Here is a 225,295-nt window from a genome sequence, read left to right as displayed (position 1 = left end):
AACAAGGCCTACCGCATGGCCCTGCAAACCCGCGAGCAGCACATCCGCCGCGAAAAAGCCACCTCCAACATCTGCACCGCGCAAGTGCTGCTGAGCGTGCTGGCCGGCATGTACGCCGTGTACCACGGCCCGCAGCGCATCCAGCAGTTTGCCGTGAACACCCACAGCCTGGCCCAGACCCTGGCCACCGGCCTGAAAAAGCTGGGCGTGGAGCAAACCAACGAGCACTACTTTGACACCCTGAACCTGCGCCTGGAAAGCGCCGAGCTGCAGCAGTCGCTCCGTAAGGAGGCCGAAGCCGCCCGGCTCAACTTCCGCTACTTCGACGAAGTACGCGTGGGCATCTCGCTCAACCAGAACACCGAGCTGCACGACGTGGCCGACATTCTGGACGTCTTCGCCAAAGTGCTGGGCAAGGAAGCCGACCAGTTGGTTGGGCTGCCCGACTCTCTGGAGCTGACCTGGCCCAAGAGCCTCGTTCGCACCAGCGAGTACCTCACGCACCCTGTCTTCAATACGCACCACGCCGAACACGAGCCTGCTGCGCTACATGAAGCAGGCTCGAGAACAAAGACCTCAGCCTCGCGCACAGCATGATTCCGTTGGGCTCGTGCACCATGAAGCTGAACGCCACCGCCGAGATGATTCCGGTGACCTGGCCCGAAATCGGCCAGCTCCACCCCTTCGCGCCGCTGGACCAGACTAAAGGCTACCAGCAGATTTTCGCCGACCTGCAAACCTGGCTCTGCGAAATCACCGGTTTTGCCGCCGTCAGCCTGCAGCCCAACTCGGGCGCCCAGGGCGAGTACGCCGGCCTGCTGGCCATCCGCGGCTACCACGAAGCCCGCGGCGACCACCACCGCAACGTGTCCCTGATTCCGGCTTCGGCCCACGGCACCAACCCCGCCTCGGCCGTAATGGCGGGCATGGAAGTGGTGGTGGTGAAGAGCACCGAAGACGGCAACATCGACGTGGCCGACCTCAAGGAGAAAGCCGCGAAGTACGCCGACCGCCTCTCCTGCCTGATGGTGACCTACCCGAGCACGCACGGCGTGTACGAGGAAACCATCATCGACATCTGCGCGACCATTCACAGCCACGGCGGCCGCGTGTACATGGACGGCGCCAACATGAATGCCCAGGTGGGCCTAACCTCGCCCGCCAACATTGGCGCCGACGTGTGTCACCTGAACCTGCACAAGACCTTCTGCATCCCGCACGGCGGCGGTGGTCCCGGCGTGGGCCCCATCGGCGTCGTGGCCGACCTGGTTCCTTACCTACCCGGCCACGCCGTGGTAGCCGTAGAAGGCCGCACCAGCGGCTCGGTTTCGGCGGCGCCGTGGGGCTCGGCCAGCATCTTGCCCATCAGCTACGCCTACATATCGATGATGGGCGGCGAGGGCCTGACCCGCGCCACGCAGATTGCCATCCTGAACGCCAACTACATCAAGGCCCGCCTTGAGGAGCACTACCCGGTGCTGTACTCGGGCAGCCACGGCCGCTGCGCCCACGAAATGATTTTGGAGTGCCGCCACTTCAAAAAGGCCGGCATCGAAGTAGAAGACATTGCCAAGCGCCTGATGGACTACGGTTTCCACGCCCCTACCGTGAGCTTCCCCGTAGCCGGCACGCTCATGATTGAGCCGACCGAAAGCGAGAGCAAAGACGAGCTGGACCGTTTCTGCGACGCCATGATTTCCATCCGCAAGGAAATCGCAGCCGTGGAGTCGGGCAAGGCTGATGCCAAGGACAACGTGCTCAAGCACGCGCCCCACACCGCTGCTACGGTGCTGGTGCACGAGTGGACGCGCCCCTACACCCGCGAGCAGGCCGTGTACCCCATGGAGTACGTACGCGCCGCCAAGTTCTGGCCCAGCGTCAGCCGCATCGACTCGGCTTACGGCGACCGCAACCTCATCTGCAGCTGCACGCCTATCGAGCAGTACGTCGACAAGGAAGAGGATTTGGTACAAGCCGATAAAGGCCCGTCTTATTAAAGGATTGGGGTTGGGGTTGAAGTTTAATTGAACTTCAACACCCAGGTTTTACCAGCAAAGCAAAGAGCCCGATTCACTGAATCGGGCTCTTTGCTTTGTCAGGTGCTCGGAAAAACATTCAAAACTCAACTCTCTAAACTCAACTTTTAACCTACTTGCTGCCGCGCTCGCCGAAGCAGCGGCGGTCCATGTAGCCCATCCGGGTCTGGCCGTCTTTGTCGAGCCGCACGCGCACAAAATAGGCGTTGATGGTGTCGGTTACCTGCACTTCGTTGCCGGCGGTGGTTTGGGCCAGCACAAGCGAGCTTTTCTTCATGCCATCGTACACGGGGCAGTCTACGATGGTGTTGTGCGCTATCGGGGTACTGTTGGCGGGTGCCGTTTGCAGTCGTTCGTCGCGGGCGGAAGAGCAGGCAGCCAAGAGGCCAGTAGCAACCAAAGCCAAGAGGGCAGTACTTTTCATTGACGAAGCAAAGATGTAGGGTGGAAATTTGGGGGTAAGATAGGACAAATTCCCTTTCCAGCAAATTAATAACACTAGAATGGCCCCCAATTTGCTCCCATAAGGTGCCACTGCAAGTGGAACGCCGGAGTTTGTTTAATCGTTATAATTGCATCCCCTCAACCTGCTCTATTCTTCCCGAGATTCAGCACGTTGAGCCCTTCACTTTACCTGTCTTTTCTATTTCTAGATTCATGAATCGCATCACTCGTTTTCTGGCCCGTCCTGCTGCCTTGGCAGCCATAGGCCTTGCGCTGCTGCTGGGTCCCAGCGGCTGCTCTACTGCTTCCCGCGTGGGCGTGACCAACGACTTCGACCACTCGGTTAACTTCCGGGCTTTCAAAACCTGGGCCTGGTACCCACAGCAGCCCACCGATACCGAGGGCGGCCCGGCCAAAGGCTATGAGTCCTTCTTGGACAAGCGCATGCGCGCCGCCGTCTCGGCCGAAATGGCCCGCAAAGGCCTCACCGAGGTCGACAAGGCGCCCGATATCTACGTGGCCTACAGCGCCCGCGTAGAAGACAAGCAGCAAGTATCGCCTTACTACAACGGCCTGGGCTACCCGTATGGCTACGGCTATGGCTACTACGGCCGCGGCATGCAGCCCATCACCCAGTACAAAGCCGGCACCGTGGTGATTGACATCATCGACGCGCGCCGCAAGGAGCTGGCGTGGCGCGGCACCGGTCAGGCCCAGGTCGACCAGAATACCATCAACGAAGCCGAAACCGTGCGCATCGTAAACGGCATTCTGGGCACCTACCCGCCGCAGGACAACAACGCCCGTCGTTAATTTATCTTTAGCCACAGGACACAAAAAAGCCCTCTCCATTGCTGGAGAGGGCTTTTTTATTGGTGCAAGCTATTAAGAAAGTCGGCTGCTTTAAGCGGAACGTCATGCCGAGCGCAGCCGAGGCATCTCGCTCGGCATGATGGCTTTACTACTTCCTTGACAGCTTCACTGCAAGCTGGCGGCGGGATTGAGCTAAATCGGCACGTTTACGTGGCGCTCGGCGTGGTAGGAGCTGCGCACCAGCGGGCCGCTTTCCACGTACTTCAGGCCGCGCTTGAGGCCTTCTTCCTTGTAGTGGGCAAACTGGTCAGGGGTGATAAATTCGGCCACGTCGAGGTGGCGCTTGGTGGGCTGCAGGTACTGGCCCAAGGTGAGGATGTCGAGACCATTGGCCACCAGGTCGTCCATGGCCTGGTACAGCTCGTCGGCCTTCTCGCCCAGGCCCAGCATGATGCCCGACTTGGTGCGGTGGCCGGCCAGCTTCGTGCGCCGGATTTGCTCCAGGCTGCGGTCGTAGCGGGCCTGGGGGCGCACGAGGCGGTAGAGGCTGCCCACAGTTTCGATGTTGTGCGAAATCACTTCCTGGCCGCCCGAAATCATCACGTCGAGCGCATCCCAGTTGGCTTTCACGTCGGGTATCAGGGTTTCGATGGTGGTTTCGGGGCTGAGCTGCTTTGTGAGCACCACGGTTTCACGCCACACGCTGGCGCCGCGGTCCTTGAGCTCGTCGCGGTTCACGCTGGTGATTACCGCGTGCTTCACTTTCATGAGCTTGATGGCTTCGGCCACGCGGCGCGGCTCGTCGAGGTCGTACTCGGTGGGGCGGCCGGTGGCCACGGCGCAAAACGAGCACGAGCGGGTGCAGATGTTGCCCAGAATCATGAAGGTGGCCGTGCCGGCGCCCCAGCATTCGCCCATGTTGGGGCAGTTGCCACTCTCGCAGATGGTGTGCAGCTTGTGCTCGTCCACGAGGCGGCGCACGGCGGCGTATTCTTCGCCCACGGGCAGCTTCACACGCAGCCAGTCGGGCTTGCGGGGACGGGCAGGCGCAGCCGTTTCGGGCTGGATTACGGGCAAATCAATCATTGTTTCAATGAGGAATGAGGAATGAAGAATGAGGAATTATCCTCGGCCCATTCGATACTAAGCACTAACAAATTTACGGCGCAATTGATGCGCCTCGCCTATTTAACGACGCCCTGGCCCGATTTCTTCATTGTTCATTCTCAATTCCTCATTAAGCGCAGCGTCAGGAGCGGTGGCCGAAGTACAGCGTGAGATACACCGAAGGAAAGAACTGGCGGTTCAGCCCGTCTACTTCCTTGGGGTTATTGGTGGGGCTGAGGATGAGCAGGCGCTTGGTGTAGCCTTCCACCAAGAAGCCCACTTCCATGCCCGTGACGGCGTCGCGGTAGCGGCCGTATTCGAAGCTGAGGCCGCCGCGCAGGTGGAAGCCGGGCACTATTTTGGTCTGGCCGATGCCGCTGAACAGCGGGCCGCGGTCGAGAATGGCTCCCACATCGGCGTGCTTTACGGGGTCATACTGCTCGTTCACGATTTCATCGGTCGAGACGTTGATAACCCGGGTCTGGGTAGCCGTGCGGTCGAAGCTGATGTAGTACGGCATGAGCAGGCCCAGGGAAGGCCCCGCGCTCACCAAGCCGTTTACCTGCACGCCGGCGTCGGCCGCTTTGCGAAACAGGATGCGCTGCAGGCCCACCGAAGGCCGCAGCACAAAGGCATAGTTGGTTTTGCGGTCGACGTAGGTGCCGCCCACTACGGTGTTGATGCGCTCCTCTTTGGCGTTTTTGAGCATGACGCCCTCGATGCTCCAGAAGCGCATCCACTGGTCGTCGAGCACGCGCGTGGAGCGCACCATTGCTCCGCCCAGCAGGCCGCCCTGGGTGTTGAAGTTAACCCCGTACACAAACTCTTTCCGGTAGGACTGTTCGTCGGACGGGGCGGCGGGCGCCGGGCCGGAGCGCACGGGGGCCTGGGCCTGAGCCGCGGCCGCGGCCAGCAAACCAGCCGCGAGTAGCCCAAAAAGCGGGAAGAGAGGGGAAGCATAGTCAATCAGAATGGAGCCCGACCGAACGCCACAGACGCGGCGCACGCAGTTGTACGTAAATTAGCCAACGAAGAAACAACTTTGTAAAGGTAACTCGCTGACTTCATGAACACCGCCACTGCCCGCTACGCGGGCCAACTCCGAACCGAAGCCACCCACGTAGCTTCAGGCAACGTAATTCAAACCGACGCGCCCACCGACAACCACGGCCGGGGCGAAGCCTTCTCGCCGACCGATTTGGTGAGCACTGCCCTCGGCTCGTGCATGATGACAATAATGGGCATCGTAGCCGAGCGCCACCAGTGGGATTTGGTCGACAGCACCTTTGCGGTGGTGAAGCACATGAGCGCCGAGCTGCCGCGCCGCATCGCGCAGGTCGACCTCCTCATTAGCCTACCCGCAGCCCTGGCCCCGGCCGACCGCGCTGTACTGGAGCGCGCCGCACTTATATGCCCGGTGGCGCTGAGCCTGCACCCGGACATCAAGCAAAACGTGGCCTTTGAGTACGTGTAAGAAGAAAGAAACCAGCCGTCCTGTCTCGCCTACGCGCGACAGGACGTTCTTTACTTCACCGCCGACTTTACGTCGCTGAGGCGGATGCCCATGTGCGAGGCGTCGTAGCAGCATTCGCCGTCTTTGATAAGCAGGAGTTGGGGCGACTCGTGGCGGATGCCGAACTGGTCGGCAATCTGAGCTGACAGCGGGCGAAAACGCAGCAAGTCGAGGTAGTAGATGGGCACATGTCCCAGGCCGCTGTCGGCCCACTGGCGCTCAATCTTGCTTTTCGCCGCCGCGCTGATGGAGCACGTGGTGCTGTGCTTGAAGATGAGCACAGGCTGCTCGTGCGAGGCCTGAGCCAGGTCGGTAATCTGTTCGGGTTGGGTAAGGGGAAGCCAGGGGGTGGACATAGAAGCAGCTAGTGGATGAAAGGGGAAGCTCAGAATGTGTAGTTGAGCTGAATGCACAACCATAACGTGGTTGTAGTACAACAGTTCTATAACACTTGATTCCCTCAAAGACATTCAAAAAGTTTTGCAACAGCTCGCGCCGCGGGCTAAACCTTCTTTTGCGGCGCGGCCCCGGCGAGACTGCAGGCTGGGCCTTGGGGTCAATGCCTTTTTTGTAGTCTACCTCGTCGTAGTCGTCGCCATCGTCATCGCGCAGGGGTACGGGCTGATTGTTTCGGCCGCGCTTGAGCCGGGCCGGCTTCACGTCGAGATGGCTGTCCTTGTACGGAGTATCCATCCGGTGAGCAGTGCGCAGGGCCCGGCGGTTTTCGGCCTTTACGCGGGCCGGTTTTTGTGCACGATTTGGGCACTCGCCGCGTGGCCGCTCAGCAGCAATACGAGCAGCAGAAGCAACCCTGCCCCTACCCTACGGCTTGCTCTTGACAGCTGGAGCTGATGTAGGTACCGGTGTGGCTGTGGGTACTTTGGCGGGTGCTGTAGTTGGTGCTGTGGCTGGAGCGGCAGCAGGCTTTGTGGCGGGTGCGACAGCAGGGGCCACACCAGGAGCGGTATCGGGCTCAGCCGCCGACGCTGGCGCGGCTGGCCGGTGGTCGGGGCTGTAATTGGGTTTGCCATGGCGCTTGTTTTTGAAGAAGTTACGGATAGACCGCCAGGGGCGGAACGGCTTGCGGGCGGGCTTGTTGATGCGCCTACGCATCAGCTTGGGCTTTTTCAGCAGGCCGTTTTTGTCGTAGCTCACGGTGGCGTGGTCGGGCAGCGTACGGGCCTCGGCGGTGGCGTCTGGCTTGCGCACGGTGCCGCCCGTGGGGGTCGACACGTCGGTGGCGGCTTCCTCGCCGTTGGGGTCCGCTCGTTTCCTGAACAAGGCGCTGGGCTCGTTATTCTTCTTGCGGGCTTTGGCGGCTTTTTGCTGGGCCTTGAACTCAGGCGACGGCTTGGGTGTGGGCAGGCGGTACGGGTGGAAAATGGTACAGCCGCCCAGCGCCGCCAGCAACAGCACGCAGACCAAAGTGCGAATAGTAACAGTGGGTAGACAGTATATCACGTAAGGCAGCCAGGGTCAGAAAGTAAGCGAAGAGAAAGGTACGGCAGCCAACCGCGAAAACCGCGCCAACGCACAGCTCAACTTCGCGCACGGCTGCCAGACCCGTCTAGTAGTTGCGCAGGGCCTCCACTTGCTCGCGCAACCGCTGCAGCGGCAGGAACGCCGCCTCAAGCGGCGGTGCAAACGGAATGGCGGTATCTAGTGAGGCCACGCGGCGCACGGGCGCGTCGAGGTGCTCGAAGCAGTTTTCGCCAATCCAGGCCGCGATTTCGCCGCCGATGCCGCCGGTCAGGGTGTCTTCGTGCAGCACCAGCACGCGGCCGTTTTTCTCCACGGTCTGGCGCACGGCGTCCTGGTCCCAGGGGAGCAAGGTGCGCAGGTCGAGGATGTCGGCCGATACGTTCAGCTCTTCGCACACTTGCAAAGCCCAGCGCACGCCCATGCCGTAGGTAATGATGCTCAGCTCGTTGCCTTCGGCGGCCAGCGCGGCCTTGCCGATAGGCGTGGTGTAGTAGGCCTCGGGCACCGGGCCCGAGAGGCTGCGGTAGAGCATCTTGTGTTCGAAGTACATCACCGGGTTGGGGTCTTCGAAGGCGGCGCAGAGCAGGCCCTTGGCGTCGTGCGGGTTGCTGGGGTACACCACCTTCAGACCGGGCACGTGCGTGAACCACGCCTCGTTGCTTTGGCTGTGGAAGGGGCCGGCGGCGCTGCCGGCGCCGGTGGGCATGCGCACCACTACGTCGGCGTTCTGGCCCCAGCGGTAGTGGCTTTTGGCGAGGTTGTTTACAATTTGGTTAAAACCGCAGGTCACGAAGTCAGCAAACTGCATTTCGACCATGCTTTTCTTGCCTTTGATGCTCAAACCCAGGCCCGCGCCCACAATGGCTGACTCGCACAAGGGCGTGTTGCGCACCCGGGCCTTACCAAATTGAGCCACGAAGCCCTCGGTTATTTTAAACACGCCGCCATAATCGGCAATGTCCTGGCCCATGAGCACCAGCTCCGGGTAGCGCTCCATGCTCTGGCGCAGGCCCTCCTGAATGGCGTCGATAAAGCGGATTTCGCGGGGCGGTGATGAGGTAATGGGGTGATGAGGTGATGAAGGATGGTTATGGCTTTTCACTTCATCACCTTTCACCTCATTACCTACCGGCGCGTACATGTCGGCGATTTCCTCCTGCACGTCGGCAGTGGGCATGGGCACGGCATCGGCTTCCTGCAAGCCCGCCTCGATGGCCGCCTTGATGGTTTCGCGGATGCTGTGCTTGGCCGTTTCGGTGAGGATGCCTTCCTCGAGGAGCCACTTTTCGTAGTTTTCCACCGGGTCTTTGGCGGCCCACTCTTCCATCAGGCTCTGGGGCACGTACTTGGTGCCGCTGGCTTCCTCGTGGCCACGCATCCGGAACGTAAGGGCTTCCACCAGCACGGGGCGCGGGTTTTGGCGGAGGTCTTCGGCCAGGCGCTTCACGGTGCTGTACACTTCCAGCACGTTGTTGCCGTCTACCTGCACGGCTTCCATGCCGTAGGCCGGGCCTTTGTCTACGAACGACTTGAACCGGAACTGCTCGTTGCTGGGCGTGCTCAGGCCGTAGCCGTTGTTTTCAATCATGAAGATGACCGGTAGCTGCCACACGGCGGCCACGTTCAGGGCCTCGTGGAAGTCGCCTTCGCTGGCGCCGCCATCGCCGCTGTAAGTCAGGGTCACCTTGGGATTTTTATCGAGCAAATCGGCCAGGGCGATGCCGCCGGCCACGGCCAGCTGCGGGCCCAGGTGCGAAATCATGCCCACAATATGGTGCTCGTTGGTGCCGAAGTGGAAGCTGCGGTCACGGCCCTTGGTGAAGCCCGTGCGCTTGCCTTGCCACTGCGCAAACAGGCGCCCCAGCGGCACGTTGCGCCCCGTAAATACGCCCAGGTTGCGGTGCAGCGGCAGGATGTACTCGTCGGGCTCCAGCGCCAGGGTGCTGCCCACCGAAATGGCTTCCTGCCCTATGCCCGAAAACCACTTGCTCACCTTGCCCTGGCGCAGCAGAATCAGCATTTTTTCCTCAATCAGCCGGGGCCGCAGCAGGTGCTGGTAGAGGTGCAGCAGGGTTTCGTTGGAATGGTCGAGGCGGTCGAACCGGAGAGCAGTGGCAGCGAGTGTCGTCATGGGCGGGAAGAATATGCCGGGCAAAGGTAGCGGACCCGCCGATGCCTACCTTCGCTCATCACCCAATTACTGGCTCATCACTCAATTACTACTCGTGGCTGCCCGCGTTTATTCTTTACTCCTGGTCTGGCTGGCCGGCATCCTGATGGCTGGCCCGGCCGCTGCGCAAACCAGCACGGCGGCCCCGGCTTCACAATGGGGCTGGGGCGCACGTCTTGGCCTGGGGCCGGGCACGGGCCAGTACGGCGACCTGCGCCATGATTACAGCTACCGCTATACCGGGGCCGTGGGCTCGCTCCTGGTCACCCGTTACTTTACGGGTCCGCGGGTCAGCCTAGGGCTGGAAGTCATGCTCGAAAGCCAATCGGTGCTGGTGGACTACCAACGGGCAACCCCTATCCCAACTACCGCCCCCAAACGCTACACCAATGGCGGCTGTTTGCGCCACTGTACGTGCGCACGGTTTCGCCCGTCGGTTGGCTACACCTACTGGTTGGGGGCGGCCCCACGTTCGCGCTGGGCCAGCCCAACTCCGACGCCGCCTACTATCCGCGACCGGTCGAATTAACAGCCCTGGCAGGCCTTGAGGTGCGCCTTATGCCGTGGCACCGCTATGAAACCACGCTGGGAATCCGCGTCCACGCGCCCTTGACGGCTTCTTATGCCTATGGCTTTCCTCCGGGCACCGTCACTAAAAACGAAGACCGCAAGGACGTGTTCACCCACTGGTTTGGGTTCACCCTTGGCACCACGCTGTACCCGGCTGCTACCCGTAAGTCCTGAGTTGGCGTTTCTAGCGGTTGAGCTGAATATCGAACCGGCCTTCGGTTACCTGTACTTCGGCGGGCGTGGGCGGCGGCACATTCCCGCCGGGATTGGCCCTGGGCGCGGCCCGCAACTCAAATCGCCCCGCAACGAATGGCCGAACGCCGGCCGTATCGAGACGGGTGATGGTGATGGTGCCGGTGTGCAGGGAATCGGTGACGTACGGCAGCACCGAGGGATAAGGCAGTGACTCCAACGTCGCAAAGCCTCCCTGCGGGCGGGTGCCGCGCCCCAGCGTATACACCCCGGGGGCCAGTACCTGTGGTACCGTCACGTAGAAGGCCGTTACCGGCCCGCCCGACTGCGCCCGCCAGAATGCATACAGGCTAAGCTGCCGCCGGGTGTAATGAGCATTCGGCGAATATTGATTGCCAACAAACGAAGTGGGACCGTTCTTGGCTTCCCACACGGCTCCATTTACGCGGCAGCCAAAGGTGTTCGCCCCTATTTGGGTTTCAGCAGGCAACTGAACGGGCGGCGCAGGCGGAAAAATGGCATCTAACGTTTTGTCTACTTCACTATCACAGCTTGCCAGCGGCACTAGCAGCACCCCGGTTAAAAGACAATGCAACAGTGTACGGCAGGTCAGAAACTGTTTCATAGCATCGTCAAAACAAGCCACTTAGAGAGTGTCATGCAAGCTAGCCAAAACATTCCGCAACTGTGCTTTCGCAAGTCCGGGACCGTGTGTGCCCAGCCGCGTCTGAGTGCGGCACTAGCCTTTAGGCTGGGCCAAGCCAGAGCAGCGTTGAAAGCCTGAACCTATTCTTAAGACACTCAGGCCCTGGCTATCCCGTCCCTAGCGGTTGAGCTGAATATCAAACCGGCCGTCGGTTACCTGCACTTCGGCCGGCAAGTCGCCGCTCATGCGGGTTCCGGGCAGCGGCTCCGCTCGCAGCTCAAAGCGGCCGGCTACGTAGGGATGCGCCCCCGCCGTGTCGAGGCGTGTGATGGTGATGGTGCCGGGGCGCTGCCCACCGGCCGTGTATTCTACGGAGCCACCGGCCGTTTTCAGGCGCACCAGGCGGCCGGGCTGCGACTGGCTCAACCTGTACACCCCGGGCCCGGTCACCCCTTCCAAGGCAAAATGAAAGTTGGTGATAGGGCCGCCCACTTGCAGGCGCCGGAAGGCATCCACTTCTAATACGCCCCGCTTAAAGGAAGCGCTGGGCGTGAGCACATCGCCCCGGAGCGTGGTGGCGTGGCTGGCCTCCCACACCTGCCCATTTAGGCTGCAGCCGAAGGTGTTGGCCCCGACCTGGGTGACGGCCGGCAGCTGCACAGGCTGCGCTTGCGGATAGAGCTTATCCAGCGAGTCTTCGCAGCTCATCAGCAGCGGCAGGAGCAGCAGCGCCGCAGAGCGTTTCAACAAAGCGGCAACGGGTAGAAGAGCAGGCATAAGCTGATTGATTAGAAGCGCGATACGGCGGGAGCGAAAGTAGGCATCAGAACCGTAGGTTTCGTGGGCGGCAGGCTCACACCGCGGCCTGACCTGTCGGCTCAATTTTATGCTGACCTGTAGGGACCTCGTGTTGGGTGCAAAAGCGAGGAATCCTGCCTCTACCTTCGCAGTTACTCTTCCTCGCTTTTATGCCCAAATTTCTACCGACTGGCTTCTTGCTATTCGGCGCCTTCATCGCCCGAGCCCAACAAGTCGACACCCTTGCGTCCGCACCTCTAGACACCTTAGCCAGCCGGTTATCAGGGCGCAGCATTAGTTTCAGTGCCACTGCTAGTACCGCCACGGCGCCGTTGCCTTATTACACCACCTTCCAGCCCATGCTTAGCCGTGTGGCCGGCGTGCAGGTGACGCCCTATTCCGGCGCACCGGGCGCCGGTGCCGTGGTGCGCCTGCGCGGCGCCGCCAGCCTCGACAGCAACGTGCAGCCGCTGTATGTGGTCGACGGCGTGCCCGTATTTCAATACCGTTTCGACAGCCAAGACCCTTATCGTTCGGCTCCATACCAAAGCGCCTTCGCAAACCCCGACGCCAGCACCAACCCGCTGCTGAGCATTGCCCCGGAAGATATTGAGCAGGTGGAAGTGCTGAAAGGCGCCTTCGAGACCGCTCAGTACGGCTTCCTGGGCCAGAACGGCGTCATCCGCATCAGCACCCGGCGGGGGCGGCCGGGCAGCCGGTGCGGGTGCAGTACACCGGCCTGGGCGGCGTACAGATGGCCCACCGGCGCTACGACCTGCTCGGCGCTCGCGAAGCCGCGGAACTGGCCAACGAAGCCGCCCGCAACAACGGCTACGCGCCCGAGTACACCCCCGACCAGCTAGCCGGCTTCGGGGCGGGCACCGACTGGCAGGCCGAAGTGCTGCGCACCGCCGCCCTCCAGGAGCACCACCTCGGTCTTGGCGGCAGCACGGCCTTTGGCACCCGCTACTACGCGGCCGTCGACTACCTCGGCCAGCAGGGCATCGTGCTCAATACCAATCTGCGCCGCTACGGCCTGCGCCTGAACCTGGACCAAAACGTGGGCCAGCACCTGCGCCTGAGCGGCGGCCTGAGCTACGGCCAGGTGGAAGAGCGCCGCCCCGAGGCCAACCTGTTTCGCCAGACGCTGCGCTACCTGCCCACCGTGCCGGTGTACGAGCCCAACGGCAACTACGCGGCCGACTACGGCGCGCCGAACCCGGTGCAACTAGCCCAGCAAAACCGCAGCACGGCGCGCAACCGCCGCCTGCTGGCCCACGCCGAGCTGCGCTACGAGGTAGTCAGCGGCCTCACGCTGGACCTGCGCGCCGCCCTTGAACGCGACTCGCTGAACGGGTACGACTACCGGGGCCCCCTGAACGATTCCGCACCCCGCGACGGCTTTCAGACGGGCATACGCAGCGCCTTCTACCAGCAGCTCACGCTTAACCCGGCCCTGCGCTTCGCGCGCACGCTCCTCGACCGCCACGCGCTTACTGCGTCGGTAGAAGCCACTTCCTGGAAACACCGCCAGTCGCAGTCGTTTGAAGAATTCTCGGTGCCCCCGCCGCCCTACAACCTGCCCCCGCGGACTGGCTCCGGCAGCTGGGGTACCAGCGAGGATAACCAACTAGGCTACCAGGCCACGGCCGGCTATGCCTATGGCGGGCGGTATGCCTTGCAAGGAAGCTTGCGGGCCGACCATTCCAGCCAGGTACCCGAAGCTGAGCGCCGGCAGTGGCTGCCAGCGGTGCAGGCCACCTGGCATGCCGCGCAGGAAGCCTGGCTCAGGGACCGCACTCCCATTGGGGCACTGGACTTTTGGGCGGGCTGGGGCCAAACGAGCAACCGGGGCAACTTCGCCGGAGACCACGGCTTCGTCTTTCAGACAGGCAACACCTCCTTTTTCAGTTTTTGGATGAGCTGACCACCCAGGCCGATGCCGGAATGCGGCTGGGCCTGTGGCACGACCACCTGGCCCTGACGGCTGCCGTGTACCAACGCGCAACCCGCGCCAACCGCAGCTTCATCGGCCGCTTCGATGCCTCTGACCCAACCGACCTCACCAACCGCGGCGTTGAGCTGACCCTGGCCGGCAGCTGGCAGCGGGGCCGCCTGCAGGGCAGCTCAAGCCTCGCCGTTTCCTTCATCCGTAACCGATACGACAAGCCCGCCGGCTCCATGGCGCTTGATTACCGGCCCGCGCCTTATTATTTCGTGGTGCGGCCCGGCCAGCCGCTGGCCAGCTTCATTGGGTACCGCTACCTGGGCGTCGACGCGGCCGGCCGCCCGCAGTTTGAGGGAGGCGCCGGCAGCGGTGGCGCAGCGCAGCAGATATTGGGCAGCGGCCTGCCGCAACAGCTGCTCAACTTTACCCAGGAGCTGCACTACGGCCGCTACGGGCTGTCGGCGCAAGTAGACGGCCTGTTTGGCTACCAGGTGTTCGACCCCAACCTCTCGCTGCTGGACCTGCCGTACGGCGGCTTTAATGCCACCACCCGGGTGCGTGACCGCTGGACCCCGACCAACCTCAACACCGACGTGCCGCGCGCCGGCACCACCACCGCAGGATTTAGTGGCCCCAGTACCTACACCCTGCAATCGGGCAACCACGTGCGCCTGAGCAGCGTGGTGCTCACCGCCGGCGTGTGGCGCCGGGCCCCGCACGCCGTATCCGTCTTCCTGAGCGGCACCAACCTGCTGGTTTTTTCGGCCTACCGCGGCTTCGACCCCAACGTGAGCGCCGGCGAGGCCGACGCCAAGCAGGCCGGGCTCGACCAAGCCGCCTACCCCACCCCGCGCACCGTGGCGCTGGGCGTGCGGGCCTCCTTCTAGCAGCGCGGCTCCCGGCCCGGCTTCGAACCCGTGGACCTTTTTGCCGGTTAACAACCTGCCGGAGGAACCTATCTTTAGGCCTTCCCGACTTCCTATCCTTATGATTCACTTCACCGAATTCACCCTCGACAACGGCCTGCGCTGCATTGTCCACGAAGATTTTTCTACGCCCATGGCCGTGCTCAATGTGATGTACGACGTGGGCTCGCGCGACGAAGACGCCGAGCACACCGGCTTTGCGCACTTGTTTGAGCACCTCATGTTTTCGGGGTCGGTCAACATTCCCAGCTACGACGAGCCGCTGCAGCGCGTGGGCGGCGAAAACAACGCCTTCACCAGCTCCGACGTCACCAACTACTACCTCTCCTTGCCGGCCGCCAACCTCGAAACCGGCTTCTGGCTGGAAAGCGACCGGATGCTGAACCTGGCTTTCTCCGAAAACGGGCTCGAAGTGCAGCGCAAAGTGGTGGTGGAAGAGTTCAAGCAGAGCTACCTCAACCAGCCCTACGGCGACGTGTGGCTCAAGCTCAAGCCCTGGCCTACCACACCCACCCCTACCAGTGGAACACCATCGGCAAGGAGATTTCGCACATCGAAAACGCGGTGATGGACGACGTGCGCGGCTTTTTCAGAAGCACTACGCGCCCCAGAATGCCATTCTGGTGGTGGCCGGCGCCGTGAGCGAGGCCGAAGTGCGCCGCCTGGCCGAGAAGTGGTTTGGCCCCATTCCCGGCGGCCCGGCCTACCAGCGCCAGCTGCCCACTGAGCCCGCCCAGCAGGAGCCCCGCCACCTGCGCGCCTCGGCCCCCGTGCCGCTGAGCGCCTTGTACAAAGCCTACCACATGCCCGCCCGCTCCGACGAGGGCTACCACGCCGTTGACCTGCTCAGCGACGTGCTGGGCCGGGGCAAATCGGCCCGCCTGCACCAGCGCCTGGTGAAGGAGCCTGGCCTTGTTCAACAACATTTCGGCCTCGCTCACCGGCTCACTCGACCCGGGCCTGCTCGTCATCAGCGGCAAGCTGAATGCCGGCGTGGACCTGCAGGCCGCCGATGCCGCCGTGGAAGCCGTGGTGTCAGAATTCCTGACCAAAGACGTGGACGCCCAGGAGCTCGAAAAGTAAAAAACCAGGCCGAGAGCAGCCTGGTTTTTGGAGAAATCGACTTGCTGAACCGGGCCCTGAACCTGGCCTACAGCAAGCTGCAGGGCGACGCCAACCTAGTGAACGACGAAAGCCGCCGCATTCAGGCCGTGACGGTGGCCGATGTGCGCTCGGCCGCGCAGTCGGTGCTGCGGCCCGAGAACTGCAGCACGCTGTACTACGAGGCCGTGTAGCCGCAAGAAGCTGTTTGAGTTAAACCGGCTGCCATTGAAAGCGCGCCGAGATGCCAGGCGGCGTCTCGGCGTTTTGCTGTGCAGGCTCCAATGGGCCACCGGTAAGATGCCCGCAGCGTTTCCACTCCGTTGTGGGCACCAACTCAAACAGCTTCTAAGGGGCTGCTTATTTGCGGGTCTTGGCCGGCGCTACCGGGGCGTTGCTGTCGCGGCTGAGGGAGCTGTTGGCGGCCTTCTTGGTGGCCGGGCGCCGGGCGCGGTTATCGTTGTAGCTGCCGTTGGCGTGGTAGCCTTCCTGCTTGCGCATGGCCATGCTCGGCGCCAGGTAGTACGTGCCGTCCTTCAGGTCCTGCGGAACGCCGGCGCCGTAGGGCTTGCCGGTGTGCGGGTTGATTTTGACGGCGGGCTTGCGGGCGCCTCGGCTCGAATACGGCGCGATTTTTTCCGGGCCCGGGGCTTGGTTTGCGCGCTGGCATCGGCCACGCCAATGCTGAACAGAACGAGCGAGGCAAGAAGGTAGCGTAACATAGATTTCTGCTAGTATAATTGGTGAATACAGGAGGCTTTGGGGTGAGTTGAGCTAAAAGCTCATCGGCTTCCGTCATACGCACAATCACCTGAAAGGTGGCGGGGCAAATGAGGGAAGCCGATGAATCGTGGTTGGTGCGCGTTGAGCCGGGCTTGTAACCCGACCGGCACTAGCTAGTTACCGAGCGTGGTTTGGGCGCTGGCGGTCTTACGCGGGGGGCGAACGCTGTAGGGCACAGCCACTTTGCTGGTGCGGATGTGCACGGGCATGCCCGGAGCGGCGTAGACGTTGGCGTTGTCGAGCTCGCCGCGGGAAGGTGCGGCAGCTTCACCGTAGCCCCAGTCGGTAGCAGCGGCGTTGGTGGTAGTGGTGGTAGCTACCGCGGCCTGCGAATCTTCCAGGGGAGGCCAGCCGTCGTTTACGCTCGCCATGGCAGGTGCCGATTTGATGGCAACGCGGCGCGCTTTCTTCTCGGCGCGGGCCGTGGCTTTCACCGATTTTACTTTGGTTTTTGCGGCGGTGGCGGGAGCAGTTTGGGCAGAGGCCTCAGCCACCAAGAACAACGATAGAGCGAGCGTAATGACGGAACGGAACATAGCGGAAAGAAGAATATGTGAGTGGATGCTTGGGGTAAAATCGATAACCGTGCCATGTTTTCCCAACCCTGCTGCTTTTGGTTTCCGGACAGAAAAAACCCCGGCCAGGCCGCTTTTCAGCAGTCCAACCGGGCTCGACGGCAGGCGAAATTATTGACTTATACCGACGGCCAATCCGCTACTTAGGCTGCAAGGTGGTGTTGGTACGCTTCTGCCTCGACTTGGCAGCTTTGCCATCGTAGGGGCCTACTTTCCCTTGTTTCAAAATCACCGGCTCGCCGGGCGCAGCATACACATTTTCGGTCTTGAGCCTTGCTTTATCACTTGCCCCATCGGCCGCGTTGGTGCTCATTTTTGCCTGCCCAGCGGTTGATTGGGCCGTGTTCGGCCTGGCCGCTCCAGTGGCTTTCGTGGTTTGAGTAGCGCGGTGCTTGGGCACGGACTGTGCCGAAGCATCGATGGTGCTGGCTACCAGGAACAGGGCAAGAAGCGGGGTGTATAACATGGCTACGGGAGAATAAGGAATTATAACAGAAAAGCGGCCAGCACGCTTAGCAAAGCCAGTGCGCCTGAATACTGAGGTCAAGCATGTCTGTTTCAGGTTTACGCAAAACCACGGTACCCCGGTGAGGTTATCCGCTCCGCTCACACAACTCCACCTACAAGGCAGCTGCATTCAGCACAAAAAAGCCCGCCCAACCTTCGATTAAAAAGGCTGGGCGGGCAGGATGTTGCTAGAGAAGGATGGCGAGTCCGATGGGGCAGCAGCACCGCAAAATAATTTGCGCAGTACTCAGCCCACTGGACTTCATTCACTTACCAACCGGATGGGGCGGGCGCAGCTTTTTCTTGGGTTTGGCCGGAGCGGCTTTTTCTGTCGGCGCGGTTTTAGGGGCCGCACCCGGGGCGGGACTCACGGCGTTCATGCCGGCGCCGGCATTGCTGGCACCCGAAGCACCCATTTCGGTACCGGCAGCGGGGGCTGTGGCTGCTGGAATGGCGCTGCCATCTACCTGGGTGGGGGCGGCAGCCGCACGGCCTGCACGGGCCAGGCGGCGCTCGCGGCGCTCACGGGCAGCAGCGGCGTCATTAGCCATCACGCTGCGGCCGCTTTGCAGCATCACCGGGGTGCCGGGAGCGGCCGACATACCCTGCCGGTCGTTGCCGCCCTGGGTTGAGCTGCTGGTGGTGCCGGGCACAAAGCTGTTATCGGGCGGGGTAGAAGCGGTATTGCCCGGGTTAGCGTCCTGCTTGGCGGGGCCGCTGGGGTAAGGCGAAACGGTGCGGCCGTCGTTCTGCGGCGTGGTCTCTTTGCCAGTGGCGCGGGTCTGGCCAGTGGCCTGCCCGCTTGAAGTGGTGGGCTTTTTCTTCGTACTCTTTTTGGGCGCGCCCCAGGAGTCAGAAGTATCCCAGCCGCTTTGGGCGGAGGCGGTAGTTGCGATGCCCACGACGAACAGGAGCGAGAACAAAGTGCGTTTCATATACAGAAGAGCTTTAAAGCAAAGTAGAAATAATACTAACCGGAAGGTAGCGACAGGAAGTGTAAGTTGAAAGGATAAGTTCCGGCCCACATACGCAAAAGGTTCAGTTAAGGCCCGCCTATTGCCCTAACTTTGCACCTATGATGCAGGAATCCATTGCCAGCCTCGCGGCCGAAATTACGGCGGCCGACTTGAGCAGCACCGCCCACCTCGATGCGTTTCGCATCAGCTACCTCGGCCGCAAAGGCCGCCTGGCCGACCTGTTCGACCAGCTCAAGACCGTGCCCGCCGAGGAGAAGCGTGCAGTAGGCCAGCAGCTCAACGCCCTCAAGCAGCAGGCCCAGGCCCGCTTCGACGAAGCCCAGCAAGCCGCCGAATCGGCCGCCGACAACGCGCCGGCCAACCCAAATTTTGACTACACCCTGCCCCCCGTGCCCAACGCCCTGGGCACGCGCCACCCGCTGATGCTGGTGCGCGAGGAAATGCTGCGCGTGTTTGCGCGCATTGGCTTTGCCGTGGCCGAAGGCCCGGAAATTGAGGACGACTGGCACAACTTCACGGCCCTGAACTTCCCGGAGAACCACCCGGCGCGCGACATGCAGGACACGTTCTTCGTGGCCCCGGTGTCGCGCACGGCCGAGCCCGACGACGCCCCCACCGGGGCCCCGGCGCTGCCGCACCTGCTGCGCACCCACACCAGCACCGTACAGGTACGCGTGATGGAAACCGAGCCGCTGCCCATCCGCCGCGTGATGCCGGGCCGCGTGTTTCGCAACGAGGCCATCTCGGCCCGGGCGCACATGATGTTCCACCAGGTGGAAGGCATTTTCATTGACGAAGGCGTGAGCTTCGCCGACCTCAAGCAGACGGTGTACTACTTCGTGCAGGAGCTGTTTGGGCAGGACATCAACATCCGGTTCCGGCCCAGCTTCTTCCCGTTCACCGAGCCCAGTGCCGAAATCGACATCACCTGCCTCATTTGCAAAGGTGCGGGCTGCAACATCTGCAAGTACTCGGGCTGGGTCGAAATCGGCGGCTGCGGCATGGTAGACCCCGCCGTGCTCGAAAACGCCAAGATTAACTCCGACAAATACTCGGGCTATGCCTGGGGCATGGGCATCGAGCGCATTGCCATGCTCAAGTACCAGATTAAGGACCTGCGGCTCTTCACGGAGAATGACATGCGGTTTTTGCGGCAGTTTGAAGCGCTGTAAATCAGCCACTGCCGAACCATTCCGCTCCTTAATTCATTCTAAACAGCTTGCCCCCGCCGCGAGCAACCCGATAAACCAGTGATTCATGAAGGTTAGAAATCAGACTACGAATAAAGTAAACGTCATTACCCTGGGCTGCTCCAAGAACATCGTGGACAGCGAAGTGCTGATGGGCCAGCTCCAGGCCAACGACTTCGACGTAACCCACGAGGCCGAGCAGTCGGATGCCAACATTGTGATTATCAATACCTGCGGCTTTATCGACAACGCCAAGCAGGAAAGCATCGACACCATCCTGCGCTACGCGGATGAGAAGGAGGCCGGCCGCCTCGACAAGCTCTACGTGACGGGCTGCCTCTCGCAGCGCTACAAAGACGAGCCTGGAGGTAGAAATCCCCCAGGTGGACGCCTATTTCGGCACCCTGGAGCTGCCCCAGATGCTCAAGGTGCTCAACGCCGACTACAAGCACGAGCTCATTGGCGAGCGCCTCATCACCACGCCGCGCCACTACGCCTACTTCAAAATCGCGGAGGGCTGCAACCGCCCCTGCTCGTTCTGCGCCATCCCGCTGATGCGCGGCAAGCACGTAGACCGCCCCATCGAGGACCTGGTGAAGGAAGCGAAGCGCCTGGCCAGCATGGGCACCAAAGAGCTGATTCTCATTGCCCAGGACCTGACTTACTACGGCCTGCAGGCCTACGGCGAGCGCAAGCTGGCGGACCTGCTCCGCAATCTGTCCGACGTGAACGGCATCGACTGGATTCGCTTGCAGTACGCCTACCCCTCGCAGTTTCCGCTGGATGCACTGGACGTGATGGCCGAACGCGACAACATCTGCAAGTACCTCGACATGCCCCTGCAGCACGGCTCCGACAACATGCTCAAAACCATGCGCCGCGGCATCACCAAGCGCCGCACCATTGAGCTGGTCGATACCATTCGGCAGCGGGTGCCGGGCATTGCGCTACGCACCACGCTCATCGCCGGCCACCCGGGCGAGACCGAACAGGACTTCCGCGAGATGTACGACTTCGTGGAGCAGACGCGCTTTGAGCGCCTGGGCATATTCACTTACTCGCACGAAGAAAACACGCACTCGCACACGCTGGTGGACGACGTGCCCGCCGAGCTGAAGCAGGAGCGCGCCGATGCCATCATGGAGCTGCAGCAGGGCATTTCGATGGAGCTGAACGAAGCCCGTGTGGGCCAGACCTACAAGGTGCTGTTCGACCGCAAGGAAAGCGGCCATTTCGTGGGCCGCACCGAGTTTGACTCGCCCGAGGTAGACAACGAAGTGCTGGTGCCGGTGGAAAAGGACACGTTTGTGCGCCTCGGCGACTTTGCGAACGTGAAAATTACCTCGGCCACGGACTTTGACTTGTACGGCCACCTCGTCTAAACCACGGATTCATTCGGATTTAAGCGGATTTCACGGATTTTGTGGAAGGCGTTGACCGGTAGCTACGGACCTCCTCGAGGGGTTAACTCAATATTTTAAATAGTAAAAAGGCAGCCGAGTGGCTGCCTTTTTTGTTAAAGCCCGACCTTCGTCCTATCAATGCGGATAGAAACGGTTTTGTGGCACCTACAAAATCCGTAAAATCCGCTTAAATCCGAATGAATCCGTGGTTCAGACACTCTCTTACGCCGAAACCGGCTCCTTTTCTGGTCTCCTGACCGACTACATTGCCGAGAAGCCGGCCCTGGCGCCCTTCTACAACCGCTGGCCGTCGCTGGAGAATTTTGCGGCCCAAATTGAGGAAAAGCAAGCGGCCTACACGCCCGAGGCGCGCAAACGCCTGGTGGCCGCCCTGCGCGACCAATACGGCTTGGCGCCCGACCCGGAGCCGGCCATCGAGACCAGCCTGCTGCTGCTGGCCGAGCCCACCACCTTCACCGTGACCACCGGGCACCACCAACGTACTCACGGGGCCGCTGTATTTCATTTATAAAATCGTCACGGCCATTAAGTTGAGCCGGCAGCTAAAGGAAGCCTACCCGCAGTACGACTTCGTGCCGGTGTACTGGATGGCCACCGAGGACCACGACTTTGCCGAAATCAACCACTTCTCGCTGTTCGGCAAAACCTACTCCTGGGACGCAGCCAACACCGGCGGCCCGGTGGGCCGGCTCCCGCTCGACGGCTTCGCCGAGCAGCTGCTCAACCAGCTGCCGCCCGAGGTGCCCGCTGCCTTTCACAAGGCCTATTCTGAGTCCAAGAACCTGGCCGAGGCCACGCGCCGACTGGCCGATTCTCTGTTTGGCGAGTTTGGGCTGGTGACTCTGGATGCCGACCGACCCACGCTGAAACAGGCATTGGTACCGCTACTTGAGAAAGAAATAAAGGAGCAGGTTTCCAACGCCGCCGTGCAGGCCACCAATGCTCGCCTCAGCGCCGCCGGCTACAAGCCCCAGGTGTATTCGCGGCCCATCAACCTGTTTTACATCACCGACCAGGGCAAGCGCGAGCGGCTCGAACCCGACGCCAGCGGCGCCGACTGCGTGGAAGTAACCATCCGGAATACGGCCCGCTGCCACAGTCAGGCCGAGCTGCTGGCGCTGGCGAAGCAGCACCCGGAGCATTTCAGCCCCAACGTGGTGCTGCGGCCGGTGTACCAGGAAATACTGTTGCCCAACTTGGTGTACATCGGCGGCGCGGCCGAGGTGGCGTATTGGTTTCAGCTCAAGGACGTGTTTGCGGCGTTTGGGGTGCCCATGCCCATCGTGCTGCCCCGCAACTCCGCCGAGTACATCAGCCGGGCCAATGCTGGCAAGCTCAAGAAGCTGGGCCTCACCTGGCGCGAAATCTTCCGGCCGCTGCCTGAGCTGAAAAAGCAGGTGGGCGCAGCCCTAGGCCAGGAAGAAATCAGCCTGAAGGAGCAGCAGCAGGCCCTGGCAGCCGCTTTCCAGCAGGTACAGGACGTAGCCCAGCGCCTCGACCCCACCCTGGTGAAGACCGTGGCCGCCGAAGCCCAGAAAGCCGCCGCGGGCCTCGCGGGCCTCGAAAAGCGCCTGAGCAAAGCCGCCGAAATGAAGCACGAAACCGCCTTCACGCAACTTGCAGCTCTCAAAGACAAGCTGTTTCCCGGCGGCGGCCTCCAGGAGCGTAGCGAAAACGTGTTGAGCATTTTGATTAACAATCCCGACTTTATTCGGGACCTGCTCGATGCTTTTGAGCCGCTGAAGCTGGAGTTTACGGTGCTGGAGGAGTAAGGAGAAGGGTCTTCTAATCACTATCCGCAAGCTTTTTGAATGAACCGTTCTACCAAAGCCGCTCTGCGCCACGACGCTCTTGCCCGTCGGAACGCGCTGCCAGCGGCCGAGGCCGACCGTCGCAACGAGCAGCTTTGCGAGCAGTTCTTCCAGCATTTTCCGGTAGCTGAGTGGCACTGGCTGCACGTGTTTCTGCCGCTGGCCCGGCACAACGAGCCGGATACCTGGTGCATCGTCCGCCGCATCTGGGCTGAGCGGCTGGCCGTGCGCCTAGCCGTACCCGTGGTGCAGCCCGACGGCATCTCGCTAAAGCACTACGAGCCTGCTGCCCGACACCCCGCTCCGTAACAACCGCTGGGGCATTCCCGAGCCCGTGGCCACAGCAGCCACCGAAGTGCCGCCCGCGGCCTTCGATGCCGTGCTGGTGCCGTTGCTCGCCGTTGATGAAACCGGGCACCGCGTGGGCTACGGCGGCGGGTTTTACGACCGGTTTTTAGCTCAATGCCGGCCGGATGCGCAGTTCATCGGCATTTCGGTGCTGGACGATGCGCCGGTTGCTCCCCTGGCCGACGTGCTGCCCACCGACGTGCCCCTGCATGCCTGCCTGTTGCCATACAGGATATTGCAGTTCTAACACATCTAAATGCAACGCGGGGACAAGCATTATAGTATGCAAATACAAATTTATTTTTTAAGCATAACTATCTTACAATAAGCTACTCACGAGCTGCGTTGGCCAGGTATCTCTCACCTAAAACTGAAAGAACCCATGGCAGAAATCCAGCAGCAGGCAGCCGGACCGCCCAAGGCCGGCAAGCGACGAGCAAAGAAGATGTCGACCCGCATCGACATGACCCCGATGGTAGACCTGGCGTTTCTGCTGCTCACCTTCTTCATGCTCACCACCACCTTCGCCAAGCCCTACACCATGGAGCTGACGATGCCGGTGAAGGACACGCCCACGCCGGTACCGGGGTCCCGGGCCATGACCATTATTCTGGGCAAAGACCACCGGGTGCATTACTTCTTTGGGCTGCATACTCCGAACGATAACACGGTGCCTGCTCCCGAACTCCGCACCACCACTTTCGCGGCCGACGGCATTCGGCGGGTGCTGCTCGCTCGCCAGCAGCAGGTATCCAAGCCCATTATCCTCATCAAGCCCAGCGCCGACTCCAAGTACCAGGACATGGTGGACATTCTGGATGAGATGAACATCACGCACCAGAAAAAGTACGCGCTGGTCAAGATTACCCAAGACGACTTAACCCTTCTTAACTCCGCAGCCTTATGATGACCAATGCCCAACTGGCCACGGCCAGCCTCAACGACATCGTGTTTGATGGTCGTAACCAAGGCTACGGAGCCTACCAGCTTCGCGCCCTCTACCAGCGCCACGTAACGCGCGCGCTGGTCATCGCCACGGCCATCTTTGCGCTGCTGCTGGTGTTTCCGCTGGTAGCGCAACTGCTCAAGGACAAGACGCCCGTGGTGGTGCCCAAGCTGGACACCGGTAATGAATTAATGCCGGAGCCGCTGATGCCAGATGTGGTTACTCCGCCGCCTCCCGTGGCGGCCAGGCCGCCCGTAACTCCACCGCAGCAGCCCACCATCAAGGACATTGTGCCGGTGGTAGTGGAGGACAAAAAAGCGCCAGAAGAAAGCGAAGTGCCCAACCAGGACGACTTGAGCGAGAAGAAAATCGGCACCGAAAACATTGTCGGCGACCCGAACACCTCTGCTGACGCCCTGGACGATTTATTGACCGAAAAAGGCGAAGCTGTGACGGCAGGCATTGTACCGGAGACGGTGTACAGGTCGGTAGAGCAAATGCCTGAGCTACCGGGTGGCGGCGGGCAACTGGCCATCGTAGCTGCCATTCAGCGGGCCGTGAAGTACCCAAGCAAGGCGCTGCAAAACGGCGTGGAAGGCCGCGTATACGCCAGCTTCACGGTAAACCCCAAGGGCGAAGTCATCGACGTGCAAATTGTGAAAGGCCTGGGCTCGGGGCTAGATGAGGAAACCCTGCGCGCCATCAAAACCCTGCCCCGGTTTATTCCCGGCAAGCAGAATGGCCGCGAGGTCAGCGTATCGTTCACGGTGCCCATTACCTACAAGATTCAATAGGCTGTAGCGCCGTTAAGGCCCTGACCAAACCCCCAAATCGAGGCTAATGCCTGGGTTTGGGGGTTTTTAGTTGGTCTTCTACCCGGGCAATGCGGGCCTGGCCCCACGGCGCAATGCTCACGCGCACCCGCAGCGGGTGCAGGCGGCCGGCTTTCTCCAGGCGCAGGCCGCTGCCTTCGGGCACGTAGTAGCGCTCCAGGTTGAAGCGCAGGGCGAAGGAGTTGCGGTACACATTGGTTACCCAGCCGCGCAGCACGGCCTGGTTGGCGCCGGGCTTCGGGGCTTTGGGGTACACGCCCACGGTGGTGCTCACGCTGTCGGGCCCCGGGGCTAGCACCACGAACACGGCCTGGCGGCGGCGGGGTGGCGGGGCATCGTGCCACAGCCCTAGGGGCGTCTCGCTGATGGCATAGTGCAGGCGCACAAAATCGCCGTAGAGCAAATCGCGCGGGTCGACGGGCGTGGTGTTCAGAATCACATTTTGGCCCAACGCGGCCGTGGCGTAGCCTGCGCCGGCCACGCCCAGCACGTAGAGCACCTGGGCCGCTACCAGCAGGCGCAGCAGCGGCCGGCGGCGCGCCGGGTCCGAGAACCAGGTCAGCAGGTCACGCATGGGGAGTTGCTGTAGGTTAAGGATGGAGGGTGGAATTGGCCGGGGGCACGGGTTTCACTGGCCCTGGCGGCGTAGCGCTGGTAGCCAGCACCTGGGCATTGCGCCGACGCAGGTACCAGGCTCAGGCCCAGCAGCAGCACGCCGCCCAGCAGGAAAAAGAGCGACTTGTCCAGGAAAGCCCAGGTCAGCTTGAAGTAGGCCACCATGGTGGCAATCACGAACAGCACCGCGCCGATGGTGAGCTGGTCGGGGTCTTCGTGGCGGTGGGCACGGGCCAGCACCGAGCCGGCGTGCGCGTACAGCACCACCAGCGTGGCCACGGCCAGGGGCAGGCCGCCCGGCAGGTAGAAGCCCGGCAGCAGCAGCAGCCAGTCGAGCAGCGTATCATACCGGCCCCGCACCCGCTTGCCGGCTACCGACAGCGCCAGCACTGCTCCCAGCGCTACCAGGTAGGGCAGCAGCGGCGGCCGCAGCACGTTGGCATAGGTATCGGTTTCGCCAAAAGTGGCCAGCCCGAACATAAACAGATAGGCCGCTACCAGGGGCGGGCCCTGCAGCGCCCGGGCGCCGGGGCGGTTGGGCTGCCAGTCGCCGGCCGCGTAAATGAGCATGGCCGGTACAAAAACCAGGTGATTTTCAGGTGCATCACCATCACGTACAGCCCAATTTGCCAGAGCAGGCCGGTGGCCAGCACCGTGCTGCTCACGGCATCGGGCCGGCGCCACCAGTAGTAGCCCATTCCGCCCGCTACCATCACGGCCGTGGCGTAGCTGAAGCTGCCCAGCGCCTCCACGCAATAGGTTTGCACGGCTGCACCAATCACCACGGTGAGCAGCACCAGCAGGCGCGAGCCGTACACGTAGCTCACCGCCACGCCGGCTACCACCCAGGCCACCAGCCCGCTCACGTCGTAGCCTACCGCCTGGTAGAGCTGGCTGGTGAGGATGATGCTGGCGCCAAACAGTATCAGCCCCAGGCCGATGAGGCCGTGCCCGAGGTCGGGGTTGCCGCGCCGCAGGAAGTAGGCCCCCGCCGCGTAGGCACCGGTGAGGCTGCCCAGCATCAGGGCCAGGCGCAGCACGGCGGGCAGCGCCTGCCAGTTGGCCGCCACCACGCTCAGGGCGCTGAGGCCCACCAGCACGCTGCCCAGCAACGGCAAGAGGCCCAGGGCCCGCGCTTCGGGCGGGTAGCGGGCCAGCAATTTCTGCCGCTGCTCTTCGCTGATGAGGCCGTCGGACACCCAGGCGGGGCTTTCGGTTTCGAGGAATTTGCGGGACAACGGGGAGTAGTAAAGTCGTGAAACGGTGAAAGGAATCGTAAAGAACGAAAAACTCCCCTCCTTATCAACCAAACGTCAGCGTAGCGAAGGAGGGGATGCTCAACTGCCAGGTTGAGCTGGGGTGGTTGCCCTCGTTGAACCGAAGGTCGGCGTAGCCAACGACTAGCGTGAGAATCGTTCGCGTGTCGTTGGCTACGCCGACCTTTGGCTCCTCGAAGGCAGGGTCGTGGTTGCTCAGGGCTACTTGCTCGTTCATGGTTCAGTAGAAAACTTCGCCACTGCTATCTCCTCGCTAAACTCATTCTCCGGCCCAATGCCCCGCATAAAAGTAGCCCTGCCCGATACCTTTTCCTGCGTTACCGAAATCCCGGTGCGCATCACCGACCTCAACTATGGCGGCCACCTCGGCAACGATGCGTTGCTGGGCATTCTGCACGAAGCGCGGGTGCACTTTCTACGCTCGCTGGGCCTGGAAAACGACTACGACCCCGTGAGCAAGCTCGGCCTCATCATGGTCGACGTGGCCGTGGAGTACAAGGGCGAGGCCTTTCACGGCGATGTGCTGCGCATCGCCATGGCTGCGGCCGACCCCAACAAGTACGGCTTCGATGTGGTGTACCACGTGCACAACCAGGCCGGCAAGGAAATAGCCCGCGCCAAAACCGGCATGCTCTGCTTCGACTACAACATCCGCAAGCTGCGGCTGCTGCCGGAGGAGTTGGCGGCGCAGGTTAATTGATTGTTTATAAGCAAAATTTGCTTTATGTCAGCCCCAAAAATCAATAATAAGTTTATCATCACCAAAGCGTTGCTTGCTGGTGTATTTTTCTTGGGCTGGGCCAGTCCCGGCATGGCTCAGCAAGGGGCTACGGCCCCTAGAGCAGTGTATACGTATATCCAGCAGCCCCCGCAGGCTGCCCGGCAATGGCGGTGCCCCGGCCATACTTGCAGCCGTACAAAAGCAGGCGGTGTACCCGCCCACGGCATTGCGCGACCAGATTTCCGGCCGGGTGCTGGTAGACGTGACGGTTGCTCCCGATGGCACAGTTTCAGACACCAAAGTGGTGCGCAGCCTGCGGCCCGATTGCGACTCGGCGGCGGTGGCTTCGGTACAACGCCTGCCCCGCTTATCGCCGCCCCGGCAAAATGGCCGAGCGGTATACTACAGCTTCACCCTGCCCATCAACTTCCAGGCTGGCGGCTTCGGCAGATAAACATTAGCACCGGTGGGGCTATAGCCGGGAACCCAAGGCCCTGCCTGCTTGTATCTTTGTGCTATGCTTCTGGAACTGCCCCTCGCCCCCACCCCTACGAAACGCGACATCCGCAAAACCTCGCCCGACGACCTGAAGGCTTTCATGGTGGAGCACGGCGAGAAGCCGTTCCGCACCAAGCAGGTGCTGGAGTGGCTGTGGAAAAACACCGCCACCTCGTTTGAGGAAATGAACAATATCTCGCTGGCTACCCGCGAGTTATTGGAGGCGCATTTTGTCATCAACGGCGTGACGGTGCAGAACAAGCAGCTCTCGAACGACGGCACCATCAAGTCGGCTTTCAAGCTCTTCGACGGCAACATTGTGGAAGGCGTGCTCATCCCGCACGACACCCGTATGACGGCCTGCATCTCGAGCCAGGTGGGCTGCTCGCTCACGTGCAAGTTTTGCGCCACGGGCTACATGGACCGCAAGCGCAACCTCGACGCGGCCGAGATTTACGACCAGGTGGTGCGCATCCGGGAGCAGTGCGAGGCCCAGTACGGCACGCCGCTCACCAACATCGTGTACATGGGCATGGGCGAGCCCCTGCTCAACTACGCCAACGTGGTGGAAAGCGTGCGCCGCATCACCGCGCCCGATGGCCTGAACATGGCCCCGCGCCGCATCACCATCAGCACGGCGGGCATCGCCAAGATGATTAAAAAGCTGGCCGACGACGACGTGAAGGCCAACCTGGCCCTGTCGCTGCACGCGCCCACCGATGCCAAGCGCAATGAAATCATGCCCATCAACGAGGCCAACTCCCTGGCCGCGCTGAAGGAAGCCCTGCAGTACTACCACCAGAAAACCGGCCGCAAAGTCACCTACGAGTACATCGTGTTCGACGGCTTCAACGACTCGCTGGAGGACGCCGAGCACCTCTTCAAGATTGCGAAGTGGCTGCCCTGCAAGGTGAACCTGATTGAGTACAACCCCATCGAAAACGCCGACTACCAGAACGCAGCCGACGACAAAATCACCGCCTTCCACAAGCACCTGGCCGACCGCGGCGTGCAAACCAACATCCGCCGCTCGCGGGGCAAGGACATCGACGCGGCCTGCGGGCAGGCTCGCGGTGAAGGAGAAGAAGGAAGTGGCATAACTACCAAGACATTGAGCCACAAAAAAGCCGCTGGTGTGCTACCAGCGGCTTTTTTATGGCTCAATGTCTTGGTGCGGTTTATTTCACGCCCTTGCCAAAGCGGAACGTGAAGTCGTAGTACACCGGGACGATATAGGTGGAGAACCCGCTGCCGCCCTGGCGGTAGGTTCGTGTGCTGGTAACGTACTGGCTGCCGTCGTAATACGTGTAGGTTTCGGTCTGGTCGTGGGCAAAGGCGTAGCCGTACGCGGCCCCCAGCCCCAGGCTGGTGCGGCGCCAGTTGATTTTGATGCCGTACAAGCCGCCCATTCCGGCGCGCGAATCGGCGACGATGTAGTTTTCGCTGATGAGGGAAACGCGGCGCGACACGCGCTTTTGTGCGCCGAACTGCAGGATGGGAGTAGACCCGATTTCGCCTTCAAAAAAGCCGTAGCCCAGGCCCCCCGTCACGTTGTTGTCGGCCGAGCCGTACGTGGCCGACCCGTACAGAATTCCGGCCCCGGTTGACTTACTCAGGAGGCCGTCGAAGTCGGGAATGCGCAAATACAGGACGCCCACGCCCACGTGCACCTTATCGCTCACCGGCATGCTGAACTTGGGCGTCAGCATCACAAACTGATTGCCGAGGCCGATGCCGGGAATAAGCGACACGTACCCGCCCAGGGAAATATTGTCGGTGATGCCGAAATTGCCACCTACCAGGTAGAGGCTGACGGCTTGCAGGGCGTTTTCGCCCTTGCGCAGGCCGCGGCCGGTGGGGGCAAAGAAGAGGCGGTTGCCGTTGCCGATGTCGAAGTACCCGGGCTTGGTGCTCACGCCCGCGGCGGCCGGCCCCTGTAGTTCGGCCCGACGGATTTGGGTCCGCTCCAGGCTTACGTGTCCCATCTCCTGGGTGTCAAATTCCAGCTTGGTAAGGCTCATGCTCACCAGCGTGCCGGTGAAACTGGCGCCCTGTTGGGTTTCGACCCGGTAGCTGCGGCCCAGCAGGTAGGTTTCCTCAGCAGGAAGCGCTGCGGCGGGCGGCGGGCTGGTTTGGGCGTGGGCCGTTACGCCGGGGAAGGCGAGTGCCAGAAGGAGCGGAAGTAAATAATGTTTCATGGGAAAATGATTTTCCCAAAGATGCTACATAGCCATGCTATTGTTGTAACAAAAAGTCTATTGTATTAGACTTTAGAATACCGACGCCATTCCCGGCGCACAAAACCAAACCCATCGCATACCACTCATTTACATACTATTACCAAGCAAAAAAGCCACTAGCTCAACGATAGCCAAGGGATATTAGGCCTTTCAATTCTTTACCCTTTCCAGCGCCCGGTAGAGCGGGGGCGGCCCGTGACTTTTTCCTCGTGCGATTCGCCGGGGGCATATTCTTCCAGCCGCACGCGCACGGCGTGGGCCTTGGGCTGCACTTTCTGCCCAAAGGCGTCGGCAAACTCCTGGGTAAACTCGGCCCCGAAGAAGATGATGAGCGACGAATAGTTGACCCACAGCAGCAGCACAATCGCCGAGCCCGCCGCCCCAAAGGCCGAACCCGGGTCTGATTGGGCGATGTAAAAGGCAATGAGAAACTTGCCGATGACGAAGAGCAGGGCCGTGATAAAGGCGCCAATCAGCACGTCGCTCCACCGAATAATGGCATCGGGCAGATACCGGTAAATCAGGGCAAAGAGCAGGGTGGTGACGGCCAGCGACAACGCAAAATCAACAATGCGGATGGCCACTACGCCCACCATGGGCAGCATCTGGGCCAGCCAGCCCGTGAAGGCGCTGAGCACGGCGCTCACCACAAAGGAGATGAGCAGCAGCAGCGCCACGCTCAGTATCAGGCCAAAGGACAGGAAGCGCTGCTTGATAAAAGCCCCGATGCCGATGCCCTCGGTTTTTACCTTCAGGTTCCAGATGTCGTTGATGCTTTCCTGCAGGGTCACGAAGAAAGTGGTAGCCGCAAAAATGAGGGTAGCCACGCCGATGGTAGAGGCAATGGGGCCGCGCTCCTGCAGCGTAAACTTGGCAATGCTGTCTTGCAGAAACTTGGCCGAATCGGGCCCGACCAGGCCCTTGAGCCTGGGTATAAATCTGACCCGTGAGGGCTTCGCCGCCATACGCCGCGCTGGCCACCGTGATGACGATGAGCAGCAGCGGCGGCAGCGAAAAGATGGTGTAGTACGACAGCGCCGCGGCGTGGCGAAATGAGTTGTTGTTGCTGAATTCCCCGGCCGAGGACTTGAGTACGGCCCAAACATCGGATAACTTATAGTGTGCCATGCAGCGAGAAAATGAGCGGCGAGAAGCTTGTTTATTGCCCCTAGTACGGCCTGCGCGTAGTCGCGTTGGGTCCGGTGGTTCGCAACCTCGGCATTGAGCTGTAAACTGAGCATCCCGCGCATTGCTCCTTGCCGCTACCTTAGCTGCATCAGGCGCAAGGGGTTGGGCCGAACACTTGGACTCGTTTCTTGTTTGGTTCGCCGTACCCCGAAGCCTTCTCCGCCTCTTTTACTTCTCCTGTTTATGCTCTCCATTACCCGTCTTTTGCGCGCTGTCCTTCCGGTGCTTGTTGGCCTGCTGCTCCTGGCCTCTCCTGCTCACGCGCAGAAGCAAAAAACCAAGCTGAAAGGCGGCGCCAAGGCATCTTACCCCGCGGCCGAAGGCTTCGATGCGGCCGGTTCCGATGCCAAAGCCGTAGCCATTGCCGACCGGGTGATGCGCGAAATGGGCGGCTACGAAAACTGGAAAAACGCCCGCTATTTCGCCTGGAGCTTTTTGGCGGCCAGTACCAGATTTGGGACAAGTACACCGGCGACTTCCACTGGGAAAAAGACACCCTGGTGGCCAACTACAACCTGAACACCAAGCAGGGCCACGTGTACAGCCGCGGCCAGGACGTCTCGGCGTCGCCCACCGGCCAGAAAGTACTCGACCGCATGAACGGCATCTGGATAAACAACTCCTACTGGCTGCTCATGCCCTTCAAGCTCAAGGATTCGGGTGTGACGCTCACCTACAAGGGCGAAGCCAAAACCATGGACGGCGCCCCGGCCGACGTGCTGCAAATGACCTTCAAAAACGTGGGCGTAACGCCCCAAAACCGCTACGAAGTGCTGGTGAACCGCGCCAACGGCCTCGTGGAGGAATGGGCTTACTTCGCCAACGCCACCGACCCGCAGCCCGCCTTCCGCCGCAAGTGGAACGAGTACGCCAAACACGGCAGCCTGCTGCTCGCGTCCGGCCGCAGCGAAGCCACCAAGCCCTCCCGCCTCGACAACATCGCCCAGCTCCAAACCCTGCCCGACGGCATTATGACGAGCACCACGCCAGTCACCAAGCTCAAGTAATAGCGAGGGCTTGCAGTACCCGGCAGTCAAATCCAAAAGGGCTTCATGCTCATCTGGCGTCTGCGCAGCCGGTGGAACCTCACCCCCGGCCCCTCTCCAAAAGAGAGGGGAGCCACGGCACAAGAGTTAGCTCAACCCGTAAAAGAAAAGCCCGGCTCAATTGAGCCGGGCTTTTCTTTGGTTTTCGTCAGGCTCCCCTCTCTTTTGGAGAGGGGCCGGGGGTGAGGTTTTCCAGCTGCGGCTCAACGATGCGAGCGAGATGCTTCGGCTGCGCTCAGCATGACCGTTTTTTCAGCAGGGCCGCGCTGCTGATTGGAACATGCTACTTCTTGTGGCCCGCCGGGCGTAGTTCCCACCGCAGGGTTTCGATGGGCGCGGCGCGTAAGGCTGCAGCCAGCTCCGCATCGTCCTGAAACTGGAGCTGCGTGAGCACACTGGCTTCAACGCTCACGGTCACTTCTCTTACGCGGAAAGGCCAGGGGCTGATGACGACTGGCCCATCGGCCTCGGGTTGAGCTAAAGTGTGCATGGTGCCGTCGGGGCCGTGGTAGATTTCCACGGCCCGGCCCATTTCCGGAATCTCGTGCCGGCAGAGAATCAGCGAAAGGCGGTCGCACCAGTGCAGCAGGTCGTAGGCTTGCTGGGCTTCCTTTTGGTGAGGTGCAGGCCCCGCCGCCATTGCTCCTGGCCCGCACGCAGGTCGTCGAGAAAGGCGTCGATTTTCTTGTTTTGGCCGCGCAGGCCTTCGTAGAGCAAGCTCAGGTGCAGGCTGGTGAGCAGGCTGCGCCAGCGGCCTTGGTAGCGGGCGGCGGCTAGCACGCCGGTGGCCTGCTCCATCGAAAACTCCTTTTGGGTGAAGTTGGCTGGGGCACCGGCGGGCGTGAGGCCGTAGTGGCCGCCGCGGCCCGCCCAGGGCGCCTGCTCGTCGTCGTGCTGCGCGATGGCGGCCAGCAGGCCCACCCAACGGTCGGGCGCTAGCGTGTGGGGCCAGAACCAGGCCAGCTGCATGGCCAGCAGCGCATGCGCCTGCTGGTAAATAATCTGCCAGCCGACGGGCGTGGAGTTAACAATCATGAGGCGAAAGACCGGGCGTGGCACCTTTCAACTGGAAAGGCGCACCCGGGGTTGCGGCAACCCGGTTGAGCTGCCACTTGCGCCCTGCCGCAGCCCAACCCACCGCCAAGCCGCCCACTGCGGGCAAGCCAACCCACCAACCTGGCGCCGAGCCCGCCGTACGTTGCCCATGCCCAACCCTATGGGAGGCGCCCTGGCCCTCGACCTGTTTACGCCCCTCACCGTGCGCCTGCCCGATGGCCGCACGCTGGGCCTCACGCGCTACGGCAACCCCGCCCACCAAGCGGTGGTGTTTCACCACGGCTTTGGCTCCTCCAGCCTCGAGCCTGCCGCCCGCTGTGGCCCTGCTCGACCGGCTGCATCTGCAGCTGCTGGCCCCCGACCGCCCCGGCGTGGGCGCCAGCAGTGTGTACCGCCCGCTCACGTTCCCCTCGTTCGCTCACGACGTAGCGGCGGCCCTCGAGGCCCTGGGCATTGCCGGGCCGGTGGGCGTGATGGGCTGGTCGGTGGGGGCGTGCACGCGCTGGCCCAGGCGGCCTGCTACCCAGCCCAGGTGGCGGCCGTGCAGCTGCTCAGCACCTGCCTACCGCTGGGCGAGCCGGCCTCGTATCGGCAGCTCTCGCCCATGTGGAAGGCCTTGCACTGGGGCCAGATAGCGTTTCCCTGGCTCAACCGTACCACGTTTTTGTGGCTAAGCCGGCAGTGGGCGCGCCGCCCCGACCGCACCATCGACTGGTTTATCCGGCTCATGCGCCAAGCCGAGCAGGACGTAACGGGCCAGCCCGGATTCCGGGAGCTGCTGCGCGATGCGGCGGTGCAGGGCTTCGCGCACCACGGCCGCGGCGTGTTCGACGATGCCCAGGCGTGGTGCCGCCCGCCCGGCTTTGCCATCGAGGACGTGCAGGCGCCCACCACGCTCTGGCACGGCACCGCCGATGGCGTGTGGGCGCCGGGCAACATCCCCTACCTGGCCGGCCGCATTGCCGGCGCGCAAGTGAAGCTGCTGCCCAACCAGGGCCACATGCTGTACCTGGAGAACTGGGAGGCAATTCTGACGGAGATGCGCGGCTTACTCGACCAAGCAGAAAGGCATCACTTGAACCGCACCCGCATGGCATGGCGGCCGGGTGCTTCGTAGTGGTAGCTCAACAGGAAACCATACGTTTCGCAAATCTGGCGGGCAATGGCCAGCCCCAGCCCTACGCTGCCGGGCGGCCGCTCGGGTCCGGGCCGGAAGCGCACAAACAGCTGGTCGGCGGGCAGGGCGCAGGCGTGCCCGGTGTTTTCGACGGTGAGCATCTGCTCGGTGAGCGTGACGCGCACTTCGCCGCCGGGCACGTTGTGGCGGATGGCATTGCTGAGCAGGTTGCTCACCAAAATTTCCAGTAGCGCGCGGTTGGCGGCCAGGGGCACGGTGGGTGCCAGGTCGGCCTTCAAAGTCAGGTCGGCGGCGGCCGCCTGCTCGTGGAGCTGCCGCAGGTGAGCGCCTACGGTAGCGGCCAGGTCCACAGTTTCGGACGGAAAGAACAGCTGCTGGTCGAGGTGCGCGAGCAGCAGCAGGCTCCGGCTCAGGTGCGTGAGGCGCTGCGTGACGTCGAGCAAGGTTTCGATGTGGCCGGCCTGCTCTTCGGTGAGGCCGGGCGCCTGCACCAGCATGTCGAGCTTGGTGCGTAGAATGGCCAGGGGCGTTTGCAACTCGTGGGCCGCGTTTTCGGTGAATTCCCGCTGGCGCCGATAAATGCGCTGGTTGCGGTTCAGCACCAAACTCAGGGCCGAGTTGAGCTCTTTGAATTCGGGAATGCGCGTGGGGGCCAAGTACACGGGCTGGTGCTGGTCGAGCTTGTACTTCTGCAGCTCGCCCAAGGCGTGGTAGAAGGGCGCCCACAGGCGGCGGGCCAGCACGTGCTGCAGCACCAGCAGCCCCACCAGCAGCACGCTGAAGAGCAAGGCCCCCGCCAGCACAATGCGGGCCAGCAGGCTCCTGGCTGTCGAGCATGGTGGTGCGCAGCTCCAGGCGGTAGGGCCGGCCCTGAAACTGCACCGACGCCGCCAGCTGCCGGTACGGCACCACCTGGTTGGTGAGCTCATTGTACATCATGCGCTGGCTGAATCGCATGGGCGGGCCCGGTGCCTTGAGCGGCACAAACTCCACGTTGTGGTCGAGCCGGTGCCAGAATTCCAGGTCGGCCGGCGTGCGCAGGTGCAGCCTCAGGGCCTTGTCTACGCGCAGCTTGCGCCGGCTCAGCGTGCGGTCGACGTAGGCGTAGTAGATTTTGCGGATGAAGTTGTAGTACACAAACGTACCGGCCGCCGCCACCACGCTGGCATAAATCAGGAAAATGACGGTGGTGCGGGCCAGCAGCCTCATGATTGTGGGTTAAATCAACTCCCCTCCTTTTTTAAGGAGGGGATGTTCGAGCCGCAAGGCTCGGACGGGGTGGTTGCATTCGTTGAACGACACCCGAACGAACTCCACGCGAGTCGTTCAACGATTCAACCACCCCAGCTCAACTTAGCAGTTGAGCGTCCCCTCCTTAGCTACGCTGACCTTCGGTTGGTAAGGAGGGGAGTTTTTCGTTCTGTTCGGCTATGTGGCCGGATTGGGGTCGAAGCGGTAGCCCAACCCGTACACCATTCGAATATAATTGGGCGCGCCTGCGTCAGTGAGCTTGCGCTTGAGGTTTTTGACGTGGGCGTACACGTTTTCGAAGGTATCAAACTGCTCGGCGGCATCGCCGGACAGGTGCTCGGCAATGGCGCCTTTGGTGATGACGCGGCCCTGGTTGGCCAGCAGCATCAGCAGCAAATCGAATTCGGTGCGGGTGAGGGTGAGGGCTTGCCGGCCACGGCGGCGCGGCGGGCGGGCACGTCCACGCTCAGCTCGCCCACCTGCAGCAGGTTGGTGCCCTGGTAGTGGCGGCGGCGCACCAGGGCGGCAATGCGAGCACTGAGCTCGGGCAAGTAAAACGGCTTGGGCAGGTAGTCGTCGGCGCCGAGCCTCGAGGCCGGTAATGCGGTCGTCGACGGCGGCGCGGGCGCTGGTGATGATGACCCCGGCCGCTTTCTGGTGGCGCTGCAGCTCGCGCAGCAGGTCGAGGCCGTCGCCGCCGGGCAGGGTCAGGTCCAGCACGATGCACTCGTAGTCATGGAGCAGCATTTTCTCCTGGGCCTGGTCGTAGGTGGTGGCCACTTCGCACACGTAGTGCTGCGCCTGCAGGTAGCTCACCAGGCTGGCGAGCAGGTCCGGTTCGTCTTCGACGAGAAGCAGTTTCATGCGGATGCAGGCAATGGAGACGGGATAAATCGGGCCGGCAAGGTAGCAGCATTGCGCGGCTTCGACCGTGAGCCGGGACAGGCCCGGGTTTCCACAAACGATTTTTTTCGCAATGGAGCCGGTTTCTTCTAAATGTCTTCTAAATCGACATCCACCTTCGCTATCCAATTCACACAATCATTCCCACCTCACCAATAATCACTTCCATGAACGCACGCCTACCTTACCTGAACTGGACCAAAGGCGCCGGGCTGCTGCTGGCCGCGCAACTGGTCGTTGGGCCGGCGCCCGCGGCTACGGCCGCCGCCATCAGCTCCACGGCGCTAGAGCACCCCGCTGCCCGCCGCCCCCTCACCGGCCGCATCATCGACGGCACCGACCAATCGCCGCTGGCCTTCGCCTCGGTGGCCGTGAAAGGCACCAACCGCGGCACCACCACCGATGCCAACGGCTCCTTCACCCTGGAAGTGGAAGACGGCGACGTGCTGGTGGTGTCCTACGTGGGCTACGAGCCTGCGCGAAATAGAAGTGCCCGCCGGCGCCACCACGCTCGACGTGCCCATGAAAACCACCACCCACACCATCGCCGACGTGATAATCGTGGGCAACCGCGCTTCGGAAGCGCGTACCAACGTGGACCTGCCCGTGCCCGTGGACGTGCTCACGGCCAAGGAAATCACCAAAACCGGCCAGACCGAACTCGGCCAGATGATTCACTTCACGGCTCCGTCGTTCAACTCCACCAAGCACGCCATCAGCAACGTGACCAGCTACGTGGACCCCGCCACGCTGCGCGGCCTCGGCCCCGACCAGACGCTGGTGCTCGTGAACGGCAAGCGCCGCCACCAGTCCTCGGCCCTGAACGTGAACAACGTGGTGGGCCGTGGCTCGGTGGGCACCGACCTGAACGCCATTCCCACGGCCGCCATCGAGCGGGTGGAGATTTTGCGCGACGGCGCGGCCGCCCAGTACGGCTCCGACGCCATTGCCGGCATCGTGAATATTGTGCTCAAGAAGAACCCGCGTGGCGGCGTGCTCACCGGCAACTACGGCATCACGGCCAAGGGCGACGGCGCTACTTATGACACGGGCATCAACTTCGGCCTGCCCGTGGGCAAGCGCGACGGCTTCCTGAACCTCACGGCCCAGGGCCACCACAACGACCCCACCGACCGCTCGGGCGACTATACCGGCCGCGTGTACGACTCCAACAAGGATAAGGACGACGCGCTGGTGGCCCAGAAGGGCTTCAACCGCGACGTGACGAAGTACGGCACGGCCAAAAACACCATGGGCCAGTTTTTCTACAACGGCGAGGTGGCGCTGGGCGATAAGTGGCGCCTGTACTCGTTCGGCGGGTATTCCTACAAGGACATGACGGCTTACGGCTTCTTCCGCAACCCCAGCAACAAGTCGCGGGCGGTGCTCTCGCTGTTCCCCAATGGCTACAACCCCGTTTTCCCGGCCACGGTGCAGGACGTGGCCTCCACGGTGGGCGTGCGCAGCAAAACGGCCGGCGGCTGGAACGTGGACCTGAGCGCCGGCTTTGGCCAGAACGTTATCAAGACCTACGCCAACCACACGGTAAACCCCTCGTACGGAAGCAATTCGCCCACCAATTTCTACACCGGCACCAACAAGTTCGGCCAGGCCCTGGCCAACGTGAACGTGTCGAAATCTTTGAAGTAAGCGGCCTGAAATCGTTGAGCCTGGCCTACGGCAGCGAGTTCCGGGTGGAGCAGTACCAGGCTGCTGGCCGGCGACGAAGCCTCCTGGAAAAAGGCCCCGTGAACCCCGGCGTGGCCGACGTGGGCAGCAGCGGCCGCGAAGGCATAGGCGCGGCCAACGCCGTAAAGCGCACCCGCAACAACGTGGGCGTGTACGTGGACGTGCTCAGCGACATCAGCGACAAATTCCTGGTGGGCGTGGCCGGCCGATTCGAGAACTACTCCGACTTCGGGGCCAACGTGAGCGGCAAGGTCTCGACCCGCTACAAGTTCACGGACCTGTTTTCGGTGCGCGGCTCCATCAACCGCGGCTTCCGGGCCCCGTCAATGCACCAGCTCTACTACTCCAACTACGCCGACGCCCAGTGGCTGACTCTCAACGGCGTGTTTGACTCCTACCCCATTGCCCACCTGCGCAACGACAACCCCTACGTGCAGCAGCTGGGCGTGGGCAAGCTCAAGGCCGAAACCACGCTCGACTACAACCTCGGCCTCACTGCCCAGGTCACGCCCGACCTCGTGTTCACGGCCGACGCGTACCAGATTGACATCACCGACCGGGTGGTGATTTCGGGGCAGGCTCGACGCCACCAAGCCGGCCCTGGCGCCCACGTTTGCCGGCTCGGGCTTTGCCCAGGTGCAGTTCTTCTCCAACGCCCTCGACACCCGCACCCGCGGCCTCGACGTGGTGGCCAGCTACCGCAAGCGCATGGACCGCGACCAGGAAGTAGGCCTGAACCTGGCCATGGCCCTGAACGAAACCAAGGTACAGGGCGAAGTACGCAGCCCCGCCAAGCTCTCCAGCCTCGGCACTCCACTCGTTGACCGCGTGATGATTGGGCTGATTGAAAAGGCCCAGCCCCGCTCCAAGTTCATTGGCTCGGCTAACTACCGCTACAAGAAAATCGAAGGGCTGCTGCGCGCCACCCGCTTCGGCGAAGTAACGGCCATCCAGACCACGGCCGAGCTGGACCAGACCTTCCGCGCCAAAATCATCACCGACGCTTCGCTGACCTACGGCTTCACGCCCCGCATCGGCCTCACGGTGGGCGCCAACAACCTGTTCAACGTGTACCCCGACCAGATTGCCTTCCCCTCGCTCACGGCCTCGGGCCAGACGCCCTACACGCGCTTCACCTCGCAGTTTGGCTTCATGGGGGCGTACTACTTCACGTCGCTGCGCTTCAGCTTCTAGGCATAAACGCGCTTTGGTTGCCTGATAACCAGAACGTCATGCTCATCTGGCGTCCACTTGTCGAAGCATCTCGCCCGCAGCAGTAAATCATTCGCTGCAACGGATGAGGTGGGACGAATTCGTTGCCCCGGTTGGTGAGCCGCACAACGAAACGGGCGAGATGCTTCGACAAGCGGACGCCAGATGAGCATGACGTTCTGGTTATTCTATTTCTCATCCCACCCCAAATCCCACCCACGTCATGCTCGCACTTGCTGGCTTTGCCATGATTCTCACCTTCATGGTGCTGATTATGACGAACCGTCTTTCGGCCATCACGGCGCTGCTCTTGGTGCCGGTGGCGTTTGCGGTGCTCATGGGCTTCGGTCCCGCTTTGGGTCCGATGATGCTGGACGGCATCAAGAACATTGCTCCCACTGGCATCATGCTGGTGTTTGCCATCCTGTATTTTGGATTGATGACCGACGCCGGACTGTTCGACCCGGTTATCAACCGCATTCAGCGCGTGGCCCACGGCGACCCGCTCAAAATCATTGTGGGCACGGCTCTGCTGGCCCTGCTCGTTTCGCTGGACGGCGACGGCGCCACCACCTACATCATCGTGGTCACGGCCATGCTGCCGCTGTACCAGCGCCTGGGCATCAACCCGCTCATTCTGACCTGCATGAACATGCTGGTAGGCGGCGTGATGAACATCCTGCCCTGGGGCGGCCCCACGGCCCGCGCCATGAGCGTGCTGCACCTCGACAGCAGCCAGCTCTTCAACCCCTGATTCCGGCCATGGGCGCGGGCCTGGTGTGGGTGTTTTACGTGGCCTTGCGCTTTGGCCAGCGCGAACGCAAACGCCTGGGCCTGCATCAAACACCCGCGACCGACGCCAAAAACAAAGCCGCCGTTTTAGGCCTTGCGGCGGGGCTGCCCACCCCGGTGGGCGAACCTGACGAAGCCCTGGACCTGACGCTTTCGCCCGAAGACAAGGCCTTGCGACGGCCGCGGCTGCTGTGGCTCAATGCCCTGCTCACCATTGGGCTGATGGTGGCGCTGGTGCGTGAGCTGCTGCCGCTGCCGGTGCTGTTTATGGTGGCGTTTGCGCTGGCTGCTGTGCTCAACTACCCCAACTTGAGCCAACAGCGGCAGCGGTTTGCGGCGCATGCCAGCAACGCGCTGTCGGTGGCAGCCATGGTGTTTGCGGCGGGCATTTTCACGGGCATCCTCAGCGGCACGCACATGGTCGATGCCATGGCCCAGACGTTTGTGCAGTTGGTACCGGTGTCGCTCGGCCCCCACTTTCCGGTCATGACCGGCCTGGTGAGTGCGCCGCTCACCTTCTTCATGTCCAACGACGCGTTTTACTTCGGCATCCTGCCGTTTTTTACCAAGGCCGCGGCGGCGTTTGGCGTGCCGGCCGCTACCATGGGCAAGGCTTCGCTGCTGGGCCAGCCCGTGCACCTGCTCAGCCCGTTGGTGCCGAGTACCTACCTGCTGGTGGGGCTGGCCGGGGTCGATTTTGCCGCCCACCAGCGCTTCACCCTGAAATGGGCCTGCGGTACGGTGCTGGTTATGCTGATAACTTCGCTGCTGCTGGGCATTATCTCGTGGTAGCGGCGCCGGCCGCCACCGCTGCTGAACAATTGTTGCCCCCGCCTTTTTAGGCAACCGGGCCCGGCCCGATTTTCTACCCGTTGCGCATGAACCATTACATCCAGCAAATCCTCGACAACCCCGCCGCCTCGCTGGCCATCCTGGGCAACCTCGTTATCATCGAAAGCCTGCTGTCGGTAGACAATGCGGCCGTGCTGGCTACGATGGTGGGCGACCTGCCCAAAGAGCAGCGCCACAAGGCTTTGCGCTACGGCATCATCGGGGCCTACGTGTTTCGGGGGTGTGCCTGGTGTTTGCCTCCTTCCTCATCAAGTTCTGGTTTCTGAAACCGCTCGGCGGCCTGTACCTGCTGTACCTGGTGTACGACCATTTCAAGGCCCGCCCCTCGCAAGATGAGGAAACCGTGGACAAGGACAAAAGCTGGATTTACAAGCGCACGCTGGGCTTGTTCGGCAAGTTCTGGGCTACTGTGGCGCTTATTGAGCTGATGGATTTGGCCTTTTCCATCGACAACGTGTTTGCCGTGGTGGCCTTCACTGACAACCTGATTCTGGTAGTGGTGGGCGTGTTCATCGGCATCCTGGCCATGCGGCTGGTGGCCCAGGCCTTCGTGCTGCTCATGGGCCGGTTCCCGTTTCTGGAAACAGCCGCCTTCTCAGTTATCGGCATTCTGGGGCTGAAGCTGGTGCTCTCGCTGGTAGCCCACTTCCTGCCAGGCCACCCACTGAGCGAGGCGCTGGAAAGCGAAACCGCCGATGTGGCCCTCACCGTGCTCACGGTGGCCGTATTTCTGGTGCCCTGGGCTACGTCCATGCTGTTCAACGTGCCCCAGCGGCCCGGCGGCAACCGGATTGCGGAAGCCAGAGAAGCCGAAAAAGCCAAAGCTGCTTAACGCGCAGTAATTGCTGATAAAAGAACGGTCCTGCTGAGCGCAGCCGAAGCATCTCTACCGCGAGAGTAATTAGATTACTTCCCCAGTAGAGATGCTTCGGCTGCGCTCAGCAGGACCGTTCTTCTTATTGTTCGGCTATCTTATCGTTCGGCTACTTCTGCTTTCGGACTTCTGCTTTCGGACTTTTGCCGACTGCTTACGCCGGCTGCAGCTCGCGCAGGTGCACCAGCATGTCCTGGGTCATCTTGTCGAGGTCGAACTCCGGCTCCCAGCCCCAATCCTGGCGGGCCTTCGAGTCGTCGATGCTGGCGGGCCAGGAGTTGGCGATTTGCTGGCGGCCGTCGGGCTTGTAGGTCACCTGGAAGTCGGGCACGTGCTTCTGGATGCTGGCCGTGATTTCGGCCGGCGAGAAGCTCATGGCGCCCAGGTTGTAGCTGGTGCGCACCTTGATTTGGTCGGCCGGGGCGTGCATCAAATCCAGCGTGGCTTTCAGCGCGTCGGGCATGTACATCATCGGCAGGTAGGTGTCTTCTTCGAGGAAGCACTCGTAGCTCTCGCCGGCAATGGCTTTATGGTAAATGTCCACGGCGTAGTCGGTGGTGCCGCCGCCGGGCAGGCTCTTGTAGCCGATGAGGCCGGGGTAGCGCAGGCTGCGCACGTCCAGCCCGTGCTTGCGGTGGTACCACTCGCACCACTGCTCGCCGGCCAGCTTGCTGATGCCGTACACCGTGTTGGGGTTCATGATGGTGACCTGCGGCGTGTTTTCGCGGGGCGTGTCGGGGCCGAACACGGCAATGGAGCTGGGCCAGTACACTTGGGCCACGCCGTGGGCCACGGCGGCTTCGAGCACGATGAGCAGGCCGTCCATATTGAGCTGCCAGCCGAAAAGCGGGTTCTTTTCTGCCGTGGCGGAAAGCAGCGCCGCGAGGTGATAAATCTGCTTGGGCCGGTACTGGCGAATGAGCTTGTCGAGACGGGTGCGGTCGAGCACATCGAGCAGTTCGAAGGGGCCGCCGGCCAGCATGTCGGGGTTTTTCGGGGGCGCACGTCGGCCGCTACCACGAGGTTGGGCGCGTAGCGCTGGCGCAGGGCGGCTACCAGTTCCAGCCCAAGCTGGCCACAGGCGCCAATAACCAGCACGGAGCCGGGTAAAACAGTGGTTTCGGTATCGCCGGGAGTGGTTGACATGCGCGAAATCGGGGGTTGGGTGGGACGGTGATGGGAGGTAAAGCTGGGTGCAAAGATACCGGGACGAAAGCCGTCTAAGCGCCACCTTCGCCGCACGGCATTACGGTATCTTTGGCCGCATGTTTATACGGAATGTATTGCTAGGCGTGGGCTTCGGCGCGCTGCTGTTCGGTGGAGCCGCCCCTGCTGCGGCTCAAGTCACTGCCTCGACCGTCCCGCCCCGCTACCGCAACCTCGTGATGGAAGGCGGCGGCATCCGCGGCATTGCCTACGGCGGCGCGCTGCAGGAGCTGGAGCAGCAAGGCCTGCTGCAAGGAATTGAGCGGGTCGGCGGCACTTCGGCCGGGGCCATTCAGGCGGCGCTGCTGGCGGTGGGCTACTCGGCCAGCGAGATTATGGCAGTGGTGAACGCCACGCCCGTGCAGCGGCTCAACGACGGCCGCTTCATCTTCTTCGGGGGCAGCCACCGGCTGGTGAAGCAGTACGGCTGGTACCGCGGCGACCAGTTTGCCACCTACATGAGCGAGCCTGGTGGCCCGCAAAACCCAACAGCCCAACCTCACCCTGGCCGAACTGCACACCCTGGCCCAGCAGCAGCCCCGCCGCTTCCGCGACCTCTACACCACCGGCACCAACCTCACCACCCAGCGCGTGCAGGTGTTCAGCTACGAAACCACGCCCACCATGCGCGTGGCCGATGCCGTGCGCATCAGCATGAGTATTCCGCTGTATTTCCGGGCCGTGCTGCTCGATGCCCAGAACCAGATTATTACCGGCACGCCGGCCCCCGGCCAGCCCGTGCAGGTGCTGGTAGATGGCGGCCTGCTGGCCAATTACCCCGTCGATTTGTTTGACAAGCCGCGCTACCTGCCGGCCGGCACCGCGGGCACGCCGGATGCCCACGGCAACGTGTACAACCCCGAAACGCTGGGCCTGCGCCTCGACCGCGCCGAACAGATTCCGATCGATACCGCTGCTACCGGCCGTGGCCGGCGCCAGCTTGCGCCCTACGACATTCAGGATTTCAATACCTACATGGGGGCGCTTTACACCGTGGCCCTCGAAAACCTCAACCCCGTGGAGCCCCAGGATTGGAAGCGCACGGTGAGCATCAATTTCCTGGGTTTCAGCCCCAAAATCCGGCGCGTAACCGATGCTGATAAAAAGCTGTTGATGGACAGCGGGCGGAAAGGCGTGCAGACTTTTCTGGCCCGGCAGCCCAAGTAGTATAAAAGACCGTCATGCCGAGCGCAGCGAAGCATCTCGCTCGCGTGGAACCTCACCCCTGACCCCCTCTCCAAAAGAGAGGGGACACCGGTTATGCTGGGGCGTCCGGCTCCCCTCTCTTTTGGAGAGGGGCCAGGGGTGAGGTTCCCGCTGCGGCTCAACGAAGCGGTCGAGATGCTTCGACAAGCTCAGCATGACAGATGTACGGGACCGCTACAAAACGTTTAGCTACGCCGACCTGCGTAATTTCGCCTCACTACTTCCCAGTCCCACCTTACCCACCAACCCATGTACGCCACCCTCCAGCCCGACCTCGAGCAGCAGCTTCAGGAAATCAAGGATGCCGGCCTTTTCAAGAAGGAACGCATCATTACCTCGCCCCAGGGCGCCGAAATTGAAACCGACGAAGCCGGCGAGGTGCTGAACTTCTGCGCCAACAACTACTTGGGCTTGTCGTCGCACCCCGAGGTAATCAAAGCCGCCAAAGAAGCCATCGATACGCACGGCTACGGCATGTCGTCGGTGCGCTTTATCTGCGGCACGCAGGACATTCACAAGCAGCTGGAAAAGAAGCTGGCCGAGTTTCTGGGTACCGAAGACACCATTCTCTACGCCGCGGCTTTCGACGCCAACGGCGGCGTGTTTGAGCCGCTGTTCAACGAGCAGGACGCCATTATTTCCGATGCCCTGAACCACGCCAGCATCATCGACGGCGTGCGCCTGTGCAAGGCCCAGCGCTACCGCTACCAGCACAACGACATGGCCGACCTGGAAAAACAACTCCAGGACGCCCAAGCCAAAGGCACGCGCCACCGCATCATCGTAACCGACGGCTCGTTCTCCATGGATGGCACCATCGCGCAGGCTCGATAAAATCTGCGACCTCGCCGACAAATACCAGGCCCTGGTGATGGTGGACGAATGCCACTCCTCGGGATTCCTGGGCAAAACCGGCCGCGGCACCCACGAACTGCGCAACGTGATGGGCCGCATCGACATCATCACCGGCACGCTGGGTAAGGCGCTGGGCGGCGCCATGGGCGGCTTCACCTCGGGCCGCAAGGAAATCATCGACATGCTGCGCCAGCGCAGCCGGCCGTACCTGTTCTCCAACACCCTGGCCCCCGCCATCGTGGGCGCTTCGCTGCGCGTGCTGGAGCTGCTGACGGAAAGCACCCAGCTGCGCGACCAGCTCGAAGAAAACACCAAGTACTTCCGCGAGAAGATGACCGAGGCCGGTTTCGACATCCGCCCCGGCCAGCACCCCATCGTGCCCGTCATGCTTTACGATGCCAAGCTAGCCCAGGAATTTGCCGCCCGAATGCTCGACAAGGGCATTTACGTGGTGGGCTTCTACTACCCCGTGGTGCCGCAGGGCCAGGCCCGCATCCGGGTGCAGCTCAGCGCCGGCCACACCCGCGCGCACCTGGACAAAGCCATTGCCGCCTTCATTGCCGTGGGCAAGGAATTGGGCACGCTCAAGGAGCCGGGTGCCGCGCAGTCGGCCATGGGCCAGGTAGTAACGAACACGCCCTGAGGTGATGTAACGCGGACTCTGTAGTCCGCGTCCCCGACGGAAACCCGAACCACAACAAACGGCGCGGGGACGCGGACTGCACAGTCCGCGTTACATCAAAAAGCCGCTGCTCATGAGAGCAGCGGCTTTTTTGATGACGGAAGATTATGCTTACGCGGCCCGGAAGCCGGTGGCCTGGCGCAGGGTGCGCTCGTTGCCAGTGGCGGGGTCGGCGTAGGAATGGTCGCTGACTTCAACCGACAGCCGCTTGCCAATAAGCTGCTTGGTATCGAGGCTTTTGCCTTCTTCGGGCTTGATGCCCACCGCCGAGTAGAGCTGTAGAATGATGGGGTGGCCGGCTTCCGAATTGTAAAAGCGCTGACTCACAAAACCGTCTTCGTTTTCCATGCGGGCCGCAAAGAAGGGCACTTGCTGGTGCTCGCTGATGCCTTCCTCGATGTCGGTAATCTCGACCGTGTGGCGGCCGTCGGGAAGAAACCCTTTATCCTGGCCTTTTGCAACTTCGATTTTCATAACACTAAATTTATTGGGATGAATAAACTAACTTTTTTAGTTTAAACGAGCCTTAAAGCTTAGGGTTGTGCAAATCAGCCGTCGCTGTTCGTAATTGAATGGATTTCAGAGTCCAATAATCCTGAGCCGAATTGCCTCAGGCAGCCGCTTCTGTTTTCAGGGTGGCGGCAGAAGAACTGGTTGGGGTTTTCAGGAGCCATTCGTTCAGGCGCATGCGCAGCTCGGCGGTGGGCAGGTTGCGGTACACTTCGCCGTGGTACACGAGGCTCATAGCGCCGGTTTCCTCGCTCACCACCAACACCACGGCGTCGGTCACTTCGCTCAGGCCGATGGCGGCGCGGTGGCGCAAGCCCAAGGAAGCGGGCACGTCGGGGTTTTCGCTCACGGGCAGGATGCAGCGCGCGGCCTGAATGCGGCCGTTGGCGATAATCACGGCGCCGTCGTGCAGGGGCTGGTTTTGTTGAAGATGGAAAGCAGCAGGCGCTTGCTGATTTCGGCATCGAGCCGGTCGCCGGAATCGGCAAACGCCGTGAGGTCGGAGGCCTGGGCGAAGCAGATGAGGGCGCCCGTGTACTTGTTCGACAGACTTTTGGCAGCCTCCACAAATGGGCCGACGGAGAGCGGTGCTACTTCGGCGGGGCGGCCCCACTTCCAGCCGCGCACCCGCTCCAGGGCGGTGGCTTTGCCGATGCTCAGCAAAAAGCGCCGGATTTCCTGCTGAAACAAAATGATGCTGGCCAGCACGCCCACGCTCATAAACTGGCCCAGAATCTTGGTCAGCAGCTCCATGCCCATGGCCTTCACCACCAGGTACAGCAGGTAAATCGACACCAGACCCAACGCCACGTTCAGGGCCACCGAGCCGCGCAACAGCTTGTATAGCTGATACAACAGCACCGTAACCAGGAGCACATCGGCCGCGTCAATCCAGCCGAACTGCAGGAAGTTGATGGGGTAAGGGCCGGACATGGGGCAGAGGTGAGAGGTAGCAGGAGGCTGAGGCCTTCAACAAAGGAGACACTCCACAGCACAGCCGTTGCACGGCAAGCCTTCCATTTCTCAAATTACGGCCTTTATTCCGCTATTGAAAAGGTATTGGCAAATAATTGTATGGTTTGGCGGGCTTCGGGCACGTCGTGGGCGCGCAGCAGGCGGGCGCCGCCCTGCAAAGCGGCCATGTGCAGGGCGGTGGTGCCGTTGAGGGCAGCTTCCGGAGAGAGCCCCAGCGGGCCGTACACCATTTTTTTGCGCGAGAGGGCCGCCAGCACCGGCAGCCCCAGCGCCTGCAACTCGGGCAGGCGGCGCAGCAATTCGTGGCTTTGAGCGGCCGTCTTGGCAAAGCCGAAGCCGGGGTCGAGCAGCACGTCGACCACGCCCAGCCTGGCGCAGCGCGTGCAGCCCGTCGCGGAAGTAGCGCAGCAGGGTGAGCACCAGGTCGTCTTCGTAGTGGGTGAGCTGGGCCATGGTTTGGGGCGTGCCGCGCATGTGCATCAGCACGTAGGGCACGCGCAGGCGGCCCACGGTGGCAAACATGGCGGCGTCGAGGGTGCCGCCGCTCACGTCGTTCACCATATCGGCCCCGGCGGCTACGGCCGCTTCGGCCACGCCCGCCCGAAAGGTATCGGCGGAGAGAAAAGCCTGCGGGAATTCGTGGCGCAGCAGCTCAACGGCGGGCAGGAGCCGGCGCGCTTCTTCGTCGGCGGAAATGTCGTCGGCGCCGGGGCGGGTGCTGTAGGCGCCCAGGTCGAGCACAGCGGCCCCGGCCGCGAGCATGGCCTCGGCCCGCCCCAGCAAGTCGCGCTCCGACGCCACCCGGCTGCCGGCAAAAAAGGAGTCGGGCGTGAGGTTGAGAATGCCCATCACCTGAGGCCGGTGCAGGTTGAGCAGGCGGCCGTGGGGGCTCAGCAGTGACTGAGGGGATGCGTGAAGGAGGGGTTGAGCCGGCATAGCTAGGATAGGGCAGAGAAGAAAGCCGGCCCAATATCCAACGGCCGGGGCGAACTTGCGCCAGGAAAAAGGGCATGGCTCCCCTTCACTCAGTCACTCAGCCACTCATTCACTCCTTGACCACCCCCGAACACTACGACCTGCTGCTGGCCCGCTGCCGCACCTTGTTTCTGGCCAAAACCCACGACTACGGCACGGCCTGGCGCATTCTCCGCCTGCCGTCGGTCACGGACCAGATTTTTATCAAGGCCAACCGCATCCGCACCATTCAGGAAACCGGCGTGCGCCTGGTGGCCGACGACGTGAACGAGGAGTTCGTGGCCATCATCAACTACTGCCTCATTGCCCTGATGCAGCTGCACCTGCCGCCCGACACCCCGCTCGACATGAGCCTGGAAGCCGTGGCCGCCGCCTACGACCACGAAGCCGCCGAAAACCGCCGCCTGCTGCTGGCCAAAAACCACGACTACGGCGAGGCCTGGCGCCAGATGCGCGTGTCCAGCATCACCGACCTGATTCTGATGAAGCTGCACCGCGTGAAGCGGCTCGAGGACATCGGCGGCGATACCTGGGTGAGCGAAAGCGTGGAAGGCAGCTACCGCGACATGCTGAACTACGCGGTTTTTGCGTTGATTCTACGAGGCGAGGCGTAAAGTGACGCAATGAACGAAAACTCCCCTCCTTTTTTAAGGAGGGGACGCTCAACTGCCAAGTTGAGCTGGGGTGGTGAAGTCGTTGAACGAACGGCGAACGATTCCAGCCCAACTCGTTCAGCCATCGTTCAACGACTTCACCCCCCGTCCGAGCTAAAGCTCGAACATCCCCTCCTCATCTGAGGAGGGGAGTTACACTGCCAGAATTCTGCTTTTGCCCAAACTTTGCGCGTTGCCTGGCCGTTTGCCACGGGCTTACTTTGTCTTATGTCAACTCCCAGTCTCGCAACCCAAACCGCACCGGCGCCTCACCCCCTGCGCACCGTCACCCGCATCGCGTGGTTTTTGCTGGGGGCGCTGTTTATTTTCTCCGGCCTCATCAAGCTCAACGACCCGGTGGGCACTGCCTATAAGCTGGAGGAGTACTTCGAGGTCTTTGCCGTCGATTTCGGCTCCTTCTTCCTTTTCTTCAAGAGTTGGTCGCGCCTGCTTTCCATCTTGCTCAGCTCCATGGAAGTGATTTTGGGCGTGGCGCTGCTGCTGCGCTGGCACCTGCGCCACACGCTGTGGCTGCTGCTGGGGCTGCTGGTGTTCTTCACCTTTCTGACCTTCTACTCGGCGGCTTTCAATAAAGTAACCGACTGCGGCTGCTTTGGCGATTTCATCAAGCTCACGCCCTGGACCTCGTTTTTCAAGGACGTGTTTCTGCTCGTGCTCTGGGGCATTGTGTTCACGCACCAGCGGTTTTTGCGCCATGCTTTTGTGCAGGGCACGCCCGGCGTCATGGTCATGACGTTTGCCTCGGCCATTGCCATCGGCATCGGGGTGCGCTCGTTGGGCCACTTGCCGTACTTCGACTTCCTGCCCTACAAGGTGGGCAACGACATTGGCAAGCTGATGAAGGCCAGCGCCCCCATGCGCTACAAGTACATCATGGAGAAAAACGGGCAGACCCAGGAGTTCACCACCTACCCCGATTCGACATGGACCTACAAGAGCATGGTGGCCCTGAACCCCGAAGACGGCCCCAAAATCACCGATTTCCGGGTGTGGAACGACGAGGGCGACTACACGCCCGAGCTGCTGCGCGGCAACAAGCTGGTGCTCATCATCCAGAATACGGAAAAGGCCGACCGCGACCGGAACGCACTCATCAACAAGCTGCTTACCGACGCGCAAGCCTCCCGGGCCAACATCACGCCGCTGATTGTGACGAGCAGCAGCCCCGCCGACTTCGACGTATTTCGGCACAACGCCAACTTCGAGGTGCCCTTCTACTACGCCGACGCCACGGTGCTCAAGTCCATCATCCGCTCCAATCCCGGCTTTGTGCTGCTGAAAGACGGTGTGGTGAAGGGCAAGTACCACTACCACGACATCCCCAGCGTGGGCAAGCTGGAAGAGAAGCTGCAGTAGTTTTTGGGCAGGAGGGTATGGGGGTAGGAGGGTAAGCGTTATTGGGATATGAGAGCAGGAAAGCGCAAAGGCAGAAGGCTTTTCTCACGTCGCTATTTCTAATTTCAACCTCTAATCAGTAGTCCTCCCGCCCCACACCCTCCTACCCCACACCCCAATAACGCTTACCCTCCTACCCCCATACCCTCTTACCCTACCCAAAGCCGTGCTTCCTTTTATTCTCCGTCGCCTGGCGCAGGGCCTGCTGGTCCTTGTGGGGGTAGCGTGTACGGTTTTTCTGCTGTTCAACGTGCTGCCCGGCGACCCCGCGGCCCTGCTCGCGGGCCAGCGCACCGACCTGGCCACCAAAGCCGCCATCACCGCCGACCTGGGCCTCGACCAGCCGCTGCCCACTCGCCTAGTAGGCTACCTCAACGACGTTTCGCCCCTGGGCCTGCACCCGCGCGACTCGGCCGGGCAGGCGCGCTACGGCGGCGTGGCGCTGCTGCCGCTGGGCAGCCGCGCCTTGGTGCTGAAAACGCCCTACCTGCGCCGCTCCTTCCAAAGCAACAAGGACGTGCTCAGCATTTTGCTTGATTATTTCCCCGGCACCATGTGGCTGGCCCTGGCGGCCATGGTCATTGCCAGTATCGGGGGCGTGGCCTTTGGGGTGGTGGCGGCGCTGCGGCCCCAGTCGGCGCTCGACCGCACGCTGGTGACTACTTCGGTGCTGGGCATTTCGGTGCCGTCGTTTGTGGCGGCCATTGCCATTGCCGTCACGTTTGGCTTCTATTGGAGCCACTGGACGGGCCTCAGCCTAACCGGGCAGCTCTATGAGACCGACCCCTTCACGGGCGAAAGCCACCTGGTGCTGCGCAATCTGCTGCTGCCGGCCATTGCGCTGGGCATCCGGCCGCTGGCCATTATCACGCAGCTCACCCGCTCGAGCATGCTCGACGTGATGAGCCAGGACTACATCCGCACGGCGCGGGCCAAGGGGCTGAGCCGCTCGGCCACGGTGCTGCACCACGCCCTGCGCAACGCCCTCAACCCCGTGGTGACGGCCGTGTCAGGCTGGCTGGCTTCGCTCATGGCGGGCGCGTTTTTCATCGAGTACATCTTCAACTGGAAAGGCCTGGGCACGGTGACGCTGCGGGCCGTCGAAAACCTGGATTTCCCGGTGGTGATGGGCGCCACGCTGTTCGTAGCGGCCTTGTTTGTACTGATAAACATTGTGGTGGACGTGCTTTATGCCGTGCTCGACCCCCGGGTAAAATTGAGCTAACGCTATGCTTAATGAGGAATGAAGAATGAGGAGTGAAGAATTATTTCAACAAGCCTGATTTTACTAACTCCTCATTCTTCATTCATCATTCTCCATTTCCTGTGAAGCTCTACCTCATCGGCATGCCGGGCTCCGGCAAAACCACCCTGGGCCGGGCCCTGGCCGCGCACTACGCCCTGCCGTTTCTCGACCTCGATGCCGAGATTGTGGCCCGGGCGGGCCAAGTGATTCCTGCCATTTTCCTGCAGCACGGCGAGGCCCACTTTCGCCGCCTGGAGGCCGAGGTGCTGCGCGACATTGCGGCCCGCCCCGGCCCGCTGGTGCTGGCCACGGGCGGCGGCACGCCCTGCTTTCACGACAACCTCGCGGTGCTGCTGGAGGCCGGCGTCACGGTCTGGCTCGACGTGCCGGTAGCCGAGCTGGCGGCCCGCCTGTCCAAAGGCGTTGAAAAAGGCAGCCGGCCCCTGCTGGCCACTTCCGGCCCCACCGAAAAGTGGCTGCAAGAAACCCTGAGCACCCGTACGCGGTTTTATCAGCAGGCCCGGCTGCGCTGTGCGGGGGCGCGTGCACGGCTCCGGCGGTGGCGGCTCAGGCGGCGGCCGCGGGGCTTGCGCCTTCATCAGCGGCCGAATTGCCGCAGGACGTGTAATTTTGTTAATATTATACTCCGACATCGCTAGACCTATGCAATCAGTATCCACCGAAGAGCCAGAGCCCGCTGCCACCCCAGCCCAACCCGTGCGACCCAAGCACAAGGGCTCGGCGCAGCTGTTCCAAAACCCGGTGCTGGAGCGTCTTTCGCACACGCACATTGCGTTGCCGGTGGCCATTTTTGCGCTTACGGCCATCCTGAGCATGTACTATGGCCTCACGCACGGCTTCATGTCGGGGCTGTCGGCCATTGGGCTGTTCTTGGTGGGTTTGTTTGCCTTCACGTATGCCGAATACGCGGTGCACCGCTACCTGTACCACATGCCGACCTCCACGCCCAGCCGCGCCAAGCTGCAGTACACCCTGCACGGCGTGCACCACGAGTACCCCAAAGACAAAACCCGGCTGGCCATGCCGCCCATCGTGACGGTGTTTGTGGCCTCGCTGCTGTTCTTTATTTTCCGCCTCAGCTTCGGCTCCTATGCGTTTGGGCTGCTGGCGGGCTTTACGTTTGGCTACGCCATGTACCTCTTTGTGCACTACGCGACCCACGCCTACGCTCCCCCGAAGAACTTCCTGAAAGTGTGGTGGACGCACCACGCCCAGCATCATTACCGGCAGGAGCCCGTGGCCTTTGGCGTGTCGAGCACGCTCTGGGACCACCTCATCGGCACTATGCCCGGCAAGAAGGCCCAGTAGTTTTCGTACCACTGCTTAACAAAAAGGGCGGCTCCGATATCGGAGCCGCCCTTTTTGCTTGCTGAGATTCTGGGCTACACCCGCGGGCCGCGCATCTTGTTGATGATGAACAAGACAATGGCCACGATTACCACCACGGCGATGATGCCCGTGTAGGCGCCGGCCTTGAAGATGGAGCCGATGGCGTCGCAGCCGGTGAGCGACGTGGCCAGCACGGCGAGGAATAGAAACAGGGAAAAACGGGAAACATTCATGGCATTGAAGGGAAGGTGAAAGAAGTTGCCAGTAGCGCTAGCACCGCTGAATAACTGCTGATACTGAGGCAACACGAAAAAGGTTAAGTCAAAGCTTTGCCTACTGGCATGCTCACCGTGAACGAACCATGCCGCAGTAGCTTTGACGCATGAAGCGCCATATTCTATTTACCCTACTTTTAGCCCTATTGAGCCACTTTGGGCAGGCCCAGGCACCAGCAAGCCGCCTCGACAGCCTCGCGCACCGCGACAGCGTGCTGGAGTTTCAGCGCAACCTGAACAAAGAGTTCAGCAACCCGGAAGAATCCCCGCTGAGCCCAACTGAGCGGGCGGCGTTCCAGGCCCTGCCGTACTACCCCACGCGCTACAGCTACTACGTGGAAGCCCAGTTGGTGCGCGATTCCACGTCGCGGCCATTTGCCATGGAAACCAGCACCAGCCGCCGGCCGCTCTACCGCAAATACGGCGAGCCTGCGCTTTGTACTGCAGGGCCAGCCCATGCGCCTAAGCGTGTACCAAAGCGCCGACCTGCTCAAGCGCCCCGGCTTCGAAGATTACCTGTTTGTGCCTTTCACGGACCTTACCAACGGCCACGGCAGCTACGGCGGCGGACGCTACCTCGATTTGCGCATTCCGCCCGCCGGCACCCGGGTTATGCAGTTGGATTTCAACCGCGCCTACAACCCCTCCTGCGCTTACAACCACGGGTATTCGTGCCCCGTGCCGCCCGCCGAAAACCGGCTGCCAGTAGCCATCCCGGTGGGGGTGCGCAGCGACCATTAGGAAGCTATAGAAGAAAAAGAACGTCAGCTTGCCGAAGCCTCTCGCCCGGGCGGCACCTCACCCCCGGCCCCTCTCCAAAAGAGAGGGGAGCCAGTCGTTATCAAGCAAAAGCCCCGGCTCAAGTGAGCCGGAGCTTTTCATTTAAAATTGAGCTAGTTCTTGTGCCGTGGCTCCCCTCTCTTTTGGAGAGGGGCCGGGGGTGAGGTTATCACAGCTCCGCTGAGCTTGACGTTCTATAGACGGTCGATTAGACGTTGAGCTAAACGGAGCAAGCCTACCAGTTGCCGCTGGCGCCGCCGCCGCCGCTGCTGCCGCCGCCAAAGCCCCCGAAGCCGCCCCCGCCTCCGCCGCCAAAACCACCGCCGAAGCCTCCGCCGCCGCCCCCAAAGCCGCCACCTCCGAAGATGATGGGGGGCACGAAGCCGCCGCCAAAGCCGCGGTTGCCGCGACCACCCCGGCCGCCGCCGCCCCGCTTACGCAGCATGATGAATACCAGCACCAAAATACCGATAATCAGCCAGAAGGGCGGGCCGGAGTTGGAACTACCGCGCTGGCCGCGGGGCTGCACGTCGGCCGGGTCGGCCTGGTACTCGCCTTTGGCCAGGGCAACGAGCTGGTCGGTGGCCCGGTCGAGGCCGGCGTAGTACTGGTTTTGCCGGAACGCCGGCACCAGCGTGTTGCTGATGATGCGCTTGGCCAGGGCGTCGGGTACGGCTCCTCCAAGCCGTAGCCGGTTTGGATGCGGGCCGCGCGCTCCTGCTGGGCCACCAGAATGAGGATGCCGTTGTTCTTGCCCTTGCTGCCGATGCCCCAGCTTTCGTAAAGCTTCTGGGCATAGTCCGCAATTTCGTCGCCATCGAGGCTGGGCACTGTCACCACGGCGATTTGCGAGGAGGTGCTGTCGTTGTAGGCCACCAGCTTGCGCTCCAGCGCGTCGGCTTCGCCGGGCTGCATGAGGTTGGCCAGGTCGTTTACCAGGCGCGGCGGGTTGGGCCGGGGCGGAAGGCTCTGGGCTGAAACCAGCCCAAGCGGCAGCAGCCACAGCACCGCCAGCAAAAGCCGCCAACGGTGTACCGAAACAGCCCGCATGCGGGCACCCAAACATTGCGCCGTTAAGAGCTGGGCTTTCGCCACAGGATTTTTCATGCGTCGGGAGACGGCCGGGGGCCGCCGAAAGAAATGGCATCGTCCAGCTCGTTCTGGTCGGTGGCGGCGTTGTAGGGGAAGTAGCGTTTGAGCTGCTCGCCCACCATGTGGATGCCGCGCTCGAGGCCCAGCACGTAGTTTTCGTGCCGAAACTGCTCTAGCACCGCCTCCTTGGTTACTTCCCAAAAGTCGTCGGGCACGGCCGCGTTGATGGCCGCATCGCCGATTACGGCAAACTGCCGGCTTTCCCACGCCAGGTAAAACAGCACGCCGTTGCGGGCCGCCGTCTTGTGCATGTTGAGCTCGGCAAACACCTGCGCGGCGCGGTCGAGGGGCTCGGGCGTGGGGCAGATGTCTTCCAGATGCACCCGGATTTCGCCCGAAGTCTTAACCTCGGCCTGCCGAATGGCTTCTACCAGGGCCTTGTCCTGTTCGAGGGTGAGAAGGGATTTCATGCTTGAATGAAGAATGAGGAGTGAAGAATGAGGAATTGAAACCGGCTAAGTTGAGCCAATTCTTCCTTCCTCATTCTTCATTCCTCATTGAGAATTAAAACTGTACCGTGGGCGCCTTGCTCGCGGCCGGGTCGGCTTCGAAGTAGGGCTTGGGCTGGAAGCCGAACATGCCGGCAAACAGGTTGTTGGGGAACGAGCGGGTGAAGGTGTTGTAGTCGTTGGTGACAGCGTTGAACTTGTTCCGCTCCACGTTGATGCGGTTTTCGGTGCCTTCAATCTGGGCTTGCAGCTCCTGGAAGTTGGCGTTGGCCTTCAGGTCCGGGTAGTTCTCAGACACGGCCAGCAGGCGGCCCAGGCCGGCCGAAACCTGGCTTTGGGCCTCCTGGAATTTCTTGATGTTTTCGGGCGTGAGGTCGTTGGGGTTGAGCTGCACGCTGGTGGCCTTGGCGCGGGCCTCGATAACGGCGGTGAGGGTGCCTTGCTCAAATTTGGCGGCGCCTTTCACGGTATTTACCAGGTTGCCGATGAGGTCGTTGCGGCGCTGGTAGGAGCTCTGCACGTTGCCGGCCTGGGCTTTCACGGCCTGGTCGCGCTGCACCATGCCGTTGTAGCCGCACGACGACTGGGTGAGCAACAGGGCCAGGCCCGCGAAATAGAGAAGAAAGCGTTTCATGATGGGGTAATAAGGTGAAAGAGTGAAGGGGTAAGAAGTCTGGTTTTGAGGGCCGCCGAAACCTGGGGCCGCTGGGCTGGGTTGGTTCGGGGCTGGCGCAAAGTACGCAGCTTGGGCCCAGTGGTTGTAGCTTGCTACTTAGCCGGGCTTACTCCGGCGCCGCATCCCCCGCAAACCACCTCGCTTCCACCCTTCGCATGAAAGCTGTTATCCCCGTTGCCGGCATTGGTTCGCGCCTGCGCCCGCACACCCACACCCAGCCCAAAAGCCTGGTCCCGGTGGCCGGCAACACCATTCTGGGCCACATCATCGACCGCCTGCGCGCCGCCGGCCTCACCGAATTCGTCTTCATCGTGGGCTACCTGGGCGATAAAATCGTGAGCTACGTGCGCCGCACCTACCCCGACCTGCACGTGACCTTTGTGGTGCAGGAGCCCCGCGAGGGCCTGGGCCACGCCCTGTGGCTGGCCCGCGACGAGTTCCGCCACGACCCCGACGGCGTGCTCATCCTGCTCGGCGACACCATCGTGGACGTGGACCTGCCGGCGCTGCTGGCCACGCCCGGCTCGGTGCTGGCCGTGAAGGAAGTGAAGACGCCCAGCATGTTTGGCCTGGTGGAAACCGGCGCCGGCGGCCGGGTGAGCAAGGTGGTAGAGAAACCCAAAATCCCTAAATCCAACTACGCCATGGTGGGCCTCTACAAGCTGGCTTACCCCGAGAAGCTGGCCCAGGCCCTGGAGTGGCTGCACGACACCGATGTGCGCACCCACGGCGAGCTACAGCTCACCGACGCGCTGATGCACCTCATCGAAGAAGGCGAGGTGATGACCACCTGCCCCGTGGATAACTGGTTTGACTGCGGCCGCAAGGAAACCCTGCTTGAAGCCAACGCCCGCCTGCTCAACCAGCCCGAGTTTCTGGAGGGCCGCGACTATTCTGAGTTTCCCGACGCCGTAATTATTCCGCCGGTCAGCATCGGGCGTGGCTGCCAGATTTCGCACTCCATTATCGGGCCCAACGTGGCCATCGGCGACAAAACTATCATCCAGAACACCATCCTGACCAATTCCATCATTGGCAGTTACTCGGAACTGCGCTCGGCCGTGATGCACGACTGCATCGTGGGCAGCGACGCCTCGTTCCGGGGCATGAACCACAGCCTCAACATCGGCGACAACACGGAAATAGACTACAGCTAAGAAATGACTGGACAGTGGGCCGTTGCTTCGTACTTTTCGACCCTCAACCACTCTTTCTGCGCATGATTTTTCGCCGCCTGCTTTTTGCCTGCGCCACTGCCCTGCCTCTGCTGGCTTCGGCCCAAACGCCCCTGGGCCAGCCCTCGCTCGACGAGGCCAAGGTGCAAATCTGGTGCGCCACCGCCCGCTTCGTGTACGACGACGCCGGCCGGCCCAACCTCAAAAGCACCGTGCGCTGCGAAGGCGCCAACCTCGACGCCCTGGCCGCCAGCATCCGGCCCGACAGCCTGCGCGTGTACAGCGTGCTTTACCAGCCCATTGAGGGCCGGGGCAACATTTACCAGGGCAAAAAAGACAACGTGGCCCGGCTGAGTGCGCTCACCAAAGCCATTGTGGGCAAGCTGAAAAGCTCGCCGGCCCGCCGCCGCGACCCCGACCGCATGGCCCGCGTGGAAGCCCTGGAAACCGCTCTGACCAACTACGTAGAATCGGGCACACCGCTCGGCGACGTGGCCAATGCCATGGCCCCCGAAACGGGTGATACCACTGCCACGGCCGGCACCACTATGGGCCCGGCCGAAGCCGCCGAAGCCCAAGCCGCGGCCGACCGCGACGCCGCCGGCGCGACTACTGCCGCCCTGCCAGCCACGGGCCCAGGCAGCCTGCTCAACCGCTTTGCCGCCCCGCTGGCCCTTATTCTGAGTATCTTGAGCCTGGTGCTGTACGTGATGCTGCGCGTGACGCTGGGCCAGTGGCGCCGGCAGCAGCGCCGCGAAACCCTGACCGCCAAGCAGGCGGCCGGCGCTGCCCAAGCCGCCGCCACCGAGGCCACCGCCGCCATGGCCGACTCCGTAGCCCGGATAAAGCGGGCCGAAGCCCTGGTACTGGCCACCGCTCCCGACCCCAACGCCACTCCGGCCGCGCCCGTCGCTACCAACCTGAGCCCGGCCCAACGGCTTGAAGTGGAGCGCCTGGTGAGCCAGCGCGTAGACGAGGAGCCTGCGCTGGCTGCGGGCCAACCTGCCCGAGCTGATTGCCGCGGCCGTGGCGCCGGCCGGTGTCGCCGCCGGAACTGCCTCCGTAGCTCAAGCCGGCAGCCAGGAGGCTTCACGGCCGGTTGCCGATGATGTGCAGATGGATTGATTTCCAGGCACCTTTCCTCGGTATTGGCGTAAAAAGCTTTATAGTAGGATTTTGTCGTGCTCGTTGAACCATAGTGGCTCAAGCTGCGTGAAACAGCTACTCTGCTACTCCCCACCAACGCCACTCCTTTATGAAAGCTGCCATACCCCTGTTTGCCGCCCTGGCAGCCTTGGCGGCTTGCCGCGCCTCGTCCTCGCGCTACGAGCGCGACACGCCCCCGCCACAAGCCCCTGACCGAAATGACCACGCCCGAAACCGGCGAGCCGAGCCGCAAGGATTTCCTGGCCCCTATTGCTACTGCCCCCGTGAAATACCCCGAGACCCGCAAAGCAGACGTAGTCGACAACTACTTCGGCACCGCCGTAACCGACCCCTACCGCTGGCTCGAGGACCTGGACTCGCCCGAGACCACGGCCTGGGTGAAGGCGCAGAACGAGGTCACCTTTGGCTACTTGAGCCAGATTCCGTTTCGGGATAAAATCAGGACGCGGCTCACCAAAATCTGGAACTACGAGCGCTACAGCGTGCCCGAGCAAGTGGGCGACGAGCCTGGTGTTTAGCAAGAACGACGGCCTGCAGAACCAGCCCGTGCTTTACCGCCAGCGCGGCATCGGCGAGCCCCAGGTGCTGCTCGACGCCAATAAGCTCTCGGCCGACGGCACCACCGCCCTGGCCGCCACCGAGTTCAGCAACGACCACCGCTACCTGGCCTACGCCATCAGCAGCGGCGGCTCCGACTGGAACAAGGTGCGCATCTTGGACCTTAAAACCAACCAGCCTGCTGCCCGAAGAGCTGGAATGGGTGAAGGTGTCGGGCACCTCGTGGGTGAAAAATGGCTTCTACTACAGCCGCTACGACGCGCCCAAAGCCGGCGAAAATAACCTGGCTGGCAAAAACGAATTTCACAAAGTGTACTTCCACCAGGCTCAACACGCCGCAGAGCGCAGACAAGCTGGTGTACGAGAATCCGAAAATGCCCCTGGGCTTCCGCATTGCGGGCGCTACCGAAGACGAACGGTTCCTGAGCCTCTACCTCACCGATGGTAAGTCGGACGGCAACCGCCTGCAAGTGCGCGACCTCACCGACCCCAAGCAGGCCAAGACCTGGACCACGCTCATCGCCTCCTACGAGTTCAACAACACCGTCATCGGCAACGTGGGCGGCGAGGTGCTGGTGCACACCAACTACAAGGCCCCGCGCTACCGCGTGGTGCGCATCGACCCCAAGAAACCACAGGAAGCCAACTGGCACGACGTGCTGCCCGAAAGCCCGAACAAGCTCGAGAGCGTGAGCCAGGTGGGCGGCCGCCTCATTGCCGATTACCTTAACAACGCCAGGCTCGCAGGTGAAGGTGTATTCGGAGTTGGGCCAGTTCCAGCACGACGTGCAGCTGCCGGCAATTGGCACGGCCAGCGGCTTTGGGGGCCGGCGCACGGCTAAAGCGGCGTACTACGCCTTCACCTCGTTTACCTACCCCACCACGATATACAAGTACGACCTGGCCACCAATACCAGCACCGTATTCCGCGCGCCCAAAGTGGACGTCAACCCGCAGGACTACATGACCACGCAGGTATTCTACCCGAGCAAGGACGGCACCAAAATCCCCATGTTTGTGGTGCACAAGAAGGGCGTAGTGCTCAACGGCAAAAACCCGACCTACCTCTACGCCTACGGGGGCTTCAACGTGTCGCTTACGCCGGGCTTCTCGGTGGCCCGCCTGCTGTGGCTCGAAAATGGCGGCATCCTGGCCATCCCCAACCTGCGGGGTGGCGGCGAATTCGGCGAAGCCTGGCACCAGGCCGGCATGACCCCGCACAAGCAAAACGTGTTCGACGACTTCATTGCCGCTGCCGAGTACCTCAAAAGCAACAAGTACACCGACTACGACCACCTGGCCATTGCGGGCGGCTCCAACGGCGGCCTGCTGGTGGGCGCCACCATGAACCAGCGCCCCGACCTGTGCCGGGTGGCCCTGCCCGCCGTGGGCGTGATGGACATGCTGCGCTACCAGAAGTTCACCATCGGCTGGAACTGGGCCCCGGAATACGGCACCTCCGACAACCAAGCGCAGTTTGAAAACCTGCTCAAGTTTTCGCCCCTGCACAACCTGACGCCCAAAACCAGCTACCCGGCCACGCTCATCACCACCGCCGACCACGACGACCGGGTGGTGCCCGCGCACTCCTTCAAGTTTGCCGCCGCCCTGCAAGCCGCCAACGACGGCCCCAACCCCGTCCTCATCCGCGTGGACGTGAAGGCCGGCCACGGCGCCGGCAAAAGCACCAAGCTGCAGATTGACGAGTGGGCCGACGTGTGGAGCTTCTGCTACGCCAACATGGGCGTAACGCCCGCGCTACAGTAGCCGCGAGCGTTACGCCCAAGCTGGTGGCTTCCTTGATTTACTGACCCGTTGAGGTGGGCTGACCATTGCCCACTCGGTCACCGGCCGGCTTCAGGTTTGTTTCGAACAGCTTGAGAATGCGCTTGTACTCATCGGTCCACGAAGAGGGCTCGATGAAGCCGTGGTCCTCGACGGGGTACACGGCCAGCTCCCAGTTTTCCTTTTTCAGCTCAATGAGGCGCTGCGACAGGCGCACGATGTCCTGGAAGTGTACGTTGGTGTCGACCATGCCGTGGCACATGAGCAGGGCGCCTTTCAGGCCGCTGGCGTAGTTGATAGGCGACGAGCGGGCGTAGGCAATGGAGTCGTTGTAGGGTTCGTTGAGGATGTTGTCGGTGTAGCCGTGGTTGTAGTGCGCCCAGTCGGTCACGGACCGGAGCGCGGCGCCGGCCCGGAATACGTCGGGCTGCGTGAACATGGCCATGAGGGTGATGAAACCGCCGTAGGACCCGCCGTATATGCCCATGCGCTGGGGACTCACGCCGTATTTCTCGGTCAGCAGTTTGGCCCCGTCCAGTTGGTCGGTGAGGTCTTTGCCGCCCATATAGCGGTAGATGCCCGTGCGCACGTCGCGGCCGTAGCCGGCCGAGCCGCGGTAGTCGATATCGAGCACGGTGTAGCCCTTATCCACCAGCAGGTTGTGAAACATGTACTCGCGCGAGTAGGTGCTCCACCACTTGTGGGCGTTCTGCAGGTAGCCGGCGCCGTGCACGAATATCACGGCCGGGCCCTGGGCCACGGCGCCCGTCGGGCGGTAGAGGCGGGCGTACACATCGGCCCCGTCGCGGGCTTTGATGGTGATGATTTCCGGGTCGCGCCAGGCGTAGCTTTCAAACTCGGGCGTGGTGCTGTGGGTAAGCTGCCGCATCTTCGCCTTGGGCTTGTTGTCCATCACGAACAGCTCCCAGGGCTTGTTGGTGTAGCTGTAGCGCACGGCCAGGGTGCGGCCATCGGGCGACACCACCACCTCGTGCGCGCCGGGGCGGCTGGTCATTTGCTGCAGCGCGCCGCCATTGAGCGGCAGCTGGTAGAAATGCTGCTCGCCGGGGTGGGTGGCGTTGGCGATGAGGTACCACGTCTTGCGGTCGCGACTCAACTGCGCGCTTTGGATTTCAAATTTGCCGCTGGTCAGGCTCGCTTCTGGCCGGTCGTGGCGTCCACGGTGTAGAGGTGGCTGTAGCCGGTTTCCTCGCTCTGGAACCACACACGGCGGTTGTCGGGCAGCCAGCCCACGTTGCCGGCCCCGTAGCCGATGCCCGGGCCGTTGACCCACGCATCGTCGTGCTGCCGGTCGAGCAACTTGATTTTCTGGGTGGCCGGGTCCAGCGCCACAATCCAGCGGTCCTTATTGTCGGTGGTGCGCATCACCAGGAAAGCCCGCTGCCCATCGGCCGACCAAAACGGACCGAAGGGCTGCACGCGGCGTAGTTCGGTAGCAGATTTCTTTGGTTTGCCGGCAGCCGCGGCCTTAGCCGAGTCGGCGGGCATGGGCGCTTTGGCGGGCAACTGGTACTCCTTGCGGTAGGCCGGCTGCTCGTCAAGGCCCTTCAGTTCTTTGTACCCCAAGACAAAAGTGGTGTCACGGGCAATGTCATAGACGCCCAGGCTCGTAGGCCGTCTGGGGAGCGCCTACTTTGGTGCGGGTCGAAATATCCTCGGTGAAGCCCGAGGTCGTCACGAAGTTGGGCACCAGCGCCACCTTGGCGGCTGCTGGCTCCTGCCCCAGCGTGTAGGTTACGTAGCGGCCATCGGGGCTCAGGCTGCAGGTTTTCCACGGTTTGCTGACCCAGGTAAATGGCCTTAGGCCGCAGCTTGGCCAGGGCTTTCTGCTGGCTCTCTCGGGCCTGCCGGTCCTGGTCGCGCAGCCGCACCACGTCGAACAAGGCCGCCTGCTGGGCCCGCAGGTAGCGCTCGGCTTTGTCGGTGGGCAGGGTGCTGGCGGGCTTGCTGCCCTTGCGGAAGTCGGTGCGCTGCGTGGTTTCGCCGGTGGCAGGGTCCCAGGTATATAGGTTCTGGGCCCGCACGTAGCTCACGAGCTTGTCAAGCATAGCAAACGTGGAGCTGGCTTCGCGCTCGGCGGTGTTTGTCACGCGCCGTACTCGCTGCGTTTTGAGGTCCAACAGGTAAATGTCGCCGTCGCGCTCGTACACCTTGCGGGTATACCTGGCATCGTACACGCCGCCGCTGGCGGGCAGCGTGCGCTGCTCGCGCTGGCTCACTTTGCGCGGCGCGGCCGTGCCCGTGGGCGCCACCTGATACAGCGAGTCGCGCCGGTCTTTGGTGGGGTTCCAGTTGAAGTAGATGCGGCGGCCGTCCTCACCCCAATACACGTTGGAGGGCGAGGTACCCAGCCACTGCGCGGGGTCCCGCATGATTTTCTCGACGGTGAGCGGAGCCAGGCTGCTGGTAGTCGCGGCAGGAGCCTGAGCCAGTGCGGGCCCTGCCGTCGCCAGCATCAGCCCAAGAAGGTAAAATTTGCGCATCAACAAATCTACTCCGGCAAGCTCAAGAATGGTAGCAAAATGGTGGTAGCCCAAGCGCCTGTGTGTCCGAGAAAGCAGTGAACAACAGCTTGAATAGTGGGCCAACGTATGGCGCTGCCGTTGCGCCAACATGAACCAGCCCCTACCCTGCCATAAATCCGTTGGCTCATCTTTTGGCAACCATTTGCCCTCGCCCGCGCTATTCAAGTTCCTCCACTTGATTACTCAACCCCATGCAACTAGGAATTAGCTCTTTTGGCGAGGTGGCCCCGGCCCACGTGGCCGGCGGCGACCACAACGCCAGCCAGCGGATGCAGGAACTGCTGGCCCTGGCCCGACTAGCAGACGAAGTAGGGCTCGATGTGCTGGCACTGGGCGAGCACCACCGGCCCGACTTCATCATCTCAGCACCCGAAGTCATTCTCGCGGCAGTGGCAGCCGTCACCCGGCGCATCCGCCTGTCCAGCGCCGTCACCGTGCTCAGTTCCGCCGACCCGGTGCGGGTGTTCCAGAACTTCGCCACCGTGGATTTGATTTCGGGCGGCCGGGCCGAGATTCTGGCCGGGCGCGGGTCCTTCATCGAATCCTACCCGTTGTTCGGTTACGACCTGAAGGACTACGACGCGCTGTTTGTCGAGAAGCTGGACTTGCTGCTCAAAATCAACGCCAGCGAAGTCGTATCCTGGCAGGGCAAGCACCGCCCCGGCATCGCGGCGCAAGGCGTGTACCCGCGTCCCGCCCAGCCCAAGCTGCCCATCTGGATTGGCATCGGCGGCACGCCGGCATCGGCCGTGCGGGCCGGCAAATTGGGCTTGCCCCTGACCATTGCCGTGTTGGGCGGCGCGCCCGACCGGTATGTGCCGTTTGCGGAGCTGTACCGCGAGTCGGCTCAACAAGCCGGACACGACGCGGCTCAGCCTGCCGCTTTGCCTCAACTGCCATTTCCACTTGGCCGAAACCTCTGAGCAGGCCGCCGATGAGTTCTTCCCGCCTTACTCGCAGCTCATGAACCGCATTGGCCGCGAGCGAGGCTGGTCGCCCATGGACCGGCGCCACTTCGACTACCTGCGCGGGCCCGAGGGACCACTGTTTGTCGGCACTCCCGAGGAAATCACCGAGAAGCTGCTGTACCTGTACGGGCTGTTCCAAAACACCCGTTTTTTAGCTCAACTCGTGTTGGAAGGCATTTCGCACCAAAGCGTCATGCACTCCGTCAATCTGTTTGGCACGCAGGTAGCCCCAGCGGTGCGCGAGGCTCTTGCCCGCCGCAACGCAGCCCCCACCCCCAAGCACTAGAAAAACACTATGTTTACGGAGGCTTCTTTGACCCTCACATCGAAGCCTTTATCTTTCCCAACATGGTAAATCTTCTGTGGTCCATCCTGAACGTCGCGTTGCTGCTGGCCTTTCTGTATATATTTTGCCGAGCCGCACTGTTGGTAAAACGACATATTGGGCTGGCAGCTGCTTTGTTCTTTGGCTTTGGGCTGCTCTTGGTTGGCTGCAGCAAATCCGGTAAGGGTGCCGCAGCATTATCCCCCGTTAATCTGCTGACCAGTGTGCCCAAAGATGCCCCTTTGGCAAACGCCACCGCCATTCAGCGCATCGACTTGGGCGGAACCAATAAGCTGGAGCTACTAGCTGAATACTACACTCAGGACGGCACCATTACCAAGCCCCGCGGGCTCTACGCAACCCTGTCCGGGTTTATGCTCGGTCACGCTTGGCAGCCCGTCACCGGCTGGGTAGGAAAGCGCGGCAATGGGCTTCACTACATGGCCGCTATCAACCACCATTGGGACTTGCTAGGTGTGCGGGTGTTTACGCAAGCCGGAGAGCAATTCGAGGGCATCATGCCTCTGGGCAAGTAAGCTGAATCTGGACTCAACAAAAAACCGCCTGACGTAGTGCCAGGCGGTTTTTCATGCTCTAAACTTTCGTTCGACTAGTAGCGGTACAGATCCGACTTGAACGGGCCTTCTACCGGCACCTTGATGTAATCGGCCTGCTTGGGCGTCAGCTCGTCGAGCTCCACGCCGATTTTGGCGAGGTGCAGGCGGGCTACTTTCTCGTCCAGGTGCTTGGGCAGGGTGTACACCTGGTTTTCGTACTGGTTGCCGCGCTCCCACAGCTCAAGTTGAGCCAGGGTCTGGTTGGTAAACGAGTTCGACATCACGAACGAGGGGTGGCCGGTGGCGCAGCCCAGGTTCACGAGGCGGCCTTCGGCGAGGATGATTACCTCTTTGCCGTCGATGGTGTAGATGTCGACCTGGGGCTTCACCGTGTCCTTGGTGTGGCCGTAGTTGCCGTTCAGCCACGCCATGTCAATTTCATCGTCGAAGTGACCGATGTTGCAGACAATGGCTTTGTCGCGCAGCGCCCGGAAATGCTCTTCACGGATGATGTCGCAGTTGCCGGTAGTGGTGATAACAATGTCGGCGCGCGGGATGGCGTTTTCCATCTTCTTCACCTCGAAGCCGTCCATAGCGGCCTGCAGGGCGCAGATGGGGTCGATTTCGGTCACGATAACGCGGGCGCCGGCGCCGCTCAGCGAGGCAGCGGTGCCTTTTCCTACGTCGCCGTAACCGGCCACCACGGCCACTTTACCGGCCATCATCGTATCGGTAGCCCGGCGGATGGCGTCCACCGCCGACTCTTTGCAGCCGTACTTGTTGTCAAACTTCGACTTCGTTACCGAGTCGTTCACGTTGATGGCGGGGAAGGGCAGCGAGCCGTTTTTCACCCGCTCGTACAAGCGCAGTACACCGGTCGTCGTCTCTTCCGAAACGCCTTTGATGCCAGCAGCTAGCTCGGGGTACAGGTCCAGCACCATGTTGGTGAGGTCGCCGCCGTCGTCCAGAATCATGTTCAGGGGCTGGCGCTCTTCGCCGAAGAACAGCGTCTGCTCGATGCACCAGTTAAACTCCTCTTCGTTCATTCCTTTCCAGGCATATACCGGAATGCCGGCTGCGGCAATGGCCGCGGCGGCGTGGTCCTGGGTCGAGAAGATGTTGCACGACGACCACGTCACCTCGGCGCCCAGCGCCTTGAGGGTTTCGATGAGCACGGCCGTCTGGATGGTCATGTGCAGGCAGCCGGCAATGCGGGCCCCTTTGAAGGGCTGGGCCGCGCCAAACTCCTCGCGCAGGCTCATCAAACCGGGCATTTCGGCTTCGGCGAGGCGGATTTCCTTGCGGCCCCACTCGGCCAGGCTCATGTCCTTTACTTTGTACGGAACGTACGTTTTAGTCGTGGTTTCCAACGTAATGCGGGTTAGTTTACAGTATTCGTGGTTCAACTGCAAAGATACGATATTTGTTCAGGGCCAAATGCAGAAAGGCCCGCACCGGGTGGTGCGGGCCTTTTTGAGCGAGGTGCCTGCGGGAGCAGGGGCGCCGATTAGTTGTTTTGCGACACGAAGGCTTTCAGCTTCTGGTCGGCGTTGAGGCTGCCGGCCGTGCCGCTTACTACGACGGTGTAAATCTTACCGGCTTCATAGTTCTTGGTACCGGAGCCGGTGCCCGTGCCGTCGCCTACCTGGGCCAATGGATTCAGGCTGGCCGTGGTGGAGTTGTCGAGAATGGACAACGCATAAGTTCCGGGGTTGAAATCCGTAAACGAAGACGCGGTAGTCGCCCCCACATTCGCGACGAGGTCAACCACAACCGGGCCAGTTACCGTACTGGTAACCTGCGACAAGCGGATGGGAGTGGTGACGCCCTGGCCCAGATGAATGACGCGAATACGGGCTTTGCCCGTAGCCGGAGCCGTCAGGTCATCCGGAAAAAGGAAGCCCGCCACTGCGGTAGACGAAGCCGCGGGGCCAGCTACGAAGGTGTAGGTCTTGTCTTTGTCGATAGCGATGTTTTGGGTAAGCGCCGTTTGGGTGCCGGAGCTTACCTGCACCGAGCGGCTGCCGGTTGCGAATGCCTGGTAGTCGCTCCGTACGCCGTAGGCCAGCGAGGCCTTTTCGGTGTTGTCTACCAGAAACTTAAGCGTGGTGGGGGCAATGTGCGAGGCCGCATTTATAAACAGTACTTTGCCTTGGTCGGCCACTACCGGGGCGGGGGCCGGCTGGTCATCTTTGCCGCAGGAGGCCAGCAGCAGGGTGGCGGGTAGAAGCGCCAGGAAAGCGCGACGGAGCATGAAGGATGTTTGCATAGGAAAATATCAACTTAAAAGGTGATGAGCACCGTATGGGAAAGAAAAAGCCCAGCCGGCCCGGCCTGAACGTGCAAGCGACCGGCTTTGTTGAGTTGGGATGCATAAAAAATTGAGCTAGCCCGGGCCGCTTCGGCCTTTCACACCTGTCTTACCTTTGTTCTATGCACGCAACTAACCGACTGGCCGCTTTTCCATGGCGGCTGCGCGGCGCGGCCACGGCAGCCTTGTCCCTTAGCCTGTTGGCCTCCGCCCAGGCCCAGCAGGCCCCCGCCACCATCCGCCTGAGCCCTCAGGATGCTGAACGCGCCCTGAACGGGCACCAGCACAACTTCGACTTCCTGGCTCCCGGCACCACCGGCAGTGCGTACCAGTCGGCCGGCTTTTTTGGCCAGAGGCTGCGGCCTTATGTGGCCGGCAATGCCGAAGCCCTCTCCTACCTCGCCAAATACCGCCGCCAGAAAACCATCTTTCTGATTGACCGGCTGGTGGCCGTAGGTGCCTTTGGCCTGTACGGACAGCAAATTTTTGGCAACGGCGAGGCTCAATATTTCAACAACACGCAAAAGGCGGCCATTGGCGTATTTGCCACCAGTGTGCTGGCCACGGTGTTCATCAACCGCAACACCAACACGTACATGCAGCGGGCGGTGTCGGCCTACAACGCGGGCGTGGCGTACCGCCGTGGCGGGTGGCCGCGCCTGCAGCCCAGCGCCATCGGCCTCGGTGCCTCCCCGGCCGGGCAGCCGCTGCTGGCCCTGCGCTGGACCCTGCGCTAAAGGATGCTTTTCTCTGTATAATTTCCCTCATGGATTACCCCCTGCCCGAAGCGGCCCGGCGCTACGTGGCCGCCCACCTGCACGACGACCCGGCCCACCTGGCCCTGCAAGCCCGCCGCCACCCCGGCCTGCCCGTACCCGAGCCTGGTGCGCCAGATTCAGGCCCGCCAGAAGGCCCGCACCAAGCTGCCGGAGTGGGCCGACAACCCCGACCTGATTTTCCCGCCCGCACTTTCCGTTGAGCAAGCTTCGTCGGCCCGAACCGCTGCCTTCAAAGCCGGCCTTGTGGAAGGCGAGCGACTGGCCGACCTCACCGGCGGCTTTGGGGCCGATACCGCGCATTTTGCGGCCCGCATGGGCCACGTCGACTACGTGGAGCGCGACCCCAAGTTGGCTGCGATTGTGAACTACAACCTGGCTCAACTCGGCATCTGTAACGTGACCGTACACGCCGCCGATGCGGTGGCCTTTCTCAAAAGCACGCCGCACCACTACGACTGGCTGTACCTAGACCCGGCCCGGCGCGACACGGCGGCGCGCAAGATTTTCCTGCTCCACGACTGCGAGCCCGACGTGGTGAAGCTCCTGCCGCTGCTGCTGCACAAAGCCGATAAAGTCCTGCTCAAGACCTCGCCGATGCTCGATATTGAGCACGCCGTGCAGGGCCTGGGCCACGTGCGCCGCCTCTGGGTGCTGGCCCTCGACAACGAAGTGAAAGAAGTACTCTACGAGCCTGGGCCAGGAGCCCGCCGTCGACCCGGAGCGCTACGCCCTCAACCTGCGCCGCGACGGCAGCCAGCAGGAATTCCGGCTCAACCGCGCCCGCGAGGCCCGGGCCATACCCCGCTACGCCGAAGCCCAGCAGTACCTCTACGAACCCAACGCCGCCGTGCTCAAAGCTGGTGCGTTTCGCAGCATCGGCACGGCCTTCGAGTTGCTCAAGCTACACCAGCACAGCCACCTGTACACGTCCGATGTGCTGCGGGCTGATTTCCCGGGCCGAATTTTCCGGGTGCTGGCCGTTGAAAAAGCCGACGGTGCGGCGCTCAAGGCCCACTTGGGCCCCGAGGCCCGCGCCCACGTCACCACCCGCAACTTCCCGGATTCCGTGGCCGATTTCCGACGCCGCACCGGCATCCGCGAGGGTGGCGAGGTGTATTTGTTTGCGACCACCGACCTGCGCGGCCGGCCCGTGGTGCTGGTGTGCGAGAAAGCCCAATTGCCCACCGGCTAACCTTTCCGACCATGTAAGCTACCGGCTGGGCCACTGGTCGGGGCGGTGCCCCAGCCGAAACGCCAGCACTGCCCGGTAGGCGAGCAGGCTGCTGCTGTAACGGTAGCCTCGGTAATCAGTGGTTTCGCCAACAGCTCCGAAGCTGGAGGAATAGAAGACGGCAAGCGGGTCCTGATAATAGACCCTGCCGTTTAGCCCGGCGTCAACGCTGAGGGTAAATCGGCCCCGGCGCGCGCCGACTTCAATGTATGGCGCGGCCTGAAAAGTAAAGGCACCACAAAACGGGGCCTGCGTGGGAACCCGCACCCCGCGCGCCGTGAGGCGGCTGCTGCCCGCCCCATACTGCTCGTGCGATTCGTAGCTGGTGGTGAAATTAAAATTGAAGCCCACGCCCCCGAACAGCTCCTGCGTCAGGCTCTGCTTTAGCATGTAGCGGGCGCCCAGGCGGGCGTCGAGCTTGGTACCGTGCCACTTATAGGAGCCTTCGCCTCCCGCCAGAGGGAAATTACCCCGGCGGCCAAACGTACTGAAGGCCGCTTCGCTATGGCCCGCCCAGCGCCGTCCCGGCAGCAGCACGTCGAGGTACAAGCCACCCAAGGGGTGTAGCCGGCCGTCCAGATTTAGCCCATCGAGCAGGGGCGCTTCTTCGCCCCTGAAGCGTTGTTTAATCCGCAAAGTGTTATGACTGGCGCCTGCTAATAGGCCGCCGTTAAAGGCAAAGGGCCGGTGCGGCTGAGCTTGGGCCAGTATCTCCACCCCCGGCTGCTTGCCTTGAGTGCACTGCGTACTGAATGCCTGCACCACGCCGGCCAGGCCTTTGGTGGAGTAAGGAGCCGCGCCGGCTGCGGTGACTGCCGCCGGGCAGTCGCCGAAATACGTGGCCGCCTGCGACTGGTAATTGTTGGCGTCCCTCACGAGTGGCGGCCCTGCACCTGAGCCAGGTACTTGCGTTCGGTCAGCTCCAGAAAGGGTTTGCCGGGGCGGCGCACAAAATAGTGCGTCACGCCGTCGACCACGGCCCGCAACAGGGGCACGGGGCCATCGACTAGCACTTCCGCCAGCAGCGAGTCGGGGCGCTGGTTCACGACCAGGCGCTGCGGCAAGGTGCCCACCTGCGTGCGGGCATCCCGGTCGAGCGGCACCACCTCTGCGCGGAAGTAGCGGCCGCTTTCCAGCCGAAACGCCCGAAGCTGGGTGCGCGCATACAGGCGCCCTGGGGCATCCGTAGTGGGCCGAAATACCACCCCTTCGGGTGGCCCCTGCCAGAAGCGGTTTTCCAACTCGCCCCGCAGCGTATCGCCGGCAGTGGTGACCAGGTAGCCGCGCTCGAACGCCTGGCCCCTAACGTGGCCAACCGCGAGCAAACCCAATGTTAATACGCCAAAGAAAAATCGCATGAGCAGGAATATAGAATCAGGCGGCAAAATACATTCCCCGCCATGCTTGTTAGGACTACTCCGCCCCATCTGACCTCAGGATTTAGCCCAACCCGCTGGCTTTTCGTAGGAAGTGCGGAGAAAGCACCTGGAGTTTTCGTCCAGATTATCAGATTATAGCTATTACAATGCGTTTTACAGACAAAGTGTGCCTGGTTACGGGCGGAACCTCCGGCATCGGGCAGGCCACCTGCATTCGGCTAGGCGCCGAGGGTGGCGTGGTGATAGTGCTGGGCCGCGACGCAACCGACGGGGCCGAAACCGTGGGAACCATTACCAAGGCCGGTGGCCAGGCTGTTTTTATGGCCTGCGACCTGGCCAAGCCCCGGGCCATCGAGTCGACCGTAAAGAAGGTGATAACCAAGTACCAGCGGGTGGACGTGCTGATATGCGACGCCGCGATGATGACCTTCGACCCGCTCATTAAGCTCCCTTTGGACCAATGGGACTTGCTGATGCAGGTAAATCTGCGCTCGCTGGCTCAACTCACGCAGCTTTGCCTGCCCCACATGCCCAAGGGCAGCGCCATTGTAGCAATCAGCTCGGTACACGCCCACCAGACCACGGCCGGCGTGGTGCCTTACGCCACCAGCAAAGGCGCCATGGAAGCCTTCGTACGAGGGATGAGCCGCGAGCTCAACTTCCGGCAAGTCCGCATCAATGCCGTGGCGCCCGGTGCCGTGGATACGCCCATGCTCTGGAGCAACCCCAATGTGAAAAGCGGCGCCGAAAAAATTGATAAAGCCACGGTGGGCCAGCCCGAAGAACTGGCAGCCGCCATCGCCTTTATGGCTTCCAGCGAGGCCAGCTTTATCCACGGCACCACTCTAACCGTAGACGGGGCCGGCTGGCGCAGCTGTAATCGGCAACCTGGACTGCGGTTGGGTATTGGGCATTCCGCCCTGTCCAGTGCTGCTTCCCTGGCTATTTCAAAGGAGAATTTAGAACAGCAAGAGGCATTGCCCGCTGAGCGCTACAGCGTTTGCTTGAGCTTTTCCTAACGACTCATACCCGAGATTTCCGTAGTTTTGCCCTGCGCTGGCTTACTGGCTCCGACCCGCCGGGCGCTTTTTGCTTCTTTTCGCTCTTTTCGCGCTATCAATGCCCTATCTATTCACTTCCGAATCGGTTTCGGAAGGCCATCCTGATAAAGTCGCTGACCAAATTTCAGATGCCATTCTTGACGAGTACCTCCGCCAGGACCCCACCGCCAAAGTGGCCTGCGAAACCCTCGTAACGACGGACTTCGCCATGGTTGCCGGCGAAATCAAGTCCACGGCCCACGTCGATGCCGAGCCCATCATTCGCGAAACCATTCGCCGCATCGGCTACAACAAACCCGAATACCTCTTCAACGCCGACACCTGCGAAGTGATGAACCGCCTGCACGAGCAGTCGCCGGACATTAACCAGGGCGTGGAGCGGGCCAAGGACGAAGACCAGGGCGCTGGCGACCAGGGCATGATGTTCGGCTACGCTAGCCACGAAACGGCCAATTACATGCCGCTGGCCCTCGACCTCTCGCACCGCCTGCTGCAGGAGCTCGCCGCCATCCGCCGCGAAGGCCGCGAAATGACCTACCTGCGCCCCGACGCTAAGAGCCAGGTGACGATTCGCTATTCCGACGACCACCGTCCCGAAGCCATCGACACCATCGTCATCAGCACGCAGCACGACGAGTTTGATAGCTCCGAAAGCGTTATGCTGGACCGCATTAAAGCCGATGTGCTCGCCATCCTCATCCCCCGGGTGAAAGCCGGGCTGAGCGCCGACGTGCAGGCCTTGTTCACCGACCAGATTACTTACCACATCAACCCCACCGGCAAGTTCGTTATTGGGGGCCCCCACGGCGACTCCGGCCTCACCGGCCGCAAAATCATCGTGGATACCTACGGCGGCAAGGGTGCCCACGGCGGCGGCGCCTTCTCAGGCAAGGACTCCTCCAAAGTGGACCGTTCGGCGGCCTACGCAGCCCGCCACATCGCCAAAAACCTGGTAGCGGCCGGCGTGGCTGACCAGGTGCTGGTGCAGGTGGCCTATGCCATCGGCGTGGCCCAACCCGTGGGCGTGTTCGTAACTACTTACGGCACCACCAAAGCCAAAAACGCCGCGGGCAGGACCCTCACCGACGGCGAGATTGCGGAGAAAGTAAACAAGCTGTTTGACCTGCGCCCCTATGCCATCGTGCAGCGCTTCGGCCTGCAGAACCCCATCTTCGCCCAAACAGCGGCTTACGGCCACATGGGCCGCCAGCCCGGCACCGTGCAAGCCACCATGAAGGACGGCACCGTTAAGTCCTTCGAAACCTTCACCTGGGAGAAGCTCGACTACGTTCCCCAGATTAAGACTGAGTTTGCACTTAATTAGCTGTCAGGTAGCTATTAGCTTTCGTTCTGGCTTAAGCAAAAAGCCCCGCCTGACTATTCAGGCGGGGCTTTTTGTTGTGGTTGACAAAAAAGCTTACAGCTAATAGCTACAAGCTAACAGCTGATGCTAGTGGCTCAGCGTTTTTTCTTTGTGGCGGGTGATTTGGCGGCGAAGGTTTTCCGCTGCGGCATCGGCGGCGGCTTCGAACGAGGCAGCGTCTTCTTGGCTGAACAGCGTTGAGCCGGGTACCAGCAGCTTTATTTCAACGGTTTTATTATCGATTCCGTCTTTGTTATTAAGGCGCAGAATAACCTCGCCACCGGTCACTTTATCGTAAAAAGTCTCGAGCTTATTAAGGCGTTGCTGCACGAAATCAAGCAGTTTTTTGTCGGCGTCGAAGTGCACCGAATGCATCTGTACTTTCATAAAGCAGTTGATTAAGAGGTAAAAGGGTAAAGAAAACCTAAGCCCGTGGGTGGGCTTGTTCAAATACGGATTTTAGTCTATCCACGGACAGGTGCGTGTACACTTGGTGGCCGCCAGGCTGGCGTGGCCCAGTAGCTCCTTGATGGAATTGAGGTCGGCGCCTTTGCCCAGCAAATGGGTCGCAAAGGCGTGGCGCAGCGCGTGCGGATGCTGCTGCGCCCCCGACGTCGTAATCTGGCTCAGGTAGCGCTTCACCGTGCGGTACACAAACTTTTCGTACATCGGCTCGCCCTTGTCGGTGAGCAGCAACGGGCCCTCAATTGAGCCAAACTCGTGCGCCCGCCGGGCTTGGTAGTGCTCAATCACCAATTTCAGCGACGGATTCAACGGGACCAAGCGCTGCTTGTTGCCTTTGCCGGTGACCCGCACCGTGCTGGCGCCCAAGCTCACATCGTCAGCGTGAATGCCGATGAGTTCCGAAAGGCGAATGCCGGTGCCGTACAGCATCTCCAGCACCAGCTGGTCACGCTGCCCCGCAAAGTCGTCGCCGAACTCAAAAGAGTTCAAGAGGCCATTCAAAGCGTCTTCGGGCACGAACTCGGGCAGCTTCTTGGCCATTTTGGGGGCCTTGATGCGCAGCATGGGGTTGGCTTCGATGCGGCCGGCGCGGAGCAGGAACTTGTAGTAGGAGCGCAGACAGGCCACCTTGCGGTTTACGGTGCGGGGGTCCAGGTTTTGCTGCATCAGCTCCACCACCCAGCCCCGAATAAGCGGGTGCGTGGCTTGGGCTGGCTCAGCTAATTCGTAAGCCGACTTCAGGTAAGCCGCAAACTGGCCCAGGTCCGTTTGGTACGAGGTAACCGTGTGGGGACTGTAGCGCCGCTCAAAGCGCAAAAAATCGAGAAAAGCATCCATACCAACACCAAAAATGCCCGGCGGGTGGGCCGGGCATCCAATGTAGCATTTTTTTATTTTCTACCAACTTAACCGCTACCGTAGGGACGCGAAAAAACCGGCCAGCCTGCCCACAAGAGCAAACCAGCCGGTTTTAGCAATGCTAACGAGCCTGGAGGCTTCGGACTATTCGTTGGGCTGGCCGTAGGTGGCGAGCTTGTAAACAGCCTTCTGCTTCATCTTACGCTCCGTGATGCTGGGCTTCTGGAAGAAGGTGCGACGACGCAGCTCTTTCAGCACGCCGGTGCGCTCAAACTTCTTTTGAAGCGCTTCAGGGCGCGGTCAACCGATTCGTTGTCTTTGATTTGAATGATAATCATATCAGGGAATGAGGGAGATTTTCAGGAGGGGAGCCGAGTAAATCGGGCCGCAAAGATAATTAGAATTGTTAGGCTAAACAAGAAATTACCTGAGCAACTCGACTGAAGCCATGATATTTACTACTTAAGCAGCGCCCGGGCTATTACCAGTTTCTGGATTTCGCTGGTGCCTTCGCCGATGGTGCACAGCTTGGCGTCGCGGTAGTACTTCTCGGCCGGATAGTCCTTGGTGTAGCCGTAGCCGCCGAAAATCTGCACGCCTTCGTTGGCCACGCGCACGCTTACCTCCGAAGCGTAGAGCTTGGCCATGGCCGATTCCAGGTTCACGTTCAGGCCGCGGTCCTTCATGCTGGCCGCCCGGTACGTAAGCTGGCTGGCGGCTTCGATTTCGGTGGCCATATCGGCCAGCTTGAAGGCAATGCCCTGGAAGCTGCTGATGGGCTGGTTGAACTGGTGGCGCTCCTTGCTGTACTGCACGGCCGCCTCGAAAGCGCCTTGTGCAATGCCCAGGCTCAGGGCCGCGATGCTGATGCGGCCGCCGTCGAGCACCTTCAGGGACTGCACAAACCCGTCGCCCACCTTGCCGATGACGTTTTCCTTGGGCACTTTGCAATCCGTAAAAATTAGCTCCGTGGTTTCCGAAGCCCGCATGCCGAGCTTATCCTCTTTGCGGCCGGCCTCAAAGCCCGGGGTACCGCGCTCGATGATGAAGGCCGTCATGCCATGGGAGTCGCCTACTTCACCGGTGCGGGTAATCACGACAGCTACGTTGCCGGACTTGCCGTGGGTGATGAAGTTTTTGGCGCCGTTGATGATGTAATAATCGCCGCTCTCGTCGAGCACGGCCGTGGTTCGCATGTTGCCGGCGTCGGAGCCCGTGTTGGGCTCGGTCAGGCCCCAGGCGCCAATCCATTCGCCGGAAGCCAGCTTGGGCAGGTACTTCTGCTTCTGCTCCTCGGAAGCGTGCTGCAGGATGTGGCCGGTGCAAAGCGAGTTGTGCGCCGCCATGCTCAGGCCGATGCTGCCGTCAATCTTAGCCAGTTCGGCAATGGCCGTCACGTACTCCATGTACCCGAAGCCGGAGCCGCCGTACTGCTGGGGCACGAGCACGCCCATGAGGCCGAGTTCGCCTAGTTTATGAAACACGTCGATGGGAAATTCCTGGCTCTCGTCCCACTTCATCATGTTGGGCTTGATGTGCTGGGCGCCAAAGTCGCGCACCATCTGCGCAATCATGGTTTGGTTTTCGGTGGCTACGGCTTCCATGGAAGAGGGAACTGGGGTGGGATTTGAGAGAAGGTAAGGTCGAGTACAACTACAACCAAAGACAACTGGTTTCGGCCCACGAAAGTACGATTGAAGCCGTTGTAAAAGCCAACAGCACCAGGCCATGTAAAGGCCTGTACTTGAATACCCACGCCAAAATCGTTACTTTTGAGGCTTTTTGGAGAGATTTTGGCTTGTGGAGCCAGATTTTTTCATCATTTCCCGCCTGATTCCGTTTAACTGGCCTTCATGCCGATATATCTCCTTCGTCGCCTTGGGCGGCTGCTGTTGCTGGCCTTGCCCGCAATGCTTTTCTCGTCGTGTGCCACGACGAAATACTACAACCAACGCACGCTTTTTCGCCTCACCGACAAGCAGGGCCGGCAGCTGGACAGCACGAAATTGCGCATTGCCGTGAACCGGTCGGAACGCAATTATGTCATTCAACCTAATGACTTTTTGGAAGTAAGGGTGAATACCAATAAAGGCGAACGCATTCTGGACCCCAATGGGGAACTGCAGTTCGGCCAGCCCACCGGTGGGTTGCCAAGTAGAAGTAGCGCGCCTGCCGGTGCCACTTCGGGCCGTAGCACGGCTCGTGGTACTGGCCAGGGGCCTTCCACAGGTGGCTCAGAATTCCTGGTGCAAGCCGATGGCACCGTAGTACTGCCGATGGTAAACCGGATACGTGTAGGCGGCCTAACTTTATTGGAGGCCGACAGCGTGTTGGCAATCCGCTACAACGAGTATTACAAAGAGGCATTCGTCACTACCCGCGTCACCAACAACCGGGTAATTGTGCTGGGCGCGACCGGTGGCCAGGTTATTGCTCTTAATAACGACAACATGAACCTGCTGGAAGTGCTGGCCCTTGCCGGTGGCGTAGATGGTAACGGGGAGGCTCCGGACTTTACCGCAACGGAGGTAAGGCAAACAATATCCGCATTATACGTGGCGACCTTAAAAACCCTCGGGTGCAGCAAATTGATTTGTCAACCCTAGATGGTATGCGCCGGGCAAACCTGCAGGTGGAGCCCAACGATGTAATTTATGTAGAGCCCATCCGGCGCCCCGTGCTTGATGCTCTGGTGGATGCAGGTCCCATCCTAAGTATATCGTCATTATTGTTTAGCACAACCTATCTCATTATTAACCTATTTAAATAAGGTAATGTGCACCGCTAGAAGCATCTGTACAGAATTTATAGCCTAGCTGGCAATATCAAATCACAATGGCAATAAACGAAAACGCAGAGCTAGAGGAACTCATTCGCAACGCCACCGGCGGAGCGGCATCACCTCCGGAGACGCCGCTCACTAGTAGTACTGACGGAGAAGAAGAATCTGCTAGTTTGGACATCGCCACGCTCGTGTTGGTGGCACGGCGCAGTTTGCTGTGGATGCTTTTGCTTATCACCCTTGGGCTGACTGCCTCATGGTTGTATCTGCGCTATACCAAACCGGTCTACAAATCTGCTTCGCTACTAAAAATAGACGAGCGTAATGAAGGAAGCGCCCTTGGTTTGGGTGGTCAATCACCAGCAGCCGTAGTTCCAAATGGGCGGATGAAGTTAGCTGGAGAAGTGGAGCTGATTAAATCCAACATTATTTATCGTCGACTAAAAGACTCTCTTGCTCTGGATGTAAACTACTATGTCCAAGGCACAGTCTTAGAGTCAGAGCTTTATGGCACATCCCCTTTTCGCGTAAATTATACCATCACAGACCCCAGTTTATATAACCGCAAGTTTGACCTGCGGTTTACCACTTCTAACCGATTTAAATTAGAATTCATTGGGCAGGGCCGCCCACTTGGCGGAGAGTATGCGCTAGGTGAAAAGATTAAGCTGCCAGGCATTACTCTTGAAGTACTGGGAACGAAGAACTTGATTACTGATAACCAAGATGACGCCAGTTATCATTTCACTATTCAAGACGACTACACTGTTAACGCCTATCTGGACCGTAACCTGACGGTAGAGATTGTCAACCCCGAAGCCAGCACTATCCAAATCGCATTCAATGACTTCAACCCCAACAAGGCGCAAGACATTGTGAATAAGATTGATGCTGTATACCTAGAAGAGAAACTCGCCCAAAAATCTGAAAGTACGATTAGCAAGCTTCGTTTTCTGGACCAGATTCTGGACCAGAACGGTCAAAACCTGGAAAATGCTGAAGACCGGTTGCAGAACTTTGTGCAGCAGACCGGCACGTACGATAGCAAAGCTGAATTTGAAACGATAACCGACAAACTTGAGAAGTTGGAAACCGAACGGCTCAAGCTTAGCGATAACATAGCCCTTTTAGGTGAGATTGCTGACATGGCAGAACAAGGGCGTCTGACCAGAGATGAAAACCAAACGGTGGAGGACAGCATGCCCGCCTTGGCAGGGATTGAAGACCCGCAACTAGGTCAAGAACTCAACCAGTTGAATACGCTTCAATGGCAACTGCGCCGAGTGTCACGCTCTTATAATGAAGGAACGGAAGCTGTTCAGAGCATCCGGGATAATATTGCTTTCACGCGGACTTCGCTGAAGCGCTTACTCCAACAAAATCAAAAATTGCTACGCAAGGAGCTTGGGCGTTTAGACCAGCAGCGGGGCAAGCTTAATGCTGCGCTACAAATTTTACCCGCCAAAAGCACGCAACTGGAGCGTTTAAAGCGCCCGTTGGATTTGTATGCCAGTTCGTACTTGCAGTTGATGGACCGGAAGGTTCAATTCAACATCGAAAAGGCTGGTGCTACCGCCGACTTCAAGATACTTTCCCCTGCGTCCCCTCCTTCGGCCCCCATTTCTCCTAATCGCCTGATAGTTTATGCCATTGGCTTGGCCGGCGGACTATTAATGGGCCTTGGGCTGATAGCGGTGCGTTACTTTATGCACAATACTGTCACAAATGTGCGGGAATTGGAACGTAGAACAAAGGCGTCGGTATTGGGCATCATCCCTACCTACGACAAGGAGAAGATGGAGGTATCGCGGCTGGTGGTGGACAAAAACCCCAAATCAGCCATTTCTGAATCCATTCGCTCCATTCGAACTAACCTCGACTTTATTAGCTCCGCGAAGAAAAAGCGGATGATTTCCGTGACGTCTACCATTTCGGGGAAGGCAAAACGTTTGTAACGGTTAACCTCGGCGGTATTATCGCCTTATCGGGACAGCGCGTTATCATTCTTGACCTGGACATGCGCAAACCCAAGGTCAATCTGGCCTTTGGTGCCGAGAATGTGAAAGGAGTGAGTACCATTCTCATTGAGCGGCACAGCATTCAGGAGTGTATTCAGCCCACTTCCATTGAGTCGATGCAGTTCATTTCGGCGGGCCCTACCCCACCGAACCCCTCTGAATTGATTCTGAGCGACAAATTTGACCAGATGATTCAGGAGTTGTATCAATCTTATGATGTGATTCTGATTGACACGCCGCCTGTTGGCCTGGTGACCGACGGCATCCTGATTATGCGCAAGGCGGATATTCCACTGTACATTGTGCGGGCCGACTATTCACGCAAGGCCTTCATTAAGAACATGAACCGACTCATGCGCAGCAACAACCTTACGCGCATGTGTACCATTCTCAACGATGCCGGCTCGCGCGGCGCTGGGTATGGCTACGGCTACGGCTATGGTTACGGCTATGGATATGGTGGCTACGGCCAGGGGTATTACGAAGAGCCCGAGACCAAGCCGCTCACTTTCGGCGAAAAGGTGAAGAAGTTCTTCACCTAACTTACCTTCCAGATGGCTGCATTTCTGCAACGGCTTTTTGGAGGTAAGCCGGCAGCCCAAGCCGCTATGCCCAGCTTAGCCGGCTTGGGCGCCGATATGCACTCGCATGTGCTCCCTGGGCTGGACGATGGGGCTGAAACAGTGGAGCATTCCCTGGACCTTCTGCGGGCATTGCGGAACATGGGCTTCCGGAAGCTGATAATGACGCCCCATATCATGGGCGACTTTTATAAGAATACCCCGGAAAGCATTCGCGAGTCCCTGCAGCAGCTTCGAGAGAGCGCAGTCAAAGCGGGCTTGGGCGATATGGCCCTGGAGTGTGCAGCCGAGTATTACCTGGATGAGTTTCTGGGCCGGAAGCTGGCCGATGGCACCGAAATGCTCACGTTCGGGGGCGATAAGCGCTATTTGCTCTTCGAGACTTCGTACATGAACGAGCCGCTCAACCTGTTTGAAATCATCTTTGAGCTGAACGCCCAGGGCTACACCCCGGTCCTGGCCCACCCGGAGCGGTACACCTACTTGTACGGGCGTTTGGCCGATATTGAGCGGATGCGCCGCGACTTCGGAGTGCTGCTTCAGGTGAATCTGAACTCGCTGGCGGGCTACTACTCGCCAGCCGCCAAGAAAGTAGCGGAACAATTAATCGATGCGGGGCTGGTTGATTTTGTGGGCACCGACACGCACCACCTGCGCCATACCGAAACGTTGTTGCGCCGGGCATTGCCCCAGCCCTATATGGAAAAGCTGCTGCAACTGCCCCTTCTGAACAATACGCTTTGATGTTTCTTGTTACTTTTCGTTGCCGTCTGGCTCAATTCCCAAAGTAGATTGAGCAACGCGCAACCTGCAGCCTGAACCCAGGCTCATGATTTTTGTTACCGGGGGCACTGGCCTCATCGGCTCTTTTCTGTTGCAGGCGCTGCGGGCCCGGGGGCTGGCGGTGCGGGCGCTGCATAGAGGCGAAATCCCTAACAGCGCGGCAGACGGCGTAGAATGGCTGGCGGGCGACCTACTTGATACCGACTTACTGCGCGCCGCCCTCACCCCCGACGTCACGCACGTGTTTCACTGCGCCGGGCTGGTTTCGTATGCCCCGCAAGACGAAGACCTGCTGCTCAACGTGAACGTGCAAGGCACGGCCGCCGTGGTCGATGCCTGCCTGGAGCGGCCGGGTATTCGGCTGGCGCACGTATCGTCGGTGGCCGCCCTGGGAGGCCCAGCCGCCGGAGCCACCGCCCGGGCGGATGGCGCGCTGCCGGTGACCGAAACGAGTACGTGGGACCTGGGCGCCGCCCACCCCGCCTATGCGACCTCTAAGTACTTGGGCGAGCTGGAAGTGTGGCGCGGAGTAGCCGAAGGCTTGTCGGCGGTAATTGTCAATCCGTCGGTGGTGCTGGGGCCGGGCGACTGGCACCGCAGCAGCACCCGCCTGCTGCGCTACGCCCACCAGCAGCACCGCTTCTATACCCGCGGGCTGGTCAACTTTGTGGACGTGCGCGACGTGGTGGACCACCTGATGGCGCTGGCGCTCGACCAGCCCTCCCTCCAGGGCGAACGGTACATTTTGAGCGCCGAAGCCCTGCCGCTGGCCGACTTTTTCCGGCAAGCAGCTACGGCCATGCAACGGCGCCCGCCCACGGTAGCGGTTCCCGGCTGGGCCGCCGAGGTTATCTGGCGTCTGGAGCACGCCCGGGCCGTCCTCACAGGGGCCCGGCCGCTTATCACCAAAGACACGGCCCGCGCCGGCCGGCGACCCGTGGTATATCCGCACGCTAAAGTACAAAGCGCTACCGGCCTCGGATTCCGGCCGTTAGCGGAAACGCTGGCTTGGTGCGCGAAGGAATTAGCGGTGAACCCGACGCCCTCCGCGGCCGTTACCGTAACTTAGCAACAACCGAATTGCACGGTTTTGGCTAACTTTTGTTATTATTGAGAGAGAACTGATAAAGTGGAGTGGAATGGCCTTCTCGAGCGGCCTGGCAACAAGAACCAGCCGGCGAATGGCCACATCACAAAACCAGATTAATCCACTTACTTAACTGCGATTATATGCGCATGAACGAACATTTTGAAAACCATCGGGCTGTGTTGGATGTCGTGCGCCGTTTTGAACGCATGGTGGACCAGCAGGAGCCTGTGTTCTTCGACTTAGAGGATTTCGAAAATATTATTGACCACTACGTCACCAATGCCGAGTTTGACAAAGCCCTGCAGGCCTGTGAAGCGGCGTTGAGCCAGTACCCCTTCTCGACCGAGCTGCTCATTGACCGCGCCCAGGTAACCGCCATGCGCGGGGACTACACCGAGGCCGAGCGCCAGATTGACGAGGTAGCAGCGCTGGACCCCACCAACGCCGACGTTGCCGTGACCCGGGGCATCATCAGCACGCAGCGGGGCGAGTTTGCTCAAGCGGTTGAGTTTTTCCGGGCCGGACTGGAGCAGGAACCCGAACGGGAGGACATTCACTTCAACCTCGGCCTGGCCTTCCAGAGCTGGCAGAAATTCAAGAGCGCGGCCAAGCACTACAAGCAAAGCCTGCGGCTCAACCCCGACAACGAAACCGGCGTGCAGGAGCTCCTGCACTGCCTGGACATCAGCGGGCGGCTGGAAGAGCACGAGGACTTCTTCAAGGGCTTCACCGACGACGACCCGTACTCCGCTACCGCGTGGTACAACCTGGGCCAGTATTGGTACCGCCGCGAGGACTTTGTGAAGGCTGCGGAGGCGTTTGACTATGCAGTGGTCATCAGCCCCGATTTCCACGATGCCCACCACTGGCTGGCCGATACCTTCGTGTGCCAGCAGGAATACCAAAAGGCCATTCCGGAATTTGAGTTGGCGTACCCCGCCGGCGAGCCCACCGATGAGGCTTTGTGCAACATTGGCGAGTGCTACGAGAAGCTGCGCGACTGGGAGCCAGCCCGCAAGTACTATCGCCAGGCCCTGGAGATAAACCCCGAAATGGACGAAGCCTGGTTTGGCCAGGGCGTGCTGCTGCAAGAGCAGGGGCGCTGGTTTGAGGCCATTCATTACTTCCGGAAGGCCACCGAGCTCTACGCCGAGAGCGGCGAGTACTGGTCGGCTCTGGGAGCGGCCGAAAACCAGGTGGGCAACGTGGTCAGTGCCCTCGAGTCGTATGAAAAAGCGACCGAGGTAGCGCCCGACGACGTGCAGGGCTGGGTGAGCTGGAGCGCTATTCTCTACGAGCAAGGCCACTTTGCTGAAGCCGTTGACCTGGTGCGCCACGCCGTGAACCTGCACCCGCACGAGGCGCATTTTCATTACATGCTGTGCGCTTACCTGCTAGCCGACGGCCGCATGCGCGAAGCCTATACGACGCTGGAAACGGCTCTTACGCTCAACTACGAGCAGCACGTGCTGCTCTTCGACTACTTCCCCGCCCTGCGCGAACAGCCCGGCCTGAAGAAGCTTATTGAGCAGTTTCGGAAATAACATTTACTGTTGAAGCTACTTTTGTAACCGCCCATCATCCGATGGGCGGTTTTTCTTTGCCGGTGCCACCCCATTTGCTGCCGGTAAGGTTCCCCTCACCATCCCATCACAACCTTTATTGATGAATTACGACCTTTCCCAACTGCCCGAGCGCACGCCGAAGCCCCGCGAACAAGGCTATACCATGGTCATGGACAAGGGCATGAGCCTGCGCGAAGTGGAAGACTTCCTGGAAGTGGCTGCTGCTTACACCGATGTTGTAAAATTGGGCTGGGCCACGTCTTACGTGGTGCCCAACCTAAAGCGCAAGCTCGAAATCTATCGGGCAGCCAATATTCCCGTGTACTTCGGGGGCACGCTGTTTGAGGCCTTCATCATCCGCAACCAGTTCGACGATTACCGCCGCCTGTTAGACACCATGGGCATGGAATACGCCGAAGTATCCGACGGCAGCATCGACCTCGACCACGACCGAAAATGCGAGTACATCCGTGAGTTGAGCAAGGCCGTGCGGGTGCTGAGTGAAGTGGGCTCGAAAGACGCCGAGAAAATCATTCCGCCCTACAAGTGGATTTCGCAGATGGAAACAGAGCTAGCCGCCGGCGCCATTAAGGTCATTGGCGAGGCCCGCGAGGGCGGCAACGTGGGCTTGTTCCGCAGCACCGGCGAGGTGCGCTCGGGCCTGGTGGAAGAAATCCTGACCAAGATTCCTTCTGAGAAGATTCTGTGGGAAGCTCCGCAGAAGGCCCAGCAAGTGTGGTTTATTAAGCTGCTTGGCGCCAATGTTAACCTGGGCAACATTGCCCCCAACGAAGTGGTGAGCCTCGAAACCATCCGCCTGGGCTTGCGCGGTGACACTTTCTCGCATTTCCTCGACATGGACGCCGTGGACCCCATGTTCCGCCCCGCGGCCAAGACGGGCAAGCCCGGCACCTCCATGCCGCGCGGCTAAACGTCTCCCCTCACTCAGAACGGGCTTTTAGCAGCCCAAAGTATTAGGAACAAAAACGCCGGCCCCCTTGCGGAGACCGGCGTTTTTGTTGCCGTGAGTCGTTAGCTTATTGCTTCACCACTTTCAGGTTCTTTACCTCACCTGTAGGCAGCGTAAAGTTTACGATGTAGATGCCCGCTTTCAGGTCAGTTAAACCCTTCACGGATAAGTCCGTGAGGCCTGCTGCTAATTCGACAGCTTCCTGGCGAATCGTGCGGCCCGTCATATCGCTGATACGCAACTGGCCTTTGCCACCGGTAGCCGATGTGAATGCCAGATGCAATGATTCAGCACCATTGAACGGGTTCGGGTAAGCTACCAAACCAGCGCTAATGGCTTTACCATCAAAGCTCACGACAACAGGGGCGAAATAAGCGTCTTTGCCGTCGAGGTCAATCTGACGCAAGCGGTAGTAGCGCTTGCCAGCTTTATTACGCTCGGTATCGAGGTAGCTGTACGATTTAGCGGAGCTGCTGTTAGCCGAAGCGCTGGCTACCGAAGCCAAGGTGCGGAAGTCGGTACCGTTCGTTGAAACCTGTACTTCAAACCCTTTGCTGTTTGTCTCCAACGCGGTCTGCCAAGTAACCAGGACATCGGCGCCCATGCGCTTAGCATCAAACTTCGTCAGCGTAACGGGCAAGGGATTCTTTTTGTCGCCTAGCGTGAGTGTAAATCGGGTCAAGCTTGGCAAATCGAGACGGGTAACTATGTTTTTATCAGCATCAAGTGTGCCGAATACGGGCGCGTAAGGAGGACCGTTGGACCGGGACCGGAACATGGTCAGGTTTTCTTCAGGAATTCCATTTAACTCGCTAACGGAGTCCAAATAGTGAAACACAACAGAAAGCATTGCCGCACTAAAGCTTGGATTTTCACTATCCAAAGCATTGTCGATTAAATACTGACGCTTGATAGGCTTTGCAATCCTGCCTGTAGGTGAAGTAGGGCTTTGGAGCGGGTCATCAACGATGCGAAAAATATAGATATTTGGTACGGATGTGTAATTAGCGGTAATATCTAGCCCAATGTTTCCGAAAGGTTCCTTTATGCCATTGGTTAATTTATGTTCAGCGCGAAGTACACCTCTCACATAGGAAACATTAGTTTCCCCGTAACCAGGCTCCTGATTAATGACTCCATCAGCACCCAAATCAATGAGCGTCTGTAATGTAGTATCGAATACAACTGGCACAAAAAGATTTGTCGCGCCCGACTGATCTTCAAAAGCTGATTGAACTATTACTCCGTTGGCAGGGCTAGTTGGTTGGAAAGATAAAGTATTGCTCGGCGCGAGGGTTCCAGTCACAGATTTAATTCCCGAGCCAGCAACTATCACATCTGGGACTCCCAAACGACCTGTAATAATCTGGCCCGCTCCCGCAAGTACCAAGGTAGAATTCTTGCTGGCATCCCTTACACCGGGTGCACGGGTCACCGTTCCTCTTAGTCCACCAGCGTTCTGACGTATGTTGCCATAAACCGTGAGCGTAGCCTGCTCGATGGTCACTTCCCCCTCGCCGAGTTGCTTTGACCTTGCAGAGTGAGATTTTTGACCGCATAGTTATACGTTGGATTATCCAGAATCGGATAGACCCTAAAATTGATAGAATCCCTCGCTGGAATCAATGCATCTGAAGATGCTTGCGGTACACCGTTGCTCCAGTTACCGGGATTTGTCCAGTCGGTGCTACCACTGCCGACCCCAGCCTGATGCGACCGGCTGACCAGCTATAACACCAGTGCTAATCCACATAGAAGTTCCCCCAGACGGGGTAACCAAAGGAGTTAGAACTTTAAATGTAGCTCGATATCCAATATTAACTGCCCCAGGGTCAATTATTTGATAAGGTTCATCAACATTAGCTATATTTTTAGTATAGGTACTTTGGTAAAAAATTTCTACTACATATGTTCCTCCACCCAGCACGGCAGGGTGATGAAGCAAATCAATAGCTACGTTACTTACACCAAAAGTTACATCATTAGAGTTATTATCAGCAGATAACAAATCGAATGTAATTTTGGATAAATTCGCCGGTGGAGTAGTACCACTTAGGTAAACCCGATATAGAAGCAACGATTCCGTAAATGGCTTCGAAGATGAAGTGCTAAGGTTAGCAGAAGCTGCTGTGATAGTTAGGCTACCTGTAGCCTGATCGAATAGAGAGCCGTTCCCCAGAATTGCCCCATTGAAAAGCGGATTATAGGGAGCTTTATCGCGCGAACCATCATATTTTGTAGAAGTAGCAATTCCGCCGCTTGGCGAAGCACTGATAGTAATATTATCAGAATTATACGATTGAGCCTCCGCCGTGAGCGATGCGCCCAAACCGACAAACAAGGCTAAAAGTGAAATAAGGGAGGCTAAGAAGCCGCGCTGTCGTAACAGCTTTTGAGTAAAAATCGAAGTGTTCATGAATTTGGTGGTGAAATGTAAAAAAGAAGGAAACGGATTGTACCCGTAGCATAATGAGGCGCATATACGGATGAGTAAAAAAAGGTGCTACATATGATTAAAAATCAAAGTAAATATCTGTATAATACAAACAAAGAAGGTTGCATTCCTTATGTCTAAGTGGGTTACAATGGGTCTTTTGCTCGATGAGTGAGTGAAAAAACTCGACTAACTAGCCACAATCAAAATAAAGCTATATCAGCGCGTTATGGCTGATATTTTCGAGCATCTTCAGTTCGTTTAAGCCCTGCCTATTGCTCGACAATGACTTGTCTTTACTATAGCATGCTTAGGTGGAAACGGAGCACTCACAGCAAGCTGAGCAGCAGGTATACATTGGCGGAAGCATACAAGCCCACCAACACGCTTAAGCAACGAGAAAGCTGCATAGGCCCGGGAGTGCCCTAAGGCCCGCCACCAGTCCCCGCTCCGATACACAATCATCTTATAAGTATATTTTCAGTCATGCCTTCATGCAGCCCTGTTATGGAAACTTAATCGTTGAGGTTGGGATAAACTAAGCGAGACGTTAGATTAGATAAAAGGCAAAAAAAGACCCGCAATCAGCGGCGCGGGCTCCATCACAGGTCGTGCCAATTTCAACTACTCATTACTATAATTCAGAAGGCAAATGGCTGCATAGTGGGCATGAATAGGCCTGTGGCCTGATACTGACCAGTTTTCTGGAACCCGTATAAAGTGTAGAAAAAGGTGAAAAGAGCTAGGCCGCTTTCAGCATTAGCTGAACGGGCAGCAAAAGTACAGGGATTGTCGCCACCGTCCTAGCCTCCTATAATTGTATTATGTGACTAATAATGACATCAGCATCGGACGGACAACCACAAGTATTAAAGCAGTGTTGGGCAAGCTGCCCCACCTAGGAATGGGATGTCGGGGCGGCTACTTCAGCTTCGGGCGTTTTCTTTGTGGCTCAACTACGCCCGGCATGGAACTCATCAAGCATTTCTTCGACATCATTCTCCACCTCGACGTGCACCTCAAGCTGCTGGTGCACGACTACGGCAACCTGATTTACCTCATCCTGTTTCTCATCATCTTCACCGAAACCGGCGTGATTGTGTTTCCCTTCCTGCCCGGCGATTCGCTGCTGTTTGTGGCCGGCACGCTGGCCGCCCAGCCCAACCCTGAAACGGGAGCGCCCCTGTTGAATGTATTGATTCTGATTCCGCTGCTGATAGCGGCGGCTTTCATTGGCGACAACCTCAACTACTTTGTGGGCGATTACCTGGGGCCGCGGGTGTTTCGCGAGAACTACAAGTTTTTGAACCGCAAGTACCTCGACCAGACCCAGGAGTTCTATGCCAAGCACGGCGGCAAGACCATCATCATGGCGCGCTTTGTGCCCATTGTGCGCACGTTTGCCCCGTTTGTGGCGGGCGTGGGTACCATGACCTACCGCTACTTTGCCTCCTACAGCATTGCCGGGGCCGCGTTCTGGGTGATTTCGCTGACCCTGGCGGGCTACTTTTTGGAAACATCGCCTGGGTCCAGAAAAACTTCACCCTGGTAATCTACGGCATCATTCTGGTGTCGATACTGCCGCCTCTGTGGTCGTTTCTGAAAGACAAATTCAGCTCGCGCACGGCCCCTCAGGCGCAGTAAGCCCGAGTGGAGCAGGCAGCGGGCCCGGCGCCGGCCCAAGCTTAGCAACGGCCCCTCTTAGCTTTCGCAAAACAGCCCAATCGCGGCTATTGGCTTAGCTACCTGCCCTGGGCCTCGCAATAGCCAAATGACTCCGGCAAAATTGTAATTTCTGAATAAGGCCGCCCTAGCACGCAATTGGCTGGGGCGGTTTTATTGTGTTATTTTGGGCCTGTTTCCTTCTTCAACATTGCAATAGCATGCGTCAGTTTGGGCTTATTGGCCGCACCCTTCGTCATTCGTTTTCGCAGATGTACTTCACGCAGAAGTTCGAATCCCTGGGTTTGCACGAGCACCAATACGACTTGTTTGAATTGGCCACCATTGGCGAGCTTCCGGGGCTGGTGGCAGCCCACCCCGACCTAGTGGGCCTGAACGTGACCGTGCCCTATAAAGAATCGGTGGTGCCTTACCTCGACGAGCCTGGCGTCTTCGGCCAGCCGGGTGGGTGCCGTGAACGTGATAGCGCGCACCCCCGAGGGCCGCCTGGTGGGCCACAACACCGACTACCTGGGCTTCCGGAATTCGCTGAAAACCTTCTTTCCGCACCGCGGCGAAGAGATGCGGGCCCTAGTGCTCGGCGCAGGCGGCGCAGCCAAGGCCGTGGAAGTGGCCCTGCAGGAGCTGGGCATTGCGCACTGGAACGTGACCCGCAACCCGCTGGGGCCGGGGTTGACCTACGACGACCTCACGCCCCAGATTATCGCGGCCCACCCGCTTATTGTGAATGCTACCCCCGTGGGCACATTTCCCGACACCGACGAATGCCCGCGCCTTCCCTACGAGGCCCTCACCGAGCAACACTACCTCTACGACCTGGTGTACAACCCCACCGAAACGCTGTTTATGGCCAAAGGCAAGGAGGCCGGCGCGCAGGTGAAAAACGGATTTGAGATGCTGTGCCTGCAAGCGGAAGCGGCCTGGGACATCTGGAACCGGAAATAAGGGAGGTGCTGCGCGCGTTGCCAAGGTGCTTTTTCGGTGATAACTTCCTGGTCCCGGCAAGTTTCGCCGAGCCGTTGCAACCATTTGGCCCCAACGTGCATCCCCATGCAGCGGCCCACTTCCGGGCCCGGGCCTGCGGGCTTGTTTCGCCTTTCTATTGCTGCAAAAAATGACCTTCTCTACCGTTATCCTCGCCGGCCCGAGCTACCGGCTGCCGGCATGAGCGCCGCGACGTGGTTTGCTTTTGGGGCCGACGACGTGCTGCCCGACCAGACGCCCGTGGCGCCGCGCCTGACGGCCAGCCGCGGCGCCGTCACCGGCCCGCCCACCGAAGCCGAGCTCATCGACGGCTGCCTGCGGGGCCGGCAGCTGGCCCAAAAGCTGCTCTACGACAAGTACGCCGGCAAAATGATGGCCGTGTGCCTGCGCTACGCCCAAACCACCTTCGAGGCCGAAGACGTGCTGCAGGAAGGCTTCCTGACGGTGTTTCGGACCCTGGCCAGCTTCCGGCGCGAATGCCCGCTGGAGTTTTGGATTCGTCGTATCATGATTAATGCGGCGCTGCGCCAGCACCGCCGCAATGCCTCGCTGGTGGCAGTGAGCGACGGCGAGTACCCGCAGACGTTGGCCAGCGAAGAATTTACCCTTAGTAATTATAACTTCCAGGAGTTGCTGGAGATGGTGCAGGAGTTGGCTCCCCGCTACCGCATGGTCTTCAACCTTTACGCCATAGAAGGCTACAACCACAAAGAAATCGGAGAATTACTAGGCATCACCGAGGGCACGAGCAAGTCGCAATACTCCCGGGCCCGGGTCATCTTACAAACTAAATTGGAACGCCTCGGTGCTCCAACCCGCCATGTCAGCTAATCCTATCGAAGATAATTCTACGCCAAAACCCACCGGCAGCCTAGAGGACTTATTCCGCCATCACCTGGGGGAAGAAGCCGCCGTGCCGCCGCGCCCCATGCTCTGGGACCAGATTGACAATTCGCTGCTCATTCGCCAGAACGAAACCTACCGGCGTCGCCTTGCGGCCACGCGCTGGGTGGCCGCGGCCAGCTTGCTGCTGGCAACCCTGGCCGGCACCGGCTGGTGGGCGCACCGCGCCTCCGACATGGCCGGAGCAGAAGTCGCAACGCGCACGGTTGAGCCGCACACTGCCGCTTCGACCAGCACCGGCGCCGCCGCAACGGCTGGCAATGGCCGGTACAACGGCAACGGGCAAGCCGACCAAACGGCTGCTTCGGTAGCGGCAAATTCCAGCTCAACCGCTCGCAATTCCGCAGCTATTGCTGCATCCGGTATCACGCCGACCACTTCCGGGTCGGTTGCGCGCGCTACGTATCCGTCAGCTCAATCGGCTGTGGGCGCCAATTCGGCCCGTCGGGAAACGGGCTTTGGGCCAGGCGAGGTCCGCAACGAGTTGGAAAACGGCGTAGCAACTACCACTCGCAGCGCCGGACAACGCACTGCTGGCGCCGCGGCTGGCTCAACCGATGCTAACCCGACTGGCGCATCGAGTACCGAAACGGTGACTAGCCAAAACCAATCGGCCATTGCCGCGCGCACCTCACAGCCAACGAGCAGCGAAGCTCAGGGCCTGAGTGCCGCCGCCGACCGCACCGACAGCTCAATTCTGGTAGCGGCTGGAACAACAACCACGGCTGCCACAACCGCCGCTGCCGCAGCAACCACCACGGGTGCCGTGAGCGGTGCCGCTGCGGGCGCACCCACCATGGCGGCTTTCTCGCAAGCTTCGACGGTGGCGGCGGCCGAGCCAGTGAGCATGCTTGCTACTTCCCCGGCGTCGCTGGCCGTCTCCGTTCCTGCGGCGTTGCCCAACGGTTTGGCTACCCTGTCGCTGCCCGAAAACGCTGAAACAGCAGTGGCTTCGGAAGCGCGCAAATGGCACTTCGGGGGCAGCTACGCCGCTGGCGCCTTCAACCCAAACATCAACTTCTCCCGCGTTGGAATTGAGCCGGAGCACGACTACAACCCCGCCCTCGGGACCGACTCGCCGGCCTTGACGGAAGCCGCGGCGGCTCAGTATCGCGAAAACCTGCGCCCCGGCCTCGGCCAGCGCATTGCCCTGCAAGCCAAACGCCACCTCACGGGTCATTGGTCCCTGACGACGGGAGCCGAATTCAGTCAGTCCAGCGCCAAATCGGCTTCGGCTTCGGCATTTGTGGGCGAGCAGCCTGCTGGACCTGGGCCAGTTTAGCACCGGGCCCCTGCGCACCACCGACTTCCGCTACCGCACGGCCGGCATCCCGGTCGAGTTGAGCTACAGCAACCCCGCCAAACGCGGCTGGAGCCTGTACGGTCGCCTTGGCGGCGTGGTGAGCGCCCTGCTCGGCGTGCGCAGCGAGGTAGAAGGCAGCCCCGAAGCCACCCGCACGTATTCCATTGCCTCGGCCAGTACGCCGTACCGCCGCGTGTTGGGCAGCATTCGGGGTGGCGCCGGCGCCCAGTTCGGAGCAGGCAAATGGGCCATGACGCTGGGACCGGTGGCCGAGTTGGGCTTGGTTCCGCTGAACGCGCACCCGGCGCAGGGCTTCCTAGCCCAGAGCCGGCCGTATAGCTTCGGCGTAGAAGCCAGCGTAGAGTTCGGCCGGTAGCAGCTGGCTTTTCTTTCAGTCCTACAAACGCCCCGCCTTCCCAAGGCTGGGCGTTTGTGGTTTCACAGCCGGCCATTTCATTTCCTACGAAACCCAAAATACCGGTTTGTGGTTAAGTTAGGCTGACCTTTTCGGCCTACCTTTCCCGTTGCATGGAGTACCAACTGACCTCAGAATTTAAGCCCACCGGCGACCAGCCCACGGCCATTGCCAAGCTCGTGGAGGGCGTAAACAACGGCGAGTACGCCCAGGTGCTGCTCGGCGCCACCGGCACCGGCAAAACCTTCACCATGGCCAACGTCATTGCCCAAACCGGCAAGCCGGCCCTGGTGCTGTGCCACAACAAAACGCTGGCTGCCCAGCTTTACGGCGAATTCAAGTCGTTTTTCCCGAACAACGCCGTCGAGTACTACATCAGCTACTACGACTACTACCAGCCCGAGGCCTACATCGCCAGCTCCGACGTCTTCATCGAGAAGGACATGGCCATCAATCAGGAGATTGAGAAGCTGCGGCTGCACACCACCTCTACCCTGCTCAGCGGCCGGCGCGACATCGTCGTCATCGCCTCGGTGTCGTGCATCTACGGCATCGGCAACCCCGAGGAATTTGCCAAAAACGTCATTTTCCTGAAGCCGGGCATGCGCTACACGCGCAACAACCTGCTCTACCAGTTTGTGCAGATTCTGTATTCGCGCACCGAAGTGGAGTTTACGCGCGGCACCTTCCGGGTGAAGGGCGATACCGTGGACGTGTTTCCGGCCTACGCCGACCACGCGTTCCGCCTCTACTTCTTCGGGGATGAAATCGAGTCGGTGCACAAGATTGACCCGGTGAGCGGCAAGAAGCTCTCGGACGAGGCCAACGGCGTGGCGCTGTACCCGGCCAACCTCTTCGTGACCGGCAAGGAAACGCTGAACACGGCCATCAAGCAGATTCAGGACGACCTGGTGCTGCAGCACGCGTACTTCGAGAAAGAAGGCCGCGATGCCGAAGCCAAGCGCATCATGGAGCGCACCGAGTTTGACCTCGAGATGATTCGGGAGTTGGGCTACTGCTCGGGCATCGAGAACTACTCGCGGTACTTCGACCAGCGCACGCCCGGCTCGCGGCCGTTCTGCCTGCTCGACTATTTCCCCAACGACTTCCTGCTGGTGGTGGACGAAAGCCACGCCACCATGCCCCAAATCCGGGCCATGTGGGGCGGCGACCGCAGCCGCAAAACCGCCCTCATTGAGTACGGCTTCCGCCTACCCTCGGCCCTCGACAACAGGCCCCTGACCTTCAACGAGTTCGAGAGCATGTACCGGCAGGCCGTGTTCGTATCGGCTACGCCTTCGGACTACGAGTTGGAGCAGAGCGGCGGCATCATCGTAGAGCAGATTATCCGCCCCACCGGCCTGCTCGACCCGGAAATCGACATCCGCCCCAGCATCAACCAGATTGACGACCTGCTCGACGAAGTGGACGAGCGGGTGAAGCAGGGCGACCGGGTGCTGGTGACCACCCTCACCAAGCGCATGGCCGAGGAACTAAGCAAGTACATGGACCGCCTCGGCATCAAGGTAGAATACGTGCACTCCGACGTGAAAACGCTCGACCGCGTGGAGATTCTGCGCAAGCTGCGCCTGGGCGAAATCGACGTGCTTATCGGCGTGAACCTGCTGCGCGAAGGCCTCGACCTGCCCGAGGTGAGCCTCGTGGCCATCCTCGACGCCGACAAAGAAGGCTTCCTGCGCGACCAGCGCAGCCTGATTCAGACCATGGGCCGAGCCGCCCGAAACGACAAGGGCAAGGTGATTATGTACGCCGACCGCATCACGGGCTCCATGCAGCGCGCCATCGACGAGACCAACCGCCGCCGCGCCACCCTGGCGTACAACCAGGAGCATGGCATCACGCCGCGCACGGTGCGCAAGAGCCACGCCGAAATCCTGGGCCAAACGGCCTTGTCGGACTACCGCGTAATTGAGCCGCAGGCCTACGCCGGCCCCGACAGCGACGGCGGCTCGGCCCTGGCGCTAGCCGCCGAACCCGTGGTGGCCATGATGACCCGGCCGGAGCTGGAAAAGCTCATCAAAACCACCGAAAAGCAGATGGAAGCGGCCGCCAAGGAGCTCGACTTCCTCCAAGCGGCCAAGCTGCGCGACGAGCTGGCGGCCCTGAAAAACATGCTCAAGAGCAAGCGGGACTAGCCGGCTGGCATGGTACTCGAAAAGGGTTGGAAATGCCGCTTCTACGCGGCTTTTTCAACCCTTTTCCTGCTTTTGCCACCATGAAAAACGTGCTACTTTGGTTTGCGGCCCTGCTGTCTTGCCGTGTCGCCGCGGCTCAATCTATTCCGGTGCCTCCTCCACTCTCCGTGCTGCCCGCGCTGCCCGGAACCAGCATGCAACTCGTAGTGAGCACTACCACTGTGAGCAATGCAGCGGGAGTGCGCTACCAATACCAGCAGGTGCACCTCGACGACCACCGCATCTGGCTGGCGCCGGCCTGGCGCGGGCAGATAAAGCTGGAGCCCACCCGCAAATTCCTGAACTATGTGCCGTGGGTGAGCTGGACGGGCTGCTGCTTAAAGCCATCAACGAGATGGCTGCAGAGGGCTGGGAGCTGCTGGAAATCCGTGCCGTGTCGCGGCCGGTAGAAGCCGTGCAAAAGCTCGAAAGAGAATTGCAATTCAACGACCCCGAGCGCCCCGTTTATAAGGCACCACGTCCATCTCCACGTCTTCGCAGACGCGCTATCTTTTCCGCAAAGCCATAGTAAATTAGTGTAGGCCAGGCAACCACGACCCGGTTTCCTGCATCAATTGATTTACACCTTTATTCTGCTTTTTCCATGAAAATCCCTTTTTTCCTCCGCGCTGGTAGGCGCCGCCGTTGCGCTGGCCTCGTGCTCGGCGCAAGCCCAGGTAAAACAGCCCCGCCAGGTGGGCAGCTTCCAGGCCGTCAGCTCCAGTGGCGGCATTGATGTGTTTCTGACCCAGGGCTCCAGCACGTCGGTGGTAGTGGAGGGCACGCCCGAAGCCCAGGAGCACCTGGTTACGGAAGTAGAGGACGGCACGCTCCGCATCGGGTGGGAGCGCAACTACTCCTGGCGCCACCTGCTGAGCAACAACCGCAAAGTCAACGTCTACATCACCTGCCCCAGGCTCACGGGCCTGGCGCTGAGCGGGGGCGCCGATGCCAAAGGCGAATCAACCTTCCGGGCCGACGACTTTCGGATTGAGGCCAGCGGCGGCAGCGACGTGAAACTGGCCCTGACGGCCAAAACTCTCACCGTGCAGGCCTCCGGCGGCAGCGATGTGGACCTGTCCGGCCGCGTGGAGCGCCAGCGAGTGGAAGTGAGCGGGGCTCCGACTACGACGGTTTCGCCCTGCAAAGCAAAACCGCCAACGTGAGCGCCAGCGGCGGTTCCGACGTCAACGTCTCGGTCGAAGACGAAATCTCCTCCAGCGCCTCGGGCGGCAGCGACGTGCGCTACAAAGGCGACCCGCGGGTGGCCAACAACAGCAGCGGCGGAGGCGGCAGCGTGCGCCGGGTGCAGTAACGCTCCAAGTCGCTGGTGCTGCTATTGTTTCAGCTCAACTGCAACCATAACGTCTGTCATGCTGAGGCACGAAGCATCTACTCACGGCTCAACGATTAGTTCGTCGGCGATAAGATGCTTCGTACCTCAGCATGACAGGCGTTATGGTGTTTGAAGCTCAAGCATATATAAATGCGCCTTACGGCTGCTTGTAGAGCACGCCGCCTTTCATCACCAGCCGCACGTTGCGCACGGCGCTTACGTTCTGGGTGGGGTCGCCGGTTACTGCCACCATATCGGCCAGCAGGCCGGGGCGGATGCTGCCGCGGTCGGCGAGGTGGAAAATCCGGGCATTGCCGCTGGTGGCCTGGCGCAGCACCTGCAGCGGCGTGAGGCCGAAGTCGCGCACCGCCTGCTCCATTTCGCGGGCGTTGTCGCCGTGGGTAAACACGCCCACATCGCCGCCCATGGCCAGCGTTACGCCCGCTTTGAGGGCCGCTTTCACGCTTTCGTGCTTCTGCTGAATGCGGGGCGGCAGGGCGTCCTGGCCCTTTTTCCAGCCGCGGTACTGGGCAATGGCATCGCCGGCGGCCACGGTGGGGCACAGCGCCACGCCGCGCTGCTTCATCAGCTTGAATATTTCGGGGGTACCGTCGTCGCCGTGCTCAATGGTTTCGACCCCTGCCAGGATGGCGCGCCGCATGCCCTCGGGCGTGGAGGCGTGGGCCACTACGCCCCGGCCGGCGGAGCGCGCCGTTTGCACAATCAGCGTTAGCTCATCCTGCGAAAAAGTGGGCTGCGACGTACCGTTTGGGCCCCAGCGATAGTCGGCGTACACCTTGATGAGGTCGGCGCCCTTGCCGATTTGCTCCCGCACGGCCCGCACGATGCCGTCCACGCCGTCGGCCTCCTGCGCGCCCTGGGGCACGTCGATGTCGGTGGCCAGCTTGGGGCCGTAGCTGCCCGTGGCCACCAGGGCCAGGGTAGCCACCAGCAGGCGCGGCCCGGGCACAATACCCTGGTTGATGGCCTGTTTCAGCCCAACATCGGCGTAGCCCGCCCCTTCGGAGCCCAGGTCGCGGGCGGTGGTGAAGCCGGCCAGCAGCGTGCGTTGGGCGTGCACGGTGGCCCGCGCCACCCGCAAGGCCTGCGACTCGAGCAGCACCTGGTCATTCCAGGGCGTCTCGTTGTAGGGGTGCAGCAGCATATGCGCGTGGCCCTCTATCATCCCCGGCATCAGGGTGAGGCCGGGCAGCTCCAGGGTGCGGGCCCCGGCTGGCGCGGTGAGCTGGGCGGCCGGGCCCGCGGCCGTGATTTTATCGTTCTCGACCAGTACTGCCCAGCCGGAGTGCATGGCCTGCCCGTCGAACACCGCGGCGGGCCGCAGCAATGTTACGGGCGAGGCTACCGTTTGGGCCCGTAGCGCCCCGGCACAACAAACCAGGAGCAGGCTCCAGCCCAACTTCCTGACATGACTAGTTGATTGATAAAGGCCACGCACTTGTTGTGGTGCGGCCCGGCAAACGTTCGACAACATTAGCACGTGCGGTTATGGATACGTGATGACGCAGCGAAGCTAGTGGATTGGCCCTACCTATCGTTCATTAATCGCTGCCTTTGGCTGCGGGCCGAAATGCGCTTGTGGCACCTCACCTCGGCTCCTCTCAATAAAATAGGGAGCCTGACGAGTGTAGCGCGGACTTTTAGTCCGCGAGTCGCTCGATTCTACCCGTTCAGGCGCGGACTAAAAGTCCGCGCTACGTTCGCGCCGTCGTGGCTCCCCTCTCCAAGGGAGAGGGTCCGGGGGTGAGGTTCCGCCGGGTTGGGGTCCCACCAAGCCCCAGCCCAGCTTCCCAAAGAGGCTTGAAATAGGTGCTTCCTCGTTTACTTCGCTCCATGCTGAAAACCACCATCCAGTCCATTGAAATTTTCAAGCTGTTCCTACCGCTGAAGGAGCCCTTTGTGATTTCGCTGGGGCCCATCAATGAGGTGCAAAATGTAGTCATCCGCATCCGGACGGCCGACGGCTGCACTGGCTATGGCGAGTGCAGCCCCTACCTCACCATCAACGGCGAGAGCATCGACACCTGCTTTGCCGTGGCTCAATACCTGGCGCGGGGCCTCCACGGGCACGATGCCCTGGACCTGGCCGGCGGCGTGGCCCTGATGAACCGCATCATCTACGGCAACAGCAGCATCAAAAGTGCCTTCGATATGGCCCTGCACGACATTGCAGCCCAACAAGCAGGCGTGCCGCTCTACGCTTTCCTGGGCGGGCACACCAACAAGGTGCTCACCACCGATATGACCGTGAGCCTCGGGCCGCCAGACAAGATGCAGGCCGATGCCATCCGGTTTCAGCAGCAGGGCTTCCCGGCCATCAAAGTAAAGCTGGGCGAAACCCTGGCGGCCGACGTGGCGCGCATCCGGGCCATCCGGGAAGGCATCGGGCCCGACCACCCCTTGCGCATCGACGCCAACCAAGGCTGGCACACGGCCGACGCGGCCATTGCCGTGCTTCAGGCGCTGGCGCCCTTCCGCATCGACCATTGCGAAGAGCCCATCTCCCGCCACCTGTTCATGGACCTGGCCCGGGTGTCGGCCGCCTCCCCCATCCCCATCATGGCCGACGAAAGCTGCGGCGATGAGCACGACGCCGCCCGCCTGATTGAGCTACGCGCCTGCCCCCAGTTCAACATCAAGCTGGGCAAGTCGTCGGGGCTGCACCGGGCCCAGAAGATTGTGGAGCTGGCGCCGCCGCGGGCATGGTGCTGCAAGTCGGCGGCTTCATGGAATCGCGCCTGGGCATGACCGCCGCCGCGCACCTGGCCCTGACCAGCGATGCCATCCACCACTGCGATTTCGATACCCCGCTGATGTACGCCGAAGACCCTGTGGTCGGCGGCATTCGTTACCTGGCCAATGGCGTGATTGAAGTTCCCACCCGTCCCGGCCTGGGTGCCGTTATCGACGAGCAATACCTGCGGCACGCGGAAAAATGGGTGTTTGAGTGATTGAACAACTCACCCATTCCCAATCTATCTACATCTAGATAAATGCAAAAAGGCAGCCAGGATATTCCTGGCTGCCTTTTTAAGTAGAAGCTTCAGTTACTGAAGCAAGCTCAACTACCGCATGATGGTGATGCGCTTGTTCTCCACTTTGCCGTTGGTAATCATGCGGCAGAAGTACACACCATCCGCAATGTTCTCACGAGAGAGGGAGATGTAGTACTCGCGGCCGCTTTCAACTTCGGCATTGTAGAGCGTGGCAACCAGTGCACCTACCTGGTTGTAGAGGTACACCTGAGCCTTGCCACCCTTCTCCGTGTGGAAGTGGATGGTGGCTTTCTCTGCCATCGGGTTCGGGTAGATTTCCAGGAGGTTGCTGTCTGCCTCACGCTTGGCAGCAGGACCGTTGGTCGTAGCAGTCTGCGTAGTGCTGGCGGTGTTTGAGTTTTGAGTTGTTGGGCAAACGACATCACCGCTGCGCACTGACAGGTTGCCGCCGTTAAGAAGAACCTCACCCAGCGCACCGCTACCGCTTGCCGAGAATACCAGCGCACCACCTTCTCCCTGAACACCTCTCCATATTTCAATTCGGATTTTGTCAGTTCCTGGGCCTTGCTCCCCGTCGGTCATGGATACGAACAAGTTCAGGTTACCCTCGCTGGTTCCCAAGGCCAGATTGTTCAGATTGCCTTTGCTGCTGAACGTGGCTTTTTGTGAACAAGCATTGCTAGCATCAACAGCTAAAGACCCTAAGGCCGTAGCCTTGAATTGGTACATAGTTCCTGCAGCGCTTCTGAACATCAGGTTAAGGTAGCCCTGCGTGTTTTTAACTGACTTGTTCCATTTGATGTTGAACCCAAAGTTCACCTTACGGGTGAGGTCAAGTTTGTTTTCAAAGTAAGCAACACTAGCAGCCACATTGCCACCACCAGTTACGAAGTCCTGAGAGGGCCTCGAAACGTTGATGTTATCAAAGTCACTGACAGAGGTGTAATAGCCATTTACTTTAGTCTCAATGGTGTAAACCACACCTACTTCATTACCAATGTCGAAGGTGAAGTCGCGCTGAGCAATACCGACCATCGTGTTTCCGGAAGTAACCAAGGTTACAGGAACATTCAATATTGTTGCGACAGCTGCATCGCCGACGAACTTCTTGATGATAAAATCAACGGTTGCATTTGTGATATTACCAGCGTTAGGGTCACTTGCCGCATTGTAGGCCGTGATATCCTGCACTTGGGCTCTTAATGTAACAGTGGCCGTGTTAGAGGTAGCTCCACCAGTGCTCGCATACTGAGCGCCAATGTAGTCAACCCGGGCATCTTCTTGAGTTACTACAAAATTCGCCGATGTGTAGGTGATGTTGTAGTTAGAAGAAGTGAGTCCGCCAGGCGTAATCTGGTATGTGCCTGGTCCACTCGACACAGCTCTGTTGGTCTCCAGTTTGGCGGTCGTAGTAAAGCTGAGGGTACCGCCAACTGCTGTTTCGCCGTAAACAAAGCCAGAGTAGCTAGCAGTGAATGCCGGTACTATATCACTGTACTGCACATTAGCAACACTGTTTGCCGTTACGGTAAGGGCAGCCGGATTAACATTGATGGTCACTGTCTTGGTTGCCGTTGTGTAGTTGACAGCATCTGTGGGCGTGAAGTCCACTTTCAAAGACTGACTTTGACCGGCCGAAAGCTTGGTGCCAGACGCAGGTGAGTAGACATATGTGCCATTTACATTGGCGGCGGCATTCAACTGTGTAGGAGACAAGGCTGTGCCATAAGTGATGGCAGAAGGATTGTTCCACGTGATAGTCGGCGTAGCCTGGCCGATGACCAGCGTGCCCGTGGCCGAGCCCGCGTAGTTCGGGTTCACCAGCGTGGCCACCACGTCGTAGGAGCCCGCGTTGGTGGGCGCCGTAGCCGAGCCATTATAGGTGAAGGTGAAGCTGCTCGTGCCCGACACGGTGGTCGAGGCCGTGGCCGACAGGGCCAAGCCGGTGTAGGTCTGGCTCAGGCTGGCCAAGGTCACCGTAGCCGTGGCCTTCTCGATGACCAGCGTGCCCGTGGCCGAGCCCGCGTAGTTCGGGTTCACCAACGTGGCCACCACGTCGTAGGAGCCCGCGTTGGTGGGCGCCGTAGCCGAGCCATTATAGGTGAAGGTGAAGCTGCTCGTGCCCGACACGGTGGTCGAGGCCGTGGCCGACAGGGCCGAGCCGGTGTAGGTCTGAGTTAAGCTGGCCAGCGTGATGGTGCTGCTCGCGGCGGCCTTCTCGATGACCAACGTGCCGCTAACCGGACTGGCCGTGTAGTTCGGGTTGTCCAGCGAAGCCACCAGCGCGTACGTCCCCGCGTTGGCGGGCGCCGTGGTGGCCCCCGCATACGTGATGCTTGCCCCGCTCAGGTCGGCCGGCGTGGTCGTCACCGCCACTTCTTTGGCATCGCCGTCGTAGGTGAAGGTGCTCGCGCCCAGCGCCAGCGTGGCCGTGGCCTTGCCGATGACCAGCGTGCCGGCTTTCGTACCCGCGTAGTTCGGGTTCACCAGCGTGGCCACTACAGCATAGCTGCCGGCGTTGGTGGGCGCCGTGGCGCTCGCCGTACCCGCCACCCCGTTGGTCAGCAAGGCATACGTAAAGGTGAAGCTGCTCGTGCCCGACACGGTGGTCGAGGCCGTGGCCAAGCGCGGCGAGCCGGTGTAGGTCTGGCTCAGGCCGGCCAAGGTCACCGTAGCCGTGGCCTTCTCGATGACCAGCGTGCCCGTGGCCGAGCCCGAGTAGTTGGCGTTGCTCAGCGTGGCCACCACGGCGTAGGAACCCGCGTTGGTGGGCGCCGCGGCGCTCGCCGTACCCGCCACCCCGTTGGTCAGCAAGGCATACGTAAAGGTGAAGCTGCTCGTGCCCGAGACGGTGGTCGAGGCCGTGGCCAAGCGCGGCGCACCCGTGTACGTCTGGCTCAGGCCGGCCAGCGCGATGCTGCTGCTCGCGTCGGCCTTCTCGATGACCAGCGTACCGGTGGCATTGGGAGCCGAGTAGTTCGGGTTGGTCAACGTGGCGACTAGGTCGTAAGAACCCGCATTGGCGGGCGCCGTGGCCGAGCCATCATACGTGATGGCTGCCCCGCTCAAGCCGGCGGGCGTGGTCGTCACCGCCACTTCTTTGGCATCGCCGTCGTAGGTGAAGGTGCTCGCGCCCAGCGCCAGCGTGGCCGTGGCCTTGCCGATGACCAGCGTGCCAGCTTTCGTACCCGAGTAGTTGGCGTTGCTCAACGTGGCCACCACGGCGTAGGAACCCGCGTTGGTGGGCGCCGCGGCGCTCGCCGTACCCGCCACCCCGTTGGTCAGCAAGGCATACGTAAAGGTGAAGCTGCTCGTGCCCGAGACGGTGGTCGAGGCCGTGGCCAAGCGCGGCGCACCCGTGTACGTCTGGCTCAGGCCGGCCAGCGCGATGCTGCTGCTCGCGTCGGCCTTCTCGATGACCAGCGTACCGGTGGCATTGGGAGCCGAGTAGTTCGGGTTGGTCAACGTGGCGACTAGGTCGTAAGAACCCGCATTGGCGGGCGCCGTGGCCGAGCCATCATACGTGATGGCTGCCCCGCTCAAGCCGGCGGGCGTGGTCGTCACCGCCACTTCTTTGGCATCGCCGTCGTAGGTGAAGGTGCTCGCGCCCAGCGCCAGCGTGGCCGTGGCCTTGCCGATGACCAGCGTGCCAGCTTTCGTACCCGAGTAGTTGGCGTTGCTCAACGTGGCCACCACGGCGTAGGAACCCGCGTTGGTGGGCGCCGCGGCGCTCGCCGTACCCGCCACCCCGTTGGTCAGCAAGGCGTAGGTAAAGCTGAAAGTGCTCGTGCCCGAGACGGTGGTCGAGGCCGTGGCCAAGCGCGGCGCACCCGTGTACGTCTGGCTCAGGCCGGCCAGCGCGATGCTGCTGCTCGCGTCAGCTTTATCGACAGTAAGCGTGGCGGCCGTGCTAGTAGCGCTGGGGCACAAGTGCCGCTAACAACCACATAATAGTCATCGGCGTCACTGGTAGTAAGCGAAGCTATGGAGTATGTGGCATTTGTTGCGCCGCTTATAGCCGTCTGCGGACCAGGAGTTCCTTTATACCACTGATAGCTCAGGCCTGTACCGGTTGCCGTAGCCGTAAAGGTTACGGACTGGTCCACCGTCTTGCTAGCAGACTGCGGTTGGCCTGTGATAGCAGGCACAGCATTAATAATTACCGTGGCCGTGGCCGTCACGGCCGCGCAGCCGCCACTGGCGGCGATGGTGTTGGTCACCGTGTAGGTGCCCGGCGCCGAGGTCGAGGCCGTGATGGCACCCGTCGACGCATCCAGGCTTAGGCCCGTGGCAGCAGTAAATGTACCGGTGCTAGCGCCTGAGGCCAACGTGGCCGCTTGGCTGCCCGTAGCGCTGGTGCAGTAAGGCGAACCAGCATACGAGAACGCCGCAATGGGTGCCGCTGTAATGGTGACGCTGGCCGTGGCCGAGGTAGCTGCGCAGCCGCCGCTGGCGGCGATGGTGTTGGTCACCGTGTAGGTACCTGGCGTGCTGGAGCTGGGCGTAATCTCGCCATTCGAAGCATCTATTATCAAGCCTGCGGGAGAAGCCGAGAACGTGCCCGCCGTAGCACCTTCGCCCAATGCTACCTTAGCCGAAGAAACAGTCGTGCAGTAGGGAGTAGCGGCATATGAGAAGGTCGCCACCGCTCTATTCGTAATGGTGACGCTGGCCGTGGCCGAGGTAGCTGCGCAGCCGCCGCTGGCGGCGATGGTGTTGGTCACCGTGTAGGTACCTGGCGTGCTGGAGCTGGGCGTAATCTCGCCATTCGAAGCATCTATTATCAAGCCTGCGGGAGAAGCCGAGAACGTGCCCGTAGTGGCGCCTGCGCCCATTGTCGCTGCAACGGCAGGGGAGGACGTGCAATAAGGCGTGCCTGCGTATGAGAAGGTAGCTTTAGGCGCCGCAGTAATGGTAACACTAGCCGTGGCCGAGGTGGCCGCGCAGCCACCGCTAGCGGCGAGGGTGTACGTGATGGTGTAGGCCCGCCGGCCGCGCTGTTGGCCAAGTCAATGACGCCGGTGCTGGCGTTGATGCTTAACGCGCTCGGCGCCGAGAACGTGCCGCCCGTCGTGCCCGTTACGGTTGGGGTTGGGTTGGTGCCCGTTTTGCAGTAAGGCGAGCCAGCGTACGAGAACACTGCGCTAGGTGCTGCGTTGATGGTGACGCTGGTCGTGGCCGTCACGGCCGCGCAGCCGCCGCTGGCAGCGATGGTGTTGGTCACCGTGTAGGTGCCCGGAGTTGAAGCCGAGGCCGTGATGGCACCCGTCGACGCATCCAATATCAGACCATCGGTCGAGCTAAATGTACCGGTCGTTGCCCCGGCGGCCAACGCGGCCGCCTGGCTGTCCGAAGCACTGGTGCAATAAGGTGAACCAGCATACGAGAATGCCGCGCTTGGCGCCGCAGTAATGGTAACACTGGCCGTAGCCGAGGTTGCCGCGCAGCCGCCCGAAGCAGCTACCGCATAGGTAACGGTGTAAGGCCCGCCCACCGTGCTGGATGCTAGGTTAATGACGCCGGTGGTGGGGTTGATACTCAGCGCACTTGGGGCTGAGAACGTGCCGCCCGCCGTGCCTGTGACGGTCGGAGAAGGGTTGGTGCCCGTCTTGCAAAACGAAGCGGCACTGTAGCTGAAGGCCGCGCTGGGCGCAGCGTTGATGGTAACGTCTTTGGTGGCCTTGGCCTCTGCGCAGCCGCCCGAGGCAGCCACCGTGTAGCTGATGGTGGCCGGACCCGCGCTGACGCCGGTGACCACACCCGAAGTGCTAACGGTGGCAACCGCCGTGTTCGAGCCTGCTCCACGCACCGCCGGTGGTGGTCGTGCTCAGGGTGGTCGTGCCGCCCACGCAGGCCGAGGCCGTGCCGCTGATGGCCGCTACGCTGGGCGCAGCGTTGATGGTAACGTCTTTGGTGGCCTTGGCCTCTGCGCAGCCGCCCGAGGCAGCCACCGTGTAGCTGATGGTGGCCGGACCCGCGCTGACGCCGGTGACCACACCCGAAGTGCTAACGGTGGCAACCGCCGTGTTCGAGCCTGCTCCACGCACCGCCGGTGGTGGTCGTGCTCAGGGTGGTCGTGCCGCCCACGCAGGCCGAGGCCGTGCCGCTGATGGCCGCTACGCTGGGCGCAGCGTTGATGGTAACGTCTTTGGTGGCCTTGGCCTCTGCGCAGCCGCCCGAGGCAGCCACCGTGTAGCTGATGGTGGCCGGACCCGCGCTGACGCCGGTGACCACACCCGAAGTGCTAACGGTGGCAACCGCCGTGTTCGAGCCTGCTCCACGCACCGCCGGTGGTGGTCGTGCTCAGGGTGGTCGTGCCGCCCACGCAGGCCGAGGCCGTGCCGCTGATGGCCGCTACGCTGGGCGCAGCGTTGATGGTAACGTCTTTGGTGGCCTTGGCCTCTGCGCAGCCGCCCGAGGCAGCCACCGTGTAGCTGATGGTGGCCGGACCCGCGCTGACGCCGGTGACCACACCCGAAGTGCTAACGGTGGCAACCGCCGTGTTCGAGCCTGCTCCACGCACCGCCGGTGGTGGTCGTGCTCAGGGTGGTCGTGCCGCCCACGCAGGCCGAGGCCGTGCCGCTGATGGCCGCTACGCTGGGCGCAGCGTTGATGGTAACAGCAACAGTACCGGTGGTAAAAGCCGTTGTTATGCTACCACAACCACTTGTGGTCGGAGCGGTAGTCTGAGTAACTTGGCAGAAGTAATACCGAGTTCCAGCTGTCGTCGTTGACGGAGAATAACTATTTAGCGTTGTATTAGTGTTTCCGCTCGTCGGTCCTTGAACACGCGTTGCATTTGTTGTGCTGGTTGTATTAGTTAAATTGTAGTACCAGCTATATGTAATGTTTGCTTTAGACCCACCTGAACCAGCATTACAAACAGAAAGCACTGGTGTAAGCGCCGTAGATGAACCACCTAAGCACACTGTCTGCGCAGTAGCAGTAATAGGAGATATGGCAACTCCTGATGGGTATTCGGTGCCGAATGAAGCAAATGAACTCAGCAGCAGGAGCAGCAAGAACCCGTAGGCCTTGAAGTATCTCCCGCTTGGTGTGGGGGTAAGTTTTTGTTCATAAATGTGGTTGGGGTGGGTTTACAAACGGTTTAATAACTATTTATTAAGTGCAATAATCTACGGAAGGACTTCCTAGAAAAGAGGAGTTCTTGTTGTGCTATCCAGTTTTTGGGTCTGTACAAAATGGATTCAAAGCTAACCATCACTTTTCGAATAAAAAAGTTGTTTTATAGAATTTATACGGATTTTAACCAATATATTATTAGAATATGACGAATAGATGAGGTTAAAAATGGCAAAATGTCTGTCTTTGGTATTTTCAAGGCATTATTTTGTAATAAATGCAAATATATAATTTTTCTATTTTTTAATTGAGCTACACCCAAATTTTTAATATAGCAGAACACTAACACAGTGTGTTCAACACAATAATTTGATTAACAAGTAATTAATATCATGTCGCAGGTAATAATGGGCTCTCTACCCACCAAAAAATCGAAGTAGCCTCATTCTGTCACCTATTATTCTTCGCCTCAGTCCAGAGCTTCTTAGGCCTGGCGCCTTTTATAGGTCCCGGGTTACAAACCAGTATATTTTTCTTATTAATCAGGATTGCACCCTTAAAAGTGCAATTTTTAAGTGCGCAACAGTTCTTTGTAAGCAGAATAATTGCATACTAACTAATGAGCATAAGTGAGGAGGTAACATATCCTTTTTTGCAAGCAGCAATGCGCGGCATATTCCCTCATAAATCGGTTTGAGGCACTAAGAACCATATGCGTGCTTTTATAAGGCCTTGTTAAGGCTCGCCAGTAGCAAAAGCAACAGCTCAGGCAGAGTAACACCACTGGATAAAGCCTGGAAAGCATGAAGGCACTTGCCATCCCGTATTAGTGGCTTCTTTTAAAACCGCATTCCAATGGGTTGGCCTGGCAAATTGCAGTCATTGGGCTTAGCAGTGCAGGCTGAGTGCCGCATAGCCTGCGCTGAGCTTAGGGAGGATGGGTTTAGCTATTAAGCGTCCAGCACGCTGCTTTGCACCCAAAAAGCCCCGGCCTGGTTGGCCGGGGCTTTTTGCTTTCACTTATACCTTAGCCAAACTTTAGGGACGGGCGGCGTGGCGTGGCTACCAGTTGGCGCGCCGCGCTGCTCGGGCTGCAGCACCCGGATAAACTTGCTGGTCAGCTCAATCAGGCCGTCGTGCCGGAATTCGCTCAGCGTGCGGCTCAACGACTCGGGGGCCGTGCCGATGAGAGCGGCCATGTCGTCGCGCGAGAGTTGAATGAGCGGGTTGGCGGCGTCGAGGTGGCGCTGCTGCTCGTGCAGGCGCAGGATGGTGTCGGCCACGCGCTTGCGCAGCGAGTTGTAGGCCATGTCGAGCAACAGCTCTTCCTGCTCGCGCACGCGGCCGGCCAGCAGGCGCACAAACTGCTGGCTGACGGCGGGGTTGCGGTTGAGCAGCTGGGTAAAATCGTCGGCCGGGATGTAGAGCAGCGTGCTGTCTTCCACAGCCACGGCCGAGTCGTGGTGCTCGGTGCCCTCGAGCAAGGCTTTGTAGCCAAAAAAGTCGCCGGCTTGGTAGAGGCCCGTAATCAGCTCCTTGCCGGCGGCGGTGGCCTTGCTGGTTTTCACACGGCCGGCCTGCACGAAGTAGAGGCGCGTGGCCTCGTCGCCTTCGGCGTACACAATCTGCTTGCGGGGCACGGCGTGGGGCTTGCGGTCGGCCGAGAGGCTGGTGAGGTTGCCCACTTTCTGGGCGTCGTTGAGGAACTCGTGCAGGCCGCCGGCGTGCAGGTCGTAGTCGGGCTTGAGGTTCTGGAAGCGGGCCAGGCGGCCGGCAATGGCGCTGAGCAATTCGCTGCTGTCGAAGGGCTTGGTGAGGTAGTCGTCGGCGCCCAGCTCCATGCCGCGGCGCAGGTCGTTACGCTCGGTTTTGGCGGTGAGGAAGATGAAGGGCACACCCGAGAGCTGCGGGTTCTGGTTGAAGATGTGCAGCACGCCGTAGCCGTCGAGCACGGGCATCATGATGTCGCACACCACGAGGTCGGGCCGCGTTTCCAGGGCTTTTTCCACCCCCACCTTGCCATTTTCAGCCGTGAGCACCGCGTAGCCCGTCATCTCGAGGATTTCGGCGGTGTTTTCCCGGATGAAGTCGTTGTCCTCAATCAGCAGAATGGTTTTCATAGGGGATGGTTAGGGTGACGGTGGTGCCCACGTCGAGCGTGCTCTCCAGGGCAATGGTGCCGTTCATCAGCTCAAGGTACTTGGCAATAATGTAAAGGCCCAGGCCGGTGCCGGGCACATTGGTCACGTTGCGGGCCCGGAAGAAGCGCTCAAACAGATGCTCCTGGTCTTCGCGGGAAATGCCCACGCCCTGGTCCTGCACCGTGAGGGTGAGCTGGCCCTCGGCACAGGTGGCGCGCACGCGCACCACCGAGTTTTCGCCCGAGTACTTGAGGGCGTTGGACAGCAGATTCACCAGGATTTTGCGCAGCAGCGAGGCGTCGAGCCACACCGTTTCGGGACAAGTCACGTCCTGCTCGATGGTCTGGCCGTGCTTGAGCAGGCCCTGCACGTCGACCACGGTTTCCTGCAGCAGCTCGGGCAGGCTCAGCAGGGCCGGGCGCGCTTCCACCTTGCCTTCCTCGATGCGGCCCACCGAGAGAAACTCTTCCAGAATGTCGTTCAAGTGGTTCACCGACTGGCGAATGCGCTCGAGGTGGCGCAGGCGCTTGTCCTGCTGCTCGGTGGCCGGGTACTGCTCAATGAGAGAGGCCGAAGTGAGCACGGCGGTGAGCGGCGTGCGGAACTCGTGCGAGGCCATGGACACGAAGCGCGACTTGAGCTCGCCGAGCTCCTGCTCGGCGGCCAGGGCCTTGGACAGCTCGTCTTTGCGCTGCTCGAGCCTGCTCGAGGGTGCTGAGCAGCGCGTGGGTGCGGTCGGCCACCTTCTGCTCCAGCTCGGCGTTGAGCCGCTCCACGCGCTGGCGCTCGGAAATCAGGGCCTGCTGGGCGTTCTTTTTATAGGTAATGTCCAGCACGTAGGACACCACGAACAGCTCTTCGTCGAGGGAAAAGTAGCTCAGGCTCACTTCGACGGGAAACACCGAGCCGTCGCGGCGCAGGGCTTCGAGGTCGCCGCTGTGGGCGCCCATCGAGCGCACCGACGGGGAAGCGTTGAAGGACTCGCGCAGCTGCCGGTGCTGGCGCCCGCTGGCGTTGGGCACCAGCGCCTCGATGAGCTCGCCGGTGAGCGTGCCCTCGGGGTAGCCAAACAGCTGATGGGCCATCTGGTTGGCCGACACGATGACGCCCACCCGGTTGCACACCAGGATGCCGATGGTGGCGTTGGCAAACACGGCCTCGAAGCGGCGCACGCTCAGGGCCAGCTCCTGCTCCACCTGGTGCAGCCGGTTCTGCTCGGTGATGCGCACCAAAAACAGCGGCGTGCCTTCCTCCTGGAAATACGTCGGCTCGACGCAACTCTGAAAGGCCGAGCCGTCGGGCCGGATGACTTCGGTTTCGGCGTCCTGCCGGCCCCGTTGGCGAGCCTGTTCGCGGAGGGCGTCCCAGTCGGCGGTCGAAAAGGCGGCGGTGCGCAGCGCGCGACTGGGTTCGGCCAGAAACTCCTGCACCGAGGCGTACCCCATCAGCCGCGCCCCCGCCGGATTGACGCGCCTAAACCAGCCCAGCCCGGGGTCGTAAATCCCCAAAAACTCGGGGGTCTGCTCGATGAGCACATCGGTTAAGGAACGCGAGAAGGAGTCGGCGGGCATAAGGGAGGCAGAAGACGGCGGAACAGCGCAACGCCGAACTCAACAATACGTACCAGCAACGGTTGTAAGTTGAGCCAGTGCAGGGGGTGCCAAAGTTCGTCAAAATACGCCAAAAACCGGGCTATGACAAATGTCAAGCTGCAGCTTGAGGAGGCTCATATAGCCCCCAAAACGGGAAATTACTTTTACGGCACGCTAACTACTAATTACTGATGTTCCTTTCTTCCCACTCGCCCGCATTGCGTCCGGAGACGGCCGTGCTGCTCGTGATGCTGCCGCTGGTGCCGTTCGGGGAAGTAGCTCCCGACGCGCTCAACAATGCTTCCATTCTGGCCCTGCAACGGCGGCTCGGGCCGGCGGTCCGGGTCCTGAAGGTCGACGAGGCCAGCCACCCCGCCGTGGTTCGCAGCTTCGGCACGCCCGCGCTGCCGGCCTGCGTGCTGGTGCGCCAGGGCGTGGAGCTGTGGCGGCACGAGGGCCTGCCCGAAGACGAATCCAGCGTGAACACGCTGCTGCAAGCCGCCCGCGCTCAGCCGCAGGCTCGCTAAGCTGCCGGCAGCAGCCCGGCGCGAATCAGCCTTAAAAGCAACGTGGCCCCGGGCTTATCAGCGCCCGGGGCCACGTTGCTTTTCTTTGTTCGTAGCCTAACCCAGAGTGGCTACTGCACGGGCAGCACCAGCACGGGTATTTTGCTGTGCAGCAGCACGTGGGCCGTTACGCTCTCGTGAAACAAGCGGCCCAGCACGCTGCGCCGGCGGGCCAGCAGCACCACCGCGTCGTAGTCGGCAGGGCGGGCGGCGGCCACAATGGCCTCGCCCGGGTCGGCGCTCACCACGTGGCGGCTGTGGGGCGGGGCCAGCGATGCGGCCAGGCCGCTTTGCAGCACCGATTCGAGGGCCGCATCGGCGCTGAAGCCGGCCTCCGGCGCGCAGTTGAATACCGTGGCTCGGCGTGCAGCGCCTGCAGCAGGTCCTGGGCCGTGGGGCCAAAGTCTCCTAAGGCAAACGGCTCGCCGTCGGCGGCCAGCAGCAGGCGGCGGGGCGAGGCCGTGCTGGCCACCGTGGGCGGCACCACCAGCATGGGGTAAGGCGCGTCCTGCAGGATGTCGACGGCCGTGGTGGAGTTCACCTCGTCGGGCACCTCGTCCCAGTTGGGCCGGCTGAGCACGATGAGGGCCGGGCGGTGGCGCTTCACGGCATCGGCCACGGCCGGCAGCACGCGGCCGTGGCCTACTTCGGTCACGGCGGGCACGGGCAGCTTGTGCACCAGGCTGTCCAGGGCCAGCTTCACGGCGGAGGTGCTCAGATGGGGCGCGTCGCTCACCAGCGCCTCGGGGTCCAGCAGGGAGTCGCGGCGTACGTGCAGCAGCACCAGCCGCGCCTTGAGCGGGGCGGCCAGGTTGGTGGCGTAGTCGAGGGCCCGGCTGGACGCCTTAAAGAAATCGGTAAGTACGAGCAGCGTGGGTGCATCCATGGTGAACAGGAAAAGGAGCTATGGCAAAAAGGAAACCGGCGGCGCGACAGGCAAAAATTGAGCTAACTGGCGCCGTCGTTTCACGCCCACCGCTCAGCCATGTCTCAACGTGAAACCTATTGGCAGCATCATGCAGCCAATAGTTCGAAGGGCTAAGGTATATGGCAAGATAACAAATCAGCTAGTTACCTTATTGTTAACAAACCAAAAGAGCTGCACGGATACGCGTGCAGCTCAACTTGTGGCCCAGGGGCCGCCGCATAGGCAGCCGCTACAGGTAAATGAGCACCTGCGCAGCCTGCACGCATTCCAGGCTGTGCTCGGTGCCGGCCGGAAACACCACGTAGTCGCCGGCCACGTAGTTATTCGGCTCGCCGGCCACGGTGATGCGCATTTCGCCGCTCAGCACCACGGCCAGCACGTCGTGGGGCGCGTGGTGCGGGGCCATGCCCTGGCCGGGCTCGAAGCGCTTGCGCAGCACGCGGTGGCCGTCGCGCTTGAGCAGTACGCTGGTGTTGGCATCGTCGGGGCGGGTGTGGGTGCCCGTGAGCAGGCTGCCGTTGGCAATTTCCATGGAGAAGGGGGTTAGGGTTAGAGAATGGAGAGCCGGCTGGGGCGCAGCCGGGCTTCGAAAACGCGGGCAATGTTCTGGGCGCGGAGCTTGGCCTCATCGGCTACCGGCCCGGCAAACAGCTCATCCACGGTGCGGAAAAACAAGGTCAGCCAGTGCTGAAAATGCGCCTCGTTGATGGGCAGCGGAATGTGCTTGAGAAACGGCTGGCCGCTGTAGCGCGCGGTGTGCAGCAGGATGCTGCTCCAGAAATCGTACATGCGCGGCAGGTGGGCCGGCCAGTCCACGTGAGCAAAGTCGTTGAAGACGGGCGCCAGCAGCGGGTCGGCATTCACCTTGTCGTAGAACGTATCGACGAGGGCCTTGATGTCGGCTTCGGTCTGGATATCGGGGCGGGAGTCGGTCATAGCGGTAGGAAAGAATGCGGAGTGGCCGTTGGGCTGATTGCTCAGGCGTACTGGTGCAGGTGGCGCACCGGTTGCTTTGGCGGGCGGTTGAGCACCCGGTACGCCAGCGTGCCCGTGCCGAGCAGCAGCAATAGCTTGATGGCTTCCATAACTACGTATACAATGTGCAGGGAATTGGGCGGCGGGGCGTTGCCGCTGAGCAGGGCTTCGGCCCGAACATCGAGCGCCGGCAGCAGCCAAAAGGTTTGCAGGAGCAGCACGAAGGCGAGCAGCGCCACGCCCAGCGCCACCCGCCGCGGCACGTGCAGGTACACGGCGCTGATGGCGGCCAGCGTGCACAGCACGATTTCGACCTTATTCAGCGCGTGAAACACCACGCGGCCAATGCCCACGCCCAGCGCCACCGTAATGTACGGCGCGGTGAACTTGAGCGGGGCTTCGAGAAAGGAGATGGCGGCCACCATGCCGGCCCACAGCAGCAGGGCGGCGACTAGCAGAAGGGAGAGCGATTGGCGCATAAACAAGGAGGCAGGGCAATGATAGACGGGCCTGGAGGCGGCACAAAGGTCCCCTCCCACCCCGGTGCTAACCCTAACATTAATCAAGCCCGCGGATGATAGTCGTCATCGTACCCGCTCTTTTCGGCCCGGAGCTTTGTAGCCGAACCCACCGTGCCTGCCCGTGCCCGCCGTCCTCGAACAACCTCTTACCCGTGTTGCCTGCGCCCACTGCGGCGAAACGTGCCCGCCCGAGCCGTTGCTGCTGGCCGACAAGCCCTTCTGCTGCGCCGGCTGCCGCACGGTGTACGAGCCTGCTCGACGCCAACAACCTCTGCACCTACTACCGCCTCGACGCTCAGCCCGGCCTGAAAGTGAAGGAAATTGAGCTGCCCGGCCGCTTCGACTACCTCGATTCGGAAACCGTGCAGGCCCAGCCTGCTGGCGTTTCGCTCGCCGGAGCGGGCGCGGCTCACGCTGCAGGTGCCCCAGATGCACTGCACCTCCTGCATCTGGCTACTCGAAAACCTGCCCCGGCTCAACCCCGGCATCGTGGAGGCGCGGGTGCAGTTTCTGCGCAAGGAAATCACCATTACCTATTTAACTGCCGAAACCAGCCTGAAGGACGTGGTGCAGCTGCTGGCCTCGGTGGGCTACGAGCCCCAGATTACGCTGGCTGAGCTGGGCGCGCAGCCGCACCGCGCCGGCCGCACGCTGTACTACCAGGCTGGGTTTAGCCGCCTTTGCCTTTGGAAACGTGATGCTCCTGGCCCTGCCCGAGTATTTCTCCTTTGTGGAAGACCTGCAGGCGGGGTTCGGGCGCTTTTTTGGCTACCTGAGTTTGGCGCTGGCGCTGCCGGTGCTGCTGTATAGCGCCCGCGGGTTCTTTCGCTCGGCGTGGCAGGGCGTGCAGCAGCGCTACATCAACCTCGATTTTCCGATTAGCCTGGGCTTGGCCTCGCTATTCAGCGTGAGTACTTACGAGGTACTCTCGGGCAGTGGGCCGGGGTATTTCGACTCGTTTACGGGCCTGGTGTTCTTCATGCTGATTGGCAAGTGGGTGCAGCAGCATACGTATGACGCCCTGCGCTTCGACCGCGACTTCACCTCGTATTTCCCGGTGGCCGTGACGCGGCTCACGCCCGCGGGCGAGCAGTCCATCTCGGTGAAGGAGCTGAAAAAGGCCACCGCATCCGGGTGCGCCACCAGGAAGTGATTCCGGCCGATGCCGTGCTGCTGCGCGGCGCCGGGCAGATTGACTACTCCTTCGTGTCGGGCGAGAGCACGCCGGTGGCCCGCGCCTCGGGCGAGCCTGGTGTACGCCGGCGGCCGGGCTGGGCGAGGCCGTGGAGCTGGAAGTGGTGCGCGAAGTGTCGCAGGGCTACCTCACCCAGCTCTGGAACAACCCCGCTTTTACCAAAGAAGAAACCCACCGCAGCCTGGAAACCTACGCCAACCGCGTGGGCCGCTACTTTGTGGCCGTGACGCTGCTGCTGGCCGCCGGCACGCTGGTGTACTGGGGCCCGCGCGACACCACCATGATGTGGCGGGCCTTCACCTCGGTCCTGGTCATTGCCTGCCCGTGTGCGCTGTCGTTGGCCACGCCCTTTGCGCTGGGGGCCGCGCTGCGGGTCCTGGGCCGCCACAAGCTGTATGTAAAGAACTCCGCCGTGGTGGAAACCCTGGGCCGGGCCGACATGCTGGTATTCGATAAAACCGGCACGCTCACCGACACCGGCCAGGCCGAAGTAGCCTACCACGGCCGTCCCCTGTCCGCTTCAGAGCTGCGCCTGGTGGCCACGGCTGCGGCGCAGTCTACGCACCCGCTCAGCCAGCGCCTGGCACGGGAGCTTGCGGGCTCAATTCTGGCCTTGGCTGCTTGCGAAGAACATCCCGGCCAGGGCATCCAGGCAGTCAGTGAAACGGGCGAAACCGTGCGGCTGGGCGCTGCCGCGTTTGCCGGAAGTAGCGTGGACTCTGCGAGTCCGCGCCCACAAGAAGCAGAACGGAACGGTTCCGGCGCGGACTCGCAGAGTCCCTACCGGGCACGGCCACGCTACTTCGAAGGCGAAACCCGCGTGTACGTGGCGCTCAATGGCGAGCCCACTGGCTACTTCACGTTCCACAACGTGTACCGCCCGGCGCTGGCTTCGGTGCTGCAGGCCTTGGGCCGCCGCTACCGGCTGGCCGTGCTTTCGGGCGACACCGACGCCGAACGCGCGCGGCTGCAGCAGCTCTTTGGCGAAGACGCGGAGCTGCACTTCCGGCAGTCGCCAGCCGATAAGCTCGCCTACATTGCGGCCCAGCGCGCCCAGGGCCGCACCGTGGTAATGGTAGGCGACGGCCTCAACGACGCCGGCGCCCTGCGCGCCGCCGACGCCGGCATCGCCCTCACCGACACGCTCACCAACTTCTCGCCCGCCTGCGACGCCATTCTCGACGCCGGCGAATTTGGGCGGCTGGCTACGTTCCTGGGCTTTTCGCGGGCTTGCCTGCGGGTGGTGCTGGCCACGTTTGCGCTATCGTTTTGCTACAATGCCTTTGGGCTGGCGCTGGCCGTGCAGGGGCTGTTCACGCCCATTGTTTCGGCTATTCTCATGCCCATTAGCTCGCTGAGTGTGATGGTAGTAGCCACCGTGCTGGTGCGCTGGGCCGCCCACCGGCATCACCTCTAATCCTGCTTGCTATGACGATTATCTTTTTGCTGATTGGCATCAGCCTGCTGGTGGCCCTCACGTTTCTGGGCGCGTTTCTCTGGGCGGTGCGCAGCGGGCAGTACGAGGACGAGTATACGCCTTCCGTTCGCATGCTCTTCGATGAGGAAGATGAGCAAAAAGGCAGTTGATTTATCAGTAGCCCCGGCTCAAGGAGCAATAGTGTGGAGCGTAGCCCAGCCGTGGGCGCCATTGCGCTAGTTGAACTAATCGGGGACAAGGATGCGGCCACCACTGGATAGCAATAAGCCCTATTATAGCCTAGCACTATTGAATTAGGCTAAATAACTATTCCAAATAATCAGGTATAAGCGAGTTGCGAATTGATATCAATCAAGCCTCTGCGTGACGTGGGTCATGCCAGCCAGGGAGGGGCCCGGGGGACCTTTGAAGCAGTAAAAACAATCTACTTCTTCGCTCTATGCAGGTCGCACCGCTTACGCCCCTTGCCGCTCCGGAACCGCCCCTAGTCCGCAGCCGCACCCTCGGCGCTCGACGAGTTTTTTATGACAATAAGATTGTCCGGGACTTTGGCATCGCCACCGTGTTCTGGGGCATTGCCGGCATGCTCGTGGGCATCCTGGCCGCCTTCCGCCTGGCCCTGCCCGAGGCCAACATGAACACCGCCGTCACCACGTTCGGCCGCATCCGGCCGCTGCACACCAATGCGGTGATTTTTGCCTTCGTCGGCAACGGCATTTTCATGGGCGTGTACTACTCGCTGCAGCGCCTGTGCAAGGCCGCGATGTACTCCAAGAAGCTCAGCCGCATTCACTTCTGGGGCTGGCAGCTCATTATCCTGAGCGCGCTGATTTCCTTGCCCCTGGGCTACACCACCAGCAAGGAATACGCTGAGCTGGAGTGGCCCATCGACATCGCCATCACCATCGTGTGGGTGGTGTTTGGCTGGAACATGTTCGGCACCATTGCCAAGCGGCGCGAGCGGCACCTGTACGTGGGCATCTGGTTCTACATCGCCACCTTCCTCACCGTGGCCGTGCTGCACATCGTGAACTCCATGGCCATTCCGGTGAGCTTCATGAAGAGCTACTCGGCCTACGCCGGCGTGCAGGATGCCCTGGTGCAGTGGTGGTACGGCCACAACGCGGTGGCCTTCTTCCTCACCACGCCCTACCTGGGGTTGATGTACTACTTCCTGCCCAAGGCCGCCGGCCGGCCGGTGTACTCCTACCGCCTGAGCATCATTCACTTCTGGTCGCTGATTTTTATTTACATCTGGGCCGGGCCGCACCACCTGCTTTATACCTCCCTGCCCGACTGGGCCCAGAGCCTGGGCGTGGCCTTCAGCATCATGCTGCTGGCGCCGAGCCTGGGGCGGCATGATTAACGGCCTGCTCACGCTGCGCGGTGCCTGGGACAAAGTGCGCGAAGAGCCCGTGCTCAAGTTCCTGGTGGTGGCCATCACGGCCTACGGCATGGCCACCTTCGAAGGGCCCATGCTTTCGCTCAAGAACGTGAACGCCATTGCCCACTTTACCGACTGGATTGTGGCGCACGTGCACGTGGGTGCCCTGGGCTGGAACGGCTTCCTCACCTTCGCCATGCTCTACTGGCTGTGGCCCCGCCTCTACCGCACCGAGCTGTACTCCAAGAAGCTGGCCAACGCCCACTTCCTGATTGGCACCATCGGCATCCTGTTCTACGCCCTGCCCATGTACTGGGCCGGCTTCACCCAGGGCCTGATGTGGAAGCAGTTCAACGCCGAAGGCATGCTGCAGTACCCCAACTTCCTGGAAACCGTGCTACAGATTGTGCCCATGTACTACCTGCGCGGCATTGGCGGGGTGCTCTACCTGAGCGGCGTGTTCCTGATGCTGTACAACCTGGTGAAAACGGCTCAATCGGGCAAGCTGCTGGCCGAGGAGAAAGCCCACGCACCCGCCCTGCTGCCCGCTGCCGAAGACCCACACGCCGACGCCGGCCACTGGCACCGCTGGATTGAGCGGCGCCCCCTGCAGCTGGCCATCGGGGCCACGGTGGCCATCCTCATCGGCGGCATCGTGGAGATGGTGCCCACCTTCCTGGTGAAGTCCAACGTGCCCACCATCGCCTCGGTGAAGCCTTACACCTCGCTGGAGCTGCAGGGCCGCGACCTCTACATCAAGGAAGGCTGCTCGAACTGCCACACCCAGATGGTGCGCCCCTTCCGCTCGGAAACCGAGCGCTACGGCGAGTACTCCAAGGCCGGCGAGTTTGTGTACGACCGGCCCTTCCTGTGGGGCAGCAAGCGCACCGGCCCCGACCTGCACCGCGTGGGCGCCAAGTACCCGCACTCCTGGCACTACAACCACATGCTCGACCCCACCAGCATGTCGCCCGGCTCCATCATGCCGCCCTACCCGTGGCTGTTTGACAACCAGATTGACTACTCCACGCTGCCCGCCAAAATCAAGGTATTGCAGCAGCTAGGCACTCCTTACCCCGCCGGCTACGACAAGCAGGCCGTAGCCGATGCCAAGCGCCAGGCCGAAGGCATCGTGAAGGACCTCAAGAAGGAAGACATCGACGTGAAGTCGGACCGCGAAATCGTGGCGCTGATTGCCTACCTGCAGCGCCTGGGCACCGACATCAAAGTGAAGCCCGAGCAGGTAGCCGCCGCGGCGCAGTAACCACCCCCAAACAAAACCTGCTAACGCGCGGACTTGCAAAGTCCACGCTACAACCTCCTCCCCATGTACAAGCAAGTTCTGCAGTCCATCACCGGTATCGAGATATACCCGCTCATCTCCTTTGCCATCTTCTTTCTCTTCTTCCTGGGCCTGCTGGTGTACGTGGTGGTGGCCAACCGCCAGCACCTGCACGCCATGAGCCAGCTGCCGCTGCTCAGCGACGAAGCCACCGAGCGCGCCACCCTCGACCGCGACGTGATATGCTAACCAAACGCACGCTACTGCTCACGGCCACCGGCCTGCTGACGGGCTATCTGGCCGCGGCGCAAAGCCCCTCACTGGCCGCCACCTCCAGCGGCTCCGACATCCTGTTTTGGGTGCTGGTGGGCATCCTGGCCATTGTTGGGCTGATGGTCATCGTGACCGGCGCCTCGGTGGCCTCAGTGGCCCGCCTCCCGCACGGCAGCGCCACCAGCCCCGACCAAACTGCTAATTCTGAGGAAGGAAACACGACATGTTAGCTCAACTTAAATCCCGCTATTTGCTGCCGGCCGCGGCGGTATTGCTGCCAGCCGGCCCGGCTTTAGCTCAAGCTGCCGCGGAAGCAGCCAAGCCCGCCCCGGCAGCCGGCCCCGACACGCAGGTGCTGCTGTTCTGGTTTTGCTCAGCACGCTGGTGCTGGTGCTGCTGGTGTTTTTCCTGGTGCTCACCATGATAGTGGTGAAGATGAAGCCCCCTGCGCGCGCTCTACGAGCTGCCCACGGTGCACGACACCTGGAGCGGCAAGGTGCTGGGCCTGCTCGTGGGCGACACGGCCCTGGTGACCGGCCAGTACAAAGAGGAGGACATGGGCCACGAGTACGACGGCATCACGGAGTACGACAACGACCTGCCGCCGTGGTGGAAGTACGGCTTCTACTTCACCATCGTGTTTGCCATCGGCTACATGGCCTACTACCACGTGGCCGACGCCGGGCAGCTGCAGCTGGCCGAGTACGAAACCGAGATGCGCCAGGCCTCGCTCATGGTTTCGGCCGATGCCGACGACCCCAACAAGCTCACCACCTACACCGCCCTCACGGCCCCGGCCGATTTGAGCGCCGGCAAAGCCTTGTTCGTGACCAACTGCGCGCCCTGCCACGGCGCCAACGCCGAAGGCAAAGTGGGCCCCAACCTCACCGACGAGTACTGGCTGCACGGCGGCGAAATCAACAAGGTTTACAAGACCATCAAGTTCGGCATTCCCAGCAAGGGCATGGTGGCCTGGAAGGGCAAGCTCGCCGGCAAGCAGATGCTGCAGGTGGCGTCCTACATCGAGTCCTTGCAAGGCTCAAAACCGGCGAATGCCAAGGAGCCGCAGGGCGAGAAGGAAGCCCCGGCCAAAACCATCGCGGCCAGGTAAAGTAACGTGGACTCTGAGAGTCCGCGTGAATGGCACCCGAACAATACCCAAACAGGCGCGGACTCGCAGAGTCCACGCTACAAGCCCCTGCCATGTCCACCACCTTCCATCCCGACGACGCTTTTCGCGAACACATTTCCACGGTGGACGCGGAGGGCAAGCGCGTGTGGGTGTACCCGAAGAAGCCCAACGGCCCCCTCTACAACTACCGCAAGTGGCTGAGCTACGCCATGCTGGTGGTGCTGTTTGCCGGGCCCTGGCTGCGCATCAACGACCTGCCGGTGCTCATGCTCAACCTGCCGGCCCAGAAGTTCATCATCTTCGGCCAGATTTTCTGGCCCCAGGACTTCTTCATTCTGCTGGTGGCGGCGCTCACGTTTGTGCTGTTCATCATCGTCTTCACCATCGTGTACGGCCGGGTGTTCTGCGGCTGGGTGTGCCCCCAAACCATTTTCATGGAAATGGTTTTCCGCCGCATCGAGTACTGGCTGGAAGGCGACGCGCCCCAGCAAAAAGCCCTGGACCGCGCCGACTGGGACTGGAACAAAATCTGGCGTAAAACCACCAAGCACGCGCTGTTTCTGCTGATTTCGTTTCTGATTGCCAACACCTTTCTGGCCTACATCATCGGCACCGATGAGCTGGTGAGCATCGTGACGGACCCGCTCACGGCCCACCTCGGCGGGCTGGCTTCTATGGTGGTGTTCACGGGCGTATTCTACGCCGTGTTTGCCCGGTTCCGGGAGCAGGTGTGCACCATTGCCTGCCCCTACGGCCGCCTGCAGGGCGTGCTGCTCGACAAAGACAGCCTCGTGGTGGCCTACGACTACCAGCGCGGCGAGCCCCGCGAGAAGCTGCGCAAAAACCAGGCGCGCACCGCCGGCGACTGCATCGACTGCCACCAGTGCGTGCAGGTGTGCCCCACGGGCATCGACATCCGCAACGGCGCCCAGCAGCTGGAATGCGTGAACTGCACGGCCTGCATCGACGCCTGCAACAATATCATGGACCTGATAAACAAGCCCCACGGTCTGATAAAGCACGCTTCGGAAAACAACATCGCCCAGGGCACCAAGTTCCGGCTCACCGGGCGCGTGAAAGCCCTTTCCGGCGTGCTGGCCGTGCTCATGCTGGGCCTCACCTTCCTGCTGGTGGCGCGCTCCAACGTGCAGGCCACGGTGCTGCGCACGCCGGGCCAGCTGTTCCAAAAAACGGCCCACGGCACGATTACCAACCTCTACAACGTGTCCATCATCAACAAAACCAACCGGCCCTACCCCATCACGCTGAAGGTGCTGGAGCCGGCCGGCGGCACCATCTCGCTGGTGGGCACCAACGGCCTCAAGCTCCCGGCCCAGGGCATTACCGAAGGCGTGTTTTTCGCTGAGCTGCCAAAGTCGGCCCTGCACGCCACCAACCAGAAAATCCGCATCGGCATCTTCAGCCAGGGCCGCCTGATTGCGGAAACCAAAACCAAGTTCCTGGGCCCCGTGCAGTAGCGCGGACTTTTAGTCCGCGCCCGAACGAACCTTACGCGGACTGAAAGTCCGCGCTACTATCATGACTACCTCCTCTCGCAATATCTGGCCCTACGCCATCGTCGCCACGTTTGTGCTGTTTGCCGCCTACATCGGCTACATGGTGCAGCGGGCCATGCGCACCAACGTGGATTTGGTAAGCGCCGACTACTACCAGCAGGAGCTGGCCCACCAGCAGCGCATGGAATCGGTGGCCCGCACGGCCGCGCTGCCCGCCCCGGTGCAGGTGCGCTACGAGGGCGCCGCCCAGCGCCTCACGGTGCAGATCCCGGCTAGCCTAGCTGGGCAAAAGTGCAGGGCACCCTGCACTTCTTCCGCCCTTCCGACCAGAAGCTGGACTTCAAGCTGCCCTTCACGCCGGCCGGCGACTCGGCCCAACAGCTCCTGAGCACCAGCAAGCTGCAGCCCGGCCTCTGGCGCCTACGCCTGGATTTCACGGCCGGCGACCAGCAGTACTTCCTCGAAAAAGAACTCACCATTGAGTGAAGGAGTGAGTGAGCGAATGAGTGAATCCGTGCAATTGCTCCTTCATCCATTCCTCCACCCTTCACTCATTCGCTAACCCATTTACTCATTCGGTCACTCACTCCTTCACCCATTCACTCACTGACACCATGCTTTGGGCCGGCTTTTTATTTGGGTTGCTGGGCAGCTTTCACTGCGTGGGCATGTGCGGGGCCATTGCCCTGGCGCTGCCGGGCGCGGGCGGCTCGCGCGGGCGCTACGTGGCCGGCCGCGTGCTCTACAACCTGGGCCGCGTGACCACCTACGCCACGCTGGGCGCGGCGGCCGGCCTGGTGGGCCAGAGCCTGCGGCTGGCCGGCTGGCAGCAGAGCCTGTCGCTGCTCTCGGGTGGGCTGATTCTGCTGCTGGTCGCCACGCCCGAGCGGTACCTGAGCCGCGCGGCAGCATTCGTTGGGCTCGATGCGGTGCTGGCCCGGGTTAAGAACCGGCTGATGTACTTCTACCAGCAGCCCTCGCTGGGCGCCTTGTACGCCACCGGCGTGCTCAACGGCTTGCTGCCCTGCGGCCTGGTGTACCTGGCCCTGGCCGGGGCACTGAGCGCGCCGGGCGTGGCGGGCGCGGCCGGCTACATGGCCCTGTTCGGGCTGGGCACGCTGCCGCTGATGCTGGCGCTGTCGCTCACCGGCCAGCTTGTGCCCCTGAGCTGGCGCGGCCGCATGCGGCGCGCCGTGCCCGTGATGGCCGCCCTGATGGCGGGCCTATTCATTGTGCGCGGGCTGGGGCTGGGCATTCCGTACCTGAGCCCGCAGCCTGGGCGCCACGCCCACGGCCGCCACCACTCAATGGCCCAGCCGGCGACTGTCCACTATTGCCACGGCGACAATTCAGCCCAAGCGCAATAGCTCAGGCATTCTTTCTCCTTTTATACCCGAAACACCTCCTGCCCGTCGCCATGAAAACCATCCTCGTGCCCATCGATTTTACGGCTGCGTCGGAAAACGCGCTGGTGTATGCCAACAAGCTGGCCGTGGGCCTGCCGGCCGAAATTGTGCTGGTGTACGGCAACGCCGGCACGGCGCAACTGCCCGAGCAGCGCGCCGCCCTGCTGCGCCGCCTCGAGGCCCTGGCCGAGCGCCTGCGCTACCAGCAGCTCACCCGCCAGAGCGGCCGCCGCATCAGCTACCACTACCACCTCACGGCCGACCCGCTGCCCGAGGGCCTGCAGGTGCTGGTGGCCGGCTACCGCGCCGATTTGGTGGTAACCGGCCTGACGCTGGCCGACTGCGCGGCGGCGATGGCGGCCTGCGAGACGGTTTCGCTGCTCCCCGAGCAGGTGAGCTGCCCCGTGCTCATGGTGCCCCCGGCCGGCACGAGCCTGCCCCAGCACGTGGTGGTATCCGGCGACTTTGTCGGGTTCGATGTTCGCCAATTGGACGCGCTGCCTGCCCTGGCCCGCACCCCCGGCGTCCGCTTCGACTTGGTCCAGTTTTATCAGCCCACCAGCAACGGGCTGGCCCCGCTGAAAAAAGCGCTGCTGGATGCCCACGCCCACCTGCCCAACTCCACCGTGCACCTGCTGCCCGAGGAGGACGCCCTGGAAGGCCTCAGCGAGTTCTGCGCCCAGCAGGCGGCCCGCCTGCTGGTGCTGGCCACCACCGACGGCTGCCTGCTGCGCCGCTTCTTCAACCCGCACTACACCAAAACGCACGCCTACCACCTGCGCACGCCCGTATTGGTGCTGCCCACCAGCACCGAGCCCACGGCCGCCTGCTGCGCCAAGTGCAGCCTGCGGCAAGCGGCAGAGGCCCGGCTCATGGCCGGCATGGTGCCGGTGGCGTAAATCCTTTCATCCGGCTTTCGCCACGTCCGTTTATCATCTAACCGGGTACTTCTAATTCCCCCTTCGTCCTCATTCTGCCTTTGCCATGCTCAACGAAACCACCCTCACTCAAGCTCCCACCGCCCGTGCCACCGTCGAAGCGTGGATGCGCAGTTTTCAGGACTGGCTGTGTGCCCAGGCTCGAAGCCGCCGACGGCCGGGCCACGTTCACCGAAGACCCCTGGGAGCACGACGGCGGCGGGGGCGGCCGCACCCGCGTCATCGGGCACGGGGCGGTGCTCGAGAAAGGCGGGGTGAATTTCTCGGCCGTGTGGGGCCGGATGAGCGAGGCCGCCGCGCGCCGCCTGCTCATGCCCGACCCTGGGTACTTTGCCACCGGCGTGAGCGTGGTGCAGCACCCGGTGAGCCCCATGGTGCCCATTTCGCACATGAACGTGCGCTACTTCGAGGCCGGCAACGGCGAGGCCTGGTTCGGCGGTGGGCTGGACCTCACGCCCATCTACGTAGACGAAGCCCAGGCCCGCTGGTTTCACGAGCAGATTCGGGAGGTCTGCGACCAGCATAACCCCAGCTATTACCCCCGCTTCAAGCAGTGGGCCGACGAGTATTTCTACCTGCCCCACCGCCAGGAAACCCGTGGCGTGGGCGGCATCTTCTTCGATAGATTAACGGTGGGCAAAGACGGCTCGTTTGAGGACTTGTTTGCCTTCGTGCAGGCCGTGGGCGAGGTGTACGGCCGCACCTACTCCGAGCTGATGCGCCAAAACCGCGAGCTTCCCTACGGCGCGCCCGAAAAGCAGTGGCAGGCGGTGCGCCGCGGCCGCTACGCCGAGTTCAACCTGGCCATCGACCGCGGCACCAAATTCGGCCTCGAAACCGGCGGGCGCACCGAATCAATCCTGATGAGTTTGCCCCCGCTGGCCGCCTGGCACTACGATTATCAGCTGATTCCCGGCTCGGCGGAAGCCACTACTCAGGCCTGGCTGCGCCAGGGCGTGAGCTGGGCCTGATGCCCAATTGCCGGACCGGGCTCAGGATTTAATTGATTCAGTCCCAATCTTATCACCCTACGTGCTGGCTGCGAAGCCGATGCCCCCGCATGAACGCCAAGCTCCTCCTTCCTACGCTCGCGCTGCTGCTGGGCGCCTGCGGCGACGTTAAGAACCCCAACGGCATGCCCGACGAGCAAACCAGCCGCGCGCAGCCCAAGGTGATATCGGCGCGCCCGCCCAAGCCCGACTCGGCCGCGGCCATCACCGAGAACCCCGTGATGCCCGCCGACACCTCGCTGACCGGCGCGTGGCTGATACTCGACGGCGCCCTGCGCGGCCACGATGCCGCGGTGCTCAACCAACTGATTGACCGGGAATTCGGGCTCTGGATTGTGGAGAACGCGGGCGGCAAACCGCTCGTGACGCGCGTAGCTCAGAGTGAGAACTTCCGGGATGCGCGCCGGCAGCCGCTGTTTAACCTCGACAAAACCCTGATGACCTGCGCCGCGCCCAAAGTTGTGGCCGCCTTACCGGTGGCGGCTTGCCCGGCGGGCACCTTCGCCACTGCGGGCTGCTTCGATGGCCCCGCCACCCGCTTCCGGGCTGCCGGTTTCTGGCAGCGGGCGACTATCAAGGGTGGCAACCGCAACCAGGGCACGGCCGCCCAGGGCCGGGCCGTGCGCTCGGTGCTGCAAACAAGCACCGGCTACCAGTTTCACTTCTCCAAAACGGCGGGGCCGGCGGGCGCTGGAAGCTGGTATTCATGGACTTGCGCGGCCCCTGCCAGTAGCCGCCGGGCCCGTCGCTTTCTTTAGACGCTGTTTGGGTTGGCCGGCAGAACTATTAAAACGGTCCTGCTCATCTGGATTCCACGCAGCCGGTAGGACCTCACCCCCGGCCCCTCTCCAAAAGAGGGGAGCCACGGCACCCGATTTCAGCTCAATGTTAAAGTAAAAGCCCCGGTTCAATATTGAGCCGGGGCTTTTTTATTCTATCATTTACCGTCAGGCTCCCTCTCTTTTGGAGAGGGGCCGGGGGTGAGGTCCTACCGGCTGCGCGGACGCCAGCCAAAGCACGACCGTTTCCAATTAAACCCCCTCCTTACGTGAGCCGGAAGGTGAGCACGGGCGGGAAAACGCTGGTGGCCACGTCTTCCGCGATGCTGGCCTGCAGCAGCCGGCTCAGGCCCGTGCGGCCGTGGGTGGGCAGCACCACGAGGGCGTCGCGGGTGTGGCCGGCGTATTCGCGGATGCCTTCGCTCGGGCTGGAGGCCACCACTATTACCACTTCGTAGTGCTCGAGGGCGTGGCGGCGGGCAAAGGCCTCGACCTTTTGCCGGGCCTCGACTTGGTCATCGTCTTCGGACACGACGTAGAGCAGGCTGCAGGATAGCCTGGGGAAACCACGCCTGGGTACGACGCAGTCCCGCGGCGACGGCCTGGTCGGCCTCGCCCGAAAAATTGGACGGGAATATCAGCGTCCGCACGTCGAAATCCCCATGGGTTGCTTCACGGCCAGTACCGGGCAGGGGGCCGTGCGAATCACCCGCTCGGTGTTGGAGCCGAGAAAGAAGTGTTCGGCCGCGCTGTGGCCCTGGGCACCCATCACCACGAGGTCGTTGTGCTGTCGCTCGACCACGGTCTGGATGGCGCTGTTTACCCGGCCCACTTCTACCGTGTCGTTTACCAGCACGCCGGGCGCCTGCTGGGCGGCTTCGGCCAGGAGGGCCTCCATGCGGCGGCGGGTGGCCTTCAACAGCTCCATCATAAACACCTCGTCCGGCATGCGGGTGCTGTTGGGCAGCTCGGTGCCGCCCACGGGCCCGCCGTAGGTGCTGAAGTTGGCGGTTTCGGGCAACTCCACGGCGTGGAGCAGCGTCACGCGCCCGCCCATGCGCTTGGCCAGCTGCAGCGCCGCCTGGAAAGCATAATGCGCTTCGGTCGAGAAATCGGTGGGAACAAGGATGTTTTTCATCGGGACCGGAGCAGTTAAGGGTGAGCAACAAAATGGCCCAGGACGTCGTCGGCTATTCCGAAAACGGTGCCCGTGCTGCTGGCAGCAGTGCGCCGGGCTGGCACCTTGGCTTACGCGGCAAGGGCCGGATTGGTGACTTCTTCGAGGCCAAAAATTTCGGTGAGCATGGCCACCAGCTGGTCGGACTCGCCGCGCTGGCAGGCGGCTTTAAGCTGTAGCACCGGCAGCTTGAGAAACTTCTGGGTCAGGGCCTTGGTGATGTCGTTGAGCCGGCTGGCTTCGTCGGCACTGAGCTGCTTTTGGAAGCGCCCGATTTCCTGCTGGCGGAACTGCTCGAGGGTGTTTTTCAGCTTTTGAATGGTGGGCGACACCTGCATTTCCTGGCTCCACGTGCGCAGCGTGTCCATGCTTTCGGCCACAATGGCTTGCACCTGCGGAATGGCCGCCACCCGACTGGCCAGCGCCGCCGAGGCCTTGCTCAGCAGCGCGTCGATGTTGTACACCAGCACGCCGGGCACCTGCTCGGCCTCGGCCTCGATGCTGCGCGGCACCGAGAGGTCAATGAAGAATTTTGGGCTCAGAATAGTAAGTTGAGCCAGCATCTCGCGGGTGAAAAACGGGCTAGGCGCCGCAATGGAGGAGATGACAACGTCGGCCTCCTGCAGCCCTTGGGCCAAATTGGCAAAGTCCAGCACCTGCAGGCCGCACTCGGCGGCCAGGGCCTGGGCCGTGGCGGGGGTGCGGTTGCAGATGGTGACCTCGGCAAAGCGCTTGCTTTTGCCGAAATGCCGGCACACATCGGCCCCGATTTCGCCGAGGCCCACGATGAGCACGCGCGGCTGGGCAACGGCGGCGGTCAGCTCTTCCACCAGGCTCGAGCGTGGCGTAGGAAGTGGAAGCGGCTCCGTCGCGGAACGCGGTTTCGCGCTGCACGCGCTTGTTGGCGGCCAGCACCGTGTGCAGCAGGCGGTGCAGAAACGGTCCGGCCGCGCCGGCATCGGCCGAACGTTGGTAGGCTTTTTGACCTGGCTGCTGATTTGCAAGTCGCCCACCACCTGCGCATCGAGGCCCAGCGCCACCTCAAACAGATGCTGCGCGGCCGCGTCGGCCCCGGCAATCACGGTGAAATGGGACCGGTACTCTTCGATGGCCGCCACGCCCGTGACCTGCCCGAGTACGGCAATAATGGCGGCGCTTTGGTCCTCCTGGGCCGTGTAGTAGACTTCGGTCCGGTTGCAGGTGCTGAGCACCAGCACATCCGTCAGCCCCATTTCCTCGGTGAGGGTGCGCAGCAGCTGGTCGCAGGCGGCTTCGTTCAGCGCCAGCAGCTCCCGGATGGCCAGCGGCGTTTTTTTGTGGGAAAGGCTAACGGCTTGGAAAGGAAACGTCATGGCGGAGGGCGGGGCCGGGCGAAGGAGAAACGGCAGAGCTTATTCGGCGGTAGCCAGGGTAATCTTCTTAAAAAGCCCTTTGGCGCGTCTGAATATTTGCGAACTCAAATTTCCGCCGGCCCACCGGCCCCTTTCTTGAGTTCGCTCAGCCGGCGGGATGATTGTTATCATCCGCGCCGGCTACCGAGCCGTTTCGGAGGCCGAATCGGACTGCACCTCCTCGCCTTGCTCCTCCTCGCTGAGCTCGGCGGTGATTTTGCGGCCGTGCCGGCGGTCCAGCCAGTTCATGACGGGCGTGGCCAGCACCCCGTGCATCCCGATGGACACCAGCATGGTGAAGCCCAGCATGGCCCACAGCAGCCGCGCCTGCGCAAACTCGGCTTTTTCGAGGGCGTAGGCAATGTAGAACACCGAGCCGATGCCCCGGATGCCGAAAAAGGAGATGACCGCGCGCTCGGCCACGGTCACGCGCGAGGACCGGGCCAGGGTGAGCATGCCGCCCACCGGCCGCAGCACCAGCAACAGCAACAGCGCCACCGCCGCAGCCGGCCAGGTGAGCGGGGCCAGCAAGCCGCCCGCAATGGCCCCGCCAAACAGAATGAGGATGATGACAATCAGCAGGCGCTCCATTTGGTCGGTGAAGGCGTGCATCTGCTTGTGGTACTCGTGCTTGCGCTCGCGGCTGCGCAGCGCCACCGCCGCAATAAACACGGCCAGGAAGCCGTAGCCGTGCAGCAGCTCGGTCACGCCGTAGCTGGTGAGCGTTACGGCCAGGGCCACGAAGCCGTAGGCGCTGGGCTTGAGGCTGAGCCGCTTGGGCAGGTTGAAAATCAGGTACGCCAAGAGCCGGCCCGAGAGCCAGCCCAGCACCACGCCGGCCGCCACGCGGTAGAGCACGTCCATCCACAGCCAGTGCAGCACGCGGTCGGCGAGCGGGGCTGCGGCCGGCAGCAGAGCCAGGGCCAGGTACACAAACGGAAACGCCAGGCCGTCGTTGAGCCCGGCTTCGCCCGTCAGGGCAAAGCGCACGTTGTCTTCGCGGCCCTCGCCAGGGTCGCCCACCTGCACGTCGCCGGCCAGCACGGGGTCGGTGGGCGCGAGCGAGGCCGCCAGCAGCAGGGCCGACGGCAGCGCTAGCCCCGCCAGGGCCCAGCCGGCCAGCGCCAGGCCCGCGATGGTGAACACCATGAGCACGAGCACCAACAGCAGCGGCGAGCGCCAGGTGCGCAGCGAAAAGGGCCGGTCTATTTTCAGGCCCGTGCCGGTGAGGGCCACAATGACGCACAGCTCCGACAGGTGCGTCACCAGCTTGGGGTGCTGGAAAGGGTCGGCCGGGGGCAGGCCCAGCGGCAGCGAGTACACGCCCAGCCCCAGCCCAATGTAGAGAATCGGGTACGAAAGCGGGTACTTTTCCAGCAGCGACGGCAGCCATGCCACGCCCAGAATGGCTATCCCCAGCAAGACCAGGGCAATGTTGTAAAACGACATAAGAAGCAAGTAGGTGGGAGCCCCAGGGCCTCGCAGCGGGTCCGGGTTGCTGTTCAAAGGATGCCCTGATGGCAATAACGTCAATCAGTCAATACGACAACCTTGCCATAAACGGCACAATACCGGGGCCGAAACCTCAAGAGCACTAAGCCATAAGCCCGACCCTAGTGCAGCGGGCGTCTTTTTACGAGGCCGCCTTTGGTTTCGCGCACGCTGTGCATCACCACAAACGCCTGCGGGTCGATGCGGTCGATTTCGGTCTTGAGCCGGGCTACTTCCAGGCGGGTGGTCACGGTGAAAATGATGTCGATGGCTTCGCGCCGCTGCCCGTGCGAGCCAAACCCCCGCCGCCCGGCGTAGATGGTGGCGCCGCGCCCCAGCTTCTCGGTAAGCATGCGGCGAATCTCCTCGCTGTGGGCCGAGATGATGGTGACGCCGGTGTATTCCTCGATGCCCTCGATGATGAAGTCAATCGTTTTGGCCGCCGACAGATACACCAGAATGGAATACAGCGCCGTCTCGACGGAAAGCAGCAGGGCCGCGGCCCCAAAAATCACCAAATTGATGAGCAGTACCACGTCGCCCACGGAGAGGGCGGTTTTCTTGCTCAGGTACAGGGCCAGCACCTCCGTGCCGTCGAGCACGGCCCCGCCCCGCACTGTGAGCCCGATGCCGGCCCCGAGGAAAAATCCTCCGAATACGGCAATCAGCAGCCGGTCCTGCGTGAGCGGCGGGAACGAGATGACGAGCAGCATCAGGGCCAGGGCCAGGATGGTAATCAGCGTTTTGAAGGCAAAGAGCTTGCCCAGCTGGTAGTAGCCCATGACGATGAACGGCAGGTTCAGGGCCACAATCAGCAGCGAAATCGACAGCCCGGAAAGCTGATTGGCCAGCATCGAAATCCCGGTCACGCCGCCGTCGATAAAGCCGTTGGGCAGCAGAAACCCCTTCAGGCCCAGCGCGGCCGAAAGCACCCCGCGGCCATGAACAAGGCCTGCCCAAACTGCTTCCGAAACGACCAGCGCACCCGGGCCGCCGCCCCGCCGGCCGCCGGGGCAATGGCCGCGCCGGACAGGGCAGCGCTAAGGGCCGCCAGACGGCGCCTTGCCAGGTATTCGCGAACAAGGGCGAAGGGTGACCACATGGCGTTGACAATTGCACGAAGACAGCTCAATTTACTGCGCGCCTGCTACCTAGCCGCCTCTGCCCAATGCTCCCGACGTAAAAATCACAACCAAGCCGCAGCCCCAGGCTCAACCAGCCCAAAGGCATCAGCAGAGGTAGGCAGAGCGGTATCAACCCGTAGTTGGGCTACGTTAAGGGCGTTGGGCGGGAGGGTGGCCCGTAGCAGCCGGCCCCGCTCCGCAACGGGCACCTCCCCTACGCGTGCCAGAGGGGCGCCCGCTTAAACCCGCATGAGCGCCGGGAAAGCCAACGCGCAAGCTCATCCTGCATTCTTGCTCAAGCGACGGCTAACCATGCGCGCCGCTTACCTCCGGATTGGGGCTAAGGCGGCTACGAAAGGAGGAGTTATCAGTTGGGAATTCGTACTGCTGATAGAAACCCATAATGCCTTGTATGACCCGGTGTTGCTGCACCTCGCTAAGCTCGTAGTACAGGGGCAGGCGCACCAGGCAATCGGTATAATGGTCGGAATAAGGCAACGGGCGGCCGTCGTGCTTAGCCGCGTAAAAAGGGCTGTTGTGCAGCGACAGGTAATGAAAAACCGGATTAATGCTCTGCTTCTTGAGGTGCTCAATCAGCGCGGTGCGCTCGGCTAAGCTGCGGCACACCAGGTAGAACATATGCCCATTTTTGGTGGCGTAGTCGGGCACGTACGGGAGCTGCAGACCCAGTTTCGTGAGCGGGGCCAGCGCGTCGTAATACGTTTGCCACAGGCTTTTGCGCCGGGCCTGAATGTCCTGCATGTTCTCCGCCTGCGCCCACAGGAAAGCGGCGATAATATCCGAAGGCAGAAACGAGGAGCCGTGGTCCACCCAGTTGTATTTGGCGACTTCCCCCGAAAAAACGACGAGCGGTTGGTGCCTTTCTCCCGGATGATTTCGGCCCGCTCCGCAAACCGGGCGTCGTTCACGGCCAGCATGCCGCCTTCGCCCGAAATAATGTTCTTGGTTTCGTGAAATGAGAAAGCAGCCAGGTGCCCGATGGTGCCCAGTGCGCGTCCTTTATAGAAGCTGTCGATGGCCTGCGCAGCGTCTTCTACCACAAACAAATTGTGGCGCGCCGCGATATCCATAATCGGGTCCATGTCGCAGGCAATGCCGGCGTAGTGCACCGGAACGATGGCACGGGTGCGGGGCGTAATCAGGGCCTCCAGCTGGGCGGGGTCGAGGTTAGGATTCTCGGCCGAGCTGTCGGCAAACACGATGTGGGCGCCGCGCAGCACAAAAGCATTGGGCGTGGACACGAAGGTGTAAGCGGGCATAATCACCTCGTCGCCAGGCTGAATATTGAGCAGCAGCGCGGCCATTTCCAGCGCATCGGTGCAGGATGTGGTGAGCAACACCTGACGGAACCCCAGTTGCTGCTCGAAAAATCGATGGCAGCGCTGGGTGAACATGCCGTCGCCGGAAATCTTCCCGGACAGCACCGCTTCTTCGATGTAGCGGGTTTCGTTGCCGGAGAGATAGGGCTTGTTGAAAGGGATGTTGGAGTTCATGGCGCAGGGAAGGTCGCTCAAAAATGACGCAATCTGGTCAGGCAGGTAAAGTTCGGGCGCGCCGGTCAGATAATTATTCAGTAGCAGCCTGCTCAGCCACGCGGCTACCGGGGCGAGACGCCTAATCCAGCCACAGGTGATAGATGTTTTCTACCCGCTCTGCCCGAAAGCCGCACCGCTCGTAGAAGCGGCAGGCACCCGCGTTGGATAGCTGCGTTACAACCTGCACCCCCGCGTGGCCCCAGGCCCGAGCACGCTGCTGGGCCGCTGCCACCAGACGGGCCCCAATGGCCTGGCCCCGCACGTGGGCATCGACGGCCAGCAGCCCAATGTCGACCCGGCCGTTTTTCAGGCGCAGGGTCACCAGGCCAGCTTCGGGAGCACCCAAAGCCGACCGGTACACCAGCACCTCCCGGGCCGCCTGCCCGCTCACCGAGTTTTCAATCCAGCGCGTGTACAGCCGTTCGTATACATCGGGCGCAAAGCGGGGGTCCGTCTGGTAGCGGGACTGGTGGCCGGCCTGCAATGCCAGCGCGAGCAGCGCGGCGTAAGCTCGGTGGTCGGCGCTACCCCGGGAGGCAACGTCGACGGTCCTGCGGGCACGGGCATGGCAAAAGTGACTTTGTGGTCGGCCAAGTGCGCACCCAGGGCCTGGGCCGTAGCGGCGGCCGGGGCATCGGTGGGCGCGGCCGACCAGTACAGGAGCCGGAAGCCGCGCTGCCGTGCCCGCGCTACCAGGGCCGTCACGGCCGCCTCATCGGTCGCGTCGGGCTGCAGCCGGCCCACCGGGTAGCCCAAAATTCGGTGTCCCACGCCAGGGGTTCAAGCTGGGTGCTCATACTGTCTCGGGCACCACGCCGACTCCAATACAATCGTCAACAATGTAAATCGGGCGGTTTTTCACGCCTTCGAACGTCTTGCCCAAATACAGCCCAATGACCCCCATGGTCAGGATGATGAGCCCGGAGAAAAACCAGATGGATACAATCAGACTCGCGTAGCCCAGCACCTGAATTTTGCCTTCGATGGCGCGCACGGCCATGTAGATGGCTCCCACGAACGAGCAAGCCGAGATAAACAGCCCAAACTTCACGGTCAGGCGCAGGGGCTTGTCGGAATAAGCCAGGATGATGTCCAGCGCCAAATCCAGCATCCGCTTGAGGTTGTAGCTGCTGCTGCCTTCGCCCCGCTCGGCGTGCACGACATCGAGCGTGGTGGTTCGGAAACCGACCCACTTGGCCATGGCGGGGAAGTAGCGCGCACTTTCGCGCATGGCGCAAATGGCGTTGACGACCTTGCGGTGGTAGACGCCAAAGTTTGCAATGGCACTGTCCTGCCGCGACCCGGTGAGGTAGCCCAGGGTGCCGTAAAACACCTTTGAAAACAGCTTCTTGGATGCACGGTCCTGCCTGTCTACCCGCCGAGCCAGTACAATATCAAACCCGGCTTCCGCCTTGGCCAGCAGTGCTGGAATCTCCTCGGGACGGTCCTGCAAATCGCAATCCATGACCACCACCCATTCGCCGCGGCAATAATCCAGCCCGGCGGTGATGGCGCGGTGCTGGCCGAAGTTGCGGCTCAGGCGCACGCCCCGCACCCGCGGGTCGAGCCGCACTTGCTCCTCAATAGCAGCCCAGGAGCCGTCGGGGCTGCGGTCGTCGATGAGGACAATTTCAAACGAAGTCGTTATTGGCGTAAGGTTGAGCACGATTCGCGCCACCAGCTCATCCAGCATGGCAGCAGCCATGTAAACAGGGCTAACAATGGAAATATGCGGCGTTTGGGAGGTTTTCACCGCTTAAAGGTAAAGTATTGCCTTAAATGGCGCGCAGGGTGCGGACCTCGGGGTCCCGGGCCGCTTCTTCGCTTGGTTTTGCTTGCCATAACAGAAGAAGTATCCGTCCATCTTCTGTCCGTCATGCCTAGACCACCTCAAATTTCCTGTAGCATGCTTTTAGCTCTTCTTCTGGCATTGTGAGGTGCAAAAGCAGCCGTGTAAACCGACGTGTAAACCAAAAAAGAAACAGCCACCTAGCAACGAAGCTAAATGGCTGTTAATCAATGAGCGAGAAACGAGGTTCGAACTCGCGACCCTCAGCTTGGGAAGCTGATGCTCTACCAACTGAGCTACTCTCGCGGGGATGACTTGGTAGCACGAAATTACGCCAAAGAACCGGATAAGCAACCGATTGGGGAAGGTGGCTCAACCCCGGGTTTGGGTGGCGCGTATGCACCAACGACCATGCCTACACCCTTCCTCACTCCCACCATGCGCCGTTTGGTTGGCACGCTGCTCATGCTGAGCGGCGGGCTGATGGGGGTGGGACTGCTGCTCAAAGTGTACGTGGGGGTCTACAACTGGAACACGGTGGGCTATCAGAATCCGACGGCGTTGATGCTGTCGGTCAACCTTGTGGGGCTGCTGGCCTGTGGGTTCCTGATGCGCATGGGGCTGCGCATGCGGCGGGGCGACACCGCGCGGCGCGACCCCAACGCCGACGAAATACTATAAATCAGCGGCGAAGCTCGACCTTTGCGTTATGTCATCACCCCTGCGCATTTCGCTGGCTAAGGCCAACGCCGTTACCGCCGCCCAACTCGCCGACCTGGGCCGCCGCACCTTTCTCGATACTTTCGCCGCCACCAACACCGCGGCGGACATGGAGGCTTACCTGAATGAGAACTTCGGGCCCGACATCCAACTCGCCGAGCTGCAAGACCGCGAAAACACCTTTTTGCTGGCACACATGCAGGCTGAGTTGGTGGGCTACGCCAAGCTGCACGACAACTCCACCCTGGGCTTGCCCGAGGGCCAGGACGCTGCCGGCCGCCTCGAAATAGAGCGGCTGTACGTGCGCGACGACTGGCAAGGCACCGGCCTGGGGGCGGCGCTCATGCGCGGCATCCTGGCCCTGGCCGAGCAGCTGCACTGCTCGGCGGTGGTGCTGGGCGTGTGGGAAAAGAACGAGCGCGCCCGGGCGTTCTACCAACGGTTCGGCTTCCGGGAAATTGGCCAGCACGAGTTCCGCCTGGGGCAGGACGTGCAAACGGACCTGATTTTGCGCAAGGGCATGGCGGGGCGCTAAACCGGCTACTTTTGGGAATGCCTATGCCTGGATTGATGCGTTTGACACCGAACCGTAGCCGCCTGCTGGGCGGGCTGCTGGCCCTGCTGAGCCTGGGAATGCCACTGGCAGGCTGCCAGTCTCAGGGCGACCAGGAAGCCGCCGCTGTTCCGCCACCCGTGGGCCACTACGAGGGCAGCATCACGGTGGCGGGGCAGCCCGAGCTGCGCGCGGCGCTCGACATCCGCCACCCCAGCCCCGGGCATTACGAGGCCGAGCTCACCGTGCCCACCGCCGGCACGCTCAGCTTCGTGGCCGACACCATCTTATTCAGCAACAACCGGCTGCGCCTTGCCCGCCCTGCCCGGCCCAGCCAGGTGCTCACGCTCACGCAGGACGGCGACTTCTGGCGCGGCTCGCTGGCCCTGGACTCGGCCAAAGGCGAAACCATCCTGCTCAAGCGCGGCATGCCCACGCCCAGCACCTACCGCGTAGAGCAAGTGCCGCAAGGCACGGGCGCGGCCTGGCTCTTCTCCCCTTCCGACACCAGCACGCCCGGCGCGGCGCTGGCACTGCTGCCCGATACCGAAACGGCGCCCGCCGCGGCGCTCTGGGCCGATGCCCTGGCCCGCGAGGGCGTGATTGTGCTGGTGCTGCCGGCGGCCGACTCAGCCACGGCCGCGGCCGAAGCCCCGCGCCTGCAAACCGCCCTGAGCCTGCTACGCAGCACCGCCGGCGCCGATACGGCCACGATTGGAGCCTGGGCTTCGGGCGCACGCGCGGCGGCCCTGGCGCAGGTGCTGGCGAATCCCGGCGGCCCCCGGGTGGCTTTCTTTATGTCTCAAAATGCGGACATCGACCCTGCCAGCCGGGCCGCATTCCGGGAGCTGAGGAAACGCAAGCTGCCCCTGTTGGGCCTGTATGGCGGTGCCGCGGCCAACCAGCGGGCGGCCGCGCTGCGCAACGCCCTGGGAGGGCGGCGCGGCGCCCTGGTGCGCGCCTATCGCACCGCCGGCCCCGATTTGCTCGTGCCCGACGGATTGAGCCCGCGCTTCGGCCCCGGCTTGCCCAATGAGGTGGTAGAATGGCTGCGCGCGCAGTAGTTGAGCTAAAATTGAGCTAAAGCGAAAGCCAGGACACCTACCTGCCTCTCTGCGCTTTACTGATTTCAAACAGCCTAAATCAGCAGCAGCCCTTTTTCGCGTAGCAGCTGCCAGGCAGGGCCTTGCAGAAAGGCTTCGAATGAGCCTTCGCCGGCCGGGAAGGTGGCCGCCGCTTCTTTGAGTAGCACTTTCGTGTCGTAGTCGTGTCTGAGCTGCGTGAGCAGCTGGTGCAGCCAGCGGCCGGCGGCTTCGCTGGTCGTTACTTCGAAGTCCTCGGCTTGCTCGTAGCAGGTGAGCACGGCACGCGGGGCTTTTTTGCCCTGCTCGATGCGGATTTCCGGAGCGTTGCCGAGCCAGAACAGGCGCTGGTTTTGCCGGGCAAAGTCGGGCTTCTCGGGGCTTGCAGAGCCTGCTGCACGAGGTGGCGCGGGGTAGTGGGCTTCGGTGTTTTGAAATCGAACCAGAAGTGCAGTGGCTCGTCGAGGGCCACGTGGTGCAGGTAGTTATAGAGCGACTTAGCCAGGCCGGGGCCGAAGGCTTCGTGGTCGGCGCCGAGGGGGTCGTCGTGCCAGAGGTCGTTCCAGGCAAAGCCGGCGGGCTCGGGGCCGACGGCCGCCACCTGGTACTTCGCCGGGTTTTTGCCCACGGGCGAATGGGCCGTCATCGAGAAGCGGTGCCAGTAGCCGCTTTGCACCACACCGGCCGCAAACAGCTGGCGCACTACTTCGAGGCTGTCCACGGTTTCCTGCGCGGTTTGGGTGGGGAAGCCGTACATCAGATAGGCATGCACCATGATGCCGGCCTGGGTGAAGCCGTCGGCCACACGGGCGACCTGGGCAATGGTCACGCCCTTTTCCATGAGCGCCAGCAGCCGGTCGGAAGCCACCTCTAGGCCGCCGGAAATGGCGATGCAGCCCGAAGCGGCCAGCAGCCGGCAGAGGTCGGGCGAGAAGGTTTTTCGAAGCGGATGTTGCCCCACCACGTGATGGCCACGCGGCGCTTGAGCAGCTCCACGGCCAGGTCGCGCAGGGCCAGGGGCGGCGCGGCTTCGTCCACGAAGTGAAAGCCGGTTTGGCCGGTTTGCTGGATAATCTGCTCGATGCGGTCGACCAGCAAGGTGCTAGGGGCCGTTTCGTAGCGCGAGATGTAATCCAGTGTTACGTCGCAGAACGAGCAGCGCTTCCAGTAGCAGCCGTGGGCCACGGTGAGCTTGTTCCAGCGGCCGTCACTCCAGAGACGGTGCATGGGGTTGAGCACTTCCAGCACAGAGAGGTATTCCGTCAGGGGCAGGTCGGAGTAGTCGGGCGTGCCCACTTCGTGGTGCGGCACGTCGGGGTGCGGGTGGTTGATGTACTCGATTTGCCCTTGGGCATTGCGCAGGAAGGTGCGCTGCAGCAGGCTGTTGTCCGGCTGGCTGTATAAAACGCCTTGCAGGGCGCAGTGTACTTCGTCGTCGGCTACGCTGCTATCTTGAACGTCACGCGGAGCTTGTCGAAGCATCTCGCTCGCCGGAACCTCACCCCCAGCCCCTCTCCCGCGGAGAGGGGAGCCTGACGTTTGCTGCAGAACCGGTGCCCCCTCTTTTTGGAGAGGGGGTCAGGGGTGAGGTGCCCCAACCGGACTCAGCATGACGGCCTTTTTGAGCAGTTAAATACTCCAGCAGCCGCAGCCAGGGGCCTTCGCCGTCGTCCAGCGTCAGAAAGTCGATGTAATCGAAAAAGCGCGGCTCCTGAATCGTGCGCAGCTCGGTATTGGGGTAGCCGCCGCCCATAATGGTCACCGTCGTTGGGCTGATTTCCTTGATGCGCTTGGCCAGACGCAGGGCCCCATAGAGGTTGCCGGGGAAGGGCACGGTGAAGCCCACCACCTCGGGCTGTTCTTGGGCTAAAACTGCCGCCAGCTCTTCCAGCAGCATTCTGTCGAGCAGGCCGGGAGCGGCTTGTAGGGCCTCGTGCAAGGGGTCGAAGCTGGTGGCCGACATCGCCAGCTTCTCGGCGTAGCGCGAGAAGCCGAAGTGCGGGCCCACGGTTTCCTTGATGAGGTCGGCGAGGTCTTCGAGGTAAAGCGTGGCCAGGTGGCGGGCCTGGTCGGTGAGGCCCATGGTGCCGAAGGCCGTTTCCAGGTCGGCCACGTTGTCGAAACGGCTGGCTTCGGGCAGGAATCGGCCGTGGCAGATGCGCGGGGCCAGGGTCAGGTCCTTGTTTTGCAGGAAGCGGATGACCGGGGTGATGGTGGCTAGGTAGCGGTTTTGCAGGCGCAGCATCCGCTTGGCGTTATCGCTCAGGTCGAAATCACCGGCTTCAATCTCGGCAAATACCTGCTTGAGGCCCTCCACCGAAAACAGGCGCAGCACCAGGCGCAGGCCCATGTCGGCCTGCGTGACGGCATAGCCGCGGCCGCCCAAAAACCCCTTGATGTAGGCCGTGGCCGGGTACGGGGTATTGAGCTGCGTGAGCGGCGGGGTAAGCAGCAGAATGCGGGGAGAAACAGTGGGCACGGCAGCAAGTAACCCGGCGAGGTGGGCCGGGGTTCATTTCCGGCAAAGGTCGCGCACAGTTGGCGGTGGCGCAGTGGCCCCGCCATTCTGTCGCCGGGCGCCGGGCAGCACGGCCAGCGTAAAGGGCCGTTGCCACGCCGCGGGCTAGGGCTGGCCCCGCACTAGGGGCGGAGGAATTCGGCCGTAGCTACTGTCATCGTGCCAGGCCCACGACCAAATCCTGTTGGGTCGCGGCGCAAATTCTGCACCTCCCGGCTTCCTGTTTTCTCGTAAACATTTGAACAATAGTCGACTGTTTATTCACCAAACCCCTTTCCCGATGAACATGAACACCGCTCCCCCTCGCACCCGTAAGGACAACCGCGCCGTGACCGACGCGCTCAGCCGCTGCATCGCGGCCTGCGAAATGTGCGCTGATGCCTGCCTTGATGAGGACGATATTAAGATGATGGTGCCCTGCATCCGCCTCGACCGCGACTGTGCCGACATCTGCCGCCTCACCGCCGCCTACATTGCCCGCGGCTCCGACCACGCCCAGCACGTGCTCAAGGAATGCATGGAAATTTGTCAGAAGTGCCACGATGAGTGCGTGCAGCATTCCCACGACCATTGCCAGCAGTGCGCGGCCGCCTGCAAAGCCTGCCTCGACGCGTGCCGCGCCTACGCCGCCTAGCGCCCTCACCGGCCAGCAAAGAAAAAGGCGACCCTGCTATGGGTCGCCTTTTCTGAGTTCGATATACGAGGATAAGCCTAGGCCAGCGAGTCGAGCGACACGCGCCCGGGTAGCATCAGGCGGCGGAACTCGCTCACGGAATAGCCCGTCACCTGGCGGAACTGGTTGCTCAGGTGCTGGCCCGAGCTGTAGCGCATTTGGTCCGCTATCTGGTTCAGGGTGAGCTCCCCGTAGCTGAGCAGCTCCTTCACGCGCTCAATCTTGAGGCGGATGAGGTACTTCTCGATGGTGAGGTGCGCAGTGCGCGAAAACACCTTGCTCAGGTGCGAATACGTGGCCGCAAACCGGTCGGTGAGGAAGGCCGAGGTGGTGAGCGGCGAGCGCGCTGTGCGCAGGTGCTCGAGGTAGTCGGCGAGCACGGTTTTGATTTGTTCGGTGAGCTGCTCGGCGCGGCCTTGCAGCAGCTCAAAGCCCGCGGCTTCGAGCAGCGGCGCCACGGCTTCGGGGTCAACGGGAGTGGCTTCGTCGAGCTCGGCTACGCCCAGGGTGACGGCCTTGGGGTGGTAACCGGCCCGCTCTAACAAGTTGTGCACGGCTTCGACGCACCGTGGGCACACCATATTCTTAATGTGCAGTAGGTTGGTTTTCAAGGGCTTTAACGTGTTTCGGGCCGCCGCGAGGTGGCCGGTGGAGAATAAGAACGAACGGCTGCAGAACCGCTGCTGGCCCGGCGCGGGCGCGGAACCGGAGTCGAGGCTTCGGCCCAACCCGGCCCAAACCAATGCCCGGTGGCCCACGTCACGAACGGCACCACGGCCAGGAACGTAACGGCCAGCAGCCAGAAGAGTACGAGAAAAGCGGGAAAAAGGCGACCGAAAAAATGGTCGCTGAAGCCAAACAGGTAAATCACCAGCATTAGCGCCAGCGCCAAACTCACGCCAGCCAGCACGCCCACCCGCCGCCAGGGCCAGGTGGCAACATGTTTTTGGAGGCGATGGCGCAAGGGTGCAAGCATAATCCTGGAAATCGGGGAGGTGAAAATAGGCAAAAAAATTGGTTAATGCCCCATGCTAGCTCAACAGCTCCAGCAATTCCTGGTGCATGGCCAGGCCATTGTCGGCGTGGTACCAGGCGTTCATGGTGGTGATTATGATGTTGGTATGCAGTTCCTTATCGACGTGTAGCTGGTGCGCCAGCGCCTGGGCCGCGGCCGGGCGCGGGCCCCAGTCGCCCAAATGAGCGCCGGTGGCCCGCTCGTGCCGGATAAGCTTGGGGATGCTGTTGCCGCCGTTGGTTTGGTGGGCGGCCATCAGGGCGGGGTGCTCGGAGCGCAGCAGCACGTGCAGGCGGACGTTGCCGGCGCTTGCCTCGGCCAGGCGCGCCAGCACGGGCACCACGTGGGCCGTGTCGGGGCACCAGGCTTCGCCCAGCACCAGCCACTGCTCGGGGCGGGCCAGCTCCGTCAGCGCCGCGACCAGCTCTGGCAGCAGCGGCAGGGCGTAGGCCCGGTCGAGGTGGGCCTCGTTTTGCTGGGTGTAGCGCACCAGGCCGGGGCTTTGGTCGGGGCCGGTGGTGCGGCGCTCGGCCACCAGGGCACCTACCAGGGCCCGGAACTCAGGGTACGTGTAGGCCGGGGCGGGCACCACGATGGGCGAAGGAATCGAATTGGGCATCAGCGGATAAGCAAGAAGGACCGGGCGGCACGCAACCTAAGGAGCAAGCCCAACGCTACAACCGTACCCGGGCCGAAGAGTTCGGGTTGCGCCGCGGCAGGTTATTTTTCTACCTTGCAGCGTCGCTCCATTCTTAACTCCCTCTCCTACGCTCTTTCATGCTGCTTCAACCATTTCTCCGTTCCCTCGTCGTGGCCTGCGCCATCACCGCCACGTTTAGCGCCTGCAGCTCCGGCACCAAAGAGGGCGACACCAACGTGGAGCGCGGCTACACGAAAAAACGCCCCACCATCATGGCCGACGAGAGCGTGCCCAACGGTGACTCGGCCACGTCCGGCACCAACCGGTCTAACGCTCCCCACAAGCCTACCGGCAAAGAGCTCTACAAAGCCGCCGCCGAAGCCAAAGACCGCAACCACGACGGCATCGCCGACTAACCGGCAGCCCAACCCAGCCCAACAAAAAAGGCCCCTGCCGTACGGCGGGGGCCTTTTCCTTGTTTTGCAGAATCGAGGTAGAGATAAAGTCTAGTAAAACACAAAGCCGTTGGGCCCCACCTTCACATTGAACGAGTCGATGGGCACGCCCGTGGGCTGGTAGCGGATAAAGCGGCCGTTAGAGTTGTAGCTGGGCGAAACGGTGGCAAACACCGTGTTGTCGCGCGGGTCGATGGCAAAGCCCGAGAAGCTGCGCCGGATAAAGGGCGTGGTGGGCAGGGCCGTGGCGGCCGTGCTCAACTGGTATTCGGCCCCGCCAAAGCTGTAGTACAGCTGGTCTTTGGCCGGGTTGATGCGCAGCTTGCCGGGGCTGCCGGTGGCCGGAAACGTGAGCTTGAGCTGCGTGGCGGGCGCATTGGGGCTGAAGCGCAACAGCGTGCCGGCCGACGTTTGCACGATATAAGGCGCCGTGGCGATATAGGATACAAACCCCGTGCACAGCACCCAGATGTTGCCGCCCTTGTCGGCCACCAGGCTCGAGGGCCCGTCGGCCACGGTGAGGGTGGCCGACAGCCGGCCGGTGCCTTCGTCAATCACCGAAATGGTGTTGTCGAGGCTGTTGGGCACGTACACCTTGCCACCCAGAGCCAGCGGCTGCTCGGGGTTGCGGCCCACCGTCACGCGGCTGGTCACGGTGTTGGTGCCCAGGTCCAAGATGCTGAGCACGCCCGGCAGGTAGCCGGTGTAGGGCCCGCGCCACTCCGTAACGTAGCCGCGGGTAGCTGAGGTAGACGTAAAGAAACGCGGCTGGTCGAGCCCGGCGATGGTACCTACCGTTTTGAAATCGGGCAGGTTCACCACTTCGATTTTATTGGAACCGTTGACCACGACGTAGCCGCGGCTGCCCTGCACGCCCATGTCCTGCACCACGTCGCCGAGCTTGGCGGCACCGTTGGCACTGCCGAACGCATCCACAGTAAGCGCTTTCGTGGCTTTATCGAACGCACTCACCGCCCCGTCGCCGGCGCCAAACTGACCTTCGCTGAGCACAAACACGCCGGTGGTGGCCATCGGCACCGGCGTCACGACTTCCTGCTCAGGGTCGCAGGCTGTGAGCAAACCTAAGCTTAAAATGAAAGGAGCAAACTGTTTTTCCATTAGGTAAAGCACTGGCCTCAGCCAGTAATAAATGGGTAAAAGAGATTATTAGAAAATAGCCGACGACCGGCTAATTCCAGCCCAAGCGCAGGCTGGCGCCCAAGGCGCGCGGAGCGGCCGGGCGGCCGGGGTAGCTGAAATAGGCCTGGTTGAGTAGGTTGGACGCTTGCACGAGCACGAGCAGGCTAGTGCCGGCGGGGCCCCGCACCGTGCGGCCCAGTGTGGCGCCCAGCAGCCCCGTCGCCGGCAAGTAATCGGTGCCCGAGGCGTTGATATAGTGGAAGCTGGTGAACACGAACGTGCCGCTCGCCTGCCAGTCGCGCCAGCGGTGGTCGGTGCTCAGGCTGGCCTGGTGCAGCGGCACAAACGCCAGCTGCACGCCCACGGGGTCCGAGTCGGCGTCCGTGCCCTGGGTTTTGCGGGTGTCGGTGTAGTGGTACGCCACCTGCACCCCGCCGGTGTAGGTCCCCTGGCGTCGGCGCAAGGCCGTGCTGGCTTCCAGGCCCTGGCTGCGCACCCGGCGCAGGTTGCGCGGGCTCCAGATGCCGCTGCTGGCGCTGGGCAGCCACTGCACCCAGTCGTCCACATCTTGCCGGAAGGCCGTGAGCTCCGTTTCCAAGGTGGTGCCAGGCTTAAAATTGAGCTGGTGGCGCAGCCCGGCTTCGTAGCCCAAGCCGGACTCTGGGCGCAGTGCGGGATTGCCGCCGGGCCGCCAGTACCGCTCGTTGAGGGTGGGCGCGCGGTAGCTGCGCGCGGCGCTGCCTTTGAGCGTGACGGAGTGACTGAGCAATCGAGTGAGGGAATCTGGGGAGGCCGGCAGCAGGTCCCATTCCAGCCCAACGGTGGGCGTGAGCGGGGCCAGGCCGGCGGGCAGGGCCGCCTGGCGCAGGTTGGCCGACAGGCGCAGGCCGGGGCGGGCGTCATAGCGCAGCAAGGCGAAGGCAGCGGCGCGGTTTTCGGTTACTGGCTCGGTGCCGTAGCCATCTACCAGGGCTGCGAAGTGCTGGGCTTCGGCGCCTACGCGCAGGCTGCCGCGGGCGCCCAGAGCGGCGGTATGTTCGGCCTGGGCCTGGGTGGTACGCACGCGGGAATTGCTGGGGGCGCCCCCGTCGCGGTAGTTGAGCACGTCCTCGAACCAGGCGCCGCGCACAGCCCACTGGCGCCGGGCCGCCACGTGGCGGTAGCCCAACACCAGCCGGCGGCTTTGGTCGCGCTCCCGCGCCTGACTGCCGGTTACGTTCACGCCCGACTGGATTTCGCGGTCGGTGTCGGTGAGCCAGGCGGCGGCGGTGAGCTCGCCGGCCGCGCCCACGCGCCAGGCTACGTCGGGGCTGAAACTCCACTGGTGGCGCAGGGCGGCGTTGCGCAGGGTGTAGCGCACGGGGCCGCGGGCTTCGCGCAGCAGGTAGGGGTAGTTGTTCTGGGCTTCGCGATAGCTGGCGGCCAGGCGCACGGCCACGGCCGGCGTAGCGGTGCGGGCTTCGAAGCTGCCGCCGGCCAGGCCAAAGCTGCCGGCATCGGCTTGGGCGCTGCCGTGCACGCCGGGCCGCCAGTCGGGGTCGGTGTTTAGGAGCACGGCCCCGCCCACCGCGCCGCTGCCGTAGAGGGCAGCCGCGGGGCCCGGCTGGATGGCGACTCGTGTGGTAGCGCCCACTGGCAAGAGGGCAAAATCGTTTTGGCCCAGGGCGGGCAGCGCGATGTTGAGCCCGTTCCAAAGCACGGCCGTGTGTTGGGCCGACGTGCCACGCAAGGCAATTGTGGCCAGCTGGCCGGGGCCGTAGCTCTTGATAGCCAGCGGGGTGCGCGCCTGCAGCACCTCGGCCAGGTTTCCGCCGCGGTATTGGCTTAGCACGGCCGAATCCAGCTCCAGCCGGCGGCTGCCCACGGCAAACCGCTCGGGGCCCACGGCACGCACTTGCACCTCGGCCAGCCGGTGGCGGCGCTGGCGGAGTTGAGCTGAGTCGGGCGGCGAGGCGGCCACCGGGAGCTGCTGGGCCTGGGCCAGACTTGGGCCGGCCACCAGCAGCAATCCGCACCAGCGGGCGGGCCGACTAAAAAATGAAAAACGCATCCGAATCAAATTTTCGATGAAGAAAATTCGATTCAAAACCCGCCGCAGCTCGCTTCAATTGGAAGGAAACCACTGCCGGGCCGAGGCCGAAAAACAGTTTAAAAACCCGCGACCCGAAGGCTGCGGCTGCTCTCTTTCTCCATTCGTCCTCCGCGAATGCTGAACCTGTGAATGTCCGGGCAGGTCTCCTGGCTTGCTCCGCCGAGTGGGCCGCCTTCCCATTCTTGAGCTGATTTTCAATTTGAAAACCAACCGGAAACAGTGGCGTGCGGGGCCCACCCCGATGTGAAGCGTACAGTTGCGGGGACAGCTCCGGCATTGAACCGGATTCCCTTTTCAGCCGCGCCCCGCGATTGGGGGTTGGCACCTTGACGGGGGCAAAGATAGGGGAAGACAGTGACTAGCGACGAGTGACGAGTGAGCAGTAAACAAGAAGGCCGTCATGTCGAGCGTAGTCGAGACATCTCGCTCGCGCCTCCTGTCATGCTGACGAAGGAAGCATCTTATCAAGTGAGCACGAATCGTTGAGACGTGAGAAGATGCTTCGCAAGCTCAGCATGACAGACGATTGGATTACTACCACACGCGAGATGTCTCGGCTGCGCTCGACATGACGGCCTTTTTGTTTACTGCCAACTGGTCACTCGTCACTTGTCACTTGTCACTGATAATTGCCTTTCTACCGGCGCAGCGTGAAGCCCACAAAATACTCGTGGTCTATCTGCCGGTCCAGGGCCAGGTGGGTGCCGACATCTACCTGAAAGTTGTCGGTGATGTTGAAGATGGGGGCTAGGTTCACGGAGCTCTGCCACTGGTGCTGCAGGGAGCTCCACTGCGTGACGCCTTCGGCCAGCAGGCTTACTTTTTGGTGAATTCGTAGTCGAACGCCACCGACGGGGCCAGGCGCAGGAAGCGCTGGGCTTCCTCGCGGTCGTAGTTCAGGTCCGACTCCAGCCTGGGCTTCCAGGGTCACTTTCTTGCTAAGCTCCACGTTCAGGGGCAGTATCAGGCCGTATTCAGCGGCGCCGTTGCCAGCGGCGCCACCGGTGGGCAGGCGCACAAAGGCGATGGTGGCCAGCGCTACGGGCACTTTCTCGTCGTTGCCCAACCAGTTGTGCTTGAGCCGGATGGCCAGGTCGCCGAAGCCCGAGTTGCGGTCCTGCCACTCGCTGGCGCTTTGGGGCCGCTGTTTGGCAATAGCGTAAAGCGGCACTTCGGCCTGAAGGTCGGTGTGGCGGCTCAGGCCAAACTTCACGTTGCTGTAGGCCACGTGCAGGTCGCGGGTGCGGGTTTGCTGGGCCGAGCCGCTGTTTATCAGCCGCAAGCCGTCTACCTCGACCTGGGCGTGCCCGGCATCCACGGTGAACGGGCTTTCGGTGACGCCCGGCCGGTCAGGGCGCATCTCGCGGAGGCGGTCACCGGGCACGGGCTTGCGCCAGCTAAAGTGGGCCGAGTCGTAGGGGAAGTTTTTTGGGTGCTTCCTGTGCGAAACCGATGGCCGGCAGGAGGCACAAACACCAGAAAAGTTGTTTCATGCGCCGTGTACGGGGCATTTTCAAAAAGGTCCTACCGTTGTGCTTTGCTGCGGTTGGCCCGATTGCCGCCGCCTTGACCCTCAATTCCTAGCGCCGGCAGGAGAGTCAGTCTTCGCTAAAAGGGCACCACCACTTTCAGGCTCATGTTGCGGCCGGGGTTGTAAATGCCGGTGCGGGCGTTCGGATCAGTCTGGTAGTATTCGAAATACTTCAGACGGTTGAGGTGGGCCTGGTAGGCGGTATCGAACACGTTATCAACCTGCACAAAAAGTTGAGCTACGGGCCGGCCGGCGCGGCTGGAGTAGGTGGTGCCGGCGCCCAGGCCCAGCAGCGCGTAGCCGGGCGTGGCGGTTTCGGTGTTGTCGAGGGCGTAGAAGCGGGACTGGCGGGCGCTGGCATCCACGGCGGCACGGATATATGTGCCGCTGAGGCGGCCCTGGCCGGCGGGCAGCGTGGCCCGGAGCTCGGAGCGACCACGCAGGGGCGGAATCAGCGGCAGGTAGCGGGCGGCGGCGCCTTGGTTTTCGAGCAACGCCGCGTCGGCCGTTTGGCCGTTTACCACGGCCAGACTGTTGTTCCAGGTTAGCCAGGGCAGGGCCGCCGGACGCAGGTTCAGGCTGGCTTCGATGCCGTAGAGGCGGGCGGCGGCTTGCTGAAACTGGTAGGTGGTGTTGCCGGGCACTACCACCACCGGCTGCCCGGCCGCGTCGAACAAGCGGGCTTGGTAGATGAAGTTCTGCACGAAGTTGTGGAACACTTCCACGCTGGCGTCGAGGGTGGGCTGGTGCCAGAGCACGCCCACGTCCTGCTGCCAGCTGAACTCGGGCTGGAAGCTGCGGTTGCCCAGGTACACGATGTGGGCGCCGGGGTCGAGGCCGTTGGAGCCAATTTCGGGGATATTGGGCGCGCGGTAGCCGCGGGCTAGGTTGGCGCGCAGCGTCAGTTGCTCGGTGGCGGCGTAGCTGGCGCCCAGGCTGGCCGACACGCCTTGGTAGCGCTGCCGAAACGCCGGAAACGGCAGCGTCGAGCCGGAGGTGGCCGGCCCGGCGGCCGCGTTGAAGCTAGTGGCCGGGTTTGGGGCCACATAGAAATTATTCCACGTCACCAAGCGCGTGTCGTAGCGCAGGCCGCCGCTCAGCTCCACTTTGCCCACCGGCTTTTTCAGGAGCAGAAAGCCGCCCGCGTCGAGCAGGTTGTAGTTGGGAATGGGGAAATCGGTGGCGTTTTGGTGGCGGTTGAGCTGGCCCATGCCGTTGCTGCCCAAGCTTATTTCCAGGCCTTTCCAGGTGGGCAGGTGGTAGCGCAGGTCGTAGGTGTAGGTGGTGAGGCGCAGGGCCAGGCCGGCTTGCGCGGGCGCCGTAGGGTGGTTGAATTCTTCGCGGCTGTTTTGCTGGGCGCCGAGCAACACGTGCAGCTCACCGCCGCCCAGCTGCACCTGCGTTTTGGTGAACACCCGGTAGTGCCGGATGCGCTGGTGCAGCGGCCCAATGGCGTAGGAGCGTAGTTCGTCGTCGGGCACCAGCGGGCGGTTTTTGATGTCATCCAGGCCAGTTTCGGCCACCTGCCGGGTGAAGCGGCGGCTGAGCGAGTCGCGGCTGCCGTCGGGGATTTCCTGCAGGTTGTCGTAGAGCGTGAGGTACCAGTGCGAGCTGCCCCAGGCCTTGCGCACGCCGGCCATGCCGGTTAACGTCAACTCCCGGAAGCCGGTGTTGTACACCAGGCCGTCCACGCTGTTGCGGTAGTCGCGGGCCATCCGGTTGCTGGCCCGGAAGCTGGTTTGGAAGCCGTTGCGCTGGTAGTTCAGGCCCACCGAGTTGCCCAGCAGGCCGTTGTTGGATTGGTATTCGGCCAGGGCTTCGCCGCGCCTGGCCTTCGGGGCCGTTGGGCAAGGCCGGCAGCAGGTTGACGACGCCGGCCACGGCGTCGGAACCATAGAGCAGGCTGGCGGGGCCTTTCACCACCTCCACCCGCTCGATGTCGTAGCCGTCGACTTCCACGCCGTGCTCGTCGCCCCATTGCTGGCCTTCCTGGCGCAGCCCGTTGTAGAGAGTCAGCACACGGTTGTAGCCCAACCCCCGGATGAAGGGCTTCGACACGTTGGGGCCGGTGGTGACGGCGCTCAGCCCGGGAATGCCCCGCACGGCCGCGTCAATCACGTTGGTGTTGGCATTGAGGTTGATTTCGCGGCGGCCCAAGGTGGCAATGGGCACGGGGCTGCGGCGGATTTCGGTGGCCCGGCTCACGCCCGTTACCACCACTTCGCTCAGGGCGGCCGCGGCGGCGGCCAGCTCAATTTGCAGGTCCAGGGTCTGGCCCTCGGCCAGGGCGGTGTCGCGCTCCAAAGCGGCAAAGCCCACCGCGCTCAGGTGCAGGCGCACGGGGCCGGCCGGCACACCCGGGAGGCGGAAGCGGCCGCCGGCGTCGGCGATGGTGCCCAGACCGGTGCCCGCGATGGCCACACTGGCGAAGGGCACGGCCGCGCGCCGGCCGTCGCGCACGGCGCCGGTGAGGGTGCCGGTTTGGGCCCAGGCCACGCCCGGCAATAGGCACAGAAAGAGAAGCAATGTTTTCATAGCGATGGACTTACTGGATAAGTGTCACCGCCCGCCTCCGACGCAATTTGCCTCGTCGGATTCGGTGAGCTAGTGGCTCGGTTGATACTCGAAGGCTTGGCCTTCCCCTACCCGACCAGGGTTTGCCAGAGCAGGTACACGTTCAGGGCGATGATGATGGCCGACACCGACCACGCCACCACCTTCACCACGGGGCGGTTCACAAACACGCCCATCTTGGCCCGGCTGCTGGTGAAGAGCACCAGCGGCACCACCGCAAAGCTGAGCTGCATCGACAGGATTACCTGACTGAATACCAGCAGCTTTTCCGTTCCGCTTTCGCCGTAAATGATGGATACCACCAGGGCCGGCACCACGGCCACCAGCCGCGTGAGCAGGCGGCGGGCCCAGGGCTTGAGCTTGAGGTCGAGGAAGCCTTCCATCACGATTTGGCCAGCCAGCGTGCCCGTCAGGGTCGAGTTTTGGCCCGAGGCCAGCAGCGCGACGGCAAACAGGATGCTGGCGGCGCCGGCCCCGAGCACGGGGGCCAGCAGCTTGTAGGCGTCCTGAATCTTGGCTACCTCAAACATTCCGTTGTTGTGAAATGCGGCGGCGGCCAGCACAAGGATAGCGGCGTTCACGAAAAACGCCAGGAACAGCGCCACCGTCGAGTCGATGGTGGCAAACTTGATGGCCATGCGCTTGCCGGGTTCGGTTTGCTCAATCTGCCGGGTTTGCACGATGCTCGAGTGCAGGTACAGGTTGTGCGGCATCACGGTAGCGCCCAGGATGCCGATGGCGATGTAGAGCATGCCGGGGTTGGTCACTATCTGGCGCTGGGGCACCAGGCCGTGCGCCATGGCCACCCACTCGGGCTGCGAGACGATGATTTCGTAGAGGAAGCAGCCGAAAATCACCACCGTTAGTCCCGCCACAATGCTTTCGATGATGCGGAAGCCGCGACTCTGGAAGAACAGCACCACCAGCACGTCGAGCGTGGTGAGCACCACGCCCCAGGGCAGCGGCAGCCCAAAGAGCAGGTTGAGCGCAATGGCCGAGCCAATGACCTCCGCGAGGTCGCAGGCGGCAATGGCGATTTCACACAAAAACCACAGCACCAAACTCACTGGCCGGGAGTAGTGGTCGCGGCAGGCCTGGGCCAGGTCGCGGCCGGTCACGATGCCCAGCTTGGCGGCCAGGTGCTGGAGCAGCATGGCAAACAAGTTGGAAATCAGTATCACCGAGAGCAGCGTGTAGCCAAAGCGCGAGCCGCCGGCCAGGTCGGTGGCCCAGTTGCCGGGGTCCATGTAGCCCACGGCCACCATCAGCCCGGGGCCCCAGAAGGCTTTTAGCTTGCGCCAAAACGAGGCGTCGACCGCCGGCACCTTGATGCTGGCGTATACCTCACTCAGCGAATTGGCACGGCGGGCATGGCGCCAGCCGGCTTCGGGCGCGGGAAGCTTGGGCTCGGTGATGGTGGAAGGCGGCACAGTATGAGGTTGTTTCAAATCAAAGGTACGCATTTTTAGGCTCACCTAAAAATTATTTTCGACTACCTTAAATACCCGATATTTGAAAAAAGGTTTCGCGCCCGATTCAGTTTTTAAGCTGTGCAATGGGAGTTGAGCTAGTTGGCTGGTAAGCGCGAGCAAAGGCGCCGATAAGTCGGCTCAATTTTTCTCGCACCCCAAGCCCGACCTTTGCAGGGAAATCCGCTTTGCATGACGCCTTCCCAAACCAAGCGCCGCCTCGGCATGCTCTCCCTCGTGGTGAGCGCCGGGCTGGTGGCTGTTAAGTTTTACGCCTATCACCTCACCCGTTCGCAGGCCGTCCTCACCGACGCCCTAGAAAGCATCATCAACGTGTTTACCAGCGGCTTTGCGCTCTACAGCCTGCACCTGGCCAGCCTACCCAAGGACGAAAACCACCCCTACGGCCACGGCAAAGTGGAGAATCTGTCGCTGGGGTTCGAGGGCGCGCTGATTTTCATCGCGGGCGCCTTTATCCTTTACAACGCTTCGCTGGGGCTGCTGCACCCGCACCCGGTGGCCCGGCCCGACTGGGGCGTGGCGCTGCTGGCCAGCACGGCCGTGGTAAACCTGGGCGTGGGCCTGGTGCTGGTGCGCTCCGGCAAGCGCCTTAAATCGGTAGCGTTGGTCGGCGACGGGCAGCACCTCTACATTGATGCGCTCACGTCCATCGTGTCGTCGGCGGCGCTGGTGCTGGTGGCGGCCACGGGCCAGGTGCGCTTCGACTCCGGCGCGGCCCTGCTGCTGGGCGGCTTCATTCTGGTGAACGGGGGCCGCATGCTCCGCCACTCGGTGTCGGGCCTGATGGACGAAACCGACACGGCCATCGTGGCCGAGGTAATCGACGAGCCTGCAGACCCAGCGCCGCGCCCCCTGGATAGACGTGCACAACCTGCGCGTGCAGCGCTACGGCGCCAACCTGCACATCGACTGCCACATGCAGATGCCCTACTACTTCACCTTGGAGGAAGTGCACTCGCAGCTGTTCGATATCGAGGAGCTAATCCGGGAGCGGTTTGCGGTGGAAGTGGAGATGTTCGTCCATTCCGACCCCTGTACCTTCGCCGCCTGCTCGCTGTGCCTCATGGCCGACTGCCCCGTGCGCCAGCACCCGTTCGAGCACGAAGTGAAGTGGACGGTGCAAAACGCCGTGAAGAACGAGCGGCACCGCCTGGCCTAGCGCCTGGCCCCTACTCCACCACCAGCTTGCGGGTGGCACTGCCGCCCGGCCCGTCGGCCTGAATGAGGTAGCTGCCGGGCCGCAGGGTGCTCAGGTCCATCGTGGCGGTGGTGCCCAAGGGGCGCAGCGTGGCCACGGTACGGCCCAGCACGTCGCGGATGGTGAGGCGGATACCCGGCGTCGGCAGCCGCACCGTGGCCTGGCGGCGCGTGGGGTTGGGGAACAAATCGAACGCGAAGCTGGTGGCGGGCCGGGTGGCGGTGGCCACGTAGGCGCGGTTCTCGAGCACGATAATCCGGTCGGTGCCGCCGTTGCTGGTGCCGAGGTACACCTTGCCTTCGGGCGAGACACAGATGGCCCGCAACCGGCCAAAATCTCCGGTTAGAAATTCCGTGCGGGCTGTGATGGCATCGCCGGCGGGGCTGAGGGCCAGCTGTATGAGCTGCGTGTTTTTGAGGGTGGCCAAAAGCAAATTGCCGCGCCAACCGGGGATGGCCGGGTGGTCGTAGTAAGTGAGGCCGGCCGGGGCGATGGTGGGCGTCCAGGTGGTGAGGGGCTCGCGCACGTTGTTGGCCGTGCAGAAGGCGGTTTCGCTGGGCAGGTTGCAGAGGCCTTCCACGGTGGGCCAGCCGTAGTTGCGGTTGGCTTCAATCCGGTTGATTTCGTCGTCGTTGCTCGGGCCGTGCTCGGAGCTGTAGAGGCGGCCATCGGGCAGACGCACCAGGCCCTGGGGGTTGCGGTGGCCCAGGGTGAAGACCAGGCTGCCCGGCGTGGGGTTGTCGACCGGCACGGTGCCGTCGAGGTTCATTCGCAGGATTTTGCCGTTGAGCGAGGCGCGGTTCTGGGCTTCGGGCTGCAGCTGAGCGTCGCCGGTGGTCATGAGCAGGGTGCGGTCGGGCAGGATGAGCAGGCGCGAGCCGCTGTGCGTAGTGGTGGCAGCGATGTTGCCGAGCAGCACCAGCGGCGCCGTGAGGGTATTGGCCGAGGCCGAGTAGGTCAGGCGCACCAGCTTTTCCTTCAAAGCGCCGGCCTCGGTGTAGTTGTACACCACGTACACGTAGGGGCTGGTGGCAAAGTCGGGGTGCAGGGCCATGCCCAGCAGGCCGCTTTCGCCGGTGGGCGTCACGTCGGGCAGCGTAAGCAGCGGCAACACCTGCCCGCTGGCCGGGTTCACGCGGCTAATGCGGCCGCTGCGCTCCGTCATCCAAAGAAAGTTGTCGGGGCCCCATACCAGCTCCCACACGTGGTCGAGGCCAGTGCTGAGGGCCGACGTCGTGACCGTAGTCTGGCCCACTGTGAAGGTGGTGAGCGCCGGGGCCTGAGCGCAGGCGGTAAGGGGCAGGCCCAAGGCCCAAAATGCCAGCACGGCATTGCGTAGAAATTTCATGGTGATAGGCGGAAAGTAGGGCGCAGGGAACTGGCTGTCTTTGGGTAACAAACGAAACGCCGGATAGTCCGGATGCTGGGCGGGGTGTTTTTGTAGCTTGCGCCCGCATTCGCCATTTGTTGCTGCCATGTCCGCCTTCATCACCGAAACCCACCCCGCCGGCTACGTGCTCAGCACCGACCCCGCCCGGCTCGACGTAGCCGCCATTCACCGCTGGCTGAGCGAGGAGTCATACTGGGCCCGGCACATTCCGCTGGCCACCGTGGAGCGGGCCATTGCCAACTCCCTCAACTTCGGCCTCTACGCCCCCGACGGCCGCCAGGCCGGCTTCTGCCGCGTGGTGACGGACCGCGCCACGTTTGCCTGGCTTTGCGATGTGTTTGTGCTGCCCGAGTTCCGCGGCCTGGGCCTCTCCAAGTGGCTGGTGCGCCAAATGCTGGCCCACCCCGACCTGCAAAACCTGCGCCGCCACCTGCTGGCCACCTTCGACGCCCACACCCTCTACCAGCGCTTCGGCTACGAGCCCTCGACCGCCCCGACCGCTGGCTGGAAATCAAGCATCCGAATCCGTATGGATGATTGGGGTATATGCGGAGGTGGAGTTTGATATAATTACCTTTTTGTTAAACTTGCCTGGCCTGCTTGGTGTGCCCTGCTGCCCGGCGTGGTGGCCCCGCGGGCCGTGGCGGGCTTTTCGCGTAGCTTCGCGGCATGAACAAAGTCGTTCGCTTCTTTTTGGCCGCGGGGCTGGGCATCACGGCCTGTGGTGCCCCTCATAACGAGCCCGGTCCCACGCCGCCCCCTTCCATCGTGGGCGACTGGGATCTGTTTTGCCTCGAGATTCACCGCCCCTACTCGGGCGGCCCGACGACGTCTTACATGCACGCGTCCAATTGCCCACCAAAAGGGCAATACCACAGCACCTACCGCGCCGACGGCACGATGAGCATGACGCTGCGCTACGGCCCCAACAACGCCCCCGGCCCCTTCACGGCCCAGGGCACCTACGCGGTGAGCGGCCCCACGCTTATCGCCGACCTGGCCCAAGACGGCGCTAGCCGGCCAGATACCAGCCGGCTGGTGCTGAGCGCGGACGAACTGGTCCTGCACCGCTCCTATGATGCCGGCTGGAGCAGCGTTTACACGTACCACCGGGCCCACCCCCGTTGCCCGTGCGCCCCCGCTGGCTCGTCAAAACCCCTGAGCCACGCACCGGCAATGGCGCGTGTTCCGGGAAGCGGTGCCATCGGGTGCGGCCGGGAGTCAACCCCTTTTGGCTTGCCCTTCCCCGGCCTGGGCGGCTTCCTGCCGCTGGCCGCGTGTAGCCATGCCCTTATTGCTTAAACTATTCCAGCAGCATGGCATAAGGTAGCCAACAGGCAGCTGCAGCACTGGCGGAGTTTAAGAAACTCGTTCACCCTTCAAAGTTCACGAGACTCGGATGGGAGATGAGTTTCGTAAACTGCTAAGCAACTCTATACTAGCGGCAAGGACCCGTATGGCGGGATTTTAGCTGAACGTAACTCGTGACTTCTCATTCGGGCGAGGCTGCGCCTCGCAGTTGAACGATGCACAAGCACAGCCTCATGGCGCGGTGCCACCTTGCTGCTGCGCGGCAATGGAGGTACAACATCCCTTCAAAGCAGGTCACAGGTTACGCTGCGCTAAACTCGCGCCAGCATAGGTATTCTACCAGCATAGGTATTCTAATAAAAGGAGCCAGCAGTTGCTCGGAGCTGCTTTTTACTTGGCAAGAGCCTTCCGAACTACAAACGTCGCCGTACCGCGCATGGGGGTACCCTGGGTTGTTACGCCCTCGGCCGTGGCCTGAAAGGTGCCCACGGCATCGGCAGCGAAGAAAGAGAGCTGCGCCTGGCCGCGGGCGTCGGTGCGCACTTCAGGCAACCAGTAGAGCGTGGACAGGCGCGGGTCGGGTCCCTGGACCGGCGCGGCCGCTTCGTAGCGCGGGGCGTAGAACTCGCGGGCCCGGTAGTAGCCCGGCATTTGAAAGGATAGGAAGCCCCCACGGGACCCCACAAAGGCAGCTTTGGGGTCCTTTGCGGGCCCGTCCTTGCCCTGGCGGGAGTACGCGGCAATGACCCCGCCGTACGCCTGTGAACCGAAGAGGCCGGCGGCGCTTTGGTTCATCACGTCAATGGTTTGAATTTCCTTCAGCGGGTACGCCGCGAAAGCTTCGCCCGAAACGATGGCGCCGTCTATCAGGAAAAGCGGTTCAATCAGGAAGCTGCCGCCGCTCTGGTTTTGCAAGGTAGACGCCTGGCGTATGTTGACCGTGCTCCCCGTAACGACGACGCCTGCCACGCGCCCCGCCAGGTATTGTATCAGTGTCTTGCTGTCATTCACTACGTCGTCTTTCACTTGCAGCACCACCGCGTTGGCATTGGAGTAGGGCCGCATCGCTCCGTCGGCAACCACGCGGGGCCGGGCCCCGCGCACGCTTACTTCCTCGAGCGCAATGGTCTTGCCCTGGCTCAATTTAGCGCTCCGGGCCTGGGCCTGCTGCTGGGCACTGCGGCGGGCGTACTCGCCCAGGGCCGTGGAAAAGGCCGTGGCCGCAAGCAAGGCGTTGGGCTGGGCCTGGGCTGGCGGCGGGGCCGGCAGCCGAATGCGCAGGGCTTCTTCGCCTTTCTTGCTCGGCGCCCGCAGCATGACGTGCGTGGTATCCAGGCCGTCGAGCCCACGAAACAGGAACCGCCCGCTGGCGTCGGTTTGCATCTGGGCTTCGCGCGTCGGGTTTGTTTGCAGGTACGCTACCTGGCGCCCGCCGGCGGGCGTGCCGGCGGCCGTGAGCACCTGGCCGCTCACGCTCAGGCCCTGCTCAAGGGCAAACTCCCGGCTTGGCAATTGCCCGGCCAGCAGCTCTTTCCACACAAAGCGCCGCCAGCCCTGGGTGAGCAGCAGGTCGTTGAGGGCTTGCCGGATTTCCGGGGTTTGGGGCTCCCTGAAATAGTAGCCCGGGTCTTCGACCGGCCCGGCGAGGTCGGAGCTAAGCAACAGGTGCGAGGCGATGGTGGGGCCGTCGGCAAAGGCAGAAGATGGGGCCGACACGGCCACCGAAAACGCCCCGGCTACCGGCTGGCCCGCGGCATCGGTGGCGGTGAGTTTCAGGCGCACTGCCTCGCGGGTTGCGTAAGACGGTTTATCAGGGGCAAGGGTGAGGCGGATGCCCGGCGGGTTGGGCACAAACACCAGGCGCTCGCATTGGGCCGTGCCCTGCTCGTCGAATAAGGTGATGTGCGCGAGGCCGGGCACAAACTTGGCTTTCGGCAGCATGGCCGTGATGGGCGCCGTCCCGGTGAGGGGAGCCTGGGCGGCAAAGGCCACGCTGCCCCGCACCTGCGCCATCAGCAGGGCCGGCCCAGCGGGAGCGGCGCCGGCGGCCATGCGGCGGCGCAGGACCACCACAAAATCATCGGCCGTTTCGCTCACGTGCAGGGTGTAGCCGGTGGGCTGGCTCGTCGGCAGCGGGTACTCGGCTTTGCCCCCGCCCGGCAGCACCACTACGGCCCGGTAGCGCTGCCCGGGCGCGGGCGTGAGGCGGAAGGAGCCCATGCCCCCGTGGCGGGTGTTCAGGCTGGCCACGGGCTGGCCCTGCTCGTCGAGCACGGTGCCCTGCAGGGCCACGCCGTGGCCTTGCCCGTCCACGGCCTTGAAGCCTACTTCACTTTCCAGCTCCTCCACGAGGTTGCCACCTTCGGGAAAAACTGCAGGTCGATGCGGGCGTTCGCCGCCGGGGCGGGGGCGGGTTGGGCAGCAGTTCGGGCGATGGCCAGGGCCCGGGTAAAGAAGAAGGCCGGGCTGGCGTTGCGCATCCAGGCTGGTGTAGGCGCGCAGGCGGTAGGTGCCGGTGGCCAGCGTGTCGGGCAGGGCGAGGTCGCCGTGGGCCAGGCCGCCGCTCAGCCGCAGGGTGCGCTGGGCCACCACGCGCTGCCGGGGCGAGAGCAGGTCCACGTACAAGACCTTGCTGAGCGTGTCGGGGCGGTGGGAATCGGCCTCCACCACGTAGGCTTTAAACCAAACGGTCTCGCCGCTGGCATAGAAAGGCCGGTCGAGGTGCAGGTAGGCTTTTTCGGGCAGCGACGTCCCATAAAACGAAACCAGGCTTTTGACGATGCGCTGAAAAACGCCATCATCGGCGGGCAGCCGAAAGGCCGAGACGGCCAGCAACAGAACAGCAGCGAATGCCAGGCCGAGCCGGCGGTACACAAGAGCCAAGGGAACGGGTAGAAAGGGTGGGGCGTAAAGGTATATGGACCCGACGCTTAAGGAATAACTAAAGAATGCAGAATTATTGTATACTGCGGCTCGAATCTACCCCTCGTACTGGCTGTATGCTCCGCTTCTCTGCTTCTTTGTTGCTGCTTCTGGCGGCCGTGTGCGGGTGCCTGCCGGCCCGGGCCCAGGTGAAACTGACCGGGCAGGTGCGCGACGCCCGCACCCAGCAGCCCCTGCCCTTTGCCAGCGTGTTTCTGGCCAACACCACGCACGGCACCGCCACGGATTCGACCGGCCATTTTACCCTGGCCGGGTTTCCGGGCGGGCAGTACGAGGTGGTGGTGTCCTACGTAGGCTACGAGCTGTACAAGAAGACCCTGGACCTGCAAGGCTCCACGCTGCTCCCGCCGATAGGCCTGCAGCCGGCCGCGCAGTTGAGCGAAGTGGTGGTGCGGCCGGGCAAAAACCGCCGGGCCGACTACGAAAAGTTCATCGCCCAGTTTATCGGGACCACCACTTTTTCCAAGCAGTGCCGCATCGAAAACCCGGAGGACGTGGTGGTCGTCAACGACGAAGCCAGCCGCGAGCCTCGTGGCGGTGGCGCCGCGCAACCTGCGGGTGGTCAACCAGGCGCTGGGGTACCGCATTACCTACCACCAGTTCGATTTCAAGGTCAACTACCGTTCCAACCGCTGCGCGTTCGTCGGGGCGCCCGTTTTTGAAGAGCTGCAAAGCACCGATGCTAATCAGCGGCGGCGCTGGGAAGAAAACCGCCGCCGGGCCTACCTCGGCTCCTTGCCCCATTTCCTGCGCAGTGTGCGCGAAAACCGCCTGCCCGAAGAAGGCTACGTGGTGCAGGCCCTGGTGAGCGAGCCGAATTCGGCCGCTGCCAAGCAGCGGGCCACCCTGGCCGGCGACTCTCTGGCCGAGGTCTTCATGCCCGAGCTGGGCATCCTCGCCCGGGTATAAAAGCAGCCCCTGATGGCCACGCAGGCGCGCTCGGACCCCGCCGCGCCGGGTCGGGTCAAGCTGCAGTTTCCCGCCTCCCTGCAGGTTACTTACCAAGGGGAACGGCCCGATAATGTCTACGTGGCGCGCATGGCCATTGCCCGCCGCAACGCCGCGCTCGATGCCGCCAGCAGGCAGTGGAACACCGCCAAGCCCGGCACGGGCGTCGGCCGCTTGCCCTACCAGGAGGTGCAGGAAGTTTCACAGCTGCGGCTGCTGGGCCCCGAGGCCGTTATTCTACCGAACGGGTACTTAAGCAATCCGCTGAGCCTGATGGTGGACGGCTACTGGGCCTTCGAAAAGGTTGGCGAAGCCCTGCCTCTGGACTACGTGCCCACGCCGGTTAATTAGGGTATCTGCTTTCGCCAGTGAGTTTCCTGAACGATTAAGCTACTTCGCCGGGCTGGTCCACTGGCTGCCGCGCAGCCAGAACCGCCAGGGTAGCCCCGTTGCTTCGAGGCCAGCGTCTTCCAGCCCCACGCGCGCACTGGCCACTGCATCGGCGGCCACTGCTTCACCGTGGTCTTCACAGCGCTCTGGCTACGAGCCCCTCGACCGGCCCGACCACTGGCTGGAAATCAAGCATCCGAATCCGTACGGGTGAGTGGGATAAATGTGGGCAGAGTTTGATATAATCACCCGTTTACGCAAACCATAAAAGGCGGTTTCCAGCTTGTGAATGACCCACCCACTCTAGGGGTATGCGACTAAGATCCGCACTTATTTACTATATATTAATAATTATAAATACAATAGCTTTAGCACCTAGCTGTTATTGACTAGTACAATGCTTCTCCCCGGCCCGATGATGAAAAACCGCGTAATTAGCCTACTGCTGCTGGCCCCTGGCTTCGCCCTGGCCCAAACTCCCGCCCCCGCTGCTTATCCATATGTGATAAAAGGCAAGCTTGGCAAGCTCAGTGCGCCGGCCAAGGTGTATCTCATCAATGGCGTGCAGGCTACAGACTCGGCCACCCTCAAGCGGGGCCGGTTCGAGTTGAAGGGCACGACGCCATTTCCCCTTTCGGCCACGTTGGTGCTGGAACGCCAGGGCCGGCTGCAATCGGGCTGGCGCGACATGATGTTCGGGGGCAAAATGAGCAGGGCTTATGTGGAATCGCCCGACCGCCTGCGCCTATTTCTAGAGCCGGGCCCGGTGGTGGTCACCAGCCCCGATTCGCTGCGCACGGCCCGCGTGGCGGGTGGCGCGCTCACAGCCGACTACCAGCGCTTGGATGAAATCCTCCTGCCTGTAGCTGCCAAATTCAAAACCGCCACGTCAAAGGCCCAATACGAGGGTATCGATAAAGAGTACGTCCAAGCTCAACTCGCCTTTGTCCGGGCCCACCCGACCTCCTGGGTCAGCCTGGAAGTGTTGGGACAGGCGCGCCAGATGGGCCCGCCCCAATACGCCGAGGTTGCTCCGCTCTACGCCGCCCTCACGCCGGCGCAGCGCACCAGCCCCCTGGCCGGCAATACGGGGAGCTGCTGGAGGGCCTCAAAGCCACGACCCTCGGAACGCCGGCCCCCGCCTTCACCCAGCTCACGCCCAGCGGCCAGTCGGTGTCGCTGGCCGACTACCAGGGCAAGTACGTGCTGGTGGACTTCTGGGCCACCTGGTGCGGCCCCTGCCGCGCCGAAAACCCCGCCATTTTGAAAGCCTACGAGGCCTTTAAGGGGCGCAACTTTGAGGTGCTGGGCGTGTCGCTCGACGAGGAGAAGACCCGCGAGAAGTGGGTGAAGGCCATTGCCGACGACCGCATGCCCTGGACGCAGGTCTCGGACCTGCGCGGCTTTGCCAGCCCCACGGCCCGGCAGTACGGGGTGCTGGCCATTCCCCAAAATTTCCTCGTCGACCCCAGCGGCAAAATCGTGGCCAGCAACCTGCGCGGCGAGGAATTAGCCACGACCCTGGCCAAGTTTATCAAGTAAGGGCACTTCGTTTTTTACCATCGGCAAAGGCCAACGTTTTTGACAAAAGGGAGGAAGGCTGCCAGCACTACGCTAGTGACCATCCTCCCTTTTGTCGCTTTACATTAAAGCCTTCTTTCCTAAACTGGCAGTTAGTTACAACTGATAATGCGCAGCTGATAATGGGCTACTTCGCCGGGCTGGTCCACGCACTGCCGCGCAGCCGGAACCGCCACGGCAGCCCGGCAGCCTCCACGCCCGCATACTCCAGTCCCACGCGCGCGCCGGCCTGCACGTCGGCGTCAGCCACTGCTTCGGCATGGTCTTCAAACCACAGCACTTCTCCCGTCACCGGCAAGCCGGTGAGAGCCGGCGTAATGCCCAGGGCCTGGCTCATCACGCCGGGGCCGGCAGTCAGGGCGCGTTTGGCAGTGGGCAAGCCCCGGCGCGCCAGCATTTCGGGAATACCAAGAGTTGGCTCAACGGCCCGAATCAGCACGGCGTCGGGATGCTCGGCGTCGTGGGTGGCAATGTTGAACAGCGCATAGCGGTTGTACACGGTGTAGATGTAGGCGTGGCCGCCGGGCACATGCAGGCCCTGGGCCTGGTGGCGCTTGCGCTGCAGGTGCAGGGTCAGCGAGTGGTCGCCTTCGTGCCGGTACGCCTCGGTTTCCACGATTCGCCCTGCCGTGACAGTGCCCCCGATGTTGGTGTACAAGTGCTTGCCCAGCAGGTCGCGGGCGATTTGCAGGACATCGGCACGCTGAAAGAAAGCGGCGGGCAGCTTGGGATGCGTCATGAATTTCAGCGAAGCCGGTACAGCAGCCCAAAGCTCAGTAGCCACCGGTTCAGGTGCCAGGGTACGGCGGATGTGGCCTGCTCGTTCACACGCAGGCTTACCTGGGAATTGGGCAGCTTGAGCGCGGCCGAACTGCGCGATAGAAAAAGCCGCTCTCCTCTTGCACCTGCAGCTCGGTGCGGGTGCGCAAGGGTAGCAGGTAGCCCAAGTCGGCTACCAGCTCAATTTTACGGCTGAGCTCCAGGCCCAGGCCCAGCTTGGGCTGCACGGCATTCGTTACTGACTGCACCGCCAGACTTATTTCATCGGCCTTGAGCGTGGTCCCGCCCACCCGGAAACTGCCATTTGCATTGTCGAAGGTGCCCAGTGAGCGGGCCACGGCTTGGTGGGTATAGGCGAGGCCCAGGCGCCCGAACACCGGGCGATGGCGGGGCCGCAGGTTGCGCTGGTAGCTCAGGCCCGCCTCCCAGCCATCGCCACTGAACTGCCGGAATACGTGCCGCGTGGCTACCCGCACCGCCAGCTCATCTGTGATATCGAACAGGTATTCACCGCTCCACCAACCGGTTAGCCCCTGGGCTTTTACCTGGGCTGTGCCATTTGCCCGAAACCCTGACCCAGCCGGGGCATAGTCTACTGCCAGCCCGGCAGCGGGCACGCCCAACGGCCACGCTCCCGCCGATATTCCGTACCGAATCCGGCTCAGCAACCGAAATCCTGGTTTTGCTTCCACTTGCGTTGGGGCAGTGGTTGTGGCTTTGGCAGCCGGCCGGAACAAGGAGTCGGCACGTTGCTGGCGCTGCTGGTCGAGTAGGGCCTGCTGCACGGCCTCGGGGGGCAGCAGGGTGGTGTGGCCCTGCCAGAAGGCCGAGTCGTAGGGTACTGGATTGTCCAGAAACACGTCGTGGTACTGCGCCCGCTCCACGTAGGTGGGCAGCCCAGCCTGCGCAGTGTCGATGGCCGTGGTCAGAAATTCGCCGAAGTACTGGAGCGGCGCGCCCATTGGGGGCGGTATTTGGTTTGCCACCACACGCTTTTCAAGTGCCAGCGGCCGGCGTAGGGCTGGTAAGCTACCCGCAGGTTGCGTGCGTCGGCCCGGTGAATTCCGCTGCGCAGGCCGGTGGGCGTGTAGTGCCACTCGGCCCCCAGAAAGGCATACGTATCTTGGTCGATGTACATCCGGCCCGCAAACCGGGCGCGGCGGTTGCCGGGCCGGGGCCCAAAGGCGACGACGTACACTGGCCGGTCGGCGTAGGTGCTGCCGGGAGCCAGGCGGTAGTCGTAATTTCGAAACTGAGCCGGGTCGATGAACTGGGCCCGGGCGTGCACGAAATCGGCCAGGTGCGCAATAAACGGCCCACCGGCCCAGTCGAAGCGCACCGGGTGGTCGGCCCGCAGGTCCACCTTGCGCGACTGCTGAATCTGCACCGCGCCCTCGTCGGTTCGCTGCTGGTATGGCACCTTGAATACCGTCAGCAAGCCCTCCACCAGGTAGCGGGGCTGGCCCTTGGGGTCGTTGTCGGACTCCCGATAAAAGCCTGTGAGGCGCGTGGGCCGGCCGGCATAGTTACGCGGAATCCGGGCCACAGCTTCGCGCACAATGCCCACCACAGAGGCCGTCACCTGCACTTCGCCCAGTGCAGCGGGGCTTAAAATCAGCTCAATTTGCAGTTCCGGCCCTGGCAGGGCGGCAGCGGCCGAGCGTATTTGCGGTAGCCCAGCAGCGCCACTTCCAGCTGCTCCCGCTGAAATTGGACTGGGATGGTCAGGGCAAAGCGGCCGTCTTCGTTGGTGCTGGTGCCAATGCGGTTACCGGCTACGCCCACTTGAGCGTGGGGCACGGGTTGGTGGGTTTCGGCATCGACTACACGGCCGCGCAGAATGATGGGGCCCTGCGCCAGCGCCGGCCCCACCATCATTAACAGCCAAATACCTACTAAAAAGCGCATAGACACCGGCCTGTAGCCCTGACGTCACAACGCCGTCGGGCCGGCTTAGTTGCCGGCCGGCGCCAGCTTGCCCACCAGGTATTCGGCAATTTGCACGGCATTGGTGGCGGCGCCTTTGCGGAGGTTGTCGGCCACTACCCACATGTTGAGGGTGCGGGGCTGGGTTTCGTCGCGGCGCAGGCGGCCCACCAGCACGGCGTCTTTGCCGTGGCTGTCTTTGGGCATGGGGTATGTATTGGTCGAAGGGTCGTCGACCAGCTCCACGCCGGCCGTGCGGCTCAGAATGGAGCGCACCTCGTCCAGGTCAAACTCGCGCTCAAACTCCACGTTCACGGCCTCGGAGTGGCCGCCCATCACGGGAATGCGCACGCAGGTGGCCGTGACGCGGATGCTGTCGTCGCCCATGATTTTCTTGGTTTCGTTCACCATCTTCAGCTCCTCCTTGGTGTAGCCGTTGGGCTCGAACACGTCGATGTGCGGCAGCACGTTGAGGTCGATGCGGTGCGGGTAGGCGGGGTTGCTGGCGGTTTGGCCGGCGCGCTCTTCCAGGAGTTGGTCCACGGCTTTTTTGCCGGTGCCGGTCACGCTCTGGTAGGTGCTCACCACGATGCGCTGCACGCGGTATGCCTTGTGCAGCTCGTTCAGGGCCACCACCAGTTGGATGGTCGAGCAGTTGGGATTGGCAATGATTTTATCTTCCGGCGTGAGCGTGTCGGCGTTCAGCTCGGGCACCACCAGCTTCTTGGTGGGGTCCATGCGCCAGGCCGAGGAGTTGTCGATAACGGTGGTGCCCACGGCGGCAAAGCGCGGGGCGTGCTCCTTGCTTACCGAGCCGCCGGCCGAGAAAATGGCGATGTCCGGCCGGGCCGCAATGGCATCGTCCATGCTCACCACGGGGTACTTTTTTCCTTGAAACTCAACGGTCTGGCCCACCGATTTGGCCGAAGCCACCGGCAACAGCTCGGTTAGGGAAACTGGCGCTCGGCCAGCACTTTCAGCATCTCGGTGCCCACCAGTCCGGTGGCACCCACTACGGCAATTTTCATGGCAATAAGGAAATAGAGCGCGACAGTGCAGGAAGCCGCCCCCTGCAAAGGTCGCCAAGAAACAGTCAATTGCCTTACTATGACCAGCCCAACGCGGCACTTTACCGGTGCCCGGGTGTTGCCAATGCTTGATCTACTTGAGCAGAACGGCTCAGTCTTTCAAGTCAGTTGCTTACTGCATTCGCCGCTTGGGTTGCGGTAGACTCAGGCCCGACCAGAATTGGAATATTAGCAGTACCCACGCTGCCGTTCCCATCGAATACGCGCACATAGAGGCGATAGGCGCCCGGCTTATCCGGCGTGCGGATGGTGGCCTGCTTGCCTTTGGCCTGCACCACGCAGCCCGCTATTGGCTCTAGCGGGGTAGTGTTTTCTTTGGTGTCGGCTCCAGGCCTCATTTCCGGTAGCATTTCCCAACGCACAGTAAGCGAATCGCCTTCCGGGTCGGTTACGTTCACTTGGGCCGGGTATGGCTGACCAGGGCGCAGCCGAGCATCCCATTTGCGTCCGGCCAGGCGCAATTCTGTTAGGTGCGGTGCCCGATTGGCGGGGTAGTGCTTGCTCCAAAGCAGGTGTAGTTCATCCACAAGCTCGGTTTTTTCGCCTGTGGGCTCATACAGGCTAAACCACGTGGGCGTGTACTCAAACTTGTAACCCCAAAAAAGCGTAACTACCCAGGCAGCGGGTGCTATCCGGCTCAATTATAGCTCGGTACAGCGTGCTCATGAATTGAGCCTTTTCGGCACTGGTTTGCTCCATAGGTGCCTTCCAGGAGGTGGAATCCGACTCCCAAAACCCCCGGGCTCCGAACTCAGTCACGATGTAAGGCCCGCGCCACCCGCTTTTCTTAAGTAAAGAAGGCAACTTATTGAGCTGGCCGTACACGTTTATCGATAAAATATCTACCGCCGGTGCTACCGACTGCAGCAGACGGGCGTGCTCCGTAAAACCAATCGCCATAGAAATGGTCACGGGATGGTAAGGGTCGAGCTCATGAATCATGCGTGCAATAGCATTTATCGCCGTAAAAAACCGGGGCCCGCGCGCGGTGATTTCGAGTTCATTGCCTACGTTCCACATGAGCAGGGCCGGGTGGTGGCGGTAGCGCAATACCTGCTCCCGCACCCGGCGTAGCTGGGCTGCCACCATCGCGGGGTCGTAGTAGCTGAAGTGCTCATCTTCCGGTTCCAGCCACAGGCCCAGCATCACGGTTAGGCCCTGGCGGTGGGCTTCGTCCAGCAAGGGCTCGGCATAGTCGGCGCTCCACAGCCGAACCGTATTGCCGCCGGCTTCCCGCAGCTGGTCATACTCTTGCAGGCCGCCGCCGCCGCGCAGGTAGTAAGGCTTGCCGCCGCGCAGCAGCTGAAACCCGTGCGGCGTCTTTTGGACCTTCACCGGAATAATGGCGTGGCCCGTTTTGCTTTGGGATTGGGAAACGGGCTGGCTCCTGGCGGGCTGTGCTTCACCGCAGGAAGACAGCACCAGCCCTATGGCAATCAAAGGCAGAAGCCAGCAGAAAACCAGGCTGAACACCCGGTTGATGACGAAATATTTATTCCTGGTACTACAAAGCATTTTCAATCAGTTAAGCAAGTCTGCTTACAGGGTTACAGCTCCCGTTACACAGCGATACTGCCTCAACCAGCCCACCGTAATTGGCAGGCCAGAATCATTAAATAGTTATAATCAATTTCTATACAGTCCAACGCCGGGCTCTTATATTTCTAGCTGCCAAAGTACTTCCCTATTATCCAATTACCCTCAACAGCACTAGATTTTTACGTTAATTATTATTGTTTTTTTGAACATCATTAACGACGGTCTCGTTGGTAAGTTCAATATTCTATGAAATAAGCTGGCTGCTATTCGGTATCCATACGTTAATCTATGCCCCCAACTTCTGTGTCTCTACCGCTTCCAAGCGGAGCCGGCAAGCCCGTGGGGCTGCCCTACCGGCTGCGCTTCCGCAAAGTGGCGGGCATTACCAAAATGCGATGGCTGGTGGCGCTTGCTGCCCTTTGCTTGCTCAATTTCCTGTGGTGGTTTTTTGCGACGCTGCGCATCGGCTACGCGCCGCTTTTCTGGCTGCTGGCCATCTCGCTGGGCTTTAAAATCCTGCGCATGGTGCACGAGTGGGTACACTACGTGCAGGTGCAAGTACCGGTAGCGCCCGACTACACCCCTGCCCGGCGGACGGTGGATGTGCTCACGACGGCCTGCCCCGGCGAGCCGCACGATATGATTATCCGGACGCTGGAGGCCATGCAAGCCATCCGCTATCCGCACACCAGCTACCTCTGCGACGAGGGCGACGACCCCGCGCTGCGGGCGGCCTGCGCCCGCCTGGGCGTGGTGCACGTGACGCGCACTGAGAAGAAGAACGCCAAGGCCGGCAACATCAACAACGCCCTGCGCCAGGCCACCGGCGAGATGTGCGTGGTGCTCGACCCCGACCACGTGCCCACGCCCGACTTCCTGGACCAGGTGATGCCCTACTTCGAAGACCCCACCGTCGGCTATGTGCAGGTAGTGCAGGCCTACGGCAACCAGCAGGAAAGCCTCGTGGCGCTGGGCGCGGCCCAGCAGACTTACCACTTCTACGGCCCGCTGATGATGGGCATGAACGGCTACGGCACGGTGCAGGCCATCGGGGCCAACTGCACCTTCCGGCGCACCGCCCTGGATTCTATCGGCGGCCACGCGCCAGGGCTTACCGAAGACATGCACACGGCCATGCGCCTGCACGGCGCCGGCTGGAAGTCGGCCTACGTGCCCAAAGTGGTGAGCCGCGGGCTGGTACCCGCCTCGCTGGCAGCGTTTTACTCCCAGCAGCTCAAGTGGTCGCGGGGCGCCTTCGACCTGCTGTTTCGGGTGTATCCCAAGCTATTCAAGCATTTCAGGCTGGCCCCAGCGGCTCCACTACCTGGTGCTGCCGCTGTACTTTTCTCGGGCGTGGTGGCACTTATCGACCTAACACTGCCGCTGCTTTCGCTGGGGTTGAGCCAGTTTCCGTGGCTGGTGGAACTGAACGCCCTGGCCCTGCACGCGCTGCCCCTGCTGGGCATATCGCTGCTTATTCGCCTGCAGGCGCAGCGCTGGCTGCGCGAGCCCAGCGAGCGCGGTCTACACCTGGCGGGTGGGTTCCTGCGGGTGGGCACGTGGTGGGTGTACACGCTCGGCTTTGTGTATGCCGTGCTGGGCGTCCGGGTGCCGTACCTGCCCACGCCCAAAGAGGGCCGCTGGGGCAACGAGTGGCTGCTGGCCCTGCCCAACTTGCTGCTCGCCGCCCTGCTGCTGGGCGCCTGCAAGTACGGCCGTGTGGTTGCCCTTGGGCCTTACACCAACATGATGGTATTGCTGGCGCTGCTGAACGTGGGCATACTCCTTGCCGCTACCTTCATGGGCCAGCACCAGGTCATTCGCAACTTTGTGGAAGACATGGCGTCCAGGCCCTTCCGTTGGCTTGTTTTGTGGCTGCACCAGGTTATGGCGGCTGTGGTGATGACGCTGGTGCCACGGCTCCGCCGCTTTGGTCCGGTGATAGCGCTGGCTGGCGTTGTCACCATGGGCGGCATCTATTACCTGCAGTCGGCGTGGCTGGCGCAGGTTCCTCCGGAGTGGCTACTCACGGGGACGCAGGAAGTACGGCTCGGGCAAGACCTCAGCATCGCGGGGCCTCAGAGTACCAGCACCTTTGTTGGAACGCTGCCGCCAGCTACGCCCGAAGTCAGTCCGGGCTTTGACATTGCGGCCCTGGCCATCTCCACTCCTGAGTCTTCGTCGCCGCTCCCCCGCTCGTGACTACGCTTGCCCAGCAAGGCCAGGTGCCGCTGCTGAGTTGGACGGTGAACGCGGCCACTACCCAGCGGAAAGGGTACTGGCAGCACCTGGCTCAACAAATCAACCAGGTGCCGGGGCCGGTACTGCTGCGCCCTTTGCTGAGCGCGCCTACAGCCATTAGCTACCGGCGTGCCTGGAAACAGATGGTGAAGGCCTTTCGGGAAGAGAAGGTGTCGAATGTCGTCTGGGTCTGGACGCCCGAGGCCGGCGATTCGCTGCTGCAAAAGTTTCCCGGCGTAGCGTATGTGAACTGGCTGGCCAACCCGCTGCTGGCCCGCGACGGCGCTCCCGATTACGCCCGGCTGCGCACTCAGCTCACCCAGAACCTGGCCATGCACCAGGTGCCGGTACTGCTGCTGGCCCCGGCAGCCAATGGAAGCCCGACGATGGTGGCCTCCCGCTTAAATGCGAAGTACCCCGAAATCAAGGCTGTGGTCTTCCCCAGCGTGCTTTCGTCCTTGCCCACTGCCTCGGCTACCCGCACATTAATCATCCCGCAATGGTTTGGTGCGCGGCTGATGAGTATGCGCCTATAGGTTAGGGCATCATACTGGTTAACTGATGAGTTAGCCAAGCCCCACCAGCGTGGGTACTTAAAGGGAGTTGAGCTGGCTTATCCTGGGCAGTAGCTTACATTGGGCACAGCTAACGTCTATCTGCCCTTTGATGAAGCGACTTCTACTGCTCTTCACCCTGTTACCCTTGTGGGCTTCGGCCCAACTCACCGACACCTTTGCCGACGGCAACTTCACCGCCAACCCCACCTGGACCGGCGACGCCACCGGCTTTCAGGTAGCTAACCAGCAACTGCAGAGCAACGGCCCAGCCGTGACGGGCAGCCAGCTGCAGCTCAGCACGCCCTGCCAGGCCAGCACCGGCACGGTCTGGGAATTCTGGGCTAACCTGCGCCTAGCCACCAGCGCCGGCAACCTCGCCGACGTGTGGCTGATGGCCTCGCAGGCCGACCTGCGCAGCGCCGGCAACTCGGGCTACTTCGTGCGCCTCGGCGGCACCGACGACGAGGTCAGCCTTTTCCGAAAAGACTCGACCCGTGCCGCCGTGCCCGTCATCGACGGCCAGAACGGCACACTGGCCAGCACCACCAACAACCTCGTGCGGGTGCGCGTGACGCGCAGCACCGACAACCGCTGGACGCTGGAGCGGGACCTGACTGGCGGTCGCGCCTTTGTGGCCGAAGCCGCCCAGCCCACCGACGCCACCTACCAGCGCAGCGTGGCCGTTGGCGTCTCGCTTCTGTTTTCTTCGGCCAATAACCGCAGCTTCTTTTTTGATGATTTTGCAGTGACCGACGCCACGGCGCCCCTTCTGTCGCGGGCCGTACCCGTCGATTCGCGTCGGCTGGATGTGGTGTACAACGAAGCCGTGGACGCCGCCAGCGCCGGCAGCACCGCCAACTACCGCCTGCAAAGCGGCGCGGTGCCCACCGCGGCCCAGGTGCTGCCCGCCAACCCGGCCGTGGTGCGTCTCACCTTCGGCACCGACTTCGCGCCCCAGAACGTGCTGGAAGTGCGCAACGTGGCCGACCGCTACGGCAACCGGGCCGCCGGGCCGCTTACGGCGGCCTTCGCGGGGCCGCCCGTAGCGCCGCAGGTGGGAGACCTGATTATCAGCGAAATATTTGCCGACGAAACGCCCCAAGTGGGCTTGCCACTGTCGGAGTATGTGGAGATTCACAACCGCAGCGCCACGAAAGTTATTAGCCTGGGCGGCGTGCGCTTGAGCAAGCCAAGCGCTACCTCAGCCGCCATTTTTGCCGATACGGCCCGGCTGTTACCGGGGCAATACGCCGTGGTGTGCGGCAGTACGCGGGCGTTGCAGTTTGCCACTTATGGCAAGGTGTACGGCCTCACCAATTTTCCTGCGCTCAACAACGGCGGCGACCAGCTGGTGCTGCGCGGCCGCGACGGCCGTACCCTGTTTGAGGTCAGCTATTCCGACGCGTGGTATGGCGACGCCAGGAAGAAGGACGGCGGCTGGAGCCTCGAAATGATTGACCCCAACAACTACTGCGCCGGGGCCGCCAACTGGACCGCCAGCACCGACCCCAGCGGCGGCACGCCCGGCCGGCTAAACTCGGTGCGCGCCGCCCGCCCCGACGCGGCCGCCCCCACCCTACTCCGCGCCACGGCCCTCAATGCTACTACCGTGCGGGCCTACTTCTCCGAAAAGCTGGATAGCGCTATGGCGGCCATGGTCAGCCGCTACACCCTGGCCGGCGGCCCGGCCATCACGCGTGCGGCGCCCGTCGCGCCCGACTTCCGGCAAGTGGACCTGATGCTGAGTGCGCCGCTGCTGGCCAGCCGCGCCACTTCCCTGACGGTGCAACTGGCCACCGACTGCGCGGGCAACGCCAGCGGCACCTTGCAGTCGGCAGCCTTCGCCCTGCCCGAGCCCGCGGTGAGCGGCGATGTGGTGCTGAACGAGCCTGCTGGTGAACCCCCGCGTGGGCGGCGTGCGCTTTGTGGAACTCCTGAACCGCAGCACCAAATTCATTGACCTGCAAGACTGGAAACTAGCCAGCCTGAAGGCCGATGGCAGCTTGGATGCCGCCGTGCTCAGCACCGGGCCGCTGGTACTGGCACCGGGGCGCTGCTGGCCTTCAACGCTAATACCGCCACTCTTCAAGCACAGTACCCCACGAGCAGCGACGCGGCCAATCTGGTGCAACTGCCCGGCTTTCCCACTTTTCCCGAGGTTGGCACCGCCCTGCTTTTCGACGGCCGTGGCCAGGAAATCGACCGGTTGGCCTACAGCAAAAGCCTGCACCTGATTTTGCTGGCCACGCAGGATGGCGTGTCGCTGGAGCGCATTCGTGCCAGCGGCCCCAGCCTGGGCAGCAACTTCCACTCGGCGGCCGCCACGGTGGGATACGCCACGCCCGGCCGGCCCAATTCACAGGCCCAGGACGCGCCCGGCGGCAACCAGGAGCTGACCATTGAGCCCGAGGTCTTCACGCCCGACGACGATGGCCAGCAGGATTTTACCACCCTTAGCTACCGCCTCGACCAGCCCGGCTACGCCGCCTCCGTCACGGTGTATGACGCCCTGGGCCGCCTCACGCGCCGGCTTGTGCGCAACGAAACGCTACCCACCACCGGCTTTTTGCAATGGGACGGCATCGACGACAAAGGCCACAAAGCCGCCGTAGGCTACTACGTGGTGCTAATTGAGCTGTTCCGGCCCAGCAGCGGCGAAAAGCGCGAGTTCAAAAAGACCGTGGTACTCGGCGCCCGGTTTTGACGCTTCGCTTAATGAGGAATGAAGAATGAAGAATGAAGAATGAGCGAACGACAACTCCCCTCCTTAAAAAAGGAGGGGAGCTTGTCGTTCGTCCATCGTTCAACGACGCACCACCTCAGTCGTCGTTCGCCCATCCTTCATTCCGTGATTAAACGAAATGCTGCTTTTTGCATCTGAGAAACCATGAACAGCAACCAGCAGCTACAGCATCTTTACTGGCGGGCCGGATTTGGCCCCCGCCCGCAGGACGTGGCGGCCGGCCTGAGCCCTCGCAAAGCTCTGCGGCAGCTGCTGCACGATTCCGTAGCATTTGAGCCGCTGGCCGGGTCTGAGCTGAATTATACCGAAACCCAGGGGATGGTAATCACCGACCCGGCTTCGACCCAAAGGCCGGTGCCGAACGGCATGGTGACCACACCCGACCAGCCCCTGGCTGCTGGCCAGCCCGTGGCGGCTATGCGCCCGCGCTCGGCCTTGCGGGGCGGGGTGGCAGCCGGAGTGCCCCGCCTGCGCCGTGCGGCCCTCACGCCCGAACAGCGCAAAATGCAGAACCAGGGCATTCGCGATGCTTTCGCGAACATGAGTACGGCCTGGATGAACCGCATGGCGAGCACGCCGGCTCAACTGCGCGAGAAAATGACCTTGTTCTGGCACGGGCACTTTGCCTGCCGCGTGCGCCAGCCTGCCGCCGCCCTTAGTCTGCACAACACCACGCGGCGCCACGCCCTGGGCAAATTCCCGGACCTGCTGCTGGCCGTGAGCCAGGAGCCGGCCATGCTGCAGTTTCTCAACAACCAGCAGAACCGCAAGGCCCACCCCAACGAAAACTTCGCCCGCGAAGTCATGGAGCTGTTCACGCTGGGCCGCGGCAACTACACCGAGCAGGACGTGAAAGAAGCCGCCCGCGCCTTCACCGGCTGGGGCTACGACGCCCAGGGCAATTTCCGGTTTCGGGAGCGCGACCACGACGCCGGCCCCAAAACCTTTTTGGGCCGCACCGGCAATTTCACCGGTGAACAGGTGCTGGAGCTCATTCTGCAGCAGCCCGCGGCCGCCACGTTTCTGGTCACCAAAATCTACCGCTTCTTCGTGAACGACGTGCCCAACCCGGCCCACGTTGAGCCGCTGGCCGCCGTGTTCCGCAAGAGCGGCTACGACATTGCCGACCTGATGGAGCGCCTCTTCTCAGCCGAGTGGTTTTACGACCCGGCTAACGTGGGCACGCACATCAAGTCGCCGGTGGAGCTGCTGGCCGGTATCCGCCGCACCCTGAACGTGCAGGCTCGACAACGACAAGCCGCTGCTGGGCTACCAGAAAGCCCTGGGCCAAACCCTGTTTCAGCCGCCCAACGTGGCCGGCTGGCCCGGTGGCCGCAACTGGATAGATTCGTCGTCGCTGCTCCTGCGCCTGCAGCTGCCGGCCATCCTCTTCAAAAACGCCGAGTTTGCCGTGGCCCTGAAGCAGGACGAAAACGACATCGCCCCCAACCTGACCAAGGCCCAACGCACCGTGCGGCCCGGCACTGGGGCCCACCTGCCGCTGGGCCCGCTCCAGCAGCCTGCTTGGCTCCACACCCGTCGCCCAGCAACCGGAGAAACTCAGTTCCTTCCTGCTGCAAACACCAATTCGGCCCGAAAACCTACAGCTGGTGCAGCAAGCCGCCGCTCAAAAAGAACCAGCCGAGGCCCTGCGCACCACGCTCATCAGCCTGCTGAGTTTGCCGGAGTACCAGCTCAGCTGAACGACAGACTCCCCTCCTTTTTTAAGGAGGGGATGTTCGAGCCAAGGGCTCGGACGGGGGTGGTTGCCCTCGTTGAACCGAAGGTCGGCGTAGCCAACGATACCCGAACGATTCACAGGCGAGTTGTTCGCCCATCGTTCAACGACTCAACCACCCCAGCCGCAGCTGAAGCGGCGGCGTCCCCTCCTTAAAAAAGGAGGGGAGTTTTTGTTCTTTCAACTCTTTTCGTTGCAATATGTCCTCTACCCGTCGCGACTTTCTTCGCACCTCTGCGCTGGCCAGGCTCGCTGCTGCTGGTGCCCAAGTTCCTGCACGCACTTGACCGCGGACCGGGACTGGCCCAACTGAGTGAGGGGCCGGGGGCACGGCGCCTCATTGTGGTGCAGCTCAGCGGGGGCAACGATGGCCTGAACATGGTCATTCCTTTCAAAAACGACTTGTACTACCGGGCCCGGCCCACCTTGGGCATCAAGGAAACGGCCGGCATTCTGGGCCTCGAAAAAGACCTGGGTTTGCACCCCGCTCTGAAAGGGCTGAAAGGTCTCTATGACCAGGGCCATCTGGCTGTGCTCAACTCGGTGGGCTACCCCAACCCCGACCGGTCGCACTTCCGCGCCATGGACATCTGGCAGAGCGGCTCCAGCGCCGAGCAAGTGGTGAGCACCGGCTGGCTGGGCCGCTACCTCGACTCGAACTGCCCCGACTGCCAGCACCCCTACAATGCCCTGGAAATCGACGACACCCTGAGTCTGGCCCTGAAAGGCAGCACCCGCAAAGGGCTGGCCCTGAAAAACCCCGGCAAATTCCACCAGCTCAACCAAAACCGCTTGCTGGCCAAAGTGAGCCAGGAAGTTGGGCCCACGCACCACAGCCAGGTCGACTACCTCTACAAGACCCTGGCCGAAACCGCCTCCTCGGCCGACTACCTCTATGAGAAGTCGAAAATCTACAAATCGACGGCGGCCTACCCGAATTCAGACTTCGGCAAGAACCTGAAGACGACCACCGAGCTCATCAACTCCGGGGTGGAGTCGCGGGTGTACTACCTGGCCCTCTCGGGGTTCGACACCCACGTGCGGCAGCAGGAGCAGCAGCAGCGGCTGTTCACCGACCTCGGCGATGGGCTGGCGGCGCTGGCCGACGACCTGCGGCAGCACAACCAGTGGAACAACACCGTGGTGCTGGTTTTCTCCGAATTTGGCCGGCGCGTGGGTCAGAACGCCAGCAACGGCACCGACCACGGCACCGCCAACAACGTGCTGCTGCTCGGCGGCGCGCTCCGGAAGAAAGGCGTGCTCAACGATGCCCCCGACCTGGCCAACCTCGACCAGGGCGACCTGCGCCACCAGGTCGATTTCCGCAGCCTCTACGCCGCCCTGCTCCACGACTGGCTCGGGGCCGACGACACGGCCATTCTGGGCACCGGTTTCGAGCGCCTGAGCGGGCTGGTATAAGGCACCCAAGAGGTCGGAGAGGCCTTTTCCTGCAAGCTCAGCGATACCGTTTGCTCTCGGTCATTCGTAGATTACGGTCATCCTCTACCCTTGATTTACGCTTGTCATGAAACCCATATCCCCCAGGACGCACGGCATACTGGACTACGCTACCTGCGGTTTCTTCACGACTGCGCCCGCCATATTTGACCTGCACGGCGCTTACGCCATCATGTGCTACGTGCTGGCGGTCGGCTATTTCGTAATGTCGTTGCTAACGGACATGCAGCTGAGTGCCGTGCGCGTCATTCCGTTTCCGGTGCACGGCAAGCTGGATTTGGTAAGCGGCTTAATATTGCTTGCCTCGCCCTGGGTTTTCGGCTTCGCCAATGCAAACGAGACGGCCCGCAACCTGTTTGCGGGGTCCGGCGTGGTGTTTCTGGTTGTGTACTTCCTCACCGATTGGGCCGGTCCAACACACGACGGGGCTCCCGACCGCACAGCCTTAAGCCCCCGCCAGCGCCGTTCCCGCGTGGCCTAGCAATACGGCCAAAGCCGAACCAAGAAAAAAGCCCGACCTCCCCAAGAGGCCGGGCTTTTCTGTATTTATTTATAGCGTAGCTTGCCCGCTTAATTTCATTTTCTACCCAAATGAGAAACCTGTTTACCAAGCTCATTGCGGCCGTTGGGCTGCTGGCCCTGGCTTCCACCGCTTCAGCCCAGGCGCCGGCCCCTTCGGCTGCTTACACCGGCCCACGCTTCCCGGGCGGGCCCGACTCGTTGCGCGCCCTCGTGCAGCGCAGCATCCGGACGGCCACGGGCTCGCCAGCCCCCAGCGGCCGCATGCTGGTGCAGTTCGAGCTGAAAGCTAACGGACAGCCCCATAACTACACCATGGTACTCCCGCCCGCGCCGTTGAATAAGCCGTTGGTGAATGCCACGGCGGCCGCGCTCAATTACCTGGAAGCGCACATGCCCGCCTGGACACCCGGCACGCCCGACCCCAAGCTTGCCCCTGGCGCAGAGCCCAAAGTGAGCCTGGCCATCGATTTTACCACCGCCCCGGCGGCCATGCCTTATTACTATGCCGACGAGGACCCCACCTTCGGCACCCTGGCCAACCTATTGCAAGCGCAAGGCAGCAAGTCTTCCAACCAGCCGGTGGCTGACCCTGCTGAAAAGGCCTTACTCGCCTCGCCCAAAGGCTTGGCTCGGTATATCCAGCGGCAGGTAAAATACCCACCCGCAGCGCTGCGCGGCCAACAGCAAGGAGTGGTCTACGCCTACTTTGAAGTGGCCGAAAGCGGCGCCATTGAGCACCCGGAGATTTTGGGGTCCGCCGGCCGGACGTTGGACGCCGAAGTACTGAAGAGCCTTAACACCCTGCCCACCGCGACTTCCCCGGCCAAGTTGAAAAACCAGCCAGCGCACGTCTACTACGTCGTACCGGTTACCTTCAGAATGCAAGTAGCCACCCGCTTCCGCTAATTATACGAACACTGCTTGCGCCACCGCCAGCACGGCCCGGCGCGTTTGCCCGAGCTACTTAAGCACCACTGCGGCTGCTGCTTGCCAGGAGTAGCGCGTGAGACCAGGCCGCACAGGCCTTCCAGTCGTTTGTCCTTTTAGTGTTCAAACGCCGCATCCACTAGCTGCCGGACGGCCCGGCGGGTGTCGGCCGGGCGCTCCACAAAGCCTAGGTGGCCCACGTTGGCCAGCCACAGCACGGTGCTGTGGTCGGGCAACAGGCTTTCCTCGTGCGTTTTGGCCAGGGGCACCGCCTTGTCCTCTTTGCCGGCGATAAACAGCACGGGGTAGGTGGCACTTTCCAGCACGGGGCGCCGGTCGGGCCGCTGGCTCATGGCGTCAAGGCCCGCCAGGGCGACGGCCAGGGGCACCACCGAGGCCAGGCTTTTCAACTGCGCCAGGTGGTGCGCCATGGACTCGCGATGCTCGGCAGCGAACTGGGGCTGCAGAAACTCCTCGGCGAAGGCAGCTACCCCGTGCTCCTCAATAAACGCGCGGTTGCGCTGGCGACGGGCCTGGTCTTCCTCGGTATCGGGCAGGGCCGACGAGTGAAACAGCCCCAGACCCGCCACCAGGCCGGGGTATTTTTCGGCAAACGCCAGAGCCACGTAGCCGCCCATGCTGTGGCCCACCAGCACGGCCCGGCCCACACCGGCTTGCTCCAGCTCCTCCCGCACAGCGGCAGCGCCGGCTTCCAGCGAAAAGTCGCCGGCGGCAGCATTCGGCCCGCCGTAGCCCGGCAAAGCGGGCGTCAGCACGTGGCAATCGGCAAAATGCTCGCCGATAAATTCCGTCCATATTTCCGGACTCTCGAGGTAGCCGTGCAGAAAAACCACCACCGGCCGGGATGTAGTGCTCATAGGCACCGCCATACGCGCCGGCTTGGGCTATCGTTTAGCTGCGCGCCAGCCTGGTTTTACTAAAACCAGCGCTTCACAGGCTGTTTCAGGCTGGTGTAGAGACGCATACTTGCGTCTCCGCGTCTGTGCCGTTCGGGTGTCGTTTGGGCATCATCGTTCAACGCGGAGACGCAAATATGCGTCTCTACATCGTTCAGACGGCTCTTGCACGGTGGACTTTTCCGACGTGCTCAATTTTCCAGTTTGTTGGGCTAACTGGGTTTCACTTCCCAAACACGGCGCCGGCCAGCGCCAGCACAGCCCGGCGCGTTTGCTCGGCCTGCTCGAGGTAGGCCTGGTGCCCGCTGCCCTCCAGAAACAGCGCGTGGGCCTCGGCGGGCATGGCAGCCTGCCGCACGGCATCGTCGAAGTGAACGGCCACGTCGTGCTTGCCGGCCACCATCAGCACCGGAAATTTGGCCGTGGCCAGCACTTTGGTGCGGTCGGGGCGCGCGGCCATGCCGCGCAGGGCCCCGGTAATGGTGGTGGCCGGCGTGGCCTTGCCGATTTCTTCCAGCAGGGCGCGGGCCTCGGTCAACTTGTCGCGGTTGGTGGGCGCAAACAGCGGGCGCACAAAGGATTCCATGAACTTGGCCACGCCGTGGCGCTCCACGAAGCCGATGTTTTTCTCACGGTTCTGGCGCTTTTCGTCCGTGTCGGCCAGGGCCGAGGAATTGATGAGGGCCAGGCCGGCCACGCGCTGGGGCCAGCGCTCGGCCAGGGCCAGGGCCACGTAGCCGCCCATGCTGTGGCACACCAGCAGCACGGGCGTCGAGCAGTCTTTCTGGCTCAGGTAGTCGATGACGTAGCGGGCCTGCGCCTCCATCGAAAAGTCGGGCACGGGGGCCAGGTTGGTGCCGTGGCCCGGCAGGTTGGGCGCCAGCAGCCGGTAGCCATCGGGGAAGGAACGGGTGAAATCGGACCACACCTCCCGGCTTTCGGCAAAGCCGTGGAGAAACACGATGGTTGGCAGGTTGGACGTAGCAGACATAAGCGCAAAAGTAGCGCCCGCACCGTGTCCTTCCGCCCAGCCTTTTTAGGCCGGAACGCTGCCGTGGCGCAGCGACGAGGCCCGCACAAACAGCTGCGGCTGCAGCACCACTTGCCGCTGCGAAAACGCCGCTCCCTCGGCCGTCAGCAAATCGCTAAACAGCCGAAACGCCGCCTGGCCCATCTCCTCGGTGCGCTGGTCGACAGACGTGAGGTTGGGCTCGGCCACCAGCGTGAGGGCCTCGTTGCTGAAGCCGGCCAGGGCCACGTCCTGCGGCACCCGGATGCCGCGGTTTTTCAGCAGCTGCAAGGCGCCGAGGATGGCCGTGTCGCCGGCCGAAAACACGGCATCGGGCGGGTTGGGCAGCGCCAGCAGCTCGGCCATGCAGGCGGTGCCGCTTTCCAGGGTCATGCTGCAGTTCTTGATAAGGCTTTCGTCGGGGGCGATGCCGTAGCTCTGCAGGGCGTCGAGGTAGCCCTGGCGGCGGTTTTTGTAGATGTTCAGGTGCTGGGCGCCGGCAAAGTGCGCCACCCGGCGGCAGCCCTGCTCCAGCAGGTGCCGCGTGGCCTGGCAGGCGCCTTCGCGGTCGTTGAGCACCACGGCGTTCACGTTGTCGCCCTCGGGCAGGCGGTCGAAAAACACCAGCGGCACGCCGTGCCTGCGCACTTTTTCGAAGTGCTTAAAATCAGTGGTGTTGATGGAAACCGATATCAGAATGCCGGCCACCTGGGCGCTGAGCAGGGTTTCGAGGTTGCGGCGCTCGTTGGCCACGTCCTCGCCCGACTGGCAGATAATCACGCTGTAGCCGGCCTTCCGGGCCGCCGTTTCGATGCCGTGCACCACCGAGGCAAAGAAGCGCCCTTCGATGTACGGCACTATCACGCCGATGAGCGTGCTCTTGCCTTTGCGCAGGGCCGCGGCGAGGTGGTTGGGCTGGTAGTTGAGCTTTTTGGCCAGCTGGCGCACCGCCTGCTTGGTGGCCGGCCCAATGCTGTGGTGGTCGCTCAGGGCCCGCGAAATCGTGGTCATGGAAACGCCCAGCTCCCGGGCCAAATCGGCCATGGAAACGGGCCTGCCGGCCGCGTTGGGCTCTTTCGAAAGGGTGGAACGGGCTGCCATGGCTGCGGGGCGGAAAAGGTTAAAGTGGTGTAAAGTTACCGGTCTGCCAGCAAGGGCTTGCGACGCCACTGAGGGCCCGTTTGCTTTCAGCAAAAACGGCTTCTGCTCCCCGTTCGCTTCCTGCGGCCGCCATGCGGCCAGGCGCGGCCCCGCCAAGCCGCGTATCGAAAAATTGAGCTGGAATTGAGCTGAAATAAAGAGGGCTGGCCAGCCGAAGCTGCTCAATATGGCGTACTCACCAAAAAACGCTCATGCTGAGGCGAAGCATCTTTACCGCTTCGTCTGTCATCCTGAGCATGTCGCGCATCAAGCGAGGACGAAGGACCTTATCACGCCTCAACGATTCGTTCAACGGTGATAAGGTGCTTCACAAGCGGACGCCAGATGAGCATGACAGACGATTCTGGACAGGCGATTGGGTTGCTTCCCCACGCGGAATGCTGCGCTCGGCATGATGGATTTTTCCATCGAGACCGCAATTCGCCACGGCAGTAGTTGAAAACAAGCCGGTTCTTTCCGGACCTTTGGCGCACTTACTAACTGAAATTCTATGAACCCTCTCGTAGCCATTCGCGAGTTTGACCAGAGCCTCTGGCTGGACTTTATCAGTCGTCCCATCCTGATTGACGGCAAGTTGCAGCGCCGCATCACCGACGAAGCCCTGCGCGGGGTGACGTCGAACCCGGCCATTTTTGCCAAATCCATCGGCGAAAGCACCGACTACGATTCGGCCATCAAGGCGCTGGCCCTGCAAGGCAAAACAACTGACGAAATCTACACCAGCCTGGCTGTGGCCGACGTGCAGCAGGCCTGCGACCTGTTTCGCCCGCTGTACGACCGCGAGCACACCAGCAGCGACGGCTACGTGAGCCTGGAAGTATCGCCGACGCTGGTGAACGACACGGCAGGCACCATCGAGGAGGGCCTGCGCCTGTGGAAAACGGTGGACCGGCCCAACGTCATGATAAAAGTACCCGCCACGCTGGAAGGTCTGCCCGCCATCCGCCGCCTCATTGCCGAGGGCGTGAACGTGAACGTGACCCTGATTTTTGGGCTCGAGCGCTACCGCCTGGTAACGGAGGCCTTTTTGGCCGGCTTGGAAGACCGCGCGAAAGCCGGCCTGCCGCTGGCCCGCATCGACTCGGTGGCGAGCTTCTTCCTCAGCCGCATCGACGTGCTGATAGACCCCATGCTGGAAAAAATCGCGGCCGAAGGCGGCGAAAAAGCGCCCTGGCGCAGAGTCTGGTGGGCGAAGTAGCTCTGGCCAGCGCCAAGCTGGCTTACCAGATGTACAAGGAGATTTTCTCGGGCCCACGCTGGGAAGCGCTGCAGGCCCAGGGTGCCGAAACCCAGCGCCTGCTGTGGGCCAGTACCGGCAATAAAAACCCCAAGTACGACGACCTGAAATACGTCGAAAACCTCATCGGCCCGAAAACGGTGAACACCGTGCCGGTTGAAACGCTGGACATCTTCCGCGAACGCGGCCAGCCCGCAGTGCGCCTTGAGGAAGGCCTCGACAAAGCCCGCGAAGTGCTGCGCCGCCTGCCCGAGCTGGGCATCAACCTGGAAGAGCAAACCAACTTCCTGGAAGTGGACGGCGCCAAGAAATTCAACGAGCCCTTCGGCAAGCTGATGCTGTCCATTGACACGAAGCGCAAGCAGGCCCTGGTGGCCGATGTGGTGCCCGTGGCGATGCGCCTGGGCGGCTACCAAACGGCCGTCGACAACAAGATTCTGGAGCTGAACGACAAGAAATTCACGGAGGGCTTCTGGGATAAAAAGGCTGACCTCTGGGTGCAGGACGCCGCCGGGCAGGAGAGCATCCGCAGCTTCATGGGCTGGCTGCGCGTGGCCGAAACCATGGTGGGCCGGGTGCCCGAAATTGAGCAGTTTGTGAACGAGGTGAAGGCCGCCGGCTTCCGGCACGTGGTGGTGATGGGCATGGGCGGCAGCACCATGGCGCCCATCGTGTTCAAGGCCGCCTTTGAGCAGGGCGAAAACGGCCTGCCGATGTCGGTGCTCGACACCACCGACCCCGGCACGGTGCGCCAGATTGAAGCGTCGGTGCCGCTGGCCGAGACGCTATTCATCGTAGCCAGCAAGTCGGGCACCACGGCCGAGCCGCTGGCCTTCGGCGACTATTTCTACGCCAAGCTCAAGGAGCTGAAAGGCGAGCGGGCCGGCGAAAACTTCGTGGCCATCACCGACCCCGGCTCCAAGTTCGTGACCTCGGCCACGGCCCAGGGCTACCGCCGCATCTTCCTGAACTTCCCGGACGTGGGCGGGCGGTTCTCGGCCCTCTCCTATTTCGGGCTGGTACCGGCGGCGCTGTACGGCCTGCCCATCGGCGAGCTGCTGGAGCGCGCCATCCGCATGATGCGTGCCTGCGGCGCGTACTGCCCGGTAAAGCGCAATCCCGGCCTGGAGCTGGGCGCAGCGCTGGGCGTGCTGGCGCAATTGGGCCGCGACAAGCTCACGCTGGTGGTGCCCGAGCAGCCTGAGCGACCTGGGGTTGTGGCTGGAGCAGCTCATCGCCGAAAGCACGGGCAAGGAGGGCAAGGGCATCCTGCCCGTGGCCGGCGAGCCCTCGGCGAGCCGAGCCTCTACGGCCAGGACCGCGTGTTTGTGTACGTGGGCTACAAAAACCAGCCCGACGAGGCCAACGCATCGAAACTGAAGGCCCTGGAGCAGGCCGGCCACCCCATCATCACCATCCTGATGGACGATGCGCTGGACCTGGGTCAGGAGTTTTACCGCTGGGAAGTGGCCACGGCCGTGGCCAGCGCCGTGTTCGGCATCAACCCCTTCGACCAGCCCAACGTGCAGGCCGCCAAAACTGCTACCGACGGCCTGATGAAGGTGGTAGAAACCCAGGGCAGCCTGCCCGAAAAGAGCCAGCCCGTGGCCACCGAAAACGGCATTGCCTACTACTCATCCGTGAGCGGCAGCAACGCTGCTGAGGTGCTGAAGGCCTTTTTGCCCAGGCCCGCCCCGGCGACTTCCTCTGCCTGCAAGCCTACCTGACCGAAACGCCCGCCGTGAGCGAGTGCCTGCAGGAGCTGCGTCGCCGCGTGCAGCAGCAGTACCACATTGCCACCACTTCGGGCTACGGCCCACGCTTCCTGCACAGCACCGGCCAGTACCATAAGGGCGGCCCCGACACGGGCCTGTTCGTGCAGTTCACCGACGACAACCCGAACGACCTGGCGCTGCCCGGCCGCTCCTACACCTTCGGCACCTTTAAGAATGCCCAGGCCCTGGGCGACCTGGAGGCGCTGCAGAGCTACCACCGCCGCACCCTGCGCGTGCACCTCGGCTCCGATGCCGAGAAAGGCCTGCGCACGATGCTGGCGGCGCTGCCTAAGGCATAAGCCCGGTTTAAAGCAACGACTGAACGTCATGCTGAGCTTGTCGGAGCATCTTGCCCGCAGTCACTAATTCCTTCGATTGGATTAGTGGTGGCGGTAAAAATGCTTCGCTGCGCTCAGCATGACGTTCTTTTTATGCCTTCTTCTATCGTCCGCCAAACGCCACTTCGTTGTAGCGCAGCTCGTTTTTAAAGGTGCGCAGCTTGGTGTCGGCGTCGATAATCACGAATTCGATGCCGGCCATTTCGGCGAAGTCTTCCAGGTATTCGGCGGTCAGGTTTTGGCTGTAGCCGGTGTGGTGGGCACCGCCGGCCAGAATCCAGGCGGCCGCGCCGGTGGCTAGGTTGGGCTTCACTTTCCAGAGCACGCGGGCTACGGGCAGCTTGGGCAGGTCCTGCGCCGGGGCCACGGCTTCTACCTCGTTCACAATCATGCGGAAGCGGTTGCCCAAGTCTACGATTGTGGCGTTCAGGGCCGGGCCGGCGGGGCAGTTAAATACCAGGCGGGCCGGGTCGGCCTTGCCGCCGATGCCTAGCGGATGCACTTCTACTTTCACCTTGCCTTCCGAAATAGTCGGGCAGATTTCCAGCATGTGCGAGCCGAGCACCTGCTCGTTGCCGGGCGCAAAGTGGTAGGTGTAGTCCTCCATGAAGGAATTGCCGCCGGGCAGGCCGGCGCCCATCACCTTCATGGCGCGCACCAGGGCCGAGGTTTTCCAGTCGCCTTCGCCGCCGAAGCCGTAGCCTTCGGCCATGAGCCGCTGGGTGGCGATGCCGGGCAGTTGGGCCATGCCGTGCAGGTCCTCGAAAGTGTCGGTGAAGCCTTTGGCGTTGTTGTCCTGCAGGAATTTGCGCATTCCGGCCTCAATGCGGGCGGCTTCGCGCAAGGAATCACGCTTCGCGCCGCCGTCTTTCAGGTCGTCGCCCAGCTCGTACTCCTGCTCGTAGGTGCTCAGCAGCTCGTTCACCTGCTCGTCGCTCACCTGGTTGATAACCGCCACCAAGTCGCCGATGCCGTAGGTATTCACCGAGTAGCCAAACTTGATTTCGGCTTCTACTTTGTCGCCCTCGGTCACGGCCACGTAGCGCATGTTGTCGCCGAAGCGCACGAACTTGGCGCCCTGCCAGTCGGCCCAGGCCGAGGCCACGCGCGACCAGATGCTTAGGCTGTTGTGCACGGCCTCGCTCTGCCAATGGCCTACCACCACCTTGCGGTTGAGCCGCATGCGGGTGCCGATGAAGCCAAACTCCCGGTCGCCGTGCGCCGATTGGTTGGTGTTCATAAAGTCCATGTCGATGTCGGCCCACGGAATATCGCGGTTGAACTGCGTGTGCAGGTGCGCCAGCGGCTTTTGCAGAATCTTCAGGCCGTTTATCCACATCTTGGCCGGCGAGAACGTGTGCATCCAGGCAATCAGGCCCACGCAGTTTTCGGTGGTGTTGGCCTCCTGCATGAGCTTGTAAATCTCCTGCGGGCCGGTTAGCACCGGCTTATACACAATTTTAATGGGCAGCTTGGTGCCAAGTTCGGCGGCAATCTTCCGCGAGTGTTGGGCTACTTGCTCGAGGGTTTCGGGGCCGTAGAGGTGCTGGCTGCCGGTGATGAACCAGGCTTCGTAGTGCGAAATATCAATCATGGGTGGGTGGAATTAAGAGGAAGCCGAAGCTTACACAATCGTTAATCTAAGTCATTAGGTGTTGTTCCGGCGCGGACTAAAAGTCCGCGCTACACTACGACTGTCCGTAGTAGGAATTCACGCCGTGCTTGCGCTCGTAGTGCTTGCGAATGAGGGCGTCTTTCAGGCGCGGCACGTTGGGGCGCAGCGTGCAGCTGAGGTAGGCCATGCGGGCTACTTCTTCCAGCACGGCGCTGTTGTACACGGCTTTCTCCACGGTTTTGCCCCAGGTGAAGGGGGCGTGGTTGGCCAGCAGCACCATTTCCACTTCCGAGGGCGAGAGGCCGCGGCGCTGGAATTCGTTGAGGATTTGCCAGCCGGTTTGGTGCTCGTAGTCGCCGGCTATCATGGCGTCGTCCATAGGTGGGGCGCAAGGAATGTCGGCGGTGAGGTGGTCGGCGTGGGTGGTGCCCAGAATCGGAATGTCGAGCCTGAGCTTGGGCCCACGACGTGGCGTAGGTGCTGTGCGTGTGCACAATGCCGCCGATGTGTTCCCAGTGGCTATACAGCACGGCGTGGGTTTTGGTATCCGACGAGGGCCGCTTCTCACCCTCCAGCACCTTGTTGGCGAAGTCGAGAACAACAATGTCTTCGGGCTTGAGCAAGTCGTAAGGCACGCCGCTGGGCTTGATGGCGAACACGCCCCGCTCGCGGTCGACCACGCTGGCGTTGCCGAAAGTGAAGAGCACCAGCCCAAGCTTAGGCAGCTGCATGTTGGCGTCGTAGCACGCCTGTTTCAGGTCTTGGTATTGGCTCATGAAGCTTGATGGCTAGGTTGTAGCGTGGACTCTGCGAGTCCGCGCGTTGGCGAGTCGGTCAGCGCATCATTCACACGCGGACTCGCAGAGTCCACGCTACTGCCGAGCGTAGCGGCTTCCACAAACTGCCCAAAGGCCTGGTACTGCTCGTAGCGGGCCTGGTAGTCGGCCACGCGGGCGGGGTTGGGCTGGTAGGTTTCGGCATAGCCGCTGCCCATGGCCTTCTGGGCCGTGAGCACGTCGGGGTAGATGCCGGCTGCCACGGCCGCGTACATGGCCGAGCCCAAGGCCGGCGCCTGCTCCGACACCGCGATTTTGATGGGCCGGTTGAGCACGTCGGCCAGGGTCTGCATTACAAACTGCGACTTCTTGGCCACGCCGCCAATGCCGATAACCTGCTTGATGGCAATGCCTTCCTGCTCGAACCGCTCTACGATTTGCTTGGAACCGTAGCAGATGGCCTCCACCAGCGCCCGGAAAATCTGGGGGCGTTGCTGCCCATGGTCAGGTTCATGATGGCGCCTTTGAGGGCTTGGTTGGCGTCGGGCGTGCGGCGGCCGTTCACCCAGTCCAGGGCCAGCACGTGCGATTCGGCCGGGTCGACGGCCGAGGCGGCCGCGCTCAGCTGCACGAGCAGCGTGTCGCTCATTTCGTCGCGCAGGGCGGCTTGCAGCTCCGGCGTGAGCACCTTGAGCTGCTCAGCACGTTGTGCAGGGGCCACTCCAGAATCTGGCGGAACCAGGCCAGCAAGTCGCCAAAGGCCGACTGCCCGGCCTCCAGGCCCAGCATGCCCGGAATCACGGAGCCATCCACCTGCCCGCAGATGCCGGCCACGAGGTGGCTGCCCACTTCGGCGGTGGGCGCCACCACGATGTCGCAAGTGCTGGTGCCCATCACCTTCACCATGGAATACGCTTCGATTTCGCCCGCCACCGCGCCGGCGTGGGCATCAAATGAACCCACGGCCACCACGGTATCGGTGGTCAGGCCGAGGCGTTGGGCCCACTCCTCGGAGAGGCGGCCGGCTACTTCGTCGGCGGTGTATGTTTCGGTGAAAAGACGGTCGCGCAGGCCGGCCAGCTTGGGCTCGAGGTGCGTGAGGAATTCCTCGGAAGGCAAGCCGCCCCAGCTTTCGTGCCACATGGCCTTGTGGCCGGCGGCGCAGCGGCTGCGTTTGAAGCTGGCCAAGTCGCCGCCGGTGAGCAGCAGCGTTATCCAATCGCAGTGCTCCATCCAGGAATGCGCGGCTTGGGCTACGGCGGCGTCTTCGCGAAGCACGTGCATGATTTTAGCCCAGAACCACTCCGAGGAGTAGATGCCGCCCTCGAACTTGGTGTAATCCTCGCCGCCCCAAGCGCGGGCTTTGTGGTTGATTTCGGCCGCTTCCTCCAGGGCGGTGTGGTCTTTCCAGAGCACGAACTGGGCGTTGGGGTTTTCGGCAAACTCGGGCAGCAAACCCAGGGCCACGCCCTGCGCGTTTACCGGGCCGGGCGTTGAGCCAGTGGTGTCTACGGCTAGGCCCCGGATGTCGGCGGCGGGCACCTGCTGGGCCACGCGGCGCACCACGGCCTCCAGCCCTTCGATGTAGTCGAGCGGATGTTGGCGAAACTGGTTGCGGGCGGGGTTGCAGTATTGCAGGGTTTTCCAGCGGGCATAGTGGTGCACAGCCTGGGCTTTTTCGGCACCCGTGCGGGCGTCGATGAGCACGGCGCGCACGGAGTCGGTGCCGTAGTCAACACCGATGACGTAGGCGGGAGTGGCAGCTTGTTCCATTAAGAATGAGGAATGAAGGATGAGGAATGAAGAATTGTGAGCGAGAAATGAAGCGAGGAAGCACTAGCGGCCATTCCTCATTCTTCATTTCTCATTCTTCATTAAAGCGAAGCGCTACTTCCGCACCCCGAACTTGTAGGTGCTCACGGAGTGGAAGGTCTCGCCCGGCTTGAGTACCGTGCTGGGGAACTTGGGCTGGTTGGGCGAGTCGGGGAAGTGCTGGGTTTCGAGGCAGAAGCCGGCGTGCTTGCCGTACACGGTGCCGCCTTTGCCCTTGAGGGTACCGTCGAGGAAGTTGCCGGTGTAGAACTGAATGCCGGGCTCGTCGGTGGTCACTTCCATCGTGCGGCCGGTGATGGGCTCGTACACGGTGGCGGCCGCGTGCTGCGGCGTGGCAGCGTTGTTCAGCACCCAGTTGTGGTCGTAGCCGCCGGGCACCTGCGCGATGCGCTCGCTGATGGCGTGGGGCGTGGTGAAGTCGAAGGCCGTGCCCTTCACGGGGCGCAGCTCACCGGTCGGAATCAGAGTGGCGTCCACTACCGTGTAGCGGTCGGCGGGGATGGTCACTTCGTGGCCCAGAATATCCTTGCCGGCACCGTGGTTCAGGTTGAAGTAGGCGTGGTTGGTCAGGTTGAGGGGCGTGGCCTTATCGGTCGTGGCCGTGTAGTCGATGCGCAGGGCGTTGTCGTTGGTGAGGGTGTACACCACTGCCACGTTCAGGTTGCCGGGGTAGCCCTCTTCGCCGTCCTTGCTCAGATAGCTCAATTTCAGAGTTTGGCCATCGGCCGAGGTGCCGGGCTCGGCCTTCCACACCACTTTATCGAAGCCCACTTTGCCGCCGTGCAGCGTATTCGGGCCATTGTTAGTAGCCAGAGTATAAGTCTTGCCGTCGAGGGCGAATTTGCCGCCTTTGATGCGGTTGCCGTAACGCCCAATCAGGGCCCCGAAGTACGGACCCGACTTCAGAAACTCGGGGCTCTGGTAGCCGCTCACGTTGTCGAAGCCGAGAATGACGTCGCCCATCTTGCCGTTTTTGTCGGGCACGATGAGGCTGGTGAGCGTGCCACCAAAATTGGTAATGGTGGCCTTGGCCCCGCTGGCGTTGGTGAGGGTGAAGAGCTGCACTTCGGTGCCACTGTTGGTTTTGCCAAAGGATGCGGATGTGGGCATGGCGGTAGATTTCGTTTGGGTGGAATCGGCAGCGCCTGGGGCTGTCGCCGTGGTTTGGTCGGCGGATTTATTGGACCCGCAGGCAGCCAGCAACAGCAGGCTGGTACATGGTACGGCCAAAATTCCAAAACGAGAGAGCTTGGTCATAAGGAGATAATCAGAAAAATGGGAAGAGATTGGGGCAAAGTTTATTAGCGAACAGGTTGCGCCTCACCCCTACCGGGCACGGCCCTTGAAACCGCTCGAATGCGTCCGGTGACCGCCGCATCAACCGCCTGAAACAAAGCCGCCCAAAGGCTTGCAGTGGTTGGAGCCGTTGCTTGGCCAGGTGTTTTAGCCTATGGCGTTTTCATAAGGACGGTGAGGTAACCGGCGAAGATATACACAATCGATTGTGTATTGCAACCCTTGGTTTAGGTGGCGTCAGTATATCAAGAGGCTATCCGAATAGGCCGTAAAGTGAAAAGTCATGCTGTATCTGGCATCCGCTTGTCGAAGTACGACGTTCTTTTTTTGTTTAGAACCAAGTCTTATGTCAATGCCTAAAGCAGCTTCAGGGTCAGTGTACCCGATTGGCCTCATCCCGGCCCATTGCTTTTATTTTAGTCAAGGGCCCTGACCCCAACATCAGCCCAATTTCAAAACGCAACAGCCAGCTAACAAAAAGACCCGAACCGTAAGTGGTTCGGGTCTTTTTGTTAGCTGGCTGTTGAAAGCCTGTTGGCTGCTACTGGTGACTCATGCGAACCACCTGCTGCTGGTTGCCCTGGCGGACGGTGAGGTAGTACAAGCCGCGGGGCAAGGAGCCCGCCTCGGACAGCTCAACTTCCTGTACACCCTCAGCAGTCGACACCGTCTTAGTGAGTACGGTCTGGCCAAGAACGTTGCGTACGGTGAGTGTCACCGCGGCAGTGCTCAACGAATTGAACTGCACCGATACCGTTTTGTCGTAGGGGTTAGGCAGTACACCGGCCTGGAAAGCCTGCGACACTGCACCGGTCTTCAAGCTGCGCACTGGCGAGAAAGCAGTAGTACCGTCGGTATCTACCTGCCGCAAGCGGTAGTAAACCGTAGCGTTGGCAACTGTCAGGCTCACATCCGCGAACTGGTAGTTGATGCGGGTGCTGCTATTTCCGGCGCCCTGGCGCTGGCCCACCTTTTCGAAGGTTGCGCCATCTAAGCTACGCTCGATGTCGAAGTAGGCGCTGTTCTTCTCGGAAGCCGTGGCCCAGGTCAGGACAGGCGTTTTGCCATTCCAAGCGGCATCGAAGTTGATGAGCTCAACTGGCAGAGGGCGCAATACGGTAATAGTTGATATGGCAGTATTGCAAGTCCGAACACTCTCATCCTTAACTGTGTAGATGGTAGAATAACCAGGGTTGACAGTTATGCTTGACGTATTAGACGAAAGAGTAGTGGTAACACCGCCTGTTGTTGCCGTCCAAACGAATGGGTACGTCCCATTAGTTGCTGTCAGGGTTACGTATGTTCCAGCAACTATCGTTTGCTGAGTGGGCGATACAGCTAACCCCGGGCTAACATTAACTGTAATGTCCGGCTGCGTGGAAGTACCGCAGGTAGTTTTGATGACACTGCGGTAAGTAGTAGTGCTGGCAGGAGATACCGTAAAGCTGGCCGCAGTTGAAATAATGGTACCCAGGTCAGCAGTATTATACCACTCGTACGAGGCACCCGTGATGTTCGTAGTAGCGGTGAGGGTAGTAGAAGAACCTGTGCAAATAGCCGTAGAGGAGGCAGTAGCGCTATAAGTTGGCGATGTAACAGTTACCGTTACGCTAGCCGTCGTGGTATTATTCGTCGCAGCACAGGGCGTGGTCGCAGTAACGGTGTAGGTATATGTACCAGCAGCAGTGGGAGTAACAGTTAATGAGGCGCCAGTGCTGGGAGTAGTTATGCCAGGGCCTGTCCATGAATAAGTAGCACTAGCAGTGGCTGTGATAGCTGTCAAGGTCGTAGAGCCACCAGTGCAAATCGTTGGAGCAGAAGGCGAGATAGTAACCGGCGCAGCCGTGTTGCTAGTGGTTACTGCGGCCGTTGAGGTAAGGATGCCACAGGGAGTGGATACTCGTACCCCGTACGTAGTGGTAACGCTCGCACTAGTGCCGCCAATAACAGGAGTCAAAAAAGTTGAGCTATTCCCAAGAGGGACGCTGGGGGCTGCAGTGTCATACCATTCGTAAGTTAGTGTAGTCGAAGTAGTGTCTGAATAGCTAGCAGTCAGGGTAGTCTGACCATTTCGGCAAATAGTGATAGCGCTAGGAGAAACGGCCACGCTATTTACTGGAACCGTAATTTGCTGGGAAACGGTGCCGCAGGTAGTAGAAGTGGCACTAACCGTATAAGTGGTGGTAGTGGTAGGGTATACTGTTATGCTGCTCGGCTTGTTTGCATCTGTAGAAGTGCTGGTGGTATATATCGTGGCCATTCCTGGCGCCGTCCAAGTGTAGTTGCCATCGCTGGCGCCCGAAGCATTTAAAACCACACCTGTACTAGTTGGCACACCTTTACTATCGAAGGTGGCGGGGCAAACGGAGGTAGCACCGCCCGGAAAAGCAGCAACAACGGATAGAGTTGGGCTCAAGGTTACGTATAGTACGTTGTCCTTGTTAATGTCACCGTTATTTTTATAGGTGGTGGAACGCAGCCGATACGTAGTGGCCGTGGTAAGCGAAGGGTTTATTTCCAGCTTATTGGGAACACTTGTGGTACCGGATAAGACAAATCTTGTAACAATCTCATCTAGCACGTCACCTCCCGACGTGGCCCCTCTGCTAATAACTCTTGCCCAGGTCAATTGAGCGTCAGAAGATGAGCTTCCTCCTAAAATGTACTGGGCGCCCGCTACTGGACATACTGGAACCGTTGCATTATCCTGCCCATTATTATACGTAACAGCGGCTGCTCCACTCCGATAAATTGTTATTTGGTTAGCCGCATCGGCCGCGAATCCCTTGAAGGACAAAAGGAGCAAGCCGAAGCAACTCAGAAGCGTAAGTAGTTTTTTCATAGAAGTAGTCATTTACGAGTAGACAGTGCAATTTACTCCACACCAATACAAACATACGATATATTCACAAACAATAGCACTGAAGTACCTCATAAGTGCTTAAAATTGAGATTTCTACTCACCGTTATTATGGTTATTCTAATTTGATTTTTAACTTATTTTTTATTAAACATATAGTATATTTAAGAGAATAGTAACATTCAATGGCGGCATTCTGACTACCATTACTGCTCGCCTTCGGATTATTATGACTTTACTTCACCACCGACGCTGACGCAGCCATGCATTGCATAAGAATCAGCTTGGCCTGATGCAAATGGCTCACAACTCTACAGGTTCGGCACATGGCTCCTTTCCCGCGGTTGAACCTTGTCCATTGCGTTGAATACCCTCGGGCAAGCACTCGGAACTCTTTCAAAGGCGCTGTTTAGCCCGCAAGGCGTATACTGCGGGCCGAATTCTTATCCTCCGTCCGATGGTTCCCTCTGCCTTCCAGCGCCTGCTTCTGGGTGCTTTCCTTTCCTGTTTGGCCACAATGCCCAGTCAAGCCCAGCAGTTCACCCCGCAGGTACAGGAGTACATCAAGGTAAATGCGCCGACCGTGGCCCTAACCGATGCCAAGGTGATAGACGGCACCGGCCGGCCAGCCCAACTTCACCAAACGGTGCTGCTGCAGAACGGCCGGATTGTGCAGGTGGGACCAGCGAAGAAGGTGAAGGTACCGGCCGGGGCGCAGGTCATCAACTGCGCGGGCAAGACGCTGATACCGGGCCTGGTGATGCTGCACGAGCACCTGTACTACACCATGCCGGCGGGCCCTTACTTCAACATCGCCCAGATGCCTTACTCCTTCCCGCGGCTGTACTTGGCCGGGGGCGCCACCACCATCCGCACGGCCGGCAGCATTGAGCCGCAAACCGACCTGGCCATCAAGCGCATGATAGGCGAGGGCAAGCTCATCGGGCCCGACATGGACGTGACGGCGCCGTACATTGAAGAGCCCAGCATGGACATCCCGGCCCTGAACACGGTGAAAGGCCCCGAAGACGCCGCAGCCACCACCCGGTTTTGGGCCGACAAGGGCTGCACCTCCTTCAAGATGTACATGCACGCCACCCGGGCCGACCTCGCGGCCGTGGTGCGCGAGGCGCATCCGCGCAAGCTGAAGATAACCGGCCACCTGTGCTCCATTACGTACCGGGAAGCTGCTGAGCTTGGCATTGACAACCTGGAGCACGGCTTCATGGCGAGCTCCGATTTTCAGCCCAACAAAGCGCCCGACGTGGCCGACTACCCCGCCGCCCGCAAGTCGCTGCTGCGGCTGCCGGTGAACAGCCCGGAGATGAAAAGCCTCATCGGCTTCCTGATAAGCAAGAAGGTGGCGCTGACCTCTACCCTGCCGGTGTTTGAGCCTTATACCAACCGCGAGGTGGTGCTGGGCGGCGGCCTGGAGGCCCTGATTCCGCAGCTGCAGGAACGCGAAACGGCCACTTGGAAGCAGAACCAGCTCAAGGACACAGCCAGCGTGCGGCTGTTTAAGAAGGAAATGGCCTGGGAAAAGCAGTTTTACGACGCCGGTGGCCTGCTCGTGGCGGGCACCGACCCCACCGGCGCCGGCCGGACCATTGCCGGCTACTCCAACCGCCGCCAGATTGAGCTGCTGGTGGAAGCAGGCTTCACCCCGGTGCAGGCCATCAAGATAAGCACGCTGAACGGCGCCACGTACCTGGGCCGCGAGAAGGAAATCGGCAGCATCGAAGCCGGCAAGCAGGCCGACTTGGTCCTCATCGACGGCGACCCGGAGAAGGACATCCAGCAGGTGCGCAAGATGGAAATCGTCTTCAAAAAGGCGTGGGTTTCGATTCGGCGAAGCTTTTCGAATCGATGCGGGGCAAAGTAGGATTGAATTAAAATCCGGCAGCCCGCCTCCTCCCCCGAATGCCGCAAAGCAGCCTGAAAAATCGATTGGGACTGAAAAGGTATTCGACTATACCATATTATTTTACCAGGTTGAGCTAATTTTCTACTGAACGAACTATGCTGATTTGCTTACTGTTAAACCCCTTGCGCTATTCTATTTTATTATCTTTTGACTATCTTCCAATAGCCGCCTGGGCTTAGCTCAGGCCCAACCCCAGCAACCGGTACCAGCGCAGTGCGCTGCTCGCCCAAAGCTGGCACTTATCCTAAAAGACTATCCCGATGACTACAAACTCTGTTTACACCGACCAGTTCGTTCCTCAGTTCCAAATCTCAAACTCAGCCCAACGCCAGACACACGAGCTAAAAACCTGGCCGTCGTGCTTCGCGGCGGCCAGTGCCGGCAACAAGCCCTTCGACGTGCGCGAAAACGACCGCAGCTTTCAAGTGGGCGATATGCTGATACTCCGCGAGTTCAACCCCGAAACAGAGCAGTACACCGGCCAGACCCTGACCCGCTGGGTGAGCTACGTGCTCGAAGGCGGCGCCTTCGGAGTTCAGCCCAATTGGTGCGTGCTGGGCTTCAGCGACTTGCCCCCGATACCCGCTGGCATTACCGACATCCGGCTCTGGTAGTAGCCGGCTGGCCTTTGCTACCACAAAAACGTGGTGGCACACGATGTTGAGCTTTTTCCAGCTCGTAGCGGCGCAAAGCAGCTCCAGCGCAGCCGAATCTTAAGCTACGCACCTGCCTTTGCCTCAATTTCTTAACCGAAGATTCAGCGCCGCTTGGGTGGCCCGGCTGCCAGGAACGCGCGGATGTTGTCGTTCAGGAATTTGGCGTCCACGGGGTTGGGGGCGGCGCCGGCGGTGTGGCCCCATAGCGAAGGAATGGGCTTGAGCTGCACGCCGGGAATAAAGGCCGCCTCATAGCGTGCGTCGGTGAGCGGAAAGTACAAGTCTGTTTCCGAAGGCATGTACAATATCGGCGTTTTGATGGCGCGCAGGGCCTTTTCCACGTCGCCGCCGAAGCCCGGCGTGGTGCCCACGTCGTGCCGCTCCCAGGTGCACATCTGTAGAATCAGGTCGTTGGCATCGGCGCCGGGGATGAAGTTGGTTTGGTACTCGTGCAGCAGCCTGCTCGAAGGTGGTACCGGGCTTGGCCGTGGCGCGCCACAGCTCGCGCCGCCACCACTCCTGCGAGTACAGCCACGCCGTCCAGACGGTAGCGAAGGCTTCGAGGCCCTTGGTGGGCGGAGTTGTGTACTCGCCGTTTTGAAAGGCGGCATCGGCGGTGAGGGCCGCAATCTGGCCTTCGAGGCGCACCACGCCGTGCGGATAGGTTTTGGCCGTGCCCGATGTGGCCACGATGCGGTCGGCAAACGCGGGGTAGCTCACGGCCCACTGAAAGGCCTGCTGGGCGCCCATCGAAAAGCCAATAATGGCCTTAAGGTGCGTGATTTTGAGGTCCTGGGCCAGCAGGCTGGTGCACCGCCGCCACGTTGTCGCGGATGGTCATGACCGGGAACCGGGGCCCATGAAACGGCTCGGGCGTGTTGCTCGGCGACGAGGACTTGCCGTTGCCAAACAGCTCGGTGGCCACCAAAAACACTTTCGCCGTATCCAGGGCCTTGCCCGGCCCAATGAGCCACTCGTAGCCGTGGTGGTCGGCCATGTAGTGCGAGGGCAGGAGAATGGCGTTGTCGCGCGCGGCGTTCAGGTGGCCGTAGGTGCCGTACACCACCCGGGCTTGCGGGAGGGTTGTGCCGCTTTCAGTTCGAAAATTAGTGATAACGAACGTGTGGTGCTTGGCGCGGTCCACACGCTTCGTGGCCGGAGCATCCTGAGCCAGCAAGCGGCTGCTGGCCCCAACTACCATGGCTGCGGCGAATAAAAAACAGCGTAAAAACGAAGGCATAGCGGAGAGGAAAAGAGGATTGAAAGTGCGGAAACGGTTCGCCCGTGAGGCAACTACAAGCCAGTGCCCAAAACGTTGGGCACGGCTCAGCTTTGGCTAAAAAGGTTCTGCGGACCCTAAGTTCTACCATAACCCACAGTTGGCCCCAATAGTAAGCTTCTTTATTGCCAACTGTCTGCGTTATGAAAATCCTAGCCGACCACCTTCCCTCCCGCCGTGATTTTATGCGCCTGCTTTCGATGGGTGCGGGCGCCACGGTGGGCGGCACCGCGGCCTTGGCCCAACCGCTGCGCTGGCTGACCGGGGACACTTTCGCCGACCGCAAGCTGGGCGTGGCCCTGGTGGGGCTGGGCAAGTACAGCACCGGCCGCCTGGCCCCCGCCCTACAGCAAACCAAGTGGTGCCGGCTGGCGGGCATCGTAACCGGCTCGCCAGCCAAGGCCGCGCGGTGGAAGCAGGAGTACAACCTCTCAGATAAGAGCATCTACGACTACAAGACTTTCGACCGGATAGCGGACAACCCCGACATCGATATTGTGTACGTGGTGCTGCCCAACGCCCTGCATGCGGAGTACGTAGTGCGCGCCGCCCAGGCCGGCAAGCACGTTATCTGCGAAAAGCCCATGGCCACCTCCGCCGCCGATGCCCGACGCATGATTGAGGCCGTGCAGAAAGCCGGCAAGAAACTCAGCATTGGCTACCGGCTGCACTTCGAGCCCCACCACCGCGAAATGATGCGCCTGGGCCAGCAGCAGGTATTCGGGCCAGTGCAGCGGCTCCTCGCGGATAACGGCTTTAAGTTCAACAACGACACGCCCTGGCGCGTGAGCAAAGCCCTGGGTGGCGGCGGACCGCTCATGGACATGGGCATCTACTGCGTGCAGGGATGTATCTACACCAAGGGCCAGGTACCGGTGTCCGTCACGGCCAAATTCACCCCAAAAACGGACCCCGTGCTCTTCAAGGAGGTAGAAGCCGGCGTGAACTGGCAAATGCAATTCGCCGACGGCTCCGTGGCTGACTGCCGCACTACCTACGCCGAAAACATGGCCAGCCGCCTGCGGGCCGATGCCACCAAGGGCTGGGCTGAGCTGGCGCCGGCTTTTGGCTACGGTGGGCTGCAAGGCCGCACCAGCCAGGGCGCCATGAACATTCAGAATGTCAACCAGCAAGCTGAGCAGATGGACGACTTTGCCGACTGCATCCTCCGCAACAAGCCCACCCGCGTGCCCGGCGAAATGGGCCTGCGCGACGTGCGCCTGCTCGAAGCCATTTACCGCGCCGCCGAAACAGGCCAGAAGGTTTCCACCAAAGAGGTTGCGGCCGTGCTAGATAAAGTGAGCCGGTGATTTTAGACCAATCCCCGGAATGTTATCAATCAGAACGTCATGCTGAGCGCAGCCGAAGCATCTCGCGTGCTTCAACTAATCAATGCCATTGCAACGAATGGCTTACTGCTGCACGCGAGATGCTTCGACTCCGCTCAGCATGACGTTCTAGGATTACAGGAAAAGAAAAGCCCCGATAGCTGATGCTACCGGGGCTTTTTCGCGATTCTTTAGAAGCTGCTACCGCAACACCGTGGTCCGCGCAGCAGCCGAAACTTTGGCGCCTTGGTCGCGCACGGCCTGGGCGATGCCTGCGGCGTCGAAGCCACACTCTTTATACAGCTCATCCTGCGTGCCGTGCTCCACCACCCGGTCGGGGATGCCGAGGCGGCGTACGGGCAGGTGGAAGCCGTGGTCGGTCAGGAACTCGAGTACCGCCGAGCCGAAGCCGCCGGGCAGGCAGCCGTCTTCTACGGTCACGATTGCGCGGTAGCGGCGGGCGATGTCGCGCAGCATTTCCTCGTCCAGCGGCTTGCAGAAGCGCATGTCGTAGTGGCCCGTGTCGAGGCCTTCAGCCAGCAAGGTTTCAGTGGCTTTTACCGCATAGTTGCCGATGTGGCCGATGCTGAGGATGGCCACGCCGCCCTCGGCGCCTTCGCGCACTACGCGGCCCGTGCCGATGGCCACGCGCTGCAGCGGCGTGCGCCACTGCGGCATCACGCCCTCGCCGCGCGGGTAGCGGATGCTGAACGGGCCAGCGTTTTCGGGCAGGGTGGCGGTGTACATCAGGTTGCGCAGCTCCTGCTCGTTCATCGGGGCCGACACCACGATGTTGGGGATGCAGCGCATGTAAGCGAGGTCGTAGCAGCCGTGGTGGGTGGGGCCGTCGGCGCCAGCAAACCCGGCGCGGTCGAGGCAGAACACCACGTGCAGGTTTTGCAGGGCCACGTCGTGCACCACCTGGTCGTAGCCCCGCTGCATAAACGAGGAGTAGATGTTGCAGAACGGCACCAGCCCCTGCGTGGCCAGACCGGCCGAGAACGTAACGGCGTGCTGCTCGGCAATGCCCACGTCGAAGGCGCGGTCGGGCATGGCGGCCATCATGATGTTCAGCGACGAGCCCGACGGCATGGCCGGCGTCACGCCCATCACCTTTTCGTTGGCCTCGGCCAGCTCCACCATGGTGTGGCCGAACACATCCTGGTACTTGGGCGGCTGCGGCCTATCAGGGGTCTTTTTGTAAATCTCCCCGGTGATTTTGTCGAACAAGCCCGGGGCGTGCCACAGGGTCTGGTCTTTCTCGGCCAGGGCATAGCCCTTGCCCTTCACCGTCACGCAGTGCAGGATTTTGGGGCCGGGAATGGATTTCAGGTCGTTGAGGATGGTGACGAGGTGCTGCACGTCGTGGCCGTCCACGGGCCCGAAGTAGCGGAAGTTCAGCGCCTCAAACAGGTTGCTTTGCTTGAGCAGGGTGGCCTTCATGGCGGCCTCTACTTTGCGGGCAATCTGCTGCGGGTTGGGCCCGAACTTGCTGAGCTTGCCGAGCACGTTCCAGAGTTCGTCGCGCACCTTGTTGTAGGTGCGGGAGGTGGTAATGTCGGTGAGGTATTCCTTGAGCGCGCCCACGTTAGGGTCGATGCTCATGCAGTTGTCGTTGAGGATAACCAGCAGGTTGGAGTTGGCCACCCCGGCGTGGTTCAGGGCCTCGAAGGCCATGCCCGCCGTCATGGCGCCGTCGCCGATGACGGCAATGTGCTGCCGGTTTTTTCACCCTTGTAGTCAGAAGCCACGGCCATGCCCAGCGCCGCCCCGATGCTGGTGCTGCTGTGGCCCACCCCAAAGGCATCGTATTCACTCTCGCTGCGCTTAGGAAAACCCGACATGCCGTGGTAGCGGCGGTTGGTCGGAAACTTATCGCGGCGGCCGGTAAGAATTTTGTGGCCGTAGGCCTGGTGGCCCACGTCCCACACCAGCTGGTCGTCGGGGGTATTGAAAACGTAGTGCAGCGCCACCGACAGCTCAACCACGCCCAGCGAGGCGCCGAAGTGCCCGCCGTAAATGCTCACCGAGTCGATAATAAACTCGCGTAGCTCGGTGCTAAGTTGGACTAATTGCTCAGGAGCGAGCTTTTTAAGGTCATCGGGCGAGTCAATCGCCGCTAAGAGCGGGCCGGGTTCAACTATCATCGGGGCAGCGTCGGTGGGATGGTGACGGTGTGTAACCATCTGGCCCGCTAAAAGATTGGCGCGCCAGCACAAAGGTACGACGCCGGACGAAGAGCGGTTGTTAAAAGCAGCACAATCAAAGCGGCAGAATCCGGGCGTTTGTCGGGGTCTGCGGGGCGGTAATCGAGTTTGTGCCAGTGCGGGTGCCTTTCGGGAAGACCTTTGCGTATCGGCAAGCCGATTGGGCCGGTTTCCGGTTGTAGTGTTTTAAAAATCAAAAAAGGACGCCGGATGCAACCTCCGGCTCAATTTGTGGCACTTTGGCCGCTATGTATTGTATGAGACAAAACTTACCGGCCACCGCCGTATTGCTGACCGCCCTGCTGGGCACCTCCCTATTGGCCTCGGGCCAGCAAAGCCCCGGCGGCCGCCCGGCGGCACCAGCCGGCGCCACCGCGGCCCCGCGCGCCGCTACCGGCCGCATTACCGGTACGGTAACCGAAGCCGGCACCAGCAAGCCCGTTTCTTACGCCACCGTGGCCGTGCTGGATGGGGCGGGCAAAGTGGTGAACGGCGGCGTGGCCGGCGACGACGGCAAGTTCATTCTGGCCGGCATCCCAGCCGGTACCTACACCGTGCAAATCAGCTTCCTGGGCTTTAAGAACGAGGAGCGCCCCGGCGTGGTGGTGCCCGCGGGCAGCCCCGTCGACCTGGGCACCGTGGCCCTGGCTGCTTCCGCTCAAAAGCTGGGCGAAGTGGTGGTCACGGCTCAGAAGGCCATCATTGAAGAGCGAGTGGACCGCACGGTGTACAACGCCGAAAACGACCAGACCACCCGCGGCGGCGACGCCACCGACGTGCTCAAGCGCGTGCCCATGCTGAGCGTGGACCTCGACGGCAACGTGAGCTTGCGCGGCAGCTCCAGCATTCGCGTGCTCATCAACAACAAGCCTTCGACCATCGCGGCCAGCAGCATTGCCGACGCGCTGAAGCAGATTCCGGCCGACCAGATTAAAACGGTGGAAGTCATCACTTCGCCTTCGGCCAAGTACGACGCCGAAGGCTCGGGCGGCATCATCAACATCATCACCAAAACCAACACCCTGCGCGGCGGCACCCTGGGCGTAAACCTGAGCACCGGCCTGCGCAGCACCAACCTGGGCCTGCAAGGCGGCTTGCGCACCGGCAAAATGGGCTTTTCGCTGGGCGGCTTTGGCCGGTCGCAGTACAACACGCCGGGTGAGTTCACCAACACGCAGGTGACCCGCAGCCTGGCCACCGGCGCGGCCACCACCACGGTGCAGAGCGCCGAAAGCCGCCAGCAGGGCATTTTTGGGCGCTACACCCTGGGCTGGGACTACGACATCAACCAGTTCAACGCCCTGCAGGCCTCGGTTTCGTACGGCTCGCGCAGCGGAAACAGCTACCAGGACCACTTGATGCGCACCACGTACGCCGGGGCTTTTGCCACCGGCACGCCCATTGGCAGCGACGTGCGCGACACGTATTCGAAAGACCGGTCGGGCACCGTCGATGCCAGCCTGACGTACACGCACACCTTCGACAAGCCGCAGCACGAGTTCAGCATCCTCACGCTGTTTAGCCGCAACGACCGCACCAACAGCTTCACAAACACGGTATTGAATTCGACGCAGCCCGGTCCGGCGCGCATCGAGAACGAAAACCCCAGCTACAACGAGGAATACACGGTTCAGTTTGATTACCAGAATCCCATCAGCAAAACCCAGATTCTGGAGGTGGGCGCCAAGAACATTCTGCGGCGGGTGAATTCGGATTACGCTACTACTTCATACGGGGCCGGTGGTGAGGTGCTGCCCTCGGTGGGCCTGCTCTCGTCCAGCAACGTGTTTACGTACCGCCAAAACGTGACGGCGGGCTACGCAGCCTATACCCTGGGCTTGCCCAAAGGCTTTACCCTCAAGCCCGGCGTGCGCTACGAGTACACCACCATTCAGGCCAATTTTGCCCGCTCGGAAGCGGCCAGCATCCCCGACTACGGCGTGCTGGTGCCCAGCGTGAACCTCTCGCGCAAGCTCTCGAACGGCAACGTGCTGAAGCTGGCTTACAACCGCCGTATTCAGCGCCCCTCCCTGCAGTTCCTGAACCCCAACGTGAACGCGCAGAACCCCAAGAACGTGAGCCAGGGCAACCCCTACCTCTCGCCCGAATACACCAACAACTACGAGCTGGGCTACAGCACCTTATACAAGCGCCTGAACCTGAACTTCAGCACGTTTGCGCGCAACACCACCGGCTCCATCGAAGCCCTGCGCTCGGTGCGCGGCCGCGACACGGTTTCGACCAGCTATGCCAACATCGGCCAGCAGAATTCCTACGGCGGCAGCGTGTTTGCCAACCTCAACAGCGGCAAATTCAACTTTAACGCCGGCACCGACTTCTACTATACCACGCTCACCAACAACGTCCCTGACCGCAATTTTGCGGCCTCCAACGAGGGCTTTGTGTTTGGCGGCCGCATGGGCGGCTCCTATAATTTCACCCCGGTGTGGGGCGTGCAGGCCCTTGTGTACTACCGTGGCCGCCAGGTGCAGCTGCAGGGCAACCAGAGCGGCCAGGGCTTCTACACCCTGGGCGTGAAGCGCGACTTTGCCGACAAGCGCGGCAGCCTGGGCTTTGGGTTCGACAACTTCTTTACCCCCACCATCACCGTGCGCAACACCGTGGTGTCGCCGCTCATTGACCAGGCCAGCGCCAACCAAGTGCACAGCCTGGGCTTTCGGGTTAACCTGAGCTACCGCATCGGCAAGCTTACGGCCGCGCCTCCCACGCGCCGCGGCAAAAGCATCAACAACGACGACCTGAAGGGCGAAGGCGAAGGCGGCGGTGGCGGCGCTATCGATGCTGGCGGTGCCGGTGGCGCTGCGCCCGCCGGCGGCGGTGGCGGCCGTCCCGCAGGCGGCCAGCGCCCTGCTGGCGCCGGTGCTGCTCCCGGCGCACCTGGTGCTCGCCCGGCTGGCGCTCCCGGCGCTCCGGCTGGCACGGCCCCGGCAGCCGTGCCCGGCGCGCAGCCCCTCACGGCCCCCGACAGCACGACCACCGACTCAACCAAAACCCTGCCGAGCACGCTGCCCGGCACGGCGCCGGCCCAGTTGCGCCCCACGGCTCAACCTGCCGACTCGACCCGCCGCCAGCCTACGGCTCCGCTCAACACGCCCATGAACCCCATCAACTCGCCGGCCAACGCGCCGTCGCCCGGCACTACCACGCCGGGCGGCATTACGCCCGCTGGCAGCCCGGGCGGGCGCCCCTAACAGGATAGCAGCCGGGCAATCCCTACTTTTGCCCGGCTGCCTTTTCCCTTCCAATGCCCAACCAGCTTCCCACGCACGCCGATAACGACGAGAGTTTTTTGCAGCGACTGCGGCCCTCGCGCCTCATCCTGCCCGTGGTCATCGGCATGGGCGTCGTCGCGTTTCTGTTTTACCGCAGCTACCGCCCCGGCGACCTGGCCCCGCTGCAGAATGCCGACTGGCGCTGGCTGCTAGTGGCGTTGCTGGTGCTCATTGCCCGCGATTTGGGCTACATCTACCGCATCCGCCACATTGCCGAAGACGAGCTGACTTACCGGCAGGCGCTGGACGTGATTATGATTTGGGAGTTTGCCTCCTGCGTGCTGCCTTCGGGGCAGGGCGGCACCGGGGTGGCCCCGTTTATTCTGGAGAAGGAAGGCATTCCGTTGGGCAAAGGTCTGGCCTACATCATGGTTACGGCGCTGCTCGACAACCTGTACTACGTGTTGATGGTGCCGCTGGTGGTGCTGGTGGCCGGCGCCGGGCTGTACCCCCACGAGGCCCTGCAAACCGGCTTTGTGGCCACACTGCGCATTGCTTTTGGGGTGAGCTACTTTTTTGTGCTGCTCTACGCCGGGCTGATGCTCTACGCCATTTTTGTGAATCCCCGCTCGGTGCGCCGGATTCTGGTGCGGCTGTTTTCGTTCGCGGTACTGCGGCGCTGGCGGCGTGTGGCTTACCGCCACGGCCAGGAAATGGTGCTGGCCTCGGAGCAGCCTGCGCGGCAACGGGCCACGCTACTGGTGGCACGCGGGCGTAAGCACGGCCTTTGTCTGGACGGCCCGCTACGCCATCATCGGCTGCCTCATCGCCGCCTTTGTGCCCATGGACGCGGGCACGTTTCTGTTCATCTTCGCCCGCAACATCACCTACAAGGTCATCCTGCTGCTGGCCATCACGCCCGGCGGCGCGGGCATTGCCGAAGGGGCCTTTCCCACTTTTTTCGGCAAGTTCATCGGCACCGCCACCATGACCAGCTTCATGGTGCTGCTCTACCGGGTCGTGACGTATTACCTGTACCTGGCGCTCGGCATGGTGTTTTTGCCGCGATGGGTAGCGCGGGTGTTTATCAAGCGGCCCTCGGTGCACACCAAAGTTTCCTGATGGCGCCTACCAACAAAAAAGGCCCCGAACCACTGCGGTTCGGGGCCTTTTTTGGCATTGAAAAATGTTACTATTCAGACTCCAGCATCAGCGCGGCACCGTCGGCCGACTTCAGCGTGAGTTTGTCGTCGGTGAGGGTTTCCACGGTGAACGTGTTGCTGGCGGTGGCGCCGTCGGGGGTCATGGTGATGGTTTTGCCGGCCTGGTCAAAGGTGTATTTTCCCGAGACTGCACCGTTGGCACCGGTCATGTTGTAGGTGCCGTTGGCAAAAATGCGGAGCTCCTCTTGCTTTTGTGCGTCCGTCTGCTTCACTTTGTCGCCGGTGGAGCTGGTTTCCTTAGCGGTTTTCCATACCTTGCTGTCGGTACCGTACAGCATGTTCACGCCTTCTACCTTTCCTTTGTCGCTGCCGCAAGCAGTAACGAAGAGCGAGAGCAGGAGCAGCAGGCTGGCAAAATAACGAAGCGAGAAAAGCGACTGAGTTTTCATGAGAACGAGTGTGATGGTGAAAGATTAGGGAACAAGCCACGCGGTGGTGGGCTCGTCGGCTTACGGACCACGCGCAAAAGGGTTTAGAACGAAACCCCGCCCCAGCTTGCCCGTATATGTGCCGTGTCAGCGAGCCTTTGGGCAACTGACGCTCTACTATTTTTCATCTAATTGAACTTAATCATGGGACTCTTTGATTTTCTCAGCGACAAAGGCGAGCAAAAGCCCGTAGAGCCCGCCGCCAAGCCGGCTGCTGGTGGCACCGACTTTTTCGGTAACAACACCGCCAACAATCCGGTTGCTACCGGAAACACGTACACCGTAGTGAGCGGAGACTCGCTTTCCAAAATTGCTAAAAACCACTACGGCGACGCCGCTAAGTGGCACCAGATATACGAGGCCAACAAGAGCCTCATCGGCAACAACCCTGACCACATTGAAGTGGGCCAGGTGTTGACCCTACCTAGTCTCTAGGTACTTTTTTGCAGAAAAAGGTGAGAAAAGCCACTCTGTTTCAGGGTGGCTTTTTTGTGTTTACACGGGTTCGGTGTTGAGCTAAAAAGGCCGTCATGGTGAGTGGCACCTCACCCCTGCCGGGCACGGCCCCGGCCCCTCTCCAAAAGACAGGGGGGCCTGACGTTATATATAATCGAATGAAAAGGCCAGGCTCAATTGAGTCGGGCCTTGCTGTTTTAAAATTGAGCCTGGTTCTTCTGCCGTGGCTCCCCTCTCCGCGGGCTTCGCGCATCAAGCGAACCGAGGCCGGGGCCATGCCCGGAAGGGGTGAGGTACCACCGGCTGCGCTTGGCAAGACGTTTCAAACATTTTTGCGCCACTCGCTTGCCCGCAAAAAAATTTCTCCCGTACATTTGCCCTTACCAACTGGGTACTCCCTGCTAACGGCGGGCAGTTTTAAGTTTTATACAGAAGCGGCGAGAGAATAGGCTCCCTGACCCGCTGGCAACCTTCCTTCCTGTGAAAGGTGCCAATTCCTACCCACTGCGGTTTCGGCCACGATGGGGCATATGACTCGAGTGCCATGGAAAACTCTTCTCGTTTCGCTTTTTTAACCCGACTCCTTCGGCTGCTTTGCGCGCCGTGGTTTCGGGCTTTTTCGTTTCGGCCCACAGCCGCCGGGCCTTTGCTCCAAATATGGAGCGAATGCGAATGTGTTGTTGCGGCCCGTGCTGTTGTCGCTAGCCTTCTAACGGCTTAGCTTCTCCTCCCCTCTTAGTGGTTTTTTCGGTGGCCGACGTGCGCGGCCGTGTGTCCGTTTGCGGCGCTCGGCGTGCTTGAGCCACCCCAACAGCACGGGCTTTCCCTGGGGTTTTCGCGGCGCTCTTATTTGCCTTTCCAGGCCTACCAGCGCCCATTTTCTATCGTTTTTACGGGTCCTATATCACTTCAAAATCGCATTATCATGTCTGCTTCTCCCCTGCACTTCGAAACCCTCCAACTCCACGCCGGCCAGCAGCCCGACCCCACCACCGGGGCCCGCGCCGTGCCGCTGTTCCAAACCACGTCCTACGTGTTTAAAAGCGCCGAACACGGCGCCAACCTGTTTGCCCTGAAGGAGTTCGGCAACATCTACACCCGCCTGATGAACCCCACCACCGACGTGTTTGAGCAGCGCGTGGCGGCCCTGGAAGGCGGCGTGGCGGCGCTGGCCACCGGCTCGGGCCAGGCAGCCCAATTCATTGCCCTCAACAACATTCTGCAAGCCGGCGACAACTTCGTGAGCTCGGCTTTCCTGTACGGCGGCACTTACAACCAGTTCAAGGTGGCGTTCAAGCGCCTGGGTATCGAGGTGCGCTTTGCCGACGGCGACAACCCCGCCAGCTTCGAGACCCTGATTGACGACAAGACCAAGGCCATCTACCTGGAAACCATCGGCAACCCCAGCTACAGCATTCCCGATTTCGAGGCCATTGCGGCCATCGCCAACAAGCACGACCTGCCCCTGATTGTGGACAACACCTTTGGGGCGGGCGGCTACCTGTTCCGGCCCCTGGAGCACGGCGCGCACATCGTGGTGGAGTCGGCCACGAAGTGGATTGGCGGCCACGGCACCAGCGTGGGCGGCGTGATTGTGGACGGCGGCACCTACGACTTCGGCAACGGCAAGTTCCCACAGTTTACCGAGCCCAGCGAAGGCTACCACGGTCTGGTATTCAACGACGTATTCGGCAAAGGCGGCCCGTTCGGCAACATCGCCTTCATCATCCGGGCGCGGGTGGAAGGCCTGCGTGACTTTGGCCCGGCCATCAGCCCGTTCAACTCCTGGCAGCTGCTCATTGGCCTCGAAACCCTGAGTTTGCGCGTGGACCGCACCGTGGAAAACGCCCTCAAAATTGCCAACTGGCTGGAGCAACACCCGCAGGTAGAGAGCGTGAACTACCCCGGCCTGGCCAGCAGCCCCTACCACCGCCTGGCCCAGAAGTACCTGAAGCGCGGCTACGGCGGCGTGCTCAGCTTCCGGCTGAAAGGCAGCAAGGAAACGGCCACGCAGTTCATCGACAACCTCAAGCTCATCAGCCACCTGGCCAACGTGGGCGACGCCAAAACGCTCATCATCCAGCCCTCGGCCACCACGCACCAGCAGCTGAGCGACACCGAGCAGCTAGCCGCCGGCGTTACGCCCACTTCGCTGCGCCTCTCGCTGGGCATCGAGCATTTTGAAGACATCAAAGCCGACTTGCAGCAGGCCTTCGACGCTATCGGAAACACGGACGCCCGGCCCACCGAGCAAGTGACAACAGGCGAGCCTGAGCTCGAGCACGCCCAACCCCTGGAGGTATAGTTTTTCTGGTTTCTCGTTGCTGGTTTCTGGTTCCTAGCAATATGCAGGCTGACAACTTGAAACTACTTGAAACTAGAAACCAGCAACGAGAAACCAAAAACCAGCAACAACCCAAGACAATGGACCAGATTTTTCACCTTCCTGACCTTCGCCTCGAAAGCGGGGAAACCTTGGTGGGCGCCCACGTGGCGTACCACACCTGGGGCCACTCAACGCCGACCGCGACAACGTGGTGTGGGTGTGCCACGCCCTCACGGCCAACGCCGACGCGTTGAGCCTGGTGGGCGGGCCTGGTGGGGCCGGGCTGCCACTTCGACCCGGCCGACTGGTTCATAGTGTGCGCCAACGTGCTGGGCTCCTGCTACGGCAGCACCGGCCCGCTCGACGCCGACCCTGCCACGGGCCAGCCGCGCTACCAGCACTTTCCGCTGCTCACCATCCGCGACTTGGTGGCGGCCCACGAGGCCTTGCGCCAGGAGCTGGAACTCGAGGACATTCATACGCTGATTGGCGGCTCGCTCGGGGGCAGCAGGCACTGGAGTGGGCCGTGCAGCGGCCGGATTTGTTCGACCACCTGGTGGTGATTGCCACCAACGCCCGGCACTCGGCCTGGGGCATTGCCTTCAACGAAGCGCAGCGGCTGGCCATTGAGGCCGACCCCACCTATGCCGCCGGCCAGCACGGCGGGGGCGACGACGGCCTGCGTGCGGCCCGGGCCGTGGCCCTGCTCAGCTACCGCAGCTACTCGGCCTACGCCGAAACCCAAACCGACCCCGACGACGACCGACTCAACAGCCACCGGGCCAGCACCTACCAGCGCTACCAGGGCGAGAAGCTGGTGGCCCGCTTCGACGCCTACAGCTACGTGGCCCTGAGCCGCGCCATGGACACCCACCACCTCGGCCGCGGCCGGGGCGGGGTGCCGGCGGCCCTGCGGCGTATCGGGGCCCGCACGCTGGTGCTGGGCATTACCTCCGACGTGCTGTTTCCGCTCAATGAGCAGCGGGAGCTGGCCAACCACATTCCCGGGGCCATGTACGCCGAGCTGGATTCGCGCTACGGGCACGACGGCTTCCTGCTCGAAACGGCGGCCATCACCCACTTTCTGGAACTGTTCTACGCGCCCAGTTTCGCGCATTGAGCCTGGCCGCAGGTCGCGTTCTTTCTCTTTCGCTCTTGCAGCTTAATTCACAGGAGCCACGCTACCTGAACTCGATGCGAAGAGGCACCTGGCCAGCGAACCGCAACCAATAAATCCCGGCGCGGAGGGAGCCCCGGGGCAGCTCCAGGTCGCGCGAGCCGGGGCTTAGGGTACGCACCACGCGGCCGGTGGCATCCAGCAATTCGGCTTCGGTGGTCAGGGGCCAGGCTTCGGACAGTACCACCCGAACGGCCTCATCGGCCGGGATGGGGTAGGCTTGGGGAGCGGAGCCGGTTTTGCCGGCATTTGGTTTCAGGGCCGTGACCACCGTGCCGGGTTGAGCCAGCACGGGCCGCAGGAAATCGCGAATGGTTCGGAAAGTGGTGTCGGCGTAAGCGGCGTTATTTTCGAACGGCACGTGGCCGGCCCCGCGCAAGGGGCGCAGCGTGTTGCGAATGCCCACCGCCGTAGCGCGGGGGTGGAGGCGGCCGCTGCCGTACACGTATTTGGGTGGGAATACCGAGCCCAGGCGGCCCTGCAAATAGGGGACGGTGGCATCGGCGGTGCCGTGCACGCTGCACAGGGCGGCATTGCCCGGCTCAATCAGGCCGGGGTTTTCGGTGGCCCCGCTCAGGTTGAGCACGGCCAGCACCGCGCTGGAGTAGCCGGGGTTGCCGCTTGCGCCTTCGATGCCGCCGAGAGCGGCAATTCCTACGTACGCCGGCACCTCGCTGGCTTTGTCGAGGTAGCCCACTTCCAGCGCGGCAAAGGCCCCCGCCGACGACCCGCCCACGGTGATATAGTTGGGCTGCACGCGGTAGGTTTTGCCGGTGGCGGCGTCCTGGCGGAAAAAGCGCACGGCGGCGCGCATATCCTGCATGCCCCGTACGGCCGCCTTGGCAATGTTAACCGAATCGAAAGCCGTCAGGATGGTAGCCGCGTCCAAGAGCCGGTAGTCGATGCTGGCCGTGACGTAGCCCAACTTGGCAAACTGGGTGCACACGCTGACCATGTAAGGGTCGGCGCGGGAGCCCACGACGAAGCCGCCCTGGTGCGCAAAAATGATAACCGGCCGCTGGGCCAGCGCATCGCCGGTGGGCTGGTAGATGTCCATCAGCAGCTGCTGGGTGGCCCCGGCCGAGTTCACCGCGGAGCCAAAGCTCACGCCCGCCGTCACGGTTACATTGGGGAAAATGGGGCGGTAGTAGCGCCCGCCCGTGGTATCAATCTGGGCCGTGGCGGCCTGCAAGCCGCTCAGCAGCACGAAGGCGAAGAGGAGGAGAAGTGTTTTCATAGCAAGCAGACGGATGGCGAATCAACCCATAAACAGCCCGCAAGTGCTGCCGGCCTGCTACGATAACGTGTTTCGCCCGAGCCGGTTGGGCAGCTACTAAAATAGCTGCCCAACCTTTTAAACTCGCTGCAGCTCAAGCTACTGCACCACCACGCGCCGCACCACCGGGGTACCGCCCGCGTTGAGATGCAGCTGGTACACGCCCGGCGCGAGGCCGCGCACGTTCACCTCGGCCTGCAGCGTTTGGCTGCCTGTAGACGACAGCCGCAGGCTGCGCACCGTCTGGCCCAGGGCATTGGTGAGTTGAGCTGAAACGGAACCGTTGCTGCCCTCCGGCCGCGGCAGCCGCACCGTGAAGCTGCCCGAAACCGGGTTGGGGTATACCTGCAGCTGAGCGGCCAAGGCCTGCGCCGGGCTGGTGGCCGTGACGTTGGCGGGGCGGAACTCCAGGGCAAAGCGGCCCGACGCCGTAAGACCCGCCAGCGAGAAGCGGTACTCGGTGCCGGGCGCCAGCACGGTGCGGCTGCCGGCCACAGCATCGGTCAGGGTGATGGTGGTGCCGAGCGCAAAGTTGCGGAGCTGGTCGGCGGCCAGCACGTAGGCGCCGGTGTGGGGAGCCACGAGGCTGAGCGGCACGACGATGGGCGCCGTGAGCAGCGGCAAGCCGTTGATGGCCAGCTCCTGCCCATCGGCTACCGAAGCCAGGTCCAGGCGGCTGGGGTTAGGCAGCTTGTAGGCATCGAAGCCGGCATCGGGGCCGGCGCTGGCGCCCGCTTCGAAGTAGAGGTAAGTTTCGTCGAACGCGGCGGCCTGGGCGGCATCGGTCAGGGTGAGGCGCAGCAGCGGGCGCGCATCGGCGGTGCCGCGCTGCAGCTGGGCAACGTTGGCCGCCGCAAAGTCCGTGATGCGGGAAGCGAGCGGGAGGGTGAGGGTGACCGGAGCAGCATCCAGCGAACGCACGAAAAAGCCCTGGGCCAGCGGCACGGTGCTGGCACCGCCCACGCCCCGCACGTACGCGCGGTAGCGACCATCGTACTGACTGGTGCTCACAAAGATGGACATGGCCGCGCTCATGGTCGCAGGCACCGTCACGTTGTCCCAGTTCAGGGCCGAGGCGAAGGGGTTGCCCAGCAGGTGCCAGCCGCCGTCGGGCGACACGGCCCCACTGAGGGTCGTAGTAATGGCTTCGTTGTTGCGCGTCAGCGGGCCGGTGAAGTTGAGCGTCTGGCCGGCTGCCAGGTTCACGGTGTAGCCCCGGCCGCGCACCAGCGGCGCCGTGCCCGCGCCGGGCACCACCCAGCCTTTATCGAAGGCCGAGTAGCTCGTGGCCGGCGAGGTCAGCACCCGCTCCTGCTCGTAGGCAAACACGTTGGGGAAGGGCCGCACAAGCTCGGGCCGGGCACTGCTGTTGTACGCGGTATTGAGTACCGGTGTGAAGGTGGCCGTGGCCAGCGCCGCCGTGGTCGTGTTGTCGAGCGGCGAGGCGATGTGCCGGTAGCCCAGGCCCTTGTTTACGGTGGGGTCGATGTAGCGCTGCACGGTGAGCTCGCTGCTCAGGGTGCCGGCGCCGGGGGCGACCAGGGCTGTGCCCGCGGCGCTCGAAAGCAGCGTCACAGTGCGGCCGCTGTTGTTGAGCAAGCCGCTCGTGGGCACAAATTTCTGACTGATGCTGAGTGCGTTGGTCAGGGCCACGGCATTGGCGGCGGGCACGGCTATTTCCAGCTCGCGCACCTGGGCGGGCAGGCCGGAGCCGGTTACCTGGTCGGTGGCGCCTTCGTAGGCGTAGCCGGCATCGGGGCTGAAGGTGCGAGTGCCGGTGTTGCGGATGGCCCCGGTAGCGCCCGTGGCCGCAATGCCCGCGGCGTCGCAGATGCGCAGCGTGGCGCCGGCCTGCAGCTCAAAGCTGCCGGGGCCGTCCACCACAAAGCAGTTGGTTTTCAGCGAGCCGGGCGTCTGGCCGGGCTGGCTGCGCACCACCAGATTGCCATACACCGTGATGTTGCCGGTGAGCACCGCTTGGCTGCTGTTGATGGTGATGTCCTGATAAGAACCAGCGGGCACGTTGGTGGGCGTACTAATCACGAGGCTGGGGTACGCCGCCGTGACGGGCACCAGCAGCGGCCGCAGAAAGTCGCGCATGTCCCGGAACGCGATATCGGCATAGGCATCGTTGCTTTCGTACGGCACGTGGCCGGCTCCGTCCAGCGTGCGCAGGGTGTTGGGCACGCCCACCGTGGTGGCATAGGGGTGCAGGCGGCCGCTGCCAAAGACATACTTGGGCGGCAGCAGCGAGCCCACCTTCCCTTGCAGGTACGGCACGGTGGTGTCGGTTGTGCCGTGCAGGCTGTAGAGCGGCGCGTTGCCGGGCTCAATGAGGCTGGGCCGCTCGGTGGCCCCGCTCAGGTTGAGCACGGCCAACACCGCGCTCGAGTAGCCGGGGTTGCCGCTCGCGCCTTCGATACCACCCAGACCAGCCAGGTCCACATAGGCCGGCACTTCGCTGGCTTTGTCCAGGTAGCCCACTTCCAGCGCGGCAAAGGCCCCCGCCGATGAACCTCCCGCCACAATGCGGCTCGGGCTGACCCGGTACGCATTGGCAGTAGCGGCATCTTTACGGAAGAAGCGCACCGCGGCGCGCAGGTCCTGCATGCCCCGAATGGCCGCTATGGCCACCTGCGGGGTATCGGCCGGGGCTCGCAAGCCCGTTGGCACAAAGCCCAGCCGGTAGTCGATGCTGGCCGTAACGTAGCCCAGTTTGGCAAACTGGGTGCACACCTTCACCATGTAGGCATCGACGCGCGAGCCGGTCACAAAGCCTCCCTGGTGGGCAAAAATGATAACCGGCCGCTCGGCTGCTACATCGCCGGCGGGCTGGTACACGTCCATCAGCAGCGTTTGGGTGTTGCCGAGGTAATTAACAGCCGAGCCGTACGCCACGGTGCTCACGCTCACATTCGGGAAGATGGGCTGGTAGAAGCGGCCGCCCGTGGTGTCGATGGGGGTTTGCGCGGCGGCGGTGTGCCAGGCGCTGAAAACCAGCAGCCAGGCGAATAGTAAAGTAGACTTCATATAAAGGGATTAAGAGAAAGACGAGCTTGGTGCTTGACGCAGAACCAGCCCCTGAGGTTGGGCTGAATCTTTCATCAAACTTACTCGGCAAGCACGGCATATGGAATGTGCCCCGGCCGGGCGGCAAGTCCTGCGTTATTTGCAGGCGATTTATTCTTCCCCTATGTCGGTTTTATTTCCCCCTGCCCTGCAGCACGGCCAGCGCGTGGCCATTGTCAGTCCCGCCCGCAAAATCAGCGCCGCCGAGCTGGCGCCCGCCATTGCCACCCTCGAAAGCTGGGGCCTGGAGGTGGTGCTCGGCGAGAGCATCAACGGCGACCACCACCAGTTTGCCGGCGACGATGAGCTGCGGCGCCGCGATTTTCAGCAGCAGGCTCGACGACCCCAGCATCCGGGCCATTCTGTGTGCCCGCGGCGGCTACGGCACCGCCCGCCTGGTAGATGGCCTGGACTTTTCGCGCTTCCCCCAGCAGCCCAAGTGGATAGCCGGCTTCTCCGACATCACGGTGCTCAACAGCCACTTGCTGCGCCTCGGCTACGCCAGCATCCACGGCGTGATGCCGGTGCTGTTCCACCAGGCCGGCGGCGAAGCGGCGCTGGAAAGCCTGCGCCGCGCGCTGTTTGGCGAGGCCGCGCTGCCCCTGCAGGTGGCGCCGCACCGGCTCAACCGGCCCGGCACTGCCACCGGCCGCCTGGTGGGCGGCAACCTGAGCCTGCTGCACACCATCACGGGCACGGCGTCGCAGGCCAGCTTCGACGGGCGCATCCTGTTTCTGGAAGACCTCGACGAGTACCTCTACCACATCGACCGCATGATGCTGCACCTGCACCGCAGCGGGCAACTGGCCGGGCTGGCCGGACTAGTGGTGGGGCACTTCTCGCAAATGCGCGACAACACCATCCCCTTTGGCAGCGCCGCCGAAGAAATCATCGATTCCTACGCCGGACTCTACCATTTCCCGGTGGGCTACGGCTTCCCCGTAGGCCACGAGGCCGACAACATGGCCCTGGTGGTAGGCCGCGAAGCCCGGCTCGAAGTTGGGCCAGAGGGTGCGCGCCTGACCATGGATGCGGCTGGCGCTGTGTAGAGACGCAACATTTTGCGTCTCCTCGCTGAACGACACCCACGAGGCGCGTACGAGCAGACGCAAAATGTTGCGTCTCTACTTCGTTCTAACTAACGCAAACTGCTTCTTAGCCTTTTCACATTGAGCTAAAAGCAACAGCCCGCCGTGCTGCGCGGGACGCGGCACGGCGGGCTGATTTGCGGGGTGGAAACGCATTACTCCACGTACAGCGCCTGCAGCACCGTCTGGCCCACGGCCTTGAGGGTGTTACGGTCGATGATGCTCATGTTGTCGGTGGTGGCGTGGTGGTAGGCGGGGAAGTAGTCGCCGGCCGAGTTGTGGTGGTAGATGTCGATGGTGGGGATGCCGGCCTGGTTGGTGTACACGTGGTCGTCGGTGATGCCGCCGGTATCCTCGTAGCGGAAGTAGTCGGAGTAGCCCAGCCGCGAGGCCACGTTCCAGATTTTGTCGAGCGCGAAGCGGGCGTTGGTGCGCGAGGTTTCCTCGCGGGTGAAGACGCCGCCCTTGGCGCCCACCATGTCGAGCAGCACGCCGTACTCGGCCTTGTAGTTGGCCGGGAGCAGGTGCTTGGCCCAATATTGCGAGCCCAGGCACCAGGAGTCGCTGCCGCTGCCTTCAAGCTGGTTTTTTACGTCGGACTGCGTGCTCGCGTCGTGGCCCCAGTCTTCGGCGTCGAAGAGGATGAAGTCGACGCCCACGTTGGGCGCCAGGCTGTCGGGCTGCTGGCTGAGCACGCGGGCCATTTCCAGGGCCACGGCCACGGCGCTGGCACCGTCGGAGGCGCCGTCCATGGGGGCGTTTTTGTTGGTCTTGTCGGCGTCGGCAAAGGGGCGCGTGTCCCAGTGGCCGAAGATGGCCACGCGGCGGGCGGCCTGCGGCTGGTACTGGGCGATGATGTTGCGGCCCTTGATGTAGGTACCATCGAAGGTCATGGCCTCAAACGGCTGCTCCATCACCTTCAGCCCAAAGCTTTTGAATTTGGCCACCAGCCAGTTGCCGGTTGCCACGTGCGCCTTGGAGTTGGGCACGCGCGGCCCGAATGCCACCTGTTTGGCCGTGAAAGCGTAAGCCGAGTCGGCGTTGAACACCGGGGCTTTGGGCAACTTGGCTTCGGCAGGCGCGGTGGCTTCGGGGGTTTCGGTGGCTTTTTTCCGGGCAGCCGGTCAGGAACAGGAGTCCGGCCAGGGCAGCGATGGGAAGGCAGAGGTTACGGAGAATCATGCGGTAGGGGCGGGGGCTTGCCCCCGCCCGTCATTGAACGATAATATTGAACGAACCTGGGCCGTCGTTCTATTAGCCGGGCGGGGTCAAGCCCCGCCCCTACTGCTTCAGCGTCGGGCTACTCCTCGCTGTAGGCCCACTCCACGCCGGCTTTGGTGTCTTTGATAACGATGCCCTGGCCTTTGAGGGCCGCCCGAATCAAATCGACTTTATCGTAGGCCTTGTCCGCTTTGGCTTCGGAATAAAAGCTCAGGGTGAGCTCCAGCAGTTGCTCAGCATTAGCACGGGGCTCGTCCTGCAGGCCCAGAATATCGGTAACCAGCGTTCGGTACGTGGCCACGGCTTCGGCCAGCACCGGGCCCGACACCTCAGCCAGGGCAGCCGGCGTGGTGGCCAGGGTGTTGAACTTGCGCAGCAGGTTGAACAGGCTGGCGATGCTGCGGGCCGTGTTCAGGTCGTCGTCGAGGCCCGTGAACAGGTCCGCGAGAAGCTTGCGCAGGTCGGCGTCGCCGGGCTTCTGGTTGCTGTTTGCTCGTTGCTGGTTGCTTGTTTCTGGTTGCTGGTTTTCAGTTAAACCAGAAACAAGCAACGAGGAACCAGAAACGAAAGATGAGGAACCAGAAACCAACTTATCCAGCAGGCGCAGGCCATTCATCAGCTTGCGGTAGCCTTTGCGGGCGGCCTGCAGGGCCTCGTCGCTCACGTCGACGGGCGAGCGGTAGTGGGCCTGCAGCAGGAAGAAGCGCACCACCATGGGCGAGTACGCCTGCACGAGCGGGCCGGCGGGCCCCTTGAACATGTCGCCGAGCAGCACGAAGTTGCCCAGGCTCTTGCTCATCTTGGTGCCGTTCACCGTTATCATGTTGTTGTGCATCCACACCCGCGACTCGTCGGTGTGGGTGTCGCTGGCCTGGCACTGCGCGATTTCGCACTCGTGGTGCGGAAACATGAGGTCGAGCCCGCCGCCGTGGATGTCGGACAGGTCGCCGAGGTACTTGCGGCTCATGGCCGAGCACTCGAGGTGCCAGCCGGGAAAGCCCTCGCCCCAGGGCGACGGCCAGCGCATGATGTGCTCGGGCGCGGCCTTTTTCCAGAGGGCAAAGTCCAGCGGGCTGCGCTTTTCGTCCTGGCCGGCCAGCGTGTCGCGGGTGCCGCCCAGCTGGTCTTCAATGCTGCGGTTCGAGAGCTTGCCGTAGCGGTGGGCCTCGTTGTATTTGGGCACGTCGAAGTACACCGAGCCGTTGACTTCGTAGCCAAAGCCGTTGGCGATGATTTCCTCAATCAGCCCAATCTGCTCGGTGATGTGGCCACTGGCTTGCGGCTCAATATCGGGCGGCAGGCAGCCCAGGGCCAGCATGTTCTGGCGGTAGCGGTTGGCAAAGTGCTGGGCCACCTGCATGGGCTCGATGCGGGCCGCGCGGGCGGCTTTGGCCATCTTGTCTTCGCCGGTGTCGGCATCGCTTTCCAGGTGCCCCACGTCGGTGATGTTGCGCACGTAGCGCACCTGGTAGCCCATGTGGCGCAGGTAGCGCGTGAGCACATCAAACACCACCGGGCCGCGGGCGTTGCCCAGGTGAGCTTCGCTATATACGGTGGGACCGCACAGGTACACGCCCACCTGAGGCGCGTGCACGGGCTGGAATTCTTCTTTCTTGCGGGTGAGGGTGTTGTAGAGCGAGAGCGGCATGGCGCAAAGGTAGCGGGAGGAAAACTCCCCTCCTCAGTCGAGGAGGGGATGTTCGAGCCAAGGGCTCGGACGGGGGTTGTTGCGGTCGTTGAACGACTCGTGGCAGAACGAGTTGGGCTGAAATCGTTCTGCCGCCAGTCGTTCTTACCTCGTTAGCTACGCCGACCTTCGGTTAAAAGACTCAACCACCCCAGGCTCAACTTGGCAGTTGAGCATCCCCTCCTTGGTAAGAAAGGGAGTTGACCGTTCAGCGCAGGCGATACAGCGCTTCTACGGGAAAATGGTCGCTCCACTTTATTTCCCGGTGCACCCGGCAGCCCAATACTTCCCACTGCGGGCTGGCAAACTGCTGGTCGATGCGCAGACCCGGCAGCTTGCCATTGTAGGTAGCGCCGATGCCCGTGCCCACGGTGGCCCAGGCGTTTTGGAGGTGGTCGGCCAGCTGGTCGTAGGGGTAGGAATAGGGCAGGTCGTTCAGGTCGCCGGTGAGCAGCACGGGGTAGGGCGAGCGTGCCAGGTGCGCCAGCACGGTATCGACCTGCGCCCCGCGGGCCACCGCCCCGTTGCGGAAGCGGCGGAGCAGGTTGGGCGCTTTAGCGCGCAGGCCAGCGCGGCTCTCGGTAGCCGCGGTGATGTCGGTTTCGGCCATGCTCATGCTTTGCAGGTGCACGTTGTAGACCCGAATGGTGTCGGGCCGGTTCCGGCCGGTGCGGTTGGCGGGGCGGACCAGGTCGGCCCACATGGCGTGGTTTTGCGAAAGGCGGCCGAAGGCAATGGTGCCGCGCTGCATGATGGGAAAGCGCGAGAAAATGGCCAAGCCAAACTCGGCGCCGATGCCGTTTGTGAGCGTGACCGAGATAAAGGAATGGCGGCCGCTGCCGCGCCCGAGCCGGTCGTCGGTTTGAAAGATGTCCTTGTCGTCGCGTGAGCCGCGGGGCTCGTTGTAGTACTCCTGCAGGCACAGCACATCGGCCGGGCTCTGGGCCAGCCAGCGGATGAAGTCTTTGGAAGAGGCGTTGTTGGCTTCGCGCAGTTGGGCGTACACGTTGAAAATGCGCACGTTGGCCGAGAGCAGCGAGACGTTGTTCTGGCCTTGCGGCACGAAGAAGGCCGAGCGCAGGGTCTGACCGCCCGTTAGATCCTGCGTTTTCACGGCAGCCTCCTCATTCAAGTAAGAAGGGTGCAGCGCCAGGCCGCGCTGCACGTGGGGCCATGTCAGGCCCAGGGCCAGGATGGGCAAAACGGCCACCCGCCAATTGCGCCGCAGCCAGTACAGCGCCAGCAGCGCCGTCAGGGCCAGGGCGACCGGCGTGGTAAGGGCCCCGAACACCACCGGCCAGAATGCCGCGGCGGGCACCTGCTGGCAGGCAATGGCCAGCATCAGCCACGCCAGGGTAAGTAAGGTGATTTTGAAAGCAAACGAGCGGCGCACGGCACAGGCAACAGGGGCCGCAAAGGTAGCGGCCGAGGCTAAAGCCAATAGCGAACCTATTGTTTATTTATCTTTATGCACTTGGACCCAATCCGGTTTTTAGCAAATAGCGCTTGCCGGTTTGCTAACCCGGCCCGGGCCTGCCCGAACTTTAGGACGCCGCATTGCCACTGGCAGAGAGCATGCTTTCTCTGGCGGCAATTGAGCCTTTTTTCTCTCCTTCTTCTGCCTTTGGCGTTTATATGCCCCAACCTTTACGCGCGCTCTACCTACCTTTTTTAGTACTAATGCTCGGCCCTGCTTTGGCGCTGGCCAAAGCGCGGCCGGCGCGGGCCGCGTCGATTGAGCCAGGCACACCCAGCCTCGAGTTCGTTCAGAATAAAGGCCAGTGGGACAGCCGCGTACGCTACGAAGCCGCGCTGCCCTCAGGAACGCTATTTGTGCAAGCCAACGCTCTGACTTACAATTTTGTTGACCCGGCTGCCTTGAGCCAGCACGGCGGCGAAACGGCTCAACCCAAGCCGGCCAGCCCAACCAGCGCGGCGGGCATCGCGGCCCACGCCTACACCGTGCATTTTGAGCAGGCCAACGCCGGCGTGCGCCTCACAGCCGAGACGCCCACCGCCGGCGAGCGCAACTACTTTGTGGGCACCGACGCCCGGCGCTGGGCCAGCCACGTGGGCGCGTTTCGGCGGCTGCGCTACACCGACCTGTGGCCCGGCATTGGGCTGACGCTGTATGAAAACAAGGGCCAGCACCTGGAATACGACGTGCTGCTGGCGCCCCGCGCCAACCCCGCCCGCGTGGCCTTTCGCTATGAAGGAACCTCGGCCCTGGCCCTGGACGCGGCCGGCAACCTCGTCATCAAAACCACTGTGGGCACCACCACCGAGCCTGGCGCCCAAGGCCTGGCAAGTGGACGCCGCCGGCCGGCACCAGCCCGTGGCCTGCCGCTACGTACTCACGGGGCGCACCCTCACCTTCGCGCTGGGCGCCTACGACAAGTCCCGCGCCCTGACCATCGACCCCACCGTGCAGTTCTCGACCCTCACCGGCTCGACGGCCGACAACTGGGGCTTCACGGCGACCTACGACGATGCCGGGAATATGTACTCGGGCGGCATCGTTTTCAACAGCGGCGGCACGTTTCCGGCCACGCCGGGGCCTACCGCACCACGTTCAGCAGCGGGATGGACATGGCCATTATCAAGTACAATACCGCCGTGTCGGGACCAGCAGCCCGGGTGTGGGCCACCTACCTGGGCGGCAACAACGCCGATTTCCCCACAGCCTTGTGGTAAATAATCGCAATGAACTGGTGGTGCTCGGGAGCACGTCTTCCACCAACTACCCCACCACCGCTGGGGCACTGCAATCCAGCTTCCGGGGCGGCTCGCCGCTCAACCCCTACCGTTCCGGTGAGGCCGTATACCAACTGACCAACGGCTCCGACCTGGTCATCACGCGCCTGAACGCTACCGGCAGTGCACTGGCCGCCAGCACCTACCTCGGGGGCTCCGGCAACGACGGGGTGGTGGGCCAGCCCAATTCCATTGCCGCCAACTACGGCGATGCGTTCCGGAGCGACGTGCTGCTCGACGGCGACGGCAACGTATTCATTGCCGCCGCTTCCGGCTCCACCGACTTCCCCGGCGTCACGCAGGGGTTCAATTCCGCTTATCGCGGAGGCGCGGCCGATGGGGTGGTGTGCAAGGTGGCGGCCAACCTGGGCGCCGTGTTGTGGGCCGGCTACATCGGCGGCAGCGGGGCCGATGCGGCCTATGCGGTGCAGCGCGACAGCCAGGGGCGGGTGTACGTGTGCGGCGGCACCGCCTCGGCCAACTTTCCCGTCACGAGCGGCGCCTACCGCACCACCCAACCGGGCGGCAGCACCGATGGCTTTGCGGCCCGCATCAGCCCCGACGGCCGCACGCTGGAGCGCGCTACCTTCATCGGCACCGCTGCCTACGACCAGGCTTACTTCCTGCAGGCTCGACGCCTCGGGCAGCCCGTATTTGTTTGGGCAAACCCTGGGCCCGTTCCCCATCACCCCGGGTTTGTACGGCCAGATAGGCGGCACCCAGTTTATTCAGAAACTAAACCCCGACCTGACCGCCAGCCTCTACAGCACCACCTTTGGCAACCGCAGCGGCGCGAACGGCGGCCCCAACCTGGTGCCCACCGCCTTCCTCGTGGACGAATGCGAACGGGTGTACATCAGCGGCTGGGGTGGCTCCACTAATACTCCTCAGGCCGGATGGCTTGGGGGTACCACCACCGGACTACCCATTACCGCCAACGCGGTGCAGCGTCAGACCGATGGCAGCGATTTCTACTTGGCCGAATTCGCCGCGGGCATGACCGGCCTGGAATACGGCACCTTTTTCGGCCAGCAGGGCGGCCGGGGCGAGCATGTGGACGGCGGCACCTCGCGTTTCGACAAGCGGGGCGTGGTGTACCAGGCCGTGTGCGCCTGCGGCGGCAGCCAGGGCTTCCCGCTGCCGCCCGGCGCAGGCACCTACACCATCCGCAACGGCAGGCTCGAACTGCAACAACGGGGCGTTCAAAATGAGTTTTGAGATAATTCAGGCCGACCCCGGCCCGCGCCGGTACGTGTGCTTGGACAATGGCCCGGTGAGCCTGGGCGGCAGCCCGGCCGGCGGCGTGTGGGCGGGCCCCGGGGTGCAGGCGGTGTCGGGCGGTGGCTACCGCTTTGTGCCCTTGGCCGTGGGGCCGGGCCAATACAACATCACCTACACCGTGAAAGCCACCGGCACGTGCGAGAGCACCCGCGCCGTGCGCTACCTGGTGGCGCCGGCCATCGTGCCGGTACTCGCGCCGGTACCGCCGCAGTGCATTACCATGGCTTCCGTGGCGCTCACTGCCACACCGGCCGGGGGCACCTTTAGCGGGCGCGGGGTGTCGGGCGGGCGCTTCGATCCGAAGGCGGCCGGGGTGGGCACGCATACCATTTCGTACGCGGTTTCCGACTCGTTGGGCTGCGGGGTGGTCAGCCGGCAGGTGGTGGTGACCCAGCCGCCCACCGTCACGGCCGGGCGCGACACCTTTCTGTGCGCCGACCAGCGCCAACCGTATCGCCTGCTGGGTGCCCTGCCCGCCGGCGGCACCTGGAGCGGCACCGGTGTCACGGCCAGCGGCATGTACACCCCTCCCAATACCAACAACCGAGGCGGCGTGTTTACCCTCACCTACACCGTGGTGCAGGGCCCGTGCCAGGCCGCGGCCACGCGCACGGTGGTGGTGGCCCCCACCACCTCGCAAAACGTGGGGCTGAACCTGCCCGTGTGCGAGACTGCGCCGCAGTACGTGGGCCTGGCGCCGTTCGACTGCCCGCTGGCGCCGGTGCTGCTGGCGCCCAAGGCTACTTACCGCTGGGATTTTGGCGACGGCACGCCCGTCAGTACCGAGGCTACCCCCACGCACCGCTACCTGCAGGCCGGCACTTATAATATCACCCTCACTGCCCGGTACGGCACTTGTGAGGTGCTTACCGGTTTTGCCCCCATCGTCGTAGGCGAGGTATTCGTGCCCAATATTATCACGCCCAACCGCGACGAGCTGAACCAGACCTTCCGGCCGCTCTTTAGCTGCCGGCCGGCTTCGCTGGAAGTGTTTTCGCGCTGGGGCCAGCGGGTGTACCAAACCAACGACTACCACAACAACTGGGACGCCAGCGGCCTGCCCGACGGTATCTACTACTACCTGCTGCGCGACGCCGACGACCGCCGGGTTAAAGGCTGGGTGGAAGTGCGCCGCTAACCGCAGCCACTGAGAAAACCACGAAAATTTCAGCCCAATTTCCTTGGGCTACCCTTTATTAACCAAAGCCCGAAAAATGGTGCGCGACCCGCCATTTTTCGGGCTTTACCTTTAGGCTTCCGCTCTATCCCACTTCATCTATTTGAATGAAACTACCGCTACTTTCTAAGGGTGCTACCCTCCTATTCTTATTGACCATTGCCCACGTAGCGCAAGCCAGCGAGCATCCACGGCCGGCCGATAACACCCTGGAATTTATTGAGAACAAAGGCCAATGGGACGCGCACGTGCGGTACGCGGCGCCCTTGCCCGGGGGCCGGCTCTTTGCCGAAGCCGATGGATTGACGTTTGCCCTGCTGGCCAAGGGCGGCCCGGCGCAACTGGGGCACGACGGCCCGAGCCCCGCGGCCGAGGGCCCGGTACGCGGCCACGCCCTGACGCTGCATTTTGAAGGCGCGGCCCCGGCCACCCTCACCGCTACAACCCCCACAGACGAACACCGCAGCTACCTGCTCGGCAACGACGCCCGGCGCTGGGTCCGCGACGTGCGCGGCTTCCGGGAGCTGCTCTACGCCGGCCTGTGGCCCGGCGTGAGCGCCCGCGTGTACGAGAGCGCCGACCAGCACCTGGAATACGATTTTGGTGGCGCCCCGGGCCAACCCCGCGGCCATTGCCCTGCGGCACGACGGCGCCGACGGATTGGAGCTGGCACCCGCCGGCAACCTGCTGGTGCACACCAGCGTGGGCACCCTGACCGAGCGGGCCCCGCAAGCCTGGCAAACCGATGCCGCCGGCCGGCGCAAGTCCGTGGCCTGCCGCTACGTACTGGCAGACAAGTTGGTGCGCTTCGCCCTGGGCCCCTACGACCACGCCCGCCCGCTGACCATCGACCCGGTGGTGGTGTTTGCGTCCTACACCGGCTCGACGGCCGACAATTGGGGCTTCACGGCTACTTATGACGACGATGGCAACATGTACTCGGGCGGCATTGCCTTCAGTGCGGGCTACCCTACCAGCCCGGGCGCGTTCCAAACCACGTTTGCCAACCTGATTGACATTGCCATTATCAAGTATAACACCAGCGCGACGGGCCCGGCGGCGCGGGTGTGGGCCACGTACCTGGGCGGCAACGGCGCCGATTTTCCGCACAGCCTCGTGGTAAACCACCAGGGCGAGCTGCTGATGCTGGGTACGTCGGGGTCCGATGATTTCCCCACGTCGGCCACCGCCCTGCAGAAGCGCTTTGCCGGGGGCACCACGTCGTCGCCCTTCGGCTCGGGCCCGCCTTATAATTCGCCCACTGGTTCCGACCTGGTGATTACGCGCCTGAACGCCAGCGGCTCCGGGCTGGTGGCTTCCACCTACCTGGGGGGCAGCAAGAACGACGGCCTGCTGCCGCTGGACATCGCCCTCCCGCCTTCCGGGAGCACGCTGCAGCTGGCCCGCAACTACGGCGACCCGTTTCGGGGCGATATCCAGGTCGATGCCGCCGACAACGTGTACATCGCTTCGCACACCACGTCGGACGATTTTCCCGTGGGGCCGGGCTTCGGCCGCACCTACCGCGGCGGCTCTTCCGATGGCGTGGCGTGCAAGCTCACGCCTACCCTCTCAGCCCTGACCTGGGGCGGATTCCTGGGTGGCTCCGGCGCCGATGCCGCGTACTCCATTCAAATTGAGCCAACCAGCGGCGACGTATACGTGGCCGGTGGCACCCTCAGCGCCGACTTTCCGGTGACGAGCGGAGCCTACCGCACCACCCGGCCCGGCAACGTGGACGGCTTCGCGGCCCGCATTGCGGCCAATGGCGCCAGCGTCTTGCGCGCCACCTACGTGGGCACCAATGCCTACGACCAAGCCTACTTCCTGCAGCTGGGCACCGACGGCGGCGTGTACCTGCTGGGCCAGACGCTGGGGGCATTTGCCCTCACGCCCGGCCTGTTCAGCACCCCCAACGGTTCGCTCTTCATTCAAAAGCTCGACGCCAACCTGGGCCAAAGCCTGCTATCCACCGCCTTCGGCAGCACCGACCCCGCCAACGCGGGCAAGGTGAGCGTCAACCCCACGGCGTTTCTGGTGGACCGCTGCGACCGGGTGTACGTGTGCGGCTGGGGCGGCTCATCGAACCGCGGCGGCCCGGACTCCTACCTAGGCGGCAACGGCAGCACCACGCGCCTGCCCACCACGGCCGACGCCGCCCAGCTCACCACCGACGGCTCGGACTTTTACCTGGCCCAATTTGCGGCCGGCCTCACCGGCCTGACCTACGGCACGTACTACGGCAGCACCACCGGCGCCGGCGAGCACGTGGACGGCGGCACCTCGCGCTTCGACCCGCGCGGCATTGTGTACCAGGCCGTTTGCTCGTGCTTTGCGCGCACGGGCTTCCCCATTCCGGCGGGCGCCCACACGTACTCCACCACCAACAACAGCGGCACCGGCCAGAGCTCACTCTGCAACAACGCCTCCTTTGTTTTCAACTTTCAACCCGGCACGGCCAACGCCGGCGTCGACCAGGAAGTGTGCGCCACGGCGGGTCCGCAGCCGCTGGTAGGCACGCCGACCGGCGGTATCTGGGCCGGCCCGGGCGTGAGCGGCAGCCTGGCCACGGGCTTCGTGTTCACGCCTTCGGCGGCCCTCGTCGGGCTTCAAACCCTGACGTACACCTACATCAGCACCGGCCTGTGCACTACTACCGATGCGCGGCGCGTGACGGTGGGGCAGCCGCCGGCGGCCGTGGTTATCTCGCCGGTGCTACAAGCCGCTTACTGCCTGCCAGCCCCCGGCTTGCCCGCGCTGCCAGTCGTGTCGCTGTCGGCCACTCCGACGGGCGGCACCTTTAGTGGGCCGGGCGTGAGCGGCAGCGTGGCCACGGGCTTCGTGTTCTCGCCCAACCTGACTCCCGGCACCGTGCAAATCGTGTACACGCTCAACGCCGATGGCTGCGTGGTGCAAGGCACTCGGGATGTCACCATCGGCATCGGCGTGAGCGCCGGCGCCAACCAGGCACTGTGCGCCGAGGCCGGCCCGCAGGCGCTGGTGGGCAGCCCCGCCGGCGGCACCTGGGCGGGACCGGGCGTGAGCGGCAGCCTAGCCACTGGCTTTGTATTTACCCCTTCGGCGGCCCTCGTGGGCGCGCAAACCCTCACTTATACCGCGACTAGCACCGGCACTTGCAGCAACACCGCCACTCGACTCGTGACGGTCACGGCGCTGCCGGTGCTCAATTTTACGCCGTTGGTGCAGTCCGATTTCTGTCTGCCCGCGCCCGGCGCCCCGGCGATACCATTGACCGCTACTCCGGCGGGCGGCACGTTTAGTGGGCCCGGTGTGAGCGGAAGTCCTGCTACGGGCTACTTTTTCACTCCGACTATCAGCGCGGGCACTTATCAATTGGTGTACACGCTCAACTCCAATGGCTGCGTACTGCAGGCCAGCCAGCCGGTAACCCTCACAAACCAGTTTACGGCCAGCGTGCCTGCCGACACAATTTTGTGTCCCGGCAGCCGGCAGCTTGTTGCGCTACGCGGCACTCCGGCGGGGGCACGTTCACGGGCATGGGAGTAAGCGGCAGCGCGGCCACGGGCTTTGTGTTCACGCCGCCGGCCAACTTTTCGGGCGCGGTGAGTTTGACCTACACCGTGACCCGCGGCGGCTGCACGGCTACGGCCACGCGGCGCATCTCAGTGGCGGTGCCGCCTACCTTACAGGCCTCCTGGCAGCCTGTGGCTTGCCCCGAAACCCGGCTGGCGCCGCTCACCCTGCGCTTCGCGGTGGCCAGTTCCAGCGGCTCTGCGGCCCCATCGGTGGTGTGGGATTTTGGCGACGGCAGCCAGTCCACTGAAATTAGCCCCACGCATACCTATGCCACGCCGGGCCTGTATCAGCCGCGTGTGCTGGTGCGCTACAACCAGGACCGCTGCGACATCACCGTGAATGCACCACCGGTGGAGGTGAAAGCGCGGAACATTCCCAACATCATCACGCCCAACGGCGACGGCCAGAACCAGACCTTTAAAATTGGGCCCGACTGCGTGCCGCGCCTGCAGGTGTTTTCGCGCTGGGGCCAGAACGTGTTTGAATCGGCCGCTTACCACGACGAATGGAACGCCCATGGCCAGCCCGCCGGCGTGTACTACTACCTGCTGAGCTACCCCGACGGCCACCGCCTGAAAGGCTGGGTTGAAGTGGTCCGTTGACGCTGCGCTTAATGAAGAATGAGGAATGAGGACTGAGGACTGAAGAATTGGGGCTGAGAATAGCGGACAACTCCCCTCCTCAACTGAGGAGGGGATGTTTGAGCTTTAGCTCAAACGGGGGTGGTTGCCCTCGTTGAACGATACCCGAACGACTGGCGGCAGAACGATTCCAGCTCAACTCGTTCGCCCATCGTTCGACGAGGGCAACCACCCCAGTGACGCTTCGCGCCAGCATCCCCTCCTCAACTGAGGAGGGGAGTTTTGTCGTTCGCCCATTCCTCACTCCCCATTCTTCATTCTTCATTCCTCATTAAGCGCAGGGTCACCCACCGTACGTCGGCCCAACCCGGCAGCAAGTCGGCCCAGGTGGCGCCGGTGGCCTGCCGGTAGTGCCAGAACAGGTAGGCGACGCTGGCCGTGTAGGAAGCCGACATGCCCAAGGCGGCGCCCACCATGCCCAGGCGCGGCACCAATACCAGGCACAGGGGCACAGTCACGGCCAAGCCCAGCAGGGCGGCGCGGTTGTTCACGCCGTAGCGGGCCGTGCCGCTGAAGTAGGTGCTGGCCTGCATGCCCGCACCATTTATCAGGA

Annotated in this window: 217 protein-coding genes, 1 tRNA gene, 30 pseudogenes and 2 riboswitches (2 of these 250 cut by a window edge); of the genes and pseudogenes, 135 read left to right on the top strand and 113 right to left on the bottom strand. The window is 62.1% G+C overall.

The genetic code is table 11. From position 1 onward, the window contains the following. Positions 1-1,997: pseudogene (gene gcvP, locus ACFQT0_RS06340) on the top strand (aminomethyl-transferring glycine dehydrogenase) (it extends 925 nt beyond the left edge of the window). Between the two features lie 151 nt (positions 1,998-2,148). On the opposite strand, the gene ACFQT0_RS06335 reads toward gcvP, so the two are convergent. Then, on the bottom strand, positions 2,149-2,460 hold the full coding sequence (locus tag ACFQT0_RS06335; RefSeq protein WP_380201322.1) for a hypothetical protein: 312 nt from the start codon (positions 2,458-2,460) through the stop codon (positions 2,149-2,151). A 233-nt stretch (positions 2,461-2,693) separates the two neighbouring features. Between ACFQT0_RS06335 and ACFQT0_RS06330 the strand changes: the two genes are divergently transcribed. Continuing rightward, positions 2,694-3,293 carry a DUF4136 domain-containing protein gene (locus ACFQT0_RS06330; RefSeq protein WP_380201320.1) on the top strand — a complete coding sequence of 200 codons (600 nt, stop codon included), beginning with the start codon at positions 2,694-2,696 and terminating at the stop codon, positions 3,291-3,293. 192 nt (positions 3,294-3,485) lie between these two features. Here the strand turns inward: ACFQT0_RS06330 and lipA are convergent, their stop codons facing one another. Together lipA and ACFQT0_RS06320 are read right to left on the bottom strand one after the other, a co-directional pair. Further along, complete coding sequence (gene lipA / locus ACFQT0_RS06325) at positions 3,486-4,379, bottom strand: lipoyl synthase (protein ID WP_380201318.1); 894 nt, start codon at positions 4,377-4,379, stop codon at positions 3,486-3,488. Positions 4,380-4,542: 163 nt separating this feature from the next. Continuing rightward, positions 4,543-5,406, bottom strand: a complete 864-nt coding sequence (locus ACFQT0_RS06320; RefSeq protein WP_380201316.1) for a hypothetical protein — start codon at positions 5,404-5,406, stop codon at positions 4,543-4,545. Between the two features lie 60 nt (positions 5,407-5,466). Here ACFQT0_RS06320 and ACFQT0_RS06315 point away from each other — a divergent pair, with 60 nt between their 5' ends. Continuing rightward, on the top strand, positions 5,467-5,874 hold the full coding sequence (locus ACFQT0_RS06315; RefSeq protein ID WP_380201314.1) for an OsmC family protein: 408 nt from the start codon (positions 5,467-5,469) through the stop codon (positions 5,872-5,874). 50 nt (positions 5,875-5,924) lie between these two features. On the opposite strand, the gene ytxJ is transcribed toward ACFQT0_RS06315, so the two are convergent. The 3 genes from ytxJ to ACFQT0_RS06300 form a co-directional block, all read right to left on the bottom strand. After that, a complete protein-coding gene (ytxJ, locus tag ACFQT0_RS06310) occupies positions 5,925-6,269 on the bottom strand; it encodes a bacillithiol system redox-active protein YtxJ (RefSeq protein WP_380201312.1) in 345 nt (114 codons plus the stop codon). 466 nt (positions 6,270-6,735) lie between these two features. Then, positions 6,736-7,338, bottom strand: a complete 603-nt coding sequence (locus ACFQT0_RS06305; protein ID WP_380201310.1) for a hypothetical protein — start codon at positions 7,336-7,338, stop codon at positions 6,736-6,738. Between the two features lie 142 nt (positions 7,339-7,480). Then, positions 7,481-9,526 (bottom strand): alpha-ketoacid dehydrogenase subunit alpha/beta, encoded by a 2,046-nt coding sequence (locus ACFQT0_RS06300; RefSeq protein WP_380201308.1) that lies wholly within the window; start codon positions 9,524-9,526, stop codon positions 7,481-7,483. 94 nt (positions 9,527-9,620) lie between these two features. Here ACFQT0_RS06300 and ACFQT0_RS06295 point away from each other — a divergent pair, with 94 nt between their 5' ends. Together ACFQT0_RS06295 and ACFQT0_RS06290 are read left to right on the top strand one after the other, a co-directional pair. Beyond that, on the top strand, positions 9,621-10,094 hold the full coding sequence (locus tag ACFQT0_RS06295) for a hypothetical protein (RefSeq protein WP_380201306.1): 474 nt from the start codon (positions 9,621-9,623) through the stop codon (positions 10,092-10,094). A gap of 29 nt (positions 10,095-10,123) precedes the next feature. Then, positions 10,124-10,309, top strand: a complete 186-nt coding sequence (locus ACFQT0_RS06290) for a hypothetical protein (RefSeq protein WP_380201304.1) — start codon at positions 10,124-10,126, stop codon at positions 10,307-10,309. Between the two features lie 10 nt (positions 10,310-10,319). On the opposite strand, the gene ACFQT0_RS06285 is transcribed toward ACFQT0_RS06290, so the two are convergent. Next, positions 10,320-10,760 carry a hypothetical protein gene (locus ACFQT0_RS06285; RefSeq protein WP_380201302.1) on the bottom strand — a complete coding sequence of 147 codons (441 nt, stop codon included), beginning with the start codon at positions 10,758-10,760 and terminating at the stop codon, positions 10,320-10,322. A gap of 390 nt (positions 10,761-11,150) precedes the next feature. Beyond that, complete coding sequence (locus ACFQT0_RS06280; RefSeq protein WP_380201300.1) at positions 11,151-11,720, bottom strand: hypothetical protein; 570 nt, start codon at positions 11,718-11,720, stop codon at positions 11,151-11,153. 221 nt (positions 11,721-11,941) lie between these two features. On the opposite strand from ACFQT0_RS06280, the gene ACFQT0_RS06275 reads away from it, so the two are divergent. The 3 genes and pseudogenes from ACFQT0_RS06275 (at position 11,942) to ACFQT0_RS06265 (ending at position 15,940) form a co-directional block, all read left to right on the top strand. Further along, on the top strand, positions 11,942-12,634 hold the full coding sequence (locus ACFQT0_RS06275) for a TonB-dependent receptor plug domain-containing protein (protein ID WP_380201298.1): 693 nt from the start codon (positions 11,942-11,944) through the stop codon (positions 12,632-12,634). Between the two features lie 1,051 nt (positions 12,635-13,685). Further along, positions 13,686-14,606 carry a hypothetical protein gene (locus ACFQT0_RS06270; protein WP_380201296.1) on the top strand — a complete coding sequence of 307 codons (921 nt, stop codon included), beginning with the start codon at positions 13,686-13,688 and terminating at the stop codon, positions 14,604-14,606. Between the two features lie 100 nt (positions 14,607-14,706). Further along, positions 14,707-15,940 (top strand): annotated as a pseudogene (locus ACFQT0_RS06265) (M16 family metallopeptidase). 166 nt (positions 15,941-16,106) lie between these two features. On the opposite strand, the gene ACFQT0_RS06260 reads toward ACFQT0_RS06265, so the two are convergent. From ACFQT0_RS06260 to ACFQT0_RS06245, 4 genes are all read right to left on the bottom strand, one after another. Continuing rightward, positions 16,107-16,253, bottom strand: coding sequence for a hypothetical protein (locus ACFQT0_RS06260; RefSeq protein WP_380201294.1), 147 nt, complete (start codon positions 16,251-16,253; stop codon positions 16,107-16,109). A gap of 389 nt (positions 16,254-16,642) precedes the next feature. Then, positions 16,643-17,023, bottom strand: coding sequence for a hypothetical protein (locus ACFQT0_RS06255; RefSeq protein WP_380201292.1), 381 nt, complete (start codon positions 17,021-17,023; stop codon positions 16,643-16,645). Positions 17,024-17,243: 220 nt separating this feature from the next. After that, complete coding sequence (locus ACFQT0_RS06250) at positions 17,244-17,570, bottom strand: hypothetical protein (RefSeq protein WP_380201290.1); 327 nt, start codon at positions 17,568-17,570, stop codon at positions 17,244-17,246. A 307-nt stretch (positions 17,571-17,877) separates the two neighbouring features. Next, positions 17,878-18,546: a hypothetical protein gene (locus tag ACFQT0_RS06245; RefSeq protein ID WP_380201288.1), complete on the bottom strand. Its 669-nt coding sequence runs from the start codon at positions 18,544-18,546 to the stop codon at positions 17,878-17,880. A 143-nt stretch (positions 18,547-18,689) separates the two neighbouring features. On the opposite strand from ACFQT0_RS06245, the gene pheS reads away from it, so the two are divergent. Beyond that, positions 18,690-19,760 carry a phenylalanine--tRNA ligase subunit alpha gene (pheS, locus tag ACFQT0_RS06240; protein WP_380205924.1) on the top strand — a complete coding sequence of 357 codons (1,071 nt, stop codon included), beginning with the start codon at positions 18,690-18,692 and terminating at the stop codon, positions 19,758-19,760. A gap of 28 nt (positions 19,761-19,788) precedes the next feature. Here the strand turns inward: pheS and ACFQT0_RS06235 are convergent, their stop codons facing one another. Continuing rightward, positions 19,789-19,968, bottom strand: coding sequence for a hypothetical protein (locus tag ACFQT0_RS06235; protein ID WP_380206157.1), 180 nt, complete (start codon positions 19,966-19,968; stop codon positions 19,789-19,791). Between ACFQT0_RS06235 and rimO the strand changes: the two are divergent. The 7 genes and pseudogenes from rimO to ACFQT0_RS06200 all read left to right on the top strand — a co-directional run bounded on the left by rimO (position 19,891) and on the right by ACFQT0_RS06200 (position 25,101). Continuing rightward, a pseudogene (gene rimO / locus ACFQT0_RS06230) lies at positions 19,891-21,160 on the top strand (30S ribosomal protein S12 methylthiotransferase RimO). The gene ACFQT0_RS06235 and the pseudogene rimO sit on opposite strands and share 78 nt — an antisense overlap. A 226-nt stretch (positions 21,161-21,386) precedes the next feature. Further along, positions 21,387-21,713 carry a bacillithiol biosynthesis protein BshC gene (gene bshC / locus ACFQT0_RS06225; RefSeq protein WP_380201286.1) on the top strand — a complete coding sequence of 109 codons (327 nt, stop codon included), beginning with the start codon at positions 21,387-21,389 and terminating at the stop codon, positions 21,711-21,713. Positions 21,714-21,732: 19 nt separating this feature from the next. Next, complete coding sequence (bshC, locus tag ACFQT0_RS06220; protein WP_380201285.1) at positions 21,733-22,974, top strand: bacillithiol biosynthesis cysteine-adding enzyme BshC; 1,242 nt, start codon at positions 21,733-21,735, stop codon at positions 22,972-22,974. A 39-nt stretch (positions 22,975-23,013) separates the two neighbouring features. Further along, on the top strand, positions 23,014-23,322 hold the full coding sequence (locus ACFQT0_RS06215; RefSeq protein WP_380201284.1) for a 5-formyltetrahydrofolate cyclo-ligase: 309 nt from the start codon (positions 23,014-23,016) through the stop codon (positions 23,320-23,322). Positions 23,323-23,347: 25 nt separating this feature from the next. Next, positions 23,348-23,608: a 5-formyltetrahydrofolate cyclo-ligase gene (locus ACFQT0_RS06210; RefSeq protein WP_380201283.1), complete on the top strand. Its 261-nt coding sequence runs from the start codon at positions 23,348-23,350 to the stop codon at positions 23,606-23,608. A gap of 135 nt (positions 23,609-23,743) precedes the next feature. Beyond that, entirely contained in the window at positions 23,744-24,268 is a 525-nt protein-coding gene (locus tag ACFQT0_RS06205; RefSeq protein WP_380201281.1) for an ExbD/TolR family protein, read from the top strand. Then, a complete protein-coding gene (locus ACFQT0_RS06200; protein WP_380201279.1) occupies positions 24,265-25,101 on the top strand; it encodes an energy transducer TonB in 837 nt (278 codons plus the stop codon). The genes ACFQT0_RS06205 and ACFQT0_RS06200 overlap by 4 nt, the downstream gene beginning before the upstream one ends. A 43-nt stretch (positions 25,102-25,144) precedes the next feature. Here ACFQT0_RS06200 and ACFQT0_RS06195 read toward each other — a convergent pair whose 3' ends face one another. The 4 genes from ACFQT0_RS06195 to ACFQT0_RS06180 form a co-directional block, all read right to left on the bottom strand. After that, positions 25,145-25,714: a GDYXXLXY domain-containing protein gene (locus ACFQT0_RS06195; RefSeq protein WP_380201277.1), complete on the bottom strand. Its 570-nt coding sequence runs from the start codon at positions 25,712-25,714 to the stop codon at positions 25,145-25,147. Further along, positions 25,699-26,325, bottom strand: coding sequence for a hypothetical protein (locus ACFQT0_RS06190; protein WP_380201275.1), 627 nt, complete (start codon positions 26,323-26,325; stop codon positions 25,699-25,701). The genes ACFQT0_RS06195 and ACFQT0_RS06190 overlap by 16 nt, the downstream gene beginning before the upstream one ends. Next, entirely contained in the window at positions 26,250-26,993 is a 744-nt protein-coding gene (locus ACFQT0_RS06185; RefSeq protein WP_380201273.1) for a DUF2157 domain-containing protein, read from the bottom strand. Before ACFQT0_RS06185 ends, ACFQT0_RS06190 begins: the two co-directional genes overlap by 76 nt. Before the next feature lie 64 nt (positions 26,994-27,057). Continuing rightward, on the bottom strand, positions 27,058-27,249 hold the full coding sequence (locus ACFQT0_RS06180; RefSeq protein ID WP_380201271.1) for a hypothetical protein: 192 nt from the start codon (positions 27,247-27,249) through the stop codon (positions 27,058-27,060). 57 nt (positions 27,250-27,306) lie between these two features. Here ACFQT0_RS06180 and ACFQT0_RS06175 point away from each other — a divergent pair, with 57 nt between their 5' ends. From ACFQT0_RS06175 to rlmN, 3 genes are all read left to right on the top strand, one after another. Beyond that, entirely contained in the window at positions 27,307-27,732 is a 426-nt protein-coding gene (locus ACFQT0_RS06175) for a thioesterase family protein (RefSeq protein WP_380201269.1), read from the top strand. A 229-nt stretch (positions 27,733-27,961) separates the two neighbouring features. Continuing rightward, positions 27,962-28,207 carry an energy transducer TonB gene (locus ACFQT0_RS06170; RefSeq protein WP_380201267.1) on the top strand — a complete coding sequence of 82 codons (246 nt, stop codon included), beginning with the start codon at positions 27,962-27,964 and terminating at the stop codon, positions 28,205-28,207. A 63-nt stretch (positions 28,208-28,270) separates the two neighbouring features. Beyond that, entirely contained in the window at positions 28,271-29,461 is a 1,191-nt protein-coding gene (gene rlmN, locus ACFQT0_RS06165; protein ID WP_380201265.1) for a 23S rRNA (adenine(2503)-C(2))-methyltransferase RlmN, read from the top strand. Here rlmN and ACFQT0_RS06160 read toward each other — a convergent pair. Next, complete coding sequence (locus ACFQT0_RS06160; protein ID WP_380201263.1) at positions 29,430-30,449, bottom strand: hypothetical protein; 1,020 nt, start codon at positions 30,447-30,449, stop codon at positions 29,430-29,432. The two genes, rlmN and ACFQT0_RS06160, sit on opposite strands and share 32 nt — an antisense overlap. A gap of 200 nt (positions 30,450-30,649) precedes the next feature. Then, complete coding sequence (locus ACFQT0_RS06155) at positions 30,650-31,456, bottom strand: YihY/virulence factor BrkB family protein (RefSeq protein ID WP_380201261.1); 807 nt, start codon at positions 31,454-31,456, stop codon at positions 30,650-30,652. A gap of 406 nt (positions 31,457-31,862) precedes the next feature. Between ACFQT0_RS06155 and ACFQT0_RS06150 the strand changes: the two genes are divergently transcribed. Beyond that, positions 31,863-32,198, top strand: coding sequence for a hypothetical protein (locus ACFQT0_RS06150; protein ID WP_380201259.1), 336 nt, complete (start codon positions 31,863-31,865; stop codon positions 32,196-32,198). Continuing rightward, positions 32,180-32,686: a hypothetical protein gene (locus ACFQT0_RS06145; RefSeq protein WP_380201257.1), complete on the top strand. Its 507-nt coding sequence runs from the start codon at positions 32,180-32,182 to the stop codon at positions 32,684-32,686. Before ACFQT0_RS06150 ends, ACFQT0_RS06145 begins: the two co-directional genes overlap by 19 nt. Positions 32,687-33,008: 322 nt before the next feature. Here ACFQT0_RS06145 and ACFQT0_RS06140 read toward each other — a convergent pair. Continuing rightward, a pseudogene (locus ACFQT0_RS06140) lies at positions 33,009-33,760 on the bottom strand (DUF3891 family protein). 236 nt (positions 33,761-33,996) lie between these two features. Here ACFQT0_RS06140 and ACFQT0_RS06135 point away from each other — a divergent pair. Next, positions 33,997-34,416 (top strand): alpha/beta fold hydrolase, encoded by a 420-nt coding sequence (locus tag ACFQT0_RS06135; protein WP_380201255.1) that lies wholly within the window; start codon positions 33,997-33,999, stop codon positions 34,414-34,416. Next, entirely contained in the window at positions 34,386-34,898 is a 513-nt protein-coding gene (locus tag ACFQT0_RS06130) for an alpha/beta fold hydrolase (RefSeq protein WP_380201253.1), read from the top strand. Before ACFQT0_RS06135 ends, ACFQT0_RS06130 begins: the two co-directional genes overlap by 31 nt. Here ACFQT0_RS06130 and ACFQT0_RS06125 read toward each other — a convergent pair. Together ACFQT0_RS06125 and ACFQT0_RS06120 are read right to left on the bottom strand one after the other, a co-directional pair. Beyond that, positions 34,853-35,722, bottom strand: a complete 870-nt coding sequence (locus tag ACFQT0_RS06125) for a sensor histidine kinase (protein WP_380201251.1) — start codon at positions 35,720-35,722, stop codon at positions 34,853-34,855. The genes ACFQT0_RS06130 and ACFQT0_RS06125 overlap by 46 nt on opposite strands. Positions 35,723-36,347: 625 nt before the next feature. After that, on the bottom strand, positions 36,348-37,034 hold the full coding sequence (locus tag ACFQT0_RS06120) for a response regulator transcription factor (protein ID WP_380201249.1): 687 nt from the start codon (positions 37,032-37,034) through the stop codon (positions 36,348-36,350). Positions 37,035-37,240: 206 nt separating this feature from the next. Here ACFQT0_RS06120 and ACFQT0_RS06115 point away from each other — a divergent pair. From ACFQT0_RS06115 to ACFQT0_RS06085, 7 genes and pseudogenes are all read left to right on the top strand, one after another. Continuing rightward, a pseudogene (locus ACFQT0_RS06115) lies at positions 37,241-37,501 on the top strand (carboxypeptidase-like regulatory domain-containing protein); the annotation flags it as partial. Beyond that, positions 37,476-38,723, top strand: a complete 1,248-nt coding sequence (locus tag ACFQT0_RS06110; RefSeq protein ID WP_380201247.1) for a TonB-dependent receptor plug domain-containing protein — start codon at positions 37,476-37,478, stop codon at positions 38,721-38,723. The pseudogene ACFQT0_RS06115 and the gene ACFQT0_RS06110, both read left to right, overlap by 26 nt. A gap of 14 nt (positions 38,724-38,737) precedes the next feature. Beyond that, on the top strand, positions 38,738-39,586 hold the full coding sequence (locus ACFQT0_RS06105) for a TonB-dependent receptor plug domain-containing protein (RefSeq protein WP_380201245.1): 849 nt from the start codon (positions 38,738-38,740) through the stop codon (positions 39,584-39,586). After that, the gene (locus ACFQT0_RS06100; protein ID WP_380201243.1) at positions 39,471-39,956 is read left to right on the top strand and encodes a hypothetical protein; all 486 of its coding nucleotides are present in this window, start codon (positions 39,471-39,473) and stop codon (positions 39,954-39,956) included. The genes ACFQT0_RS06105 and ACFQT0_RS06100 overlap by 116 nt, the downstream gene beginning before the upstream one ends. A 241-nt stretch (positions 39,957-40,197) precedes the next feature. Next, positions 40,198-40,728 (top strand): SLC13 family permease, encoded by a 531-nt coding sequence (locus ACFQT0_RS06095; protein ID WP_380201241.1) that lies wholly within the window; start codon positions 40,198-40,200, stop codon positions 40,726-40,728. Positions 40,729-40,736: 8 nt separating this feature from the next. Then, a complete protein-coding gene (locus tag ACFQT0_RS06090; RefSeq protein WP_380201239.1) occupies positions 40,737-41,558 on the top strand; it encodes a citrate:proton symporter in 822 nt (273 codons plus the stop codon). Between the two features lie 86 nt (positions 41,559-41,644). After that, positions 41,645-42,450: pseudogene (locus ACFQT0_RS06085) on the top strand (TerC family protein). Positions 42,451-42,646: 196 nt separating this feature from the next. Here ACFQT0_RS06085 and ACFQT0_RS06080 read toward each other — a convergent pair. Beyond that, positions 42,647-43,638: pseudogene (locus tag ACFQT0_RS06080) on the bottom strand (NAD-dependent epimerase/dehydratase family protein). Between the two features lie 119 nt (positions 43,639-43,757). On the opposite strand from ACFQT0_RS06080, the pseudogene ACFQT0_RS06075 reads away from it, so the two are divergent. The 3 genes and pseudogenes from ACFQT0_RS06075 to kbl form a co-directional block, all read left to right on the top strand. Continuing rightward, positions 43,758-43,994 (top strand): annotated as a pseudogene (locus ACFQT0_RS06075) (patatin-like phospholipase family protein); the annotation flags it as partial. Positions 43,995-44,169: 175 nt separating this feature from the next. After that, positions 44,170-44,865, top strand: a complete 696-nt coding sequence (locus ACFQT0_RS06070; RefSeq protein ID WP_380201237.1) for a patatin-like phospholipase family protein — start codon at positions 44,170-44,172, stop codon at positions 44,863-44,865. Positions 44,866-45,153: 288 nt separating this feature from the next. Further along, positions 45,154-46,402 (top strand): annotated as a pseudogene (gene kbl / locus ACFQT0_RS06065) (glycine C-acetyltransferase). Between the two features lie 150 nt (positions 46,403-46,552). On the opposite strand, the gene ACFQT0_RS06060 reads toward kbl, so the two are convergent. From ACFQT0_RS06060 to folP, 3 genes and pseudogenes are all read right to left on the bottom strand, one after another. Further along, positions 46,553-46,915: a hypothetical protein gene (locus ACFQT0_RS06060; RefSeq protein ID WP_068191016.1), complete on the bottom strand. Its 363-nt coding sequence runs from the start codon at positions 46,913-46,915 to the stop codon at positions 46,553-46,555. Positions 46,916-47,051: 136 nt separating this feature from the next. After that, positions 47,052-47,884 (bottom strand): annotated as a pseudogene (cdaA, locus tag ACFQT0_RS06055) (diadenylate cyclase CdaA). 90 nt (positions 47,885-47,974) lie between these two features. Further along, positions 47,975-48,862 (bottom strand): dihydropteroate synthase, encoded by an 888-nt coding sequence (gene folP, locus ACFQT0_RS31555; protein WP_449272043.1) that lies wholly within the window; start codon positions 48,860-48,862, stop codon positions 47,975-47,977. A gap of 74 nt (positions 48,863-48,936) precedes the next feature. Between folP and ACFQT0_RS06040 the strand changes: the two genes are divergently transcribed. The 5 genes from ACFQT0_RS06040 (at position 48,937) to ACFQT0_RS06020 (ending at position 53,545) form a co-directional block, all read left to right on the top strand. Then, on the top strand, positions 48,937-49,515 hold the full coding sequence (locus ACFQT0_RS06040; RefSeq protein ID WP_380201235.1) for a DUF1599 domain-containing protein: 579 nt from the start codon (positions 48,937-48,939) through the stop codon (positions 49,513-49,515). Between the two features lie 267 nt (positions 49,516-49,782). Further along, the gene (locus ACFQT0_RS06035; protein WP_380201233.1) at positions 49,783-50,931 is read left to right on the top strand and encodes a BT_3928 family protein; all 1,149 of its coding nucleotides are present in this window, start codon (positions 49,783-49,785) and stop codon (positions 50,929-50,931) included. Positions 50,932-51,136: 205 nt separating this feature from the next. Continuing rightward, positions 51,137-52,195 carry an ABC transporter permease gene (locus ACFQT0_RS06030; RefSeq protein ID WP_380201231.1) on the top strand — a complete coding sequence of 353 codons (1,059 nt, stop codon included), beginning with the start codon at positions 51,137-51,139 and terminating at the stop codon, positions 52,193-52,195. 101 nt (positions 52,196-52,296) lie between these two features. Beyond that, a complete protein-coding gene (locus ACFQT0_RS06025) occupies positions 52,297-52,875 on the top strand; it encodes a shikimate kinase (RefSeq protein WP_380201229.1) in 579 nt (192 codons plus the stop codon). A 4-nt stretch (positions 52,876-52,879) separates the two neighbouring features. Beyond that, positions 52,880-53,545 carry a sterol desaturase family protein gene (locus tag ACFQT0_RS06020; protein ID WP_380201227.1) on the top strand — a complete coding sequence of 222 codons (666 nt, stop codon included), beginning with the start codon at positions 52,880-52,882 and terminating at the stop codon, positions 53,543-53,545. Between the two features lie 74 nt (positions 53,546-53,619). Here ACFQT0_RS06020 and ACFQT0_RS06015 read toward each other — a convergent pair whose 3' ends face one another. After that, positions 53,620-53,799, bottom strand: a complete 180-nt coding sequence (locus ACFQT0_RS06015) for a hypothetical protein (RefSeq protein WP_380201225.1) — start codon at positions 53,797-53,799, stop codon at positions 53,620-53,622. A 417-nt stretch (positions 53,800-54,216) separates the two neighbouring features. Between ACFQT0_RS06015 and ACFQT0_RS06010 the strand changes: the two genes are divergently transcribed. After that, positions 54,217-54,582 (top strand): DUF1684 domain-containing protein, encoded by a 366-nt coding sequence (locus ACFQT0_RS06010; RefSeq protein ID WP_380201223.1) that lies wholly within the window; start codon positions 54,217-54,219, stop codon positions 54,580-54,582. A gap of 274 nt (positions 54,583-54,856) precedes the next feature. Here the strand turns inward: ACFQT0_RS06010 and ACFQT0_RS06005 are convergent, their stop codons facing one another. From ACFQT0_RS06005 to ACFQT0_RS05990, 4 genes and pseudogenes are all read right to left on the bottom strand, one after another. Then, positions 54,857-55,081, bottom strand: a complete 225-nt coding sequence (locus ACFQT0_RS06005; RefSeq protein WP_380206156.1) for a hypothetical protein — start codon at positions 55,079-55,081, stop codon at positions 54,857-54,859. A gap of 165 nt (positions 55,082-55,246) precedes the next feature. Beyond that, positions 55,247-55,536 (bottom strand): annotated as a pseudogene (locus tag ACFQT0_RS06000) (TPM domain-containing protein); the annotation flags it as partial. Positions 55,537-55,724: 188 nt separating this feature from the next. Next, on the bottom strand, positions 55,725-56,183 hold the full coding sequence (locus ACFQT0_RS05995; protein ID WP_380201221.1) for a TPM domain-containing protein: 459 nt from the start codon (positions 56,181-56,183) through the stop codon (positions 55,725-55,727). A 94-nt stretch (positions 56,184-56,277) separates the two neighbouring features. Next, positions 56,278-56,856 carry a LemA family protein gene (locus ACFQT0_RS05990; protein ID WP_380201219.1) on the bottom strand — a complete coding sequence of 193 codons (579 nt, stop codon included), beginning with the start codon at positions 56,854-56,856 and terminating at the stop codon, positions 56,278-56,280. Between the two features lie 197 nt (positions 56,857-57,053). Here ACFQT0_RS05990 and ACFQT0_RS05985 point away from each other — a divergent pair, with 197 nt between their 5' ends. The 7 genes from ACFQT0_RS05985 to ACFQT0_RS05955 all read left to right on the top strand — a co-directional run bounded on the left by ACFQT0_RS05985 (position 57,054) and on the right by ACFQT0_RS05955 (position 61,565). Continuing rightward, entirely contained in the window at positions 57,054-58,055 is a 1,002-nt protein-coding gene (locus ACFQT0_RS05985) for a sugar phosphate nucleotidyltransferase (protein ID WP_380201217.1), read from the top strand. 62 nt (positions 58,056-58,117) lie between these two features. Continuing rightward, the gene (locus ACFQT0_RS05980; protein WP_380201215.1) at positions 58,118-59,182 is read left to right on the top strand and encodes a hypothetical protein; all 1,065 of its coding nucleotides are present in this window, start codon (positions 58,118-58,120) and stop codon (positions 59,180-59,182) included. Positions 59,183-59,437: 255 nt separating this feature from the next. Next, positions 59,438-59,758 (top strand): hypothetical protein, encoded by a 321-nt coding sequence (locus ACFQT0_RS05975; protein WP_380201213.1) that lies wholly within the window; start codon positions 59,438-59,440, stop codon positions 59,756-59,758. Beyond that, positions 59,751-60,080, top strand: coding sequence for a hypothetical protein (locus ACFQT0_RS05970; RefSeq protein WP_380201211.1), 330 nt, complete (start codon positions 59,751-59,753; stop codon positions 60,078-60,080). The genes ACFQT0_RS05975 and ACFQT0_RS05970 overlap by 8 nt, the downstream gene beginning before the upstream one ends. Beyond that, entirely contained in the window at positions 60,001-60,246 is a 246-nt protein-coding gene (locus tag ACFQT0_RS05965) for a hypothetical protein (protein ID WP_380201209.1), read from the top strand. Before ACFQT0_RS05970 ends, ACFQT0_RS05965 begins: the two co-directional genes overlap by 80 nt. Next, positions 60,155-60,640 (top strand): hypothetical protein, encoded by a 486-nt coding sequence (locus ACFQT0_RS05960; RefSeq protein ID WP_380201207.1) that lies wholly within the window; start codon positions 60,155-60,157, stop codon positions 60,638-60,640. The genes ACFQT0_RS05965 and ACFQT0_RS05960 overlap by 92 nt, the downstream gene beginning before the upstream one ends. Then, the gene (locus ACFQT0_RS05955; RefSeq protein WP_380201204.1) at positions 60,546-61,565 is read left to right on the top strand and encodes a prolyl oligopeptidase family serine peptidase; all 1,020 of its coding nucleotides are present in this window, start codon (positions 60,546-60,548) and stop codon (positions 61,563-61,565) included. The genes ACFQT0_RS05960 and ACFQT0_RS05955 overlap by 95 nt, the downstream gene beginning before the upstream one ends. Positions 61,566-61,602: 37 nt before the next feature. On the opposite strand, the pseudogene ACFQT0_RS31550 reads toward ACFQT0_RS05955, so the two are convergent. After that, positions 61,603-64,087: pseudogene (locus ACFQT0_RS31550) on the bottom strand (prolyl oligopeptidase family serine peptidase). Positions 64,088-64,320: 233 nt separating this feature from the next. Between ACFQT0_RS31550 and ACFQT0_RS05935 the strand changes: the two are divergent. From ACFQT0_RS05935 to ACFQT0_RS05925, 3 genes are all read left to right on the top strand, one after another. After that, a complete protein-coding gene (locus ACFQT0_RS05935) occupies positions 64,321-65,052 on the top strand; it encodes an LLM class flavin-dependent oxidoreductase (protein WP_380201195.1) in 732 nt (243 codons plus the stop codon). Beyond that, positions 65,036-65,383, top strand: a complete 348-nt coding sequence (locus ACFQT0_RS05930; protein ID WP_380201193.1) for a hypothetical protein — start codon at positions 65,036-65,038, stop codon at positions 65,381-65,383. The genes ACFQT0_RS05935 and ACFQT0_RS05930 overlap by 17 nt, the downstream gene beginning before the upstream one ends. Positions 65,384-65,445: 62 nt before the next feature. Then, positions 65,446-65,958, top strand: coding sequence for a hypothetical protein (locus tag ACFQT0_RS05925; protein WP_380201191.1), 513 nt, complete (start codon positions 65,446-65,448; stop codon positions 65,956-65,958). Positions 65,959-66,032: 74 nt separating this feature from the next. On the opposite strand, the gene ahcY is transcribed toward ACFQT0_RS05925, so the two are convergent. Together ahcY and ACFQT0_RS05915 are read right to left on the bottom strand one after the other, a co-directional pair. Next, a complete protein-coding gene (gene ahcY / locus ACFQT0_RS05920) occupies positions 66,033-67,349 on the bottom strand; it encodes an adenosylhomocysteinase (RefSeq protein WP_380201189.1) in 1,317 nt (438 codons plus the stop codon). A 137-nt stretch (positions 67,350-67,486) separates the two neighbouring features. After that, positions 67,487-68,233, bottom strand: a complete 747-nt coding sequence (locus ACFQT0_RS05915) for a DUF4397 domain-containing protein (RefSeq protein ID WP_380201188.1) — start codon at positions 68,231-68,233, stop codon at positions 67,487-67,489. 179 nt (positions 68,234-68,412) lie between these two features. On the opposite strand from ACFQT0_RS05915, the gene ACFQT0_RS05910 reads away from it, so the two are divergent. From ACFQT0_RS05910 to ACFQT0_RS05895, 4 genes are read left to right on the top strand one after another with little or no spacing between them, the layout of a single operon-like run. Further along, positions 68,413-69,027, top strand: coding sequence for a hypothetical protein (locus ACFQT0_RS05910; RefSeq protein ID WP_380201187.1), 615 nt, complete (start codon positions 68,413-68,415; stop codon positions 69,025-69,027). Positions 69,028-69,056: 29 nt separating this feature from the next. Continuing rightward, positions 69,057-69,269, top strand: a complete 213-nt coding sequence (locus ACFQT0_RS05905; protein ID WP_380201186.1) for a hypothetical protein — start codon at positions 69,057-69,059, stop codon at positions 69,267-69,269. Further along, a complete protein-coding gene (locus ACFQT0_RS05900; RefSeq protein ID WP_380201184.1) occupies positions 69,175-70,017 on the top strand; it encodes a class I SAM-dependent methyltransferase in 843 nt (280 codons plus the stop codon). Before ACFQT0_RS05905 ends, ACFQT0_RS05900 begins: the two co-directional genes overlap by 95 nt. Next, positions 69,917-70,261: a THUMP-like domain-containing protein gene (locus ACFQT0_RS05895; protein ID WP_380201182.1), complete on the top strand. Its 345-nt coding sequence runs from the start codon at positions 69,917-69,919 to the stop codon at positions 70,259-70,261. The genes ACFQT0_RS05900 and ACFQT0_RS05895 overlap by 101 nt, the downstream gene beginning before the upstream one ends. 18 nt (positions 70,262-70,279) lie before the next feature. Here ACFQT0_RS05895 and ACFQT0_RS05890 read toward each other — a convergent pair whose 3' ends face one another. Both ACFQT0_RS05890 and ACFQT0_RS05885 read right to left on the bottom strand, forming a co-directional pair. Next, positions 70,280-71,176 (bottom strand): hypothetical protein, encoded by an 897-nt coding sequence (locus tag ACFQT0_RS05890; protein ID WP_380201180.1) that lies wholly within the window; start codon positions 71,174-71,176, stop codon positions 70,280-70,282. After that, the gene (locus tag ACFQT0_RS05885) at positions 71,173-71,658 is read right to left on the bottom strand and encodes a hypothetical protein (protein WP_380201178.1); all 486 of its coding nucleotides are present in this window, start codon (positions 71,656-71,658) and stop codon (positions 71,173-71,175) included. Before ACFQT0_RS05885 ends, ACFQT0_RS05890 begins: the two co-directional genes overlap by 4 nt. 167 nt (positions 71,659-71,825) lie before the next feature. On the opposite strand from ACFQT0_RS05885, the gene ACFQT0_RS05880 reads away from it, so the two are divergent. Together ACFQT0_RS05880 and metK are read left to right on the top strand one after the other, a co-directional pair. Continuing rightward, positions 71,826-72,698 carry an SDR family NAD(P)-dependent oxidoreductase gene (locus ACFQT0_RS05880; RefSeq protein ID WP_380201176.1) on the top strand — a complete coding sequence of 291 codons (873 nt, stop codon included), beginning with the start codon at positions 71,826-71,828 and terminating at the stop codon, positions 72,696-72,698. Between the two features lie 100 nt (positions 72,699-72,798). Beyond that, the gene (gene metK / locus ACFQT0_RS05875) at positions 72,799-74,064 is read left to right on the top strand and encodes a methionine adenosyltransferase (protein WP_380201174.1); all 1,266 of its coding nucleotides are present in this window, start codon (positions 72,799-72,801) and stop codon (positions 74,062-74,064) included. Between the two features lie 126 nt (positions 74,065-74,190). On the opposite strand, the gene hpf is transcribed toward metK, so the two are convergent. The 4 genes and pseudogenes from hpf to ACFQT0_RS05855 all read right to left on the bottom strand — a co-directional run bounded on the left by hpf (position 74,191) and on the right by ACFQT0_RS05855 (position 77,030). After that, positions 74,191-74,490, bottom strand: coding sequence for a ribosome hibernation-promoting factor, HPF/YfiA family (gene hpf / locus ACFQT0_RS05870; protein ID WP_380205922.1), 300 nt, complete (start codon positions 74,488-74,490; stop codon positions 74,191-74,193). A gap of 72 nt (positions 74,491-74,562) precedes the next feature. Continuing rightward, the gene (locus ACFQT0_RS05865) at positions 74,563-75,405 is read right to left on the bottom strand and encodes a tyrosine-type recombinase/integrase (RefSeq protein ID WP_380201172.1); all 843 of its coding nucleotides are present in this window, start codon (positions 75,403-75,405) and stop codon (positions 74,563-74,565) included. A gap of 165 nt (positions 75,406-75,570) precedes the next feature. Next, positions 75,571-75,764 (bottom strand): annotated as a pseudogene (gene rpsU, locus ACFQT0_RS05860) (30S ribosomal protein S21). A 120-nt stretch (positions 75,765-75,884) separates the two neighbouring features. Continuing rightward, positions 75,885-77,030 carry an acyl-CoA dehydrogenase family protein gene (locus tag ACFQT0_RS05855; protein ID WP_380201170.1) on the bottom strand — a complete coding sequence of 382 codons (1,146 nt, stop codon included), beginning with the start codon at positions 77,028-77,030 and terminating at the stop codon, positions 75,885-75,887. Positions 77,031-77,318: 288 nt separating this feature from the next. Here ACFQT0_RS05855 and ACFQT0_RS05850 point away from each other — a divergent pair, with 288 nt between their 5' ends. The 7 genes from ACFQT0_RS05850 (at position 77,319) to ACFQT0_RS05820 (ending at position 85,176) form a co-directional block, all read left to right on the top strand. Next, entirely contained in the window at positions 77,319-78,032 is a 714-nt protein-coding gene (locus ACFQT0_RS05850; protein WP_380201168.1) for a polysaccharide biosynthesis/export family protein, read from the top strand. A gap of 229 nt (positions 78,033-78,261) precedes the next feature. Beyond that, the gene (locus ACFQT0_RS05845; protein ID WP_380201166.1) at positions 78,262-80,163 is read left to right on the top strand and encodes a GumC family protein; all 1,902 of its coding nucleotides are present in this window, start codon (positions 78,262-78,264) and stop codon (positions 80,161-80,163) included. A 17-nt stretch (positions 80,164-80,180) separates the two neighbouring features. Beyond that, a complete protein-coding gene (locus ACFQT0_RS05840; protein WP_380205921.1) occupies positions 80,181-80,768 on the top strand; it encodes a tyrosine-protein kinase family protein in 588 nt (195 codons plus the stop codon). A 66-nt stretch (positions 80,769-80,834) separates the two neighbouring features. Continuing rightward, positions 80,835-81,551, top strand: coding sequence for a tyrosine-protein phosphatase (locus tag ACFQT0_RS05835; RefSeq protein WP_380201164.1), 717 nt, complete (start codon positions 80,835-80,837; stop codon positions 81,549-81,551). 85 nt (positions 81,552-81,636) lie between these two features. Beyond that, complete coding sequence (locus ACFQT0_RS05830; RefSeq protein ID WP_380201162.1) at positions 81,637-82,659, top strand: NAD-dependent epimerase/dehydratase family protein; 1,023 nt, start codon at positions 81,637-81,639, stop codon at positions 82,657-82,659. A 209-nt stretch (positions 82,660-82,868) separates the two neighbouring features. Next, positions 82,869-84,224 carry a tetratricopeptide repeat protein gene (locus ACFQT0_RS05825; RefSeq protein WP_380201160.1) on the top strand — a complete coding sequence of 452 codons (1,356 nt, stop codon included), beginning with the start codon at positions 82,869-82,871 and terminating at the stop codon, positions 84,222-84,224. A 121-nt stretch (positions 84,225-84,345) separates the two neighbouring features. Then, complete coding sequence (locus tag ACFQT0_RS05820; RefSeq protein ID WP_380201158.1) at positions 84,346-85,176, top strand: phosphosulfolactate synthase; 831 nt, start codon at positions 84,346-84,348, stop codon at positions 85,174-85,176. A 106-nt stretch (positions 85,177-85,282) separates the two neighbouring features. On the opposite strand, the gene ACFQT0_RS05815 is transcribed toward ACFQT0_RS05820, so the two are convergent. Then, positions 85,283-86,722 (bottom strand): T9SS type A sorting domain-containing protein, encoded by a 1,440-nt coding sequence (locus ACFQT0_RS05815; RefSeq protein WP_380201156.1) that lies wholly within the window; start codon positions 86,720-86,722, stop codon positions 85,283-85,285. Between the two features lie 180 nt (positions 86,723-86,902). Then, complete coding sequence (locus ACFQT0_RS05810) at positions 86,903-87,631, bottom strand: hypothetical protein (RefSeq protein WP_380201154.1); 729 nt, start codon at positions 87,629-87,631, stop codon at positions 86,903-86,905. Positions 87,632-88,475: 844 nt separating this feature from the next. Here ACFQT0_RS05810 and ACFQT0_RS05805 point away from each other — a divergent pair. The 9 genes and pseudogenes from ACFQT0_RS05805 (at position 88,476) to ACFQT0_RS05765 (ending at position 96,447) form a co-directional block, all read left to right on the top strand. Beyond that, entirely contained in the window at positions 88,476-89,201 is a 726-nt protein-coding gene (locus tag ACFQT0_RS05805; RefSeq protein WP_380201152.1) for a VTT domain-containing protein, read from the top strand. Between the two features lie 331 nt (positions 89,202-89,532). Next, positions 89,533-89,694 (top strand): annotated as a pseudogene (aroE, locus tag ACFQT0_RS05800) (shikimate dehydrogenase); the annotation flags it as partial. Positions 89,695-89,776: 82 nt separating this feature from the next. Continuing rightward, positions 89,777-90,277 (top strand): shikimate dehydrogenase family protein, encoded by a 501-nt coding sequence (locus ACFQT0_RS05795; protein ID WP_380206155.1) that lies wholly within the window; start codon positions 89,777-89,779, stop codon positions 90,275-90,277. A gap of 105 nt (positions 90,278-90,382) precedes the next feature. Next, entirely contained in the window at positions 90,383-91,147 is a 765-nt protein-coding gene (locus tag ACFQT0_RS05790) for an RNA polymerase sigma factor (protein ID WP_380201150.1), read from the top strand. Beyond that, positions 91,137-92,501: a hypothetical protein gene (locus ACFQT0_RS05785; RefSeq protein WP_380201148.1), complete on the top strand. Its 1,365-nt coding sequence runs from the start codon at positions 91,137-91,139 to the stop codon at positions 92,499-92,501. Before ACFQT0_RS05790 ends, ACFQT0_RS05785 begins: the two co-directional genes overlap by 11 nt. Then, positions 92,464-92,898: a hypothetical protein gene (locus tag ACFQT0_RS05780; protein ID WP_380201146.1), complete on the top strand. Its 435-nt coding sequence runs from the start codon at positions 92,464-92,466 to the stop codon at positions 92,896-92,898. Before ACFQT0_RS05785 ends, ACFQT0_RS05780 begins: the two co-directional genes overlap by 38 nt. 152 nt (positions 92,899-93,050) lie before the next feature. Continuing rightward, on the top strand, positions 93,051-95,093 hold the full coding sequence (gene uvrB / locus ACFQT0_RS05775; protein ID WP_380201144.1) for an excinuclease ABC subunit UvrB: 2,043 nt from the start codon (positions 93,051-93,053) through the stop codon (positions 95,091-95,093). Positions 95,094-95,173: 80 nt separating this feature from the next. Beyond that, positions 95,174-95,542 (top strand): hypothetical protein, encoded by a 369-nt coding sequence (locus ACFQT0_RS05770; RefSeq protein WP_380201142.1) that lies wholly within the window; start codon positions 95,174-95,176, stop codon positions 95,540-95,542. Between the two features lie 285 nt (positions 95,543-95,827). Next, positions 95,828-96,447: pseudogene (locus tag ACFQT0_RS05765) on the top strand (head GIN domain-containing protein). A gap of 178 nt (positions 96,448-96,625) precedes the next feature. Here the strand turns inward: ACFQT0_RS05765 and ACFQT0_RS05760 are convergent. Further along, a complete protein-coding gene (locus ACFQT0_RS05760) occupies positions 96,626-97,816 on the bottom strand; it encodes a metal-dependent hydrolase family protein (protein WP_380201140.1) in 1,191 nt (396 codons plus the stop codon). Positions 97,817-98,322: 506 nt separating this feature from the next. Here ACFQT0_RS05760 and ACFQT0_RS05755 point away from each other — a divergent pair. Further along, positions 98,323-99,440: pseudogene (locus ACFQT0_RS05755) on the top strand (mandelate racemase/muconate lactonizing enzyme family protein). Between the two features lie 114 nt (positions 99,441-99,554). Here ACFQT0_RS05755 and ACFQT0_RS05750 read toward each other — a convergent pair. From ACFQT0_RS05750 to ACFQT0_RS05710, 9 genes and pseudogenes are all read right to left on the bottom strand, one after another. Beyond that, on the bottom strand, positions 99,555-103,415 hold the full coding sequence (locus ACFQT0_RS05750; protein ID WP_380201138.1) for an MBG domain-containing protein: 3,861 nt from the start codon (positions 103,413-103,415) through the stop codon (positions 99,555-99,557). Next, the gene (locus tag ACFQT0_RS05745; RefSeq protein WP_380201136.1) at positions 103,331-104,320 is read right to left on the bottom strand and encodes a putative Ig domain-containing protein; all 990 of its coding nucleotides are present in this window, start codon (positions 104,318-104,320) and stop codon (positions 103,331-103,333) included. Before ACFQT0_RS05745 ends, ACFQT0_RS05750 begins: the two co-directional genes overlap by 85 nt. Then, entirely contained in the window at positions 104,269-105,243 is a 975-nt protein-coding gene (locus ACFQT0_RS05740) for a hypothetical protein (protein WP_380201134.1), read from the bottom strand. Before ACFQT0_RS05740 ends, ACFQT0_RS05745 begins: the two co-directional genes overlap by 52 nt. 10 nt (positions 105,244-105,253) lie before the next feature. Beyond that, entirely contained in the window at positions 105,254-105,481 is a 228-nt protein-coding gene (locus tag ACFQT0_RS05735) for a hypothetical protein (RefSeq protein ID WP_380201132.1), read from the bottom strand. A 10-nt stretch (positions 105,482-105,491) separates the two neighbouring features. Then, a complete protein-coding gene (locus ACFQT0_RS05730) occupies positions 105,492-105,719 on the bottom strand; it encodes a hypothetical protein (protein WP_380201132.1) in 228 nt (75 codons plus the stop codon). Positions 105,720-105,729: 10 nt separating this feature from the next. Next, a complete protein-coding gene (locus ACFQT0_RS05725; RefSeq protein WP_380201132.1) occupies positions 105,730-105,957 on the bottom strand; it encodes a hypothetical protein in 228 nt (75 codons plus the stop codon). 1,673 nt (positions 105,958-107,630) lie between these two features. Further along, positions 107,631-108,688 (bottom strand): annotated as a pseudogene (locus ACFQT0_RS05720) (response regulator). Continuing rightward, positions 108,666-109,328: a sensor histidine kinase gene (locus ACFQT0_RS05715; RefSeq protein ID WP_380201130.1), complete on the bottom strand. Its 663-nt coding sequence runs from the start codon at positions 109,326-109,328 to the stop codon at positions 108,666-108,668. The pseudogene ACFQT0_RS05720 and the gene ACFQT0_RS05715 overlap by 23 nt, the downstream one beginning before the upstream one ends. Further along, positions 109,267-110,280 (bottom strand): PAS domain-containing protein, encoded by a 1,014-nt coding sequence (locus ACFQT0_RS05710; protein ID WP_380201128.1) that lies wholly within the window; start codon positions 110,278-110,280, stop codon positions 109,267-109,269. Before ACFQT0_RS05710 ends, ACFQT0_RS05715 begins: the two co-directional genes overlap by 62 nt. A 212-nt stretch (positions 110,281-110,492) precedes the next feature. On the opposite strand from ACFQT0_RS05710, the gene ACFQT0_RS05705 reads away from it, so the two are divergent. Then, the gene (locus ACFQT0_RS05705; protein ID WP_380201126.1) at positions 110,493-110,828 is read left to right on the top strand and encodes a thioredoxin; all 336 of its coding nucleotides are present in this window, start codon (positions 110,493-110,495) and stop codon (positions 110,826-110,828) included. A 110-nt stretch (positions 110,829-110,938) separates the two neighbouring features. On the opposite strand, the gene ACFQT0_RS05700 is transcribed toward ACFQT0_RS05705, so the two are convergent. The 5 genes from ACFQT0_RS05700 to ACFQT0_RS05680 form a co-directional block, all read right to left on the bottom strand. Further along, positions 110,939-111,166, bottom strand: coding sequence for a universal stress protein (locus tag ACFQT0_RS05700; RefSeq protein ID WP_380201124.1), 228 nt, complete (start codon positions 111,164-111,166; stop codon positions 110,939-110,941). Beyond that, a complete protein-coding gene (locus ACFQT0_RS05695) occupies positions 111,109-111,753 on the bottom strand; it encodes a universal stress protein (RefSeq protein WP_380201122.1) in 645 nt (214 codons plus the stop codon). Before ACFQT0_RS05695 ends, ACFQT0_RS05700 begins: the two co-directional genes overlap by 58 nt. Positions 111,754-112,024: 271 nt before the next feature. After that, complete coding sequence (locus tag ACFQT0_RS05690) at positions 112,025-112,327, bottom strand: cupin domain-containing protein (protein ID WP_380201120.1); 303 nt, start codon at positions 112,325-112,327, stop codon at positions 112,025-112,027. 17 nt (positions 112,328-112,344) lie between these two features. Beyond that, positions 112,345-112,731 (bottom strand): group III truncated hemoglobin, encoded by a 387-nt coding sequence (locus tag ACFQT0_RS05685; RefSeq protein ID WP_380201118.1) that lies wholly within the window; start codon positions 112,729-112,731, stop codon positions 112,345-112,347. A 41-nt stretch (positions 112,732-112,772) separates the two neighbouring features. Beyond that, the gene (locus tag ACFQT0_RS05680; protein ID WP_380201116.1) at positions 112,773-113,249 is read right to left on the bottom strand and encodes a hypothetical protein; all 477 of its coding nucleotides are present in this window, start codon (positions 113,247-113,249) and stop codon (positions 112,773-112,775) included. A 163-nt stretch (positions 113,250-113,412) separates the two neighbouring features. Here ACFQT0_RS05680 and ACFQT0_RS05675 point away from each other — a divergent pair, with 163 nt between their 5' ends. From ACFQT0_RS05675 to ACFQT0_RS05590, 18 genes and pseudogenes are all read left to right on the top strand, one after another. Next, positions 113,413-113,616, top strand: a complete 204-nt coding sequence (locus ACFQT0_RS05675) for a hypothetical protein (protein WP_380201114.1) — start codon at positions 113,413-113,415, stop codon at positions 113,614-113,616. 104 nt (positions 113,617-113,720) lie between these two features. After that, a complete protein-coding gene (locus ACFQT0_RS05670) occupies positions 113,721-114,101 on the top strand; it encodes a hypothetical protein (RefSeq protein ID WP_380205920.1) in 381 nt (126 codons plus the stop codon). Beyond that, positions 114,088-114,444, top strand: a complete 357-nt coding sequence (locus ACFQT0_RS05665; protein WP_380201112.1) for a hypothetical protein — start codon at positions 114,088-114,090, stop codon at positions 114,442-114,444. The genes ACFQT0_RS05670 and ACFQT0_RS05665 overlap by 14 nt, the downstream gene beginning before the upstream one ends. Then, positions 114,426-114,476: pseudogene (locus ACFQT0_RS05660) on the top strand (hypothetical protein); the annotation flags it as partial. The gene ACFQT0_RS05665 and the pseudogene ACFQT0_RS05660, both read left to right, overlap by 19 nt. Before the next feature lie 98 nt (positions 114,477-114,574). Continuing rightward, positions 114,575-115,903, top strand: coding sequence for a heavy metal translocating P-type ATPase (locus ACFQT0_RS05655; RefSeq protein ID WP_380201110.1), 1,329 nt, complete (start codon positions 114,575-114,577; stop codon positions 115,901-115,903). A gap of 11 nt (positions 115,904-115,914) precedes the next feature. Continuing rightward, positions 115,915-116,073, top strand: coding sequence for a cbb3-type cytochrome oxidase assembly protein CcoS (gene ccoS, locus ACFQT0_RS05650; RefSeq protein ID WP_380201108.1), 159 nt, complete (start codon positions 115,915-115,917; stop codon positions 116,071-116,073). A 434-nt stretch (positions 116,074-116,507) separates the two neighbouring features. Further along, positions 116,508-118,572, top strand: a pseudogene (ccoN, locus tag ACFQT0_RS05645) (cytochrome-c oxidase, cbb3-type subunit I). A 63-nt stretch (positions 118,573-118,635) separates the two neighbouring features. After that, a complete protein-coding gene (locus ACFQT0_RS05640) occupies positions 118,636-118,839 on the top strand; it encodes a hypothetical protein (RefSeq protein ID WP_380201106.1) in 204 nt (67 codons plus the stop codon). After that, positions 118,833-119,093 carry a hypothetical protein gene (locus ACFQT0_RS05635; protein WP_380201104.1) on the top strand — a complete coding sequence of 87 codons (261 nt, stop codon included), beginning with the start codon at positions 118,833-118,835 and terminating at the stop codon, positions 119,091-119,093. The genes ACFQT0_RS05640 and ACFQT0_RS05635 overlap by 7 nt, the downstream gene beginning before the upstream one ends. A gap of 20 nt (positions 119,094-119,113) precedes the next feature. Next, complete coding sequence (locus ACFQT0_RS05630) at positions 119,114-119,287, top strand: hypothetical protein (RefSeq protein WP_380201102.1); 174 nt, start codon at positions 119,114-119,116, stop codon at positions 119,285-119,287. A gap of 48 nt (positions 119,288-119,335) precedes the next feature. Next, positions 119,336-119,974: a cbb3-type cytochrome c oxidase N-terminal domain-containing protein gene (locus tag ACFQT0_RS05625; protein WP_380201100.1), complete on the top strand. Its 639-nt coding sequence runs from the start codon at positions 119,336-119,338 to the stop codon at positions 119,972-119,974. 92 nt (positions 119,975-120,066) lie between these two features. Next, positions 120,067-121,473, top strand: a complete 1,407-nt coding sequence (gene ccoG / locus ACFQT0_RS05620; protein ID WP_380201098.1) for a cytochrome c oxidase accessory protein CcoG — start codon at positions 120,067-120,069, stop codon at positions 121,471-121,473. 61 nt (positions 121,474-121,534) lie between these two features. Continuing rightward, the gene (locus ACFQT0_RS05615) at positions 121,535-121,900 is read left to right on the top strand and encodes a FixH family protein (protein ID WP_380201096.1); all 366 of its coding nucleotides are present in this window, start codon (positions 121,535-121,537) and stop codon (positions 121,898-121,900) included. Next, positions 121,816-121,998, top strand: a complete 183-nt coding sequence (locus ACFQT0_RS05610; RefSeq protein WP_380205919.1) for a FixH family protein — start codon at positions 121,816-121,818, stop codon at positions 121,996-121,998. Before ACFQT0_RS05615 ends, ACFQT0_RS05610 begins: the two co-directional genes overlap by 85 nt. Positions 121,999-122,126: 128 nt before the next feature. Then, a complete protein-coding gene (locus tag ACFQT0_RS05605) occupies positions 122,127-122,879 on the top strand; it encodes a sulfite exporter TauE/SafE family protein (protein ID WP_380201094.1) in 753 nt (250 codons plus the stop codon). A gap of 50 nt (positions 122,880-122,929) precedes the next feature. Beyond that, positions 122,930-123,817, top strand: coding sequence for a universal stress protein (locus ACFQT0_RS05600; RefSeq protein WP_380201092.1), 888 nt, complete (start codon positions 122,930-122,932; stop codon positions 123,815-123,817). A 170-nt stretch (positions 123,818-123,987) separates the two neighbouring features. Further along, positions 123,988-124,827 (top strand): oxygen-dependent coproporphyrinogen oxidase, encoded by an 840-nt coding sequence (hemF, locus tag ACFQT0_RS05595; RefSeq protein WP_380201090.1) that lies wholly within the window; start codon positions 123,988-123,990, stop codon positions 124,825-124,827. Between the two features lie 89 nt (positions 124,828-124,916). Further along, positions 124,917-125,624: a hypothetical protein gene (locus ACFQT0_RS05590; protein WP_380201088.1), complete on the top strand. Its 708-nt coding sequence runs from the start codon at positions 124,917-124,919 to the stop codon at positions 125,622-125,624. A gap of 286 nt (positions 125,625-125,910) precedes the next feature. Here the strand turns inward: ACFQT0_RS05590 and ACFQT0_RS05585 are convergent, their stop codons facing one another. The 12 genes and pseudogenes from ACFQT0_RS05585 to ACFQT0_RS05530 form a co-directional block, all read right to left on the bottom strand. Then, on the bottom strand, positions 125,911-126,177 hold the full coding sequence (locus ACFQT0_RS05585; protein ID WP_380201086.1) for a universal stress protein: 267 nt from the start codon (positions 126,175-126,177) through the stop codon (positions 125,911-125,913). 105 nt (positions 126,178-126,282) lie between these two features. Next, entirely contained in the window at positions 126,283-126,783 is a 501-nt protein-coding gene (locus ACFQT0_RS05580) for a universal stress protein (RefSeq protein WP_380201084.1), read from the bottom strand. Positions 126,784-126,893: 110 nt separating this feature from the next. Beyond that, a complete protein-coding gene (gene hemA, locus ACFQT0_RS05575) occupies positions 126,894-128,174 on the bottom strand; it encodes a glutamyl-tRNA reductase (RefSeq protein ID WP_380201082.1) in 1,281 nt (426 codons plus the stop codon). Between the two features lie 180 nt (positions 128,175-128,354). Further along, the gene (locus tag ACFQT0_RS05570) at positions 128,355-129,662 is read right to left on the bottom strand and encodes a cation:proton antiporter (RefSeq protein WP_380201080.1); all 1,308 of its coding nucleotides are present in this window, start codon (positions 129,660-129,662) and stop codon (positions 128,355-128,357) included. A gap of 164 nt (positions 129,663-129,826) precedes the next feature. Next, positions 129,827-130,636, bottom strand: coding sequence for a YitT family protein (locus tag ACFQT0_RS05565; protein ID WP_380201078.1), 810 nt, complete (start codon positions 130,634-130,636; stop codon positions 129,827-129,829). Further along, positions 130,612-130,806, bottom strand: coding sequence for a hypothetical protein (locus tag ACFQT0_RS05560; RefSeq protein WP_380201076.1), 195 nt, complete (start codon positions 130,804-130,806; stop codon positions 130,612-130,614). Before ACFQT0_RS05560 ends, ACFQT0_RS05565 begins: the two co-directional genes overlap by 25 nt. A 328-nt stretch (positions 130,807-131,134) precedes the next feature. After that, the gene (locus ACFQT0_RS05555; RefSeq protein WP_380201074.1) at positions 131,135-131,590 is read right to left on the bottom strand and encodes a DegT/DnrJ/EryC1/StrS family aminotransferase; all 456 of its coding nucleotides are present in this window, start codon (positions 131,588-131,590) and stop codon (positions 131,135-131,137) included. Between the two features lie 143 nt (positions 131,591-131,733). Further along, positions 131,734-132,342: pseudogene (locus tag ACFQT0_RS05550) on the bottom strand (aminotransferase class I/II-fold pyridoxal phosphate-dependent enzyme); the annotation flags it as partial. A gap of 121 nt (positions 132,343-132,463) precedes the next feature. Then, on the bottom strand, positions 132,464-132,868 hold the full coding sequence (locus tag ACFQT0_RS05545) for a GNAT family N-acetyltransferase (RefSeq protein ID WP_380201072.1): 405 nt from the start codon (positions 132,866-132,868) through the stop codon (positions 132,464-132,466). Next, on the bottom strand, positions 132,772-133,155 hold the full coding sequence (locus ACFQT0_RS05540; protein ID WP_380201070.1) for a hypothetical protein: 384 nt from the start codon (positions 133,153-133,155) through the stop codon (positions 132,772-132,774). Before ACFQT0_RS05540 ends, ACFQT0_RS05545 begins: the two co-directional genes overlap by 97 nt. 22 nt (positions 133,156-133,177) lie before the next feature. Further along, positions 133,178-134,137, bottom strand: a complete 960-nt coding sequence (locus tag ACFQT0_RS05535) for a glycosyltransferase family 2 protein (RefSeq protein WP_380201068.1) — start codon at positions 134,135-134,137, stop codon at positions 133,178-133,180. A 269-nt stretch (positions 134,138-134,406) separates the two neighbouring features. Further along, a tRNA-Gly gene (locus tag ACFQT0_RS05530) sits at positions 134,407-134,479 on the bottom strand. A 132-nt stretch (positions 134,480-134,611) separates the two neighbouring features. Between ACFQT0_RS05530 and ACFQT0_RS05525 the strand changes: the two genes are divergently transcribed. Genes ACFQT0_RS05525 through ACFQT0_RS05515 form a run of 3 tightly spaced genes read left to right on the top strand, consistent with a single transcriptional unit; the run spans position 134,612 to position 136,510 of the window. Beyond that, positions 134,612-134,854 carry a hypothetical protein gene (locus ACFQT0_RS05525; RefSeq protein WP_380201066.1) on the top strand — a complete coding sequence of 81 codons (243 nt, stop codon included), beginning with the start codon at positions 134,612-134,614 and terminating at the stop codon, positions 134,852-134,854. Between the two features lie 28 nt (positions 134,855-134,882). Beyond that, entirely contained in the window at positions 134,883-135,428 is a 546-nt protein-coding gene (locus tag ACFQT0_RS05520; protein WP_380201064.1) for a GNAT family N-acetyltransferase, read from the top strand. Positions 135,429-135,469: 41 nt separating this feature from the next. After that, on the top strand, positions 135,470-136,510 hold the full coding sequence (locus ACFQT0_RS05515; protein WP_380201062.1) for a hypothetical protein: 1,041 nt from the start codon (positions 135,470-135,472) through the stop codon (positions 136,508-136,510). A gap of 74 nt (positions 136,511-136,584) precedes the next feature. Here ACFQT0_RS05515 and ACFQT0_RS05510 read toward each other — a convergent pair whose 3' ends face one another. From ACFQT0_RS05510 to ACFQT0_RS05495, 4 genes are read right to left on the bottom strand one after another with little or no spacing between them, the layout of a single operon-like run. Further along, positions 136,585-136,809, bottom strand: a complete 225-nt coding sequence (locus ACFQT0_RS05510) for a hypothetical protein (protein ID WP_380201060.1) — start codon at positions 136,807-136,809, stop codon at positions 136,585-136,587. Beyond that, the gene (locus ACFQT0_RS05505; RefSeq protein ID WP_380201058.1) at positions 136,770-137,489 is read right to left on the bottom strand and encodes a hypothetical protein; all 720 of its coding nucleotides are present in this window, start codon (positions 137,487-137,489) and stop codon (positions 136,770-136,772) included. The genes ACFQT0_RS05510 and ACFQT0_RS05505 overlap by 40 nt, the downstream gene beginning before the upstream one ends. Continuing rightward, positions 137,399-138,010 carry a hypothetical protein gene (locus ACFQT0_RS05500; RefSeq protein WP_380201056.1) on the bottom strand — a complete coding sequence of 204 codons (612 nt, stop codon included), beginning with the start codon at positions 138,008-138,010 and terminating at the stop codon, positions 137,399-137,401. The genes ACFQT0_RS05505 and ACFQT0_RS05500 overlap by 91 nt, the downstream gene beginning before the upstream one ends. 16 nt (positions 138,011-138,026) lie before the next feature. Beyond that, the gene (locus tag ACFQT0_RS05495; protein WP_380201054.1) at positions 138,027-139,007 is read right to left on the bottom strand and encodes a hypothetical protein; all 981 of its coding nucleotides are present in this window, start codon (positions 139,005-139,007) and stop codon (positions 138,027-138,029) included. 325 nt (positions 139,008-139,332) lie between these two features. Here ACFQT0_RS05495 and ACFQT0_RS05490 point away from each other — a divergent pair, with 325 nt between their 5' ends. After that, on the top strand, positions 139,333-139,680 hold the full coding sequence (locus ACFQT0_RS05490; RefSeq protein WP_380205918.1) for a four-helix bundle copper-binding protein: 348 nt from the start codon (positions 139,333-139,335) through the stop codon (positions 139,678-139,680). Between the two features lie 77 nt (positions 139,681-139,757). On the opposite strand, the gene ACFQT0_RS05485 is transcribed toward ACFQT0_RS05490, so the two are convergent. The 3 genes from ACFQT0_RS05485 to ACFQT0_RS05475 all read right to left on the bottom strand — a co-directional run bounded on the left by ACFQT0_RS05485 (position 139,758) and on the right by ACFQT0_RS05475 (position 141,353). Then, positions 139,758-140,330, bottom strand: coding sequence for an AraC family transcriptional regulator (locus ACFQT0_RS05485; protein ID WP_380201052.1), 573 nt, complete (start codon positions 140,328-140,330; stop codon positions 139,758-139,760). Between the two features lie 5 nt (positions 140,331-140,335). Further along, positions 140,336-140,683: a hypothetical protein gene (locus ACFQT0_RS05480; protein ID WP_380201050.1), complete on the bottom strand. Its 348-nt coding sequence runs from the start codon at positions 140,681-140,683 to the stop codon at positions 140,336-140,338. 67 nt (positions 140,684-140,750) lie between these two features. Beyond that, the gene (locus ACFQT0_RS05475; RefSeq protein ID WP_380201048.1) at positions 140,751-141,353 is read right to left on the bottom strand and encodes a thioredoxin family protein; all 603 of its coding nucleotides are present in this window, start codon (positions 141,351-141,353) and stop codon (positions 140,751-140,753) included. 191 nt (positions 141,354-141,544) lie between these two features. Here ACFQT0_RS05475 and ACFQT0_RS05470 point away from each other — a divergent pair, with 191 nt between their 5' ends. After that, entirely contained in the window at positions 141,545-141,790 is a 246-nt protein-coding gene (locus ACFQT0_RS05470; RefSeq protein ID WP_380201046.1) for a hypothetical protein, read from the top strand. 90 nt (positions 141,791-141,880) lie between these two features. Here ACFQT0_RS05470 and ACFQT0_RS05465 read toward each other — a convergent pair whose 3' ends face one another. The 6 genes and pseudogenes from ACFQT0_RS05465 to ACFQT0_RS05440 form a co-directional block, all read right to left on the bottom strand. Then, positions 141,881-142,909 (bottom strand): YncE family protein, encoded by a 1,029-nt coding sequence (locus tag ACFQT0_RS05465; RefSeq protein WP_380201045.1) that lies wholly within the window; start codon positions 142,907-142,909, stop codon positions 141,881-141,883. 109 nt (positions 142,910-143,018) lie between these two features. After that, a complete protein-coding gene (locus ACFQT0_RS05460) occupies positions 143,019-145,019 on the bottom strand; it encodes a TonB-dependent receptor (RefSeq protein ID WP_380201043.1) in 2,001 nt (666 codons plus the stop codon). Positions 145,020-145,180: 161 nt separating this feature from the next. Beyond that, positions 145,181-145,405, bottom strand: a riboswitch (cobalamin riboswitch). Positions 145,406-145,698: 293 nt separating this feature from the next. Further along, positions 145,699-146,445, bottom strand: coding sequence for a transporter (locus ACFQT0_RS05455; protein WP_380201041.1), 747 nt, complete (start codon positions 146,443-146,445; stop codon positions 145,699-145,701). A 224-nt stretch (positions 146,446-146,669) separates the two neighbouring features. Further along, positions 146,670-148,364 (bottom strand): TonB-dependent receptor domain-containing protein, encoded by a 1,695-nt coding sequence (locus ACFQT0_RS05450; protein ID WP_380201039.1) that lies wholly within the window; start codon positions 148,362-148,364, stop codon positions 146,670-146,672. Positions 148,365-148,521: 157 nt separating this feature from the next. Continuing rightward, positions 148,522-149,127: pseudogene (locus tag ACFQT0_RS05445) on the bottom strand (carboxypeptidase-like regulatory domain-containing protein); the annotation flags it as partial. 107 nt (positions 149,128-149,234) lie between these two features. Beyond that, positions 149,235-150,596: an Nramp family divalent metal transporter gene (locus tag ACFQT0_RS05440; RefSeq protein ID WP_380201037.1), complete on the bottom strand. Its 1,362-nt coding sequence runs from the start codon at positions 150,594-150,596 to the stop codon at positions 149,235-149,237. A gap of 231 nt (positions 150,597-150,827) precedes the next feature. Here ACFQT0_RS05440 and ACFQT0_RS31545 point away from each other — a divergent pair, with 231 nt between their 5' ends. Then, positions 150,828-151,877 (top strand): cation diffusion facilitator family transporter, encoded by a 1,050-nt coding sequence (locus ACFQT0_RS31545; protein ID WP_449272042.1) that lies wholly within the window; start codon positions 150,828-150,830, stop codon positions 151,875-151,877. On the opposite strand, the gene ACFQT0_RS05425 is transcribed toward ACFQT0_RS31545, so the two are convergent. After that, positions 151,826-153,202, bottom strand: a complete 1,377-nt coding sequence (locus ACFQT0_RS05425) for a PQQ-dependent sugar dehydrogenase (RefSeq protein WP_380201035.1) — start codon at positions 153,200-153,202, stop codon at positions 151,826-151,828. The two genes, ACFQT0_RS31545 and ACFQT0_RS05425, sit on opposite strands and share 52 nt — an antisense overlap. A gap of 127 nt (positions 153,203-153,329) precedes the next feature. Here ACFQT0_RS05425 and ACFQT0_RS05420 point away from each other — a divergent pair, with 127 nt between their 5' ends. Then, entirely contained in the window at positions 153,330-153,809 is a 480-nt protein-coding gene (locus tag ACFQT0_RS05420) for a GNAT family N-acetyltransferase (protein WP_380201033.1), read from the top strand. 104 nt (positions 153,810-153,913) lie between these two features. Then, positions 153,914-154,546, top strand: a complete 633-nt coding sequence (locus ACFQT0_RS05415; RefSeq protein WP_380201031.1) for a hypothetical protein — start codon at positions 153,914-153,916, stop codon at positions 154,544-154,546. A 399-nt stretch (positions 154,547-154,945) separates the two neighbouring features. Here the strand turns inward: ACFQT0_RS05415 and ACFQT0_RS05410 are convergent, their stop codons facing one another. After that, entirely contained in the window at positions 154,946-157,429 is a 2,484-nt protein-coding gene (locus ACFQT0_RS05410) for an MG2 domain-containing protein (RefSeq protein ID WP_380205916.1), read from the bottom strand. Positions 157,430-157,575: 146 nt separating this feature from the next. Here ACFQT0_RS05410 and ACFQT0_RS05405 point away from each other — a divergent pair, with 146 nt between their 5' ends. From ACFQT0_RS05405 to ACFQT0_RS05385, 5 genes are all read left to right on the top strand, one after another. Beyond that, positions 157,576-158,160 (top strand): carboxypeptidase-like regulatory domain-containing protein, encoded by a 585-nt coding sequence (locus ACFQT0_RS05405; RefSeq protein WP_380201029.1) that lies wholly within the window; start codon positions 157,576-157,578, stop codon positions 158,158-158,160. Positions 158,161-158,233: 73 nt separating this feature from the next. Next, a complete protein-coding gene (locus ACFQT0_RS05400; protein ID WP_380201027.1) occupies positions 158,234-158,407 on the top strand; it encodes a hypothetical protein in 174 nt (57 codons plus the stop codon). A 12-nt stretch (positions 158,408-158,419) separates the two neighbouring features. Beyond that, a complete protein-coding gene (locus ACFQT0_RS05395; protein ID WP_380201025.1) occupies positions 158,420-158,797 on the top strand; it encodes a hypothetical protein in 378 nt (125 codons plus the stop codon). A 436-nt stretch (positions 158,798-159,233) separates the two neighbouring features. Beyond that, positions 159,234-160,103, top strand: coding sequence for a DUF4369 domain-containing protein (locus ACFQT0_RS05390; RefSeq protein ID WP_380201023.1), 870 nt, complete (start codon positions 159,234-159,236; stop codon positions 160,101-160,103). Beyond that, a complete protein-coding gene (locus ACFQT0_RS05385) occupies positions 160,010-160,378 on the top strand; it encodes a peroxiredoxin family protein (protein ID WP_380201021.1) in 369 nt (122 codons plus the stop codon). The genes ACFQT0_RS05390 and ACFQT0_RS05385 overlap by 94 nt, the downstream gene beginning before the upstream one ends. Positions 160,379-160,544: 166 nt before the next feature. Here the strand turns inward: ACFQT0_RS05385 and ACFQT0_RS05380 are convergent, their stop codons facing one another. The 7 genes and pseudogenes from ACFQT0_RS05380 to ACFQT0_RS05350 all read right to left on the bottom strand — a co-directional run bounded on the left by ACFQT0_RS05380 (position 160,545) and on the right by ACFQT0_RS05350 (position 165,651). Next, a complete protein-coding gene (locus tag ACFQT0_RS05380) occupies positions 160,545-161,156 on the bottom strand; it encodes a DNA-3-methyladenine glycosylase (protein WP_380201019.1) in 612 nt (203 codons plus the stop codon). Between the two features lie 97 nt (positions 161,157-161,253). Next, a complete protein-coding gene (locus ACFQT0_RS05375) occupies positions 161,254-162,159 on the bottom strand; it encodes a hypothetical protein (protein ID WP_380201017.1) in 906 nt (301 codons plus the stop codon). Further along, positions 162,123-162,779 carry a hypothetical protein gene (locus ACFQT0_RS05370; RefSeq protein ID WP_380201015.1) on the bottom strand — a complete coding sequence of 219 codons (657 nt, stop codon included), beginning with the start codon at positions 162,777-162,779 and terminating at the stop codon, positions 162,123-162,125. The genes ACFQT0_RS05375 and ACFQT0_RS05370 overlap by 37 nt, the downstream gene beginning before the upstream one ends. A 32-nt stretch (positions 162,780-162,811) precedes the next feature. Next, positions 162,812-163,075 carry a carboxypeptidase-like regulatory domain-containing protein gene (locus ACFQT0_RS05365; RefSeq protein WP_380201013.1) on the bottom strand — a complete coding sequence of 88 codons (264 nt, stop codon included), beginning with the start codon at positions 163,073-163,075 and terminating at the stop codon, positions 162,812-162,814. Positions 163,076-163,150: 75 nt separating this feature from the next. After that, a pseudogene (locus ACFQT0_RS05360) lies at positions 163,151-164,151 on the bottom strand (aspartate-semialdehyde dehydrogenase). Positions 164,152-164,315: 164 nt separating this feature from the next. Then, positions 164,316-164,609: a hypothetical protein gene (locus ACFQT0_RS05355; RefSeq protein WP_380201011.1), complete on the bottom strand. Its 294-nt coding sequence runs from the start codon at positions 164,607-164,609 to the stop codon at positions 164,316-164,318. A 184-nt stretch (positions 164,610-164,793) separates the two neighbouring features. Continuing rightward, positions 164,794-165,651: a glycoside hydrolase family 2 TIM barrel-domain containing protein gene (locus tag ACFQT0_RS05350; protein WP_380201009.1), complete on the bottom strand. Its 858-nt coding sequence runs from the start codon at positions 165,649-165,651 to the stop codon at positions 164,794-164,796. A 402-nt stretch (positions 165,652-166,053) separates the two neighbouring features. On the opposite strand from ACFQT0_RS05350, the gene ACFQT0_RS05345 reads away from it, so the two are divergent. From ACFQT0_RS05345 to ACFQT0_RS05305, 9 genes and pseudogenes are all read left to right on the top strand, one after another. Continuing rightward, positions 166,054-167,952, top strand: coding sequence for a glycosyltransferase family 2 protein (locus tag ACFQT0_RS05345; RefSeq protein ID WP_380201007.1), 1,899 nt, complete (start codon positions 166,054-166,056; stop codon positions 167,950-167,952). Continuing rightward, positions 167,949-168,527: a glycosyl hydrolase gene (locus ACFQT0_RS05340; protein WP_380201005.1), complete on the top strand. Its 579-nt coding sequence runs from the start codon at positions 167,949-167,951 to the stop codon at positions 168,525-168,527. Before ACFQT0_RS05345 ends, ACFQT0_RS05340 begins: the two co-directional genes overlap by 4 nt. Positions 168,528-168,657: 130 nt before the next feature. Then, positions 168,658-170,508, top strand: coding sequence for a lamin tail domain-containing protein (locus ACFQT0_RS05335; RefSeq protein WP_380201003.1), 1,851 nt, complete (start codon positions 168,658-168,660; stop codon positions 170,506-170,508). Positions 170,509-170,673: 165 nt separating this feature from the next. Then, positions 170,674-171,252 carry a hypothetical protein gene (locus tag ACFQT0_RS05330; protein ID WP_380201000.1) on the top strand — a complete coding sequence of 193 codons (579 nt, stop codon included), beginning with the start codon at positions 170,674-170,676 and terminating at the stop codon, positions 171,250-171,252. A gap of 183 nt (positions 171,253-171,435) precedes the next feature. Beyond that, positions 171,436-172,491, top strand: a pseudogene (locus tag ACFQT0_RS05325) (DUF1800 domain-containing protein); the annotation flags it as partial. Between the two features lie 112 nt (positions 172,492-172,603). Next, on the top strand, positions 172,604-173,185 hold the full coding sequence (locus tag ACFQT0_RS05320) for a hypothetical protein (RefSeq protein WP_380205915.1): 582 nt from the start codon (positions 172,604-172,606) through the stop codon (positions 173,183-173,185). Between the two features lie 105 nt (positions 173,186-173,290). Beyond that, positions 173,291-174,448 (top strand): DUF1501 domain-containing protein, encoded by a 1,158-nt coding sequence (locus ACFQT0_RS05315; RefSeq protein ID WP_380200998.1) that lies wholly within the window; start codon positions 173,291-173,293, stop codon positions 174,446-174,448. Positions 174,449-174,554: 106 nt separating this feature from the next. Further along, entirely contained in the window at positions 174,555-174,968 is a 414-nt protein-coding gene (locus tag ACFQT0_RS05310) for an SPW repeat domain-containing protein (RefSeq protein WP_380200996.1), read from the top strand. Positions 174,969-175,078: 110 nt separating this feature from the next. Further along, positions 175,079-175,915 carry an energy transducer TonB gene (locus tag ACFQT0_RS05305; RefSeq protein WP_380200994.1) on the top strand — a complete coding sequence of 279 codons (837 nt, stop codon included), beginning with the start codon at positions 175,079-175,081 and terminating at the stop codon, positions 175,913-175,915. A 137-nt stretch (positions 175,916-176,052) separates the two neighbouring features. Here the strand turns inward: ACFQT0_RS05305 and ACFQT0_RS05300 are convergent, their stop codons facing one another. The 3 genes from ACFQT0_RS05300 to ACFQT0_RS05290 all read right to left on the bottom strand — a co-directional run bounded on the left by ACFQT0_RS05300 (position 176,053) and on the right by ACFQT0_RS05290 (position 178,963). Next, positions 176,053-176,814, bottom strand: a complete 762-nt coding sequence (locus ACFQT0_RS05300; RefSeq protein WP_380200992.1) for an alpha/beta fold hydrolase — start codon at positions 176,812-176,814, stop codon at positions 176,053-176,055. A gap of 262 nt (positions 176,815-177,076) precedes the next feature. Then, positions 177,077-177,844, bottom strand: coding sequence for an alpha/beta fold hydrolase (locus ACFQT0_RS05295; RefSeq protein ID WP_380200990.1), 768 nt, complete (start codon positions 177,842-177,844; stop codon positions 177,077-177,079). Between the two features lie 45 nt (positions 177,845-177,889). Further along, entirely contained in the window at positions 177,890-178,963 is a 1,074-nt protein-coding gene (locus tag ACFQT0_RS05290) for a LacI family DNA-binding transcriptional regulator (protein WP_380200988.1), read from the bottom strand. Between the two features lie 550 nt (positions 178,964-179,513). Here ACFQT0_RS05290 and ACFQT0_RS05285 point away from each other — a divergent pair. Genes ACFQT0_RS05285 through ACFQT0_RS05275 form a run of 3 tightly spaced genes read left to right on the top strand, consistent with a single transcriptional unit; the run spans position 179,514 to position 182,334 of the window. After that, a complete protein-coding gene (locus tag ACFQT0_RS05285) occupies positions 179,514-180,221 on the top strand; it encodes a transaldolase family protein (RefSeq protein ID WP_380200986.1) in 708 nt (235 codons plus the stop codon). After that, positions 180,209-181,987, top strand: coding sequence for a transaldolase family protein (locus ACFQT0_RS05280; RefSeq protein WP_380200984.1), 1,779 nt, complete (start codon positions 180,209-180,211; stop codon positions 181,985-181,987). Before ACFQT0_RS05285 ends, ACFQT0_RS05280 begins: the two co-directional genes overlap by 13 nt. A gap of 14 nt (positions 181,988-182,001) precedes the next feature. Further along, on the top strand, positions 182,002-182,334 hold the full coding sequence (locus ACFQT0_RS05275) for a hypothetical protein (protein WP_380200982.1): 333 nt from the start codon (positions 182,002-182,004) through the stop codon (positions 182,332-182,334). Positions 182,335-182,476: 142 nt separating this feature from the next. On the opposite strand, the gene araA is transcribed toward ACFQT0_RS05275, so the two are convergent. The 8 genes and pseudogenes from araA to ACFQT0_RS05235 form a co-directional block, all read right to left on the bottom strand. Then, positions 182,477-183,967 (bottom strand): L-arabinose isomerase, encoded by a 1,491-nt coding sequence (gene araA / locus ACFQT0_RS05270; RefSeq protein WP_380200980.1) that lies wholly within the window; start codon positions 183,965-183,967, stop codon positions 182,477-182,479. 94 nt (positions 183,968-184,061) lie between these two features. Beyond that, positions 184,062-184,764: pseudogene (locus tag ACFQT0_RS05265) on the bottom strand (L-ribulose-5-phosphate 4-epimerase). Further along, the gene (locus tag ACFQT0_RS05260) at positions 184,761-185,231 is read right to left on the bottom strand and encodes an FGGY-family carbohydrate kinase (protein ID WP_380200978.1); all 471 of its coding nucleotides are present in this window, start codon (positions 185,229-185,231) and stop codon (positions 184,761-184,763) included. The pseudogene ACFQT0_RS05265 and the gene ACFQT0_RS05260 overlap by 4 nt, the downstream one beginning before the upstream one ends. Then, complete coding sequence (locus ACFQT0_RS05255; protein ID WP_380200976.1) at positions 185,195-185,452, bottom strand: hypothetical protein; 258 nt, start codon at positions 185,450-185,452, stop codon at positions 185,195-185,197. The genes ACFQT0_RS05260 and ACFQT0_RS05255 overlap by 37 nt, the downstream gene beginning before the upstream one ends. Next, positions 185,410-186,537 carry a ribulokinase gene (locus ACFQT0_RS05250; protein WP_380200974.1) on the bottom strand — a complete coding sequence of 376 codons (1,128 nt, stop codon included), beginning with the start codon at positions 186,535-186,537 and terminating at the stop codon, positions 185,410-185,412. The genes ACFQT0_RS05255 and ACFQT0_RS05250 overlap by 43 nt, the downstream gene beginning before the upstream one ends. Before the next feature lie 114 nt (positions 186,538-186,651). Further along, positions 186,652-187,707 carry an aldose epimerase family protein gene (locus tag ACFQT0_RS05245; RefSeq protein WP_380200972.1) on the bottom strand — a complete coding sequence of 352 codons (1,056 nt, stop codon included), beginning with the start codon at positions 187,705-187,707 and terminating at the stop codon, positions 186,652-186,654. 727 nt (positions 187,708-188,434) lie between these two features. After that, the gene (locus ACFQT0_RS05240) at positions 188,435-189,007 is read right to left on the bottom strand and encodes a T9SS type A sorting domain-containing protein (protein WP_380205914.1); all 573 of its coding nucleotides are present in this window, start codon (positions 189,005-189,007) and stop codon (positions 188,435-188,437) included. A 243-nt stretch (positions 189,008-189,250) separates the two neighbouring features. After that, positions 189,251-190,153 (bottom strand): annotated as a pseudogene (locus ACFQT0_RS05235) (Ig-like domain-containing protein); the annotation flags it as partial. A gap of 1,057 nt (positions 190,154-191,210) precedes the next feature. Between ACFQT0_RS05235 and ACFQT0_RS05230 the strand changes: the two are divergent. Beyond that, on the top strand, positions 191,211-192,635 hold the full coding sequence (locus ACFQT0_RS05230; RefSeq protein ID WP_380200970.1) for an amidohydrolase family protein: 1,425 nt from the start codon (positions 191,211-191,213) through the stop codon (positions 192,633-192,635). A 302-nt stretch (positions 192,636-192,937) separates the two neighbouring features. Continuing rightward, positions 192,938-193,291, top strand: coding sequence for an ASCH/PUA domain-containing protein (locus ACFQT0_RS05225; RefSeq protein WP_380200968.1), 354 nt, complete (start codon positions 192,938-192,940; stop codon positions 193,289-193,291). 143 nt (positions 193,292-193,434) lie between these two features. Here the strand turns inward: ACFQT0_RS05225 and ACFQT0_RS05220 are convergent, their stop codons facing one another. Genes ACFQT0_RS05220 through ACFQT0_RS05210 form a run of 3 tightly spaced genes read right to left on the bottom strand, consistent with a single transcriptional unit; the run spans position 193,435 to position 194,534 of the window. Further along, positions 193,435-193,614, bottom strand: a complete 180-nt coding sequence (locus ACFQT0_RS05220) for a hypothetical protein (RefSeq protein ID WP_380200966.1) — start codon at positions 193,612-193,614, stop codon at positions 193,435-193,437. After that, positions 193,583-194,083 (bottom strand): hypothetical protein, encoded by a 501-nt coding sequence (locus ACFQT0_RS05215; protein ID WP_380200964.1) that lies wholly within the window; start codon positions 194,081-194,083, stop codon positions 193,583-193,585. The genes ACFQT0_RS05220 and ACFQT0_RS05215 overlap by 32 nt, the downstream gene beginning before the upstream one ends. 19 nt (positions 194,084-194,102) lie before the next feature. Further along, the gene (locus tag ACFQT0_RS05210) at positions 194,103-194,534 is read right to left on the bottom strand and encodes a hypothetical protein (protein ID WP_380200962.1); all 432 of its coding nucleotides are present in this window, start codon (positions 194,532-194,534) and stop codon (positions 194,103-194,105) included. A gap of 221 nt (positions 194,535-194,755) precedes the next feature. On the opposite strand from ACFQT0_RS05210, the gene ACFQT0_RS05205 reads away from it, so the two are divergent. Beyond that, on the top strand, positions 194,756-195,922 hold the full coding sequence (locus tag ACFQT0_RS05205; protein WP_380200960.1) for a Gfo/Idh/MocA family protein: 1,167 nt from the start codon (positions 194,756-194,758) through the stop codon (positions 195,920-195,922). 219 nt (positions 195,923-196,141) lie between these two features. Here the strand turns inward: ACFQT0_RS05205 and dxs are convergent. Continuing rightward, positions 196,142-198,087 (bottom strand): annotated as a pseudogene (gene dxs, locus ACFQT0_RS05200) (1-deoxy-D-xylulose-5-phosphate synthase). Positions 198,088-198,404: 317 nt separating this feature from the next. Between dxs and ACFQT0_RS05195 the strand changes: the two are divergent. From ACFQT0_RS05195 to ACFQT0_RS05185, 3 genes and pseudogenes are all read left to right on the top strand, one after another. After that, a complete protein-coding gene (locus ACFQT0_RS05195) occupies positions 198,405-201,359 on the top strand; it encodes a TonB-dependent receptor domain-containing protein (RefSeq protein ID WP_380200958.1) in 2,955 nt (984 codons plus the stop codon). Positions 201,360-201,412: 53 nt separating this feature from the next. Beyond that, positions 201,413-202,030: pseudogene (locus ACFQT0_RS05190) on the top strand (lysylphosphatidylglycerol synthase domain-containing protein); the annotation flags it as partial. A gap of 37 nt (positions 202,031-202,067) precedes the next feature. Continuing rightward, entirely contained in the window at positions 202,068-202,502 is a 435-nt protein-coding gene (locus tag ACFQT0_RS05185) for a hypothetical protein (protein WP_380206154.1), read from the top strand. A 70-nt stretch (positions 202,503-202,572) separates the two neighbouring features. On the opposite strand, the gene ACFQT0_RS05180 is transcribed toward ACFQT0_RS05185, so the two are convergent. Continuing rightward, positions 202,573-202,992, bottom strand: a complete 420-nt coding sequence (locus tag ACFQT0_RS05180) for a hypothetical protein (protein ID WP_380200956.1) — start codon at positions 202,990-202,992, stop codon at positions 202,573-202,575. 183 nt (positions 202,993-203,175) lie between these two features. Between ACFQT0_RS05180 and ACFQT0_RS05175 the strand changes: the two genes are divergently transcribed. From ACFQT0_RS05175 to ACFQT0_RS05160, 4 genes are all read left to right on the top strand, one after another. Then, the gene (locus tag ACFQT0_RS05175) at positions 203,176-203,466 is read left to right on the top strand and encodes a LysM peptidoglycan-binding domain-containing protein (RefSeq protein WP_380200954.1); all 291 of its coding nucleotides are present in this window, start codon (positions 203,176-203,178) and stop codon (positions 203,464-203,466) included. A 442-nt stretch (positions 203,467-203,908) separates the two neighbouring features. Next, a riboswitch (SAM riboswitch) is annotated at positions 203,909-204,024 on the top strand. A 388-nt stretch (positions 204,025-204,412) separates the two neighbouring features. Continuing rightward, positions 204,413-205,792 (top strand): O-acetylhomoserine aminocarboxypropyltransferase/cysteine synthase family protein, encoded by a 1,380-nt coding sequence (locus ACFQT0_RS05170; protein WP_380200952.1) that lies wholly within the window; start codon positions 204,413-204,415, stop codon positions 205,790-205,792. A gap of 293 nt (positions 205,793-206,085) precedes the next feature. Next, complete coding sequence (locus tag ACFQT0_RS05165; RefSeq protein WP_380200950.1) at positions 206,086-206,376, top strand: hypothetical protein; 291 nt, start codon at positions 206,086-206,088, stop codon at positions 206,374-206,376. Next, the gene (locus tag ACFQT0_RS05160; protein WP_380200948.1) at positions 206,340-206,933 is read left to right on the top strand and encodes a hypothetical protein; all 594 of its coding nucleotides are present in this window, start codon (positions 206,340-206,342) and stop codon (positions 206,931-206,933) included. Before ACFQT0_RS05165 ends, ACFQT0_RS05160 begins: the two co-directional genes overlap by 37 nt. 61 nt (positions 206,934-206,994) lie before the next feature. On the opposite strand, the gene ACFQT0_RS05155 is transcribed toward ACFQT0_RS05160, so the two are convergent. Together ACFQT0_RS05155 and ACFQT0_RS05150 are read right to left on the bottom strand one after the other, a co-directional pair. Next, positions 206,995-208,227, bottom strand: a complete 1,233-nt coding sequence (locus ACFQT0_RS05155; protein WP_380200946.1) for an alpha/beta hydrolase fold domain-containing protein — start codon at positions 208,225-208,227, stop codon at positions 206,995-206,997. 138 nt (positions 208,228-208,365) lie between these two features. Continuing rightward, on the bottom strand, positions 208,366-211,296 hold the full coding sequence (locus ACFQT0_RS05150) for a T9SS type A sorting domain-containing protein (RefSeq protein WP_380200944.1): 2,931 nt from the start codon (positions 211,294-211,296) through the stop codon (positions 208,366-208,368). Positions 211,297-211,396: 100 nt separating this feature from the next. Between ACFQT0_RS05150 and ACFQT0_RS05145 the strand changes: the two are divergent. Together ACFQT0_RS05145 and ACFQT0_RS05140 are read left to right on the top strand one after the other, a co-directional pair. Beyond that, positions 211,397-211,621: pseudogene (locus tag ACFQT0_RS05145) on the top strand (hypothetical protein); the annotation flags it as partial. Between the two features lie 16 nt (positions 211,622-211,637). Beyond that, complete coding sequence (locus ACFQT0_RS05140) at positions 211,638-212,384, top strand: S66 peptidase family protein (protein WP_380200942.1); 747 nt, start codon at positions 211,638-211,640, stop codon at positions 212,382-212,384. A 194-nt stretch (positions 212,385-212,578) separates the two neighbouring features. Here ACFQT0_RS05140 and ACFQT0_RS05135 read toward each other — a convergent pair whose 3' ends face one another. From ACFQT0_RS05135 to ACFQT0_RS05125, 3 genes are all read right to left on the bottom strand, one after another. Next, a complete protein-coding gene (locus ACFQT0_RS05135) occupies positions 212,579-213,487 on the bottom strand; it encodes a M28 family peptidase (protein ID WP_380200939.1) in 909 nt (302 codons plus the stop codon). Between the two features lie 236 nt (positions 213,488-213,723). Then, on the bottom strand, positions 213,724-215,292 hold the full coding sequence (gene cysS / locus ACFQT0_RS05130) for a cysteine--tRNA ligase (RefSeq protein ID WP_380200937.1): 1,569 nt from the start codon (positions 215,290-215,292) through the stop codon (positions 213,724-213,726). 247 nt (positions 215,293-215,539) lie between these two features. Beyond that, positions 215,540-216,724: an endonuclease/exonuclease/phosphatase family protein gene (locus tag ACFQT0_RS05125; RefSeq protein WP_380200934.1), complete on the bottom strand. Its 1,185-nt coding sequence runs from the start codon at positions 216,722-216,724 to the stop codon at positions 215,540-215,542. A gap of 182 nt (positions 216,725-216,906) precedes the next feature. On the opposite strand from ACFQT0_RS05125, the pseudogene ACFQT0_RS31540 reads away from it, so the two are divergent. The 7 genes and pseudogenes from ACFQT0_RS31540 to ACFQT0_RS05095 form a co-directional block, all read left to right on the top strand. Then, a pseudogene (locus tag ACFQT0_RS31540) lies at positions 216,907-217,605 on the top strand (DUF7948 domain-containing protein); the annotation flags it as partial. Next, positions 217,541-218,029: a DUF7948 domain-containing protein gene (locus tag ACFQT0_RS31535; RefSeq protein WP_449272088.1), complete on the top strand. Its 489-nt coding sequence runs from the start codon at positions 217,541-217,543 to the stop codon at positions 218,027-218,029. The pseudogene ACFQT0_RS31540 and the gene ACFQT0_RS31535, both read left to right, overlap by 65 nt. Continuing rightward, positions 218,019-218,966, top strand: coding sequence for a hypothetical protein (locus tag ACFQT0_RS05115; protein WP_380200930.1), 948 nt, complete (start codon positions 218,019-218,021; stop codon positions 218,964-218,966). Before ACFQT0_RS31535 ends, ACFQT0_RS05115 begins: the two co-directional genes overlap by 11 nt. Next, positions 218,917-219,303, top strand: coding sequence for a hypothetical protein (locus ACFQT0_RS05110; RefSeq protein WP_380200928.1), 387 nt, complete (start codon positions 218,917-218,919; stop codon positions 219,301-219,303). The genes ACFQT0_RS05115 and ACFQT0_RS05110 overlap by 50 nt, the downstream gene beginning before the upstream one ends. Beyond that, on the top strand, positions 219,293-220,504 hold the full coding sequence (locus ACFQT0_RS05105) for a T9SS type B sorting domain-containing protein (protein ID WP_380200926.1): 1,212 nt from the start codon (positions 219,293-219,295) through the stop codon (positions 220,502-220,504). The genes ACFQT0_RS05110 and ACFQT0_RS05105 overlap by 11 nt, the downstream gene beginning before the upstream one ends. A 146-nt stretch (positions 220,505-220,650) precedes the next feature. Next, positions 220,651-224,071, top strand: a pseudogene (locus tag ACFQT0_RS05100) (DUF7948 domain-containing protein). Next, complete coding sequence (locus ACFQT0_RS05095) at positions 224,062-224,703, top strand: T9SS type B sorting domain-containing protein (RefSeq protein ID WP_380200922.1); 642 nt, start codon at positions 224,062-224,064, stop codon at positions 224,701-224,703. The pseudogene ACFQT0_RS05100 and the gene ACFQT0_RS05095 overlap by 10 nt, the downstream one beginning before the upstream one ends. A gap of 293 nt (positions 224,704-224,996) precedes the next feature. Here the strand turns inward: ACFQT0_RS05095 and ACFQT0_RS05090 are convergent, their stop codons facing one another. Beyond that, positions 224,997-225,295, bottom strand: the 3' portion of a protein-coding gene (locus ACFQT0_RS05090; protein WP_380200919.1) for a lipopolysaccharide biosynthesis protein. Its footprint extends 970 nt past the window's final position; the window shows 299 of its 1,269 coding nt (coding positions 971-1,269); its start codon lies off the right edge, out of view; the stop codon is at positions 224,997-224,999.

The sequence above is a fragment of the Hymenobacter humi genome (genome assembly GCF_042665855.1).
GTDB classification, from domain to species: Bacteria; Bacteroidota; Bacteroidia; order Cytophagales; family Hymenobacteraceae; genus Hymenobacter; species Hymenobacter humi.
Note: the sequence above shows the minus strand (reverse complement) of the source record. Positions and strands in the feature narration are given on the sequence as shown.

What these genes read in the sequence shown, in the direction of transcription:
- ACFQT0_RS06335 (WP_380201322.1), bottom strand. Translation starts at nt 2,460, where the DNA reads ATGAAAAGTACTGCCCTCTTGGCTTTGGTTGCTACTGGCCTCTTGGCT.
- ACFQT0_RS06330 (WP_380201320.1), top strand. Translation starts at nt 2,694, where the DNA reads ATGAATCGCATCACTCGTTTTCTGGCCCGTCCTGCTGCCTTGGCAGCC.
- lipA (WP_380201318.1), bottom strand. Translation starts at nt 4,379, where the DNA reads ATGATTGATTTGCCCGTAATCCAGCCCGAAACGGCTGCGCCTGCCCGT.
- ACFQT0_RS06315 (WP_380201314.1), top strand. Translation starts at nt 5,467, where the DNA reads ATGAACACCGCCACTGCCCGCTACGCGGGCCAACTCCGAACCGAAGCC.
- ytxJ (WP_380201312.1), bottom strand. Translation starts at nt 6,269, where the DNA reads ATGTCCACCCCCTGGCTTCCCCTTACCCAACCCGAACAGATTACCGAC.
- ACFQT0_RS06300 (WP_380201308.1), bottom strand. Translation starts at nt 9,526, where the DNA reads ATGACGACACTCGCTGCCACTGCTCTCCGGTTCGACCGCCTCGACCAT.
- ACFQT0_RS06290 (WP_380201304.1), top strand. Translation starts at nt 10,124, where the DNA reads ATGCCGTGGCACCGCTATGAAACCACGCTGGGAATCCGCGTCCACGCG.
- ACFQT0_RS06275 (WP_380201298.1), top strand. Translation starts at nt 11,942, where the DNA reads ATGCCCAAATTTCTACCGACTGGCTTCTTGCTATTCGGCGCCTTCATC.
- ACFQT0_RS06260 (WP_380201294.1), bottom strand. Translation starts at nt 16,253, where the DNA reads ATGGCCATGCGCAAGCAGGAAGGCTACCACGCCAACGGCAGCTACAAC.
- ACFQT0_RS06250 (WP_380201290.1), bottom strand. Translation starts at nt 17,570, where the DNA reads ATGTTATACACCCCGCTTCTTGCCCTGTTCCTGGTAGCCAGCACCATC.
- ACFQT0_RS06245 (WP_380201288.1), bottom strand. Translation starts at nt 18,546, where the DNA reads ATGAAACGCACTTTGTTCTCGCTCCTGTTCGTCGTGGGCATCGCAACT.
- pheS (WP_380205924.1), top strand. Translation starts at nt 18,690, where the DNA reads ATGCAGGAATCCATTGCCAGCCTCGCGGCCGAAATTACGGCGGCCGAC.
- ACFQT0_RS06215 (WP_380201284.1), top strand. Translation starts at nt 23,014, where the DNA reads ATGAACCGTTCTACCAAAGCCGCTCTGCGCCACGACGCTCTTGCCCGT.
- ACFQT0_RS06205 (WP_380201281.1), top strand. Translation starts at nt 23,744, where the DNA reads ATGGCAGAAATCCAGCAGCAGGCAGCCGGACCGCCCAAGGCCGGCAAG.
- ACFQT0_RS06200 (WP_380201279.1), top strand. Translation starts at nt 24,265, where the DNA reads ATGATGACCAATGCCCAACTGGCCACGGCCAGCCTCAACGACATCGTG.
- ACFQT0_RS06195 (WP_380201277.1), bottom strand. Translation starts at nt 25,714, where the DNA reads ATGCGTGACCTGCTGACCTGGTTCTCGGACCCGGCGCGCCGCCGGCCG.
- ACFQT0_RS06190 (WP_380201275.1), bottom strand. Translation starts at nt 26,325, where the DNA reads ATGCTCATTTACGCGGCCGGCGACTGGCAGCCCAACCGCCCCGGCGCC.
- ACFQT0_RS06180 (WP_380201271.1), bottom strand. Translation starts at nt 27,249, where the DNA reads ATGAACGAGCAAGTAGCCCTGAGCAACCACGACCCTGCCTTCGAGGAG.
- ACFQT0_RS06175 (WP_380201269.1), top strand. Translation starts at nt 27,307, where the DNA reads ATGCCCCGCATAAAAGTAGCCCTGCCCGATACCTTTTCCTGCGTTACC.
- rlmN (WP_380201265.1), top strand. Translation starts at nt 28,271, where the DNA reads ATGCTTCTGGAACTGCCCCTCGCCCCCACCCCTACGAAACGCGACATC.
- ACFQT0_RS06160 (WP_380201263.1), bottom strand. Translation starts at nt 30,449, where the DNA reads ATGAAACATTATTTACTTCCGCTCCTTCTGGCACTCGCCTTCCCCGGC.
- ACFQT0_RS06155 (WP_380201261.1), bottom strand. Translation starts at nt 31,456, where the DNA reads ATGGCGGCGAAGCCCTCACGGGTCAGATTTATACCCAGGCTCAAGGGC.
- ACFQT0_RS06150 (WP_380201259.1), top strand. Translation starts at nt 31,863, where the DNA reads ATGCTCTCCATTACCCGTCTTTTGCGCGCTGTCCTTCCGGTGCTTGTT.
- ACFQT0_RS06135 (WP_380201255.1), top strand. Translation starts at nt 33,997, where the DNA reads ATGGCCGCACGCTGGGCCTCACGCGCTACGGCAACCCCGCCCACCAAG.
- ACFQT0_RS06130 (WP_380201253.1), top strand. Translation starts at nt 34,386, where the DNA reads ATGTGGAAGGCCTTGCACTGGGGCCAGATAGCGTTTCCCTGGCTCAAC.
- ACFQT0_RS06120 (WP_380201249.1), bottom strand. Translation starts at nt 37,034, where the DNA reads ATGAAACTGCTTCTCGTCGAAGACGAACCGGACCTGCTCGCCAGCCTG.
- ACFQT0_RS06110 (WP_380201247.1), top strand. Translation starts at nt 37,476, where the DNA reads ATGCCAACGGCTCCTTCACCCTGGAAGTGGAAGACGGCGACGTGCTGG.
- ACFQT0_RS06100 (WP_380201243.1), top strand. Translation starts at nt 39,471, where the DNA reads ATGGACCGCGACCAGGAAGTAGGCCTGAACCTGGCCATGGCCCTGAAC.
- ACFQT0_RS06095 (WP_380201241.1), top strand. Translation starts at nt 40,198, where the DNA reads ATGCTCGCACTTGCTGGCTTTGCCATGATTCTCACCTTCATGGTGCTG.
- ACFQT0_RS06090 (WP_380201239.1), top strand. Translation starts at nt 40,737, where the DNA reads ATGGGCGCGGGCCTGGTGTGGGTGTTTTACGTGGCCTTGCGCTTTGGC.
- ACFQT0_RS06060 (WP_068191016.1), bottom strand. Translation starts at nt 46,915, where the DNA reads ATGAAAATCGAAGTTGCAAAAGGCCAGGATAAAGGGTTTCTTCCCGAC.
- folP (WP_449272043.1), bottom strand. Translation starts at nt 48,862, where the DNA reads ATGCCGGCTCAACCCCTCCTTCACGCATCCCCTCAGTCACTGCTGAGC.
- ACFQT0_RS06040 (WP_380201235.1), top strand. Translation starts at nt 48,937, where the DNA reads ATGGCTCCCCTTCACTCAGTCACTCAGCCACTCATTCACTCCTTGACC.
- ACFQT0_RS06035 (WP_380201233.1), top strand. Translation starts at nt 49,783, where the DNA reads ATGTCAACTCCCAGTCTCGCAACCCAAACCGCACCGGCGCCTCACCCC.
- ACFQT0_RS06020 (WP_380201227.1), top strand. Translation starts at nt 52,880, where the DNA reads ATGCAATCAGTATCCACCGAAGAGCCAGAGCCCGCTGCCACCCCAGCC.
- ACFQT0_RS06015 (WP_380201225.1), bottom strand. Translation starts at nt 53,799, where the DNA reads ATGAATGTTTCCCGTTTTTCCCTGTTTCTATTCCTCGCCGTGCTGGCC.
- ACFQT0_RS05995 (WP_380201221.1), bottom strand. Translation starts at nt 56,183, where the DNA reads ATGAAATCCCTTCTCACCCTCGAACAGGACAAGGCCCTGGTAGAAGCC.
- ACFQT0_RS05990 (WP_380201219.1), bottom strand. Translation starts at nt 56,856, where the DNA reads ATGAAACGCTTTCTTCTCTATTTCGCGGGCCTGGCCCTGTTGCTCACC.
- ACFQT0_RS05985 (WP_380201217.1), top strand. Translation starts at nt 57,054, where the DNA reads ATGAAAGCTGTTATCCCCGTTGCCGGCATTGGTTCGCGCCTGCGCCCG.
- ACFQT0_RS05980 (WP_380201215.1), top strand. Translation starts at nt 58,118, where the DNA reads ATGATTTTTCGCCGCCTGCTTTTTGCCTGCGCCACTGCCCTGCCTCTG.
- ACFQT0_RS05975 (WP_380201213.1), top strand. Translation starts at nt 59,438, where the DNA reads ATGACCACGCCCGAAACCGGCGAGCCGAGCCGCAAGGATTTCCTGGCC.
- ACFQT0_RS05935 (WP_380201195.1), top strand. Translation starts at nt 64,321, where the DNA reads ATGCAACTAGGAATTAGCTCTTTTGGCGAGGTGGCCCCGGCCCACGTG.
- ACFQT0_RS05925 (WP_380201191.1), top strand. Translation starts at nt 65,446, where the DNA reads ATGGTAAATCTTCTGTGGTCCATCCTGAACGTCGCGTTGCTGCTGGCC.
- ACFQT0_RS05915 (WP_380201188.1), bottom strand. Translation starts at nt 68,233, where the DNA reads ATGCTCCGTCGCGCTTTCCTGGCGCTTCTACCCGCCACCCTGCTGCTG.
- ACFQT0_RS05910 (WP_380201187.1), top strand. Translation starts at nt 68,413, where the DNA reads ATGCACGCAACTAACCGACTGGCCGCTTTTCCATGGCGGCTGCGCGGC.
- ACFQT0_RS05905 (WP_380201186.1), top strand. Translation starts at nt 69,057, where the DNA reads ATGGATTACCCCCTGCCCGAAGCGGCCCGGCGCTACGTGGCCGCCCAC.
- ACFQT0_RS05885 (WP_380201178.1), bottom strand. Translation starts at nt 71,658, where the DNA reads ATGCGATTTTTCTTTGGCGTATTAACATTGGGTTTGCTCGCGGTTGGC.
- ACFQT0_RS05880 (WP_380201176.1), top strand. Translation starts at nt 71,826, where the DNA reads ATGCGTTTTACAGACAAAGTGTGCCTGGTTACGGGCGGAACCTCCGGC.
- metK (WP_380201174.1), top strand. Translation starts at nt 72,799, where the DNA reads ATGCCCTATCTATTCACTTCCGAATCGGTTTCGGAAGGCCATCCTGAT.
- hpf (WP_380205922.1), bottom strand. Translation starts at nt 74,490, where the DNA reads ATGAAAGTACAGATGCATTCGGTGCACTTCGACGCCGACAAAAAACTG.
- ACFQT0_RS05865 (WP_380201172.1), bottom strand. Translation starts at nt 75,405, where the DNA reads ATGGATGCTTTTCTCGATTTTTTGCGCTTTGAGCGGCGCTACAGTCCC.
- ACFQT0_RS05855 (WP_380201170.1), bottom strand. Translation starts at nt 77,030, where the DNA reads ATGGAAGCCGTAGCCACCGAAAACCAAACCATGATTGCGCAGATGGTG.
- ACFQT0_RS05845 (WP_380201166.1), top strand. Translation starts at nt 78,262, where the DNA reads ATGGCAATAAACGAAAACGCAGAGCTAGAGGAACTCATTCGCAACGCC.
- ACFQT0_RS05835 (WP_380201164.1), top strand. Translation starts at nt 80,835, where the DNA reads ATGCCCAGCTTAGCCGGCTTGGGCGCCGATATGCACTCGCATGTGCTC.
- ACFQT0_RS05830 (WP_380201162.1), top strand. Translation starts at nt 81,637, where the DNA reads ATGATTTTTGTTACCGGGGGCACTGGCCTCATCGGCTCTTTTCTGTTG.
- ACFQT0_RS05820 (WP_380201158.1), top strand. Translation starts at nt 84,346, where the DNA reads ATGAATTACGACCTTTCCCAACTGCCCGAGCGCACGCCGAAGCCCCGC.
- ACFQT0_RS05810 (WP_380201154.1), bottom strand. Translation starts at nt 87,631, where the DNA reads ATGAACACTTCGATTTTTACTCAAAAGCTGTTACGACAGCGCGGCTTC.
- ACFQT0_RS05790 (WP_380201150.1), top strand. Translation starts at nt 90,383, where the DNA reads ATGCAGCGGCCCACTTCCGGGCCCGGGCCTGCGGGCTTGTTTCGCCTT.
- ACFQT0_RS05785 (WP_380201148.1), top strand. Translation starts at nt 91,137, where the DNA reads ATGTCAGCTAATCCTATCGAAGATAATTCTACGCCAAAACCCACCGGC.
- uvrB (WP_380201144.1), top strand. Translation starts at nt 93,051, where the DNA reads ATGGAGTACCAACTGACCTCAGAATTTAAGCCCACCGGCGACCAGCCC.
- ACFQT0_RS05770 (WP_380201142.1), top strand. Translation starts at nt 95,174, where the DNA reads ATGAAAAACGTGCTACTTTGGTTTGCGGCCCTGCTGTCTTGCCGTGTC.
- ACFQT0_RS05745 (WP_380201136.1), bottom strand. Translation starts at nt 104,320, where the DNA reads ATGGGCGCAGGCGCCACTACGGGCACGTTCTCGGCTTCTCCCGCAGGC.
- ACFQT0_RS05715 (WP_380201130.1), bottom strand. Translation starts at nt 109,328, where the DNA reads ATGGCCTCGCACGAGTTCCGCACGCCGCTCACCGCCGTGCTCACTTCG.
- ACFQT0_RS05710 (WP_380201128.1), bottom strand. Translation starts at nt 110,280, where the DNA reads ATGCCCGCCGACTCCTTCTCGCGTTCCTTAACCGATGTGCTCATCGAG.
- ACFQT0_RS05705 (WP_380201126.1), top strand. Translation starts at nt 110,493, where the DNA reads ATGTTCCTTTCTTCCCACTCGCCCGCATTGCGTCCGGAGACGGCCGTG.
- ACFQT0_RS05695 (WP_380201122.1), bottom strand. Translation starts at nt 111,753, where the DNA reads ATGGATGCACCCACGCTGCTCGTACTTACCGATTTCTTTAAGGCGTCC.
- ACFQT0_RS05690 (WP_380201120.1), bottom strand. Translation starts at nt 112,327, where the DNA reads ATGGAAATTGCCAACGGCAGCCTGCTCACGGGCACCCACACCCGCCCC.
- ACFQT0_RS05685 (WP_380201118.1), bottom strand. Translation starts at nt 112,731, where the DNA reads ATGACCGACTCCCGCCCCGATATCCAGACCGAAGCCGACATCAAGGCC.
- ACFQT0_RS05680 (WP_380201116.1), bottom strand. Translation starts at nt 113,249, where the DNA reads ATGCGCCAATCGCTCTCCCTTCTGCTAGTCGCCGCCCTGCTGCTGTGG.
- ACFQT0_RS05670 (WP_380205920.1), top strand. Translation starts at nt 113,721, where the DNA reads ATGCACTGCACCTCCTGCATCTGGCTACTCGAAAACCTGCCCCGGCTC.
- ccoS (WP_380201108.1), top strand. Translation starts at nt 115,915, where the DNA reads ATGACGATTATCTTTTTGCTGATTGGCATCAGCCTGCTGGTGGCCCTC.
- ACFQT0_RS05640 (WP_380201106.1), top strand. Translation starts at nt 118,636, where the DNA reads ATGTACAAGCAAGTTCTGCAGTCCATCACCGGTATCGAGATATACCCG.
- ACFQT0_RS05635 (WP_380201104.1), top strand. Translation starts at nt 118,833, where the DNA reads ATGCTAACCAAACGCACGCTACTGCTCACGGCCACCGGCCTGCTGACG.
- ccoG (WP_380201098.1), top strand. Translation starts at nt 120,067, where the DNA reads ATGTCCACCACCTTCCATCCCGACGACGCTTTTCGCGAACACATTTCC.
- ACFQT0_RS05615 (WP_380201096.1), top strand. Translation starts at nt 121,535, where the DNA reads ATGACTACCTCCTCTCGCAATATCTGGCCCTACGCCATCGTCGCCACG.
- ACFQT0_RS05605 (WP_380201094.1), top strand. Translation starts at nt 122,127, where the DNA reads ATGCTTTGGGCCGGCTTTTTATTTGGGTTGCTGGGCAGCTTTCACTGC.
- ACFQT0_RS05600 (WP_380201092.1), top strand. Translation starts at nt 122,930, where the DNA reads ATGAAAACCATCCTCGTGCCCATCGATTTTACGGCTGCGTCGGAAAAC.
- ACFQT0_RS05590 (WP_380201088.1), top strand. Translation starts at nt 124,917, where the DNA reads ATGAACGCCAAGCTCCTCCTTCCTACGCTCGCGCTGCTGCTGGGCGCC.
- ACFQT0_RS05580 (WP_380201084.1), bottom strand. Translation starts at nt 126,783, where the DNA reads ATGAAAAACATCCTTGTTCCCACCGATTTCTCGACCGAAGCGCATTAT.
- hemA (WP_380201082.1), bottom strand. Translation starts at nt 128,174, where the DNA reads ATGACGTTTCCTTTCCAAGCCGTTAGCCTTTCCCACAAAAAAACGCCG.
- ACFQT0_RS05570 (WP_380201080.1), bottom strand. Translation starts at nt 129,662, where the DNA reads ATGTCGTTTTACAACATTGCCCTGGTCTTGCTGGGGATAGCCATTCTG.
- ACFQT0_RS05560 (WP_380201076.1), bottom strand. Translation starts at nt 130,806, where the DNA reads ATGTGGTCACCCTTCGCCCTTGTTCGCGAATACCTGGCAAGGCGCCGT.
- ACFQT0_RS05555 (WP_380201074.1), bottom strand. Translation starts at nt 131,590, where the DNA reads ATGCAGGACATTCAGGCCCGGCGCAAAAGCCTGTGGCAAACGTATTAC.
- ACFQT0_RS05525 (WP_380201066.1), top strand. Translation starts at nt 134,612, where the DNA reads ATGCGCCGTTTGGTTGGCACGCTGCTCATGCTGAGCGGCGGGCTGATG.
- ACFQT0_RS05520 (WP_380201064.1), top strand. Translation starts at nt 134,883, where the DNA reads ATGTCATCACCCCTGCGCATTTCGCTGGCTAAGGCCAACGCCGTTACC.
- ACFQT0_RS05500 (WP_380201056.1), bottom strand. Translation starts at nt 138,010, where the DNA reads ATGCTTCGACAAGCTCCGCGTGACGTTCAAGATAGCAGCGTAGCCGAC.
- ACFQT0_RS05490 (WP_380205918.1), top strand. Translation starts at nt 139,333, where the DNA reads ATGAACACCGCTCCCCCTCGCACCCGTAAGGACAACCGCGCCGTGACC.
- ACFQT0_RS05475 (WP_380201048.1), bottom strand. Translation starts at nt 141,353, where the DNA reads ATGCCCAATTCGATTCCTTCGCCCATCGTGGTGCCCGCCCCGGCCTAC.
- ACFQT0_RS05460 (WP_380201043.1), bottom strand. Translation starts at nt 145,019, where the DNA reads ATGCGTTTTTCATTTTTTAGTCGGCCCGCCCGCTGGTGCGGATTGCTG.
- ACFQT0_RS31545 (WP_449272042.1), top strand. Translation starts at nt 150,828, where the DNA reads ATGACGCCTTCCCAAACCAAGCGCCGCCTCGGCATGCTCTCCCTCGTG.
- ACFQT0_RS05425 (WP_380201035.1), bottom strand. Translation starts at nt 153,202, where the DNA reads ATGAAATTTCTACGCAATGCCGTGCTGGCATTTTGGGCCTTGGGCCTG.
- ACFQT0_RS05420 (WP_380201033.1), top strand. Translation starts at nt 153,330, where the DNA reads ATGTCCGCCTTCATCACCGAAACCCACCCCGCCGGCTACGTGCTCAGC.
- ACFQT0_RS05415 (WP_380201031.1), top strand. Translation starts at nt 153,914, where the DNA reads ATGAACAAAGTCGTTCGCTTCTTTTTGGCCGCGGGGCTGGGCATCACG.
- ACFQT0_RS05395 (WP_380201025.1), top strand. Translation starts at nt 158,420, where the DNA reads ATGGCCACGCAGGCGCGCTCGGACCCCGCCGCGCCGGGTCGGGTCAAG.
- ACFQT0_RS05390 (WP_380201023.1), top strand. Translation starts at nt 159,234, where the DNA reads ATGCTTCTCCCCGGCCCGATGATGAAAAACCGCGTAATTAGCCTACTG.
- ACFQT0_RS05380 (WP_380201019.1), bottom strand. Translation starts at nt 161,156, where the DNA reads ATGACGCATCCCAAGCTGCCCGCCGCTTTCTTTCAGCGTGCCGATGTC.
- ACFQT0_RS05375 (WP_380201017.1), bottom strand. Translation starts at nt 162,159, where the DNA reads ATGGGCGCGCCGCTCCAGTACTTCGGCGAATTTCTGACCACGGCCATC.
- ACFQT0_RS05365 (WP_380201013.1), bottom strand. Translation starts at nt 163,075, where the DNA reads ATGATGGTGGGGCCGGCGCTGGCGCAGGGCCCCATCATTCTGCGCGGC.
- ACFQT0_RS05335 (WP_380201003.1), top strand. Translation starts at nt 168,658, where the DNA reads ATGAAGCGACTTCTACTGCTCTTCACCCTGTTACCCTTGTGGGCTTCG.
- ACFQT0_RS05310 (WP_380200996.1), top strand. Translation starts at nt 174,555, where the DNA reads ATGAAACCCATATCCCCCAGGACGCACGGCATACTGGACTACGCTACC.
- ACFQT0_RS05305 (WP_380200994.1), top strand. Translation starts at nt 175,079, where the DNA reads ATGAGAAACCTGTTTACCAAGCTCATTGCGGCCGTTGGGCTGCTGGCC.
- ACFQT0_RS05300 (WP_380200992.1), bottom strand. Translation starts at nt 176,814, where the DNA reads ATGAGCACTACATCCCGGCCGGTGGTGGTTTTTCTGCACGGCTACCTC.
- ACFQT0_RS05295 (WP_380200990.1), bottom strand. Translation starts at nt 177,844, where the DNA reads ATGTCTGCTACGTCCAACCTGCCAACCATCGTGTTTCTCCACGGCTTT.
- ACFQT0_RS05290 (WP_380200988.1), bottom strand. Translation starts at nt 178,963, where the DNA reads ATGGCAGCCCGTTCCACCCTTTCGAAAGAGCCCAACGCGGCCGGCAGG.
- ACFQT0_RS05285 (WP_380200986.1), top strand. Translation starts at nt 179,514, where the DNA reads ATGAACCCTCTCGTAGCCATTCGCGAGTTTGACCAGAGCCTCTGGCTG.
- araA (WP_380200980.1), bottom strand. Translation starts at nt 183,967, where the DNA reads ATGATTGATATTTCGCACTACGAAGCCTGGTTCATCACCGGCAGCCAG.
- ACFQT0_RS05250 (WP_380200974.1), bottom strand. Translation starts at nt 186,537, where the DNA reads ATGGAACAAGCTGCCACTCCCGCCTACGTCATCGGTGTTGACTACGGC.
- ACFQT0_RS05245 (WP_380200972.1), bottom strand. Translation starts at nt 187,707, where the DNA reads ATGCCCACATCCGCATCCTTTGGCAAAACCAACAGTGGCACCGAAGTG.
- ACFQT0_RS05230 (WP_380200970.1), top strand. Translation starts at nt 191,211, where the DNA reads ATGGTTCCCTCTGCCTTCCAGCGCCTGCTTCTGGGTGCTTTCCTTTCC.
- ACFQT0_RS05225 (WP_380200968.1), top strand. Translation starts at nt 192,938, where the DNA reads ATGACTACAAACTCTGTTTACACCGACCAGTTCGTTCCTCAGTTCCAA.
- ACFQT0_RS05215 (WP_380200964.1), bottom strand. Translation starts at nt 194,083, where the DNA reads ATGGGCGCCCAGCAGGCCTTTCAGTGGGCCGTGAGCTACCCCGCGTTT.
- ACFQT0_RS05210 (WP_380200962.1), bottom strand. Translation starts at nt 194,534, where the DNA reads ATGGTAGTTGGGGCCAGCAGCCGCTTGCTGGCTCAGGATGCTCCGGCC.
- ACFQT0_RS05205 (WP_380200960.1), top strand. Translation starts at nt 194,756, where the DNA reads ATGAAAATCCTAGCCGACCACCTTCCCTCCCGCCGTGATTTTATGCGC.
- ACFQT0_RS05195 (WP_380200958.1), top strand. Translation starts at nt 198,405, where the DNA reads ATGAGACAAAACTTACCGGCCACCGCCGTATTGCTGACCGCCCTGCTG.
- ACFQT0_RS05180 (WP_380200956.1), bottom strand. Translation starts at nt 202,992, where the DNA reads ATGAAAACTCAGTCGCTTTTCTCGCTTCGTTATTTTGCCAGCCTGCTG.
- ACFQT0_RS05175 (WP_380200954.1), top strand. Translation starts at nt 203,176, where the DNA reads ATGGGACTCTTTGATTTTCTCAGCGACAAAGGCGAGCAAAAGCCCGTA.
- ACFQT0_RS05170 (WP_380200952.1), top strand. Translation starts at nt 204,413, where the DNA reads ATGTCTGCTTCTCCCCTGCACTTCGAAACCCTCCAACTCCACGCCGGC.
- ACFQT0_RS05155 (WP_380200946.1), bottom strand. Translation starts at nt 208,227, where the DNA reads ATGAAAACACTTCTCCTCCTCTTCGCCTTCGTGCTGCTGAGCGGCTTG.
- ACFQT0_RS05150 (WP_380200944.1), bottom strand. Translation starts at nt 211,296, where the DNA reads ATGAAGTCTACTTTACTATTCGCCTGGCTGCTGGTTTTCAGCGCCTGG.
- ACFQT0_RS05140 (WP_380200942.1), top strand. Translation starts at nt 211,638, where the DNA reads ATGAGCTGCGGCGCCGCGATTTTCAGCAGCAGGCTCGACGACCCCAGC.
- cysS (WP_380200937.1), bottom strand. Translation starts at nt 215,292, where the DNA reads ATGCCGCTCTCGCTCTACAACACCCTCACCCGCAAGAAAGAAGAATTC.
- ACFQT0_RS31535 (WP_449272088.1), top strand. Translation starts at nt 217,541, where the DNA reads ATGAAGGAACCTCGGCCCTGGCCCTGGACGCGGCCGGCAACCTCGTCA.
- ACFQT0_RS05105 (WP_380200926.1), top strand. Translation starts at nt 219,293, where the DNA reads ATGAGTTTTGAGATAATTCAGGCCGACCCCGGCCCGCGCCGGTACGTG.
- ACFQT0_RS05095 (WP_380200922.1), top strand. Translation starts at nt 224,062, where the DNA reads ATGGGAGTAAGCGGCAGCGCGGCCACGGGCTTTGTGTTCACGCCGCCG.